The 195,122-nt window shown below is 71.0% G+C and carries 177 protein-coding genes, 1 tRNA gene, 1 pseudogene and 1 riboswitch; of the genes and pseudogenes, 74 read left to right on the top strand and 105 right to left on the bottom strand.

Going from position 1 to position 195,122, the window contains the following annotated elements:
• A partial coding sequence (locus tag BCR15_RS12675) for a translation initiation factor IF-2 N-terminal domain-containing protein (protein WP_176715247.1) occupies positions 1-485 on the bottom strand: 485 nt, incomplete at its 3' end.
• A gap of 162 nt (positions 486-647) precedes the next feature.
• Positions 648-887: a YlxR family protein gene (locus tag BCR15_RS12670; RefSeq protein WP_068752577.1), complete on the bottom strand. Its 240-nt coding sequence runs from the start codon at positions 885-887 to the stop codon at positions 648-650.
• 124 nt (positions 888-1,011) lie between these two features.
• On the opposite strand from BCR15_RS12670, the gene BCR15_RS12665 reads away from it, so the two are divergent.
• Complete coding sequence (locus tag BCR15_RS12665; RefSeq protein ID WP_068752576.1) at positions 1,012-1,596, top strand: hypothetical protein; 585 nt, start codon at positions 1,012-1,014, stop codon at positions 1,594-1,596.
• 59 nt (positions 1,597-1,655) lie between these two features.
• On the opposite strand, the gene BCR15_RS12660 is transcribed toward BCR15_RS12665, so the two are convergent.
• The 4 genes from BCR15_RS12660 to rimP form a co-directional block, all read right to left on the bottom strand.
• The gene (locus tag BCR15_RS12660; RefSeq protein ID WP_068752575.1) at positions 1,656-2,804 is read right to left on the bottom strand and encodes a resuscitation-promoting factor; all 1,149 of its coding nucleotides are present in this window, start codon (positions 2,802-2,804) and stop codon (positions 1,656-1,658) included.
• A gap of 86 nt (positions 2,805-2,890) precedes the next feature.
• Positions 2,891-4,774: an LTA synthase family protein gene (locus BCR15_RS12655; protein ID WP_141680134.1), complete on the bottom strand. Its 1,884-nt coding sequence runs from the start codon at positions 4,772-4,774 to the stop codon at positions 2,891-2,893.
• A gap of 53 nt (positions 4,775-4,827) precedes the next feature.
• Entirely contained in the window at positions 4,828-5,802 is a 975-nt protein-coding gene (gene nusA / locus BCR15_RS12650; protein ID WP_068752573.1) for a transcription termination factor NusA, read from the bottom strand.
• Entirely contained in the window at positions 5,802-6,287 is a 486-nt protein-coding gene (gene rimP / locus BCR15_RS12645; protein ID WP_068752572.1) for a ribosome maturation factor RimP, read from the bottom strand. The genes nusA and rimP overlap by 1 nt, the downstream gene beginning before the upstream one ends.
• A 66-nt stretch (positions 6,288-6,353) precedes the next feature.
• Here rimP and BCR15_RS12640 point away from each other — a divergent pair, with 66 nt between their 5' ends.
• Positions 6,354-7,283 (top strand): hypothetical protein, encoded by a 930-nt coding sequence (locus BCR15_RS12640; RefSeq protein WP_068752571.1) that lies wholly within the window; start codon positions 6,354-6,356, stop codon positions 7,281-7,283.
• A 16-nt stretch (positions 7,284-7,299) separates the two neighbouring features.
• Here the strand turns inward: BCR15_RS12640 and BCR15_RS12635 are convergent, their stop codons facing one another.
• Genes BCR15_RS12635 through dxr form a run of 5 tightly spaced genes read right to left on the bottom strand, consistent with a single transcriptional unit; the run spans position 7,300 to position 13,628 of the window.
• Positions 7,300-9,066: a proline--tRNA ligase gene (locus tag BCR15_RS12635; protein WP_068752570.1), complete on the bottom strand. Its 1,767-nt coding sequence runs from the start codon at positions 9,064-9,066 to the stop codon at positions 7,300-7,302.
• 47 nt (positions 9,067-9,113) lie between these two features.
• Positions 9,114-9,947, bottom strand: a complete 834-nt coding sequence (locus tag BCR15_RS12630) for a GNAT family N-acetyltransferase (protein WP_068752569.1) — start codon at positions 9,945-9,947, stop codon at positions 9,114-9,116.
• 10 nt (positions 9,948-9,957) lie between these two features.
• Positions 9,958-11,100: a flavodoxin-dependent (E)-4-hydroxy-3-methylbut-2-enyl-diphosphate synthase gene (gene ispG, locus BCR15_RS12625; protein ID WP_068752568.1), complete on the bottom strand. Its 1,143-nt coding sequence runs from the start codon at positions 11,098-11,100 to the stop codon at positions 9,958-9,960.
• Positions 11,101-11,145: 45 nt separating this feature from the next.
• Positions 11,146-12,432 carry a M50 family metallopeptidase gene (locus BCR15_RS12620; RefSeq protein WP_068752567.1) on the bottom strand — a complete coding sequence of 429 codons (1,287 nt, stop codon included), beginning with the start codon at positions 12,430-12,432 and terminating at the stop codon, positions 11,146-11,148.
• Positions 12,429-13,628 (bottom strand): 1-deoxy-D-xylulose-5-phosphate reductoisomerase, encoded by a 1,200-nt coding sequence (gene dxr / locus BCR15_RS12615; protein ID WP_068752566.1) that lies wholly within the window; start codon positions 13,626-13,628, stop codon positions 12,429-12,431. Before dxr ends, BCR15_RS12620 begins: the two co-directional genes overlap by 4 nt.
• Before the next feature lie 52 nt (positions 13,629-13,680).
• Here dxr and BCR15_RS12610 point away from each other — a divergent pair, with 52 nt between their 5' ends.
• Positions 13,681-14,373 carry a phosphotransferase gene (locus BCR15_RS12610; RefSeq protein ID WP_068752565.1) on the top strand — a complete coding sequence of 231 codons (693 nt, stop codon included), beginning with the start codon at positions 13,681-13,683 and terminating at the stop codon, positions 14,371-14,373.
• A 1-nt stretch (position 14,374) separates the two neighbouring features.
• On the opposite strand, the gene gdhA is transcribed toward BCR15_RS12610, so the two are convergent.
• From gdhA to rpsB, 7 genes are all read right to left on the bottom strand, one after another.
• Positions 14,375-15,712, bottom strand: a complete 1,338-nt coding sequence (gene gdhA, locus BCR15_RS12605) for an NADP-specific glutamate dehydrogenase (RefSeq protein WP_068752564.1) — start codon at positions 15,710-15,712, stop codon at positions 14,375-14,377.
• 82 nt (positions 15,713-15,794) lie between these two features.
• The gene (gene rlmN, locus BCR15_RS12600; RefSeq protein ID WP_068752563.1) at positions 15,795-16,916 is read right to left on the bottom strand and encodes a dual-specificity RNA methyltransferase RlmN; all 1,122 of its coding nucleotides are present in this window, start codon (positions 16,914-16,916) and stop codon (positions 15,795-15,797) included.
• A gap of 20 nt (positions 16,917-16,936) precedes the next feature.
• Entirely contained in the window at positions 16,937-17,797 is an 861-nt protein-coding gene (locus BCR15_RS12595; RefSeq protein ID WP_068752562.1) for a phosphatidate cytidylyltransferase, read from the bottom strand.
• Positions 17,797-18,351: a ribosome recycling factor gene (gene frr / locus BCR15_RS12590; RefSeq protein ID WP_241389338.1), complete on the bottom strand. Its 555-nt coding sequence runs from the start codon at positions 18,349-18,351 to the stop codon at positions 17,797-17,799. The genes BCR15_RS12595 and frr overlap by 1 nt, the downstream gene beginning before the upstream one ends.
• A gap of 29 nt (positions 18,352-18,380) precedes the next feature.
• Positions 18,381-19,088 (bottom strand): UMP kinase, encoded by a 708-nt coding sequence (gene pyrH, locus BCR15_RS12585; protein ID WP_068752560.1) that lies wholly within the window; start codon positions 19,086-19,088, stop codon positions 18,381-18,383.
• 111 nt (positions 19,089-19,199) lie between these two features.
• The gene (tsf, locus tag BCR15_RS12580; protein WP_068752559.1) at positions 19,200-20,009 is read right to left on the bottom strand and encodes a translation elongation factor Ts; all 810 of its coding nucleotides are present in this window, start codon (positions 20,007-20,009) and stop codon (positions 19,200-19,202) included.
• 27 nt (positions 20,010-20,036) lie between these two features.
• Positions 20,037-20,972, bottom strand: a complete 936-nt coding sequence (rpsB, locus tag BCR15_RS12575) for a 30S ribosomal protein S2 (protein ID WP_068752558.1) — start codon at positions 20,970-20,972, stop codon at positions 20,037-20,039.
• Between the two features lie 401 nt (positions 20,973-21,373).
• Between rpsB and BCR15_RS12570 the strand changes: the two genes are divergently transcribed.
• Positions 21,374-22,273 carry a M23 family metallopeptidase gene (locus BCR15_RS12570; RefSeq protein WP_068752557.1) on the top strand — a complete coding sequence of 300 codons (900 nt, stop codon included), beginning with the start codon at positions 21,374-21,376 and terminating at the stop codon, positions 22,271-22,273.
• Between the two features lie 12 nt (positions 22,274-22,285).
• Here BCR15_RS12570 and BCR15_RS12565 read toward each other — a convergent pair whose 3' ends face one another.
• A complete protein-coding gene (locus tag BCR15_RS12565) occupies positions 22,286-23,191 on the bottom strand; it encodes a tyrosine recombinase XerC (protein ID WP_068752556.1) in 906 nt (301 codons plus the stop codon).
• Between the two features lie 96 nt (positions 23,192-23,287).
• Here BCR15_RS12565 and def point away from each other — a divergent pair, with 96 nt between their 5' ends.
• Together def and BCR15_RS12555 are read left to right on the top strand one after the other, a co-directional pair.
• Positions 23,288-23,893: a peptide deformylase gene (gene def, locus BCR15_RS12560; protein ID WP_068752555.1), complete on the top strand. Its 606-nt coding sequence runs from the start codon at positions 23,288-23,290 to the stop codon at positions 23,891-23,893.
• 91 nt (positions 23,894-23,984) lie between these two features.
• A complete protein-coding gene (locus BCR15_RS12555) occupies positions 23,985-26,312 on the top strand; it encodes an ExeM/NucH family extracellular endonuclease (RefSeq protein ID WP_068752554.1) in 2,328 nt (775 codons plus the stop codon).
• Positions 26,313-26,372: 60 nt separating this feature from the next.
• Here BCR15_RS12555 and BCR15_RS12550 read toward each other — a convergent pair whose 3' ends face one another.
• From BCR15_RS12550 to BCR15_RS12540, 3 genes are read right to left on the bottom strand one after another with little or no spacing between them, the layout of a single operon-like run.
• Positions 26,373-27,356 carry a cation diffusion facilitator family transporter gene (locus BCR15_RS12550; protein ID WP_068752553.1) on the bottom strand — a complete coding sequence of 328 codons (984 nt, stop codon included), beginning with the start codon at positions 27,354-27,356 and terminating at the stop codon, positions 26,373-26,375.
• Positions 27,353-27,835, bottom strand: a complete 483-nt coding sequence (locus tag BCR15_RS12545) for a substrate-binding periplasmic protein (protein WP_068752592.1) — start codon at positions 27,833-27,835, stop codon at positions 27,353-27,355. Before BCR15_RS12545 ends, BCR15_RS12550 begins: the two co-directional genes overlap by 4 nt.
• A gap of 12 nt (positions 27,836-27,847) precedes the next feature.
• Complete coding sequence (locus BCR15_RS12540; protein ID WP_141680137.1) at positions 27,848-28,633, bottom strand: TrmH family RNA methyltransferase; 786 nt, start codon at positions 28,631-28,633, stop codon at positions 27,848-27,850.
• A 77-nt stretch (positions 28,634-28,710) separates the two neighbouring features.
• Here BCR15_RS12540 and BCR15_RS12535 point away from each other — a divergent pair, with 77 nt between their 5' ends.
• The 4 genes from BCR15_RS12535 to BCR15_RS12525 are packed head-to-tail and all read left to right on the top strand — an operon-like array spanning position 28,711 to position 31,851.
• Positions 28,711-30,432, top strand: a complete 1,722-nt coding sequence (locus tag BCR15_RS12535) for a chorismate-binding protein (protein WP_068752551.1) — start codon at positions 28,711-28,713, stop codon at positions 30,430-30,432.
• A gap of 21 nt (positions 30,433-30,453) precedes the next feature.
• Complete coding sequence (locus BCR15_RS12530; protein ID WP_068752591.1) at positions 30,454-31,398, top strand: bile acid:sodium symporter family protein; 945 nt, start codon at positions 30,454-30,456, stop codon at positions 31,396-31,398.
• Positions 31,391-31,525 (top strand): hypothetical protein, encoded by a 135-nt coding sequence (locus tag BCR15_RS15380; protein WP_256094652.1) that lies wholly within the window; start codon positions 31,391-31,393, stop codon positions 31,523-31,525. The genes BCR15_RS12530 and BCR15_RS15380 overlap by 8 nt, the downstream gene beginning before the upstream one ends.
• Positions 31,526-31,536: 11 nt before the next feature.
• Entirely contained in the window at positions 31,537-31,851 is a 315-nt protein-coding gene (locus BCR15_RS12525) for a pentapeptide repeat-containing protein (RefSeq protein ID WP_068752550.1), read from the top strand.
• A 36-nt stretch (positions 31,852-31,887) separates the two neighbouring features.
• Here the strand turns inward: BCR15_RS12525 and BCR15_RS12520 are convergent, their stop codons facing one another.
• The 5 genes from BCR15_RS12520 to BCR15_RS12500 form a co-directional block, all read right to left on the bottom strand.
• Positions 31,888-33,054 (bottom strand): SPFH domain-containing protein, encoded by a 1,167-nt coding sequence (locus BCR15_RS12520; RefSeq protein ID WP_068752549.1) that lies wholly within the window; start codon positions 33,052-33,054, stop codon positions 31,888-31,890.
• A 10-nt stretch (positions 33,055-33,064) separates the two neighbouring features.
• Complete coding sequence (locus BCR15_RS12515; RefSeq protein ID WP_068752590.1) at positions 33,065-33,532, bottom strand: NfeD family protein; 468 nt, start codon at positions 33,530-33,532, stop codon at positions 33,065-33,067.
• A gap of 5 nt (positions 33,533-33,537) precedes the next feature.
• Positions 33,538-34,323 (bottom strand): ABC transporter ATP-binding protein, encoded by a 786-nt coding sequence (locus BCR15_RS12510; protein WP_068752548.1) that lies wholly within the window; start codon positions 34,321-34,323, stop codon positions 33,538-33,540.
• 64 nt (positions 34,324-34,387) lie between these two features.
• Positions 34,388-35,161, bottom strand: a complete 774-nt coding sequence (fabI, locus tag BCR15_RS12505) for an enoyl-ACP reductase FabI (protein WP_068752547.1) — start codon at positions 35,159-35,161, stop codon at positions 34,388-34,390.
• A 13-nt stretch (positions 35,162-35,174) separates the two neighbouring features.
• The gene (locus BCR15_RS12500) at positions 35,175-35,885 is read right to left on the bottom strand and encodes a beta-ketoacyl-ACP reductase (RefSeq protein ID WP_068752546.1); all 711 of its coding nucleotides are present in this window, start codon (positions 35,883-35,885) and stop codon (positions 35,175-35,177) included.
• Between the two features lie 68 nt (positions 35,886-35,953).
• Between BCR15_RS12500 and BCR15_RS12495 the strand changes: the two genes are divergently transcribed.
• The 5 genes from BCR15_RS12495 to BCR15_RS12475 are packed head-to-tail and all read left to right on the top strand — an operon-like array spanning position 35,954 to position 41,132.
• On the top strand, positions 35,954-36,265 hold the full coding sequence (locus BCR15_RS12495) for a DUF3099 domain-containing protein (protein WP_068752545.1): 312 nt from the start codon (positions 35,954-35,956) through the stop codon (positions 36,263-36,265).
• On the top strand, positions 36,262-37,017 hold the full coding sequence (locus BCR15_RS12490) for an SURF1 family cytochrome oxidase biogenesis protein (RefSeq protein WP_068752544.1): 756 nt from the start codon (positions 36,262-36,264) through the stop codon (positions 37,015-37,017). Before BCR15_RS12495 ends, BCR15_RS12490 begins: the two co-directional genes overlap by 4 nt.
• The gene (locus tag BCR15_RS12485) at positions 37,014-37,799 is read left to right on the top strand and encodes a putative RNA methyltransferase (RefSeq protein ID WP_068752543.1); all 786 of its coding nucleotides are present in this window, start codon (positions 37,014-37,016) and stop codon (positions 37,797-37,799) included. The genes BCR15_RS12490 and BCR15_RS12485 overlap by 4 nt, the downstream gene beginning before the upstream one ends.
• Positions 37,800-37,828: 29 nt before the next feature.
• Positions 37,829-39,187, top strand: coding sequence for a glycoside-pentoside-hexuronide (GPH):cation symporter (locus BCR15_RS12480; protein WP_068752542.1), 1,359 nt, complete (start codon positions 37,829-37,831; stop codon positions 39,185-39,187).
• Positions 39,171-41,132, top strand: coding sequence for a glycoside hydrolase family 13 protein (locus BCR15_RS12475; protein WP_068752541.1), 1,962 nt, complete (start codon positions 39,171-39,173; stop codon positions 41,130-41,132). The genes BCR15_RS12480 and BCR15_RS12475 overlap by 17 nt, the downstream gene beginning before the upstream one ends.
• 6 nt (positions 41,133-41,138) lie before the next feature.
• On the opposite strand, the gene BCR15_RS12470 is transcribed toward BCR15_RS12475, so the two are convergent.
• The 4 genes from BCR15_RS12470 to BCR15_RS12455 all read right to left on the bottom strand — a co-directional run bounded on the left by BCR15_RS12470 (position 41,139) and on the right by BCR15_RS12455 (position 46,094).
• Entirely contained in the window at positions 41,139-42,566 is a 1,428-nt protein-coding gene (locus tag BCR15_RS12470) for a phosphoglucomutase/phosphomannomutase family protein (protein ID WP_068752540.1), read from the bottom strand.
• Positions 42,567-42,663: 97 nt separating this feature from the next.
• Complete coding sequence (gene abc-f / locus BCR15_RS12465) at positions 42,664-44,262, bottom strand: ribosomal protection-like ABC-F family protein (protein ID WP_068752539.1); 1,599 nt, start codon at positions 44,260-44,262, stop codon at positions 42,664-42,666.
• A gap of 45 nt (positions 44,263-44,307) precedes the next feature.
• Positions 44,308-45,201, bottom strand: coding sequence for an EamA family transporter RarD (rarD, locus tag BCR15_RS12460; RefSeq protein ID WP_068752538.1), 894 nt, complete (start codon positions 45,199-45,201; stop codon positions 44,308-44,310).
• 56 nt (positions 45,202-45,257) lie between these two features.
• Positions 45,258-46,094 (bottom strand): alpha/beta fold hydrolase, encoded by an 837-nt coding sequence (locus tag BCR15_RS12455; RefSeq protein ID WP_068752537.1) that lies wholly within the window; start codon positions 46,092-46,094, stop codon positions 45,258-45,260.
• Positions 46,095-46,175: 81 nt separating this feature from the next.
• Here BCR15_RS12455 and BCR15_RS12450 point away from each other — a divergent pair, with 81 nt between their 5' ends.
• The 8 genes from BCR15_RS12450 (at position 46,176) to BCR15_RS12420 (ending at position 51,692) form a co-directional block, all read left to right on the top strand.
• Complete coding sequence (locus BCR15_RS12450) at positions 46,176-46,829, top strand: response regulator transcription factor (protein WP_068752536.1); 654 nt, start codon at positions 46,176-46,178, stop codon at positions 46,827-46,829.
• Positions 46,830-46,950: 121 nt separating this feature from the next.
• The gene (locus tag BCR15_RS14995) at positions 46,951-47,112 is read left to right on the top strand and encodes a hypothetical protein (protein WP_153302427.1); all 162 of its coding nucleotides are present in this window, start codon (positions 46,951-46,953) and stop codon (positions 47,110-47,112) included.
• A gap of 18 nt (positions 47,113-47,130) precedes the next feature.
• Positions 47,131-48,264 (top strand): sensor histidine kinase, encoded by a 1,134-nt coding sequence (locus BCR15_RS12445; RefSeq protein WP_068752535.1) that lies wholly within the window; start codon positions 47,131-47,133, stop codon positions 48,262-48,264.
• Between the two features lie 175 nt (positions 48,265-48,439).
• Positions 48,440-48,682 (top strand): hypothetical protein, encoded by a 243-nt coding sequence (locus BCR15_RS12440; protein WP_068752534.1) that lies wholly within the window; start codon positions 48,440-48,442, stop codon positions 48,680-48,682.
• Between the two features lie 71 nt (positions 48,683-48,753).
• Complete coding sequence (locus tag BCR15_RS12435; protein WP_068752533.1) at positions 48,754-49,482, top strand: ATP-binding cassette domain-containing protein; 729 nt, start codon at positions 48,754-48,756, stop codon at positions 49,480-49,482.
• Between the two features lie 17 nt (positions 49,483-49,499).
• Entirely contained in the window at positions 49,500-50,921 is a 1,422-nt protein-coding gene (locus tag BCR15_RS12430) for a hypothetical protein (protein ID WP_141680133.1), read from the top strand.
• On the top strand, positions 50,893-51,207 hold the full coding sequence (locus BCR15_RS12425) for a hypothetical protein (protein ID WP_068752531.1): 315 nt from the start codon (positions 50,893-50,895) through the stop codon (positions 51,205-51,207). Before BCR15_RS12430 ends, BCR15_RS12425 begins: the two co-directional genes overlap by 29 nt.
• Entirely contained in the window at positions 51,204-51,692 is a 489-nt protein-coding gene (locus tag BCR15_RS12420) for a hypothetical protein (RefSeq protein ID WP_068752530.1), read from the top strand. Before BCR15_RS12425 ends, BCR15_RS12420 begins: the two co-directional genes overlap by 4 nt.
• A gap of 4 nt (positions 51,693-51,696) precedes the next feature.
• On the opposite strand, the gene BCR15_RS12415 is transcribed toward BCR15_RS12420, so the two are convergent.
• From BCR15_RS12415 to BCR15_RS12380, 8 genes are all read right to left on the bottom strand, one after another.
• Positions 51,697-52,095, bottom strand: a complete 399-nt coding sequence (locus BCR15_RS12415; RefSeq protein ID WP_068752529.1) for a metal-sulfur cluster assembly factor — start codon at positions 52,093-52,095, stop codon at positions 51,697-51,699.
• 62 nt (positions 52,096-52,157) lie between these two features.
• Complete coding sequence (gene sufU, locus BCR15_RS12410) at positions 52,158-52,619, bottom strand: Fe-S cluster assembly sulfur transfer protein SufU (RefSeq protein WP_068752528.1); 462 nt, start codon at positions 52,617-52,619, stop codon at positions 52,158-52,160.
• Between the two features lie 2 nt (positions 52,620-52,621).
• Positions 52,622-53,866, bottom strand: coding sequence for a cysteine desulfurase (locus BCR15_RS12405; protein ID WP_197971828.1), 1,245 nt, complete (start codon positions 53,864-53,866; stop codon positions 52,622-52,624).
• On the bottom strand, positions 53,863-54,627 hold the full coding sequence (gene sufC, locus BCR15_RS12400) for a Fe-S cluster assembly ATPase SufC (protein ID WP_068752526.1): 765 nt from the start codon (positions 54,625-54,627) through the stop codon (positions 53,863-53,865). Before sufC ends, BCR15_RS12405 begins: the two co-directional genes overlap by 4 nt.
• 34 nt (positions 54,628-54,661) lie before the next feature.
• Positions 54,662-54,991, bottom strand: coding sequence for a Rieske (2Fe-2S) protein (locus BCR15_RS12395; protein ID WP_068752525.1), 330 nt, complete (start codon positions 54,989-54,991; stop codon positions 54,662-54,664).
• Positions 54,988-56,163, bottom strand: a complete 1,176-nt coding sequence (sufD, locus tag BCR15_RS12390) for a Fe-S cluster assembly protein SufD (protein ID WP_068752524.1) — start codon at positions 56,161-56,163, stop codon at positions 54,988-54,990. Before sufD ends, BCR15_RS12395 begins: the two co-directional genes overlap by 4 nt.
• A 45-nt stretch (positions 56,164-56,208) precedes the next feature.
• Complete coding sequence (gene sufB / locus BCR15_RS12385) at positions 56,209-57,651, bottom strand: Fe-S cluster assembly protein SufB (protein WP_068752523.1); 1,443 nt, start codon at positions 57,649-57,651, stop codon at positions 56,209-56,211.
• 10 nt (positions 57,652-57,661) lie between these two features.
• Positions 57,662-58,354: a helix-turn-helix transcriptional regulator gene (locus tag BCR15_RS12380; RefSeq protein ID WP_078920272.1), complete on the bottom strand. Its 693-nt coding sequence runs from the start codon at positions 58,352-58,354 to the stop codon at positions 57,662-57,664.
• A gap of 143 nt (positions 58,355-58,497) precedes the next feature.
• Between BCR15_RS12380 and BCR15_RS12375 the strand changes: the two genes are divergently transcribed.
• Genes BCR15_RS12375 through BCR15_RS12355 form a run of 5 tightly spaced genes read left to right on the top strand, consistent with a single transcriptional unit; the run spans position 58,498 to position 63,411 of the window.
• On the top strand, positions 58,498-59,208 hold the full coding sequence (locus BCR15_RS12375) for an ABC transporter ATP-binding protein (RefSeq protein ID WP_068752522.1): 711 nt from the start codon (positions 58,498-58,500) through the stop codon (positions 59,206-59,208).
• Entirely contained in the window at positions 59,205-59,963 is a 759-nt protein-coding gene (locus BCR15_RS12370) for an ABC transporter permease (protein ID WP_068752521.1), read from the top strand. Before BCR15_RS12375 ends, BCR15_RS12370 begins: the two co-directional genes overlap by 4 nt.
• Positions 59,951-60,877 carry a COX15/CtaA family protein gene (locus BCR15_RS12365; RefSeq protein WP_078920271.1) on the top strand — a complete coding sequence of 309 codons (927 nt, stop codon included), beginning with the start codon at positions 59,951-59,953 and terminating at the stop codon, positions 60,875-60,877. Before BCR15_RS12370 ends, BCR15_RS12365 begins: the two co-directional genes overlap by 13 nt.
• A complete protein-coding gene (locus BCR15_RS12360) occupies positions 60,828-62,804 on the top strand; it encodes a M3 family metallopeptidase (RefSeq protein WP_068752519.1) in 1,977 nt (658 codons plus the stop codon). The genes BCR15_RS12365 and BCR15_RS12360 overlap by 50 nt, the downstream gene beginning before the upstream one ends.
• A 40-nt stretch (positions 62,805-62,844) precedes the next feature.
• Positions 62,845-63,411, top strand: coding sequence for a DinB family protein (locus tag BCR15_RS12355; RefSeq protein WP_068752518.1), 567 nt, complete (start codon positions 62,845-62,847; stop codon positions 63,409-63,411).
• A 558-nt stretch (positions 63,412-63,969) separates the two neighbouring features.
• Here the strand turns inward: BCR15_RS12355 and BCR15_RS12350 are convergent.
• The 4 genes from BCR15_RS12350 to BCR15_RS12335 all read right to left on the bottom strand — a co-directional run bounded on the left by BCR15_RS12350 (position 63,970) and on the right by BCR15_RS12335 (position 69,759).
• The gene (locus tag BCR15_RS12350; protein ID WP_068752517.1) at positions 63,970-65,403 is read right to left on the bottom strand and encodes an HNH endonuclease signature motif containing protein; all 1,434 of its coding nucleotides are present in this window, start codon (positions 65,401-65,403) and stop codon (positions 63,970-63,972) included.
• Between the two features lie 605 nt (positions 65,404-66,008).
• A complete protein-coding gene (locus BCR15_RS12345) occupies positions 66,009-67,430 on the bottom strand; it encodes an MDR family MFS transporter (RefSeq protein WP_068752516.1) in 1,422 nt (473 codons plus the stop codon).
• A 51-nt stretch (positions 67,431-67,481) separates the two neighbouring features.
• Positions 67,482-68,801 (bottom strand): DUF4921 family protein, encoded by a 1,320-nt coding sequence (locus BCR15_RS12340; RefSeq protein WP_068752515.1) that lies wholly within the window; start codon positions 68,799-68,801, stop codon positions 67,482-67,484.
• A gap of 37 nt (positions 68,802-68,838) precedes the next feature.
• A complete protein-coding gene (locus BCR15_RS12335) occupies positions 68,839-69,759 on the bottom strand; it encodes a heme o synthase (RefSeq protein ID WP_332061137.1) in 921 nt (306 codons plus the stop codon).
• A 199-nt stretch (positions 69,760-69,958) separates the two neighbouring features.
• Here BCR15_RS12335 and zwf point away from each other — a divergent pair, with 199 nt between their 5' ends.
• Genes zwf through pgl form a run of 3 tightly spaced genes read left to right on the top strand, consistent with a single transcriptional unit; the run spans position 69,959 to position 73,060 of the window.
• A complete protein-coding gene (zwf, locus tag BCR15_RS12330; protein ID WP_218058962.1) occupies positions 69,959-71,410 on the top strand; it encodes a glucose-6-phosphate dehydrogenase in 1,452 nt (483 codons plus the stop codon).
• 13 nt (positions 71,411-71,423) lie between these two features.
• Positions 71,424-72,326, top strand: a complete 903-nt coding sequence (locus BCR15_RS12325; RefSeq protein WP_068752512.1) for a glucose-6-phosphate dehydrogenase assembly protein OpcA — start codon at positions 71,424-71,426, stop codon at positions 72,324-72,326.
• 2 nt (positions 72,327-72,328) lie between these two features.
• Positions 72,329-73,060, top strand: a complete 732-nt coding sequence (gene pgl / locus BCR15_RS12320; protein ID WP_068752511.1) for a 6-phosphogluconolactonase — start codon at positions 72,329-72,331, stop codon at positions 73,058-73,060.
• Between the two features lie 10 nt (positions 73,061-73,070).
• Here the strand turns inward: pgl and BCR15_RS12315 are convergent, their stop codons facing one another.
• The 12 genes and pseudogenes from BCR15_RS12315 to uvrC form a co-directional block, all read right to left on the bottom strand.
• On the bottom strand, positions 73,071-73,427 hold the full coding sequence (locus BCR15_RS12315; RefSeq protein WP_068752510.1) for an RNA polymerase-binding protein RbpA: 357 nt from the start codon (positions 73,425-73,427) through the stop codon (positions 73,071-73,073).
• 48 nt (positions 73,428-73,475) lie between these two features.
• A complete protein-coding gene (gene secG / locus BCR15_RS12310) occupies positions 73,476-73,736 on the bottom strand; it encodes a preprotein translocase subunit SecG (RefSeq protein ID WP_228383387.1) in 261 nt (86 codons plus the stop codon).
• A gap of 114 nt (positions 73,737-73,850) precedes the next feature.
• Positions 73,851-74,630, bottom strand: coding sequence for a triose-phosphate isomerase (gene tpiA, locus BCR15_RS12305; RefSeq protein WP_068752508.1), 780 nt, complete (start codon positions 74,628-74,630; stop codon positions 73,851-73,853).
• Positions 74,630-75,844, bottom strand: coding sequence for a phosphoglycerate kinase (locus BCR15_RS12300; protein WP_068752507.1), 1,215 nt, complete (start codon positions 75,842-75,844; stop codon positions 74,630-74,632). The genes tpiA and BCR15_RS12300 overlap by 1 nt, the downstream gene beginning before the upstream one ends.
• Before the next feature lie 101 nt (positions 75,845-75,945).
• The gene (gene gap, locus BCR15_RS12295; RefSeq protein WP_068752506.1) at positions 75,946-76,941 is read right to left on the bottom strand and encodes a type I glyceraldehyde-3-phosphate dehydrogenase; all 996 of its coding nucleotides are present in this window, start codon (positions 76,939-76,941) and stop codon (positions 75,946-75,948) included.
• A gap of 121 nt (positions 76,942-77,062) precedes the next feature.
• Positions 77,063-78,046: a DNA-binding protein WhiA gene (gene whiA / locus BCR15_RS12290; RefSeq protein ID WP_068752505.1), complete on the bottom strand. Its 984-nt coding sequence runs from the start codon at positions 78,044-78,046 to the stop codon at positions 77,063-77,065.
• Positions 78,047-78,080: 34 nt separating this feature from the next.
• Complete coding sequence (locus BCR15_RS12285) at positions 78,081-79,028, bottom strand: gluconeogenesis factor YvcK family protein (protein ID WP_068752504.1); 948 nt, start codon at positions 79,026-79,028, stop codon at positions 78,081-78,083.
• Positions 79,025-79,880, bottom strand: a pseudogene (gene rapZ, locus BCR15_RS12280) (RNase adapter RapZ); the annotation flags it as partial. The gene BCR15_RS12285 and the pseudogene rapZ, both read right to left, overlap by 4 nt.
• Positions 79,881-79,944: 64 nt before the next feature.
• The gene (locus BCR15_RS12275) at positions 79,945-80,565 is read right to left on the bottom strand and encodes a CbiQ family ECF transporter T component (protein ID WP_068752503.1); all 621 of its coding nucleotides are present in this window, start codon (positions 80,563-80,565) and stop codon (positions 79,945-79,947) included.
• Positions 80,562-81,257 carry an energy-coupling factor ABC transporter ATP-binding protein gene (locus BCR15_RS12270; protein ID WP_068752502.1) on the bottom strand — a complete coding sequence of 232 codons (696 nt, stop codon included), beginning with the start codon at positions 81,255-81,257 and terminating at the stop codon, positions 80,562-80,564. Before BCR15_RS12270 ends, BCR15_RS12275 begins: the two co-directional genes overlap by 4 nt.
• The gene (locus BCR15_RS12265) at positions 81,254-81,847 is read right to left on the bottom strand and encodes a biotin transporter BioY (RefSeq protein WP_068752501.1); all 594 of its coding nucleotides are present in this window, start codon (positions 81,845-81,847) and stop codon (positions 81,254-81,256) included. Before BCR15_RS12265 ends, BCR15_RS12270 begins: the two co-directional genes overlap by 4 nt.
• Before the next feature lie 68 nt (positions 81,848-81,915).
• Positions 81,916-83,835, bottom strand: a complete 1,920-nt coding sequence (uvrC, locus tag BCR15_RS12260) for an excinuclease ABC subunit UvrC (protein ID WP_068752500.1) — start codon at positions 83,833-83,835, stop codon at positions 81,916-81,918.
• A gap of 183 nt (positions 83,836-84,018) precedes the next feature.
• Here uvrC and BCR15_RS12255 point away from each other — a divergent pair, with 183 nt between their 5' ends.
• From BCR15_RS12255 to BCR15_RS14750, 7 genes are all read left to right on the top strand, one after another.
• A complete protein-coding gene (locus tag BCR15_RS12255; protein WP_068752587.1) occupies positions 84,019-85,833 on the top strand; it encodes a polysaccharide biosynthesis protein in 1,815 nt (604 codons plus the stop codon).
• Positions 85,833-86,990, top strand: a complete 1,158-nt coding sequence (locus BCR15_RS12250) for a DegT/DnrJ/EryC1/StrS family aminotransferase (protein ID WP_068752499.1) — start codon at positions 85,833-85,835, stop codon at positions 86,988-86,990. The genes BCR15_RS12255 and BCR15_RS12250 overlap by 1 nt, the downstream gene beginning before the upstream one ends.
• Positions 86,977-87,612, top strand: a complete 636-nt coding sequence (locus BCR15_RS12245) for a sugar transferase (protein WP_068752498.1) — start codon at positions 86,977-86,979, stop codon at positions 87,610-87,612. The genes BCR15_RS12250 and BCR15_RS12245 overlap by 14 nt, the downstream gene beginning before the upstream one ends.
• Positions 87,605-88,246 carry an acetyltransferase gene (locus BCR15_RS12240; RefSeq protein ID WP_068752586.1) on the top strand — a complete coding sequence of 214 codons (642 nt, stop codon included), beginning with the start codon at positions 87,605-87,607 and terminating at the stop codon, positions 88,244-88,246. Before BCR15_RS12245 ends, BCR15_RS12240 begins: the two co-directional genes overlap by 8 nt.
• 406 nt (positions 88,247-88,652) lie before the next feature.
• On the top strand, positions 88,653-89,834 hold the full coding sequence (locus tag BCR15_RS15510; protein ID WP_083196613.1) for a glycosyltransferase family 4 protein: 1,182 nt from the start codon (positions 88,653-88,655) through the stop codon (positions 89,832-89,834).
• 145 nt (positions 89,835-89,979) lie between these two features.
• Positions 89,980-91,101: an O-antigen ligase family protein gene (locus BCR15_RS14450; protein ID WP_176715246.1), complete on the top strand. Its 1,122-nt coding sequence runs from the start codon at positions 89,980-89,982 to the stop codon at positions 91,099-91,101.
• Between the two features lie 44 nt (positions 91,102-91,145).
• Positions 91,146-92,336, top strand: coding sequence for a polysaccharide biosynthesis protein (locus BCR15_RS14750; RefSeq protein WP_141680130.1), 1,191 nt, complete (start codon positions 91,146-91,148; stop codon positions 92,334-92,336).
• Positions 92,337-92,680: 344 nt separating this feature from the next.
• Here BCR15_RS14750 and BCR15_RS12230 read toward each other — a convergent pair whose 3' ends face one another.
• Both BCR15_RS12230 and uvrA read right to left on the bottom strand, forming a co-directional pair.
• Positions 92,681-94,048 carry a tyrosine-protein kinase domain-containing protein gene (locus BCR15_RS12230; protein ID WP_083196611.1) on the bottom strand — a complete coding sequence of 456 codons (1,368 nt, stop codon included), beginning with the start codon at positions 94,046-94,048 and terminating at the stop codon, positions 92,681-92,683.
• A gap of 175 nt (positions 94,049-94,223) precedes the next feature.
• Entirely contained in the window at positions 94,224-97,067 is a 2,844-nt protein-coding gene (gene uvrA, locus BCR15_RS12225; RefSeq protein WP_068752496.1) for an excinuclease ABC subunit UvrA, read from the bottom strand.
• A gap of 25 nt (positions 97,068-97,092) precedes the next feature.
• On the opposite strand from uvrA, the gene BCR15_RS12220 reads away from it, so the two are divergent.
• The 6 genes from BCR15_RS12220 (at position 97,093) to gcvP (ending at position 105,524) form a co-directional block, all read left to right on the top strand.
• Positions 97,093-97,782, top strand: coding sequence for a maleylpyruvate isomerase family mycothiol-dependent enzyme (locus BCR15_RS12220; protein WP_068752495.1), 690 nt, complete (start codon positions 97,093-97,095; stop codon positions 97,780-97,782).
• Positions 97,783-97,836: 54 nt separating this feature from the next.
• Positions 97,837-99,891 (top strand): excinuclease ABC subunit UvrB, encoded by a 2,055-nt coding sequence (gene uvrB / locus BCR15_RS12215; protein WP_068752494.1) that lies wholly within the window; start codon positions 97,837-97,839, stop codon positions 99,889-99,891.
• A 52-nt stretch (positions 99,892-99,943) separates the two neighbouring features.
• Positions 99,944-100,942, top strand: coding sequence for a Gfo/Idh/MocA family protein (locus BCR15_RS12210; protein WP_068752493.1), 999 nt, complete (start codon positions 99,944-99,946; stop codon positions 100,940-100,942).
• Positions 100,943-100,985: 43 nt separating this feature from the next.
• A riboswitch (glycine riboswitch) is annotated at positions 100,986-101,072 on the top strand.
• A 130-nt stretch (positions 101,073-101,202) separates the two neighbouring features.
• Positions 101,203-102,315, top strand: coding sequence for a glycine cleavage system aminomethyltransferase GcvT (gene gcvT, locus BCR15_RS12205; protein ID WP_068752492.1), 1,113 nt, complete (start codon positions 101,203-101,205; stop codon positions 102,313-102,315).
• Positions 102,316-102,324: 9 nt separating this feature from the next.
• Positions 102,325-102,687: a glycine cleavage system protein GcvH gene (gcvH, locus tag BCR15_RS12200; protein ID WP_068752491.1), complete on the top strand. Its 363-nt coding sequence runs from the start codon at positions 102,325-102,327 to the stop codon at positions 102,685-102,687.
• Positions 102,684-105,524, top strand: a complete 2,841-nt coding sequence (gcvP, locus tag BCR15_RS12195; RefSeq protein ID WP_068752490.1) for an aminomethyl-transferring glycine dehydrogenase — start codon at positions 102,684-102,686, stop codon at positions 105,522-105,524. The genes gcvH and gcvP overlap by 4 nt, the downstream gene beginning before the upstream one ends.
• On the opposite strand, the gene coaE is transcribed toward gcvP, so the two are convergent.
• Together coaE and rpsA are read right to left on the bottom strand one after the other, a co-directional pair.
• Positions 105,458-106,096, bottom strand: a complete 639-nt coding sequence (coaE, locus tag BCR15_RS12190) for a dephospho-CoA kinase (protein ID WP_068752489.1) — start codon at positions 106,094-106,096, stop codon at positions 105,458-105,460. The two genes, gcvP and coaE, sit on opposite strands and share 67 nt — an antisense overlap.
• Before the next feature lie 76 nt (positions 106,097-106,172).
• Complete coding sequence (rpsA, locus tag BCR15_RS12185; protein ID WP_068752488.1) at positions 106,173-107,612, bottom strand: 30S ribosomal protein S1; 1,440 nt, start codon at positions 107,610-107,612, stop codon at positions 106,173-106,175.
• A gap of 205 nt (positions 107,613-107,817) precedes the next feature.
• Between rpsA and BCR15_RS12180 the strand changes: the two genes are divergently transcribed.
• A complete protein-coding gene (locus BCR15_RS12180; RefSeq protein WP_068752487.1) occupies positions 107,818-108,576 on the top strand; it encodes a class F sortase in 759 nt (252 codons plus the stop codon).
• Positions 108,577-108,579: 3 nt separating this feature from the next.
• Here the strand turns inward: BCR15_RS12180 and polA are convergent, their stop codons facing one another.
• Complete coding sequence (gene polA / locus BCR15_RS12175) at positions 108,580-111,255, bottom strand: DNA polymerase I (RefSeq protein WP_068752486.1); 2,676 nt, start codon at positions 111,253-111,255, stop codon at positions 108,580-108,582.
• 37 nt (positions 111,256-111,292) lie between these two features.
• Here polA and BCR15_RS12170 point away from each other — a divergent pair, with 37 nt between their 5' ends.
• Together BCR15_RS12170 and BCR15_RS12165 are read left to right on the top strand one after the other, a co-directional pair.
• The gene (locus tag BCR15_RS12170) at positions 111,293-111,703 is read left to right on the top strand and encodes a PaaI family thioesterase (RefSeq protein ID WP_068752485.1); all 411 of its coding nucleotides are present in this window, start codon (positions 111,293-111,295) and stop codon (positions 111,701-111,703) included.
• A 590-nt stretch (positions 111,704-112,293) separates the two neighbouring features.
• Positions 112,294-113,124, top strand: a complete 831-nt coding sequence (locus BCR15_RS12165; RefSeq protein WP_068752484.1) for a type IV toxin-antitoxin system AbiEi family antitoxin domain-containing protein — start codon at positions 112,294-112,296, stop codon at positions 113,122-113,124.
• A gap of 192 nt (positions 113,125-113,316) precedes the next feature.
• Here BCR15_RS12165 and BCR15_RS12160 read toward each other — a convergent pair whose 3' ends face one another.
• Complete coding sequence (locus BCR15_RS12160; RefSeq protein ID WP_078920236.1) at positions 113,317-113,895, bottom strand: ANTAR domain-containing response regulator; 579 nt, start codon at positions 113,893-113,895, stop codon at positions 113,317-113,319.
• Between the two features lie 134 nt (positions 113,896-114,029).
• Between BCR15_RS12160 and BCR15_RS12155 the strand changes: the two genes are divergently transcribed.
• A tRNA-Leu gene (locus tag BCR15_RS12155) sits at positions 114,030-114,112 on the top strand.
• 54 nt (positions 114,113-114,166) lie between these two features.
• On the opposite strand, the gene pyk is transcribed toward BCR15_RS12155, so the two are convergent.
• The 20 genes from pyk to mraZ all read right to left on the bottom strand — a co-directional run bounded on the left by pyk (position 114,167) and on the right by mraZ (position 134,830).
• Positions 114,167-115,594 carry a pyruvate kinase gene (gene pyk / locus BCR15_RS12150; protein ID WP_068752482.1) on the bottom strand — a complete coding sequence of 476 codons (1,428 nt, stop codon included), beginning with the start codon at positions 115,592-115,594 and terminating at the stop codon, positions 114,167-114,169.
• A gap of 64 nt (positions 115,595-115,658) precedes the next feature.
• Complete coding sequence (locus BCR15_RS12145) at positions 115,659-116,579, bottom strand: RluA family pseudouridine synthase (RefSeq protein WP_068752481.1); 921 nt, start codon at positions 116,577-116,579, stop codon at positions 115,659-115,661.
• On the bottom strand, positions 116,576-117,052 hold the full coding sequence (gene lspA / locus BCR15_RS12140; protein ID WP_256094655.1) for a signal peptidase II: 477 nt from the start codon (positions 117,050-117,052) through the stop codon (positions 116,576-116,578). Before lspA ends, BCR15_RS12145 begins: the two co-directional genes overlap by 4 nt.
• Before the next feature lie 44 nt (positions 117,053-117,096).
• Positions 117,097-117,522, bottom strand: a complete 426-nt coding sequence (locus tag BCR15_RS12135) for a TraR/DksA family transcriptional regulator (RefSeq protein WP_068752479.1) — start codon at positions 117,520-117,522, stop codon at positions 117,097-117,099.
• Between the two features lie 106 nt (positions 117,523-117,628).
• Positions 117,629-118,573: a DivIVA domain-containing protein gene (locus BCR15_RS12130; RefSeq protein ID WP_068752478.1), complete on the bottom strand. Its 945-nt coding sequence runs from the start codon at positions 118,571-118,573 to the stop codon at positions 117,629-117,631.
• Positions 118,574-118,693: 120 nt separating this feature from the next.
• On the bottom strand, positions 118,694-118,978 hold the full coding sequence (locus BCR15_RS12125) for a YggT family protein (protein WP_068752477.1): 285 nt from the start codon (positions 118,976-118,978) through the stop codon (positions 118,694-118,696).
• Positions 118,979-118,982: 4 nt separating this feature from the next.
• A complete protein-coding gene (locus tag BCR15_RS12120) occupies positions 118,983-119,459 on the bottom strand; it encodes a cell division protein SepF (RefSeq protein ID WP_385897598.1) in 477 nt (158 codons plus the stop codon).
• Between the two features lie 79 nt (positions 119,460-119,538).
• Positions 119,539-120,699, bottom strand: a complete 1,161-nt coding sequence (gene ftsZ / locus BCR15_RS12115; protein WP_068752475.1) for a cell division protein FtsZ — start codon at positions 120,697-120,699, stop codon at positions 119,539-119,541.
• Positions 120,700-120,798: 99 nt separating this feature from the next.
• Complete coding sequence (locus tag BCR15_RS12110; protein WP_068752474.1) at positions 120,799-121,524, bottom strand: cell division protein FtsQ/DivIB; 726 nt, start codon at positions 121,522-121,524, stop codon at positions 120,799-120,801.
• Entirely contained in the window at positions 121,521-122,969 is a 1,449-nt protein-coding gene (gene murC / locus BCR15_RS12105) for a UDP-N-acetylmuramate--L-alanine ligase (RefSeq protein WP_068752584.1), read from the bottom strand. The genes BCR15_RS12110 and murC overlap by 4 nt, the downstream gene beginning before the upstream one ends.
• Positions 122,966-124,063, bottom strand: a complete 1,098-nt coding sequence (murG, locus tag BCR15_RS12100) for an undecaprenyldiphospho-muramoylpentapeptide beta-N-acetylglucosaminyltransferase (protein WP_068752473.1) — start codon at positions 124,061-124,063, stop codon at positions 122,966-122,968. The genes murC and murG overlap by 4 nt, the downstream gene beginning before the upstream one ends.
• Positions 124,064-125,299: a putative lipid II flippase FtsW gene (ftsW, locus tag BCR15_RS12095; RefSeq protein ID WP_068752472.1), complete on the bottom strand. Its 1,236-nt coding sequence runs from the start codon at positions 125,297-125,299 to the stop codon at positions 124,064-124,066.
• Positions 125,300-125,308: 9 nt separating this feature from the next.
• Positions 125,309-126,775 (bottom strand): UDP-N-acetylmuramoyl-L-alanine--D-glutamate ligase, encoded by a 1,467-nt coding sequence (gene murD, locus BCR15_RS12090; protein ID WP_068752471.1) that lies wholly within the window; start codon positions 126,773-126,775, stop codon positions 125,309-125,311.
• Positions 126,757-127,827 carry a phospho-N-acetylmuramoyl-pentapeptide-transferase gene (mraY, locus tag BCR15_RS12085; RefSeq protein WP_068752470.1) on the bottom strand — a complete coding sequence of 357 codons (1,071 nt, stop codon included), beginning with the start codon at positions 127,825-127,827 and terminating at the stop codon, positions 126,757-126,759. Before mraY ends, murD begins: the two co-directional genes overlap by 19 nt.
• Positions 127,824-129,260 carry a UDP-N-acetylmuramoyl-tripeptide--D-alanyl-D-alanine ligase gene (locus BCR15_RS12080; RefSeq protein ID WP_068752469.1) on the bottom strand — a complete coding sequence of 479 codons (1,437 nt, stop codon included), beginning with the start codon at positions 129,258-129,260 and terminating at the stop codon, positions 127,824-127,826. Before BCR15_RS12080 ends, mraY begins: the two co-directional genes overlap by 4 nt.
• Entirely contained in the window at positions 129,238-130,794 is a 1,557-nt protein-coding gene (locus tag BCR15_RS12075; RefSeq protein ID WP_068752468.1) for a UDP-N-acetylmuramoyl-L-alanyl-D-glutamate--2,6-diaminopimelate ligase, read from the bottom strand. Before BCR15_RS12075 ends, BCR15_RS12080 begins: the two co-directional genes overlap by 23 nt.
• Complete coding sequence (locus BCR15_RS12070) at positions 130,794-132,551, bottom strand: peptidoglycan D,D-transpeptidase FtsI family protein (protein ID WP_068752583.1); 1,758 nt, start codon at positions 132,549-132,551, stop codon at positions 130,794-130,796. The genes BCR15_RS12075 and BCR15_RS12070 overlap by 1 nt, the downstream gene beginning before the upstream one ends.
• Before the next feature lie 255 nt (positions 132,552-132,806).
• A complete protein-coding gene (gene ftsL / locus BCR15_RS12065; RefSeq protein ID WP_141680129.1) occupies positions 132,807-133,313 on the bottom strand; it encodes a cell division protein FtsL in 507 nt (168 codons plus the stop codon).
• Positions 133,310-134,272 (bottom strand): 16S rRNA (cytosine(1402)-N(4))-methyltransferase RsmH, encoded by a 963-nt coding sequence (gene rsmH / locus BCR15_RS12060; RefSeq protein WP_068752466.1) that lies wholly within the window; start codon positions 134,270-134,272, stop codon positions 133,310-133,312. Before rsmH ends, ftsL begins: the two co-directional genes overlap by 4 nt.
• A gap of 126 nt (positions 134,273-134,398) precedes the next feature.
• The gene (gene mraZ, locus BCR15_RS12055; protein ID WP_068752465.1) at positions 134,399-134,830 is read right to left on the bottom strand and encodes a division/cell wall cluster transcriptional repressor MraZ; all 432 of its coding nucleotides are present in this window, start codon (positions 134,828-134,830) and stop codon (positions 134,399-134,401) included.
• A gap of 169 nt (positions 134,831-134,999) precedes the next feature.
• Here mraZ and BCR15_RS12050 point away from each other — a divergent pair, with 169 nt between their 5' ends.
• Genes BCR15_RS12050 through BCR15_RS12035 form a run of 4 tightly spaced genes read left to right on the top strand, consistent with a single transcriptional unit; the run spans position 135,000 to position 139,793 of the window.
• Complete coding sequence (locus BCR15_RS12050) at positions 135,000-135,965, top strand: AAA family ATPase (RefSeq protein ID WP_068752464.1); 966 nt, start codon at positions 135,000-135,002, stop codon at positions 135,963-135,965.
• Positions 135,966-135,969: 4 nt separating this feature from the next.
• Positions 135,970-137,196 carry a DUF58 domain-containing protein gene (locus BCR15_RS12045; protein WP_068752463.1) on the top strand — a complete coding sequence of 409 codons (1,227 nt, stop codon included), beginning with the start codon at positions 135,970-135,972 and terminating at the stop codon, positions 137,194-137,196.
• Positions 137,193-139,367, top strand: a complete 2,175-nt coding sequence (locus tag BCR15_RS12040; RefSeq protein WP_068752462.1) for a transglutaminase TgpA family protein — start codon at positions 137,193-137,195, stop codon at positions 139,365-139,367. The genes BCR15_RS12045 and BCR15_RS12040 overlap by 4 nt, the downstream gene beginning before the upstream one ends.
• A gap of 30 nt (positions 139,368-139,397) precedes the next feature.
• Positions 139,398-139,793 (top strand): SCO2097 family morphological protein, encoded by a 396-nt coding sequence (locus BCR15_RS12035; RefSeq protein WP_068752461.1) that lies wholly within the window; start codon positions 139,398-139,400, stop codon positions 139,791-139,793.
• A gap of 22 nt (positions 139,794-139,815) precedes the next feature.
• Here the strand turns inward: BCR15_RS12035 and BCR15_RS12030 are convergent, their stop codons facing one another.
• From BCR15_RS12030 to BCR15_RS12015, 4 genes are read right to left on the bottom strand one after another with little or no spacing between them, the layout of a single operon-like run.
• Positions 139,816-140,553, bottom strand: coding sequence for a gamma-glutamyl-gamma-aminobutyrate hydrolase family protein (locus BCR15_RS12030; protein WP_068752460.1), 738 nt, complete (start codon positions 140,551-140,553; stop codon positions 139,816-139,818).
• 37 nt (positions 140,554-140,590) lie between these two features.
• A complete protein-coding gene (gene dinB / locus BCR15_RS12025) occupies positions 140,591-141,778 on the bottom strand; it encodes a DNA polymerase IV (protein WP_068752459.1) in 1,188 nt (395 codons plus the stop codon).
• Positions 141,779-141,781: 3 nt separating this feature from the next.
• Positions 141,782-145,615: a DNA polymerase III subunit alpha gene (locus BCR15_RS12020; protein WP_068752458.1), complete on the bottom strand. Its 3,834-nt coding sequence runs from the start codon at positions 145,613-145,615 to the stop codon at positions 141,782-141,784.
• Positions 145,615-145,914: a DUF6504 family protein gene (locus BCR15_RS12015; protein ID WP_068752457.1), complete on the bottom strand. Its 300-nt coding sequence runs from the start codon at positions 145,912-145,914 to the stop codon at positions 145,615-145,617. The genes BCR15_RS12020 and BCR15_RS12015 overlap by 1 nt, the downstream gene beginning before the upstream one ends.
• A 211-nt stretch (positions 145,915-146,125) precedes the next feature.
• On the opposite strand from BCR15_RS12015, the gene BCR15_RS12010 reads away from it, so the two are divergent.
• Positions 146,126-147,262, top strand: a complete 1,137-nt coding sequence (locus BCR15_RS12010) for a phytoene desaturase family protein (RefSeq protein WP_068752456.1) — start codon at positions 146,126-146,128, stop codon at positions 147,260-147,262.
• 2 nt (positions 147,263-147,264) lie between these two features.
• On the opposite strand, the gene BCR15_RS12005 is transcribed toward BCR15_RS12010, so the two are convergent.
• The 4 genes from BCR15_RS12005 to BCR15_RS11990 all read right to left on the bottom strand — a co-directional run bounded on the left by BCR15_RS12005 (position 147,265) and on the right by BCR15_RS11990 (position 150,404).
• The gene (locus tag BCR15_RS12005) at positions 147,265-148,065 is read right to left on the bottom strand and encodes a cytochrome c biogenesis CcdA family protein (RefSeq protein WP_068752455.1); all 801 of its coding nucleotides are present in this window, start codon (positions 148,063-148,065) and stop codon (positions 147,265-147,267) included.
• Positions 148,065-148,826, bottom strand: a complete 762-nt coding sequence (locus BCR15_RS12000) for a DsbA family protein (protein ID WP_068752454.1) — start codon at positions 148,824-148,826, stop codon at positions 148,065-148,067. The genes BCR15_RS12005 and BCR15_RS12000 overlap by 1 nt, the downstream gene beginning before the upstream one ends.
• A gap of 37 nt (positions 148,827-148,863) precedes the next feature.
• Positions 148,864-149,757, bottom strand: a complete 894-nt coding sequence (locus tag BCR15_RS11995) for a formate/nitrite transporter family protein (protein ID WP_068752453.1) — start codon at positions 149,755-149,757, stop codon at positions 148,864-148,866.
• A gap of 407 nt (positions 149,758-150,164) precedes the next feature.
• The gene (locus tag BCR15_RS11990) at positions 150,165-150,404 is read right to left on the bottom strand and encodes a hypothetical protein (protein ID WP_068752452.1); all 240 of its coding nucleotides are present in this window, start codon (positions 150,402-150,404) and stop codon (positions 150,165-150,167) included.
• Positions 150,405-150,455: 51 nt separating this feature from the next.
• On the opposite strand from BCR15_RS11990, the gene BCR15_RS11985 reads away from it, so the two are divergent.
• The gene (locus BCR15_RS11985; RefSeq protein WP_068752451.1) at positions 150,456-152,654 is read left to right on the top strand and encodes a HelD family protein; all 2,199 of its coding nucleotides are present in this window, start codon (positions 150,456-150,458) and stop codon (positions 152,652-152,654) included.
• A gap of 28 nt (positions 152,655-152,682) precedes the next feature.
• On the opposite strand, the gene BCR15_RS11980 is transcribed toward BCR15_RS11985, so the two are convergent.
• On the bottom strand, positions 152,683-153,576 hold the full coding sequence (locus BCR15_RS11980) for a methylenetetrahydrofolate reductase (protein WP_068752450.1): 894 nt from the start codon (positions 153,574-153,576) through the stop codon (positions 152,683-152,685).
• A 38-nt stretch (positions 153,577-153,614) separates the two neighbouring features.
• Here BCR15_RS11980 and BCR15_RS11975 point away from each other — a divergent pair, with 38 nt between their 5' ends.
• Positions 153,615-154,706: a polyprenyl synthetase family protein gene (locus tag BCR15_RS11975; RefSeq protein ID WP_228383386.1), complete on the top strand. Its 1,092-nt coding sequence runs from the start codon at positions 153,615-153,617 to the stop codon at positions 154,704-154,706.
• Complete coding sequence (locus BCR15_RS11970; RefSeq protein WP_068752581.1) at positions 154,696-157,098, top strand: HAD-IC family P-type ATPase; 2,403 nt, start codon at positions 154,696-154,698, stop codon at positions 157,096-157,098. Before BCR15_RS11975 ends, BCR15_RS11970 begins: the two co-directional genes overlap by 11 nt.
• On the opposite strand, the gene BCR15_RS11965 is transcribed toward BCR15_RS11970, so the two are convergent.
• Complete coding sequence (locus BCR15_RS11965; protein ID WP_068752449.1) at positions 157,071-157,751, bottom strand: thiamine phosphate synthase; 681 nt, start codon at positions 157,749-157,751, stop codon at positions 157,071-157,073. The genes BCR15_RS11970 and BCR15_RS11965 overlap by 28 nt on opposite strands.
• A gap of 149 nt (positions 157,752-157,900) precedes the next feature.
• Between BCR15_RS11965 and pknB the strand changes: the two genes are divergently transcribed.
• From pknB to BCR15_RS11950, 3 genes are all read left to right on the top strand, one after another.
• Positions 157,901-159,970: a Stk1 family PASTA domain-containing Ser/Thr kinase gene (gene pknB / locus BCR15_RS11960; RefSeq protein WP_068752448.1), complete on the top strand. Its 2,070-nt coding sequence runs from the start codon at positions 157,901-157,903 to the stop codon at positions 159,968-159,970.
• A gap of 38 nt (positions 159,971-160,008) precedes the next feature.
• Entirely contained in the window at positions 160,009-160,884 is an 876-nt protein-coding gene (locus BCR15_RS14745; protein WP_068752447.1) for a DMT family transporter, read from the top strand.
• Between the two features lie 112 nt (positions 160,885-160,996).
• Positions 160,997-162,196, top strand: coding sequence for a hypothetical protein (locus tag BCR15_RS11950; RefSeq protein ID WP_068752446.1), 1,200 nt, complete (start codon positions 160,997-160,999; stop codon positions 162,194-162,196).
• On the opposite strand, the gene BCR15_RS11945 is transcribed toward BCR15_RS11950, so the two are convergent.
• From BCR15_RS11945 to BCR15_RS11925, 5 genes are all read right to left on the bottom strand, one after another.
• Positions 162,197-163,240, bottom strand: coding sequence for a threonine aldolase family protein (locus tag BCR15_RS11945; RefSeq protein WP_332061136.1), 1,044 nt, complete (start codon positions 163,238-163,240; stop codon positions 162,197-162,199).
• Positions 163,237-164,622, bottom strand: a complete 1,386-nt coding sequence (locus BCR15_RS11940) for a class II 3-deoxy-7-phosphoheptulonate synthase (protein WP_068752445.1) — start codon at positions 164,620-164,622, stop codon at positions 163,237-163,239. Before BCR15_RS11940 ends, BCR15_RS11945 begins: the two co-directional genes overlap by 4 nt.
• 531 nt (positions 164,623-165,153) lie before the next feature.
• Positions 165,154-165,831: a response regulator gene (locus BCR15_RS11935; protein WP_141680127.1), complete on the bottom strand. Its 678-nt coding sequence runs from the start codon at positions 165,829-165,831 to the stop codon at positions 165,154-165,156.
• The gene (locus BCR15_RS11930; RefSeq protein ID WP_068752444.1) at positions 165,828-167,051 is read right to left on the bottom strand and encodes a sensor histidine kinase; all 1,224 of its coding nucleotides are present in this window, start codon (positions 167,049-167,051) and stop codon (positions 165,828-165,830) included. The genes BCR15_RS11935 and BCR15_RS11930 overlap by 4 nt, the downstream gene beginning before the upstream one ends.
• Complete coding sequence (locus tag BCR15_RS11925) at positions 167,044-167,805, bottom strand: lysophospholipid acyltransferase family protein (RefSeq protein ID WP_068752443.1); 762 nt, start codon at positions 167,803-167,805, stop codon at positions 167,044-167,046. Before BCR15_RS11925 ends, BCR15_RS11930 begins: the two co-directional genes overlap by 8 nt.
• Before the next feature lie 270 nt (positions 167,806-168,075).
• Here BCR15_RS11925 and BCR15_RS11920 point away from each other — a divergent pair, with 270 nt between their 5' ends.
• Positions 168,076-168,924, top strand: coding sequence for an alpha/beta hydrolase (locus BCR15_RS11920; RefSeq protein WP_197971758.1), 849 nt, complete (start codon positions 168,076-168,078; stop codon positions 168,922-168,924).
• Between the two features lie 110 nt (positions 168,925-169,034).
• On the opposite strand, the gene BCR15_RS11915 is transcribed toward BCR15_RS11920, so the two are convergent.
• Both BCR15_RS11915 and BCR15_RS14435 read right to left on the bottom strand, forming a co-directional pair.
• Complete coding sequence (locus BCR15_RS11915; RefSeq protein WP_068752441.1) at positions 169,035-170,147, bottom strand: C40 family peptidase; 1,113 nt, start codon at positions 170,145-170,147, stop codon at positions 169,035-169,037.
• 58 nt (positions 170,148-170,205) lie between these two features.
• Entirely contained in the window at positions 170,206-170,481 is a 276-nt protein-coding gene (locus BCR15_RS14435; protein ID WP_078920226.1) for a hypothetical protein, read from the bottom strand.
• A gap of 61 nt (positions 170,482-170,542) precedes the next feature.
• Between BCR15_RS14435 and BCR15_RS11910 the strand changes: the two genes are divergently transcribed.
• The 4 genes from BCR15_RS11910 (at position 170,543) to BCR15_RS11895 (ending at position 174,420) form a co-directional block, all read left to right on the top strand.
• Entirely contained in the window at positions 170,543-172,291 is a 1,749-nt protein-coding gene (locus tag BCR15_RS11910) for a DEDD exonuclease domain-containing protein (protein ID WP_068752440.1), read from the top strand.
• A 103-nt stretch (positions 172,292-172,394) separates the two neighbouring features.
• Positions 172,395-172,736 carry a PLD nuclease N-terminal domain-containing protein gene (locus BCR15_RS11905; protein WP_068752439.1) on the top strand — a complete coding sequence of 114 codons (342 nt, stop codon included), beginning with the start codon at positions 172,395-172,397 and terminating at the stop codon, positions 172,734-172,736.
• Complete coding sequence (locus BCR15_RS11900; RefSeq protein WP_068752438.1) at positions 172,733-173,665, top strand: ABC transporter ATP-binding protein; 933 nt, start codon at positions 172,733-172,735, stop codon at positions 173,663-173,665. The genes BCR15_RS11905 and BCR15_RS11900 overlap by 4 nt, the downstream gene beginning before the upstream one ends.
• Positions 173,662-174,420 (top strand): ABC transporter permease, encoded by a 759-nt coding sequence (locus tag BCR15_RS11895; protein ID WP_068752437.1) that lies wholly within the window; start codon positions 173,662-173,664, stop codon positions 174,418-174,420. Before BCR15_RS11900 ends, BCR15_RS11895 begins: the two co-directional genes overlap by 4 nt.
• Before the next feature lie 445 nt (positions 174,421-174,865).
• On the opposite strand, the gene BCR15_RS11890 is transcribed toward BCR15_RS11895, so the two are convergent.
• Both BCR15_RS11890 and BCR15_RS11885 read right to left on the bottom strand, forming a co-directional pair.
• Complete coding sequence (locus BCR15_RS11890) at positions 174,866-175,375, bottom strand: peptidylprolyl isomerase (RefSeq protein WP_068752436.1); 510 nt, start codon at positions 175,373-175,375, stop codon at positions 174,866-174,868.
• Between the two features lie 67 nt (positions 175,376-175,442).
• Entirely contained in the window at positions 175,443-176,858 is a 1,416-nt protein-coding gene (locus tag BCR15_RS11885; RefSeq protein WP_068752435.1) for a MauE/DoxX family redox-associated membrane protein, read from the bottom strand.
• 106 nt (positions 176,859-176,964) lie between these two features.
• Between BCR15_RS11885 and BCR15_RS15505 the strand changes: the two genes are divergently transcribed.
• From BCR15_RS15505 to BCR15_RS11865, 4 genes are all read left to right on the top strand, one after another.
• Complete coding sequence (locus tag BCR15_RS15505; RefSeq protein WP_068752434.1) at positions 176,965-177,921, top strand: sunset domain-containing protein; 957 nt, start codon at positions 176,965-176,967, stop codon at positions 177,919-177,921.
• A 313-nt stretch (positions 177,922-178,234) separates the two neighbouring features.
• Positions 178,235-180,040 (top strand): polysaccharide biosynthesis protein, encoded by a 1,806-nt coding sequence (locus tag BCR15_RS11875; RefSeq protein WP_068752433.1) that lies wholly within the window; start codon positions 178,235-178,237, stop codon positions 180,038-180,040.
• 154 nt (positions 180,041-180,194) lie between these two features.
• The gene (locus tag BCR15_RS11870; protein WP_068752432.1) at positions 180,195-180,959 is read left to right on the top strand and encodes an SGNH/GDSL hydrolase family protein; all 765 of its coding nucleotides are present in this window, start codon (positions 180,195-180,197) and stop codon (positions 180,957-180,959) included.
• A gap of 24 nt (positions 180,960-180,983) precedes the next feature.
• Positions 180,984-182,930 carry a dTDP-4-dehydrorhamnose 3,5-epimerase family protein gene (locus BCR15_RS11865; RefSeq protein WP_068752431.1) on the top strand — a complete coding sequence of 649 codons (1,947 nt, stop codon included), beginning with the start codon at positions 180,984-180,986 and terminating at the stop codon, positions 182,928-182,930.
• Between the two features lie 310 nt (positions 182,931-183,240).
• Here BCR15_RS11865 and BCR15_RS11860 read toward each other — a convergent pair whose 3' ends face one another.
• Positions 183,241-184,500, bottom strand: coding sequence for a winged helix-turn-helix domain-containing protein (locus BCR15_RS11860; protein WP_068752430.1), 1,260 nt, complete (start codon positions 184,498-184,500; stop codon positions 183,241-183,243).
• Positions 184,501-184,617: 117 nt separating this feature from the next.
• On the opposite strand from BCR15_RS11860, the gene BCR15_RS11855 reads away from it, so the two are divergent.
• Both BCR15_RS11855 and BCR15_RS11850 read left to right on the top strand, forming a co-directional pair.
• Entirely contained in the window at positions 184,618-186,027 is a 1,410-nt protein-coding gene (locus tag BCR15_RS11855) for an HNH endonuclease signature motif containing protein (RefSeq protein ID WP_068752429.1), read from the top strand.
• Between the two features lie 29 nt (positions 186,028-186,056).
• Positions 186,057-186,704 carry a prepilin peptidase gene (locus tag BCR15_RS11850; protein ID WP_068752428.1) on the top strand — a complete coding sequence of 216 codons (648 nt, stop codon included), beginning with the start codon at positions 186,057-186,059 and terminating at the stop codon, positions 186,702-186,704.
• A 169-nt stretch (positions 186,705-186,873) separates the two neighbouring features.
• Here the strand turns inward: BCR15_RS11850 and trpD are convergent, their stop codons facing one another.
• Genes trpD through BCR15_RS11835 form a run of 3 tightly spaced genes read right to left on the bottom strand, consistent with a single transcriptional unit; the run spans position 186,874 to position 189,289 of the window.
• Positions 186,874-187,911, bottom strand: coding sequence for an anthranilate phosphoribosyltransferase (gene trpD / locus BCR15_RS11845; RefSeq protein ID WP_068752427.1), 1,038 nt, complete (start codon positions 187,909-187,911; stop codon positions 186,874-186,876).
• Positions 187,911-188,318: a response regulator gene (locus BCR15_RS11840; RefSeq protein ID WP_068752426.1), complete on the bottom strand. Its 408-nt coding sequence runs from the start codon at positions 188,316-188,318 to the stop codon at positions 187,911-187,913. Before BCR15_RS11840 ends, trpD begins: the two co-directional genes overlap by 1 nt.
• Positions 188,315-189,289 carry a cytochrome c oxidase assembly protein gene (locus tag BCR15_RS11835; RefSeq protein WP_068752425.1) on the bottom strand — a complete coding sequence of 325 codons (975 nt, stop codon included), beginning with the start codon at positions 189,287-189,289 and terminating at the stop codon, positions 188,315-188,317. Before BCR15_RS11835 ends, BCR15_RS11840 begins: the two co-directional genes overlap by 4 nt.
• A gap of 100 nt (positions 189,290-189,389) precedes the next feature.
• Here BCR15_RS11835 and ctaE point away from each other — a divergent pair, with 100 nt between their 5' ends.
• Genes ctaE through qcrB form a run of 4 tightly spaced genes read left to right on the top strand, consistent with a single transcriptional unit; the run spans position 189,390 to position 193,759 of the window.
• Positions 189,390-190,094 carry an aa3-type cytochrome oxidase subunit III gene (gene ctaE / locus BCR15_RS11830; protein ID WP_434556979.1) on the top strand — a complete coding sequence of 235 codons (705 nt, stop codon included), beginning with the start codon at positions 189,390-189,392 and terminating at the stop codon, positions 190,092-190,094.
• 22 nt (positions 190,095-190,116) lie between these two features.
• Positions 190,117-190,917, top strand: a complete 801-nt coding sequence (gene qcrC / locus BCR15_RS11825; RefSeq protein WP_068752424.1) for a cytochrome bc1 complex diheme cytochrome c subunit — start codon at positions 190,117-190,119, stop codon at positions 190,915-190,917.
• Positions 190,914-191,978, top strand: coding sequence for a cytochrome bc1 complex Rieske iron-sulfur subunit (gene qcrA / locus BCR15_RS11820; protein WP_068752423.1), 1,065 nt, complete (start codon positions 190,914-190,916; stop codon positions 191,976-191,978). Before qcrC ends, qcrA begins: the two co-directional genes overlap by 4 nt.
• Positions 191,978-193,759, top strand: a complete 1,782-nt coding sequence (gene qcrB / locus BCR15_RS11815; RefSeq protein WP_083196608.1) for a cytochrome bc1 complex cytochrome b subunit — start codon at positions 191,978-191,980, stop codon at positions 193,757-193,759. Before qcrA ends, qcrB begins: the two co-directional genes overlap by 1 nt.
• Before the next feature lie 64 nt (positions 193,760-193,823).
• Here the strand turns inward: qcrB and BCR15_RS11810 are convergent, their stop codons facing one another.
• Positions 193,824-194,804: a pirin family protein gene (locus tag BCR15_RS11810; RefSeq protein ID WP_068752422.1), complete on the bottom strand. Its 981-nt coding sequence runs from the start codon at positions 194,802-194,804 to the stop codon at positions 193,824-193,826.
• Positions 194,805-195,122 lie beyond the last annotated feature (318 nt).

Genomic DNA, 195,122 nt, shown 5'->3' with positions numbered 1-195,122 from the left:
ATGTCGACGACGACGTCGCACTGCTCGTCCGGTGAGCGCTGCGCCCGGGCGACCGCCTGGGCCAAGGCGGCGGCGTCGATGGCGGACGGGTCGAACGGGGTCAGCGTGGGCGTCTCGGTGCGGCGGGTCTCGAACAGCGGCGCGGCCCCCGCCCCGGCGCGGGTGAGGGCGGGGGCCGCGGCCGGGCGCGGCGCGGGGGCCGCCGGGCGGGGAGCCTCGGTGGCGGGGGTCGACGGCGCGGACGGCGCGGGGGCCGCGGGCGCGCTGGGTGCGGGGGTCGGCTTGGGTGCCGCCGACGGGGCGGGCTGCGCGGCGGGAGCCGCGGGAGCGCTGGTGAACGCCTCCCGGATGCGACGCACCACGGGGGCTTCCAGGGTCGACGACGGACCGCGAACGTATTCGCCGTTCTCGCCGAGCCAGGCCAGCAGGTCTTTACTTGTCTTTCCGATTTCCTTGGCGATCTCGTGGACGCGAGGCTTAGCCACTACTCTCCTTCACGGCCCGACCTCCAAGGGGATGCGGACCTTTAGTTGTGTTGAATCATCGTTGGGTACTCATCGAGTGGTCATGAGCGTTAGCCCACCTTCTGGTTGACGCCGAGATGGCGTGGAACGATGCACCCACTCACGTGTGGGCCGCTGGCTATCCTATCGCGCCGGGGCCGACGCTTCCAGCCGGGGATCCAGCGTCACCGGTGCACGGAACGCCCGGCGCACCGCCTGACGCGAGACCGCCAGGCCCAGGCACCCCCGGTGCACGTACGCGCCACGCCCGGGCAGGCGCGGCGTCGTCCCGTCGACGACGAGGTCTTCGCGGCGCACGAGCCGCACCAGCGCCGACTGGTCGTCGCGGCGGCGGCAGCCGATGCAGGTGCGTTCGGGGGTCATCTCCCCAGCCTAGGACACCTGCCAGCAACTCCCCAGCGGCCGCACAGCGTCCGCACAGTCGGCGGCGGGACCGTGAGACATATCGGGCACCCCGCCCGGTACACGACGGAGAAGGACCACGGACATGACCAGCAGGACAATCGCCGGGCTGTCAGCCGCCGCCATGGCGGCCGGACTCGGCTTCGGCCTCGCACAGCTCGCCAACGCGGACGAGACCAGCACCCCCGTTCCCAGCGCCAGCGCCTCCGCGTCGGCCGGCAGCGACGACGCGACGGAGACCCCACGCCGCGGAGGGGGGCGCCACGGCGGACCCGGGATGATGGGCGCCGACACCAGCGCGCTCGCCGAGAAGCTCGGGGTCAGCGAGGACGCACTCGCCGACGCCGTCGACGCTGCCCGGGACGCGGTGTCCCCCACCGAGCGGCCCGACGCGGACGCCACCGATGAGGAGCGGGAGGCCGCCCGGGCCGAGCACCAGACGGCCTACGTGGAGGCGCTGGCCGAGGAACTCGGCCTGGAGGTCTCTGCGGTGCAGACCGCTGTCGACGAGCTCCGCGCGGAGCACCAGGCGGAACGCGCCGCGGCGGACCAGGAAGCCCTGGACGAGGCCGTCGCGGCCGGCACGCTGACCCAGGACGAGGCCGACGCGGTCCAGAAGGCCATTGACGCAGGCATCGTGGGCATGCGGTACGGCGGTCACCACCGCTGACCCGCTGAAGACGACGACACCCCGCCGGGAATCCGGCGGGGTGTCGTCTGCCTTGTGGCTCAGGCGCAGCTCCACGGCTGCGTGCCGCGGATCTCGTAGAGCCGGTTCGCGACGGTGATCTGCTCGGCGCGCGTGGCCTGGTGCGGGTAGTAGGCGAAGTCGTCGCCGTCCACCGAGAGCCAGGTCTGCAGGTTGAACTGCAGCCCGCCGTAGTAGCCGTTGCCGGTGTTGATGCTCCAGCGGCCCGTCGACTCGCACTGGGCGATCCGGTCCCACATCGCCTCACGCGCCAGGTTGATGCCCGCGCCGGAGGACGACGAGGAGGACGTCGACGACGAGGACGAGGAGGACGAAGACTGGGTGGTGGCGACCGGGCGCTTCTTGGTGCCCACCAGGGTGACCTGCTGCACGGGCTGCGTCGACACGACGGTCTCCTTCAGCGTCGAGCTGATGAGCGTGCCGTCCTCGTACACGTCGGTGTAGATCTCGCGCGCGACGCCGTCGACGCCCTTGGTCTTGACCTTCGTGGTGCCCTCGAAGAGGTCGTCGGTCTTGACGGACTTCTTCGTGAAGTCGATCGCGACGTTCTTCGAGCTCTCCTTGACCTCCACGGCGACGAAGGAGACGGCCATGCCGTCCTCGAGCTCCGTGGCGGGCGCGGGCGTGACCTTGTCGTCGGCGTCGGGGGTGACGCCGGCCTCGGCGAGTACGTCGGCGACGGTCCCGGCGATGCGGATGTTCTGCGGGGTCCCCGCGACGGTGATCGTGACGTCCTTGGCCGTGGCGATCTCCATCGTCAGGCCCTCACGTGTGATGCCGGTCGAACGGGAGGTGGACAGCTTCGAGTCCGTGGCGCCGAGATCGAGCATCTGCAGCGCCTGGCCGACGGTGCGCGCCGTGGTCCAGACGACCCGGCGTTCGCCGTCGACGGTGACCTCGAGCGGACGGCCGTAGGCGACGCTGATCTCCATGTCGTCGCTCACTTCGGTGTCCGGGCCGGGCAGGACGACGTCGTGCTGGCCGAGCTCGAGGTTCTCGAGCTCGAGCACCTCGGCGACGGTGTCCTCACGGACCGCGATGGTCTTGCTGACCCCGTCGACGACGAGTGTGACGTCGTTCTTGTGCAGCGCGGTGGCGATGCCCGCCGCGGAGACGAGTGCGAGCGCACAGCCGCCGGCCGCTGCCGGGATCCAGAACCTCTTGGTCATCAAGCAGAATTCCTCTGAGTCGAGTGATGGTGACGACTCAGGCTAACCCGCGGTTGAGAGAAAACCAAAAAAACCCTGAGATTCTCTCAGTCTGTGGTCTCCTCGCCGCGATGGGCGGCGTACCAGGCCTCAGCGTCCACGTACCACTGGAGCGCCTCGTCGCGCATCTCGGCCATCCACCGCGGATCGCTGTCAGCCGCGAGGTCGGTCAGTTCCCCGGAGTCCGCGGCCAGGTCGAAGACCTCGTCACGGCGGTCCCCGAAGTGGTGGATCAGCTTGCGGTCGCCGTCGATGACGGCGGTGCAGCGGCCGCGGGCCCAGCAGGTCGCCACCAGGGGTCCCTGCGGTGCGTCGCTCAACAGCGAGGGCTGGTACTCGTGCTCGCTGACCAGGTCGAAGCCGATGGCGTCCACGGCGGTGGGCAGCACGGCGAGCTGGTTGGCGGGCTGGTCGAGGCGCACACCCGCGGCCCGGGGGTCGTGCACGAGGTAGGGGATCCGGATGCCCTCCTCGTAGATGGTGTTGTCGTGCTGGAACACCCGGTGCTCGCCGAAGCCCTCGCCGTGGTCGCCCGTGACGACGAACACGGTGTCCTCGTAGAGCCCCAGCTCCTTGAACATCTCGATCACCCGGCCGACGAAGGCGTCCTGGTAGTGGATGGCGTTGAGGTAGGAGTTGAGCAGCGGGTCGTCGACGAAGTCGATGAGGTCCTGACCGTGCAGGATGTAGTCGTGGTGCCCGGTCACCGTGAGCAGGCTCATCTGGAACGGGGAGCCGTCGACGGCGTCGAGCCAGTCGCGCGCCGGGCCGAGCATGATGTCGTCCTCGTAACCGAAGTAGTTGGCGCGGAAGAAGCCGTCCTTGTCCATCGAGTCCATCGAGCGGAAGGACTCGAAGCCCAGGTTGCGGGCCGTACCGCGGCGCCGTTCGAAGTTTTCCGTGGCGGACTGGAAGAACGCCGTCGAGTACCCCTGCTCCGCGAGGAGCTCCGGCAGGCACGGCAGCGGGAGGCTGCCGGCATCCGCCTCGGTGTTGTCGTGATCGGTGGGCGGCGCGAACCCGCAGTGAATGGCCGTCAGGGCCTTGGAGGTATGCGGCAGGATCGAGTAGCCGCGGCTAGGCGTCAGGCTGTCGGCCGCCAGGGCATCCAGGACCGGCGTCACGGGCTGGCGGGTCTCCGGCAGGGTCGAGGTGGCTCGGTGGGACTCCAGGGTGATGATGACGAGGTTGCGCTGATCCTCCCCGGCCGTGGGTTCGAGCCGGCTGTCCGGCGCGGCGACGTCGGCCGCCACGTCGGCGGACGGCTCGTCGGGGTAGGCGCTCGCCTCACGCAGCGGCGTGACGACGAGCTGCACGGGAGGGGCGAGCGCGAACGCCGCCGACACCGTGGGCGCGCTCCACGCGGACGCCGCGAGCAGCAGCGCCGCACCCGCCGCGACGGCGCGGCGGACCAGCCGCGACGGGGAGCGCAGGACCCGCGACACCGGCCCGGCGAGCAGGGGCGGCAGGACCGTCGTCGAGACCGCGACCCAGACCAGTAGGCCGACGGTGGCCGGGCTCGTCTGCGACTCGAGCAGCGCGTCGAGCTCACCGCGGCCCCGCCAGGCGTAGAGGATCTGCTCGGCGGTCAGGGGGTTGCCCGTCTTCATGACGTACTCGTGGCTGACGACGAGGAACACGCCGAGCACGAGGGTCGCGACATGGGCCGCCAGCAGCGCGGCGGCGCGGTACCACCGAGGGCCGAAGGCCACCAGCCCCGCCCACAGCAGGATCCACGCCGCCCCGAAGGCGGCCTCGGACCAGGCCTTCGCCGCGATGTCCGCCGCCTGGCTGCCCGGGTAGAAGCGGTCGATGCGCGCGAGCTTCAGCCAGACCCCGAGCAGCGCGACGGGCAGCACGAGCACCAGCAGCCGCCCCCGCACGTGACGGGGCGCAAGCAGACGGGAGATGAACGCGCGGTGAACAGACATGATCCGCACATGCTACGTCAGCCGGCGCGCCGTCTCCCAAGCGGCGGCCGCCGTCAGGCGTTGGCCGCGGTGTCCGGCTGGATGTCGATGCGCCATCCGGTGAGGCGGGCGGCCAGGCGGGCGTTCTGGCCCTCGCGTCCGATCGCCAGCGACAGCTGGTAGTCCGGCACCACCGCGCGGCAGGCCCGGGCCTGCGCGTCGAGCACCGTCACCGAGAGCACCTTCGCCGGGGACAGCGCCGCGGCGACGAACTTAGCCGGGTCCTCGGAGTAGTCGACGATGTCGATCTTCTCCTCACCGAGTTCGTGCGTCACGGCCCGCACCCGCTGACCCATCGGCCCGATGAAGGCACCCTTGGCGGAGACCTCCGGGTGGTGGGACATGACGGCGATCTTGGTCCGGTGCCCGGCCTCGCGCGCGATCTCCTTGATCTCGACGACGCCCTGCCCGATCTCGGGCACCTCGAGCGCGAAGAGCTTCCGGACCAGGTTGGGGTGCGTCCGCGACACGATGACCTGCGGGCCGCGCAGCTCGCGGCGGACCGCCACGACGTACACCCGCAGGCGTCGGCCGTGCGAGTAGTCCTCGCCGGGCACCTGCTCGGCCAGCGGCATCATGGCCTCGAGGCTGCCGAGATCCACCCTGACCGCCTTGGTGTCGCGGTCCTGCTGAATGGTGCCGACGACGATGTCGCCCTCCGAGCCGGAGAAGTGGCCGAACTTCTGCTCGTCCTCCGCCTCCCGGATGCGCTGGAAGATCACCTGGCGCGCCGTGGCGGCGGCGATCCGACCGAAGTCCTCGGGGGTGTCGTCGAAGTAGCCGATGACCTGGTCGTCGTCGTCGAACTCGGGCGCGAGCACGCTGACCTTGCCGGTCTTGCGGTTGATCTCGACCTTGACGCCGCGCAGGGCGTGGGGGGTCTTGTTGTAGGCGTTGAGCAGGGCGTCCTCGAGGGTCTTGATCAGATACTCCTCGGAGATCTCCTTGTCCCGCTCGATCGCCCGCAGTGCAGCGAGATCGACGTCCATCATGCGTCCTCTCCGAACTCGTCGTCGGGCAGGCGGTTCAGTTCGACCTGCACGACGGCCTTGGTCACGTCGGCCAGGGAGAGCGTCCGCTCCGCACCGTCGACGTCCAGGGTCACGTCCGCGTCGGTGACGGCCACGACGCGTCCCGTGACGACGTCGCCTCCCAGCCACGCCTTGACGAGCCGCCCCGTGTTGCGGCGGTAGTGCTTGGCCGCGGTCAGCGGGGCGCTGACGCCGCGGCTGCTCACTTCGAGCGTGTAGGGGTGGTCACCGACGGCGGCGCTCTCGTCGAGCGCGGCGGAGACCGCCGAGGAGGCAGCGGCGATGTCGTCCAGCAGCGGGCCCCGCCCTGTCGGGCCGTCCCCGTCGACGGTGACGCGCAGCACCGAGCGGCGACCGATGGGCGTGACCTGCAGCCCGTCCAACTCCAGTCCGTGCTCGGCGAGGATCGGTTCGATGACCGCGGCGAGCTCCTTCTCCTGCATAGCGTGGCTCCCTATCCGGTTGTTGGCCTAATTGTGAGAATCAAGCATACCGATAGGCTGACCGGCATGATTCTCGGCAGACGGGGGCTCCTCGCGGCCGCCCTGGCGCTCGCCGGATGCACGCCCGATCCCACGATCCTCGGCGCGCCCGCTCCCGTTCCGGTGCCGCCCTCCCCCACCCAGTCGCCCGCCGCCCGCGCGGCCGTGGCCGCGCTCGCCGGCCTGGCTTGGGCGATCGACGCCGGACGCGCCCCCGCGGACGCACCGGAGGGCTACGCCGGCTGGGCCGATGCCGCCGCGGCAGCGGTGGAGGCGGTCACGGTGCGCCTGCTGGCGGCGGACCCGGTCGCCGGCGGAGAGCCCGTCTTCCCCGCCCCCACCCCGGCCGCCCCGGCGGCGGCGACGGCCGCGGAGGCGCTGGCCGCGCTCGCGGCGGCCTCCGACGCCGCCGTGACCGCGCTCCGCACCGGGGCCCTCGGCGCGCTGGACCAGCCGCTTCGTCTCCTCTACGGGTCGGCCGCCTGCCTCGCCCGCGGCCTGCGTGCGCCCGGGCCGGCGCCCGTGCCGGGCGACGCCGAGCCCACGCACTTCCAGGCCACGACCGAACAGGCTGCCCTGGCCGTCGCCGTCAGTCACGTGTGGGCGCTGCTTTACGGCCTGGGCGTCGGCCTGGGCCGGTTGCCCGCGTCATCGGAGTTCGAGGAGTACGGGGTGAGCCGGCTGGCGTCGGCGCGGGAGCTGCGCAACGAGCTGCGGTCGCGCCTCAGTGAGCCGCCGCTGCAGCCGGCGTCGTTCGAGCTCCCGACCCCGATGGAGTCCCCCGAGGAGATCCGCGAGGGATGGGCGCTGCTGGAGGCGGGGCTGCTGTCCGGCCTGGGCCGGCTGGCGGCCGCCGGCGGCACGGACGCGGCGCACCACCTGGACCTGCTCGTCGCTCAGGGCGACGCCGTGACCGCGCTGGGACGGCCCCTGCCGTTCTGGCCTGGGTGGGCCTGAACGGCAGGCCGCCGCGTCAGCGCGCCTGCCGCAGCACCTCGTCGACGATGTCGCCCACCGGGACCTCGCGCTTGTCGCCGGTGCGGCGGTCGCGGAGTTCCACCACACCGTCGGCCAGACCGCGGCCCACGACCACGATCAGCGGCATGCCCATGATCTCGGCGTCGGCGAACTTGACCCCGGGGCTGGCCTTCCGGTCGTCGAGCAGCACGTCGAGGCCCCGCCCGGAGAGCTCGCCGCCGATGCGCGCGGCCTCGTCGAAGAGCGCCGCGTCCTTGCCGGTGGCGACCACCTGGACCTGGAACGGCGCCAGCGCCAGCGGCCACCGCAGGCCGCGGTCGTCGCAGGTCGCTTCGGCGACCGCCGCGACGGCGCGCGACACGCCGACGCCGTAGGAGCCCATGGTCACCGTGACCAGCTTGCCGTTGCTGTCGAGCACCTTGAGGCCGAGCGATTCGGCGTACTTGCGGCCCAGCTGGAAGATGTGGCCCATCTCGATGCCGCGGGCGAGCGACAGCGGCCCCGAGCCGTCGGGAGCCGGGTCCCCCTCCCGCACCTCGGCGACGTCGAGGATCCCGTCGGGCTCGAAGTCACGACCCGCCGTGACGCCCACCAGGTGGCGGTCCTTCTCGTTGGCGCCGGTGGCCCAGTGCGTGCCGGTCACGACCCGGGGATCGACCAGGTACTCGATGCCGGTGACGGAGTCCTTGCCCAGCACGCGCGTGCCGTCCAGCGAGACCGGGGAGATGTAGCCCACCACGAGCTGCGGGTAGCGGGCGAAGTCCTCGGGGCCGAACACGTCGGCGACCCCGGGCTCCAATGCCGCGGCGAGGCGCTTGACGTCCACCTCGCGGTCGCCGGGCAGGCCCACCGCCAGCGGGCGCTTCGTGCCGTCCGGCGCGGTGACCATGAACAGGATGTTCTTCAGCGTGTCCGCGCCGGTCCAGTCGCGGCCGGGTAGGTCCCGGTTGAGGATCTCGACGACGGCGGCGATGGTGCCGGCGTCCGGGGTCTCCACCACCGACATCGCGGGCGCATCGGCGAGCTGGGGCGACGCCGGGGCGGCGACGCGCACGGCCTCGACGTTGGCGGCGTAGCCCCCGGGCGACCGCACGAAGGTGTCCTCCCCGTTGTCCGCGACGGCAAGGAACTCCTCGGAACGCGAGCCGCCCATGGCCCCGGCCATGGCCGACACGATGACGTATTCGAGGCCGAGGCGCTCGAAGATCCGCTGGTACGCGACCCGGTGCGCCTGGTAGCTAGCCTCCAGGCCGGCGTCGTCGACGTCGAACGAGTAGGAGTCCTTCATGACGAACTCGCGGCCGCGCAGCAGCCCGGCGCGGGGACGGGCCTCGTCGCGGTACTTGGTCTGGATCTGGTAGAGCGACAGCGGCAGGTCCTTGTAGGAGCTGTAGAGGTCCTTGACCATGAGGGTGAACATCTCCTCATGCGTGGGGCCCAGCAGCATGTCCGCGCCCTTGCGGTCCTGCAGGCGGAACAGGGTCTCGCCGTACTCCGTCCAACGCCCGGTCGCCTCGTAGGGCTCGCGGGGCAGCAGCGCGGGGAACCGCACCTCCTGCGCGCCGATGGCGTCCATCTCCTCCCGGACCACCATCTCGACCTTCTGCAGCACCTTCAGCCCCAGCGGCAGCCACGAGTAGATGCCCGGCGCCGCGCGGCGGATGTAACCCGCGCGCACGAGCCAGCGGTGGCTGGGGATCTCTGCGTCGGCGGGGTCGTCGCGGAGGGTGCGCACGAACAGGCTCGACAGACGGGTGAGCATAGAGGCAGGCCTTTCTACGGGTGACGAGGCACAGCCTAGGGCACCGCTCAGAAGTGGACCGTGGCGAGGGCGCCGACCTCGACGAACCCGAGCCGCTCGTAGGCCCGGATGGCCGGGGTGTTGAAGTCGTTGACGTACAGGCTGATGCGCGGGAAGCGCCGCATGGCCAGCGTCAGCATGCCGCTGAGCGCCGGGGTGCTGAGCCCGCGACCCCGCAGCTCCGGCGCGACCCACACGCCCTGGAGCTGGGCCTGGTCCCCCAGCCTGGGGCCGAGGTCGGCCTTGAAGATGACGCGGCCGTCGTCGTCGACGATGCCGTAGGCGTCGCCGTCGATGAGCCGCTGCATGACGAAGCGCTCGTAGCCGCTGCCGTACTTGAACGGCGAGCTGCCGATCTCGTCGGTGTACATGTGCACGGAGGCGTCGAGGTAGGTCGGGTAGTCGTCGGGGGTGAGGCATCGCACCCGGGGGTCGGCCGGCACGGCGGGCTCACGGTCGAGGAGCATCAGGGGCTGGCGCGCCCGGACGTTGCTGACGCGGCCCCAGGCGTCCCAGCGCTGGCTGAGCCCGAGGTGGAGGCCGAGCACGGAGATGGCCGGACCGAGGATCGACGAGCAGCGACGAATGGGGCCCAGCTGGCCGACGAACGCCGGCAGCGCGTCGGCGTCGAAACCGGCGACGAAGACCGTGCCGCCGTCGAGCAGGAGTGACGAGATCCGGCCGGCGCGGTCGTAGGCGTACACGCTGCCGAGGCGGCGCCGGTCGATGCCCAGCGTGGCGATCTTGGAGGCGAGGAACAGGTTCTCCTCGGGGCTGCCCGCGAGGAAGGCCAGCGCCTCCTCCCGGTCCGCGCCGCCCAACGCGCGTACCCGGGAAGCCATGCGCGACAGCTTAAGAGACCGAGACCGCAGGCGTGCCGATCTCGCCCATCTCGGCGGCGAGGCGCTGCGCCTCGATGATCAGGGTCTCGACGATCTCGTCCTCCGGCACCGTCTTGATGACCTCGCCCTTGACGAAGATCTGGCCCTTGCCGTTGCCCGACGCGACACCGAGATCGGCCTCGCGGGCCTCCCCCGGGCCGTTGACGACGCAGCCCATGACGGCCACGCGCAGCGGCGCCTGCATCCCCTCAAGACCCTTGGTCACCTGCTCGGCGAGGGTGTAGACGTCCACCTGGGCGCGACCACAGGAGGGGCAGGACACGATGTCCAGCTTGCGGGGCCGCAGGTTGAGCGACTCGAGGATCTTCAGGCCCACCTTGACCTCCTCGGCCGGCGGAGCCGAGAGGGAGACGCGGATGGTGTCGCCGATGCCCTTGCTCAGCAGCGCCCCGAACGCGACGGAGGACTTAATGGTGCCCTGGAACGCGGGCCCGGCCTCGGTGACGCCGAGGTGCAACGGGTAGTCGCACTTCTCGCTCAGCATCTCGTACGCGCGCACCATGACGACGGGGTCGTTGTGCTTGACGGAGATCTTGAAGTCGTGGAAGCCGACGTCCTCGAACAGCGACGCCTCCCACAGCGCCGACTCCACGAGCGCCTCGGGCGTCGGGGCGCCGTACTTGGCCAGCAGCCGCTTGTCGAGCGAGCCGGCGTTGACGCCGATGCGCAGCGACACCCCGGCGTCGGAGGCGGCCTTGGCGATCTCGGCGACCTTGTCGTCGAACTGCTTGATGTTGCCGGGGTTCACGCGCACCGCGGCGCAGCCGGCGTCGATGGCGGCGAAAACGTAGCGCGGCTGGAAGTGAATGTCCGCGATGACGGGGATCTGCGACTTCATCGCGATGATGGGCAGCGCGTCGGCGTCGTCCTGGCTGGGCACCGCGACGCGCACGATGTCGCATCCGGTCGCGGTGAGCTCGGCGATCTGCTGCAGCGTGGCGTTGATGTCCGTGGTCTTCGTCGTGGTCATCGACTGGACGCTGATGGGGGCGTCGCCGCCCACCAGGACCTTGCCCACCTTGATCTGGCGGGTTTGGCGGCGGGGGGCGAGAACGGGGGCGGGCGCGGCCGGCATACCGAGGTTCACGGACATGGCGCCAACACTACTAGGTCCGCCCTCGCCGCCCGCGGCCCGGCATCACAGCAGCTGGATGGGCGAGATGAGGTCGGCGAGGATGAGGATCCCGCCGCCGAGCAGCAGGAAGCCGCCGACCACGTAGGTGACCGGGAGCCCCTTCGCGGTGTCGACGGGGCCCGGGTCCGCGCGGCCGGCCACCCGCGCCCCGACGCGCTTGAGCCACTCCCACACCGCGGCGGCGACGTGCCCGCCGTCGAGCGGTAGCAACGGCACCAGGTTGAACAGCGCCAGGAACAGGTTGACCGAGCCGAGCAGCGACAGCCAGCTGGCGACCTTGTCGTCGGCCGCGAGCCGGTCGCTCGCGCCGATCTCCCCCGCGACCCGCGAGGCGCCGACGATCGAGATGGGCGAGTTGATGTCGCGGGGCTGACCGGTGACGAGGTCCGCCGCCACGTTGTAGACGCGCACCGGGAAGCTCGCCAGCGCGACCACCGACTGCCGGGTGAGCTGCCACATCTGCTCCACCGTCTCGGTCACGCCACCGCGCCGCTGCTCGGTGACCGGTGTCACGCCGAGGAAGCCCGCCTCCACCATGCGGGACGGGTCGAGCCGGTCCGGCACGTGGTTGAGGACGGTGGAGACGGTGGGCAGCTCGACCCGCTGCCCGTCGCGCTCGACGACGATGCGGGCCTCCCCCGCCCCGTTGGCGCGGATCAGCTCGCCCACCTCGTCCCAGTCGGCGGGCTCGATGGCGTTGAAGGACACGATGCGGTCACCCTCGCGGATGCCCGCCTCGACCGCAGGGGTGGGCGGGTCGTCGCCGGTGCAGGTGCGCTCCGCGCGGTCCGCCGCGATGACGCACTCCGAGACGGCCGCGACCGTGAGCGTGGGCGTGTAGATCCCGAACGCGGACGTGATGCCGAGGAAGATGAGGAAGGCCAGCAGCAGGTTCATGGCGGGGCCGCCCAGCATGACGACGATCTTCTGCCAGGTCTTCTTCTCGTAGAGCAGCCGGCCGCGGTCCGCGGGGGTGATCTCCTCGTACTCGACGGCGCGCGCCTGGTCCGCCATGCGGGTCAGCCAACCCTCGCGGCCCGTGCGCGGGCCCTGCGGCGGGTACATGCCCATCAGCCGCACGTACCCGCCCAGCGGGAGGAGCTTGATGCCGTACTCGGTCTCGCCGCGGCGGGTGGACCACAGCGTGCGCCCGAAGCCGACGAAGTAGCGCGAGACGCGGACGCCGAAGAGCTTGGCCGGGACCAGGTGCCCGATCTCGTGCAGCGCGATCGACGCCATGATGGCGGCGAAGAAGAGGACGGCGAACAGCACCGTCGTGAGGAAGGTCATCGGCCGGCCGCCAACTCCGCGGCGCGGGCACGGCCCCAGCCGTCGGCCGCGAGGACCGCGTCCAGGGTGAGGTCGGCGTCGGGCACGTGTCCGTCGGCCAGGTGCTCGTCGACGCAGGCCGCGACGATGTCGGCGATGTCGAGGAAGCCGATCTCACCCGCCCAGAACGCCTCGACGCACGCCTCGTTGGCGGCGTTGAACACCGCGGGCGCGGTGCCGGCGGCCCGACCCGCCGCCCTGGCGATCTCGACGGCGGGGAACGTGGCCGAGTCGAGCGGCTCGAAGGTCCAGGCCGACGCCGTGGACCAGTCGCAGGGGGTGGCGGCGTCGGCGAGCCGGTCCGGCCACGTCAGCGCGATGCCGATGGGCAGGCGCATGTCCGGCGGCGACGCCTGCGCGATGGTCGACCCGTCATGGAACTCCACCATCGAGTGGACGATCGACTGCGGGTGGACGGTGACGACGATGTCGTCGTAGTCGACGCCGTAGAGCAGCGCCGCCTCGATGAGCTCAAGTCCCTTGTTCACCAGCGTCGCGGAGTTGATGGTGATGACCCGTCCCATGTCCCACGTGGGGTGCGCCATCGCCTGCTGCGGCGTGACGTCAGTGAGCTGGTCGCGCGTACTGCCGCGGAACGGACCCCCGGAGGCGGTGAGGATGAGCCGGCGCACCTCGTCGGAGCGCCCGGAGCGCAGGGCCTGGGCGAAGGCCGAGTGCTCGGAGTCCACCGCGACGATCTGTCCGGGCCGCGCCGCCTGCGTCACGAGGCGACCGCCGATGACCAGCGACTCCTTGTTGGCCAGCGCGAGCGTCGAGCCGGCCGCGAGCGCGGCCAGCGTGGGCCGCAGGCCCGCGGCACCCGTGATGGCGTTGACGACGACATCGGCTCCCGCCGCCGCGAGCTCGGTCGAGGCGTCCGGTCCCAGCAGCAGCCTCGGCAGCTGGTAGTCGCCCTCGTTCCAGCCGCGCCGGTCCGCCTCGGCGTACAGGGCGCGCTGGAGGTCCTGGGCCGCGCTCGCCCGCGACAGGGCCACCGTCTCGGGCTGGTACTGCACGATCTGGCGGGCGAGGAGCTCGATGTTCCCACCGGAGGCGGACAGCCCGACGACCCGGAACCGGTCCCGCCTGCTGGAGATGACGTCGAGGGTCTGGGTTCCGATCGAGCCGGTGGATCCGAGCAGGACGATGGTGCGCACCGGCCCAGTCTAGGCGGGCCGGCGCGGGCACCCGGTGTGCCAGGATCGAGGCATGCCTCTCGCCTCCACGCCGCCGCCCGGCACCCCCGTCCCGTTCGCCATCACCCGGTGGGCCGCCGCCCACGGCCGACGCGTCGATTCCTTGGTGTGGCGCAACGAGCTCGGCGGCCTCACGGCCCGCCTGGTCGGGCCCGACGAGCAGCCGCTGTACGCCAAGTGGAGCCCGGAGGACCTGCTGCCGGAGGCTGAGCGCCTATCCTGGCTCGCGAGCCGCTTCCCCTCGCCGCGCATGGCCGACTACGAGGAGGTCGACGACGGCTGGCTGATCGTCACGCTCGGGATGCCCGGCGAGTCGGCGGTGGGCAGCGTGGGGATGGCGGACCCGGACCGCGCCGCCGCGGCCATCGGGGAGGGACTCGCGATACTCCACAGCCTCGACCCGACGGACTGCCCGTTCGGCCCCGCCGACTGGATCGGCTACCAGGACGACGTCGACCTCCTCGTCGTCGCCCACGGCGACGCGTGCGCGCCCAACACGCTCATCGACGCCGACGGCGCGTTCGTCGGCATCGTCGACGTCGGCGACCTCGGCGTCGCCGACCGCTGGGCGGACCTCGCGATCGCGTCCTGGTCGCTGGAGTGGAACTTCGGGCCCGGCCACGAGGACGCGCTCTGGGCCGGATACGGCGAAGCGCCGGACCCAGAGCGGATCCGGCGCTATCGCACCCTGTGGGGAAACCCCTGACTCAGACCAGACCGAAGGCCTGCATCGCGGCGGCGACCTTCTCGAAGCCGGCGATGTTGGCGCCGACCACGTAGTCGCCCGGGGCCCCGTACGACTCGGCCGTCTCCGCGCACATGTCGTGGATGTTGCGCATGATCGAGGTCAGGCGCTCCTCCGTGTACTCGAAGCTCCAGGAGTCGCGCGACGCGTTCTGCTGCATCTCCAGCGCCGAGGTGGCGACGCCACCCGCGTTGGCGGCCTTGCCCGGGCCGTAGAGGATCTTGGCCTCCTGGAACGCGCGGATGCCCTCGGGGGTGGTGGGCATGTTGGCGCCCTCCGCCACGGCCTTGACGCCGTTGCGGATGAGGGTCGCGGCCTGCTCGCCGTTCAGCTCGTTCTGCGTGGCGCAGGGCAGCGCGACGTCGACGGGGACGTCCCAGATGGAGCCGTTGCTCTGGTAGGTGGCCGACTGGCGCCGATCGGCGTAGTCGCTCACGCGGCCGCGCTCGACCTCCTTGATCTGCTTGAGCAGGTCGAGGTCCACGCCGGCCTCGTCGACGATGTAGCCGGTGGAGTCCGAGAACCCGATGACCGTGCCGCCGAGCTGGTGGACCTTCTCGATGGCGTAGATCGCGACGTTGCCGGACCCGGAGACCGTCACCCGCTTGCCGTCGAACGACTCGCCGCGGGTCTTGAGCATCTCGTCGGCGAACACAACGGTGCCGTAGCCGGTGGCCTCGGTGCGGACGAGCGAGCCGCCCCACGCGATGCCCTTGCCCGTCAGGACGCCAGACTCGTAGCGGTTGGTGATGCGCTTGTACTGACCGAACATGTAGCCGATCTCGCGGCCACCGACGCCGATGTCGCCGGCCGGCACGTCGGTGTACTCACCGAGGTGCCGGTACAGCTCGGTCATGAAGGACTGGCAGAAGCGCATGACCTCGCCGTCGGACTTGCCGCGGGGGTCGAAGTCCGATCCGCCCTTGCCGCCGCCGATCGGCAGGCCGGTGAGCGAGTTCTTGAAGATCTGCTCGAATCCGAGGAACTTGATGACGCCGAGGTAGACGCTGGGGTGGAACCGCAGGCCGCCCTTGTACGGGCCGAGCGCGGAGTTGAACTCGACGCGGAAGCCGCGGTTGACCTGGACCTCGCCCTTGTCGTCGACCCACGGCACACGGAAGATGATCTGGCGCTCCGGCTCGCAGATGCGCTCGAGGATCTTCGAGTCGATGTATTCGGGGTGCCGGGCGACGACCGGCTCGAGGCTCTCGAAGACCTCACGGACGGCCTGGTGGAACTCGGCCTCCCCAGGGTTACGGGCCACGACGCTCTGGAAGATGCTTTCCAGTTTCTGTTCCATCAGTACTCCTTCGACGGTGGACGCATAGCGGCTCGATTGTAACGACGCCGCGTCGGACTTGTTTCGACGGGTCCACCGATGCTCACTCGCGGACGGTGGCCGCCAACTGCCCGCAGGCGCCGTCGATCTCGGATCCGCGGGTGTCGCGCAGGGTGACCGGCACCCCGCGACGCTCGAGCGTCTGCATGAAGGCGCGCTCGTCCGCCTTCCGCGACGCGGTCCACTTCGACCCGGGGGTCGGGTTCAGCGGGATGAGGTTGACGTGGACCCAGCCCCAGTCCCCGCGCTTCTTCAGCACCTGGGCGAGGAGTTCGGCGCGCTGCACCTGGTCGTTGATGTCGCGCATCATGGCGTACTCGATGGAGACGCGCCGCTTCGTGACCCGCGCGTACTCCCAGGCCGCGTCGACGACCTCGCCCACCTTCCAGCGCGTGTTGATCGGCACGATCTCGTCGCGGAGCTCGTCGTCGGGCGCGTGCAGGGAGACGGCGAGCGTGAGCGGGAGGCCCTCGGTGGTGAGCTGCTGGATCTTCGGCACCAGGCCCACCGTCGACACGGTGATGCCGCGGGCGCTCATGCCGAACCCCTCGGGGGTGGGCGCCAGCAGGGTGCGGATGGCGCCCATGACCGCCTTGTAGTTGGCGAGGGGCTCCCCCATGCCCATGAACACGATGTTGTTGAGCCGCCCGGAGGCGCCCGGCACGACCCCGGAGGCGAGCATCTGGTTGGCGGCCAGCGCCTGGATGGTGATCTCCGCCTGGCTGAGGTTGCGCTGCAGGCCGCCCTGCCCGGTGGCGCAGAACGGGCAGGCCATGCCGCAGCCCGCCTGCGAGGAGATGCACAGGGTGGAGCGGCCCGGGTAGCGCATGAGGACCGACTCCAGCAGCGAGCCGTCGTGCAGCCGCCACAGGGTCTTGACGGTGGCCCCGGCGTCGGCGGTGCGCTGCGTGACCTGCTCGAGCAGGCGCGGGAAGAGCTGGGCGCCCAGGTCGTCGCGGATCGCCGCCGGGAGGTCGGTGAAGCGCTCGACGTCGTCCTCGAGCCGGTCGAAGACGTGCCGCGAGATCTGGTCGGCGCGGAACCGCGGCAGCCCCAGCCGCTGCGTCGCGTCGACGCGCTCGTCCGGCGTGAGATCGAGCCAGTGCTTCGGCGCCTTGCCCCGCAGGGGCGCGTCGAAGACGAGGGGCAGCTGGGTTCCGGTCATGGGGTCCTTCGCGTGGAGAGTCACCCGCCGAGGGCGAGATGGAGCACGAGCCACCCCATCGGGAACGCGACGAGCATCGAGTCCAGCCGGTCCATGACCCCGCCGTGGCCGGGGAGGAAGTTCGACATGTCCTTGAGTCCGGCGTCGCGCTTGATGAGCGACTCGACGAGGTCGCCGATGGTGGCGGCGAGACTCACCAGGATACCCAGCGGGATCCCGACCCACCAAGGCCCGTCGAGCAGGAACGCGACGGCGGCCACCGCGAAGCCCGTGGCGACGGTCACACCGCCGGCCAGTCCCTCCCACGTCTTGCCGGGGCTGATCTCGGGGGCGAGCTTGTGGCGGCCGAGCAGCGACCCGACGGCGTAGGCGCCGGTGTCGGCCGCGATGACGATGACGATGACGGTGAGGACGCGCAGCTGGCCCGCCGGGGCCGTCATGAGCAGCGGCACGAACATGCCGAGCATCGGCATGTAGGCGATGAGCAGCGAGCTGGCCGCGATGTCGCGGATGAAGCCCTCACGGCCCCGGAGGAGCCGTGCGCCCAGGGCGGCGATCATCGTCGCGCCGAGGCAGATGATGACGAACGCCGTCGGGGTGACGCGCAGCTCGGTGACCGCCGCCAGGTATCCACCGACCACGCTGACCGCGGTGCCGATGGCGATGGGGACGATCTCGGCGCGCATCCCCTTGCGCAGGAGCGCGCCGTGGACCTCGACGGCAGCGGCCGTCAGCGCGACGGCGACCAGCAGGATGAACAGCCACGGGAACCAGATGAGGCCCACCGCGAACGGGACGAACAGCGCGATGCCCACCCCGATGGCGACGGGGAGATCCCGTCCGGCCTTCGAGGCGGGCGTCGTCGCTGCCTGTCCCGTCATCAGACCTCGAGGAGCTCGGCTTCCTTGTGCTTGAACAGCTCGTCGATGCTCTCGACGAACTTCTTGGTGCTCGCATCGAGCGCCTTCTCGGCGCGGGAGAGGTCGTCCTCGCCGATCTCGCCGTCCTTCTGGAGCTTCTTCAGCTGGTCGATGGAGTGACGGCGCACGTTGCGCACGGCCACGCGCGCGTCCTCGGCCTTCGACTTGGCCATCTTGATGTATTCCTTGCGGCGCTCCTCGGTGAGCTGCGGCATGACGACGCGCACCGCGTTGCCGTCGTTGCTGGGGTTGACGCCGAGGTCCGCGTCGCGGATGGCCTTCTCGATGGCGCCGATGGCGCTGCGGTCGAAGGGCGTGATGATCATCGACCGGGGATCCGGCGACGTGAACGTCGCCAGCTGCTGCAGCGGGGTCGGGGCGCCGTAGTAGTCAGCGGTGATCTTGTTGAACATCTGGGGGTGGGCCCGGCCGGTGCGGATCGTGGCGAGATCCTCACGCGCGTGGTCCACCGCGTGCTGCATCTTGTTCGAGGCTTCCTTCTGGACGTCGGCGATCATGTGTGCTCCTGTGATTCTCGGTGGGACTATCGCGAGACGAGGGTTCCGATGGGCTCGCCGGCCACGACGCGCCCGATGTTGCCCGGGGTGGAAAGGTTGAAAAACACGATGTTGAGGTTGTTGTCGCGGGCCAGCGAGATGGCGGTGGCGTCGGCGACCTTCAGGTCCTCGGTGAGGAACTGGTCGAAGGTGAGGTGGTCGAACTTCGTGGCCTCGGGGTGGACCTGCGGGTCCTTGTTGTACACGCCGTCGACGCCCTGCTTGCCCATGAGGAGCACCTCGGCCCCGATCTCGAGGGCACGCTGCGCCGCGACGGTGTCCGTGGAGAAGTACGGCATGCCGGACCCGGCGCCGAAGATCACGAGCCGCCCCTTCTCGAGGTGCCGCTCGGCGCGCCGCGGGATGTAGGGCTCGGCGACCTGGGCCATGTTGATGGCCGACTGGACGCGGGTCTCGATGCCGGCCTTCTCGCAGAAGTCCTGCAGCGCGATGCTGTTCATGACGGTGCCCAGCATGCCCATGTAGTCGGCCCGGTCGCGGGCCATGCCGTTCTGGGACAGCTCCGCGCCGCGGAAGTAGTTCCCGCCGCCGACGACGACGGCGACCTGGGTCCCGCCCCGCACGACCTCCGCGATCTCGGCGGCGATCGCCGACACCACCGTGGGGTCGACTCCGAGCTTCCCGCCGCCGAACACCTCGCCCGACAGCTTCAACAGCACCCGATGGTATGCCACGTGACTCCTCGACTCCGACCGATCCGAACATGGACGTGCGCCGCGACCCTACTCGGATCGCGGCGCACGCCACTCTACTTCACTTGTGTCGTCCGCTGCTGGGACGGGTGATCAGGCGCCGACGGCGAACCGGACGAAGCGCACGATCTCGGTGCCACCGGCCTTGAGTGCGTCACCGACGGACTTCTTGTCCTCCCAGACCGCGGCCTGGTCCACGAGGACGACGTCCTTGTAGAAGCCGCCGACGCGGCCCTCGACGATGCGCGGGATGGCGCCCTCGGGCTTGCCCTCCTCCTTGGCCGTGGCCTCGGCGATGCGCTTCTCGTTCTCGACGATGTCGGCCGGCACCTCGTCGCGGGTCACCCACTGCGGCGACATCGCGGCGATCTGCATGGCGACCTGGTGCGCGAGCGCCTCGTCACCCTTGTACTCGACCAGCACGCCGACCTGCGGGGGCAGGTCCGCGGCGCGGCGGTGGAGGTACAGGTGCGTGTCGCCGTCGAAGTTGGCGACCGCGACGAGCGACAGGTTCTCGCCGATCTTGGCACCGAGCTCCTGGACCGCGTCCAGGACCTTCTTGCCGGAGGCGAGCGACGCCTCGTTGGCCGACGCCACGTCCGAGGCACCGGAGGTGAGGACGGCGCCCAGGATGTCGTCGGCGAGGCTGACGAACTCGGCGTTCTTGGCGACGAAGTCGGTCTCGGCGGCGAACTGGATGAGCGCGCCGTCGCGGCCCGCGACGATGCCGTTGGTGGCCTCGCGGTCGGCCCGCTTGGCGGCCTTCGCCAGGCCGGAGATGCGCAGCAGCTCCACGGCCTTGTCGAAATCGCCCTCGGCCTCGGTGAGGGCCTTCTTGGCGTCCATCATGCCCGCGCCGGTGGCGTCGCGGAGCTTCTTCACATCAGCGGCAGTGATAGCCATGGCTGGATTTCCCGTCTGTTCGAGTGATCAGTTGGCGTCGGTGGACTCGGCGGCAGGCGCCTCAACCGCGGCCTCGGCGTCGGCCTCGGGGGCCTCCTCCGCGGCGGCCGGGGTCTCCTCCGCGGCGGCGGGGCTCTCCTCCGCGGCGGCCTCGGCGACGGGGGCCTCCTCGGCCGGCGCGGCCTCGGCGGCTTCGCCCTCAGCGCCCAGCAGCTCGCGCTCCCAGTCGGGCATGGGCTCGGCCTCGACGGCCTGCTCGCCCCCGCGACCGGCGGAGCGCTCGATGAGGCCGTCGGCGACGGCGTCGGCGATGATGCGGGTCAGCAGGGCGACGGAGCGGATGGCGTCGTCGTTGCCGGGCACCGCGTAGTCGACCTCGTCGGGGTCGCAGTTGGTGTCGAGGATGCCGACGATGGGGATGTTCAGCTTGCGCGCCTCGTCGACGGCGAGGTGCTCCTTCTTGGTGTCGACGATCCAGACGGCCTGCGGGGTGCGGGCCATGTCACGGATGCCGCCGAGGGTCTTGGCGAGCTTGTTCTTCTCGCGCTCGAGCTGCAGGAGCTCCTTCTTCGTCAGGCCGGAGCCGGGCACGTCAGCGAAGTCCATGCCCTCCAGCTCCTTGAGGCGCTGGATGCGCTTGGTGACGGTGTGGAAGTTGGTGAGCATACCGCCCAGCCAGCGCTGGTTCACGTAGGGCATCCCGACGCGGGTGGCCTGGTCGGCGATGGCCTCCTGCGCCTGCTTCTTGGTGCCGACGAACAGCACCTGGCCGCCGCGCGCGACGGTGGACTTGACGAAGTGGTACGCCTTGTCGATGTAGCGCAGCGAGAGCTGGAGGTCGATGATGTAGATGCCGTTGCGCTCCGCGAAGATGAACCGCTTCATCTTGGGGTTCCAGCGCCGGGTCTGGTGCCCGAAATGCACGCCCGACTCGAGGAGCTGGCGAGTGGTGACGACGGCCATGGCCGTTCCTTTCGCGGCGGGCGGACCCGCCTGGCTGGGTGAGCGCGCGCGCTCACACGGTGGTTACGATGGCCCGTGAGGGCCTGCCTGATGCGCCCGGCGTCCGCACCCGCCTCCGGGGAGGGGGACCACGCGGCAGCCGACGGGATCTCCCGCTGAGCGCATGCGATGTCAACCCACGAGGGTTGCGGGGTCCATCGTAGCCAGTGCCGCGCCCCGCCACCAAACGGGTTCATCCCGCCGCTTCACCGCACGACACGCCGTCGAACTGCCCTCTCGAGCCCGCGCAGCCCGCCGAGGGTCGCGCTTCCCTGTCATTCGTGTCGACGGTGGTCGCCGAGTTGTCCACAGGCCGACGGATCGCGCGGCATTCCGGGCCGCCGGCCGCACACGATGGCGGCATGCGACGCCTCCTCATCACCGTCCTCCTCGCCCTCGCCCTGACCGCGCCGGGGGCGGGCGCGGCCGTCGCGGACGGGTTCGTGCTGGACCGCCCGCTGACCGGGGCGGTGACACGCGGCTTCGACACGCTCGCCTCGAGGTACGCCGCCGGCCACCGGGGCGTGGACCTCGCCGGGCGCGCCGGTGCGACGGTGGCGTCCGCCGCGGCCGGACGCGTGTACTTCGCCGGGTCGGTCGCGGGCGTGGGCACCGTATCGGTCGATCACGGCAACGGGTGGCGCACGACCTACCAGCCGGTGCGGGCCACCGTCGCGAAGGGCGACGTCGTCGGCGCCGGCGACCCGATCGGGACGCTGCTGGCGGGCCACTGCGCCACCGCATGCCTGCACTGGGGCCTGACCGACGGCGTCGATCACCTCGACCCGCTCCAGTACGCCGCCACGCCCACGATCCGCCTCCTACCCCACGGCGCGATGCCGCGGACCCCGCCCCCGCTCGCCGCGGCGCGGGTGGCGGCCGTCGGGGGCCGGCCCGTCGCCGGTCGGATCACATCGGGCTTCGGCACGCGGCGCCATCCGGTCACGGGCGTCGTCAAGCTCCACGACGGCGTGGACCTCGCGGCCGCGTGCGGCACGCCGGTGGCGGCGCCGGCCGACGGTGTCGTCGTCGATGCGTCCTTCCACGCCGCCTACGGATTCCGGGTCCGCATCGACCACGGCGCCGGACTCCAGATGGCGTACACGCATCTACCCGGGCTGGAGGTGAGGGAAGGACAGCGGGTGGCGGCGGGCGAACGCATCGGCCGGGTGGGCTCCACAGGCTTGTCGACGGGGTGCCATCTGCACTGGATGGCATGGCGCGACGGCGACCTGATCGACCCGCTGACCCTGGGCCGGTGAGCGCGACGACACTCAGGCCCGGGGATGCGCCTGCCGGAAGGCCTGCCGCAACCGCTCGGAGGTCACGTGCGTGTAGATCTGCGTGGTGGCCACCGACGAGTGGCCGAGCATCTCCTGGACGCTGCGCAGGTCCGCGCCGCCGTCGATCAGGTGCGTCGCCATCGCGTGCCGCAGGCCGTGCGGCCCCGTCTCCGCTCCCCTGCCCGCCCCCGCGGTGGCCGCGTGGACGACCCGCCGCGCGACACGCGGGTCCATCGCCCCTCCACGGGCGCCCAGGAACACGGTCTCCGGGCTGCGCGGACCGGCGACCTCCGGCCGCCGGTGCAGCCACGCGTCCAGCGCCCGGAGCGCGGGCACCCCCAGCGGCACGGTGCGTTCCTTGCCGCCCTTGCCGAGCACGGTCAGGGCCCGGCGCTCGCGGTCGACGTCGCGCAACCGCAGCGAACACGCCTCGGACACGCGCAGCCCGCTGGAGTAGAGGACCTCCACCAGGGCGAGGTCTCGGTGGACGAGCGGGTTGTCGCCCTCCGACAGCCGGGCGCTCACGGAGGCCAGACTCAGGTCCACGTCGGCACGGCTGGGCACCCTCGGCAGGTGGCGCCGCCGGCGAGGCGCTGTCAGCCGCGCCGCGGGATCCTCGGCCACCAGCCCCTCCCGGCGCGCCCAACCGAAGAAGCCGCGGACACAGGCGACGCGCCGCTGCACCGTCGAGGAGGCGGCGCCGGCGTCGGTCATCGCCGACAGCCAGGACCGCAGCGCCGGCAGCGTGACCTCGGCCGGCCCCACGCCGCAGTGGCGGGCCAGTTCGACGAGATCCCCGCGGTACGCCCGCACCGTGTGCGGCGACAGGCCGCGCTCGGCGTCCAGGTGCGCGACGTAGTCCTCCAAGAGCGCGGACCAACCGGGTGGCAGTTCCATGTGCGCCAGTGTGGCGCACGCCCCCTCGCGTGCCCCCCAGCGACACCCTGCGGCATACTGGGCAGCCGGAATGCCGTCGATGCTTGGAGGATGACGATGACCGAGGACGATCTCACGCAGGGCGGCCAGGTAAGGCCGATCACCCGCTGGGGCACTCCCGTCATGCATCAGCCCACCGAGCCCGTCACGGAGTTCGACGAGGAGTTGCACACCCTCGTCCGCGACATGTTCGCCACCATGCGGGCCTCGGAGGGCGTCGGCCTCGCCGCAACCCAGGTCGGCGTCGGCAAGGCGGTGTTCATCTACGAGTGCCCCGACGCCGACGACACGATCCACATCGGCGTGGTGTGCAACCCGACGGTCACGCTGCCCGAGGGCGCCGCGCGGCAGCTGGAGTCCGCCGACGAGGGCTGCCTGTCCTACCCGGGCGGGTACGCGGTGCTGGCCCGCCCCGACCAGGCGGTGTGTACCGGCCAGGACGCCTTCGGCAACGACGTCACGGTGGTGGGGACCGGGCTCCTGTCGCGCTGCCTGCAGCACGAGACCGATCACCTCAACGGCACGGTCTTCGGGGATCGGCTGTCCGCGCGGCTGCGGCGCCAGCTCGACGCCAAGGTCACCGAGCTGGCGTGGCGCTACCCCGACGACTGGCCCGTGTCGCCGAAGGCCACGCATGCCACTCCCCCCGGCGCGACCGCGTGACCGGTTCATCCGACGTTAACTAACAGTCCTTCTCAGGTTCAGATCGGCTCCCTAGGCTCGCGGGACAGATACCCGAGTCACGAGGAGACCCATGTCCCTGAGACAACGCGCGGCCGCCGTCGGCGCCGCGACGGCGCTGGCGGCCGGACTGCTGGGGGCCACGCCGCACGACGCGGCGGCCGCCCCCTCCACCCTCATGATCAGCGCCTACCTGGAGGGCAGCAGTAACAACAAGGCGCTCGAGTTGTACAACCCGACGGCGCGGGCCATCGACCTCACCGGCCACCGGATCGAGATGTTCCTCAACGGCGCGTCGTCCGCCGGCCTGACCGTGACCCTGTCCGGGACCGTCGCCCCGGGCGGCTACCACCACGTGGTCCACGCGTCCGCGGACGCGCAGCTGCTCGCGCTCGCCGAGGCCACCAACGGCTCCGGCTGGTACAACGGCGACGACGCCGTCGTCCTCCGGTCCGGCACCACGGTCGTCGACTCGCTGGGCCAGGTCGGCCACGATCCCGGCACCGAATGGGGCTCCGAGCTGCTCGGCACGGGGGACGGAACGCTGGTGCGCTCGGCGTGTGTCGTCGACGCCGACCCCACGGATGCCTTCGACCCAACCGCCCAGTGGACCGGCAAGGGCCTGGACGCGTTCAGCGCCCTGGGCACCTTCACGTGCGACGGCTCAACCCAGCCCACCGACCCGCCCGAGCCGCAGGAACCCGCGATCGTGCCGATCGGGACCGTCCAGGGCACGGGCGACCGGGCCGCCTACGCGGGCCGGGACGTCACCGTCGAGGGCGTCGTCACGGGCGACTTCCAGAGCGGCGGCTTTGACGGCTTCTTCGTGCAGGACGCCGGCGACCGTGACTCTGCCACCAGCGACGCCGTCTTCGTCTACCGCGGCGGTGTCGCGGTGTCCCCGGGGGACCGGGTACGGGTCGCCGGCCGGGTGTCGGAGTACCGGAACCAGACGCAGCTCTCGCCCACGTCGGTGGAGGTGCTGGGCTCCGGCGGGCCGGTGACGCCCCTCGACCTGACCCTGCCGCTGGTGTCGCCCGAGCGCCACGAGGGGATGCTTGTGAGGTTCCCCGACGAACTCACGATCATCGAGTACTACAACTTCGACCGCTACGGCGAGATCGTCTACGGCACCTCGCGACAGCACACGCCGACGGCCGTGGTCGAGCCGGGACCGGCCGCACAGAGCCTGCTGAGCGTCAACCTCGCCAACCGACTGGTGGTCGACGACGGCCGCACCGACCAGAATCCCTCCCCGGCGATCCATCCCAACGGGAAGGCGTTCACCCGCGACAACTACTTCCGCGGCGGCGACGGCGTGTCCGGGATCACCGGCGTGCTCAGCTACGTGTTCAACGCGTGGAAGGTCCAGCCGACGCAGGGCGCCACCCACGTCCCGGCCAACCCGCGGCCCGACGTCCCCGAGGTGGGCGGCGACCTCACGGTCGCGTCGATGAACGTGCTCAACTACTTCACGACCCTGCGCTCGGACGACCCGGAGGCCCGCGGCGCCGACACGGTGGAGGAGTTCGAGCGGCAGCAGGCCAAGATCGTCGCCGCGCTCGCGGCCATGGATGCCGACGTCGTCGGTCTCATGGAGATCGAGAACAACGGCACGGCCGTGGAGAACCTGGTCACGGCCCTGAACGCGCACCTGGGCGCCGACACCTACCGGGCGGTCAACACCGGCGTGGTCGGCTCGGACGCCATCATCCAGGCGCTCATCTACAAGCGTTCGACGGTGCAGCCCGTCGGCGACTGGGCAGCCCTCGACTACGGCGACGACCTCAACCGGCCGACCCTGCTGCAGACGTTCAAGCAGGTCCGCGGCCCCGAGAAGGTCAACGTGGCGGTCAACCACCTCAAATCGAAGGGCTCGTCATGCGCCGGCGTCGGCGACCCCGACACCGTCGACGGCTCCGGCAACTGCAACGGCACGCGCCTGGCCGCCGCCGAGCGGATGATCGAGTGGCTGGCCTCCGACCCTACGGGCGTCGGCGAGGCCCGCACGCTCGTCATCGGCGACCTCAACAGCTACGACCATGAGGCGCCCATCGACGCGTTCGTCGAGGCCGGGTACACGGATCTGGAGAAGCAGTTCGGCGGCGAGGGGGCGTACTCCTATGTCTTCGACGGCATGATCGGCTACCTCGACTACGCCCTGGCCAACGAGTCGCTGGCCGGCTTCGTCTCGGGGAGCGCGGCGTGGCACATCAACGCCGACGAGTCGGATCTGTTCGACTACGACACCACCTACAAGGGGGCGGCCGAGGCGGACCTGTGGGCGGCCGACCCCTACCGGTCCTCGGACCACGACCCGGTGCTCGTCGGCCTCACCCTGACCGAACCGAACTCCGGCCGGTTCGGCGGACGGCCCGACTGGGGCGGTCCGCAGCGCTGACCCCACACTGCAGAGGGCCGGTCCCCAGGCGGGGCCGGCCCTCATGTGTGCGCCCGGGGATCAGCCCCGGCTCCGCGGATCCAACGCGCTCAGCCCCTCGGGGATGCCGTCGACGGGCACGATGACGGTGTCGACGGCCTTCCAGTCCGCGTCCCGGCAGCGGTCGTGCAACTCCTCCAGGTCCTCGATGCGGAGCCTGGCGCCCTCCACGGGGACCACGAACACCTCGCTGTGGAAGACGTGGCCCATATCGCGGCTCCTCACGGCGGCCTCCGCGACCCACGGGGTACGCAGCGCCTCGTCGCGGAGCTTCTCAATCAGCGGATCCGGCTCGTCCGACTCGAGCGGGGCGGCCCGGCGGTCCAGCAGGGCGCCGACGGCGCCGCGCACGTTGGTGAAACCGTCCTTGACGATCGACATGGAGACCAGCGCGGCGGCGGCGGAGTCCGCCCACCACAGGCCGAACCCGATGCCGGTGACCCCGACCACGGTCGCCAGCCCGGTCTGCCAGTCCGCCTTGAGCATGTCCGCGTCCGCGGCCAGCACCTTGTCGTGCAGCTGTTCGGCGAGCTTGAGCTTCATCCGGCCGAGGATGACCGGCGGGATGGCGCTGAGCGTCATGACCCCGATCATCAGCCACCCGGACCAGAAGGTCTGGCCGAACAGCGAGATCGCCCCGATCGGCGGCCGCTCCCCCTTGGCGAGTCCCGACAGGCCGTTGTAGAGCAGCATGAGGCCGAACACCAGGAGGGCGACCGCGGAGACGAGATGGCCGGCCGCGATGGCGCGGTGGTGGCCGTAGGGGTGCTCCGGGCTGCGTCCCTTGCGCGCCCGCGCCACCCCGATGAGGAACGCGATCGGCGGTAGAAGCGCCAGTGAGTCCTCCACGAAGGCGGTGCGCATGGCCTGGGACTGACCGGCCGCCATCCCGACGGCGGCGATGATCACGGTCATCACCACCAGCGTGATCCACTCGAGCCGCACCGCCTTGGCGAGGATGGCGGACTGCTCAGGCGGCAGCACCGACGACACCGCGCGCCTCATGCCCGCAGCCCCTTCTCGATGAGGTAGCGGTCGAGGCTGGTCAGCAGGGCGTTCTCCCCCAGGCGGGCCGCGATGACCATCTTCTGCGCCTTGCCGTCCGTCCCGACGACGCGCGTGTAGGGCCGGGTGAAGGCGGCGTGCTTGGACCATGGGGAGTCCGACGCGATCCCGCCGATGACGACGTCGAGCTGACCCAGGTCGAGCAACTCCACCAGTTCACTCTCGGCGCCGTCGCGCCACTCCACGGTGGCGCCGATGGACTCGGCGTAGCCCTCGATGATCTCCACCTCGTCGCCCGACACGGACCCGTCGTCGGCGACCTCGGTGAACGGCGGGTGGTCGGACACCCCCACCCGCAGGGTCCCCCCGCTCGCCCGCTGCAGCGTGTCGTCCGGGTCGCGGGGGAAGGCGGGCTCCGCACAACCGACCAGCACCAGGCTGAGCAGCGCCGCGGTCACCCTCACGATGATGCGCACCATCATCGCAGTGTGTCACGGGCGCAGGGCGTAGGCCAGGATGGCGGCGGCCGTGGCGACGTTCAGCGAATCGACGCCGGCCGCCATGGGGATGGTGACGTGGCGGTCCGCGGCCGCGGACCAGGCGTCGCTCAGGCCCTGTCCCTCGGTGCCGAGCAGCAGCGCCGCCTTCGCCGGGGGCTCGAGGCCGGCGAGGTCGACGGCGCCCGGCGCCAGCGTCGACGCCACGAGCGTGAAGCCCGCGTCCCGTAGGCGCTGCAGGTCGCTGTCGGAGGCCATCCGCCGCCACGGCAGGGCGAGCGACGAGCCCATCGACGCCTTGACGGCGCGCCGGTAGAGCGGGTCCGCGCTGCCGGGTGAGACGAGGACGCCGTCCCAGCCGAGGCCGGCCGCGACGCGGATGATGGCCCCGAGGTTGGCGTGGTCGACGGTGTCCTCGCACACGATGAGGCGTCGTCCGCCCAGCAGCTCGTCCCAGCCGGTCTCCTGTGGCCGGTCGAAGGAGCCGAGCGCCCCGCGGTGCACGTGGAAGCCGCTGACGTGTTCGATCAGGGCCTCGGACGCCAGGTACACCGGGACGTCGGGCCAGGCGTCGATCAGCTCCCGGAGGCCGGGCAGCCACCGCGGCTGCAGCAGGAGCGAGCGCGGCGTACACCCGGCCGCGAAGGCCCGCTCGATGATCTTGACGCCCTCAGCGATGAACCGCGACACCTCGGGCCGGCGCAGCTGCGCGTCCCGCAGCCCGACGTAGTCGACGAGTCGCGGGTCCCCGGCGTCGGTCACGTCGATGAGCATGGGCAGCACTGTACGAGACCGCAGCCCTACGCGCCCCACCCGACCGCCCGCTGCGCCGGGCGCGCCCGATACCCTTGTCGGCCATGGACCCCTTCGCGCTGCTCGACGACGCCCGCACGGGCCGCGCGACCCTCCACACGCGGCTGACCAGGGTCGATCGCGTCGATCTCTCCGGGCTCGACGCAGCACTGGCCGCCGGCTGGGACCGGGGTGAGCACTGCCTAGCCTGGCTCCCCTACGACCTCGCCGAGGCGGAGACGGGCCTGCGTCGCCCTTCTCCGGGCGCGCTCTACTGGTTCGCCGAGCGCCGGGACGTGGACCTGGGCGAGGTGCTCCCGGCAGACGGCCACGGCTGGCTGGCCGACACCGCGCCGGATGTGACCGAGGCCGAGTTCGCGACCCAGGTCGAGGCGATCCGCGCCGCGATCGCCGCCGGGACCAGCTACCAGGTCAACTACACCCATCGCGTCACCGGCCGTGCCGTCGGCAGCCCCGCCGCGCTCTACGCGCGGCTCCGCGAGCGCCAACCCGTCGAGTTCGGCGTCCTCGCGCACCTCCCCGGACCGGCGGCCGCGTGGACGCTCAGCCTGTCTCCCGAGCTGTTCCTCCACGTCGCGGACGGCGTCGCGACCAGCAGCCCGATGAAGGGCACCGCCGACGCGGACTCGGACCCCGCGCTGCTCGGCACGGACCCCAAGAACCGCGCCGAGAACCTCATGATCGTCGACCTCATCCGCAACGACCTCAGCCGGGTGAGCGTGCCCGGGACGGTCGCGGTCGACCGGTTGTTCCAGGTGGAGCGCGTCGGGAGCCTTTGGCAGATGACCAGCACCGTCCACGGCGACCTCGCTCCGGGCACCACCCCGGCGCTGCTGCTGTCCTCCCTGTTCCCGTGCGGCTCGATCACCGGGGCGCCGAAGCTGGCCAGCATGCGGCTCATCCGCGCCGCCGAGCCCACCACGCGCGGGCTGTACACGGGCGCGCTCGGCACCATCGAGCCTGCCGATGATCCGCTGGGCTGGCGCATGGACCTCTCCGTGGTCATCCGGACGCTCGAGATCGACGCCGCCGGCACCGCGACGCTGGGCGTGGGCTCGGGCATCGTCACCGACAGCACCGCGGCGGCCGAGTGGGCCGAGTGCCGCGCCAAGGCCCGGTTCGCCACCGACGCCGGACCGACGGTCCACCTCCGCGAGGCGATGCGGGTCGTCGACGGCGCGGCGCCCCTCGCGGCACGGCACCGGTCCCGGCTCGCGGCCTCCGCGCGCGCGCTCGGCTTCGGGGACCCAGGAGACGCCGTCGCCAGGGCGGTCGCGGAGACCCCGCGGGCCGGCAGCTGGCGGGTGGGCATCGACGTCGCCCCCGACGGCACGGCCAGGGTCACCCGCAGCCCACTGGCGCCGCTGGCCGGCGAGGTCACGGCCCGGTTGGCCCCGGCCCCGTGGCGCCCGGGCGCGCTGGCGCGCCACAAGACGTCGGCGCGTCAGCTGTACGACGACGCCGTCCGCGCGGCGGAGGACGCCGGAGCTTTCGACACGATCGGGTACGACGCCGACGGGTACGTCCTGGAGGGCGGGCGGACGTCGGTCGTCGCACTCGTGGACGGGCGCTGGGTCACCCCGCCGCTGGACCTCGGCATCCTCGACGGCGTACAGCGCGCCGAGATCCTCGCCCGCCCGGAGCTGATCGGCGCGGGCCGCATCGAGGAGCGTCGCCTCACCGTCGACGAACTCCGCCGCGCGGACACCCTCGTCGTCACCAACGCCGTCCGCGGCGTCCTGCCCGCCCGACTGGAGGAGAGTTAAGTGAAGCTGCGGATCGACCCGATGCTGGTCATCATCCTGAGCACGCTGGCGCTGGGGCTGCTGCTGCCCGTCAGCGGATCCGCCGCCGAGGTCCTGGACCTGGTGACCCGGGTGGGCGTGTTCGTGCTGTTCTTCGGCTACGGGGCGCGGCTGTCGGCGGCCGAGACGCTCGCGGGCCTGAGGAACTGGAAGCTGCATGTAGCGATCCTGGCGACGACGTTCGTCGTGTTCCCCCTGCTCGCCACCCCGCTCCTGTTCCTGCCCGACGGCGTGCTGAGCGCCCCGATCCGGGCCGGCCTGATCTTCCTGTGCCTCGTGCCCTCGACCGTCCAGTCGTCGATCACCTTCACGTCGCTCGCCGGCGGCAACGTGCCCGCAGCCATGGTGTCGGCGACGGCGTCGAACATCCTCGGCGTGGGACTCACGCCGCTGTTGGCGATGCTGTTCATCCCCACCGCCAGCGGCGGATCCATCGGGTTCGAGCAGGTGTGGGGCGTGGTGGTGCAGCTGTTGCTCCCGTTCGTCCTCGGCCAGCTGTCGAGGTTCGCCACCGCCGGGTTCATGGCCCGCCACCGCGCGAGGCTCAAGTTCCTCGACCAGGCGGTCATCATGCTCATCGTCTACGGCGCGTTCTCCGAGCTCCGCGTCTCCGGCGTGTGGCGCGAGCTCCAGCCACTCGACCTGGCTCTGCTCGTGCCCCTGGCCCTCGGCCTGCTGGCGTTCATGTTCGTCTTCACGTGGACGCTGGGAGGCCGGCTCGGCCTGCCGCGCGAGGACCGGATCGCGCTGATGTTCTGCGGCACGAAGAAGTCGTTGGCCACGGGAGTGCCCATGGCGAGCGTCCTCTTCGGCGGCGCCACGGTCGGCGTCCTGGTGATCCCGCTCATGTTGTTCCACCAGGCCCAACTACTCGCCAGTTCTGTCCTCGCGAACCGCCTGGGCAGGGAGGGGCGCGAGCGTGCGTAATCTCGCGGATCTGGGGGGCGACGAGGTCTTCGTCGGCGAGACCCTCACGGGTGTGCTGGGCTCGACCGCACTCAAGGCGATGGAGTTCGACGACTGCACCTGGTGGGTGTGGCCTGGCGCAGGCTGAGGACCTCCGGGTTGGGGCAGCCGTACTTCTCGGAGTGCAAGCTCGACCTGGGCAGCTTTCAGCAGGCCACCGCTGACCGCTGGGTGTTCGAACGCTGCTCCCTGGTCGACGTGGACTTCAGCGACGTCACGCTGACGCGCAGCCGCTTCACCGACTGCGACCTCACGCGGGCGCGCTTCGCCGACGCCGACCTGCGCGACGCGAACCTCAAGGGCAGCTACGGCTACCGCATCGACCTGGCGACCTGCCGCACGAAGGGGCTGCGCCTGACGCCCGACGACGCCGCACTGGCGCTGCTGCACCAGTTCGGCATCGATCTCGGCTGAGTGGCGCCCGCTGGGCGCGGGAGGCGCCCAGCGCCTCTACTGCGAGTCGCCCGGCGGCGTCTCCTGCGGGACGGGCTCAGCCTCGGGCGCCTGCTGCAGCGCCGGCCGGCCCACGGTCTGGCGCCTGGCGAGCTTGGTCTGCTCGAGTGCCTGGGCGTGGGCGATGGCCTTCTCCACCGTCGCGTCGGAGCGCTTCTTGTCCTTCTGCGCCTGCTCCTCGATCTCCGCGTGCACGTCGACCTTCTCGGGGCGCTGGAACTGGGTGGTGGCCTTCGACACGTACTCCCGCACGTCCTCCGCCTCGCCACCGGCGATCTGGCCCAGGCCCTTCAGCGCGTCGTTGAGCTCGCTGGGCACGATCCACATCTTGTTGGCGTCACCGTTGGCGAGTTTCGGCAGCATCTGCATGTACTGGTAGGCGAGCAACGCCTGATCCGGCTGCCCCGCGTGGATGGCCTCGAACACGCTGGTGATGGCCTGCGCCTCGCCCTCCGCCCGGAGCATGGCCGCCTGCCGCTCGGCCTGGGCGCGCAGCACCTGGGCCTCGCGGTCGCCTTGGGCCCGCAGGATCGCGGCCTCGCGGTCGCCGCCGGCGGACAGGATCTGCGACTGCCGCTGGCCCTCGGCCAGCAGGATCTGTGCCCGCTTCTCGCGCTCGGCGCGCGCGCCCTTCTCCATGGCGTCGCGAATGGTGGGCGGCGGCTCGATGGCCCGCAGCTCGACCCGGTTGACCTTGATGCCCCACTTGCCGGTGGCCTCGTCGAGGACCGCGCGGAGCCGCTGGTTGATCTCCTCGCGCGACGTGAGCGCGGCCTCGAGGTCCATGCCGCCGATGATGTTGCGCAGGGTGGTCATGGTCAGCTGCTCGATGGCCGCCCGGTAGTTCTGCGCTTCGTAGGCGGCGCGCACCGGGTCCACGATCTGGAAGTAGATGACCGAGTCGATGCTCACCATGAGGTTGTCCTCGGTGATGACCCCCTGGGGTGGGAACGGCACCACCTGCTCGCGCATGTCGAGCGTGTAGCGCACCTGGTCGAAGAAGGGGACGACGAGGTGGGGGCCGGGCTCGAGCGCCTTGCGGAACTTGCCGAGGCGCTCGACGAGCGCCACCTGCTGCTGGCGGATGATCTTCAGCGTCGCGGCGAGGATCATCACGATGAGGATGACCAGCGCGATGAGGACCCAGAATGTGATGTCGGGCATGGCGGGCTCCTTAGCTGCCGAGCTGTCGACGGGTGGGATAGACGATGAGGGTGATGCCGTCGAGGCCGAAGACCTCGACCTCCTCACCGGCGTCGATGGTGACGCTGGGATCGAACGAGCGGGCCTCCCACACCTGCCCGGAGACCTTGACCTCCCCGGCCGTGCGCGTGATCGCCGCCGTCGCGTGGCCCGAGGCCCCCACGAGGGTGTCGAGCGACGAGCGGTAGCCCGGGGCACGCCGGACGCGGTCGAGGAGCGTGGGGCGCAGGAGGAACAGCGTGAGGACCGCGGTGACGAGCGCGACGACGATCTGCAGCCACACCAGTCCCGGGAAGATCAGGGCGGTGGCGCCCCCGGCGGCCGCGCCGGCCGCCAGCATCAGCAGCGTCAGGTCCATCGTGAGCAGCTCGGCCGCGGCCAGCAGCGCCGCGAGGATCCCCCAGCCCGCCCACAGGTTGGCCTGGATCCAGTCGAGCAGCTCGTTCACCGTCGGCTCCTGGCGTTCCACCGCCCGCCGTCGGTGGTGACGGTCAGGGGCAGGTCGAAGGTGGCGCTGAGGTTCTCATCCGTGAGGGTCTCGGCGATCGGCCCGGCGGCCACGATCCGGCCGCCGCTGAGCAGCAGGCAGTGCGTGATGCCGAGCGGGATCTCCTCGACGTGATGGGTCACCAGGATCGTCGCGGGCGAGTCCTCGTCCAGGCACAGCTCGGAGAGCGTGTCGACGAGGGCCTCCCGACCGGCCAGGTCCAGGCCGCCCGCGGGCTCGTCGAGGAGCAGCAGCTCGGGGTCGGTCATCAGCGCCCGGGCGATCTGGACGCGCTTGCGCTCCCCCTCGCTGAGGGTGCCGAACGTGCGTTCGGCGAAGCCGCCCATGCGCATCGAGCCGAGGAGCTGGTCCGCGCGGTCGAGGTCGTAGCCGTCGTACTCCTCGCGCCAGCGTCCGACGACGGCGTAGGCGGCGGACAGCACGACGTCGCGGACCTTCTCCGCGTCCGGGATGCGCTCGGCCAGCGCCGAGGAGGTGAGCCCGATCCGGGGCCGCAGCTCGAAGACGTCGACGGTGCCGACCACCTCGCCGAGGAGTCCCACGATGCCGTCGGTGGGATACAGCTGTGCGGCGAGCAGCTGCAGCAGCGTGGTCTTCCCCGCGCCGTTCGGCCCGATGACGACCCAGCGGTCCTGCTCACCGACCACCAGGCTGAGGTTGTCCAACAGCGTGGACCCACCACGCTGGACCGTCACGCCCGCCAGTTCCGCCACCGCTGCCATGCCCACCAACCTACCCGACCCGCCGGGTGCCCGAGGATCGGCGTGCCGGAAGCCCGGCCGGTTGTCAGGCGCCGGTCGAGTGCAGCCCGCCGTCGACGTGGACCATCTCGCCCGTGGTGGAGGGGAACCAGTCGCTCAGCAGCGCCACGACGGCCTTGGCCGACGGGACGGCGTCGCTCGTGTCCCACGACAGCGGGGCGCGCTGGCCCCAGATGTCGTTGAACGACGACGCGCCGGGGATGGCCTTCTTGGCCACCGTGTCGAGGGGCCCGGCCGCGACGAGGTTGACGCGGATGCCGTCCGGACCGAGGTAGCGGGCGAGGTACCGCGACGTCGACTCCAGCGCCGCCTTCGCCACGCCCATCCAGTCGTAGGTCGGCCAGCTGACCCGGGCGTCGAACGTCAGCCCGACGACCCCGGCCCCGCGGTTGAGGATCGGCTTGGCGGCCATGGTGAGCGACTGCAGCGAGTAGGCCGAGATATGCAGGGCGTTCGCGACGGTTTCCCACTCGGTGGTGAGGAACGCGCCGCCGAGCGCCTTCTCCGGGTCGGCGTAGGCGATCGAGTGGACGATGCCGTCGAGGCCGTCGTCGAAGTGCTCGCTGAGCGTCTCCGGGAGCGCCGCCAGGTGATCCGGGTTGGTGACGTCGAGCTCGATGAGCGCCGGCACCGGGTCGAGGTTGGCGATCGCCCGCTGCGCGGGGGCGATGGCTCGGCCGGCGGCGGACACCACGACGGTGGCGCCCTCCCGCTGCGCGATGTCGCACACCGCGTACGCGATCGAGGTGCGCATGGTCACGCCGGTGACCAGGATGTTCTTGCCTTCGAGGAGACCCATCGCGGCGTCCTTTCTAGTGACCCATGCCGAGGCCGCCGTCGACGGGGACGACGGCGCCGGTGATGTAGCCGGCGTGTTCGCCGGCGAGGAAGAGTGCCGCGTGGGCGACGTCGTCGACGGTGCCGAGGCGGCCCGTGGGGATGCGCGACTTGTAGCCGGCGATGGTCTCCTCGGGCAGGACGGCGGTCATGTCCGTCTCGATGAAGCCCGGGGCGACCACGTTGGCGGTCACGTTGCGGCTGCCGAGTTCGCGCGCCAGGCTGCGGGCCATGCCCACCAGCGCGGACTTCGAAGCGGCGTAGTTGATCTGCCCGGGAGAGCCGAGGAGCCCGACGACCGACGAGATGAGGATGACGCGGCCGAAGCGGTTGCGCATCATCGGGCGGGTCGCCCGGCGCACCACACGGAACGTGCCGGTGAGGTTGGTGTCGATGACGGTGTCCCAGTCCTCGTCCGACATCCGCATGAGCAGCGTGTCGCGGGTGACGCCCGCGTTCGCGACCAGGATCTCCACCGGGCCGAGCTCGGCCTCGATGGTCGAGAAGGCCTGGTCGACCTGGCCCTGGTCGGTGATGTCGCAGGTGACGCCGAGGACGCCGTCGGGGACGCCGCCGGAGCGGTACGTCGCCGCCACGCGGTAGCCCGCGTCGCGGAACGTCTCGGCCATCGCGCGCCCGATGCCCTTGGAGCCCCCGGTGACGAGGACGACTCTTGATTCAGCCACGGGAGCAACCTACCGCATGGGCCCGCGGTGACGGCCCGCCCGCTGGGCGCCGGACTATGCTGGAACGCATGGCCAAGGCGACGGACGCGACGCTCATCACCAGCGCCGGCCGCAGCCGGACACTGGACCTGGAGGAGCGCCAGCGCCGGTACCTGATCACCATGGGCGTCCGCACGGCGTGCTTCCTGGCCTTCCTGGTCGTGCCCGGCTGGTGGAAGATCGCGGCCCTGGCCGCCGCGGCGCTGCTGCCGGCGTTCGCCGTCCTGTTCGCCAACAACGCCGACCACCGGCCGCCACCTCCGGTGCGCCCCGACGAGCCCGCCCGGCCGGCCATCAGCGGCGGCCAGATCGTCCCCGGCAGCGTCGAGGAGGGCGAGTGAGCCGTCAGGTGAAGCGGTGGATCGCGATGGGTGTCTTCGCCGCGGTCCTCGCCACGACCTTCATCCTGCTCGGCCAGTGGCAGCTCCGCCGCCTCGACGAGCGGCGTGACTCGAACGCGATCGTGGAAGCGCACCGCGCCCTCCCCGTCGCGCCCTACCACGAGGTGATGACGGGCACGATCGACGACGACGACCAGTGGTACCGCGTCACCGCCACAGGCACCTACACCGGGGACTGGTTCCAGGTCCGCTACCGGTCCCTCGACGGCGCCTACGGCAGCGAGGCCGTCGCGGTCCTGCGGACCGACCGGGACGACCTGCTGCTAGTCAACCGAGGCTTCCTCCCCCGGCAACCCGGTCACCCCGACGGCGTCCTGCCTGAGCCGCCGGAGGGAGAGGTCACCGTCACCGGCTTCGTGCGGCGCAACGACCGCGGCGACGAGGGCGCCATGACGCCGCATGAGAACCAGATCCGTCTGCTCAACTCCGACGCCCTGGGCCGCGCGCTCGGCGAGGACCTCGTCAACGGGTACGTCGCCCTGCTGGAGTCGACGCCTGCCGAGTCCCCCGACCTCCGGCCGCTCGGCGCGCCCGCCCTGGACGAGGGCCCGCACCTCAGCTACGCCCTCCAGTGGTTCGCGTTCACGGCCATCGGCGTCATCGGCATGGTGGTGCTGGTGCGCGCCGACCTCCGCGACCGTCGTCGGGAGCGGCAGGCGGGCCCCGCCAGCCCCGCACCGCCCCCGCGGTGAGCGGCCTGGACTGGCTGCGCTGCCCGCACTGCGCGGCGCCGCTGACCCGCACGCCGGGCGCGCTGCGCTGCGCCGCCGGCCACTCGTTCGACATCGCGCGGCAGGGCTACGTCAACCTGCTGGGCCGGGCGGCGCCGGCCAACGCCGACACCCCCGCGATGTTGGAGGCCCGCGCCCGGTTCCTCGCCGCTGGCCACTACGCGCCGCTCGCCGACGCGGTCGCCGCGGCGACGGCGGGCGCGGGCCGGATCCTGGAGGTGGGCGCCGGCACCGGGTACTACCTGGCACGGGCCCTCGATGCGCACCCGGACGCGGAGGGCCTGGCCTCCGACGTCTCCCCCGCCGCCGCCCGGCGGGCGGCACGGGCGCACCCGCGGGCCGCGGCCATCGTCGCCGACACCTGGGCCGGTCTGCCCGTCGCCGACGGCGCCGTCGACGCGGTGCTGTGCGTGTTCGCGCCGCGCAACCCCGCGGAGTTCGCCCGCGTCCTCGCCCCGGGCGGGCGCGTCGTCGTGGCCGTGCCCACCGCGGAGCACCTCGCCGCCCTGCGCACCCGTCACGGCCTGCTTGACGTGGCGGGCGACAAGACGGACGCGCTGCTGGCGGGCTTTCCGGGTTGGGAGGCACACGTGCGGCCGGTGCGCTGGCGGGCCGACCTGGCCGCCGACGCCGTGGCGGACCTCATCGCGATGGGCCCCAACGCGTTCCACGGCCTCCCCGAAGGGGTCCCTGCGGAGTCCGTGGCAGCCGCCGTCGACGTGGTGACGCTGGTACGCCCCTGACGGCCGCCCCGACCCCTTAGGGTGTGGCCATGGCGGCGTCGAGGTGGGGGTTCGGCCTGGGGACACTCGGCCGCGACATGTTGGCGGCGCTGGTGTCGCTGTATCTGATGTTCTATCTCACCGACGTGCTGCAGATCTCCGGCGCGCAGCTTGGTGTCATCACCGTGATCCTCGTGGCGATGCGGGTCTTCGACGCCGTCAACGACCCGGTCATGGGTGTCGTGGTCGACAACACGCGCACCCGGTGGGGCAAGTTCCGGCCGTGGATCCTCATCGGCGCCGTGCTGTGGGGCGGCGCGTCGCTGCTGATGTTCGCGGACCTGGGCGCCGACGGCTGGGGCTACGTCGCGCTGTTCACCGTCGTCTACCTCGTCTACGAGGTGGCGTACACCGTCAACGACATCTCCTACTGGTCCATGCTGCCCTCGCTGACGCAGGACCAGAAGGAGCGGGAGAAGATCGGCGTCCTCGCGCGGATCTGCGCCAACGTCGGGCTGTTCGCCATGGTCGTGGCGCTGGTGCCGGCCACCCGGGCGTTGGAGGGGCTGCTCGGCTCGGCCGAGGTCGCCTGGTTCACGCTCGCCGCCGTCCTCGTGGTGCTCATGCTCGCCTTCCAGTCCCTCACGCTGCTGTTCACTCGCGAGCAGGTGCCGGCCGGCCCCGAGATGACCCCGCTGCGGGAGCTGTTCGGTGTCATCGCGCGCAACGACCAGCTGCTGTGGGTGACGCTGGCGATGGTGGCGTTCATGTCCGGCTACCTCACCACCGCGTCGTTCGGGCTCTACTACTTCAAGTACGCCTACGGCGACGAGGGCGCCTACCCCGTGTTCGCGGCCATCCTCGGGGTGTCGCAGATCGCCGCGCTCGCCGCGTTCCCGCTCCTGTCGAAGGTCATGACGCGCGGGCGGATCCACCTGGTGGCCACCATCGTCTGCCTGCTGGGCTACCTGGTGTTCATGGTGTCGGGCACCTCGCTGCTGCTGGTGGGCATCGCGGGGGTGCTGGTGTTCGCCGGACAGGGCGCGGTCCAATTGCTCATGGTGATGTTCATCGCGGACTCCGTGGAGTACGGGCACTGGAAGCTGGGCCGCCGCAACGAATCGGTGACCTTCTCGCTGCAGCCCTTCATCTACAAGCTCAGCAACGCGGTCGCGAGCGGTATCGTCGGCATCACGCTGATCTGGTCCGGCATCGACGTCGCCCGGACCGCCGACGACGTCACCGACGCCGGGCTCGGCATCCTCCGCGGTGCCATGCTCGGGCTGCCGATGGCACTGATGGCGGCGAGCTACCTGATCCTCCGCGCCCGGTACCGGCTCGACGAGGAGTTCTACGGCCGCATCGTGGCCGAGCTGAGAGGAGGCGGCCCCCATGCCGCAGATCACTAAGCGTCACACCGTCGCTCACCTGTACCGGCACCCGGTGGGACGCGACGTCATCGACAAGCTCATGCTCCAGACGGGCCTGCCCCGCCGGCTCATCCACCTGATCTCCTGGCTCAAGCTGAGCTGGGTGGAACGGCTCACGCAGCCGCTGACCGGGCCCGGCATGGTCGACGTCGTGCTCGACCTCGTCAACCAGGAGACGGACCGGCCGCTGCGGGGCCGGGCGCCGGAACCGACGCCGTGGTGGCGCGAGGCCGTGTTCTACCAGGTCTATCCGCGGTCGTTCCGCGACGCGGACGGCGACGGCGTCGGCGACATCCGCGGCATCATCAGCAAGCTGGACCACCTCCACGACCTCGGCGTCGACTGCGTGTGGCTCTCGCCGGTGTTCAAGTCGCCGAACCAGGACATGGGCTACGACGTCAGCGACTACCGCGACGTCAACGAGGAGATGGGCACGCTGGAGGACCTCGACGCCCTCATCGCGGGGTGTCACGAGCGCGGCATGCGGCTGATCCTCGACCTCGTGGTCAACCACACATCGGACCAGCACGAGTGGTTCCGCAAGGCCGTCGCGGACCCGGCCGGCCGGTACGGCGGCTACTACTTCATGGTCGAGGGCGACCCTGACACGCCGCCGAACAACTGGACCTCGTTCTTCTCCGGATCGGGGTGGAGTTGGATCCCCGAGGCGAAGCGGTGGGTGCTGCACCTGTTCGCCGACGGCCAGGTGGACCTCAACTGGGACAACAGCGACGTGCGCGACGAGGTCGCCGACATCGTCTCGTTCTGGATGCAGCGCGGCATCGACGGCTTCCGCCTCGACGTCATCAACTACATCTCGAAGCGGGAGGGCCTGCCGGACGGGCACCCGTTCATCGGCGACATCCTCGAGTTCACGGGTGTAGAGCACTACTTCTACGGCCCCCGGCTGCACGAGTTCCTCCGCGGGCTGCGCCGCGACGGCTTCACGCGCCGCGAGCGCCCCGCCTCGACGCCACGCCGCCGTCTCCCCGACGGGACGCTCGGAGACCCGCTGCCTCCGGACATGATCGGCGTGATGGTCGGCGAGACGCCGGGCATCGGCATGGAGCTGGGCCGGCTGCTCAGCGGCTACGGCCGCGGCGAGATGGACCTGATCTTCAACTTCGACGTGTTGGACAACCCCGGCCACACCCGGTGGGACTCGTACCGCTACAAGCTGTACTACCTCAAGCGCTTCTACCGCGCCTACGACTCCCACCTGGCGCCCAACGACTGGATCGCGGTGTTCCTCGACAACCACGACAACCCGCGCATGCTCAGCAAGTTCGGGATGGGCCGGGAGCGCGACCCGCAGGTGCGCACCGCCATCGGCAAGATGCTGGCCACCATCCAGCTCACGATGCGCGGGACGCCGTTCCTGTTCCAGGGCCAGGAACTCGCGGCGATCAACCAGGAGTTCTCCGGCGTCGACGAACTCCGCGACGTCGAGTCCATCAACCGCCACGACGCGCTCATGGGGCGCGGCATGACCCCCGAGGCCGCGTGGGGTCAGATCCTGGCCGGCTCCCGCGACCACTCGCGCGTTCCGATGCGCTGGACCCGCGACGGCGGCTTCACCGACGGCACGCCGTGGCTGGTGGGCACCGACGACGAGCCGGGCTTCTCCGCCGAGGAGCAGGTCGCCGACCCGGACTCGGTGTACTCGTGGCACAAGGCGCTGATCGCGCTGCGCCGGCAGCACCGCTCCCTCACGATCGGCGCCCTCCGGTGGGTGCATCCGCACCACAAGTTCTACTTCGCCTACATCCGCTCGCTGGGCGACGAGAAGTTCCTCATCGAGTGCAACACGTCGTCCAAGCGCCGCAAGCGTCCCCACGTGGGCGGCAGGATCGTGCCGGTGATGGGCGGGCCCCGCCGCGACGTCATGGAGCCGTGGGAGGCGACCGTCAGCCGCATCCGCTGACCGGCGTCACAGGCCCAGGAACGCCCGGAACTCCTCGCACGCCCGCTCGGCGCGCGCCCGGTCCGGCAGCTCGCAGAAGATCCGCAGCAAGGGCTCCGTCCCCGAGAACCGCGCGATGATCCACCCCTCCTCGAACAGCACCTTGCAGCCGTCGAGGTAGGAGGTGCCGGTCACCGGCTCGCTGAACGTGGGGATCCGGTGCTCCTCCAGGAGCGTCGCCAGGATCTCCGGTTTCCGGTCGGGGTCGAAGGCGAAGTCCTCCTCGGCCATGTACCGGGGGGCGAACTGGCTGGTGATGTCGTCGTAGATCTCGCTCATGGGCTTGCCCACCACGGCCATCATCTCCACCAGCAGCGCCGCGGCGTAGATGCCGTCCTTGCCGGCGATGTGCCCGCGCACGGTGAGGCCGCCCGACGACTCGCCGCCGATGACCGCCCCCGTCTCGGCCATCTTCCCTGACACCCACTTGAACCCCACCGGCACCTCGTAGCAGCGCTCCCCGAACCGCTCCGCGACGTCGTCGAGCAGCGACGTCGTCGCGACGTTGCGGACCACCGGGCCGCGCCACCCCTTGTAGCGCAGCAGGTAGTAGTAGAGGATCACCAGCAGCTGGTTGGGGTGCAGGAAGTGGCCGCGGTCGTCGATGATGCCGATGCGGTCCGCGTCGCCGTCGGTGGCGATGCCCAGGTCGCAGCGGTGGTCCACGACGTAGCGCGACAGCGCCTGCAGCGTGTGCGACGTCGGCGACGGCAGCCGCCCGCCGAAGAGCGTGTCGTGGCGGTCGTTGATGACGTCGACCTCGACCCGGGCCGTCAGGAGGATCGTCTGCAGCGAGGTGCGCGACACCCCGAACATGGGGTCCAGGGCGATCTTGAGCTTCGCCTCCCGGATGGCGTCCATGTCGACCTGGGCGATGATGGAGTCGATGTAGCCGTTGAACGTGTCGATCTCCTCGACGGCGCCCGACGCGACGGCCTTCGGGTAGGGCATCGACGCGATCCCGGCCTCGCCCGCGCCCTCGAGCGGCTCCATCCGGCGTTCCAGGTCGTCGGTGACCGTCTCGTCGGCGTCGCGCCCGCCGTGGGTGAACACCTTGATGCCGTTGTAGAGGGCCGGGTTGTGCGAGGCGGTGATGGCCATGCCGTAGGGGCGGTCCTGGTCCTTGACCGTCCACATGATCAGCGGCGTCGGCGCCTGCGCGACCTTGATCACGGCCGTCCGGACCCCGTACCCGGCGAACACCTCGGCGGCCCACTCCGCGGCGATGTCGGAGAGGAACCTGCGGTCGTGGCCGATGACCACCCCGCGGTCCGCCACGCCCTCGTCGATGATCCGCTGCGCCAACGCCGCCGACAGCAGCCGCACGTTGGCGCGGGTGAACTCGTCACCGATGATCGCCCGCCAGCCGCCCGTCCCGAACTTGATCCTCGCCACGTCTCAACCCTAGGCCCGCGGCCTCCCGCGTCGGCGGGAACGCGCACCGCAGTGCGCGAACGCTCAGCGGGGGTGCGCGGACGCGCAGCAGCCCGCCTCAGGCGAGATCGATCAGCTCGGCGTAGTCGTCGCTCCAGAGGTCCTCGACGCCGTCGGGCATCACGAGGACCCGGTCCGGCTCCAGCGCCTCCACGGCTCCCGGGTCGTGGGTGACGAGGACGACGGCGCCCGCGTACGTGCGGATGGCGTTGAGCACCTCGCCGCGCGACGCCGGGTCGAGGTTGTTGGTGGGCTCGTCGAGCAGCAGGACGTTGGCGGCGGACACCACGAGCATCGCCAGCGCCAGGCGGGTCTTCTCGCCGCCGGACAGCACCCCGGCGGGCTTCTCGACGTCGTCACCGGTGAACAGGAACGAGCCGAGCACCTTGCGGACCTCGGTGTCGTTGAGGTTCGGGGAGGCGGACTTCATGTTGTCCAGCACGCTGCGCTTCACGTCGAGCGTCTCGTGCTCCTGCGCGTAGTAGCCGAGCCGGGCGCCGTGACCCAGTTCCACGCGGCCCGACGACGGCGTCTCCATGCCGGCGAGCAGCCGCAGCATGGTCGTCTTCCCGGCGCCGTTGAGCCCCAGGATGACCACCTTCGAGCCCTTGTCGATCGCCAGGTCGACGGCGGTGAAGACCTCCAGCGAGCCGTACGACTTGCTGAGGTCGTGACCCCGCAGCGGCGTCTTGCCGCACGGCGCCGGCTCCGGGAAGCGGATCTTGGCCACCGCATCGGTGCGCCGTTCGCCCTCGACGCCCGCGAGCAGCTTCTCGGCCCGCTTGGCCATGTTCTGCGCCGCGACGGCCTTGGTGGCCTTGGCGCGCATCTTGTCCGCCTGCGCCATCAGCTGCGACGCCTTGCGCTCGGCGTTGGCCAGCTCCCGGCGGCGCCGCTTCTCGTCGGTCTCGCGCTGCTGGAGGTACCGCTTCCAGTCCATGGAGTAGATGTCGAGCTCGGCGCGGTTGGCGTCGAGATGGAACACCTTGTTGACGACCGCCTGCAGCAGCTCGGTGTCGTGCGAGATCACGATGAGGCCGCCGGGGAAGGACTGCAGATACCCGCGCAGCCACACGACGGAGTCGGCGTCGAGGTGGTTGGTGGGCTCGTCCAGGAGCAGGGTGTCGGCGTCGGAGAACAGGATCCGAGCGAGCTCGATACGACGGCGCTGGCCGCCCGAGAGCGTCTTGAGCGGCTGGGTGAGGATGCGGTCCGCCAGGCCGAGGTTGGCGGCGATCCTGGCGGCCTCCGCCTCCGCGGCGTAACCGCCGGCGGCGGTGAACGCGGCCTCGGCGCGCGTGTAGGCCGCCATCGCTTCGTCGCGCTCCGCGCCGTCGCCCGTGGCCATCGCCTCCTCGGCGCGCCGCATGCGGCGGACGACCTGGTCCAGGCCCCGCGCGCCCAGGATGCGGTCGCGGGCGATCTGCTCCGGGTCCCCGGAGCGCGGGTCCTGCGGCAGGTAGCCGAACTGTCCGGAGCGGTTCACGGTCCCGCCGGCGGGGATGCCCTCACCGGCCAGGATGCGCGTGAGCGTGGTCTTCCCCGCCCCGTTGCGGCCCACGAGCCCGATTCGATCGCCCGCGATGACCTGGAAGGACACCGGGGACAGCAGCAGCCTGGCGCCCGCGCGCACCTCGATGTCCTTGACCTGTAGCACCTGGTCAGTCTGCTAGGCGCGCGGGCGCAGGGCAAACCGGGACGGTCAGGCTGGGAGACGCGCGCGACGGCGACCGGTGAGCAGGGCGTCGGCGATGAAGACCGCGACCGCCGCCCAGACGAGCGCAAAACCGGCCCACCGGGCAGGCGGCATCGGCTCGTGGAACACCAGCCAGCCCAGGAGGAACTGCCCGATGGGGGCCAGGTACTGGAGGATGGCGATCGTGACCATCGACACGCGCCGCGCCGCCGCGGCGAAGAGCAGGAGCGGCACGGCGGTGACGATGCCGGTGGCGGCCAGGAGCAGGGCGTAGCCGCCGTCGGCGGTGCTCTGGCCGGTCATGGCCAGGTACCCGAGGTAGCCGAGGGCGACGGGGGCGACCGCGCCGGTTTCGATCGCGAGCCCGGGTAGGGCCCCGACGGAGCGGCCTGCCACCTTCTTCACCAGCGAGTAGAGGCCGAACGATCCCGCCAGCGTCAGCGCGATCCACGGTAGCTCGCCGTAGCCGACCACCATGACGACCACCGAGGCCACCCCGAAGGCCATGGCCGTCCACTGCAGCGGCCGGAGCCGCTCCCCCAGCACGAGGATCCCGAGCGCCGCGACCGCCAGGGGGTTGATGAAGTAGCCCAGGGCCGTCTCGAGGGTCCGCTCGCTGAGGACCGCGAAGACGTACGTCCCCCAGTTGACGACGATGAGCCCTCCGGCGACGGCGAGCGCCGCGACGAGCCTGCGGTCCGCGAGGGCTGCCCGCAGCTGCGGCCACTGCCCGAGCAGGCCGATGAGGACGAGGCAGAACACGAGCGACCACGTAGCCCGGTGAGCGACCACCTCGACGGCACCGGACCGGCCGAAGAGCTGGAAGAAGAGCGGGAAGAGCCCCCAGAGGCCGTAGGCCGCCAGGCCGTAGCCGAGTCCGGCCCTCGAATCAGTGTTCATCGCCCGCCGAGCATATCCCTGTCAGTCGGATGCCCGGCGACCCCGGCCCGCGGGGCCTACCTGTCCACCGCGCTGCCGATGAACCCGATGATCTCGCGCTCCCAGTGCTCGGCGTGCGAGTCGTTGACGCCGTGGGGGCCACCGTGGATCACGACCAGTTCCGAGTCCGGCACGAAGTCGGCCATCCGCCGGCTGGACTTGTCGATCGGCACGTTGATGTCTCCGTCCCCGTGGATGACGAGGGTGGGGACGTCGATGGCGTGGCAGTCGGCCCGCAGGTCTGTGGCCCAGAGCAGGATGGTGTCGACGGCCATCCGGGGGTCGGACTGCCGAGCGATCTCCACCGCGCGGGCCCGCACGTCGTCGTCGACCTGGAGGCCGCCGTCGGAGGTGCTGTAGAACCAGGTGACGAACTGCTCGAGGAACCCGTCGCGGTCCTCGGCGCACTGGTCGGCCATGCCCTGGAAGCCGTCGAACGGCATCGCGCCGTCGGGGTTGTCGTCGGTGATGCACAGCGCGGGAGTGATCGAGCCGGAGAACACCGCCCCCGCGATGCGGGAAGACCCGTGCCGCGTGAAGTAGCGCGCGACCTCTCCCCCGCCCATCGAGAAGCCGAGCAGCACGGCGCCGTGGAGGTCGAGATGTCCGATGAGCCCGGCGAGGTCGTCGGCGAGCAGGTCGTAGTCCACCTCGGTGTCGGGCTTGTCCGAGCGGCCGAAGCCACGCCGGTCGTACGCGATGACCCGCAGGCCGGCCTCGACGAAGGCGGGGATGTTGCGGGCGAACGCCTGGCCCGACAGCGGCCAGCCGTGGACCAGGACGAGCGGCCGGCCGGGGCCGCCGGTGTCGGTGTAGTGCAGCCGGACGTCGTCGGCAGTCGTGAACGTGGGCATCGTCGCCTCCCGGAGTTGTTGAGTCCTGTCCGTGGTCAGAAGGCTAATCCCTGAACGGGGTCCTGGCCTAGGTTGTGGGACATGACGCAGCCGACTGTCGCGCCCCCGATCCGGGTCGTGCTCGCCGAGGACGACCCTCTGGCGCAGCAGGCCATCGCCACCTACCTCATGCGCACGGCCGACATCGAGCTCGTCGGGAGCGCCTCCGACGGCGCCGAGGCGCTGGACCTGGCCCGCCGGCTGGAGCCCGACGTCGTGATCGTGGACATCCACCTGCCGACGCTCGACGGCATCGAGCTGACCGCCCGCCTCACCGCGCCACCCTCGACGATGCGCGTGGTCTGCTTCACCGCGCTCGGCGACGACCGGGTCATGCACCGCGCGCTCACCGCGGGGGCGTCCGGCTTCCTGCTGAAGTCCGACAGCCCCGGGCTCATCCTGCACGGCGTGCGCAGCGCCTTCAGCGGGGACGCCCTCGTGTCCCCGAAGCTGGTGGCGAAGATCCTCGCGTCGGGCCGGGCGCGCTCTGCCCCGCCCCCGTCGCTCAGCCGCATCGACCGCGACATCATGCGCCTCGTGGGCCGCGGCCGCAGCAACGCCGAGATCGCCGACGAGCTCTACCTGGCCCCGAGCACGGTCAAGACCTACGTCAGCCGCCTGCTCGGCCGGCTCGGCAAGCCCAATCGCGCGGCGCTGGCCGCCCAGGCCCACGAGTGGGGGCTGGTGGACGACTGATCGGGCGTAGACGAAAGTTGATGATGTGTCCACCATCGGCCATTCGCTCGTCGGCCGGCCCGGCGTGATGACCGTCCCGGGCGTCTAGCGTCGCCGGCGGAGCCCGACGAAAGGACACAGCATGCTCGACCATCTCGCCGACCCGACCGTGACCGACGCCATCGCCCTGGTGACGACGACCACCGCCTTCCACCGCCCCCTCATCAAGCGCCTGGCGCGGCAACTGGCGCCCACGCACCAGTGGTACTGCCTGCTCATCCCGTACCTCTGCCCGCACCGGTAGACGTCCTAGACTCGCCGCATGACAAGCGCGGCGCCCTCTGTCGACACCCGGTGGGCCGAGCCCGCCATGGCGGTGTTGGCGCTGGCGTTCGCGCTCGTCGTGCAGCCGGACCAGGGGCTGCCCGCCCGCCTGCTGACCCTCACGCTCTGTCTGGGCGCCGGGCTCTCGGCCATGGTGCCCCGCGTGGCGTCGGTGCTCACGGTCGCCTCGCTCCTGTCCTTCCTCGCCCTGCCGGCGGCCGACGTCAGCGTGGCAGGCCTGGCCAGCTTCATCAACGTCTTCGCAGCCATCCGGCTTGACCTGCGCTGGAAGGTCCCGCTCGTCGCGCTGCTGAGCTGCTCGGCGTACGCCACGATGGTGTGGCACTCGTCGACGTCGCTGCGCGACCACCTCATCTCCGCGGCCTTCGTGCTGGTGCTCGCGGCGCTCGCCATCGGGGCGGGCAGCGTCTGGCGGGTGGCCGCCGGCCGCGTGCTGCGCGAGCGCGAGGTGGCCGACGAGCGCGTCGCGGAACTGCGGGCGGCCCTGGCGCGGGACCTGCACGACACCGTCGCCCAGACCCTCTCCCACGCCGCCATGCGCGCCCACATGCTCGCGCTGTCGGCGGAGGTGACGGACGAGATCCGCGCGGGGCTGGGCCAGATCGCGGAGGAGTGCTCCTCGTCGGCGCACGACCTGCGTCAACTGCTCTCCACGCTGCGGGAGCACGACGGACCCCCACCCGGGTTCGTCGGTCCCCTCGCCGACGCCGACACGCTCGCCGCCGCCGTCGAGGAGCAGGCGCAGCGCCTGCGCGACCACGGGTTCATGGCGACCACCGAGGTGCGGATCGGCCCGGTGAGTTCGGCCCGGGCGACGACGCTGGCCAAGGTGACCGTCGAGGCCGCCTCCAACATGATCAAGCACGCCGCCGCCGGTACGCAGTGCCACCTGTCCATCACCGAGGACGACGACGACCTCATCGCCGTCTTCAGCAACCGAACGACGGCCTCGCGCGTCAATCCGCGCGGCCTCGGCCTCATCGGCATCGAGGAGCGGGCCGGGCTGCTGCGCGGGACCTGTCGGGTCGTGCGCGACGCCGGCTGGTGGCACGTCCGGGTGCGTCTCCCGCACGGGTACGAGGTCGCGCAGTCGGATCCTGCGGGGCGCTGACCTGCCGGGACTACCTTCCGGCCAGGCCTGATCTACCTTCGGCGACATCTCGCCGCCGCACCCGTGACGTGGTGCGATCCCTGCGATGGAGTGGTGTCCGAGGGCGACACCGGAGGCGCGCCACCCATGGCCGGCGGAATCCTCGCAGTGCACACCACCGAACGAAGGAACAACTATGAACGCAACGCTCGCCGCCGTCTCCAGCGCCCCGCTGGGATCCCTGATCAAGACGAAGTTCGACACCGCCGTCGTCCGCTACGACGCCTGGTTCCTCGTCTTCGTCGCCGTCATCCTGGCCCTCGCCGCCGCCCTGCTCGCCGGCATGGCCATCTGGTGCGTCGTCAACCAGAAGGGTCGGTTCACCGGCAACTGGTACTGGAAGAGCGGCTGGCAGGTCGCCCTCGAGTGCCGCCGTTGATCCCGTCCCTCCGCTGACCCCCCGGGGCGGGCCGGACCTCCGGCCCGCCCCTCCCCCACGTAAGGAGCATCATGAACCTCTCGCACGTGCTGCAGGTGTCGGGCGTCAGCTACGCCTACGGAGGCGGCCCCCGGGTCCTGCACGATGTCAGCCTCCACGTGGGCCGCGGCGAGATCGTCGGTCTGGTCGGCCCGAACGGGTCGGGGAAGTCGACCCTCATCACGCTCATCTTCGACCTCCTGAAGCTGCGCACCGGCTCCATCACCATCGACGGCGCACCGCACCGCCTCCGCTCCGGGCGGCAGCAGGCGCAGTACCTCTCGAGCAACGACCATCTGCCGGAGTTCCTCCGGGCCGCCGAATACCTGGACCTGCTCGCCGGCCTGTATGGCTCGCGCGTCGACCGGGCGGCGGCGGCCGCGTTGTTCGACCGCTACGGGATGAAGGGCCGGCTGCCGCATCTCATGGAGGACTTCTCGCACGGCATGCGCAAGAAGACCCAGCTGATCTCGGCCTTCCTCAACCGGCGGCCCCTAACCGTCATCGACGAGACCCTCAACGGCATCGACATCGAGGCGCTGTACCTCGTCGAGAGAGAGCTGCTGCGGATGCGCTCCGAGGGGCTGGGTGTCCTGCTGTGTTCCCACGACTTCTCCATGCTGGAGCGCGTCGCGGACCGCATCGTCTTCCTCGACTTCGGGCACGTGATCAGCGACGTCACCCTCGACGACCTGCGCGCGTCCGGCCGCGACGTCGCGGCGTTGGTGATGTCCCACCTGGACGAGCGGACCCTCCAGTGATCGGGAGCCTCCGCCGGGTGGCGGCGTGCACGGGCATGCTCGCCCGGTACTTCTCGCGCCGCGCCCTCGCGATGGGGCCGCTGCGCTCCTGGGCGGCGCGGGGCCTCATCCTCCTCACCATGGTCGCGTTTGTGGTGGGCGCGGCGGTGGTGGCCTACCAGTTCATGCGGCCGGTGGGCTCGGAGCTGGGCGTCTGGCGCTACGTCTTCGACCTGACCTCGGTGTCGGTGGCGATGATCGTCCTCGGCATCTTCATGGCCCTGCGGCTGCTGGTGGGCGGGGCTTCCGCCGTGCTGGACTTCACGGCCCAGCTCCCGGTCAGTCACCGTGAGCGACGCGGCGCGCTGCTCGCCTTCGAGGCCACCACCCTGGTCCTCATCACGGCCGTCCTCATGGCGGCGATGGGCATCTCCTCGACCATGATCCTCGGGCCCCGCGGGGTGCTGCTCGCCACCACCCCGATCGTGACCGGCGTCGTCGTGTATCTCGTGGTCACCATCGCGCACAACGCCGGCGACCTCCTCCTCACCCTGCTCGGGCTGCGCCGGGTCCGCTCCACGGTCCTGCTGCTGGTGACGTTCGCGGCCCTGCTGTGGCTCAATGCGCGGCTGGTGTCGCTGGTGGGGGCGGTGTCGCTGCCCGACGCCCCAGGCGGCCGCGCCCTCATCGGGCTCAACCTCATGCCCTGGCTCCTCCACACGTACGGGCCGTGGGCCTATGTCCTCGGGGCGGGCGGCCTCGTGGCCGTGCTCGCCCTGGCCGCGGTGCTCACCGCCCCGAACGCGCACCCGAGCCACCACCGCTTCGTCAATCTCGCCCTGCCGGTGCGCACGTCGGGTCCGTGGGGCGTCCACCTCGCGTACGCGCTCCGCAATCAGCACCTGTGGTTGGGGGTGTCGTTGGCGGCGGCCCTGTTCGCCTATCTGGCCGGGACCGCGTCGGTCCACCCCTTGTGGTCGGCCGCGCTGCTGTCCTTCCCCGGGATGTACCACTACGGCAACACGCGCGCCCTGCGCATCCTGCATCCCGAGCGGGGCCCCTGGTCGATCTGGCTACGCATGGTGGGCTGTCAGACGGCCGTCGTCGGGGTGTTCCTGGCAGCAGGGTTCGGCGTTCTGGCGCTCGCACGGCCCGAGCTCCTCGCCGGATCCTCCGAGCCGGTCCTCGGCACGGTGGCCGCGGTCGTCTTCGCCGTCCTCGTCGGGTCCGCATTCCCGGCCGAGAACGACAACCCCTTCAGCGCCCTGCTCGGGTCGCTGGTCCTGGCACTGATCCTGGCGTTCGTCGGGATCCTCACGGGCCTGCTGCAGCTCCCGGCCGCGGCCACCGTGCCGCTGCTTGCCGCCCTCGCCGCGCTGGCCGCCGTGGTCAGCGTGTGGTCCATCCACGTTCACGAAACAAGGAGTCGCCATGACGTACCTCAAGCTCTCGCTGTATAGCCTCGTCGCCGGACTCGTCACGACCGTCGCGCTGGCCGCGTTCAGCCTGCTCGGGCTCATGGCGGCCACCCCCGACGTGGGGCGGCGCGTCGAGGGGTTCTTCGGCGCGGTGTTCTTCGAGACGGTGCCGCTGGATGCCGACGCGTTCACTATGAACGTCGGGGTGGCCTCGGGTTGGCCCCTGCTGATCTCGACGCTGGTCGTCGCCGGCTTCGTCTTCGTGACCGTGGTGATCTTCCGCTGGCTGAAGAGCTACCGCGCGGGGCTGCTCAGCGGCGCCGCGTGACGTCGGCCCTGGTCGCCGTCGCCCGCGCCGTCGTCCTGGCCGGGTGGCCGCTGGTGGCCGCAACGGCGGGCTTCTGGTTGCTGGCCGTCGCCGCCCACCTCGGCGCGGGAGCCGGTTGGCTGTACGAACTGGCCTGGCAGGTCACGCTCGTCCTGGTGATCGGAGCGCTGGGGTCATTCGTGGTGCACGAGTGCGGTCATGTCGCGGTGCTTCTCTCGCGCGGCGGGAGCAGCTCCGTGGTGGTGGAGCGCACATGGTGGCGGATCTCCGTCACCCCGGTCGGCGACCTCACCCCCAAACGCGCGGTGGTGGCCGCTGTGGCCGGGCCCGGGGCCGCGGCCCTGGTCGGGTTCGCCACCCTCGCAGCAGGCCTGCCGCCCGCCGTCGGCTGGCTCCACCTGGCGCACCTCGTGTTCCTGCTGCCGGTCTTCGGCGACGGCCGGGTCGTGCTGGCTCACGCCCTGGCCACGAGAGAAGGGGCCTGACCGCTCAGAGGTTGTAGCCGATCGCGCGCAGCTGCTCGCGACCGTCCTCGGTGATCGCCTCGAGCGTCCACGGCGGCAGCCACACCCAGTTGATCGTCACGGAGTTCACCAACCCGTCGAGCACATACTTGGTGTCGTATTCGATCTTGTCGGTCAGCGGGCAGGTCGGCGAGGTCAAGGTCATGTCGATCGTCGCGTTCGCGTGCTCGTCGACCTGGACACCGTAGACGAGGCCGAGGTCGACGACGTTGACCATGAGCTCAGGGTCGACGACGTCCTTCATCGCCTCGAGGATCTCGTCCTCGGTCGGGGCGGCACTCACCTGGGCCGTCGGCTGGGCGAGATCGACCTCCGGCAGCTCGTCCTTGACGAGATCGCTGGGCCGCTGTTCTGGGGTGTACATGGTGCTCCTAGTGGGTGACGAGGGTCTCGACACGGATGAGCGGCTGACGCCGCGCGCCCGGCTCAACCAGCGGGAGAGGGGTCTGACTGGTGGGCGGTTGCCTGGAGGGTCGCGTCGCGCAGCGCGGACCAGCCGAGCAGCGCGCACTTGACCCGGGCGGGGAACTTGGAGACGCCGGCGAACGCGATGGCGTCCTCGAACACGTCTTCGTCGGGCTCGATGCGGCCCTGGCTCTGCATCATCTCCAGGAACTTGTCGTGGAGGTCCAGCGCGTGGGCCGTCGAGTCGCCGATCAGCAGGTCCGTCATCACGGAGGTGGACGCCTGCGAGATGGAGCAGCCCTCCCCCTCGTACGAGATGTCACGGATGGTGTCGCCGTCGAGGTGCACCCGCAGCGTGAGCTCGTCCCCGCAGGACGGGTTCACGTGGTGGACCTGAACGTCGTAGGGCTCGCGGAGCCCGGAGTGGTGCTTCTCGCGGTAGTGATCGAGGATGATCGTCTGGTAGAGCTCGTCGATGTTCATGATCAGCCTCCGAACCGAGGGGCGAAGTAGTCGCGGGTGAACACGAGCGCGTCGGCGAGCGCGTCGATCTCCTCCCGCGTGGTGTACAGGTACGACGACGCGCGGGTCGAGCTCTGGTGGCCGAGGCGCTTGTGGAGCGGGCGGGCGCAGTGGTGGCCGCCGCGGATGGCGATGCCGCGGGAGTCGAGCACCTGCATGACGTCGTGCGGGTGGACACCCGTGAGGTTGAACGACAGCGCGCTGCCGCGGTCCACCGCCTCGGTCGGGCCGAGGATGACGAGGCCGTCGATGCTGCCGAGCTTCTCCAGGCCGTAGGTCGTCAGGTTCTGCTCGTGCGCGGCGATGGCGTCCATGCCCACCGAGGTCAGGTAGTCCACGGCGGCGTGCAGCCCGGCGGCCTGCGCGATCGGCGGGGTACCCGCCTCGAAGCGGTGCGGCGGGGGCGCGTAGGTGGATCGGCTCATCTCCACCACCTCGATCATCTCGCCGCCGCCCATGTAGGGGGGCAGTTCGGCGAGCAGCTCGTAGCGGCCCCACAGCACGCCGATGCCGGTGGGCCCGCACATCTTGTGCCCGGTGAACGCGACGAGGTCAGCGCCGAGCGCGACGACGTCGGTCGCCTGGTGCGGCACAGCCTGCGACGCGTCGACCACCATCACGGCTCCGACGGCGTGCGCCTGAGCGGCGATCTCCGCCACCGGGTTGCGGGTGCCGAGCACGTTGGAGACCCACGTCAGCGACACGACCTTCGTCCGCTCGTTGATGAGGTCCTCGCGCACGGCGCCCTCGAGATCCAGGCGGCCGTCGTCCGTCACGTCGAACCAGCGCAGCGTGGCGCCGCTGCGCTCGCACGCCAGCTGCCACGGCACGATGTTGGAGTGGTGCTCCATCACGGAGATGACCACCTCGTCGCCCGGGCGCAGGCGGGAGCCCAGCGTGTGGGCGGCGAGGTTGAGCGCCTCGGACGCGTTCTTGGTGAACACGATCTCCTCGGGGCGCCCGGCGTTGATGAACGCGGCCACCGCCCGCCGCGCCCCCTCGAACGCCTCGGTCGCCTCGGCGCCCAGCAGGTGCATCGCCCGGGCCACGTTGGCGTTGTGCTGCAGGTAGTGCTCGGCGATGGCGTCGACCACCTGACGCGGCTTCTGGGAGGTGTTGGCCGAGTCGAGGTACACCAGCGGCCGCTCCCCCACCCTGCGCTGCAGGATGGGGAAGTCGTCGCGGATCCGGGCGATGTCGAGCATCAGGCGTTCGCCGCGGCCTTCACGTACTGCTCGTAGCCGGTGGCCTCCAGGTTCTCGGCGAGCTCCTTGCCGCCCTCGGCGACGATGCGGCCGTCGACGAACACGTGGACGAACGTCGGCTCGATGTAGCGCAGGATGCGCGTGTAGTGCGTGATGAGGACCACCGCGCGGTCGCCCTGCGCGGAGTAGCGGTTCACACCCTCCGACACGATCTTGAGCGCGTCGATGTCGAGGCCGGAGTCGGTCTCGTCGAGGATCGCCGCCTTCGGGTTGAGCAGCTCGAGCTGGGCGATCTCGTGGCGCTTCTTCTCGCCGCCCGAGAAGCCCTCGTTGACGGAGCGCGCGGAGAACGTCTTGTCGAGCTGCATGCGGCCGAGCGCGCCCTCGACGTCCTTGACCCAGGTGCGGACCTTCGGGGCCACGCCGTCGAGCGCGGTCTTGGCGGTGCGCAGGAAGTTGGCCACGGACACGCCGGGCACCTCGACGGGGTACTGCATCGCGAGGAACAGGCCGGCGCGGGCGCGCTCGTCGACGCTGAGCTCCGTGAGCTCGACGCCGTCGAGGGTGACCGACCCTCTGGTGATCTCGTACTTCGGGTGGCCGGCGATGGCGTAGGCCAGGGTCGACTTGCCGGAGCCGTTGGGGCCCATGATGGCGTGGATCTCGCCGGGACGGACGGTCAGGTTCACGCCCTTGAGGATCGGCTTGTTGCCCTCCTCGGTCAGGACGTCGACGTGGAGGTCGGAGATGACAAGGGTAGACATGATGGTCTTCGCTCCTGGGATGTGGTGAGGGTGATCAGTAGTCGGTGGTGGGGGTGGTGACGTCGATCTGCACGTCCTCGCCCTCGATGCGGCACGGGAACACTCGAACCGAGGTGGTGGCGGGCAGGTTGAGCGGGCGGCCGGTCTCGAGGTCGAACGTCGAGCCGTGGAGGTAGCACTCGATGGTGCTGTCCTCGACGTCGCCGTCGCTCAGCTTGACCTTGCCGTGGCTGCACTCGTCCTCGATCGCGTAGACGCGGCCGTGGTGCAGGACGAGCGCGACACTCAGGTCGTCGTTGACGTCCACCGCCAGCGGCTTGTCCTCGTTGAGCTCGGTGACGTGCGCCACCGTCGTGTAGCTCACTCGTGGTCCTTCGTCGCGGTGCTGCCGTGGACGAGCTCGAGCTCGCGCTCGACCTGGGCCAGCAGCTTCTGCTCGATGGCGGGCACGCCGATGCGGCGGATGATGTCGTTGAAGAACCCGTGGACGACGAGCCGGCGGGCCTCGTCCTCGGTGATGCCGCGGCTCATGAGGTAGAACAGCTGGTTGTCGTCGAAGCGCCCGGTGGTGGACGAGTGACCGGCGCCGGCGATCTCGCCGGTCTCGATCTCGAGGTTGGGCACCGAGTCAGCCTGGCAGCCGTCGGTCAGCACGAGGTTCTTGTTCGACTCGTACGTCTCGATCTGCAGCGCGACCTTGCGGATGAGCACGTCGCCGATCCACACCGAGTGCGCGCCGTGGCCCTGCAGGGCGCCGCGATAGTCCACGTTGCTCTTGGTGTGCGGGGCGTTGTGGTCGACGAACATGCGGTGCTCGACGTGCTGCCCGCCCTCGACGAAGTAGATCCCGAACTGCTCGATCTCGCCGCCGGGGCCGGCGAACATGGCCCGCTCGGCGATGCGGATGGCCTTGCCGCCCAGGGAGGCGTGGATGGTCCGCACGCGGGCGTCGCGGCCCACCTCGACGGTGATCTGGCCGCCGTGCACGGCGTCGCCGTCCCAGTCGTTGACGTAGACGAGATTGACCTCGGCGCCGTCGGCGACCCGGAAGTCGTACTTGGAGGCGTACTGCGCCGAGCCCTGGAAGTGCAGCACCAGGGTGGCGCGGGAGTGGCGGCCGAAGTCCACCACCAGCGACTCGGCCGCCTGCTGGCCCGTGCCCGTGGCCGTGAAGACGATGGGCTCGTCGATGACGGCCTCGGCGGGCACGTTCATGTACACCGCGTCGCCGGTGCGCTGGGATGCGATGGCCGCCACGCGGTCCACGGGGGGCTCGATGGCCCGCTCGCGGGCCTCGGCGGCCGGGACCTTGCGCATCTCGACGCCGGCGGGCAGCTCACCGGCCCAGTCCAGCCCGCCGAGCGGCGCGCCCTCGGCGAGCAGGGGGCGCAGGGCCTTCAGCGGCGAGAACCGCCAGATCTCCTCACGCCCGGTGGGCATGGGGTGCTTGGCGACGTCGAAGCTCGGCTCGGGGTGCAGATGGGACTCGATCGTCTCGATGGCACCGGCGACGTTCGGCACGGTTGCAGTACTCAAATCAGCATTCACTTTCTCGTGGGGGATCGACAGGGGCGGGCGGGATCAGCCGACCGCACCCTCCATCTGCAGTTCGATCAGGCGGTTGAGCTCCAGTGCGTACTCCATCGGCAGCTCGCGGGCGATGGGCTCGACGAAGCCGCGCACGATCATCGCCATGGCCTCGTCCTCCTCCATGCCGCGGCTCATCAGGTAGAACAGCTGGTCCTCGGACACCTTGGAGACGGTGGCCTCATGCGCCATCGACACGTCGTCCTCGCGGACGTCGACGTACGGGTAGGTGTCGGAGCGGGAGATGTTGTCGACCAGCAGCGCGTCACACTTCACCGACGACGCCGAGTGCGAGGCGCCCGGCTCCACCTTGACCAGGCCGCGGTAGGAGGAGCGGCCTCCGCCGCGGGCCACCGACTTGGAGATGATGGAGCTCGAGGTGTGGGGCGCGCAGTGCACCATCTTGGATCCGGCGTCCTGGTGCTGTCCCTCGCCGGCGAAGGCGATCGACAGCGTCTCACCGCGGGCGTGCTCGCCCATGAGGTAGACGGCCGGGTACTTCATGGTGACCTTGGAGCCGATGTTGCCGTCGATCCACTCCATGGTGGCGCCCTCTTCGCAGACGGCGCGCTTGGTGACCAGGTTGTACACGTTGGTCGACCAGTTCTGGATGGTGGTGTAGCGGCAGCGGGCGTTCTTCTTCACGATGATCTCGACCACGGCGGAGTGCAGCGAGTCGGACGAGTAGATCGGCGCGGTGCAGCCCTCGACGTAGTGCACGTAGGCGCCTTCGTCGACGATGATCAGGGTGCGCTCGAACTGGCCCATGTTCTCGGTGTTGATCCGGAAGTAGGCCTGCAGCGGGATGGTGACGTGGACGCCCTTCGGGACGTAGATGAACGAGCCGCCGGACCACACCGCGGTGTTGAGCGAGGCGAACTTGTTGTCACCGACGGGGATGACGGTGCCGAAGTACTCCTTGAAGAGCTCCGGGTGCTCCTTCAGCGCGGTGTCGGTGTCGAGGAAGATGACGCCCTGGCGCTCGAGCTCCTCGTTGATCTTGTGGTAGACCACCTCGGACTCGTACTGCGCGGCGACGCCCGCCACGAGCCTGGCCTTCTCCGCCTCGGGGATGCCGAGCCGGTCGTAGGTGTTCTTGATGTCGTCGGGCAGGTCGTCCCAGGTCTGGGCCTGACGCTCCGTCGACCGCACGAAGTACTTGATGTTGTCGAAGTCGATCCCGCTGAGGTCGGCGCCCCAGGTCGGCATGGGCTTCTTGTCGAACAGCTTCAGGCCCTTGAGGCGCAGGTCGCGCATCCACTCGGGCTCGCTCTTGAGGTCCGAGATGTTGGTGACGACGGCCTCGTTGAGGCCGCGCCGGGCCGTTGCTCCGGCGGAGTCCGAATCGTGCCAGCCCCACTGGTACTTCGAGAGGGCTTCGATGTGCTCGTCCTGTGTGGCGCCAAGCCCGGGGGCCTGGGGGGCGGTCTGCGTCATATCGTGTCCGTCACTTTCTTCTCGGGATCTCGGGGGTGGGCAGCGGGCGGGGCACGTTGGTGGTGCACACGCCGTCGCCGTGGGCGATGGTCGCGAGCCGCTGGACATGCCTGCCCAGCAGCTTGGAGAACAGTTGGGTCTCGATCTCGCACAGCTGCGGGAACTCCGCGGCGACGTGCGCGACCGGACAGTGGTGCTGCAGCAGCTGATCGCCTCCGTGGAGGGGGCGGACGGACGGCGCGTAGCCGTCGGCGTCGAGGGCGTCGATGAGCAGATCGATCGCGGGCCGCTCCGGGGCGGTCTCGCGTCCGGCGCGGAACCGCTGCTCGATGCAGGCCACGCGGTCTTCGGCGATCTCGCGGATCGCGCCGGGGCCGCCCGCGGTGGCGAGGCGCTTGAGCGCGGCGATGGCCAGGTCGTCGTAGGCCTGCCGGAACTCCGAGCGGCCCGTGTCGGTGAGCGCGAACACCTTCGACGGGCGGCCGCGGCCCCGGGCCCCGAACACCCGCTGCTCGCGGGAGACGAGGGTGCCGTTGCCGAGCAGCACCGTGAGGTGACGCCGCACGGCGGCGGGCGTGAGGTGGAGGCGCTCGGCGAGCTGCTTGGCGGTCTGCGGGCCCTCGTGGAGGATGAGGTCGACCACGCGGCGCCTCGTCGGGAGATCCGCGACCTCGGCCACGGCCACCGGTACCTGCTCAGTCATCCGCCACCTCCCCCACTTGAATTAGTTCACGACAGTCTTGCCAATTCTGGTGCCATATTCAAGCAAGGGTCTCCTAAGTCCCACCAGATGGACGATGCCCCAGGGGGTACGGCGTCACCGGCTCCCGGCGTCGCGGCGCTAGGCTGTCGGCCGTGCCCCTCCTCGACGCCCGCGACCTCGTGGTCTCGTTCGGCGCCACGCGGGCCCTCGACGGGCTCACAGTGGCCGCCGACGCCGGCCGGGTCACGGCCCTCCTGGGGCCCAACGGCGCCGGCAAGACCACGTTCATCCGCTGCTGCACCGGGCTCGCCCGGGTCGACGGCGGGAGCCTGACCCTCTTCGGGCAGCCGCCCGGCTCCCCCGCCGTCCTCCCCCGCATCGGGCTCATGCCCCAGGCGACCGGCGCCTGGTCCGGGATCACCGCCGCGCGGCTGCTGCGCTACCTGTCGCGCCTCTACGCGAATCCGCAGCCGGCCGACGACCTCATCGACCTGCTCGGGATCGGGAGCTTCGCCCGGACCCCCTACCGGCGCCTGTCCGGCGGGCAGCAGCAGGCCGTCAACCTCGCCGGAGCGCTGATCGGGCGCCCTGACCTCGTGTTCCTCGACGAACCGTCCGCCGGCCTGGACCCGCGCAGCCGCCGCGCGACCTGGCAGGTGCTGGAGCGCGTGCGCGACGCCGGGGTCGCCGTCGTCCTCACCACGCACGACATGCACGAGGCCGAGGCGCTGGCCAACCACGTCTACATCGTCGACCGGGGGCGCGTGACCGCCGAGGGCAGCGTCGCGGAGCTCACCGTCGACGGCTCCCTCGAGGACGCCTTCCTCCGGCACACCACGGGAGACCGCCCATGAGCATCGACTTCACGCCCGACGCGCGGCCCGCGCCGTTGGGCCAACGGGTCTGGGCGCACGCCACGACCGAGGCGGCGCTGATCCTGCGCAACGGCGAACAGGCGCTGCTCGCCGTCGTCATCCCGGTGGCCATCCTCGTCGGGGCCCGCTTCTTCGGCGACCGCCTCGGCCTCGGCCTCGACGAGTCGGCGCCGTCGGTGCTCGCGCTGGCCATGTGGAGCTCGTGCCTGACGACCTTGGCGATCGCGACCGGTTTCGAGCGGCGGTACAACGTGTTGGAGCGGATGGCGGCCACGCCGCTCGGGCGGCCGGGCATCCTGCTGGGCAAGGGGCTGGGCATCGCGCTGATCACGGTGGGGCAGGTCGTCGTCTTGACGGCGGTGGCGCTGGCCCTGGGCTGGCGCCCCACCCCCACCTTCGGATCGCTGAGCGTCGCGCTCATCGTGTCGCTGCTGGCGATGGGGGCGTTCGCCGGGCTCGGCCTCGCCGTCGCCGGGTCCCTGCGGCCGGAAGCGACGCTCGCCGTGGCCAACCTGCTGTACCTCGTGGGCATGCCGCTGGGGGTGTTGCTGCCGGTGTCGCGGTTCCCGGAGTGGGCGCAGCCGGTCGTGGCCGCGCTCCCCACCGGCGCGCTCGGTGAGGCCCTGCGGGCCGCCGCCCTCGGTGAGGCCCTAGGCTGGCCGCTAGCGGTGGCCGCCCTCTGGTGTGCGGCGACACTCGCGCTCGCATGGAAGGTGTTCACGTGGACGTCCTGAGGAAGCTGGTCGACGGAGAGCGCGCGCTGCGCACGTGGCTGTGGGTGTCGCTCATCTGCAACATGGGGATCATCGTCACGGGCGCCGTCGTCCGGCTCACCGGGTCCGGCCTCGGGTGCCCCACCTGGCCCCGCTGCACCGACGACTCGTACGTCCCCCACGAGGCGTACGGCATCCACGGCATCATCGAGTTCGGCAACCGGCTCCTGACCTTCGTGCTCGTCATCGCCGCCGTCGGCGCGTTCGCCGCGGCGTGGCGCAACCGCGGCCGCGGATCGCGCCTGTGGTGGCTGACGCTCGCCGTGGGCATCGGCATCCCGCTGCAGGCGATCGTCGGCGGCATCACCGTGCTGACGGGCCTGGATCCGGCATGGGTCGCCCCGCACCTCCTGCTGTCCATCGTGCTGATCGTCGTGTGCGTGTGGGCGCTGCGGGTCGGCTACGGCGTGCCCCCCACCGCCGTCGCCCCCGGCGCGCGCTGGCTGGTCATCGCCACCTTCGCCGCGTCGATGCTGTCGATCGTCGTCGGGACGGTCGTCACGGGGGCCGGGCCCCACGCCGGTGACGCCTCGGCGGTCCGCAACGGCGCGGACATCGAGACGGTCGCCCGGATCCACGCCTTGACCGCGTGGCTGGTGGTGGCGCTGGTCATCGCCTGCGTGTGGCTGTTCCAGCGCACCGGGCACCATCGTCCGGCCCGCGCCGCCCGCCTGACGCTCCTCACCGTCGCCTTCCAGGGCGTCGTCGGCTACGCGCAGTACTTCCTGGGGCTTCCCGTCGGCATCGTGATCCTGCATATGGTTGGGTTGACGGTGCTCACCGCGGCCGTGTCGTGGCTGCTGGTGTCGACGACGAGGAGAACCCATGCCCACCAACCCGGTGCTGACGACCGACCTTCCCTACGCGCTGCCTGACTTCGCGCGCATTACGCCCGACGACTACCGGGCGGCCTTCGACGAGGCCATGTCGGCCCACCTGGACGGTCTCGCCCGGCTGCGCACCGACGACGCCCCGCCCACTGTCGAGTCCGTGCTGGGGGCGTGGGAGGACGCAGAGGCGCCCCTGCGCCGGGTCTTGAACGCGTTCTTCGCCGTCCACTCGTCCGACGCCTCCCCCGAGCTCGACGCCATCGACGAGGAGATGTCGCCGCGGCTGGCGGAGCATCACGACGCGATCTACCTCGACGCCGAGCTCTACGGCCGGCTCACGGCGCTGCGCGAGCGCATCGACGCGGGCGAGGTGGAAGCCGACGAGGAGGACAGCTTCGCCCTGGACGAGCTGCTGCGTTCGTTCCGCCGGGCCGGCGTCGCGCTCGGCGAGCCCGAGAAGGAGCGCCTGCGGGAGATGAACCGCCGCCTGGCCCAGCTCTCGACGAAGTTCGAACAGCTCAACCGCGACGCCCGCAACGCCGGCGCTATCGAGGTCACCGAGGCGGAGCTCGAGGGCCTGACGGCCGAGGAGCGGGCCGCGCTCGCCAACGGCGACGGCTACCGCATCGAGCTCGTCAACACCACCCAGCAGCCGCTCGCGGCCAAGCTCGCCGACGCGAGCGTCCGCCGTCGGCTGTTCGAGGCGTCCACCACCCGGGCGCTCTCCGGGGAGTTCGACACCAGGCACGTCGTGGTCGAGATGGCCCGCCTGCGCGCCGAGCGGGCGACGCTGCTCGGCTACCCGCACCACGCGGCCCTCGTCGCGGAGGCCGGGTGCGCGAAGACGGTCGACGCCATCACGGAGATGCTCGTGCCGCTCGCGCAGGCCGCGCTCGCCAAGGCGCGTCAGGAGGCCGCGGACCTCCGCGCCCGGTACGCCGAGCTCGCGCCCGGCGAGACGTTCACCGCCGCGGACTGGAGCTACGTGGAGGCCATCCTCCGCCGCGAGCGCTTCGCGTTCGACGAGTCCGAGCTGGGCGAGCACCTGCAGGTGTCGCGCGTTCTCGACGCCGTGTATTCCGCGGCCGGCGACCTCTACGGCATCTCGTTCCACCCCGTCGACGGCGTCGCGGGGCACGCGCCCGACACGCAGGTCTACGAGGTGCGCGACACCGACGGCAGCACGATCGGCCTGTTCCTCATGGACTTCTGGGCCCGGCCGACCAAGCAGGGCGGCGCCTGGATGAGCAACATCGTCGACCAGTCGCTGCGCGACGGCACCCTCCCCGTGGTGACGAACAACTGCAACTACACGCGCACGACCACGTCGATCACGTGGGACGAGGTCATCACGATGTTCCACGAGTTCGGCCACGCCCTGCACGGGCTGCTGGCGAACTCGAAGTACGCGTCGCGCTCCGGGGCCAACACGCCCCGCGACTTCGTCGAGTTCCCCAGCCAGGTCAACGAGCACTGGGCCTGGACGCCCGGGCGGGTGCTGCCGGCCGAGTGGATCGACCGGCTGCGCGAGGCCAGCCGCTTCGGTCAGGGCTACGCGACCGCCGAGACGGAGCTCGCGTCCCTGCTGGACCTGGCCTGGCACACGACCCCGCTCTCGGACCTCCCCACGTCCGCCGACGAGGTGGAGGAGTTCGAGCGGGCCGCTCTCGACCGGTGGGGTCTGGTCGACGAGCTGGTCCCGCCCCGCTACCGGTCGCAGTACTTCGCCCACATCTGGGGCGGCGGCTACGCGGCCAGCTACTACGGCTACGCGTGGGCCAAGGTCATGGACGCCGACGCCGTCGCGTGGTTCGAGGAGCAGACCGGTTCGCTGCGCGAGGCGGGCGACCACTTCCGCCGGACCCTGCTCGCCCCGGGCGGATCGGTGGAGGCGATGGAGACCTACCGCCGGTTCCGCGGCCGCGACCCGCAGCTGCAGCCGCTGCTCGACCGCCTCGGCCTGACTCTCTGATCGCCCCCACGGGGTGCCGGGCCGGCGGCAGAATGGGCCGATGGACATCCGAGAGATCCTGCTGGACTACCTTCGCTCGACCCGGGAGGGGCTGCTGTGGAAGGCCGCGGGCCTGAGCGAGCGCGAGTTGCGCCTTCCCCGCACCCCGACGGGGACGAACCTGCTGGGGCTGATCAAGCACTGCGCCGGTGTCGAGCACGGCTACCTGGTGGACTGTTTCGGGCGAACCTCGACGGTGACGCTGACCATGCCCGACTTCGATGCCGACCCGAATGCCGACATGTACGCCGGGCCGGACGAGAGCGCGGCCGACCTCATCGACCTGTACCGGCGGGTCGGCGAGGCCGTGGAGGAGTCGGTGCGCTCGATGGACCTGACCACTCCGGGGCATGTGCCCTGGTGGGGTGAGCGGGGTGCGACGACGCTCGGCCGGGTTCTGGTGCATGTGCTCGCGGATGTGTCGCGGCATGCGGGGCAGGCCGACATCCTGCGCGAGGGCATCGACGGTGTCGCGGGGCTGGCCCCCGGCAACGGCAATCTGTGGGAGCCCGCCGACGGGTGGGAGGCGCACGTCGCGCGCCTGACCGCCCTGGCCGACGGCACCTGAGGAAGCGGCCGCCCGCGGAGCCGCACCTTCCCGTCCGCTGAGGTCGCGCCTGTCCGTTCGCCGAGGTCGCGTGCTCGTTCGCTGAGGTCGCGTGCTCGTTCGCTGAGGTCGCGCCCGACGGCGGAGCCGTCCGGGCGAGTCTCGAAGCCGACGCCGTAGGCGTCGATCTCCCAACCCCATCCGCTGCTGGGTGTGGGGAGCCGTGACCCGTCGCTCGGGCGGCCCTTGTGGCCGGGTGCCTTGTTCGGCTGACCGACTGGCTGGGGTTGAGTAGTCGAGGCCGCCCGAGCGTCGGCTCCCGTCTCCCCCCACTGGTTCCGACGGTGGCGTGGCCGGGTCCGGGGGCGTGCCGGTGGAGCGGCCCTGGCCCGGGTCTGCCTAAGCGGGACGCCAGCTAGGTGATCGTCGGGTTGGGCATCCCTGCGCGCAGCCGCCCCACCGTCCCACCCCCTCGCTCGCTGAGGTCGCGCCACCCCGCTCGCTGAGGTCGCGCCCGACGGCGGAGCCGTCCGGGCGAGTCTCGAAGCCGACGCCGCAGGCGTCGATCCCCGAGGGTCGTCAGGTGCCGTCGCCCCAGATGTGGGCGGAGCGGCGGATGAGATCGTCCAGGTCCGGCCGGCGAGCGTCGGACGACTCCGTCTCGGGAGGGTCGCCGTCTGGTGGGTCGCCGTCTGGGCAGGGTGGTGCCCCGGCGCGGATCTGTTCGAGTCGGAAGCGGCGGTGTTGCCGTGGGCGTCTGGCCGGGTCGATGTGTCGCGGTGGCGTGAACCACGGCAGCCCGGTCACCGGATCCAGATCCACCCGCCACTGCGAGGCCTCGGACTGCAACGGGTCGGGCTCCACCAGGCGGTGATGGTGCGGACAGAGCAAGACGCCGTTCCCGAGCCGGGTCTCACCGCCCTGCCACCACGGGACGATGTGATGCGCCTCACAGCACGCCGGGGTCGCGGTGCAGCCCGGGAACGCGCAACCCCCGTCGCGCTGCACCAGCGCTGCCCGCAGGCCGGGAGTGAACATGCGGTAGGTCCGGCCCACATCCAGCAGCCGGGATGGCCCGCCCAGCACGACGGGGATGATGCCGGCGTCACACGCCAACCGGCGCACCTCGCCGGCAGACAGGCCGTCGACGTCGTCGAGACCGATCAGGCAGGCCTTCCCGAGGCCCTGCTTGAGGGTGTCGAGGTCGAGGGTGACGTGCACCTGCGGGCGATCCCCACCATGCCTGGGCAGCGCACCACTGGAGGCGGCCTTCTGGGTCAGCAGGACCAGCGCATCCGCCCGGCGCGCGTCCCGTGACGCGGCCTCACCGGCGGAGGTGTAGGTAGAGGCGTCCGGCATCAAGGCGTCCAGTTGCGCAATCAACAACGCTGCGTCTGCGACCGGCAACTGTCCGGTGATGCGCATCGACCCGTGATAGTCCGGCGCCAGCCGCAGGAACCGACCCCGATGCGCCGCCACTTCCTCCCGCGCCAAGCGCTTCGCGTCATCCGCGTCCGATGCTTCGGGGTCGATGATCTCCACCAGACGAGCCGCCAACACCCGCAACTCCGAGGGGCCCAGGGTGTCGACGTGCTGCAGGATCTCCTCCTCGCAACGCGTCAACTCCGCCCGGGTCAATCGCCCGGGCAGCTTCCGCAAGCCCGTGACGATGGCGTCGGCCTGCGCCAGCGAGATCGAGCCGTCGTTCAAGGCTGCGCCGATCAGCGGAAACCGGTCACACAGATCCTGCGCAAGCCGGAGACTCGCAGTGGCCTGCGCGGGGGTGGTGCGCACCGACTGCCGCACCCCATCGATCACGGCCTCCGCCGCGGCCAGCTTCGCCTCATGCAGCAGGTGGAGGCGGAGACCGGCGAGCTGGGCTTCGGCTTCCGTGACTGCCGTGACCAGCCCACTCAGCCGGTCGACCGCGGCGGTGGCGTCGCCGTCGAGCGTGCCGACGGCGTCCCAGAGCGCGGCGAAGTATCGCTGCCCGAGATCCCGTAAGTCGCTCATGTGACCTATTATTGCGGGGGCCACTGACAATTTCTGATCGGGGCTGTGGTCCAGGGATCGACGCCTACGGCGTCGGCTTCGAGACTCGCCCGGACGGCTCCGCACCGGGCGCGACCTCAGCGAACGGGTGGCCGCTACCTCAGCGAACGGACCGCCCTCACCAGCACGACACGCCGTCGAACTCCCCCACCAACGCCCTAACCCGCCCCCGGGCCCGACTAAGGCTGCTATCCGTGCTGCGCTCGGGGGGATCGACGCCTGCGGCGTCGGCTTCGAGACTCGCCCGGGTGCTCCGCACCGGGCGCGACCTCAGCGAACGAGGCAGGGCGCAACCTCAGGAGCGGTGGTCAAGGGATCGACGCCTGCGGCGTCGGCTTCGAGACTCGCCCGGACGGCTTCACCGTCGGGCGCGACCTCAGCGAACGAGGCAGGCGTGACCTCAGCGGATGGGTCCAGGGATCGACGCCTACGGCGTCGGCTTCGAGACTCGCCCGGACGGCTCCGCCGTCGGGCGCGACCTCAGCGAGCGGGTGCGCGACCTCAGCGAACGGGCACGCGACCTCAGCGAGCGAGCACGCGACCTCAGCGAACGTACCGGCGGGGGTTCAGTGCGCGGCGGGGAGCGAGGCCGGGTCTCCGTCGGGGCGACGGAGGAACGGGGCCGCGACCACCGCCACGGTCCAGATCGCGCTCGCGGCGAGGAACGCCCACCGGGCGCCGGCGACCATCGCCTCAGCCTCCCCGCCGGGCGCGGCCGCGGACTGCACCGCGAAGATCGTCACGAACACGGCCGTACCCGCCGCCCCCGCGACCTGCTGCACCGTGCCCACGACGGCGGAGCCGTGCGAGTACAGCGGGCGCGGCAGCGACCCCAGCGCCACGGTGAACAGCGGCGTGAACATGGCCGCGAAGCCCATGCTCATCACCACGTGCCCGAGCGTGACCGCCCACCACGGCGTGGCCAGACTGATCGTCGCGAAGAACGCGAACACCCCCATGACCACCAGGCTGGCGGGCACGACGAGCGCCCTCGGCCCGACCCGGTCGTACAGCCGGCCGACCGCGGGCGACAGCAGGCCCATCGCGACACCACCCGGCAGCAGCATCAACCCCACCTGAAGCGGCGCCATCCCGAACGCCCGCTGCAGGATCAGCGGCAGCATGATCACGGTCCCGAACAGCGCCATCATCGCGACGGCCATGATCAGCACCGCGACCGTGAACGTCCGGTGCGTGAACGTCCGCAGATCCAGCAGCGGGGCGCCGGATCCCTGCAGACTGTGCTGGCGCCACACGAACGCCGCCAGCCCGGCGAGCCCGAGGGCGATGGCCGCACCAGGAATCCAGGCGGCCACGGCGTCGGAGCCGACGGTGCTCAGCCCGTAGACCAGCGGGCCGAACGCCAGGACCGTCAGCGGCGCGGAGGCGACGTCGAGCGGGGTCCGGCTCGCCTCCCCGACGTTGACCAGGCGGCTCCTGCCCAGCACCAGCATGAGCAGCGCGATGGGCAGCATCACCCAGAAGATCACCCGCCACGTGGCCACCTGCAGGATGAGCCCCGACAGCGTGGGGCCGACGGCCGGCGCCACCGAGATGACCATCGACACGTTGCCCATCACCCGGCCGCGGTGGTCGCCGGGCACGAGGCGCATGATCGTGGTCATCAGCAGGGGCAGCATGATCGCCGTCCCCGACGCCTGGATCACGCGGCCGGCCACGAGCAGGGTGAAGTCCGGCGCCACGGCGCAGGCCAGGGTGCCGGTGCTGAACATTCCGAGGGCGAGGGTGAAGACGGTGCGGGTGGGCAGCCGGTCCAGGAGCCACCCGGTGACGGGGATGACCACGGCCATGGTGAGCATGAACGCGGTGGTGAGCCACTGGGCGGTGCGCTCGGTCACGCCGAGGTCCGTCATGATCGAGCTGAGGGCGACGTTCATCGTCGTCTCGTTGAGGATCACGACGAACGCGGCGACGAGCAGGATGGGGATCACCCCGCGCGTGGCGGGTGGAGTCGTCTCGGTGGTCACGGCTGGTGGTCCCTTCGTCGCGGCCCGGCCCCACCGGCGGGGCGGGCGGACCTAGGTGCGGTAGCGCAGGGGGTCGGGGCGGCCACTGGCCTCGTCCCCGATCGCCAGCCCCGTCGCCAGGAGTCCGCGGTCGCGGAGTCCCAGGAGCGCGGTGACGACCCGGTCACGCAGCGTAGCCGGTGCGACGGTGTTGAGGTAGATGCTGGTGGCGCCCTCGAACCCGGCGAGCGTGGAGACGCGCCACTTCAGGTTGACCCGCCACGGCATGGCCTCCGCGACGTCGAGGGGCCGGTAGTGCCACTCCTCGTTGGTGGGCACGCCCGGTCCGGTCGCGGCATGCATGGCGTGGATCATGTCCGACATGCCGCGCATTTCAGCTGCCCCCAACGCCCACGGATGTGACGCCGCCGCCGTCGAGTAGATCTCGATGGTCGGGAAGCGGTGCCCGTAGCCTGCGAACGCGATCGCGTGGTCGCTCTCGGCGATGATGAGTCCCAGGCGGGCCGCGTGGTTGGGTCCGGCCTCGTTGAACAGGTTCGGGTTGGCGCGGAGTCGGGCCAGGGTCGCCTGGTGCTGCGCGCCGTGCTCGTCGATGGTCACGAGTTGCTTGTGGAGGTGGTCGAACGAGGCGCCCGCGGGCTTGAGCCAGTTCTGGAACACCGTGACGTACCGGGCGTGCGGGTTGAGGTCGTAGGCCATCCGCGCCGACCCGATGGTGTAGGCGATGAACCGCTCGTGTTCCTCCGGGGTCAGCGTCCCCGACGACGCCAGCTGCGAGTCGTCGACCGCACCGTCGACGAAGTGGCGTCGGGCGACGATGAGGTCGTGGCCGCCTCCGAAGAACCCCGACGCCAGCGCGAGCCGCTCCGACTCCGGCAGCCCCGCGATGGCGGCGTCGTCGAGGCCGGACGCCCGCAGCTTCGCGGCGACGACCCCCAGGACGTGGGACCGTCCCGCCGGAGTCGCGAGGTAGGCGTCGCGGCGGTCGCGGACGCGGGCGGGCAGCTCGAAGCCGTAGTTGCGGTGCCAGTAGTCGAAGCCCAGGATCTCGAAGAGGTTGGGCACCCGGCGGAATTCCGCGACGGTGGCGAACAGCTCCTCCGCCGGCGTCCGGTACAGCGTGCGCCACCCGTCGCCAGAGCGGACCACGCGCGACTTCTCCGGCGGGGTCTCGAGATAGCGCGCCGGGCAGAACGCGCACCGGTGGTCGTGGTCGGCGGGACCGAGCGGGGCGGCGGACGTCGCGGTCACGCCGAGGGGGCGGTTCGCGCGCCCCGCGACCGTCCACACCTCGGTGCCGGTGAAGGGGTTGACCTGCTTGACGGTGCCGTCGCTGAGCACCGTGACGTAGTCGGGCTCCCGCCGCTGCATGCGCCCGACGATACTGCGCGGCGCGCGGGGGCGGGGCTCAGAACAGCAGCGGGTCGACGGCGACCGCCAGGAACAGCAGCGCCAGGTAGGTGTTGCTCAGGTGGAACAGCCGCATCGCCTTGAGCTGCGGCCCGTCGGCGCCCGCGCGGGCCCGCCGCCACAGGGCCACCGCCTCCGCGATGAACACCGCGCCGAGGACGGCCGCGACGACCGGGTACAGCGGCCCCGTCGGGGTCACCGGCCACAGCAGCAGCGACACCGCGACGGTGGCCAGCGTGTACCAGAAGATCTGCGCGGCCACGCGCGGCGGCGTCGACACCACCGGCAGCATCGGCACCCCGGCCGCGGCGTAGTCGTCGCGGTACCTGAACGCCAGCGCCCACGTGTGCGGCGGCGTCCAGAGGAACACCACGGCGAACAGGATCAGGGGGGCCCAGTCGACGCGGCCGGTGACGGCCGTCCAGCCGATGAGCGGCGGGAAGCACCCGGCGATGCCGCCCCACACGATGTTCTGCCAGGTGCGGCGCTTCAGCCACATGGTGTACACGAAGACGTAGAAGGCGTTGGCCGCCAGCGCCAGGACCGCTGAGAGCCAGTTCGCGCCGAACCCCAGGATCAGCGTGGCGAGGACGGCCAGGACCCCGCCGAAGACCAGCGCGTGGCTGGTGGACACCTGGTGCCGCGGGACGGGCCGGCGCCGGGTGCGGCGCATGATCTCATCGATGTCGGCGTCGAGCACGCAGTTGAAGGTGTTGGCCGAGGCCGCGGCGAACATGCCGCCGATCATGGTGACGAGGATGAGCTGCCACGGCGGCAGGCCGCCCGCGGCGAGGAACATCGCGGGAGCTGTGGTGACCAGGAGCAACTCGATGATGCGAGGCTTGGTCAGCGCGACGTACGCCTTCACGACGTCCCAGAAGCGCGCCCCCGAGGATGCGGCGACGGAGCTGACGGCCACACGCACCCCATTTCCCGACGAATTTGCTCCCGGCAGTCTACCCCGGTGGCGCAGCGCCGCCCAACGCCGCGGCCGCGGACCCATTCCCCCCACCACGGCGGCGGAGATAGGGTGGGCGACGATGAACAGCTACGTGAACCCCCTGCGCGACCCCCAGGACCGGCGCCTGCCCCGCATCGCCGGGCCCTGCGTGCTCGTCATCTTCGGCGTGACCGGTGATCTGTCGCGCAAGAAGCTGATGCCCGCCGTCTACGACCTCGCCAACCGCGGCATGCTCCCGCCCGGCTTCGGGCTGGTGGGCTTCGCCCGCCGCGACTGGGCCGACCAGGACTTCGCGCAGGTCGTCCACGACGCCGTCAAGGAGAACGCGCGCACCCCCTTCCGCGAGGAGGTGTGGGAGCAGCTGCTCGAGGGCATCCGCTTCGTGCCCGGGACGTTCGACGACGACCAGTCCTTCGAGCGCCTCCGCGACACCATCCGCGACCTCGACACCGCCCGCGGCACCGGCGGCAACCACGCCTTCTACCTGTCGATCCCGCCGTCGAGCTTCGAGCAGGTGATGACGCAGCTGCGCCGGCACGGCATGACGGAGCGGCATGAGGGCAACTGGAACCGGGTGGTCATCGAGAAGCCGTTCGGGCACGACCTGGAGTCGGCCCGCGAACTCGACGACGTGGTGTCCGTGCTGTTCCAGCCGCACGAGGTGTTCCGCATCGACCACTACCTGGGCAAGGAGACGGTGCAGAACATGTTGGCGCTGCGCTTCGCCAACCAGATGTTCGAGCCGATCTGGAACAACCACTACGTGAGCCACGTCGAGATCACCATGGCCGAGGACATCGGCATCGGGGGGCGCGCCGGCTACTTCGACGGCATCGGCATCGCGCGCGACGTCATCCAGAACCATCTCCTTCAGCTGCTGGCCCTGACCGCCATGGAGGAGCCGACGTCCTTCGAGGCGGGCCAGCTGCGCGCCGAGAAGAAGAAGGTGCTCGCCGCCGCCCGCGTGCCCGACCGCTACGACCTGCACACCGCCCGCGGCCAGTACGCCGCCGGCTGGCAGGGCGGCCGTCCGGTCATCGGATACCTGGAGGAGGACGGCGTCTCACCGGGCTCGACCACCGAGACCTACGCCGCCATGCGGGTGGACATCGACAACCGGCGCTGGGCCGGGGTGCCGTTCTATCTGCGCTCGGCCAAGCGGATGCCGCGCCGCGTCACCGAGGTGGCGTTGAGCTTCAAGCGCGCCCCGCACCTGCCCTTCACGGCCACCGACACCGAGGAGCTGGGCACCAACGCCCTCGTGATGCGGATCCAGCCCGACGAGGGCGTGACGCTGCGGTTCGGGGCGAAGGTCCCCGGCACGCAGATGGAGATCCGCGAGGTGAGCATGGACTTCGGCTACGGCGGCTCCTTCACCGAGTCGTCGCCCGAGGCCTACGAGCGGCTGATCCTCGACGTCCTGCTGGGCGACCCGCCGCTGTTCCCGCAGCAGGAGGAGGTCGAGCTCAGCTGGAAGATTCTGGACCCGGTCATCGAGTACTGGGCCTCGCTCAAGCAACAGCCAGAACAGTACGCATCCGGCACGTGGGGCCCCGCCTCCGGGCGCGAGATGCTGGCCCGCGACGGCTTCAGCTGGCGCAGGCCGTGAGGAGGACGCACGCATGATCATCGAACTGACCGACACGTCGTCGCGGGACGTCGCCGCCGCGCTCATCAACGCCAAGCGCACCGCCGGGGCGAGCGGCATGGTGCTGACCCTGCTCATCGTCACCGAGGACGACCACTTCGAGGAGGTCCTCTCGGCCGCGAAGGCGTCCGCGACGGCGCATCCGTCGCGGGTCATCGTCGTCACCTACATCGACGAGGGGCCGTCGCAGCTCGACGCCAGCATCGAGATCGGCGAGGGCATGCCCGGTGACCTCGTCGTGCTGCGCCTGCACGGGGAGCTGCGCCACCACGCCGACTCCATCTGCCTGCCGCTCCTGCTGCCGGACTCCCCCACCATCGCCTGGTGGCCGAACGATGCCCCCGACCATCTGGCGGAGGATCCCATCGGAGGGCTCGCGGACCGGCGCATCACCGATGCCGCCGGCTGCCACAACCCGCAGGACGCGTTGCTGCGCCGGGCCCGGAACCACTCCCCCGGCGACACCGACCTGACGTGGACGAGGCTCACCCGCTGGCGCGCTCTGCTCGCCGCCGCCCTGGACCAGAGCCACGCCGAGGTCACGGGCGCGCTGGTGGTCTCCGCCCCCGACAACGCCCCCGCCACCCTGCTGGCCGCGTGGCTGAGCGACCGGCTCGCCATCCCCGTCGAGCGGTTCGACGGCGAGCACCCGGGGGTCAACGAGGTGCGGCTGACCACGACGGAAGGCGACGTCACCGTCCGCCGCGTCGCGGAGGGCACCGCGATCTACCAGGTGCCGCACCAGCCGCAGCGCACGGTCGCCCTGCGCCGCCGCCCGCTGACGGACCTGCTCACCGAGGAACTGCAGCGCATGGACGCCGATGACATCTTCGAGGCGGCCACCCGCCGGCTCGTGGCCGACGCCGAGGGACGCTGACCATGTATCGGCGCGTCGTACGGATGCCCGAGGCCGACGAGGTGAGCGACCTCGTCGCCCGCCGGCTCCTGGAGCGGCTGATCGAGCTGCAGGACGTCCAGCCGATCGTGCACGTGTGTCTGACGGGCGGCAACGCGGCCAACGCCATGTACGAGCGGTTCGCGGAGCTCGCCGAGGGGTCGGCGCTCGACGCGGCGAAGCTGCAGCTGTGGTGGGGCGACGAACGCTTCGTGCCGGCCACCGACCCGGATCGCAACTCGCTGCAGGCGGTGTCGCGGCTGGCCCGCACCGTCTCGATCAAGTCCGCCGACACGCACATGATGGCCGCCAAGGACGGGCGCAAGGACTCGCATGAGTGCGCCGCCGAGTACGAGGCCGAGCTCGGCGGGACCCACTTCGACGTCACGCTGCTGGGGGTGGGTGAGGACGGCCACGTCGCATCGATCTTCCCCGGTCATCCCAGCTTCGAGCCCACGACCCGCAACGTGATCGGCGTCACCGACGCGCCGAAGCCGCCGGCGGAACGGATCTCGTTGACCATCCCGGCGCTCAACCGGTCCACCGAGATGTGGGTGATGGCCACCGGGCCCGGAAAGTCCGAGGCCATCGCGCGAGCTCTGGCCGGAGACGAGCGGCTCCCCGCGGCACATGTTCACGGGGAGGTCGCGACCTACTGGTACCTCGACGACGAGGCGGCCGCGGGCCTGCCGGAGCAGTTCCGCTGCGGCCTGTGACCCCGCAGGGTCAGTAGATGATCTCGCCGGCGGCGCGGCGCGCACGCAGCGCGCTGACCGCCTCGGCCAGGATCTGGGCGGCCTCGGCGTCGGAGCGGCGCTCCTTCACGTAGGCGAGGTGCGTCTTGTAGGGGACGATCTTCGGCGGCGGCGGCGGGTTGTCCGCGTCGGTGTTCGCCGGGAGTCCGCAGCGCGGGCAGTCCCACGACTCCGGGATCTGCGCGTCCATGGAGAACGCGGGGCGCGTCACGTGCCCGCTGGCGCAGAAGTACGAGACGTGGAGCCGGGGCGCGGAATCGCCGCGCTCGGCCTCACCCATGGGACCGGCGCCGACCCGGCTGCCGCGAATGGCGTTGCCACCTGCCACTTTGTTTATCTCCTCAGACGTCGGTGATTGGGGAAAGGACTCGTGCCGTCAGGCGCCGATGCGGTACAGCACCAGCAGTCCGACGATCGTGAGCAGCCACGTGAGCGACAACACGACCGTGATCCGGTCGAGTCTGCGCTCCGCCGTCGACACTCCGCCCATGGAGGTCGACATGCCGCCGCCGAACAGATCGGACATGCCCCCGCCACGACTCTTGTGGAGGAGCACGGTGGCCGCGAGGAGAACACTCAACACGATCACGATGATGGAGAGCGTCGTCACCGGCCAGGACACGAGGGGGACAATCACGCGCCCAAGACTATCCGACCGGCCCCGGGATTCCACATTCGCCCCCCGCCGTCCACACCGGACATGCGAAACGGCGCGGGACCCCGCAGGATCCCGCGCCGTCAGGCGTCTGGCTCAGAGCTGGTAGAACCGCACGATGGCGGCGAATTCCTCGGGCTTGAGGCTCGCGCCGCCGACGAGAGCGCCGTCGACGTCCGGCTTGGCCATGATCTGCGCGACGTTGTCGGCCTTCACGGAGCCGCCGTACTGGATGCGGACGGCCTCGGCCGTCGGCTCGTCGTACAGCGCGGCGACCTCCTGGCGGATGGCCCCACACACCTCCTGCGCGTCCTCGGGGGTCGCCACCTCGCCGGTGCCGATCGCCCAGACGGGCTCGTAGGCGATGACGAGCCCGGCCACCTGCTCGGCCGTGAGGCCGGCGAGGGTGCCGCGGACCTGCTCGAGGGTGTACTCGACGTGACGGCCCTCCTTGCGGATGTCCAGGCCCTCACCGACGCAGATGATCGGCGTGATGCCCGCGGCCAGGGCCTTGGCGGCCTTGGCGTTGATGATCTCGTCGGTCTCGCCGAAGTACTGGCGACGCTCCGAGTGGCCGACGACCACGTAGCTCACACCGAGCTTGGCGAGCATCGCCGTGGAGATCTCGCCGGTGTAGGCGCCGTTGTCGTGCTGGGACACGTTCTGGGCCCCGAGCTGGAACGGGAGACGGTCGCCGTCGATGAGCGTGCGCACGGTGCGCAGGGCGGTGAACGGCGGGATGAGCACGGCCTCGGACTTGGCCGGGTCGTAGTCCTTGTCGAGCAGCGCGTAGTGGATCTTCTCGACCAGGCCGGTCGCCTCGATGTGGTCGACGTTCATCTTCCAGTTGCCGGCCATGATGGGCTTGCGGGTCATCAGTTGTCCTCCTCCAGAACGGAAATCCCGGGGAGCTCCTTGCCCTCCAGGAACTCGAGCGACGCACCACCGCCGGTCGAGATGTGGCCGAACGCGTCGTCGGCGTAGCCGAGGACGCGGACCGCCGCGGCCGAGTCGCCGCCACCGACGACCGACAGCCCGTCGACCTCGGTGAGGGCCTGCGCCACCGCGGCCGTGCCGTGCGAGAGCGCCTCGATCTCGAACACGCCCATGGGGCCGTTCCAGAAGACCGTCCGGGCGCCCTTGATCGCGTCGGCGAACAGCTGCTCGGTCTCGGGGCCGATGTCGAGGCCCTGCTTGCCGGCCGGGATGTTCGCGGACGACACGACCTCGACGTCGCCCTTGGTCTGGCGGGCGTCGAAGTCCATGCCGTCGGCGACGCGCACGTCGACGGGCAGCAGGATCTGCTTGCCGGCCTGGCGGGCCTGCTCGAGGTAGTCGAGGCAGGTCTGCAGGTTCGACTCGTCGAGCAGCGAGTCGCCGATCTCGTGACCCTGGGCCTTGAGGAAGGTGAAGGCCATGCCGCCGCCGATGACCAGCGTGTCCGCGACCTTGAGCAGGTTGTCGATGACCGCGAGCTTGTCGGCCACCTTCGCGCCGCCCAGGACGACGACGTAGGGGCGCTCGGGGCTCTCGGTGAGCTTCCGCAGGACGCCGACCTCCTTGGCGACCAGGAACCCGGCCGCGTTCGGCAGCAGCTTGGCGACGTCGTAGACGGACGCCTGCTTGCGGTGCACGACACCGAAGCCGTCGGAGACGAACAGGTCGCCGAAGGCCGCGTACTTGGCGGCCAGCTCCTGGCGGGCCGCCTCGTCCTTCGACTCCTCGGCGGGCTCGAAGCGCACGTTCTCGAGCAGGGCGACGTCGCCGTCACCCAGCGCCTCGACGGTGGCCTTGGCGGACTCGCCGACGACGTCGCCGGCCAACTTCACGTCCACGCCGAGCAGCTCGCTGAGCCGCGCCGCGACGGGCGCCAGGGAGTACTTGGGGTTCACCTCGCCCTTCGGGCGGCCCAGGTGGGCCATGACGACGACCCGGGCGCCGGCCTCACGCAGGGTGGTGAGCGTGGGCAGCGCCGCACGGATGCGGCCGTCGTCGGTGATGTTCTTGTCAGCGTCCAGCGGGACGTTGAAGTCGCACCGGATGAGGACCCGCGTGCCGGAGAGATCGCCGAGATCTGCGACAGACTTCATGGTTGACCTTTCTTGGAAGGTGTCAGAGGGGTAGACGACGGCCCTGCGACCCCGCGCGGGGGGTCACAGGGCCGTCATTCAGACCACGAGGGTGCGGTGGATCAGAGCTTCGAGCCGACCAGGACGGTCAGGTCGACGAGGCGGTTGGAGTAACCCCACTCGTTGTCGTACCAGCCGAGCACCTTGACCTGGTTGCCGATCACCTTGGTCAGCTTGGCGTCGAACACGCAGGAGGCGGGATCCGTCTCGATGTCCTTGCTCACGATCTCGTCCTCGGTGTAGACGAGGACCTTGCCGTCGGCCGCCTTCTTGATGATCTCGTTGATCTCCTCGACGGTGGTCTCACGGGCGGCCTCGAAGGTGAGGTCGGTCGCGGAGCCGGTCGGGGTGGGCACGCGCATGGCGTAGCCGTCCAGCTTGCCCTTGAGCTCGGGGAGCACGAGGGAGACGGCCTTGGCGGCACCGGTGGTGGTGGGCACCATGTTGAGGGCCGCGGCGCGCGAGCGACGCAGGTCCTTGTGCGGGCCGTCCTGCAGGTTCTGGTCCTGCGTGTACGCGTGGATGGTGGTCATGAGGCCCTTGACGATGCCGATGCCGTCGTTGAGCGCCTTGGCCATCGGGGCGAGGCAGTTGGTCGTGCAGGACGCGTTCGAGATGATGGTGTGCGCGGCGGCGTCGTACTTGTCGTCGTTCACGCCCATCACGATCGTGATGTCTTCGTTCTTGGCCGGGGCCGAGATGATGACCTTCTTGGCGCCGGCGGCGATGTGCGCCTGGGCCTTGGTGGCGTCGGTGAAGAAGCCGGTGGACTCGATGACGATGTCGACGCCGAGGTCGCCCCAGGGGAGCTGGGCCGGATCCTTCTCGGCGAAGGCCTTGATCTCCTTGCCGTCGACGGTCAGAGCGTTGTCGTCGTAGCTGATCTCGCCCGGGAAGCGACCCAGGATCGAGTCGTACTTGAGGAGGTGGGCGAGCGTCTTGTTGTCGGTCAGGTCGTTGACGGCGACGACATCAAGATCGGCACCCGACGCGACCAGCGCGCGGAAGAAGTTACGGCCGATGCGGCCGAAGCCGTTGATTGCAACCTTAACGGTCATGAGGAAATCGATCCCTTTCAGCTACCTTGCACCTTGAAGGCGCATACGGACAGGTTCATCCTATCCAGTCCACCCGGCAATCACTATGGGGGGGCCCAATTGCCCCCGGGCCCCCGCCCGGTCAGTCGTCGTCGCGCAGCTCGGCGGGCAGCCCGGCCTCGGTCGAGGGGATCCCGCGGTCCTCGGCCACCTTGTCCGCCGTGGCGAGCAGCCGTCGGATGCGACCCGCGATGGCGTCCTTCGTCAGCGGTGGCTCGTGCAGCCGTCCCAGCTCCTCGAGACTCGCCTGCCGGTGCGCGAGCCGCAGCTGGCCGGCGTGGTGCAGGTGGTCCGGCACGTCGTCGCCGAGGATCTCGAGCGCGCGTTCGACGCGGGCGCTCGCGGTGACGGCCGCCTGCGCGGAGCGCCGCAGGTTGGCGTCGTCGAAGTTGGCCAGCCGGTTGACGCTGGCGCGCACCTCGCGGCGCTTGCGGCGCTCGTCCCACAGGATGCGGGTGGCGCCGGCGCCCATGCGGGTGAGCAGGTCGCCGATGGCGTCGCCGTCGCGGATGACGACGCGCTCGACGCCGCGCACGTCGCGGGACTTGACGGTGATGCCGAGACGCCGGGCGCCGCCCACGAGGGCGAGGGCCGCCTCGGAGCCGGGACAGGTGATCTCCATCGCCATGGAGCGGCCGGGCTCGGTGAGGGAGCCGCGGGCCAGGAAGGCGCCGCGCCACATCGCGACGGCGTCAGCGGGCGAGCCGCCGACGACGGCGGGCGGCAGACCGCGGACGGGCCGCCGGTGCTGGTCGACCAGGCCGCTGAGGCGGGCCAGCTGCTCACCGTCGCGGACCACGCGCAGCGTGTAGCGGGGGCCCCGCCGGACGCCGGAGCCGTTGATGACCAGCAGTTCGCTGTCGACGTGGTAGAGCTCGGTGATGAAGGTGCGCAGGCGGCGGGCGGCGGCGCCCGTGTCGAGCTCGGCCTCCACGACGATGCGGCCCCCGACGAGGTGCAGCCCGCCGGCGAACCGGAGCATGGTGGCGACCTCGGCTCGACGCACCGACGGGTGCGGCGCCAGCACGCTCGCCAGCTCGGACTTCACCTTCTGCGTCAGGGCCATGCGCGCAGTCTGCCACACACGGCCAATCGCCTTCTCAGGCGCCGATGACCTCGCTGAAGACGGCGGCGAGCCGGTTGGGGTCGTGCGTGGCCGACCCGTCGCGGGCGTGGACGTCCGCCGTCACGAGCTGGCCGCCGAGGGAGCGGACGTAGCTCTCGAGGTGGTGGTCGGAGTCGGCGAACCGGCTGTCGGCGATGACGACGTCGAGGTTCAGGCCGGGCGCATGCTCGGCGAGCAGTTCGATGTGCCGCGACGCGGAGAACCCGTCGGTCTCCTCCGCCGGCGCGATGTTGAGCACCAGGATGCGCTGGGCGGAGCTGTCCAGCACGGCGCGGGCCAGATCCGGCACCAGCAGGTGCGGGATGACGCTCGTGAACCAGGAGCCGGGGCCGAGCACGATGCTGTCGGCGTGCCGAACAGCGTCGAGGACGGCCGGATGCGCCGGGGGCCGGTCCGGGATGAGCCGCACCGCCTGGACGGTCGCCCGGGTCTTGGCCACCGTCGCCTGGCCCGACAGCGTGCACACCTCGTCGGGGGCGAAGGGGTCGAGGCCCAGCACGTCGGCCTCGATCTCCAGCGGCACGGCGCTCATCGGCAGGACGCGGCCGCGGGTGCGGAGGAGATCGCCCACCATGTCGAGGCCCTCGACGGGGTCGCCCAGCTGCTGCCAGAGGCCGGCGATGAGGAGGTTGCCGATGGCGTGGCCGCCGAGGGGGCCGTCGCCGCGGAAGCGGCCCTGGAGGACGCTGGCCCAGGTCCGGCCCACGTGGTCGTCGGAGCACAGCGCCGCGAGCGCCATGCGCAGGTCCCCGGGAGGGAGGATGTCGAACTCCTGCCGCAGCCGGCCCGACGACCCGCCGTCGTCGGCGACCGTGACGACGGCGGTCAGCCGGTCCGTCACGCGCCGCAGCGCGGTGAGCGAGGCCGCGAGGCCGTGCCCGCCGCCGAGCGCGACGACCCGCGGGAGTTCGTGCAGGCTCATTCCTTGCCCAGGTCCCGGTGCAGCACGGTGGTGGGGAAACCCTGCGCGCGCAGGCGGACGGCCAGCTCCTCGGCCATGGACGTGGAGCGGTGCTTGCCGCCGGTGCAGCCGATGGCGACGGTGACCTGGCGCTTGCCCTCGGACAGGTAGCCGGGCGCGACGCCGGTGAGCAGGTTCACCATGGCGTCCTGGAACTTCTGGGCCGCGTCGTGCTTGAGGACGTACTGCGCGACGTCCTTGCTCAGGCCGGACTTCGGCCGGAGCTCGGGGATCCAGTGCGGGTTGGGCAGGAACCGGACGTCGAAGACCATGTCGGCGTCGATCGGGACCCCGTTCTTGAAGCCGAAGGAGATCAGGGCGATCTTCAGCGCGTCGCTGGCCTCGTCGCCGAAGTGGTTGGCCACGCGCTGCGTCAGCTGCCGCGCCGAGAGGTAGGTGGTGTCGACGACGATGTCGGCGTCCGCGCGCAGGTCCGCCAGGAGCCGGCGTTCCCGCTCGATGCCCTCGATGAGGCGGTCGCCGCCCTGCAGCGGGAGCGGGCGCCGGTTGGACTCCTGCCGGCGGACGATGACGTCGTCGGCGGCCTCCAGGAACACCGTGGTGACCGTCGCACCTTCCGCCTTGAGCCGCGCGATGGCGTCGGGCAGCTGTTCGAACTGTTCGCGCGAGCGCACGTCGGCGACGACGGCGATCCGCGTCACCCCGAAACCGCGCAGGGTGGCGCCGAGCTCGGGGATCATGACGGGAGGGAGGTTGTCGACGACGTACCAGCCGAGGTCCTCCATCATGTGCGCCGCCGTGCGCCGTCCCGCGCCGGACATGCCGGTGATGAGGGCGAACTCTTGGGGTGCGTCGGTCATGCTGCCCAGCCTAGTGCCCGGCCCGGCTGGGGTCGGGTGAGCGTCGCGCGCGCCGGTCAGTCGTCGCCGGGGAGGCCGCGGGCGTGCAGCGCCTCGCCGGTGCGCTCCGCGTACGCCACCGCCCCCACGATCACGGGGGTCAGCAGCAGCGCCGGGTTGCGGTCGCGGCCCCGGGCGCGGGCGGCGTCGCGGGCGTCGTCGATCGAGCCGATGAGGTACGGCACCGAACGGATCATCAGCGCGACGGCGAGCGCCACCTGCCGCGGGTCGATCCGCACCCAGCGCAGCGGGCCGAGCGCGCGGCCGAGCGCGTCCATCAGTACCGGGGTCGAGGTCGTGAGCGTGAGCATCCGCGCGGCCAGGACGGCGACGAGGATGGTCCCGGACTGCACGACGGCCGCGGCCGGGTTGAACGAGACCAGGTGGTAGACGGCCATCACCAGCAGCAGGATCCACAGCACCCACCCGATCCGCAGCGCGCGCACCGGGCCGATGCCGGAGCTCCCCAGCAGCACCAGGACCGCGGCCAGCGCCGCGACCGTCACGCCCCAGTGCCCCCACACCAGCGGCGGCACCGTCACGAGGAGCAGAAGTAGGTACTTGAGGCCGACGGGGAAGCGGAACAGCCACCCCTGCCCCGGCTCGTAGAGGCCGAGCAGGGAGGAGTGGGCGTTCACACCAGAACCTCCTCGTAGGCCGCCAATGCGGCGGCGGGCTCCGCGTCGGCGATGACGCGGCCCTCGTGCAGCACCAGGACCCGGTCGGCGTCCGCCGCGACGTCCAGGTCGTGCGTGGAGTAGATCAGCTGCTGGTCGAGCGCGGCGAACGTGCGGCGCAGGGCGCGTCGGTTGCGGAGGTCCAGCAGCGTCGTCGGCTCGTCCGCGACCAGGATCGCGGGCTCGACGGCCAGCACGCTGGTCAGCGCGACCAGCTGCCGCTCGCCGCCGCTCAGGTCGTAGATGCTCTGGTGGGCCAGGTGCCCGAGCCCGCGTTCGTCCAGTAGCTCCTGCGCCCGGCGGGTCCGCTCCCGTTGGCCGCGGATCCGCGACCGCAGGCTGAGCTCGACGTCCTCGATGGGCGTCGACATGAGCAGCTGCGCCAACGGGTCGGTGAAGACGAAGCCGACCCGCGACCGCACGGCGCGCGGCTCCTTCACCGTGTCGTGCCCGTCGACGCTGACCGTCCCCGCGGTGGGCAGGCGAAGCCCGTTGAGCAGGCGCAGGAGCGTGGACTTGCCGGACCCGTTCGCCCCGACCAGGGCGATCCTCCGCTCCGCCAGGTCCAGGGTGATGTCGCGGAGCAGCACGCGGTCGGCGTCGCCCCGGCGCACGGCCGGGATGACGACGCTGACCCCGCGCAGGCTGATCATCGGCCGAGCAGCCTCGGGAACGCCTTGTGGACGGCGTAGGCCACCAGCGCCGCGACGATCCCCTTAAGGATGTCGCCGGGCCAGAACGCGAGGTCGCTCAGCCAGAGATCGCCGATCGGCTTGCCGACGGCGCGCGCGATCCCGGCGACGCCCAGCGGCCAGATGACGGCCACCCGCACGGCGAAGACGCCGAGGAACAGCCACAGCGGCGTCAGGCGGCTGAGGCCGCGCCGCACCACGAACTGCGCGATGAGGCCGGTGAGGAAGGCCGCGAGGACGAACGACAGCAGGTAACCGCCGGTGGGGCCGACGAGCACCGCGAGCCCTGCCTTGCCGCCCGAGAAGACGGGCAGACCGGCGAGGCCCACGAGCAGGTACAGGCCGACGGCGGCCGCGCCGCGCCACGCGCCCAGGCACAGCCCGGCGAGGGCCACGCCGAGGGTCTGCAGCGTGATCGGCACGCCGAGGCTGCCGACGGGGATGGGGGGCGTCAGCGCGAGGGCGGCGATGAGGGCGGCGAAGACGGCGACGTAGGCGAGGTCCGACGGGGCGAGGGATCGCGCCCGGACGGCGGGGGTGGTGGTGGTCATGGGGGTCTCCTCGTGAGCGGGGGTGCCACCATCCTGCCCCACGCCTTGAACACTGTTCAAATCGGGGGTCACGTCTCGGTCACCTCCCCCGTCGTCAGGTTGATGGCCTCTCCGCCGGTGCCCGCGACGGCGGCCTTGACGGTCGCCGCGAGCGTGGGGCCGAAGCCCGGCACGGCCGCGATCTCGTCGACGCTGGCCAGCCGCAGTTTGCGCAGGCTGCCGAAGTACGTGAGCAGGGCCTTGCGGCGGATGTTGCCCAGCCCAGGCACGTCGTCGAGGACGGACTCGACGACCTGCTTGGCCCGCCGCGCCCGGTGGTGGGTGATCGCGAAGCGGTGGGCCTCGTCGCGGAGCCGCTGCAGTAGATACAGCCCCTCGGAGGCGCGCGGCAGGATCAGCGGGTAGTCCTCGCCGGGCAGCCAGACCTCCTCCAGGCGCTTGGCCAGGCCGCACAGCGCGATCTCGCCGTCGAGGCCCGCCTCGCGCAGGACGGCCGCGGCGGCGTTGACCTGCGGCAGGCCGCCGTCGACGACGATGAGCGCCGGCGGGTACGCGAACTTCGCGGCCTCCCCCGTCGTGGGGTCGACGCGGAGATCCGCCGTCCGGTCGTCAATGAGGCGGCGCAGGCGGCGCTGCAGGACCTCGCTGATGGCGCCGACGTCGTTGGATCCCTCGACGGTCTTGATGATGAAGCGGCGGTATTCGCTCTTGCGCGGCAGCCCGTCTTCGAAGACCACCATGGAGCCCACCACCTCGGAGCCCATGGTGTGCGAGATGTCGTAGCACTCGATGCGCAGCGGGGGCTCGGCCAGCCCGAGGGCGTCGGCCACCTCGTCGAGCGCCGCGTTGCGGGTCGTGAGGTCCGAGGCGCGGCGCAGCTTGGCCTGGTCCAGGGCCATGCCGGCGTTCTTGACGGCGGTGTCCAGCAGGGCGCGCTTCTCGCCGCGCAGCGGGACCCGGATGCTGACGCGCGATCCGCGGCGGCGGCTGAGGTCCTCGACGAGCGTGTCCTCCGCCTCCACCGAGGTGAGGATGTGCGGCGGGATCTCCAGGTCGTCGGTGTAGACCTGTTCGAGGAACACCTCGAGGAGTTCGGTGAGCGGGCGCTCGTCGGCGCGGTCGGCGATCCAGCCGCGCTCCCCCAGGATGCGCCCGTCGACGACGTGGAACACCTGGACCGCCACCTGGTGGCCGTCGTCGGCGAACCCCACGACGTCGGCGCGGAGGCCGTCGCTGAGGACCACCGAGTTCTTCTCCTGCACGCGCTTGAGGGCACCCAGCGAGTCGCGCAGGACGGCGGCCCGTTCGAAGTTGAGGTCGGCCGACGCCTGGTACATCTCGCGCTCGATCCGGCCGATGATGCCCCCGGTGTTGCCGCTCATGAAGGCGCAGAAGTCCTCGGCGATCCCGCGGTGCTCGTCCGCGGTGACGCGGCCGACGCACGGGGCCGAGCACTTGCCGATGTCGCCCAGCAGACACGGGCGCCCCGACGACCGGGCCCGGTTGAAGACGCCCTGGGTGCAGGAGCGCATGGGGAACACGCGCAGCAGCAGGTCGACGGTCTCGCGGATGGCCCACGCCTGGCCGAAGGGGCCGAAGTAGCGCGTGCCGCGCTTCTTGGCCCCGCGTCCGACGAACACGCGCGGATACTCGTCGCTCATGGTGACGGCGAGCCAGGGGTAGGACTTGTCGTCGCGGTACTTGACGTTGAATCGCGGGTCGAACTGCTGGATCCACGTGTACTCGAGCTGCAGCGCCTCCAGCTCGTTGGCCACGACGGTCCACTCGACCTTGGCGGCGGTGCGGACCATGGTCTGGGTGCGGAAGTGCAGCGCCGACGGGTCGGCGAAGTAGGAGTTGAGGCGCTGGCGCAGGTTCTTGGCCTTGCCGACGTAGATGACGTTGCCGAACGAGTCGAAGAACCGGTAGACCCCGGGATCGGTGGGGATACTGCCCTGAGGCGGGCGGTAGCTCGCGGGGTCGGCCATGGGGCAAGCTTAGGCGCGCGGCTCCGAACCCTTCGTCACCACCCACGGCTCCAGAGACCGACGACCTGTCTCGTTTCGGGGGTGGCGCTTGGCATCTGGCCTTGTCCAAAAGATAGGGTAACCCCCATGGGGGATTGGGATGGATCAACCGTGGGCGGGGGCAAGCCACGGGGCTCGAACGTGATGAGCGCCCGCTTGTACCGTCTGCCCGCTGTCGTCCGGCGCCTCATCCTGATCGCCTGGGACGCCTTGGCCTGGATCCTCGGCATGGGGGTCTTCTTGTCCATGCGCAACGAGGCAGTCGCACCCGACCAGGCCCGCTGGGTGCTCATCTACACGATCACGGCAGTGGCGCTCCAGGTCATCGCCGGCCTCGGCACACAGCAGTATTTGGGGCGGAACCGGATCGGCAGCTTCATTGACGCCGCCAGCACGGGGTTCGTCGTCGGGGGCATCGCGCTCCTTGCCGGCACGGCCTTCGTCCTCGCGGCCGACGACTTCCCACTCAGGGCCGCCGTGGCGTTGCCGTGCCTCGCCCTGATCTTCATGGCAGCCGCCCGCCTGGCCTTCCGCGCGATCGTGGAGAGCCGGCCACGCAGCGCGGCCGCGAACGCCGTGCCCGCGGTGGTGTACGGCGCGGGCAACGCCGGCCACCAGGTGGCCACGCTCATGGATCTGGCGGAGGACGCGCCCTACCGCATCGTCGGTTTCGTCGACGACAACCGCGACAAGCGCAACCTGCGCGTCCGGCAGCACAAGGTGCTGGGCCTCGGCAAGGACATCGTCAGGGTGGCCAAGGAGCGGCAGGCCCAGGCCGTGATCCTCGCCATCTCCGCTGCCAGCCCTGACCTCATCCAGCGTCTCAGCACCGCCTGCGACGAGCACGGCCTAGACCTGATGGTCATTCCGCCGCTGCGGGAGATGGTGGGCGGCCAGGTCACCATGGGCTCGCTGCGCCAGCTCAACGTGGCCGACCTGCTGGGCCGCCGCCCCATCAAGACCGACCTGAGCGCCATCGCCGACTACATCACCGGCAAGGTGGTGCTCGTCACCGGCGCAGGCGGCTCCATCGGCTCGGAGCTCGCCGCCCAGGTGCACCGCCTCGGCCCCGCCAAGCTCATCCTGCTGGACCGCGACGAGTCCGCCCTGCACGGCGTGCAGCTCGAGCTATACGGCAACGGCCTCCTCGACACCGACGACATGGTGCTGTGTGACATCCGCGACGAGGACGCGCTTCGCCGGGTGTTCCTCCAACACCGCCCCCACGTGGTGTTCCACGCTGCCGCGCTCAAGCACCTGCCGATGCTGGAGCGCTTCCCCGAAGAGGGCTGGAAGACCAACGTGCTGGGCACCCGCAACGTGCTCCGGGCCGCGTACGCCGTGGGTGTGGAGCGCTTCGTGAACATCTCCACCGACAAGGCGGCCGCCGCCACGAGCGTCCTGGGCCGCACCAAGCGGCTCGCTGAGAGGCTCACCGCGTGGTACGCGACCGAGTACCAGGTGCCCTACCTCTCTGTGCGGTTCGGCAACGTGCTGGGCTCCCGCGGTTCGGTGCTGATCGCGTTCCGCAGCCAGATCGAGAAGGGCGGCCCGGTCACGGTTACCCACCCCGACGTCACGCGCTACTTCATGACCATCCCCGAGGCCTGCGAGCTGGTCATGCAGGCCGGCGCCATCGGCCGCCCCGGCGACGTGCTGGTGCTGGACATGGGCGAGCCCGTCAAGATCCTCGACGTGGCCAAGAGGATGATCGCCGAGTCGAAGAAGGACATCGAGATCCACTTCACTGGGCTGCGTGATGGCGAGAAGATGCACGAGGTGCTGTTCAGCGAGGTGGAGGCCGGCTCGCAGAGCGAGCACCCGCTGATCAGCGAGGTCCACGTTCCGGCACTGGATCCCGATGACCTCGCCTACGACAGCGAAGAGGGCATCTCCCAGATGCTGGACGCTGAGCCCACGGGCAACCCACTTTCCTCGACTTCTGCAAAGGTGAACTAGTGGCCGACCGCATCTACTTGTCCTCTCCGGACGTCACACAGGCTGAGGAAGACGCGCTGGTCCGCGCCATCCGCTCGGGGTGGGTCGCTCCCCTCGGCCCCGAGGTCGACGCGTTCGAGGAGGAACTCGCGGCCTACACGGGGCGCAAGTACGCGGTCGCGCTGTCCTCCGGCACCGCCGCACTGCACCTGGCCCTGCTAAACCTCGGTGTCGGTCCGGGCGACCTGGTCCTCACCTCCAGCCTCACCTTCGCGGCGACGGCGAACTCCATCGTCTACACCGGTGCCGAGCCCGTGTTCATCGACGCCGACGAGACCGGCAACATGAACCCCGACCTCCTCGAAGAGGCGTTCGACACGTTGGCGAAAGAGGGCCGCACCGTCAAGGCCGTGGTCCCGGTCGACCTGCTCGGCAAGGTGGTCAACCACGAGCGCATCGACGCCATCGCTGCGGCACACGGCGTCCCGGTGCTGTCCGACGCCGCAGAGTCCCTCGGTGCCACCCGCAACGGCCGATCCGCCGGCGCGTTCGGCGTGGCGGCGGCGATCTCCTTCAACGGCAACAAGATCATGACGACCTCCGGCGGCGGCGCGCTCCTCACCGACGATGAGGAGTTCGCCAAGCACACCCGCTACCTCGCCACCCAGGCCCGTCAGCCGGTGGTGCACTACGAGCACACCGACATCGGCTACAACTACCGGATGTCCAACATCCTCGCCGCGCTGGGCCGCGCCCAGCTCTCGCGCTTGGACGAGATGATCGAGCGGCGCCGCCAGCACCGGCTCGCCTACCGCGAGCTGTTCGCGGACGTGTCCGGAGTCACCATCTTCGGCGAACCGTCCGGAGCCGATGGCGGCGATACCCGCGACAACTTCTGGCTTACCTCCATACTTGTGGACCCTGCCGAGGCAGGCTTCTCAGCCGCCGCCATGCAGGCTGCACTGGCTGAGCGCAACATCGAGTCGCGGCCCCTGTGGAAGCCGATGCATCTCCAGCCGGTCTATTCCTCCGCCAGGGCCTCTACGGACGGTTCGGCCGAGGAGCTGTTCCACCGCGGTCTGTCTCTCCCCAGTGGATCGGTCCTTGACGAGGCGCACATGGCTCGTGTCCGTGAGGCAATCGGTCAGTTCTTGGACGGTGCGGATGCCGCAGCATAGATCGCGGCCCTACGACAGCGTAAAGCGCGGCCTCGACATCACCGCCGGCGCTGTTGGCCTCATTGTCACCGCCCCGCTGCAAATGGCCGTCGGTGCGCTGGTGCTAATCAAGCATGGACGTCCGGTGCTATTCAGGCAGCAGAGACCGGGGCTGAACGGCGAGATCTTCGAGCTCGCGAAGTTCAGGTCCATGAGGCATCCGGACGCTGATCACGTCACGGACGAGCAACGTCTCACCCCGTTCGGCAGGGCACTCCGGGCCACGAGCCTCGACGAACTGCCAACGTTGTGGAACGTCCTCAAGGGCGACATGAGCCTTGTCGGCCCAAGGCCGCTCCTGGTCAAGTACCTCCCGCTCTACAGCGAAGAGCAGGCCCGCCGGCACGAGGTGCGACCAGGCATCACAGGACTCGCGCAGGCGTCAGGACGGAATGCGCTCACTTGGGAGGAGAAGTTCAAGATGGACGTCGACTACGTGGACCGCCGGAGCCTCGCTCTGGACCTGAAGATTCTCGTGAGGACCGCGCTGGCCGTGCTGAAGCGTGACGGGATAAGCGAGGAAGGCCAAGCGACCATGACCGAGTTCAAGGGAACGGCAACTACGGGTGGCGCAGATGCGTGAGAAGGTGGTGGTTGTGGGAGCGTCTGGGTTCGGCCGCGAAGCACTCGACACATTGGACGCCATGATCGCAAACGGCACAGATCTTGAGGTTCTGGGCGTAGTCGACGACAACCCATCCGAGGTGAATCAGGACCGGCTGGAAGCACGCGGCGTTCAATACCTTGGCACGATCAGCGCCTGGCTTGAGACGGCGCCAAGCGCGCGCTTCGTCCTAGGCATCGGCTCTCCCTCAGTTAGGCGACGTCTGGTGGAACTGCTCGAGTCGGCTGGCCTCCTCGCGTACACCGCTGTCCATCCGACGGCCACAGTTGGGGCGGCAGCTCAGCTGGGTGCGGGTGCTGTGGTCTGCGCGGGAGCGGTCGTCTCGACAAACGTGCGCACTGGACAGCATGTGCACATCAACCCGAACGCCACCGTGGGCCATGATGCGATCCTCGGGGACTACGTGTCCGTGAATCCCGCCGCCGTCCTGTCGGGGGAGGTCTTCATCGGGGAGGAAGTCCTAGTGGGCGCTTCTGCAACCGTACTTCAGCAGCTCTCGGTCGGGGCTCGTTCCGTCGTTGGTGCGGCAGCACTCGTGACGAGGAACGTCCCTACCGATGTTGTCGTGAAGGGCGTTCCTGCCCGATGGTGACGGATGCGCCGAAGAGACGGAAGCGCGTGGTGCATGGGGTCACGGTCGGCGCAAGCACCCACGGCCTTGGGCGGGGACGGCTCTGTCGGCAATCGGCGCGCGCACGACGGGCTGGCGGCAGCTGCCCTGCCTCTGAGCCGGAACCTCTCGCAGCCCGCCACCCTGAGTTTCCCAGTGCGCCGAACAATGCTGCACCCGCCAACGCTTCCACCCCGACGCTTGTCACAGAGGAGTTTGCCCAGTGATTCGACACGGCCTCCACGTCTGGTTCGTCAATCACCACGCCGTTATCCCGTCGAAGGACGGGCAAAGCGGCCGTCATCTCAATTTTGCACTGAACCTGCCTGAACCATGGACTGCCTCGCTTGTAATTGCCAGCACCAGGCATAGTGACGGCACACAGCAGATGAACTCAATTGCGATTCGAAAGCTACAAACAGAAGCCGGAGTACCCACCCTCTGGATCCGAACGAACGCTTACCACGGCAACTTGCTTTTGCGATTCCTAGGGATGCTACTGTTTGCAGCCTTGCTGCTACTGCCAGGAATGACACGCGGATTGCCTCGCCCCGACGTGATCGTCGGCAGCACGGTGCATCCACTGGCAGCTTGGGCAGGCGGAAGGCTGGCGAAGCGCTTCGGCGTACCGTTTGTGTATGAGATTCGCGATGTGTGGCCCGAGAGTCTCGTAGATCTTGGAGCAGTAAGGGATGGCGGGCTTGTGGCTCGGGTTCTCACTGCCTTGAGTCGGCGACTCACCGCGCAGGCGGAACTGGTAGTCTCGCCACTTCCGTTTGCTGACCGACACATAAGAGAGCTCGGCTTTGAGCGGGATTTCCTGTGGGTACCCAATGGATTCCCTGCTCCCCAGAGGCTAAGCGAGCCGGCGCAGGCAGCTTCCGGCCCCTTCACGTTCATGTACCTTGGAGCTCACGGCCAGGCCAATGGGCTGGAGGACATTCTGCACGCATTCGAACTCGCCTGCGAGATGCGGCCAGACCTCGACTTGGCCCTAAGATTTGTGGGGGACGGGCCGCGGAAAGCTGAGCTGAGGGAATTGGCTCAGGGCTCGAAGCACCGAGCGAGAGTACACTTCGAGGCTCGTATACCTCAAGAACAAGTCATCGCTCGCGCTAGCTGTGCGGACAGCCTGGTCGTTACTCTCTTAGACCTCCCCGTTTATCGATTCGGTGTCAGTCTTAACAAGTTCGCCATGTACATGGCCTCCGGCCGACCCACCGTGGTAGCCTCAAGTGCTCCGAACAATCCCTTGGAGGACGCGGGCGCGGGAATTTGTGTTGAGAGCGGATCTCCAGCCGCATTCGCGAAGGCCCTGATTCAGATGGCAACACTCCCGCCAACTGAACGGCACGCCATGGGCAGGCGGGGATACAACGAAGTTGTCACGAATTACTCTTACACGGCGCTCGCCGCCAAACTCGCGACCGCATTCGAGAGACTTTTGAATTCGCCAATAGGAGAAGACATAGGGGCTCAGCGCCATGGACAGATCCCCGTCACCCAGGATTCAGCGAAACCGCGCCTTGCCGAACCTCCCCGTTCTTGCGGTCCCACACTCCACTGCTAGTGGAGCCTCATTATCAGGAACTGCGACTTTGCACCAAGGATCAGTCAGGACTCCTCTCATACCCAAGCATAGCCCTGCCCTCGATACGCATGCTGGGATTCGGACGCCTCTCGCACTGCTGGTGATCACCCTGTACGCAGGTACAATGAGCACCTCTCGGATATTCGACATCGATTTTGATCTTGAGTTGCGTTGGCCCTTGCTAGGCGTGTCCCTGGTTGCAGCGGTGCTGCCGCTCTCGACTTCGCCGAAGCCGAACCCCCCCGATCGTCGCCTGTACACATTCTTGGTTTTGCATCTGCTGTGGCTCGCAACGCTGGCTGCTTCTGCAGCTTGGGGCATCGACGCCACGTTCGCAGCCCCCTATTTGGCCGACATCTGCTTCCTCCTCACTGCGGCAGCGCTTGCCTTACCTTTGGCAGCCCGGGCAAAACCTTCGGACCTTGACTTCTTGGCACATCTCGTTGTTGCCATGGCGGCCCTGTTTATGTCCACCGCCCTAGCAGTTGGACCTGGCGAATCCGGTCGATACGCAGCTTTCGGCGGCGGTCCCAATGTTTTCGTCCGGATCATGGGAATCGGGCTACTCTTTTCGGTTCACCTCGCCCTGAGCAGGCGTCGCTGGCTCTGGTTCTGTCTTGTTCCCACCTTCTTCTACGGAATGCTCCTATCTGGGAGCCGTGGCGGTGTCGTCTCGATTGTCGCGGTCCTGGGTCTTGCCCTTCTCTTGAAGCTCACCAGCCCGCGCGCACTCGTGCGCCTCATCGCCTCGGGCGCTCTTCTGATTGCTTGTATGGCCGTCCTGATCGAGAGCGTTCCCGGTCTATCCGAATGGTTCGACGCACGCTTCGTCGACACACTACTAGGGGATGAAATTTACACGTCTGGCCGGGATTTGCTTTATCAAGACGGGTTGAAGATTTTCCTTGATAATCCTTTCCTGGGTGGCGGATTATCCGATTTCCCCCGTCGGCATTCGGGTGGCTATCCCCATAATCTTTTCATTGAGACAGGCGCTGCCTCTGGCTTGGTTGGCCTCGCACCGCTCTTCCTATCAATCGCTGTGGTGATGTGGGTCGCCGTCACGAGCAGGCCTCTAGCGAACGATCGCCTCATTCTCCTTCTAGCCGGATTCTTGATCCTCGCAGGGTCGCAGTTCTCCGGATCGTACTTTGACTCGAGATTCGCTTGGTTCTTCTTTATCCTGTTTCTAGCCTGGCGATCTCCGGCGGATACACTCAGAACTGCAGCAGGGGTGCAAACCTGATGGGCAACCTAAGTGGCCTCTTGCGCTCTCGAGCGGCAGTGCTCGTGATTGCACAGCTCACCGCCGCGGCCGGGGGGCTCTTCGTGAATCTACTGTCCACGCAAGGGCTAGCGCCCGATGCTCGCGGCGAAATGGCTTTGTTCATCCAGGCCGCGTACGTGGTACAGTCACTGGCAATGCTGGGTCGCGACCGCTCCTATCTTGTGGGCGGCCCCCTCGCAAGTAATGCTTCGATCCCGCGCTCCTTCTTGAGCTCAAATCGCGCCGCCTTAGTTCTGCTGATGCTAGCCGGAATGGCGCTCCTGACCCTTTCTCACACAGCGGACGGGCGCTGGTATCGGCTGGCCGCACTATCGCTCTTCTTTGCATGCACTGGGATCTTTGGTTACGCGCTGCGCACGGCCTATATACTCGGATCACGCGGAGCTGGACGCATCTATGGATTGTCCACAGTATCGCTTCAAGCTGTCATTGTCACCAGCGCCGCGGTGCTATTCACACTCGGGGTCAATGACATCACTGCATGGATCGCGCTTTACCCCGCTAGCGGGTTAGTCAACGTCTTTGCCACCATCTTCATGATCAAAGCCTCCTCACCGACGCATATTTCTTCCCTACCGCTGAGGCGATCCCTTGCACGTGAGGGGTGGCGTCTGCTACCCCTGAACGTGATGACCGTGTTCCTCCAGAAGGCCGATCGACTTTTGCTGCCGTTGCTTGCCACAGCGGCGGAACTGGGGCGTTATGCGTTCGTGAGTTCGATCATGGAGCTCGTGGTGTGGCCGGTATCGCAATGGCTCGACACGCAACTTCGTCGCTGGCGAGATGTGTCAGGCTCTTTGTCGCGCAGAAGCGTGAGCCGGCTCTTGCTCAGAGTGCTTCTCGCTGCGACTGCTTTCGCGAGCGCTACCGGGGTCCTAGCCCTTCTGTACATCACTTTGGTCCTCCCGTCCGACTACGCCCCTGCCAGGCTCCTGATACTGCCCTTGGGCCTGTACGGGGTGCTCAAGGTACTTTCGCGGGTATTCGTGGCAGTTCAAGTCGCCCGCATGCGCTCCGCAGCCGCTACGGCCATCGAGCTGTCGGGGCTCCTTGCCTCTGTGGCGTTGTTCTTTGTACTCACGCCGACGCACGGGGCTATTGGGACGGCGCTGAGTATGGTTGCAGGGGGTGCGGCCTCGCTGGGAGTGGCCTCTTTGCTAAGCCTCAACTTCCGACAGAAGAAGGCCGGTTAGTCGCTTTACGTCGAGAGCTGCTGATGATGCATGGATCCGGCGTATTGACCCTGTGACCAACGTTCTCGGGGGACTGTCGGCTCGTGGTCGGTGAATCCGCTGAGAGGCCACTCTGTCGAGGAACCCAAGCTCCAAGGCGGGGGCTGATGTGGAATTCCGGCTCGGCTTTCGAGGGCAGTCACGATAGCAACCATCCTTCGGTCCTTTGATCGCCGATGGCCGCAAACGTGGACACCTTCCTCTCACGATTAGCACTGGGCTCGCGCTGCAACGGGCCGGCGAGGAACCGAGATTTGTCTCCGGGTGGGTACAGTCGGGCGTCGTATCAGCCCCTCAGGTGGACGTCAAACAGGCTGCACCTTCGTGGGCGTGTAGTACCCGTAGGAATCTGCGCGCAAAGAGGGCACGTCGTTGAGCACCACCCCGAGAAGCGTGGCGTCGGCGGACTCCAGTGCGCTCAGAGCGGTGGCTAGCTGTTGGCGGCGGACGGAGCCCGAGCGTGAGACCACGACGGCTCCGCCGGTCTGCGCGGCGAGGATGACGGCGTCGGTCACCGGCAGGAGGGGCGGTGCGTCCAGCAGCACGTAGTCGTACTGGCGCTCCACGGTGGCCAGGAGATGCTGCATCGCCTCTGACCCGAGCAGTTCGGAGGGGTTCGGAGGAACCGTCCCCGCAGGGAGGACAGAGAGATGGCCGGGTGGCATGGCGATGATGAGGTCGTGCAGTGAGCCGCGGCCGGTGAGCACGTCCGAGAGTCCGAGTTCGCTGTCAATTCTCAGCCGCTCCCCCACCGCCGGCCGGCGGAGATCCGCGTCGATGAGGAGCACCCGCTCGCCGGCCAGCGCCAACACGCGTGCCAAGTTGGTGGCGGTCTCAGTCTTGCCCTCTGAATCCACAGACGACGTGATGACCATTGAAGAACGGCGCTCGCCGCCCAGGCCCACGAAGCCGATGCTGGTTCGCAGTTTGCGGTAGGCCTCGGCGCTGGCCCACTGAACGCCGCCGCCCGCGGTGGCGGCTCGGTTGGCCACATGGGAGGGTTCGTGGTGCTCGATGGCAGCGAGGACGGGCGCGTCCGTAAGATCCGCCACGTCTTCCGTCGTCCGCACGCGAGTGTCGAGCACGGTGCGCAGCACGGCCTGGCCGAAGCCGAGGAGCAGTCCAAGGAGGCCGCCCAGCGCCAGGTTCATGCCCGGGAGCGGCGCTGAAGGAGACTCGGGCACCACGGCCTGGTCAATGATCGTGGCGCTCACTAGGCGGTTGCCGTCGGGGCCGGGGGGCGCGAGTTCCTCGGTGGACCGCTGCAGGCTCGCTGCTACGGCGTTGGCGAGATCCGCCGATCGCTGGGCCGACTCGTCGTCGGCGGACACCTTGATGATGGAAGTCGCTGAAGGGGACGAGACGCTGAGCTTCTCCGCGAGCTCCTTGACCGAGAGGTCGAGGACCAACTCATCGATGACGGGCTGCAGGACCATGGCCGAGGTGGCGACGGAGATGAACGAACCCACCTGGCGCTCGGCGTAGGTGGCGCCCTGGGACAGCTCGCCGGCAGTGCCGCCGCTCTCCACAGAGATGAACACCGACGAGGTGGCGGTGTAAGTGGGGCTCTGCAGCACAGTGAAGCCGGCTGCCAGGGCGATGCACAGGAACACCGTTGCCAGCGTGCTCCTCCAGTATCGGCGAACGATCTGCAGGTACTGCTGCAACTCCATCAAAATCCTGTCCGGCCAGGGCACTCCGGATGGCTCCAGAGGCTCATGTGTCGATTCTCACGGGATGTTAGTGCGGCGACGGGTCACCCCGAGCCCTACCCTAACCCGAAGTGCCCTGAGGAGCCGATTCGCGGCCACCGCGTGGGCTTCGGCGTTGCCTGATCGCCGGATCAGGTCAGAGCATGTGCCTGAGGAACTGGCCCGTGGCGGACTCCGCGACCGTCACGATGTCCTCGGGCGTCCCCGTCGCGACGACCTCGCCGCCGCGGGTGCCGCCGTCGGGCCCCATGTCGATGATCCAGTCCGCCGACTTGATGACGTCCAGGTTGTGCTCGATCGTCACCACCGTGTTCCCGGCGTCGACGAGGCGCTGCAGCACGGCGAGCAGCCGCCGGATGTCCTCGAAGTGGAGGCCGGTCGTCGGCTCGTCGAGCACGTAGAGCGTCCGGCCCGTCGACCGCTTCTGCAGCTCGGCCGCCAGCTTGACGCGCTGCGCCTCCCCGCCGGACAGGGTGGTCGCGGGCTGCCCGAGCCGCACGTAGCCCAGACCCACCTCCGTCAGCGTCTGCAGGTAGCGCGAGATCGACCCGATGGACTCGAAGAACTCCACCGCCTCGGAGATGGGCATGTCGAGCACCTCGGCGATCGTCTTGCCCTTGTAGTGCACCTCGAGGGTCTCCCGGTTGTAGCGCGCGCCGTGGCACACCTCGCAGGGCACGTAGACGTCGGGCAGGAAGTTCATCTCGATCTTGATGGTGCCGTCGCCCATGCAGTGCTCGCAGCGCCCACCCTTGACGTTGAACGAGAAGCGGCCGGGCTGGTAGCCGCGAACCTTCGCCTCGGGCGTCTTGGCGAACAGGGTGCGGATCTTGTCGAACACGCCGGTGTAGGTGGCGGGGTTGGACCGCGGGGTGCGGCCGATGGGCGACTGGTCGACCTGGATGACCTTGTCGATGTGTTCCAGGCCCTCCAGCGAGCGGTGCCGCCCCGGGACGGCCTTGGAGCCGTAGATGGCCTTGGCCGCGGCGGTGTAGAGGATCGAGTTGACCAGCGACGACTTGCCCGAGCCGGAGACGCCGGTCACGGCGATGAACTGGCCCAGGTTGAACGCGACGTCGACGCCGCGCAGGTTGTGCTCCCGCGCGCCCCGCACGACGATCTGCTTGCCGTTGCCCGGCCGGCGGATGGCGGGGACGGGGATGCTGAGCCGCCCCGACAGGTACTGGCCGGTGCGCGAGTCCGGGTGGTTGAGCAGCGCCTCGACGGTGCCCGACACCACGACCTCGCCGCCGCCCTCCCCCGCACCCGGGCCGATGTCGACGGCCCAGTCCGCGGCCCGGATGGTGTCCTCGTCGTGCTCGACGACGATGAGGGTGTTGCCGAGGTCGCGCAGCCGGTGCAGGGTCTCGATGAGGCGCATGTTGTCGCGTTGGTGCAGGCCGATGCTGGGCTCGTCGAGCACGTAGAGCACCCCGACCAGGCCCGAGCCGATCTGGGTCGCGAGCCGGATGCGCTGCGCCTCGCCGCCCGAGAGCGTGCCCGCGGCGCGGGACAGGGTCAGGTAGTCGAGGCCGACGTCGAGGAGGAACTTCAGCCGGGCGTTGATCTCCTTGACCAGCCGCTCCGCGATGGTCGCCTCGCGCTCCGTGAGCTCCAGGCCGCGGAGGAACTCGGCGGCCTCCCCGATGGACAGGTGCGCCAGCTGCGCGATGTTGTGTCCGGCCACCGTCACGGCGAGGCTCGACGGCTTGAGGCGGGCGCCGTCGCAGGCCGGGCAGTTGATCTCGCGCATGTAGCCGCCCCAGCGGTCGCGGGCGGCGTCGGTCTCCGCCTCGTCGTAGCGGCGGCGGATGAACGGGATGACTCCCTCGTACTTCTGGGAGAACGACCGCACGCGGCCGAACCGGTTGCGGTAGCTGACGACGACGTTGCCCTTGACGCCGTGCAGGAGGACCTTGCGGGCGGCCGCGCCGAGGTCGCGCCACGGGGTGGCCATGGAGAAGCCGTGCTCCTCCGCCAGCGAGCGCAGCACGTGGTCGTAGTGGGCCTTGATGGTGGGGGTGTTCCACGGCGCGATGGCGCCCTCGTCGAGCGACAGGTCGTCGTTGGGGATGAGCAGCTCGGGGTCCGGATCGAGCAGCGTGCCGAGGCCGGAGCACTCCGGACAGGCGCCCCAGGGGCCGTTGAAGGAGAACTGCCGGGGCTCGAGCTCGTCGATGTTGACGTCGTGCTCGTTGGGGCAGCCCATCTTCTCGGAGAACCGCCGCTCGCGCTCCGGGTCGTCGGCCGGGAGGTCGACGAAATCGATGGTCACGACGCCGCCGGCCAGCCCCAGCGCCGTCTCGACGGACTCGGTGATGCGCTGCTTGGCGGTCGGGCGCACCACGGCGCGGTCGACGACCACCTCGATGTCGTGCTTGCGGTTCTTGTCGATGGCCGGCACCTCGGTGAGCGGGTGCGTGTCGCCGTCGATCCGCACCCGGCTGTAGCCGTCGCCGACCAGCTGGCGGAACAGCTCCGCATGCTCACCCTTGCGGCCGCGCACCAGCGGGGCGAGGATCTGGAAGCGCGTGCCCTCCTCCAGCGCCATCAGCCGGTCCACGATCTGCTGGGGCGTCTGGCGGCCGATGACGGCCCCGCAGACCTCGCAGTGGGGCACGCCGATGCGCGCGAACAACAGCCGCAGGTAGTCGTAGACCTCGGTGATGGTGCCGACGGTGGAGCGCGGGTTCCGGCTGGTCGACTTCTGGTCGATCGACACCGCGGGCGAGAGCCCCTCGATGAAGTCGACGTCCGGCTTGTCCATCTGGCCGAGGAACATCCGCGCGTACGCCGACAGCGACTCGACGTAGCGGCGCTGCCCCTCCGCGAAGATGGTGTCGAACGCCAGCGACGACTTGCCGGACCCGCTCAACCCCGTGAACACGATGAGCGCGTCGCGGGGCAGATCCAGCGACACGTTCTTCAGGTTGTGGACGCGGGCACCCCGCACGACGAGCCGATCATTCACGCCCGCCATCGTACGGCGTTGCTAGGGTGGGCCCATGCCCACGAGCCGCGCCCCCTTCGTCGACGTGGTCGCGGCCGTCCGGGAACACACGTCACTCCTGCTGGGGCTCACCATCGGTTTCACCGACGACGACTGGGCCGAGCCGACGGCGCTGCCGGGCTGGACACGCAGCCACGTGGCGGCCCACCTCGTCGACGGGGCCCGCCGGCTCATCGCCGTCATCGAGAGCCTGGGCGCGGAGCGTTCCACGGCGTTGCACGTCGACGACGACGAGGAACGCCGCTCCGTCGAGGTCCTCGCGCTGGCCAGCGGGCTCGACCTGCAGATCAGCCTGGACACCTCCGCCAGCGAGCTGCAGGAGATGCTGCCCGCACTGGAGGGCGACACCACGCCCGTGGTGACCCGCTCCGGATACACCATCCCCGCCTGGCAGATCCCGCTGGCGCGCCTGGGCGAAGTGCTGCTGCACCACATGGACCTGGACGGGCGCGCCACGGTGGTCGACCTCGCGCCCGACACGGCAGTGGCGGTGCTCGCCTTCCAGGTGGAGCGCTACGCCGAGCGCCCGAACCGGCGGTCCGTGCGGCTCGTCGCCGACGAGGGGTACACGGCCGACGTCGACGGCGTCGACGACCAGGTGGAGGTGCGCGGCCCCGCCGCCGACCTCCTCCTCTGGCTCGCGCGCGGCGTGAGCTCCCCGCGCCTCATCCGCTCCTGGCTCTGACCTCCACCTCAGCGCCCGGCGAAATTGTCGGTGCCCCCTATTACCCTGGCTGGCATGCGTCCCGTCCACGAGCTGCGCCGCCAGGTGGCGCCCCTGAAGGTCATCTCCGAGTTCCAGCCCTCGGGAGATCAACCGCGCGCCATCGCGGAGCTGCAGCGCCGGATCGACAGCGGCGAGAAGGACGTGGTGCTGCTGGGCGCCACCGGCACCGGCAAGACGGCGACGGTCGCCTGGCTGGCGGAGCGGCTCCAGCGGCCGATGCTGGTCATGCAGCCCAACAAGACCCTGGCGGCCCAGTTCGCCAACGAGCTGCGCGACCTGCTGCCTGACAACGCCATCGAGTACTTCGTCTCGTACTACGACTACTACCAGCCGGAGGCCTACCTCCCGCAGACGGACACCTACATCGAGAAGGACTCCTCGCTCAACGAGGAGGTGGAGCGCATGCGGCACGCGGCCACCAGCTCGCTGCTCACGCGGCGCGACGTCATCGTCGTCGCCACGGTGTCCGCCATCTACGGCTTGGGCACGCCGCAGGAGTACCTGGAGCAGCGCGTCACGCTCCGGGTCGGCGACGAGATGGACCGGGACCAGCTGCTGCGGCACCTCGTGGACATCCAGTACGCGCGCAACGACATCGGCGGCGGCCGGGGCACCTTCCGGGTCAAGGGCGACACCCTCGAGATCTTCCCCATGTACGAGGAGAACGCGGTGCGCGTCGAATTCTTCGGCGACGAGATCGAGCGCATCGCCACGATGCACCCGCTCACCGGCACCGTCATCCACGAGGAGCAGGAGACCTACATCTTCCCGGCCACGCACTACTCCGCGGGCGCCGAGCGGATGGAGCGGGCCATCGGAAGCATCGAGGCCGAGCTCGCCACCCGGCTGGCGGACCTGGAGGCACAGGGCAAGCTGCTGGAGGCGCAGCGGCTGCGGATGCGCACGAGCTACGACATCGAGATGATGCGCCAGATCGGCACCTGCTCGGGCATCGAGAACTACTCGCGCCACATCGACGGCCGCACCCCCGGCAGCGCCCCCAGCTGTCTGCTCGACTACTTCCCCGAGGACTTCGTGCTGGTCGTCGACGAGTCCCACGTGACGATCCCGCAGATCGGCGGCATGTACGAGGGCGACGCGTCGCGCAAGCGCACGCTCGTCGAGCACGGGTTCCGGCTGCCGTCGGCCATGGACAACCGGCCGCTGAAGTTCGACGAGTTCGTCGAGCGGATCGGGCAGACGGTCTACCTCTCGGCCACGCCCGGGCCCTACGAGATGGACCGCTCGGACGGCTTCGTCGAGCAGATCATCCGCCCCACGGGCCTGGTGGACCCGGAGGTGGTGCTGAAACCCACCAAGGGGCAGATCGACGACCTCATGGCGGAGGTGAAGCTGCGCGTCGAACGCAACGAGCGCGTGCTCGTCACCACCCTGACGAAGAAGATGGCCGAGGACCTCACCGACTACCTCATGGATCACGGCATCCGCACCCGCTACCTGCACTCGGACATCGACACGATCCGCCGCATCGAGCTGCTGCGAGAACTGCGGCTCGGCGAGTACGACGTGCTGGTCGGCATCAACCTACTGCGGGAGGGCCTCGACCTGCCCGAGGTGTCGCTCGTCGCCATCCTCGACGCCGACAAGGAGGGCTTCCTGCGCTCCGAGCGGTCGCTGATCCAGACCATCGGCCGCGCCGCCCGTAACGTCGCCGGACAGGTCCACATGTACGCGGACAAGATCACGCCGTCGATGGAAGCCGCGATCGGGGAGACGAACCGACGCCGCGACATCCAGGTGGCCTACAACCTGGAGCACGGCATCGACCCCCAGCCGCTGCGCAAGCGGATCGCCGCCGTGTCGGAGATGCTCGCCCGCGAGGACGCGGACACGGGCGAGCTGCTGGACTCGGCCAAGCCCGGGCGCCGCAAGGGCCTCGACGCGTCGTCGATGGCGCAGGAGGAGCTGACGTCGCTGATCAAGGAACTCACCGACGCGATGCACCAGGCCGCCGCCGAGCTGCAGTTCGAGGTCGCGGCCAGGCACCGCGACGAGATCCACGACCTCAAGAAGGAGCTGCGCGCGATGATCGAGGCGACGAAGTAACCACGCGCAGCGCCCTAGACTGTCCAGGCATCCGGTTCTCAGAGAGGCGATCATGACTGTGCGTTTCGGCATCCTCGGCGCGGCGGGCATCACCCCGTCGGCCCTCATCGCGCCCGCCCACGCCAACCCCGACGTCGAGCTGGTCGCCGTCGCGGCCCGCAACCGCGGGCGGGCCGAGGAGTTCGCGGCCGAGCACGGCGTCGCGCAGGTCCTGGACTCCTACGACGATCTGCTCGCCTCCCCGGACGTGGACGCCGTCTACATCCCGCTGCCCAACTCGGCCCACGCCGAGTGGACGGTGCGCGCGGCGCGTGCCGGCAAGCACGTGCTGGTGGAGAAGCCGTTCGCGTCCAACGCCGAGGAGGCGCGGCGGGTCGTCGACGCCGTCGCCGGCCTCCCGATGGTGGTCATGGAGGCGTTCCACTACCGCCACCACCCGCTCATCCACCGGGCCGAGCAGCTGCTGGCCGAGGGCGCGATCGGCGACGTCGTGTCCGCCGAGGCCGTGTTCGACATCCACCTGCCGGACCGCACCAACATCCGCTACAACTGGGACCTGGCCGGCGGCTCGACCATGGACCTCGGCTGCTACTCCATCCACCTCCTGCGCACCCTGCTGCGCTCCGAGCCGCGCGTCATCTCCGCCGAGGCGCGCCGCGTCGACGGCGGCCAGATCGACGAGGCCCTCACGGCCCACCTGGAGTTCCCGGGCGGCATCCGGGCCGTCGCGTCGAGCTCGCTGCTCGAGGACTCCGAGCGGCAGAGCGGCGTGATCACGGGCACGCGCGGCAGCATCGCCATCGAGGGGTTCGTCAAGCCGCACGGCGGCAACTCGCTCACCCTCACCGTCGACGGACACAGCACCACCGAGGAGGTCGCGCCCGACGTGACCAGCTACGGCGCGCAGCTGGCCGCGTTCGTGGCCGCCGTCGAGGAGGGCGGCCCGGTGGTCGTGGACAGCGCGGACTCCATCGCGACCATGGAGGTCATCGACGCCTGCTACCGGGCCGCCGGCCTGGAGGCGCGGCGGGCGGTCCCCTGGTCGCTCTGACGGGCCTCCCCTGGCGGGGGCCGGCCGCCGTCGCTTAGGATGGGCGACGTTCGCGGGAGAACCGGCCCAGGCCGGTGCCGAAGGAGCAACCGCCCCGGAAACTCTCAGGCCCCAGGACCGCGAACGAGATCGACACTCTGGAAAGAGGCCCCCAGTGGGCCCGCCGAAGGATTCAAAATCTCAGGCACCGCGGACAGAGGGGGCGCTAGGGTGGAACACGCCACCCGCCAGCGCCGGTCTCCGGCGGGAAGGGGCCCGAGTTGTCGTCACCGAAGACCACCTCGCTGCACGGACTGCACGCCGAGACCGGCGCCAAGTTCGTCGAGTTCGCCGGCTGGGAGCTGCCGGTCCAGTTCGCGGGCGTCATGCCCGAACACCTCCACACGCGCGCCCACGCCAGCCTGTTCGACGTCTCGCACATGGGCCAGGTGCTCGTCACCGCCGACTCGGGTGACCCGTCGGACGCCGCGGCCGCCCTCGAGACGCTGATCCCGGCCGATCTCATCGGCCTGGCCGACGGGCGCCAGCGCTACGGGCTGTTCACCGACGAGCGCGGCGGCATCCTCGACGACCTCATGGTCTCCCGCCACGGCGACCGGTACCTCCTGGTCGTCAACGCCGCCCGCACCGAGCACGACCTCGGCTGGCTGCGGCAGCTCCGCGGCGTCGCCGTCGACCACCGCACCGACCGCGCCCTCCTCGCGCTCCAAGGCCCCGAGGCGGAGCGGGCCCTGGCCACGCTCATCCCCGAGGCCGCCCAGATGCGGTTCATGGACTCCCGGCCCCTGGAATGGGCCGGCCACGAGGTGTGGGTGTCGCGGTCCGGGTACACCGGCGAGGACGGCTTCGAGATCTCCGTCCCCAACGACGCCGCCGAGCAGTTCGCGCGCGCCCTGCTGGCCGTCGACGGCGTGCTGCCGGCCGGGCTCGGCGCCCGCGACTCCCTGCGCCTCGAGGCCGGCATGCCCCTCTACGGGCACGACCTGTCCACCGACGTGACCCCCGCGCAGGGCGGCCTCGGCTGGGCCGTGCCGAAGGTCCGACGCCTCGACGGCGCCCGCGAGGGCGGCTTCCCCGGCGCCGACGTCGTCCTCGCCGAGCTCCGCGACGGCCCGGCCCGCGTCCGGCGCGGACTGCGCCCGGAGGGCCGCGCCCCCATCCGCGAGGGGGTCGCGCTGTACGCCGACGACGCCGCCACCGAGCCCATCGGCACCGTGACCTCCGGCAGCTTCGGCCCGTCGGTCGGCCACCCCATCGCCATGGGGATGCTCCCCGCGGAGATCGGCGGCACCGTCCACGCCGAGCTGCGCGGCCGGCGCGTCCCCGTCGCCGTCGTCGACCTGCCCTTCATCACCCCGTCCTACAAGCGCTGAGGAGTCACCATGATCAAGTACACCGAGACCCACGAGTGGCTGGCCGCCGACGGCAGCGAGGTCACCGTCGGCATCACGCAGTTCGCCGCCGACGAGCTGGGCGAGATCGTGTTCATCGAGCTGCCCGAGGTGGGGGCCGACGTCACGGCAGGCACCGAGGTCGTCGTCATCGAGTCGGTCAAGGCCGCCTCCGAGATCATGGCGCCGGTGGCCGGCACCGTCACCGCCGTCAACGAAGAACTCGTCGACAACCCGGGCCTGGTCAACGAGGACGCGACGGCGGCCTGGTTCTTCCGCATGACGGTGGCCGACCCCGGCGTCCTCGACGGCCTCCTCGACGAGGACGCGTACCGCGCGCGGATCGGCGCATGACGGGCGCCTGGGAGCGGGTCGGCTACGACCCCGACGACTTCGCCAACCGCCGGCACATCGGCCCCAGCCCTGCCGAGATGGACCGCATGCTCGGCGCCGTGGGCGTCTCGTCGCTCGATGAGCTCATCGACGAGACCGTCCCCGGACAGCTGCGGCAGGACCAGCCCCTCGACTGGGATCCCCTGACCGAGTACCAGCTTCTCCAGCGGCTGCGCGCCGTGGGGTCGCGCAATACGGTCACCACGTCGCTCATCGGCCAGGGCTACTACGGCACCGTGGTCCCGCCGGCGATCCAGCGCAACGTGCTGGAGAACCCGGCCTGGTACACCGCGTACACGCCCTACCAGCCGGAGATCGCACAGGGCCGGCTCGAGGCGCTGCTCAACTTCCAGACGATGGTCGAGGACCTGACCGGGCTGCCGATCGCCAACGCGAGCCTGCTCGACGAGGCCACCGCGGCGGCCGAGGCCATGGGGATGGCCAAGCGGGCGGCCAAGTCCCGCAGCACGCGGTTCTTCGCCGCCGACGACCTCCACCCGCAGGTCCTGGCCGTCCTCGCGACGCGCGCGCGGCCGCTGGGCATCGAGCTCGTCGTCGGCCCCGTCGACGAGTTCGACGCCGCCGACCTCTGCGGCGCCATCTTCGCCCACCCCGGCACCTACGGCCACGTGCGCGACCTCAGCAGCCAGTGCGCGGCGGTCCGCGAGGCGGGCGGCATCGCCGTCGTGGCGACCGACCTGCTGGCGCTGTGCCTGGTCAAGGACCCCGGAGCCATGGGCGCGGACATCGCCATCGGCTCCGCGCAGCGCTTCGGCGTGCCCATGGGCTTCGGCGGCCCCCACGCCGCGTTCATGGCGTGCCGCGACGAGCTCAAGCGCGCCATGCCGGGCCGCCTCGTCGGCGTCTCGGTCGACGCCCGCGGCAACCGCGCCTACCGGCTGGCGCTCCAGACCCGCGAGCAGCACATCCGCCGGGAGAAGGCCACCTCCAACGTGTGCACCGCGCAGGCGCTGCTCGCCGTCATGGCCTCCTTCTACGCCGTGTTCCACGGACCCGTCGGCCTGCGCGCCATCGCGCAGCGCACCCACCTCATGGCCGCGACGCTCGCCGCCACGCTGCGCGCCAACGGCGCCGAGGTCGAGCCGGAGCACTTCTTCGACACCATCACGGTCCGCGTCGGGGTGGGCCAGGCCGGGATCCTGGCCGCCGCGGAGCACCGCGGCATCAACCTGCGCCGCGTGGGCCGCGACCGCGTCGGGATCTCCGTCGACGAAACCACCGACCTCGAGGTCCTGCACCGGGTCCTCGACGCCTTCGGCATCGACGAGCAGCCCCAGCTGGGCGAGACGCCCGCGCTCCCGGACCCCCTGCTGCGCACGAGCGAGTACCTCACCCACCCGGTGTTCCACATGAACCGGGCCGAGTCGGAGATGATGCGCTACATGCGTCGCCTGAGCGACCGCGACCTCGCGCTGGACCGGGCGATGATCCCGCTCGGCTCCTGCACGATGAAGCTCAACGCGGCCGCCGAGATGATGGCGCTGACGTGGCCCGAGTTCGGCGACCTTCACCCCTTCGCCCCCGCCCACCAGGCGGCCGGGTACCAGGAGCTCGTCGCCGATCTCGAGGCCAAGCTGTGCGAGATCACCGGCTACGACGCCTTCTCCATGCAGCCGAACTCCGGCGCGCAGGGCGAGTACGCCGGGCTGCTCACGATCGCCGCCTACCACCGAGCCCGCGGCGAACAGCGCGACGTCTGCCTCATCCCCACCTCCGCCCACGGCACCAACCCGGCCTCCGCGCAGATGGCGGGCATGCGGGTCGTCGCCGTCAAGGCCACGTCCGACGGCGAGATCGACGTCGACGACTTCCGGGCCAAGGCCGAGGCGGCCGGGGACTCGCTGGCGGCGGTGATGATCACCTACCCGTCGACGCACGGCGTCTTCGAGGAGACCGTGCGCCAGGTGTGCGACATCACGCACGAGTTCGGCGGCCAGGTCTACATCGACGGCGCGAACATGAACGCCATGGTGGGCCTGGTGCGGCCCGGTGACATCGGCGGCGACGTCAGCCACCTGAACCTGCACAAGACCTTCGCCATCCCCCACGGCGGCGGCGGTCCCGGCATGGGCCCCATCGGCGTCAAGAGCCACCTCGTCGAGCACCTGCCCGGCGACCCGCGCACCGGCGAGGAGGGCGCGGTCTCCGCCGCGCCGCTCGGGTCGGCCTCCATCCTGCTGATCTCGTGGGCGTACATCCTGCTCATGGGCGGCGCCGGCCTCACCCAGGCCACCCGGGTGGCGATCCTCAGCGCCAACTACCTCGCCGCCCGCCTCGGCGACGCCTTCCCGATCCTCTACCGGGGTCGCGGCGGGCGCGTGGCGCACGAGTGCATCGTCGACCCCCGCGGCTACGCCTCGCACGGCGTCACCGTCGACGACATCGCCAAGCGCCTCATCGACCACGGCTTCCACGCGCCCACCATGTCGTTCCCCGTCGCGGGGACCCTCATGATCGAGCCGACGGAGTCCGAGACGCTGGCGGAGCTGGACCGCTTCGTCGCGGCGATGCTGGACATCGCGCGGGAGGCGGACCAGGTGGTCGCGGGCGAGGTGTCGGCCGAGGAGTCACCGCTCCGGCGGGCGCCGCACACGGTCGAGGACCTCGTGGCCGACTGGGACCGCCCCTACTCCCGCGAGCAGGGCTGCTTCCCGGCGGGGTCGTTCCGCGTGGACAAGTACTGGCCGCCCGTCGGCCGGGTCGACAACGCCTACGGCGACCGCAACCTCGTGTGCGCCTGCCCGCCCTGGGAAGGCACCGACGCGGCCACCAGCTGAGGCCACAGCGCCTCCACCTGGCGGACGGTCGACGCCTGGTCGCCCGAGTTGTCGATGACCCAGTCGGCGACCGCCCGCCGGTCCTCCCGCGACGCCTGGGCCCGCACCCGGGCGCGGGCCTGCTCGGTGGTGAGGTCGTTGCGGTGGATCAGCCGCGACACCTGAATCTCCGTGGGCACGTCGACCACCACGACGCGGTCGAACCCGCGGTGCAGCCCCGTCTCGACGAGCAACGGCACCACCTGGACCACGACGGCGCCCGCGGGTGCCGCGGCCTCCAGCGCAAGCGCCCGCTCCCGGACCAGCGGGTGCACGATCGCGTTGAGGTCGGCCCGGGCGTCGTCGTCGGCGAACACGATCTCGCCCAGCGCCGGCCGGTCCAGCGCGCCGTCCGGAGTGAGGATGCCGCGTCCGAACCGCTCGACGACGCGCCGCAGCCCCTCGGTCCCCGGGGCGACCACCTCGCGCGCGAGGACGTCGGAGTCGACGATGACCGCGCCGAGGCGCGCCAGTTCCTCGGCGACGAAGGACTTGCCGGAGGCGATCCCCCCGGTCAGCGCGATGCGGACCATGAGCCCGATGCTAGTGGCTGGGGGGAACGCAGAAGCCGCCCCCCTCGAGTGAGGGGGGCGGCTTCGTGTGTCAGGGTCAGCGTCCGCCGGAGAGCTTCTCGCGGAGAGCCTGCAGCGTCTCGTCCGAGGCGAGCGAGCCGTCGCCGTCGGTCTCGGTGACGTAGCCGGTGCCGGCCTGCACGGCCGCGTCGCGCTCGGCGGTCTCGGCCGACTCGACCTGGCGCTTGTGGGCCTCCCACAGCGCGTGGGCCTGGGCGTACTGGGCCTCCCAAGCAGCGCGCTGCTCGTCGAAGCCTTCCTTCCACTCGTTGGTCTCCGGATCGAAGCCCTCGGGGTAGATGTAGTTGCCCTGGTCGTCGTAGGACGCCTGCATGCCGTAGAGCAGCGGATCGAAGTCGTCAGCCGCGACGTCGATGTTCTCGTTGGCCTGCTTGAGCGACAGCGACACGCGGCGACGCTCGAGATCGATGTCGATGACCTTGACCATGACCTCGTCGCCCACCGACACGACCTGCTCGGGGATCTCGACGTGGCGCTCGGCCAGCTCGGACACGTGCACCAGGCCCTCGATGCCCTCGCCGACGCGCACGAACGCGCCGAAGGGGACGAGCTTGGTGACCTTGCCCGGCACGATCTGGCCGATCTGGTGCAGACGGGCGAACGTCTGCCACGGATCCTCCTGCGTGGCCTTCAGCGACAGCGAGACGCGCTCGCGGTCCATGTCGACCTCGAGAACCTCGACGGTGACCGGCATGCCGACCTCGACAACCTCGTTGGGGTGGTCGATGTGCTTCCAGCTGAGCTCGGAGACGTGCACGAGGCCGTCCACACCGCCGAGATCGACGAAGGCGCCGAAGTTGACGATCGAGGACACGACACCCTTGCGGATCTGGCCCTTCTGCAGCTGGGTGAGGAACGTCTGGCGCACCTCGGACTGCGTCTGCTCAAGGTAGGCGCGGCGGGACAGGACCACGTTGTTGCGGTTCTTGTCCAGCTCGATGATCTTGGCCTCGAGCTCCATGCCGACGTAGGGCTGGAGGTCGCGGACGCGGCGCATCTCGACCAGCGACGCGGGCAGGAAGCCACGCAGGCCGATGTCGACGATGAGGCCGCCCTTGACCACCTCGATGACGGAGCCGGTGACGACGCCGTCCTCTTCCTTGATCTTCTCGATCGTGCCCCAGGCGCGCTCGTACTGCGCGCGCTTCTTGGACAGGATCAGGCGACCCTCCTTGTCCTCCTTCTGCTGAACGAGGGCCTCGATCTCATCGCCCACCTGGACCACGTCGAACGGGTCCACGTCGTGCTTGATGGAGAGTTCCTTCGAGGGGATGACGCCTTCGGTCTTGTAACCGATGTCGAGCAGGACTTCGTCCTTGTCGACCTTGACGACGGTGCCGGAGACGATGTCCCCGTCGTTGAAGTACTTGATGGTGGCGTCAACCGCGGCCATGAAGGCCTCAGGGGTGCCAAAGTCGTCGACTGCGACAGTCGAGGCCTCAGTGGAGGAGGTCATGTAGTAGGGCTCCGAAAATGATGACTGTGCACCGGGGCCCCGTCGAAGACATGCCGTCCCTACTCCGTCTGAGGGATTGCAGGCCACAATGCCCGCTCAGCCTACCTCCCGCTGCCGCCCACAAGCAACCTAGCCGAGGGCCGGCCCGACGGTCCGGTCAGCTTAGCCGTTTCGGTGTGGGCGGGCCAGTGAATAAGCTGGCTGCGTGACCTCCGCTCCGTCGTCGGCCCGCTCGCGCCGCCCGCTCGTCATCGCCGTCGCCGTCGTCGGCGTGCTCGCGCTGCTGCTCGTGGCTCTGCTGTGGAACCGGGGCGGGTCCGAGGCGGTGCCTGCGGCCTCCGTCGCGCCGTCGTCGTCGGCCCCCGTGGCCGTCGCCTCACCGAGTCCGACCGTCTCTGCGGCGTCGCCGTCACCCTCGCCGACGCCGTCGCCCACGCCGTCGGAACCCGTGTCCCCGGAGCTCGCGGACTGCACCGCGGTCGCCGAGGGGTTCGTGCCCACCCGGTTCGCGATCCCCGCCGTCGGCGCGGACGAGCGGGTCGTCTCGCTGAACCTCGACGACGAGGGCAACATTGCCGCTCCGCCGAAGGACGAGCCCCGCACCGCGTCGTGGTGGAACGGCGGGCCGCGCCCCGGGGCGGAGGAGGGTCAGGCGCTGCTGTCGATCCACACGTACCGCAACGGCGGCGCGCTGGGCAACGAGCTGTATTCCGACGGCGGGCCGGCCCTTGAGGCGGGCGACGTCATCAAGCTGTACGGCGACGACGGCCAGGTGCAGTGCTACGAGTTCACCGAGGCGCTGAAGGTGTGGGTTGAGGACTACGACCCCCAGTCCGACGTGATGATCGACTTCGACGGCGACCCCCGGCTGGCCATCATCATCTGCTGGGACTTCAACCGCTCGACGGAGAACTGGGACTCGCGCGTCTTCTTCTACGGCACCCCGATCACGCCCGGCGCCTGAGCGTCAGTGGGCGGCGGACTGCCAGGAGTCGCCCACTCCCACCGACACCGCCAGCGGCACGGCGAGGTCGAACGCGCCGGCCATCTCCCGATGGACGAGGTCGGTAAGGGCGTCGCGCTCCCCCGGCGCCACCTCGAAGACGAGTTCGTCGTGAACCTGCAGCAGCATCCGGCTGGCGAGCCCCGCCTCGTCGAGCGCGCGGGCCACGTTGATCATCGCCACCTTGATGACGTCGGCCGCCGAACCCTGGATCGGTGAGTTGAGGGCCGCCCGCTCCGCCATCTCGCGGCGCTGCCGGTTCGACGACGTGAGGTCCGGCAGGTAGCGGCGCCGGCCGAGCATGGTCTCGGTGTAGCCGCTGCGCCGGGCCTGCTCCACGACGTCGGCCAGGTAGGCGCGGACTCCCCCGACGCGGGAGAAGTAGTCCTCCATGAGCGTCTTCGCCTCGGCGACGGAGATCTTCAGCTGGTTCGACAGCCCGAACGCGCTGAGACCGTAGGCGAGGCCGTAGTTCATGGCCTTGATCTTGGCCCGCATCTCGCCCGTGACGTCCTCCGGCTCCACGCGGAATACGAGCGAGGCCATCTCGTTGTGGAAGTCGCGGCCGGACGTGAACGCCTCGATGAGGCCCTCGTCAGCGCTCGCGTGCGCCATGAGCCGCATCTCGATCTGCGAGTAGTCCGCCGACATCAGCGATTCGAAGCCCGGCCCCGGCACGAACGCGGAGCGGATCTGGCGCCCCATCGAGGTGCGGATGGGGATGTTCTGCAGGTTCGGGTCGGTCGACGACAGGCGCCCGGTGGCGGCGATGGTCTGGACGTAGGTGGTGTGGATGCGGGCGTCGTCGGCGATCGAGGACAGGAGGCCGTCGACGGTCTGCCGCAGCCGGATCTGGTCGCGGTGCGCGAGCAGGTGGCCGAGGAACGGGTGCTCGGTCTTGGCGAACAGGGACTCCAGCGCCTCCGCGTCCGTGGTGTAGCCGGACTTGGTCTTGCGGGTCTTCGGCATCCCGAGCTCGTCGAACAGCACGGTCTGGAGCTGCTTGGGCGAGCCGAGGTTCACCTCGTGACCGAGCACGTCGAAGGCGGCCTGCTGGGCCGCGGCGACGGCGCGGTCGAACTCGTCGCGCAGCGCCTGCAGCCTCTCCCGGTCCACCGCGACCCCGCCCGCCTCCATCCGCGCGAGCGTCCGCTGCAGCGGCAGCTCGACGTCCGTCATGAGCCGCGACGCGTTGCGCTCGGCCATCTGGCGGTCCAGCTCGTCGGCCAGGTCGAACACCGCCCGGGCGTGCAGGAGGGGCACCTCGATGGAGGCGCCGTCATCGTCGCCGAAGTCGAGGGCCAGCTGCGCGTCGTCAGCGGCGGCCGGCTGCGTCGACAGATCCCGCTTGAGATAGCGGGTCACCAGGTCACCAAGGTCGTACGTGCGCTGGTCCGGGCGCAGCAGGTAGGCGGCCAGCAGCGTGTCCTGCGCGACACCGGCCAGGTCCCAGCCCCGCGCCCAGCAGGCCAGCGTCGGGCCCTTGGCGCCGTGGATGAGCTTCCCGCGCCCGGGGTCGGCGAGCCACGCAGCCAGCGCCTGATCGTCCTCGGGGGTGAGGTCGGCGGTGTCGACGTAGGCGCCCGCCCCGTCGGCCGCCGCCAGCGCAAAGCCGGTGATGTCGCCGGTGCCGCCGCCCCAGCGGCCCACGGCGTGCAGAGCGGTGCGGTCGGTGGCGTGCTCGGCGAGCCAGTCGGCCAGGGCCCCGGGAGCCAGCCGGGCGCCGTCGACGGCGAAGCTCTCGGTCGCCACGGGCTCGGCGGGGGCCAGGTCCAGCAGTCGCTCGCGGAGCACGCGGAACTCGAGGGCGTCGAACAGGTGGTGGACGCGCTCGCGGTCCCAGTCGCGGCGCTTGGTCTCGGCGAGGTCGACGGCGAGGTCGAGATCGCACACCAGGGCGTTGAGGCGGCGGTTGCGCACGACGTCGTCGAGGTGGGCGCGGAACGACTCCCCCGCCTTGCCCGGCACCTGCTCGGCGCGCGCCACGAGGTTGTCGAGGCCGTCGAACTGGGCCAGCCACTTCGCGGCCGTCTTGGGGCCGACGCCCGGGACGCCGGGGAGGTTGTCGCTGGTCTCGCCCACCAGCGCGGCGAGCTCGGGGTAGCGCGCCGGCGGCACGAGGTACTTCTCCTCCACCGTCGCCGGCGTCATGCGCGCGAGGTCCGAAACGCCCTTGCGCGGGTAGAGGACGGTGACGTGGTCGTTGACCAGCTGCATGGCGTCGCGGTCTCCGGTGACGATGTAGACGTCGTAGCCGTCGGCGGCGGCCTGGGTGGAGAGGGTCGCGATGATGTCGTCGGCCTCGTAGCCCGCCAGGTCGAGGTGCGGGATCTTCAGCGCGTCCAGCACGTCCTTGACCAGCGCGACCTGGCCCTTGAACTCCTCCGGCGACGAGGTCCGGTTGGCCTTGTACTCGGGATAGCTTTCGGTGCGGAACGACTCGCGCGCCTTGTCGAACGCGACGATGATGTGCGTCGGCTGCTCGTCGCGCAGCACGTTGATGAGCATCGACGTGAACCCGAACACCGCGTTGGTGTGCTGCCCCGTGGTGGTGGCGAAGTTCTCCACGGGTAGGGCGAAGAACGCGCGGTAGGCCACCGAATGGCCGTCGATCAGCAGCAGCTTGCCCGTCTCAGTCACGGAGCGAGCCTACCGAAGGTGTGGCAGAGTGCAGCCCATGAACGCCACCCCCGACTGGCTGCGCGACGTCCATTCCCCGCTCGACGACCGGCTCGGCGTCGTGATCACGGAGCTGAGCCCCGAGCGTGTCGTGGGGTCCATGCCCGTCGACGGCAATCAGCAGCCGTTCGGTCTGCTGCACGGCGGCGCGTCCGGGGTGCTGGTCGAGACGCTCGCGTCGATGGGGGCGATGGCGCACGGGTATCCGGACCGCGTGGGTGTCGGGGTGGACCTGAACGTGACGCATGTGCGCGCGGCGCGGGCGGGACACGTGACGGGGACGGCGACGGCCATCCACCTGGGTCGGTCCATCGCCACGTACCGGGTGGACATCGTCGACGACAAGGGTCGTCTGACCGCCACCGGGCGGTTGACGTGCCACATGATCCCGGCGCGCCCCGCCCCCTGACCCGCGCCCGGCCCTGACGGTCGCCCCTGGGCCGCGCCGCCGTCGCCGCCCCTGCCCGGCCCGGCCGCCGCCCCTGACCGCGCCACGCCGTCGCTCCACCCGCCCCGCGCCTTCCGCGCCGGGCCGCCCCTGACCGTCCTCGCCCTTCCTGCCCCGCGCCTTCCGCGCCGGGCCCCCACCGGCACGACACGCCGTCGAACTGTGCCCTCGACACGCTATAGCCGGTCGATCGCCGAGTCGGCCTGCTATTCGTGCTGCCGATGGGTAGACCACTCCCGCCCCGCGCCTTCCGCGCCGGGCCCCCACCGGCACGACACGCCGTCGAACTGTGCCCTCGACACGCTATAGCCGGTCGATCGCCGAGTCGGCCTGCTATTCGTGCTGCAGATGGGTAGACCACTCCCGCCCCGCGGACAGCACCAATAGCAGTCCAACTCGCTCGCCGAGAGCGCACGCGTCGTCGAGGTGCCAGTTCGACGGCGTGTCGTGCCGGTCGTGGCGGCGCGGGCGAGGTGCGGGGGCGACCGGGACGACCTGTGGACAACGTGATTCGCGCGGCAAAGTGAGTCGCCGGGCGCACAGAACGGGGCATGCGCATCTACCATTCCCTCGGCGCCGGCGGCGTCGCCACGCGTCGCGAGCTGCTGGCCGACGGCATGTCCCGGTACGCAATCACCCGCGCCGAGCGCGACGGTGAACTGGTCCGCATCGACCGCTGCCGATACGCGCTCCCAGGCGCGATCCCGCAGGTGGTCACGGCCGCTGCGGCCGACGCCACGCTCACGTGCGTGTCCGCGCTCGACGTCCACGGCATCTGGACCGTCCCGGATGCACAGCTCCACCTCCGGCGCGGCGGCTACTCGGCCCGCCGTCGCGAACTACCTGCCGGGGCGATCTTGTGCTCCAGCCCCGCCGGCGGGACCCGGCGGCCACTCGACGACGTCGTCTCCGCGCTGCTCGCCGCCATCCGGCACCATCCTGAGGAACACGCGGTGATGGCGATGGACTGCATCCTGTACCGGCGCCTCCTCACTCGCGCGGAGCTCGCCGCGCAGTTGGCGCCCGTCGGGTTGAAGGGCCAGGCGCTGCTGTCGCGGGCCGACGCAAGGACCGAGTCCGCGCTCGAGTCGCTCGCGCGCCAGCGCCTCCGCGCCGCAGGCTTCCGTCCGCGGCCGCAGTTCAAACTGGCTGGCGTCGGGCGGTTCGACTTCCTGCTCGGCGACCGCCTCCTCATCGAAGCCGACGGACGGGAGTTCCACGGGACGGCGGAGTCATTCGAGTCCGACCGACGCCGGGACCGCGCCGCTGCGGCTCTTGGCTACGCCGTCGTGCGGCTGACGTGGCGGCAGGTCATGTCGTCCTGGCCCGCCGTCGTGGCCGACCTGCGGGCGGCCACGCGCCGCCGTCGGCCCGCTGCTTGACGCGCCCTCGAGCCGACACAGATCACCGAATACCAACACGAATGACAGGCGAACTCGTGCCTCGACCCTGCTGGGGGCCCCCGGCACTCAGTTCGACGGCGTGTCGTGCCGGTATGGCGGGCGGTGGCGAGCGCGGGCGGGCATGGGACGGGGCCGGGGCGACTACGCAACCCCGGCCCCCGCCCTCGACCGCTACTTCTTCTTGTGAGAGATCACACCGACGGCGACGTCGCGCATCGACTTGCGCAGATCCATCGCGGTCTTCTGGATCCACCGGAACGCCTCCGGCTCAGTCAGACCCAGATCCTGCTGCAGGATGCCCTTGGCCTGGTCGATGATCTTCCGCGACTCCAACCGCTCCTCGAGCGAGACCAGCTCGTCCTCGATCGCCTTGAGCTCCTGGAAACGCCCCATCGCGATCTCGATCGCGGGAATGACGTCCGACGCCCCGAACGGCTTGACGACATACGCCATGGCGCCGGCGTCGCGGGCGCGCTCGACGAGGTCGCGCTGGCTGAACGCGGTGAGCATGACGATGGGCGCAATGCGCTCCTCGGCGATGATCTCGGCGGCCGTGATGCCGTCCATCTTGGGCATCTTGACGTCCATGATGACGAGGTCGGGCTCCAGCTCGCGGGCCAGCTTGACCGCTTCCTCCCCGTCGCCAGCCTCGCCGACCACCTCATACCCCTCTTCGGTGAGGAGTTCCACAAGGTCAAGGCGGATGAGCGCCTCGTCCTCGGCGACGATCACAGTGGGCTTCTTGTTCATCTGGTTGGTCACTTCTCCCTCGCGCCTGGGTGCGAGCTCGGCCGGTCTAGCTTGGCTGATCCTACACCGGCCGGGACAAGCCTTGCCCAGTCAGCGCCCGGATCCATGGTGTGGCACAATGTGTGACGCATTCGGCCCGGGTGGCGGAATGGTATACGCGGACGGCTCAAACCCGTCTGGCCGAAAGGCCTTAGGGGTTCGACTCCCCTCCCGGGCACAACGACGAAGGGGAGCCCCGCAGGGCTCCCCTTCTCGGCTTCAGCCGGCAGACTCAGTTGGTCTCGCCGAGCTCCTTGACCTTGTGGACGCGCAGGTTGTTCGTCTTGCCCGGGATGCCCATGGGCGAGCCCGAGACGATGACGATGCGCTCGCCGACCTCGATCATGCCGCGGTCACGCAGGTGCCGGTCGACGGCCTCGACGACCTCTTCCTGGTCCGTGAACTCAGGCGTGATCTGGGTGTCGACACCCCACGACAGGGTCATGGTCTGACGCGTGGCCTTCTCGGGCGAGAACACCAGCATCGGGATCGGGGACCGCAGACGCGACAGACGCCGGCCTGTGTCGCCCGACTTCGTGAACGCGACCAGGTAGCGGGCGCCGATGCGCTCGGCGACCTCGGCCGCGGCCTTGGCCAGGATGCCGCCCGTGGTGTGCGGGTCCCAGTCGATGATGTGGATCTCGGCGTGGCCCTCGCGCTCGGTCTTCTCGACGATGCGCGCCATGGTCGACACCGTCTCGACCGGGTAGTCGCCGACCGACGTCTCGCCGGACAGCATGACCGCGTCGGCGCCGTCGAGGATGGCGTTGGCGACGTCGGAGGCCTCGGCGCGCGTCGGGCGCGGGTTCGAGATCATCGACTCGAGCATCTGCGTGGCGACGATGACCGGCTTGGCCCACTTACGGGCGGCGCGGATGATGCGCTTCTGGACCAGCGGCACCTCCTCGAGCGGGAGCTCGACGCCCAGGTCACCGCGGGCGACCATGAACGCGTCGAACGCGTCGATGATGTCCTGCAGGTTGGCGATCGCCTGCGGCTTCTCGAGCTTGGCGATGACGGGGACGTGGCGCCCCTCCTCGTCCATGATCTCGTGGACGCGCTTGATGTCGTCGCCCGAGCGGACGAACGAGAGGGCGACCATGTCGACGTCCTGGTGCAGGGCCCAGCGCAGGTCGCGCTCGTCCTTGTCGCTGAGGGCCGGGACGGACACGGCGACGCCGGGCAGGTTGATGCCCTTGTTGTTCGACACGGGACCGGCGACGGTGACCTCGCACACGACGTCGGTGTCGGTCACCTCGACGGCCTTGAGGCCGACCTTGCCGTCGTCGATGAGGATCTGGTCACCGACGTTGACGTCACCCGGGAGACCCTTATAGGTGGTCGAGCACCGCTCGGGCGTGCCGAGGATGTCATCGGTGGTGATGGTGAACCGGGCGCCGTTCTCGAGGAAGACCTTCTGGTCGTTCTCGAATCGGCCGAGGCGGATCTTGGGGCCCTGGAGGTCGGCGAACACGCCGACGGTCTTGCCGGTGGCTTCGGAGGCAGCGCGGACGTTCCGCAGGCGGTTGCCGTGCTCCTCGTAGTCGCCGTGGCTCATATTGAGGCGGGCGACGTTCATGCCCGCGTTCAGCAGCTCGATGAGGCGGTCAACGGTCTCGGCCGACGGGCCGAGGGTACAGACGATCTTAGCTCTACGCACGGAGCAAACCCTACCTGAACGGCCCCATCGGCGCAGCGGGGGGCGCCCCTAGGGCCGGCCGGGGTCAGCCGGCGCGCACCAGCTCGAGCGCGTGGGCCAGATCTTCTGGATACGGCGAGTCGAAGGTGACGTACTCCCCCGTCGTCGGATGCGTGAAGCCCAGCCGGACGGCGTGCAGCCACTGTCGCACCAGCCCGAGCCGCTGCGCCAGCACCGGGTCCGCCCCGTACAGCGGGTCCCCGACGCACGGGTGCCCGATCGCCGCCATGTGCACGCGGATCTGGTGCGTGCGACCCGTCTCGAGGTGCACCTCCAGCAGCGTGGCCGCGCGGTGCGCCTCGAGCGTCTCGTAGTGGGTCACCGAGTGACGGCCCCCCTCGACGATCGCCATCTTCCAGTCCGACCCCGGATGCCTGGCGATAGGCGCCTCGATCGTGCCGGCGAACGGATCCGGGTGTCCCTGCACCAGCGCGTGGTACACCTTGTCCACCGTCCGGTCGCGGAACGCCTGCTTGAGCACGCTGTAGGCGATCTCCGACTTCGCCACCACCATGAGGCCACTCGTGCCGACGTCGAGCCGCTGCACCACGCCCTGCCGCTCGGCGGCCCCCGACGTCGACACCGCGACACCGGCCGCCGCCAGGTGTTCGACGACCGACGGCCCCTCCCAGCCGAGGCTGGGGTGCGCCGCCACCCCCACGGGTTTGTCGACCACCACCAGGTGCGCGTCCTCGTGGACGATGCGCAGGCCGTCGGCCAGCCGCGGGCTCACCCGCACCCCGGCGGGGGCCGCGTCGTCGACGATCTCGAGTAGCTCTCCCCCGGCGACCCGCTGCGACCCCTTGGCGACGACGACGCCGCCGAGCAGGAGCCCGCCGGCCTCGATGAGGCTCTCGATGCGCGACCGGCTGTAGCCGGACACGCGCGCGGCCGTGGCGTCGACGCGGTCCCCGGCGAGGCCGTCGGGGACGAGGAACACGCTCACGCGGCGTCCTCGGCGACCGGCTCCTTCTCGGCCGTGGCCGCACGCCGGTCGGCGACGAAGCCGCCGACGATGATCATCGCGGCCGCGGCCGTGATGCAGACGTCGGCCACGTTGAAGATCGCCCCGAAGTACTGCAGCTGGAACATGTCGATGACGTGGCCGCGGAACGGCGACGGCGGCTGCGTGATGCGGTCAACCAGGTTGCCGGTGATGCCCGCGAGCAGCAGCCCGAGGGCCACCGCGTGCCACACCTGCGTGATCCGGGGCAGCGCCACCGCCAGACACGCCACGGTGGCGATCACCGCGAACGCCGAGAACACGATCGTCGCCCCCGAGCCCATGCCGAAGGCGGCGCCGGGATTGCGGATGAGGGTGAGCTGCAGCAGCTGTCCGACGAGTTCGACGGTTCGCCCGGGCTGCAGGTAGGCGACGCTGGCCAGCTTGACCACCTGGTCCACGCCGAGGCCGAGCAGCCCGATCCCGAGGGCGATCCGGCGAACCCCCCGGGTGCGGGCGGTCAGCGCCGTTCCTCGCGCTGCTTGCAGGTGACGCAGAGCGTGGCGCGAGGGAACACCTGCAGGCGGCCCTTGCCGATCGGGTTGCCGCAGATCTCGCAGAACCCGTACTCCCCGTTGTCGAACAGGTGGATGGCGAGCCTCAGCTGCTCGGCCATCTCGCGCACGTTCTGGGCCAGTGAGAGTTCCTGGTCCCGCTCGAAGTTGATGCTGCCGACGTCCGCCGGGTCACGTCCCGCGCCGTCGGTGCCGCCGCGCAGCAGGGCGTCGAGCTCCGCCTCCGTGGCCGCGATGCGACGCTCGAGCCGCTCCAGTTCGTCCTGGAGCTCGGCGCGCTGTTCCGCGACCTCCTCGTCCGTCCAGGGCTCCTCGCCGTCGAGGACCGGCAGAACCGGTTGGGGAGCGGACGACTGCTTCGACGTTGACATTTCTCGCTTCTCCTGTGCAGGGGTGTTCGGGAAGGGTACACCACCGCCCGAGCATGTCAACTGGCCGACACCACAGCGGGTGCCGGCCAGTTGATGGATGCTGTGACTACTGGTGATCCCCGCCGGCGAGGGCATCCAGCCGGGGGGTGTCGGACTCCCGACGCTGCGCCAGCTCGGGCACTTCCTGGGGCTCGGCGTGCGACGACTCGAGGGTGTCCATGAAGCGCCGCAGGACGCTGGACATGTTCTCCCGGAAGCTGGACTCGAACCCGCGGAGGTGGTCCACCTTGCCGGTCAGTTCGCCCTGCTCGCGCTCGAGGTCGGCGAACAGCTCGCGGCGGCGGTCAGCGGCCTGCTGGTCGACGGCGGCCGCGCGGGACGAGGCCTCGCTGGTCATCTGCTCGGCGTTGACGCGCGCCTCGGATTCGATGCGCTCCGCCTTGGTGCGGGCGTCGGTCTTGATCTCGTTGGCGCGCTGCTCGGCCTCGACGAGCTTGCGCTCCGCCTCGGCCTGGGCCTCGTTGACGAGAGTCGTGGCCTGATCCGTCGCCATCTGGAGCAGCCGGGTGACGGCCGGAGCGGCGTCCTCGCTGGCGCTGACGGTGAGGTGCTGGGTGCCGCCGCCGGAGGTGACGCGCTCGGTGCGGACCCGGTCGTACTCGCTGCGGACGTCCTCGAGCTGCGAGCGGAGCTGCTCGTTCTCGGCGGTGAGCTCACGCACGCGCTGCTCGGACGCGGCAAGCGCGGCGTTGGCGTCGCCGCCCTGGCTGAGTGCGGAGTTGAGCCGCTCGACCTCGGCCTTGAGGGAGGCGATCTCGTCGTCCTTGGCGCGCAGCGCCTCGCCGTTACCGGCGTCGTCGCCCCCGGAAACCCCGACCTGCTGGACCGAGTCGAGCTCGCGGCGCATGCGCTCGCGCTCCTTCTCGAACTCGTCGAACGTCAGCTCCACCTTGTCGATGAAGGTATCGACGTCACCGACCTGATAGCCGGTCTCGCCACGGCGCGACATCCGGAAGCGGACCTGGCGAACCTCATCCAGGGTCAGGCTCATAGTTGCTCCAATAATCGTCGAGTTCCGCCGGTCTTGCGGCCGGCCGGTTTCAGGCTAGCGTAGCGCCTCACACTGCGGCCAACAGCTACAGCGCGACTTGAAACTCCGGGTTCCGGGCCGTCAGAACGGGATCAGCCACACCATCGACTGCACGATCTGCAGCACGATGAACAGCACCAGGACGCTGAGGTCGAGATAGGCCCCACCGATCCGGATGGGCTTGATGACCTTCTGCAGCGCCTTCACCGGCGGGTCGGTCACGGTGTAGATGAACTCCACGACCACCAGCACGACGCCGCGCGGCGTCCACCCGGGGGCGAACATCGGGATCCAGGAGAGGATGACGCGGGCGAGCAGCACCCAGATGTAGAGCCCGATCAGCCACCAGAGGAGAGTCGCGACCACGGGCTCAGCTCTGGTTGAAGAAGCCGCCGGACGCGATGCGTTCCTTGTCCTCCGGCCCGACGACGAGGTTCTGCGGGCACAGGAGGAACACCTTGCTGGAGACGCGCTCGATGTTGCCCTTGAGGCCGAAGATGAGGCCGGCGGCGAAGTCCACGAGCCGCTTGTCCTCGCCGTCCTCCATGTCCGACAGGTTCATGATCACCGGGATGCCGTCGCGGAAGTTCTCCCCGATGACCCGGGCCTCGTTGTAGGAGCGCGGCCGCACGCTGATGATCCGGCTGAGGTCCGCCACCTCCTTCTGCGGCAGGGGCGTGACGGGCGTCGGCCGACGGGTCGGCAGGGGGGCCACCGGGTTCATCTCCTCGCGCTCCTCATACACCTCGAAGTCGTCGGTGAGGTCGTCGACGTCCTGGTGCTCGTCATCGCGGTAGCGACCGTCCTCGACGAGACCCATCCACGCAGCAAGCTTCCGAACGCCCACGTTGCCTCCTTGATAGTGCTGAGTCGAGGCTAGCGCCCCGCGCGCCGCGCGACGACGGCGACGCACCGTGTGGCGACGATCACTTCATGAAGTCGGGGACGTCCAGATCGTCGTCGTCGTCGACGGCGGGGGCGCTGTGCTGCACCGGCTGCTGCGGCGCCGGGCGCTGGCCGGGCATCGCCGCCGCCTGCGGGGCCGCGGGCTGCGACGGGGCGAACGTGGGCTGGGCGGTGGGCCGCGACGGCTGCGCGGGGCGCTGCTCGGCCGGCCGGGCCTGACGGCGCTGCGGCTGGCCGCCGTCGAACCCCGCCGCGATGACGGTGACGCGCACCTCGTCGCCCAGGGCGTCGTCGATGACGGTGCCGAAGATGATGTTGGCCTCGTCGTGCGCGGCCTCCTCGATCAGCTGCGCGGCGGCGGACACCTCGAACAGGCCGAGGTCAGAGCCGCCGGCGATCGAGAGCAGGACGCCGTGGGCGCCGTCGATGCTCGCCTCGAGCAGCGGCGACGAGATGGCCATCTCCGCGGCGGCGCGGGCACGGTCCTCGCCGCGGGCCGAGCCGATGCCCATGAGGGCGGAGCCGGCCTGGCTCATGATCGACTTGACGTCGGCGAAGTCGAGGTTGATGAGACCAGGGGTGGTGATGAGGTCCGTGATGCCGGACACGCCCTGCATGAGGACCTGGTCGGCTTGCTTGAACGCGTCGAGGATGGCGACCTGGTGGTCGGTCATCTGCAGCAGCTTGTCGTTGGGGATGACGATGAGGGTGTCGACCTCTTCGCGCAGCTGCTCGATGCCGGTCTCGGCCTGCGTGGAGCGGCGGCGCCCCTCGAACGAGAACGGGCGCGTCACGACGCCGATGGTCAGCGCGCCGAGCGAGCGGGCGATCTTCGCGACGATGGGCGCGCCGCCGGTGCCGGTGCCGCCGCCCTCGCCTGCGGTGACGAACACCATGTCGGCGCCCTTGAGCGCCTCCTCGATCTCGTCGGCGTGGTCCTCGGCGGCCTGACGGCCCTTCGACGGGTCGGCGCCGGCGCCGAGGCCGCGGGTGAGTTCGCGGCCGATATCGAGCTTGACATCCGCGTCGCTCATGAGCAGGGCCTGCGCATCAGTGTTGACGGCGATGAACTCGACGCCGCGGAGCCCCGCCTCGATCATGCGGTTGACGGCGTTGACGCCGCCGCCGCCGACACCGACGACCTTGATCACCGCGAGGTAGTTCTGAGATGCGCTTGCCATGGTCCGAAGGTTATGGGAGCGCCGCGGCCACCGTCCAACGGCGCGTCCGAATCGATCCGGAATCACCTCAAGTGCTACTTCAGGGTTACCTGAGGTGCATCACTCCGTCGTCGGGTGGCGGGGGGCGGAGACGTCGTAGACCTCGGCCTCCACCGACATCAGCGCGGACACGACCTCCGACTTCAGAGCCGACTCCTCCGCACTCCCCCACACGATCATCCGGTCGCCCTCCAGGCTGACCGTGATCCGGTCCACGGCCTCGGCCGTCATGCGCACGGTCTCCGGCCGCAACTCCTCGGGCAGGTGCCGGGCCACCGTCGCGACGTCGCGCAGCAGGCGGGCGTCGTCGCTCGACGTCGTGACCTGCAGCACGCCGGGCTCGGGGTCGGCGACGGAGCGGAACACGACGCCGTCGGCATCCACCCACTGCCACTGGCCCTCCCGCTTGCGCTGGAACGCGACCGTCCGCTCCTCCACGATGATGCGCACCGTTCCGGGAAGCTCACGCTCGACGGTGGCCTCGCGGACGGCCGGCAGATCGGCCACCCGCTGGGCCACGGCGTCGGCGTCGAGGCGCGCCATCGGCACCCCGGTCTCGACGGCGGCCGCCGCCGTCACCTGCTCGGACGTCAGCAGGGCCGTGCCCTCAACGACAACCTCGCGGGTCTCGAAGGCCGGGGAGAAGTACGCCAGCCACACGCCGAGCGCAGTGAGCAGCGCCACGCCCGCCAGCGATCCGCGCAGGATCCAGCGGCGGCGGCGCTCCGAGTCGCGCTTCGACTGCAGCGCCTTCGCGAAGGCGCCGGGCGGGAGCGGTTCGGTCACGACGCGGCGTCGGGGCGCTGCTTCAGCAGATCGGCCAGCAGCGGGCCCACGATGGTCACGTCGCCGCAGCCCAGCGTGATGACGAGGTCGCCGGGGCGGGCGATCTCGTTGAGCGCGGCCGGCAGGTCGTACTTCTCGGGCACGTAGTGCACCTCGGCCGCGCCGTGGCGGATGGCGGCGTCGACGACCAGCTGCCCCGTGACGCCGGGCACCGGGTCCTCGCGGGCGCCGTCGACATCGTTGATCACCGCGATGTCGGCCAGCGTCATCACCTCGCCGAACTCGTCGGAGAAGTCGACGGTGCGGCTGTAGAGGTGCGGCTGGAAGCAGGCGATGAGCCGGCCGTGCAGCCCGGTGGCCTCGTTGCCGGCGGCAGTGGCGCGGCGGGCCGCGGTGAGGGCGGCGCGGATCTCGGTGGGGTGGTGGGCATAGTCGTCGTAGACGCGGATGCCGGCGGTGTCGGTGATCAGCTGGAACCGGCGCAGGGTCCCCTCGAAGCGGCCGAGGGCCTCCACCGCCTCCTGGTGCGAGAGCCCCAGGACGCGGCCGACGGCGTACGCGGCCGAGGCGTTGGCCAGGTTGTGGTTGCCGGGCACCTGCAACACGATGCGGCCCGAGTCCTCGCCGTAGGTGATGGTCGCGGCGACGCCGTTGCCGTGCGCCTCCACGTCGGTGATGCGCACATCCGCGTCCTCGGCCTCGCCGTAGCGGATGATGTGCTTGGCCTCGCCGACCAGTTCGTCGGCCAGCTGCCGGGAGCCGGCGTCGTCGACGTTGATGACGACGTGGCGCACCAGCGGCCGGGTCGCGAAGGCGCGGAAGCCGTCGGCATACGCCTCGGGCGTGACCCAGTTGATCAAGTGGTCGGCCTCGACGTTGGTGATGACGGCGATCTCGGTGGGGTACTGCAGGAACGACGCGTCCGACTCGTCGGCCTCGACGATGAACGCCTCCCCCGCCCCGACGGCGGAGCTCGTGCCCGTCGTCGACAGCGGCGCGCCGATGACGTAGTTCGGGTCGCGGCCGGCCTCGCTCAGCATGACGGCGGTCATGGCGGTGGTGGTGCTCTTGCCGTGCGTGCCGGCGATCGACACGCCGCGCTTGCCCTGCATGAGGGCGGCGAGCGCGGCCGAGCGGTGCCAGATCCGCAGCCCGCGGCGCCGGGCCTCGACCAGTTCGACGTTGTCGGCGCGGATGGCCGACGAGATGACGACGGTGCGGGCGTCGCCGAGCTGCGACGCGTCGTGGCCGACGTAGGTGGTGACGCCGTCGCGCTCGAGGTTGCGCAGGGCGGTGGAGTCCGAGCGGTCCGAGCCGGACGTCTTGATCCCGAGGGCGGCGTACAGCCGCGCGACGCCGCTCATGCCGGAGCCGCCGGCGGCGATGAAGTGGACGGGGCCGACCTGCTCGGCGGGCACAACCTCGATCGGGTTGAGGAGCATCAGTTCACCTTTCGGGTCTCGGCCACGGCGAGGACGGCGTCGGCGAGAGTCTCGGCGGCGTCGGACGGGTAGATGCCCCGGCACGTGGCAGACATGGTGGCGAGCCGCTCGGGGTCCCCGAACGTGTCCAGCACCAGCGTCGACAGTCTAGCGGGGGTCAGATCGGCGTCGTCGACCAGGAACCCGGCCCCCGCGGCCACCAGCTCGGCGGCGTTGCGGGCCTGCTCGCCGTTGCCGTACGGCAGGGGCACGAAGATGACGGGCACGCCGCTGACGGCGGTCTCCATGACGGTGCCGGCGCCCGCGCGGCCCACCATGAGGTCGGCCGCGGCGTACGCCACCGCCATGTCGGTCACGAACTCGACGGGGCGGTACTCCGCTCCGGAGGGGCCGCGGTGCGCGACGTGCGCGTCGGTGAAGTTCTTCGGGCCCAGCACGTGGAGGATCTGGATGCCGGCGGCGAGGATCTCGTCACGGGCGGCCTCGACGGCGAGGTTGATGCTGCGCGCCCCCTGGGAGCCGCCGCTGACCAGCAGGGTCGGGCGGTCCGCGTCGAGCCCGAACGACGCGCGGGCCTCGGCCGCCTCGACGCTCGGGTGCGTGATGGACCGCCGCATCGGCATGCCGACCAGCCGGGCGCCGGGCATGGTCGTCTCACCGAACGTGGTGCCGACGAAGGCCGCGAACCGCGCCCCGATCCGGTTGGCGATGCCCGGCAGCTTGTTGGCCTCGTGCACGACCACCGGCACGCCGCGCAGCCGCGCCGCCAGGTAGGCGGGGATGGAGACGTACCCGCCGAAGCCGACCAGCACGTCGGCCCGCGCCTCGCGGAGAATCCGCGACGCCTGCCGCACGGAGCGCGTCAGCGTGTACGGCAACTTGATCAGGTCGAGGTTGATCGTCCGCGGCAGCGGCACCGGCTCGATGAGCTGCAGGGGCAGGCCCGCCTCCGGGATGACGCGGGTCTCGAGGCCCTTGGCGGTGCCGATGCAGACGATGCCGGCGCCGGGCCGGCGCTCCTGGATGGCCTTCGCGGTGGCGATGAGCGGCGACGTGTGGCCGGCGGTGCCCCCGCCGGCCATGACGATGCTGACCATTCAGTCCTCCTTGGTGGCTGCCATGACGCTGGTCATGCGTGGGCGGCCGGTTCGTCGTCGGGCGGCGAGGTGCGCGCGCGCCTCGGGGGTGTCGCGGGCGATGGCGAGCAGGACGCCGGCGGCCATGAGGCTCGCCAGCAGCGCCGAGCCGCCGTAGGAGACGAACGGCAGCGGGACGCCGAGGACCGGCAGCAGGTGCAGGACCACGAAGATGTTGATGACGGCCTGGACGAGGAACCACCCGGTGATGCCGGCCGCGACGACCCGGTTGAACATCGTGTCGGCGCGCATGGCCGTCTCCAGCCCCGCCCAGCCGAGCAGGGCGAACAGCGCGATGATGAGCAGCACCCCGAAGAGGCCGAGCTCCTCGCCGATGACCGCGAAGATGTAGTCGGTGTGGGCGCCGGTCTTGAGGCCGCCCCACTTCTGCTTGGAGGCCCCGAGCCCCAGGCCCCACCACCCGCCGGAGGCGAGCGCGTACAGGGCGGCCATCGGCTGGGACGACAGGTCGCTGTTCGACGACGGGTCGAGGAAGATCTGGATGCGGCTCATGCGGTTGCCGGAGCCGTACACCAGCAGGATGACCAGCCCGAGCGCCGCGGCGCCCAGGGGTGCGAGGATGCGCATCGACGTGCCGACGAAGAACAGCACCAGCACCATGATGAGGCCGATGATGAGGCCGGTGCCGAGGTCCTTGCCGGCCAGCACGAGCGCCAGGATCAGTCCGCCGAGGGGCACGAAGGGGATCGCGATCTGGATCGGCTCATGGAGCCGGGAACGCTTGATGTGGAACAGGGCGCCGCACCACACGATGAGCGCCAGCTTCGCGAACTCGGACGGCTGGAACTGGAAGCCGCCGATGACGAGCCAGTTGCGGTTGCCGTTGATGACGACGCCCAGCGGAGTCAGGACGGCGATGAGCAGAGTGACGGCCAGCGCCCACACCAACCAGCCCATGCGCCGCAGGACGTCAGGCTTGATGCGCATGAGCACGAACGCGCTGAGCAGTCCGATGCCCAGGAACTGCAGCTGCCGGATCGTGTAGTAGTACGGGTCCCCCTCCTCGGCCTGCGCGATGACCGACGACGCGGACAGCACCATGAGGCTGCCCACGCCGACCAGGGCCGCGACACTGGCGACGATGAAGTAGAACGGCGCCATCGGGGAGGCCGCGAGGGCGCGGACCTGGGACCACAAGCTGATCGGGCGCGCCGGGGACGCTGCGTCGGACGCCATCAACCACTCCTATCCCGCGAGGTAGCGCTGCACCGCCTCGGCGAACCGGTCGCCTCTGGCCGAGTAGCTGTCGAACATGTCGAGGCTGGCGCAGCCCGGGGAGAGCAGCACCACGTCGCCCGGCCGGGCCATGCCGGCCGCCACGGCGACCACCTCGTCCATGACCTCAGTCTCGGTGCTGTCGAACACGCGCACCGGGACATCGGGCGCGTGTCGGGCCAGCGCCTCGGCGATGACCTGCCGGTCCACGCCCATGACGACGGCGCCGCGCATCTTCCCGCGGTGCCGCTCGATGAGGTCGTCGAACGTGGTGCCCTTGGCCTGGCCGCCCGCGATCCACACGAACGAGGAGTACGCCTGCATGGCGGAGTTCGCGGCGTGCGGGTTGGTGGCCTTGGAGTCGTCGACGAAGCGCACTCCCCCGTCCTCGGCGACCTGCTGGATCCGGTGCCCGGCCAGCTGCAGCCGCTTGAGACCCTCGGACACCGAGGTGGCCCGCACCCCGTAGCTGCGCGCGAGGGCGGCAGCGGCCAGCGCGTTGGCGACGTTGTGCGGCGCGTAGGGCTGCACGTCGGCCACCTTGGCCAGCTCCAGGGCGGAGTCGCGGCGCTGTTCGACGAACGCGCGGTCGACGATGAGGTCGTCGACGATGCCGAGCATCGAGACGGCGGGCGTGCCCAGCGTGAAGCCGATGGCGCGGGCGCCCTCCACGACGTCGGCCTCCTCCACCATCCGCTCGGTGACCGGCTCGGCCACGTTGTAGACGCAGCTGTGGGTGACGCCCTGGTAGATCTTCGTCTTGTCGGCGATGTAGCCCTGCATGGGGTCCTCGCCGCCGTACCACTCGAGGTGGTCGGGGTGGACGTTGAGGACGACGGCCGAGTGGAGGTTGACGTTGTTCATCCAGTGCAGCTGGAAGCTGGACAGCTCGACGGCGAACACGTCGTACTGCGTGTCGTCGAGGATGGCCTCGATGATCGGGCGGCCGATGTTGCCGACGGCGGCGGCGCGGCGGCCGTCGGCGATGAGGATCGACTCCAGCATCTGCGTGGTGGTGGTCTTGCCGTTGGTGCCGGTGACGCCCAGCCACGGGATGACCCGGTCGGGCTGCATCATGCGCCACGCCAGCTCGGTCTCCCCCCACACGGGGATCCCGGCGGCGGCGGCCTGGCGCAGCAGCGGCGCGGTGGGCCGCCAGCCCGGGGACGTGACGACGAGGTCGGTGCCGGGCGGCAGCTGGGCGGTGGCGCCCGTGCCGAGGACGACGGTGACGTCGAGGTGGCGCAGCAGCGTCGCCTTGTCGGCGTGCGCCTCCGACTCGTCGAGCACCGTGACGTTGGCGCCCAGCGACATGAGTCCGTCCGCGGCCGCGAACCCGGACACGCCGAGCCCCGCGACGACGACGTTGGCCGACGGCCAGTCCGACAGCCGGTTCGCGTCGCGCATCCAGTCCTTGGTCACTGTCCCACCACCCATTCGGCGTAGAAGATCCCGATGCCCAGCGCCACGCAGAGGCCGCCGATGATCCAGAAGCGGATCACGACGGTGACCTCGTCCCACCCGAGCAGTTCGAAGTGGTGGTGGATGGGCGACATCTTGAAGATGCGCTTGCCCTTGGTGGCCTTGAAGTAGGACACCTGCAGGGCGACGGAGCCGACCTCGATGACGAACAGCAGGCCGAGGATGACCAGCAGCAGCTCGGTGCGGGTCATCATCGACAGGCCGGCGAGGGCCGCGCCGATGGCCATCGAGCCGGTGTCGCCCATGAAGATCTTGGCCGGCTTGGCGTTCCACCACAGGAAGCCGAAGCAGGCGCCGGCGAACGCGATGGCGATCACCGCCAGGTCGTGGGGGTCGCGGACCTCGTAACAGCGCGGCCCGGCCGTCGAGGCGCGGGCGCACCACTGGTTGAACTGCCAGATGTTGACCACCGTGTAGGCGGCGAACACCAGCGTGGCGCTGCCGGCGGCCAGGCCGTCGAGCCCGTCGGTGAGGTTGACGGCGTTCGACCACGCCGAGATGAGGAAGATGATGAACGGCACCGCGAGGAGCAGCGGCAGCGTCAGCCACGGGATGTCACGCAGGAACGAGATCGCCGGGGACGCGGGGGTCAGGCCGCGCTCGTCGGGGAAGTTGAGCGCGAGGAACGCGAACAGCCCGCCCACGAGGAACTGGCCGATGAGTTTGCCCCGGGGCGTGAGCCCCAGCGAGCGCTCCTTGGAGATCTTGGCCCAGTCGTCGAGGAAGCCGAGGAAGCCCATGCCGACGGCCAGACCGATCAGCAGCACGCCCGACAGGCTGGGGGCCTGCCATCGGATGAGGTGCGACACGGTGTAGGCCAGCACTGCGGAGCCGATGATGACGAGGCCGCCCATGGTGGGGGTGCCGCGCTTGACGTGGTGCGCCGCGGGGCCGTCGTCGCGGATGAACTGGCCGTACTGGCGGCGGGTGAGGAACTTGATCAGCCAGGGCGTGCCCACCATGGCGAAGAGGAGGGACAACGACCCCGCGGTGAGGATGTTGATCACTTCGCGCCTCCGTCTCCGCCGGCCAGGTCGGCCGCCACCGTTTCGAGTCCGACGCCGCGCGACCCCTTGATGAGGACGACGTCGCCGGGGCCAAGGCTAAGGGACGCGGCGACGTCCGCACGAGCCGCGACGCGCGCGGGCACCCCCTCGGCGGCCGCACCGGCGACGATGTGGCCGGCCAGATCGCCCACGGCGACGACCTCGGCCACGCCGGCGTCGGCGGCTCGCCGGCCGAGCTCCTCGTGCAGGCCCGCCGCCAGCGGGCCGAGCTCGAGCATGTCCCCGAGGACGGCGACGACGCGGGCGCCTGGGTGCTCGGCGCGGGTGCCCTGCACCAGCTCCACCGCCGTGGTCAGCGCGACCGCCATGGAGTCCGGGTTGGCGTTGTAGGCGTCGTTCAGGATGAGGACGCCGTCGGGGCGCCGGTGCAGTTCCATGCGCCAGTCGGAGCGGGGCGACGCCGACGACAGGGCGTCCGCGATGAGGTCGAGCTCGAGCCCGGCCGCCAGCGCGGCGGTCGCCGCCGCCAGCGAGTTGGACACCTGATGCCGGCCGATCACGGCGAGGCTGACCGGGGCGCTGCGCTCGCCGTCGGGGTCGAGGACCACGAGGTCGAACGAGGCCTGGCTGAGCGCGTTGAGCCGCACGTCGCGGGCGGTGACCCGCAGGTCGCCGTCGGGCAGGTCGCCCTCGCCGAACCAGGCGATGCGGGCGCGGGTGGCCGACCGCATGCCCGCGACCGCCGGGTCGTCGGCGTTGAGGACGGCCCAGCCGTCCTCGGCCAGGTCGCGCACGATCTCCGACTTCGCGCGGGCCGTGGCCTCCACGCCGCCGAACTCCCCGACGTGGGCGTGGCCGACGTTGAGGCACACGCCGACGTCCAGGCCGACGAGCGAGGTGAGCCAGGCGATGTGTCCGATGCCGCGCGCGCCCATCTCGGAGACCAGGTAGGCCGTGTCGTCGTCGATCCGGCAGGCGGTGAGCGGGACCCCGACCTCGTTGTTCTGCGAGCCGACGGGGGCCACGGTCGGGCCGGCCGCCTCGAACACCTGGGCCATGAGGTCCTTGGTGCTCGTCTTGCCGGAGCTGCCGGTGACGCCGATGCTCACCATGCCGCGGGCGCGGGCCTCGCGGACGAGGCCGCGGGCCAGCCAGCTGAGCGCCGTGACGGAGTCCTCGGCCAGCAGGTGCGGGACGTCGGCGTCGGTGAGCGCCATGCCGAGCACGCCGGCGGCGCCGGCCGCGACGGCCGCAGGGGCGAAGGCGTGGCCGTCGACCCGCTCGCCGGGGATGGCGACGAAGAGGCTGCCGGGCGTGGCGCGCCGGTTGTCGATGACGACGTCGGGGCCCACCACGGGGTCCGGGTCGCCGACGAGTTCGACGGCGCCGGGCGCCATGAGGTCGACCAGGTCAGAGATGCTGCGCGGCCGCATGGGACGCTCCTTCCTCACTGAGGCGCCGCCAGGCCAGCGTCGCCTCCTCCACGTCGTCGAAGTCCACAATGCGGTCGGCCAGGATCTGGCCGCGTTCGTGCCCCTTGCCGAGGATGGCCACCACGCTATCCGGCCCCGCGCCACGCAGCGCCGTCTCGATCGCGGCGCGCCGTCCCGCGACTTCGACGACCTCAGCGCCGGGCCTGAGCGCCGCCTCGGCGCCGGCCAGCGTCTGCGCCCGGATGCGGGCGGGGTCCTCGGTTCGCGGGTTGTCGTCGGTGATGACGGTGAGGTCGCTGCCGCGCGCGGCGGCGGCACCCATCTCGGGGCGCTTGTCCGGATCACGGTCGCCGCCGCAGCCAAGTACGGTCACGACGCGGCCGAGCCCGGCCAGGGAGGCGACCGCCGCCCCCACCGCCTGCGGGGTGTGGGCGAAGTCGACCACCACCAGCGGCGCGCCCGGGCCGAGGTCGACCCGCTGCATCCGGCCCGGCACCTGCGCGGTGCGCAGCCCGGCGAGGGCCTCGCCGGCCGGGACGCCGACGGCCTCGAGCATGGCGAAGGCCACCGCGGCGTCGATCATGTTGTACTCGCCGGGCAGCGTCAGCTCCAGCTCGAGGGCCTCGCCGTCGCGCAGCAGCGTGGCGCGGCCACCGAGGGGCGCGACCGGCTCGTAGCCGGTCAGCACGTACCGGGCGTCCGCCGAGGTGCCCACGGTGATGAGCCGGCTCGCGCCATGGTCCGCGACCCGGCCGGCGATCTCCCGGCCCTTCGGGTCGTCGGTCCAGACGACGGCGGCCGTGGAACGGCCCGGCTCGAACAGCCGGGCCTTGGCCTCGAAGTAGTCGTCGAGGTCGGCGTGGAAGTCCAGGTGGTCGCGGCCGAGGTTGAGGAAACCGACGACGTCGAACTCGATCCCGTCGACGCGGGCGAGCGCGAGCGCGTGCGAGCTCACCTCGAGCGCGACCGCGTCGGCGCCCCGGTCCCGCATGACGGCCAGCAGCGCCTGGAGGTCCGGCGACTCGGGCGTGGTCACCGTGGTGCGGGCGGAGCGCAGCTCCTCGTCGCCGAGGCGGAACCCGATCGTGCCGATGGTTCCGGTCAGGCGTCCGGCAGCCTGCAGCCCGGCCTGCAGGAGCGCCACCGTCGTGGTCTTGCCGTTGGTGCCCGTCACGCCGAGCATCGTGAGGTCGCGGGCCGGTTCGCCGAAGCAGCGGGCGGCGACGACGGCGGCCGCGTGGCGGGCATCTGCCGCCGCCAGGACGGGCACGGCGGCGTCGGTGAGCGAGGGCGCCGTGGCTGCGTCGGTGAGGACGGCCGCCGCGCCCGCGGCCACGGCCTGCGGCACGAAGGCGGCGCCGTGCGTCGAGGTGCCCGGCAGCGCCACGTACAGCCAACCCGGGCGCACGGCCCGCGAGTCCAGCGTCACGCCGGTGATGGCGACCGACGCTGGGTCCCCGGCCACGTCCAGTCCCTCGAGCAGCGCCGCCAGGAGGGCGGGCGGCGGGTCGGGTGGGCGAAGCGTGCTGTCCATCAGTCGAACGTTAGCGGGGTTTCCGGCGCGGGCGTCGTCGACGGGGCCACGTTGTAGCGGGGCAGAGCCAGGGAGAGGATCTCGTTGACGGCCGGTAGCGCGAGCCGGCTGCCGAGGTTGCCGTTGGTCGGCTGGTCGAGGACGACGTAGACGAGGATCTGCGGGTCCTCGGCCGGCGCGACGCCGACGAAGGAGGCGGTGAAGCCGTTGTAGCACTTGCACGTGGGGTCGTAGCGCTGGGCGGTGCCCGACTTGCCGGCGGTGCGGTAGCCGGGGATGGCGCGCGACTCGTTGAGGCCGATGACGGCCTCCATCATCGTGAGGGTGGCGTCGGCCGCCTCTTCGGAGACCACGCGTCGCGTCGCGGGGGTCGGCAGCTCGATGGCGGTGCCGTCGGCGGTCGTCGCGGACTTGATGATGGTCGGCTGCACGTAGGTACCGCCGTTGGCGACGGTGTTGATGGCGGCGGCCATCTGGATCGCGTTGACCGAGAGGCCCTGACCGAAGGACACCTGGTCGCGGGTGTAGTCGGCCATGTCGGCGCCCGGAATGCTGCCGGTGGTCTCGCCGGGCAGGCCGACGCCGGACTTGGCACCCAGGCCGAAGTCGCCGAGGTACTCGGCGAGCAGCGCCTTGTCCATCTGGCGGGTCAGCATGATGGTGCCGATGTTCGACGACTGCGCCACGACGCCGCTGGCGGTGAGGTTGATGGTGCCGTGGTCGAAGGAGTCGCGGACGTAGCCGGCGCCGGACGCGATGCGCGGCGGGACGATCACCTTGGTCGTCGGGCTCACGAGCCCCTGGTCCGCGAGGGCCGCCATGGTGAGGACCTTCTCCACCGACCCGGGCTCGTAGGCCTCGGTGACGACGCGGTTGCCCCGGTCCTCGGCGTCGGTGGCCGACGGGTTGGCCGAGTCGAAGCCCGGCGAGTTGGCCAGGGCGAGGATCTCACCGGTCTTGACGTTCATGACGACGGCCTTGCCGGTGGCGGCGCCGGCGCGCTTCACGTGCTCGGCCAGAATCTGCTCGGCCATCCAGGTCAGGTCCGAGTCCAGCGTGAGCTGGTACGACGCGCCGTCGACCGCCGGCGTCATGATGTTGGTGCCGAGGGGGATGCGGCCGTAGGTGGACCAGTCGTAGACCATGCTGCCCGGGGTGCCGTCGAGCTCGGCGTCCAGCGCGTACTCGAGGCCCGCGGCGCCCTTGCCCTCGTGGTTGACGAAGCCGACGACGCTGGAGGCGACGGAGCGGTTCGGGTAGACGCGGATGGGGTCCGGGTCGCCGAACACGCCGTACCAGGGCCGCCTGCCGTCGCCGCCGAAGCCGAGCGCCATGTCGTCCTTGATCGCGGTGTAGACCGCCGCGGGCACCTTGCGCTCGACGACCTCGTAGCGCGAGTCCGGCGTGTCGATCAGGTCCAGGTAGGTCGACTTCCGGCCACCGAGATGCTTGACGAGGATCTCGGCGACGGCGTCGGGGGCGGCCGCCGCCTCCTCCTGCTTCTTATCGCTCATCGGGTAGCGCTTGTCGGCCCCGTTGGTGCGGATCATGTCGGGGTCGATGGAGACGATCATCGCCGGCTCGGTCGCGGCCATGACCACGCCGTTGCGGTCGGTGATCGACCCACGGGTGGCGGGCAGGTCGCGGGTCGACTGCATCTTGGCGGCGGCCTCCGCCGCGAAGGCCTGCGAGTCGATGCCCTGCAGCTGCACGGCGCGCACGACCGCCACCGACAGCAGCAGCGCCAGGCTCAGCATGAACACGCGGATGCGGACGGTGGCCCGCCCGACCGGCAGCCGCAGCGTCTTGCGGTAGCGGCGGGGCCGGGGGGTGCCCGGGGCGGCGGCGCGGGACCGTGACGCGGCGGGCCGGGCGGCGGGGCGCGGCGTCGACGCGCGCCGGGTGGATGGCGCGGGACGGCCGTTCGTGCCGGAGGCGCGCGGCCGCGGCGACCCGGAGGCGCCGGTGGTGCCGTTGGTGGCGCGGCCGGATCTGGGTCGTTTCTCCACGGCTCAGTCCCCCGTCGACCCGGCGGCCACGAGGTCGTCGGCGGACTGCCCAGCCGGGGCCGGCTGCGCGCGGGGCGGCACCGGGGCTGCCGGAGGGGGCGCCTCGGTGCGGCGGCCGCGCAGGAACGGCAGCTCGTCGCCGGTCACCGCGGTCGGCACGCCGGTCACCGTGCCGTCGGCGAGGTGGATGAACGCCGGGTAGGGGTTGGGGACCATGCCGAGCTGGGACGCGCGCAGCGCCAGGGCGTTGGCGCTGGACACCTTCTGGAGCTGCGAGGTCAGCGCGGCGGCCGTGTAGCCGAGTTCGGTGGACTCCCGCCGCAGCGACGCCAGTTCCTTCGACTGGGCGCCCACCTGCGTGGTGACGATCATGACCAGCGCCAGGCCGGCCGCCACGAGCAGGGCGACGATGCCGACGAACCCCATGACCGACACCGTCGTCGGCTGAGGGCGCACGACGCTCAGCCGGGGGGCGGTCGGGGCGTCGGCGGTCACCGGTTGTGCACTCATGCTGCGGCCTCCTTCGTGCGTTCGGCTGCCCGGAGCCGCGCGGACGCGGCCCGGGGGTTGTGGGCGATCTCGTCGGGGGTGGGGCGCTCGGCGCCGCGGGTCAGCAGGGTCAGTTCGGCCTTGAGCTCGTCGGGGACGACGGGGAGGTCGCGCGGGGCGCGGTCGGTGGCCCGCGCCGCGAACGTGCGCTTGACGAGCCGGTCCTCCAGCGAGTGGTAGCTGAGGACGGCGATGCGGCCACCCAGGGCGAGCGCGTCGACGGCCGCCGGCAGCACTCCCTCGAGGGCGGCCAGTTCGCGGTTGACCTCGATCCGCAGGGCCTGGAACGTCCGCTTGGCGGGGTGCCCCCCGGTGTGGCGCGCGGCCGCGGGGATCGCGGCGGAGATGACCTCGACCAAGCGTGCCGACCGGTCGAAGGGCTGCCGGGCGCGCTCGGCGACGACGGCCCGCGCGATGCGGTCGGCGAACCGCTCCTCGCCGTACCACTTGAGGATCCTGGCCAGCTCGCCGACGGGGTAGGTGTTGAGCACGTCGGCGGCGGTGGCGCCCTCCGTCGGATTCATGCGCATGTCGAGGGGTGCGTCGACGCGGTAGGCGAAGCCCCGCTCGGCGCGGTCGATCTGCAGCGACGACAGGCCGAGGTCGAGGAGGATGCCGTGGACGCGGCGGATGCCGAGGTCGTCGAGGACGTCGGGGAGCTCGTCGTAGACCGCCTGGACGAGGGTCGCGCGCTCGGCGAGGTCGCCCAGCCGTTCGCGGGCGACGGCGTGCGCGTCGGGGTCTCGGTCGATGCCGATCAGCCTGGCCTCGGGGCAGGCGGTGAGGATCGCGGCGGCGTGGCCGGCCAGCCCGAGGGTGCCGTCGACGTAGACCGCGCCCGGGCGCTGGAGCGCCGGGCGCAGCAGTTCCACGATGCGGTCACGCATGACCGGTTCGTGAACGTCGGCGAAGCCCTGCATCGTGTGTGTCTCGACCCTCTTAGCTGTTGCTGTGTCCGCCTCACCCGGAGGTTCCCTTCCGGAGTGGACCTGACATCGGGGAAGTGAAGTCAGGGCCGCCGGCCGGGAACCACCGGGTGAGCCGTCTCACCCCTGGAAGGCGGTGAGTTCGTCGTCCATCCCGGCGAAGCGCTCCTCGCTCTCCGCCGAGTAGGTGTGCCATGTCTCGGCGTCCCAGATCTCGGCGCGGTTCAGCGCACCGATCACCACGACGTCGCGGTCCAGGCCGGCGTAGTCGCGCAGGATCTGGGGAATGGTCACCCGCCCCTGCCGGTCCGGAATCTCGAAGCTGGCGCCCGCGGTCATCATGCGCTGGTAATCGCGGACCTGCTTCACGGTGCTCGGGGCCTTCATCGCGTCCGCCATGAGGGCCTCGAAGGTGTCCTTGGGGTAGACCGCCAGCGCCCGCTCCTGTGCGCGGGTGATGACGAGTCCGTCCTCGAGGGCGTTGCGGAACTTCGCGGGCAGGATGAGGCGCCCCTTCTCGTCCAGCTTCGGCGTGTATGTCCCCAGAAACATCGACCAGGCACCCCCTCTCGCTCCACTTTCCCTCCACTACGCTCCACCGCGCCCCACAGTACCCCACTTCCCTCCACCAGGGCACCACTTTGTGGCGTGTTGACTCCCCCGTTGCGCCCGCGTCTACGCTGGGAGAGCCGTCTCGGCGCACGCCACCCAAGGAGTCCCGGTGAATCAGACCGCCATCCCCTCGCTGACCGAGGTGTCCCAGCTCGCCGGCCGGATCGCGGCCGAGATGGCCCGCGTCATCGAGGGCAAGGACCGGCAGATCCGCACCGTGGTCACCGTGTTGCTGGCCGAGGGGCATCTCCTGATCGAGGACGTCCCCGGCGTCGGCAAGACCGTGCTCGCGAAGTCGCTGGGGCGCGCCATCTCCGGTGACGTCAAGCGCATCCAGTTCACGCCGGACCTGCTGCCCAGCGACGTGACGGGCGTGTCGGTGTTCAACCAGTCGACCCGGGAGTTCGAGTTCAAACCGGGCGGCATCTTCGCGCACATCGTGCTGGGCGACGAGATCAACCGCGCCTCCCCCAAGACGCAGTCGGCGCTGCTCGAGGCCATGGCGGAGGGCCAGGTGTCCGCCGACGGGCACACCTACCGGCTCGCGGAGCCGTTCATGGTCATCGCCACGCAGAACCCCATCGAGATGGAGGGCACCTATCCCCTCCCCGAGGCGCAGCGCGACCGCTTCATGGCGCGCATCACCATGGGGTACCCGGCGCGCCAGGCCGAGGTGGCCATGCTCGAGCACCACGCCGGCGGGGACCAGCTCTCCACCGTCCAGCCCGTGACCGACGCCGCCGCCGTCGCCGCCGCCGCGCGGGCCATCCGCGCCGTGTACGTGGCCCCCGTCATCAACGACTACATCGTCGCGATCGTCGAGGGCACGCGGCGCCACCCGGACCTCCGGCTGGGTGCCAGCCCCCGCGCCTCGCTGCACCTCATGCGCGCGGCCCGGGTGGAGGCTGCGCTCGCCGGGCGCGACTACGTCATCCCGGAGGACGTCCGCGCGCTCGCCGTCGAGGTGCTCGCCCACCGCGTGCTGCCGACGGTCGAGGCCCAGGTCTCCCGCCGGGACCCCGAGACCATCGTGCGCGCCATCGTCGAGGCCACGCAGGCCCCGAACCGGGGCTGACGCGTTGCCGAGGCGGGGCACCCGGCTGACCGGGCGCGGGCTGGCGCTGCTGCTGTGCGGCGCCGCCGCAACCGCGGGCGCGGCCTGGCTCGGCGAGCGGGACCTCGTGTGGCTGGGGCTGGCGCTGACGTCGCTGCCGCTGCTCGCCGCGGTGTACCTGCAGCTGGCGCGGCCGCGCGTGAGCCAGCACCGCACACTCACGCCGGACACGGTCGCGGTCGGCTCGGCCACGCACGCCGTGCTGCAGGTCGCCAACCAGGCCCCGGCGCAGGCGAGCGCGCTGCAGTTCGTCGACGACGCGCCCGCTGAGCTGGGCGGCGGGGTCGGGTTCGTCATCGCCCGCGGCTTCGGCCGCTGGCGGCAGGCCGTCGGCTACACACTGCAGGCCGACAAGCGCGGCCGCTTCGAGGTGGGCCCGCTGCTGGGGACCGCCAGCGACCCATTCGGCCTGGCCCGCCGTCGCTTCACGGCGGCCGGCGGCACCTCGCTGCTCCGCGTCACCCCACGGATCTGGCCGCTGGGCGACCTCGCGGGTGGTGCTGGGCTCGGCGCGGCGGGCGACGCCACGCCGCAGCGCATCGGCCAGGCGGGGCAGGACGACGTCCTGGTCCGAGAGCACCGGCACGGCGACGGCATGCGCCGCGTGCACTGGCGGATGACCGCCAAGCAGGGCGACCTCATGGTGCGCCTCGAGGAACACCCCTGGGACCCCTCCAGCACGCTCATCGTCGACACGCGGCGCTCCGCGCACCTCGGGTCCGGGCCGACCGGAAGCCTCGAGTGGGCGGTGTCGGCGGTCGCGTCGATCGCCGCGCTGCTGGTCGAGGGCCGCTACCGGCTGGCCGTGCTCGCCCCCTCGGGGACGGTCTTCGCCTCCGGGCACACGGTCGGCCACGCGGCCCGGCACGCGATGCTGGAGGCCCTGACCGAGCTCGACGAGTCCGAGGAGACGTGGCTCGGGACCGCGGTGGCGGACCCGGAGGCGCTGGCGACGTCGGCCTCCCTCGTGGCCGCCACCGGGCTGCTGCACGCCGCGGACGCCGCCGCGCTCGCCGCCGCCGGCGGGCGGGCCCGCAGCCTCATCGCCCTGGTCCCCGACGCGCGCGCCTGGGGCAGCCCGTCGGAGGACCACGACGACGCCTGCCGCCTGCTGCGCAACCACGGGTGGACGGTTGAGACCTATCGACCCGGCGAGCCGGTCCCCGACGTGTGGGGACGGGTGGCGCGATGAGGTTCAGCCACCACCCGCTCACCAGCGTCGTCATCGCGGCCGCGACCCTGCTGTCGCTCATGCCGCTCGCGCCCATGGTCCGCGGGTCGGGCCACCTCCTCGAGGCGGGGTTCGTGGTGGCCGCGTCGGCGGCGGTCGGCGTCGGGCTGCCGCTGCTGCGCTCTCCCCGGCTGCTGGTGGTGCTGGCGCAGGCGCTGGCGGTCGCGGGCGTCGTCGCGTGGCGGGGGCTGGGTCTCGCGCCCGCCGCCGCCGACCCGCTCGCCGCCCTCGCCGCGCTGACCGCGGACGGGGTGACGGCCATCCGCACGGGGGCCGCCCCCGTCGAACCGGTGCCCGGCATCGTGTGGCTCATCATCGTCCTGACGGCGCTGCTCGTCGTGGCGCTCGAGCTGCTCGTGTCCGCGCTGGAACAGCCCGCATGGGCGATCGCGCCGCTGGCGCTGGTCTACGGCGTCGCGGCGATCACCGTCGTCACCGACCTGTCCTTCTGGTACCTCCTGCCCGTGGTGGCGGGCTATGTCGCGGTGCTGCTGAGCGCGACCGGTGTCGCGGAGTCGGCGACCGGGCGGGCGTCGCGCCCCGGGGCGTACCTGGCGTCGCGGCTGCAGGTCGCCGTCGCGTTCGGGGCGGCGGCGCTGGCGCTCGCGCTCGTGGTGGCGCCGCTGCTGCCGCTCGGGGACAAGCAGCCGTGGAACTCCGGCCCCGACGGCCCCATCCAGCTGAGCGACCCGACCGTCCGGCTCGAACAGGACCTCAAGCGGCCCGCCGACAGCGAGGTGCTCACCTACCGCACGTCGGACGGGCGCCCCGCGTACCTGCGCACGGTCGCGCTGCCCGAGCTGACCCCCTCCGGGGCGAGGCTGCTGCCGATGCGGCTGTCGACGTTCGGGCTGAGCCAGGCACACACCTTCCCCGGCGACGAGGTCGAGGTGATGGTGAGCATGGCCGGCGTGCCGTCGGAGTACCTGCCGGTGCCGTTCGCCGTCGACGCCATCGACGCCGCCGGGGAGTGGAGCTTCGATCCCGACACGCTGAGCGTCGTCGCGTCGGGCCCGGACCGGCTCGAGCAGACCATCGACCTGGACTACACGGTCATCTCAACCATGCCGTCGCCGTCGCGCGAGGAGATCGAGGCGGCCGGGGCCGGATCGGGGGTCCTCGCGGCGACGTCGGAGGTCCCGGAGGGATTGGACTCGCGGGTGACCGCGATGACGGCCGAGGTCGTGGCGGGGGCGGACAGCGCGGGCGCGAAGGCCCTGGCGATCCAGGAGTACCTGCGGTCCGGCGCTTTCGAGTACAGCCTGGAGGCTCCGGCCTCCACCGGCACCGACGCGATCAGCTCCTTCCTGCTCGACGACCGCTCCGGCTACTGCATCCACTTCGCGGCCGCGATGATCACCATGGCGCGCATCGAGGGCATCCCGGCCCGGATGGCGGTCGGCTTCACGCCGGGCGAACTCCTCGAGGACGGCTCGTACCGCGTCACCGCGCACGACGCCCACGCCTGGCCCGAGCTGTTCCTCGACGACCTGGGCTGGGTGCCGTTCGAGCCGACGCCGGCGTTCGACGGGCCGCCGGAGTACACCGACCCCGCCGAACAACCCACGGGCAGCGCGTCGCCGTCGCCGACCCCGACGACGTCGGCGTCGCTCGAGCCGCCCACTGTGGAGCCGACGGCCGCCCCCACCCCGACACTGCGCCCGACCGCCCCGGGACAGGACACCGACGTCAGCGTCGTCGGTTGGGTGGTGGCGGGGCTGTCGCTGCTCGTGCTGCTGGCGCTGCCCGCCCTGATCCGCATCGCGCTGCGCGCGTGGCGCCTGCGGCCGGGGCAGGAGCGGCGCGCCGCCGCGGCCGCAGCGTGGGCGGAAGTGGAGGCGCTCTTCGTCGACGTCGGACGAGACCTCCCCGACGGCTCCCCCGGCCCCGTCGCGGCGGCCATGGCGGCGGACCTGCCTCAGCGCGCGGCCGCCACGCTGCGGGAGATCGCGCACACCGTCGAGGTGAGCCAGTTCTCGCGGACCGGCACGGACATCGGGCGGCTCCCGGCGCAGGTGCGCGCGCTCCGGGCGGCGCTGTTGCGTGACGCGACGCCGGCGGTGCGGGCACGGGCGCTGCTCGTGCCACCCTCGCTGCTCCTTGCGGCACGCCGGGTTGACCTGGGTGCGTAGAATTGACGAAAGGCTGACGAGGGAGATCCGATGGCGCTGTCTGAGCAAGAACGCAAGCTGCTGGAGCAGCTTGAGGCGTCTCTCATGGCCGAGGACCCCAAGCTCGCGGACACGCTGAGCGGGTCGTCGTCCATCCGGATCCACCGGCGCCGCGCGGCGCTCGCCGGGCTGGGGTTCATCGTCGGCGTGGTCGTGCTGCTGGTCGGGGTGCAGGTGCATCCGGCCGTGAGCGTGCTGGGCTTCCTCGTGATGCTGGCGGCGGCGCTGGTCGGGATCAACTCGTGGCGCCGCGTCGGAGACGACGGTGGGGGTCAACCCAGCCGTCGGCCCACCCAGGGCGCGCCGCGTCAGCCCACGGCGTCGTCGCAGGACTTCATGGACAAGCTCGAGGAGCGGTGGCGTCGTCGCCAGCAGGGCGACCTCTGACCTTTCGCTCCCCCCGGAAGGGTCAGGACGCCGGGCGCTCCCGCTCCGTCGCATCGCGGAGCTCCGCCGCTAGCCACCCCAGCAGCGCGGGGAGCTGGTCGGGCTCCGCCCCCTGATCCTCCGGGTGCCACTGCACGGCCAAGACCGGCCGCTCCGGATCCTCGACCGCCTCGATGACGCCGTCATGCGTGGCCCACGCGACGGGCTTCAGACCCCGCCCGAGGACGCCGATCGCCTGGTGGTGGGAGCTGCGCACGGTGACCTGCCGCTCGGGGAGCACCGCGGCGAGGCTGGACTCGGGGGCGACGTCGACGAGGTGGTCGCGCATCGGGTCGCCCTCAGGCCGGCGGTGGTTGAGGTGCGTGACCAGGTGCGGGATCAGATCGCCGCCGTACGCCACATTGATCAGGTGCATGCCGCGGCAGATGCCGAGCAGGGGCCGCCGATCGGCGCGGCAGGCCTGGATGACGATGAGGGCACGCCTGTCGGCGGTGACGAGGTGGTCGCCGGAGCCGGGATAGTCGAGCGGCCCGCCGTAGAGGCGCGGGTCGACGTCGTGCCCCCCGAGGATCACGACGGCATCCGCGGCGGCCAGCGCCGGTTGCCAGCGGTGGTCGCCGCAGTCCTCGAGCCCGATGAGGGTGGGGGTCCACCCCTCGCGTCGGGCGGTCTCGACGGTGTCCTCGGCGAGGCGGGTGAGCAGATCCCCGAACGGGCCGGGCTCGTAACTGGTGGCCGGTGCGATGACAAGGAGCTTCATCTCCCCCATCGTGCTCAGCGTCCGTTTCGGGGGTGTATCAGGCGTGGATCAATTGCGCGTCCGATCGACGGGTGAGCCGGGCACGCTGGACGGCCCGCGGTCCGAACCGCAGTACCGCCTTGTCGATGGCCCGCTCCGCATCGGTCCAGCCATGCACCGGCTCGTCGAGCGCGGGCTGCTGGTAGGTGTCCGTCACGGGCACCAGCTTCTCCACCCGCACCCCGACGCGCCGGATCCGGGCGCGCTGCAGATGCAGCCGCGTGAACAGCCGCATCGCCTCGGCGTAGATGTCGTTGGTGCGGTCCGTGTGGGCCGCCAGGGTCCCGGTGCGGGTGATGGTGGTGAAGTCGGCGAACCGCACCGACAGCGTCACGGTCCGCCCCACCATCGCCTGGGCGCGCATCCGCGACGCCGTCCGGTCCGCCATGCGCAGGATCTCGGTGGCGACCACCGCGACATCGTCCGTGTCCTGCGGGAACGTCTCCTGCGACCCGACGCTGTGCTCGGCCGGCTCGCGGGCCAGCACCGAGCGGTCGTCGCGGCCCCAGGCGAGGTCGAACAGCAGCGCGCCCTGGTTGTCGCCCAGCGCCCGCTGCAGCGTGGCGCGCGGGGTGGTGGCCAGGTCCCGCACCGTGCTGAGGCCGAGCCGGTGCAGCCGCTCCGCCGTCGCCTCCCCCACCCCCCAGATGGCCTCCACGGGGAGGGGGTGGAGGAACGCGATGACGTCCTCGTCGCGCACCCGGACCAGGCCGTCCGGTTTGGCCTGCTTCGAGGCGAGCTTCGCGATGAACTTGCTGGGCCCGATGCCGACGGAGCACGCGACCCGCTGCTCGTCCATCACCTGCGCGCGCAGCTGTTCCCCCACCGCCTCCGGGTCTCCGCCGAGGCGGCGCAGCGCGGTGGTGAGGTCGATGAACGCCTCGTCGATGGAGGCCATCTCCACCCGGTCCGTGAGGGTGTCGAAGATCTCGCGGACGCCGTCGGACACGGCCGTGTAGTGGTCGAAGTCCGGATGGACGACGGCGACCTGCGGGCACAGCCGACGCGCCCGGCTCGCCGGCATCCCGGCCGTGATCCCGAACCTGCGCGCCGGGTAGTTGGCCGACAGGACCACCCCGCGGGTGGAGCCGCCGACGAACATCGGCACCTCCCGCAGTTCCGGGTGGCGGGCCATCTCCACCGACGCGTAGAACGCATCCATGTCCACGTGTGCGATGACGCGCATCGTTTACCTCCCTGAGCTTCCGGGGCTCGAGTGCCACAGTTTGCGCGGGGCCTCCGCGGCGCCGGTGCCGGCGGGTTTGATGTCCGCGTACGGCGACTGCCGGAACCCGCTGGCGTGCACCAGCACCCGCCGGCGGCCCATCCCGCCGGCGCGGGTGTGGTCCTGCGGGTCCGGTGGCGGTTCCTCGGCGGGGGCCTCGTCGCTCTCCCCCGCCGGTTCCCCGGCCGGCCGCCGGCCCGGATCCGCGGAGTCCTCGCCCGCCGGCCGCCACTCGCCCACCAGGCTGTAGCCCTCCGGCACCTCGTCGAGCACCGCGACGACGGCCGCGACCGCCTCCGCCTCCGTCGCCCCCTGGTCCAGCGCCGAGCGCCACACCTCGTCGAGGTGGCCGAGATCCCAGCACCCGGTGGCCCGGATCGACACGCCGCGCGGGCCGGTGCGGCGGAGCTTCCCCCGCACCAGCACCATCCACGACGAGAACACGGTGGCGGCGTAGGGCCCCTGCACGTCTTCGAAGAAGGTGGCGTCGACGGGGCCCGTCGAGTCGTCCAGGGTGAGGAAGATCACCCGCCGGCCGGAGCGCACCGGCGGCGTCTGCGTGGCCACCTTCACCCCCGCGACCAGGACCTCCGACTGGTTGCGGCGCTGCAGCAGCGTCCGCGAGCTGGTGGCGTCGAGGGCGCGCAGCAGCGGCAGGTAGCGCTCCATGATGTGCCGGCTGGCGTCCAGCCCCAGGATCTCCAGTTCCGCCTTGAGGCGCTGCTCGTCGTCCATCTCCGGCAGCCCGGTGGCGACGACGTCCGCCGTCGGCTCCGCGCCGCCGTCACCGTCGCCGAAGTCCAGCACGCCCTGAACCGCCTGCGGCGCGCGGGACGCCCGCTGGGTCTGGGCGCGGGCGAGCTCGCCGGGGTCGTCGCCCAGCGCCTGGGGGCGGCGGCCCTTCGCGCGGGCCACGGCCCGCTCGTCCGCCCGGCGCTGCCGGTGCAGGTCCGCCAGGGCGAGCAGCAGGTCGCGGCGGGTGACCTGACCGCGACGATGCACCGCGGCGCGGCGGCCGATGCGGTACAGACCGTCGAACGCGCCGGCGAGGATCAGCCGCTCCACCACCGGCTCCGCGACCCGCGCCCGCTCCCAGAAGTCCGTCAGCGACAGGTACGGCTGGCCGGCCACGATGCGGTCGATCTCCGCCTCCCCGATGCCCTTGACGTCGGCCAGGGACAGCCGGATGCCCCAGCCGTCGATCTGCGGCAGCCCGTCGGTGGTGGGCGGCGCCCCCATGGCGAGGTGCTCCGGCAGCGCCATGCCCTCCTCGGCGCCGTCGAGGCGTTCGGCGCGGTACTGGCCGGTGCTGCGGTTGACGTCGAGGCCGAGGATCTCGATGGTCATGCGCCGCGCCTCCTCCAGCAGCAGCCGCTTGGGGTACATGCCCGGGTCGTGTGTGAGGATGCCGGCGATGAAGTGCGCCGGGTAGTAGCGCTTCAGCCACGCCGACTGGTAGGTGGGCAGCGCGAACGCCGCGGCGTGCGCCTTGCAGAACCCGAACGAGGCGAACGACTCGAGGATGAACCAGATCTGCTCGACCATGTGCTCGTCGTAGCCGCGGGCCAGGGCCTTGGGCCAGAACCACTCCTTGACCTGCGCCTGTCCCTCCCGGTCCCCGAGCGCGCGGCGCACCTCGTCGCCCTGCGCCAGGCTGCAGCCGGTGGCGATGGCGATGATCTGGATCACCTGCTCGTGGAACACGACGACGCCGTGGGTCTGCTCGAGCGCCGGGATGAGGCTGGGGTGCAGGTACTCGGGCTCCGTCCAGCCCTGGCGGGCCTCGAGGAAGGGGGTGACCATGTCCGACTTCACCGGCCCGGGCCGGAACAGGGAGATGTCGACGATGATGTCGTGGAACGTCTCGGGGCCGAACTTGCCGACCAGTTCCCGCTGGCCGGGCGACTCGATCTGGAAGCAGCCCAGCGTGGCGCGGTGGGCGATCATGTCGTAGACCGCCGGATCGTCGAAGGGGTCCAGGGCGTCGATGTCCGGCGGCGGGCCGACGGGCCGGGTGCGCCCGATCTCCGCGACGGCGTGCGCCATCGCCGACTGCATCCGGATGCCCAGCACGTCCAGCTTGAGCAGGCCGAGGTCCTCGACGTCGTCCTTGTCGAACTGGCTCATCGGGTAGCCGCCGAAGCTGGCCTCCAGCGGGGTGCGCTGCCTGAGCGACGAGTCGCTGAGGATCACGCCGCACGGGTGCAGCGCGATGTGCCGGGGCAGCCCGTCGAGGGATTCGACCAGCGAGAACAGGACGTCGAGGCGTTCCTCTCCCAACCCGGCGGCGCGGAGCTCGGGCAGGTCCCGCAGCGCGGCGCGGGCGTCGCGGGCGCGGATGTGCGGGAAGGCCTTGGCCATGGCGTCGATCTCCACGGGCGGCAGACTGAGCGCCGCCCCGACGTCGCGCACCGCGTGCCGCACCCGGTAGGTCTCGATCATGGCCACGCACGCGACGCGCTGCCCGCCGAAGGTCTCCAGGATGGTGTCGTAGACCTCGGTGCGGCGGGCGGACTCGACGTCGAGGTCGATGTCCGGCAGCGCCTGCCGCAGCGGCGACAGGAAGCGCTCCATGATCAGCCCGTGCCGGATCGGGTCCACCCCGGAGATGCCCAGCGCGTAGTTGACGAGGCTGCCGGCGCCGGAGCCGCGGGCCGCGCAGCGGATGCCGAGGCCGCGGATGAGGCCCACCACGTCCGCGACCGTGAGGAAGTAGGACTCGAACCCGAGCCGTCCGATGACGGACAGCTCGTCGTCCAGCCGGTCGGCGGTCTCCCGGCCGATGGTCCCGTGCCGCTCGGCCAGCCCGGCCTCGCACCGGGCGCGCAGCACCGACGGCGCCTGCTCGACGGTGGTGCCGAGCGTCTCGAACTCCGGCAGCCGGATCTCGCCCAGCCCGACGTCGCCGATGGGGTCCAGCATGCAGCGCTCGGCGAGGCCGCGGGTGGCGGCCAGCAGCGCGCCGCCGTCGGGGTGGCCCGCGAGCCGGGCCGCCTCGTCGGCCGCCTCCCGCATGGCCTCGTCCGGCTTGAGGTAGCCCTCGGCGTTGCGCCGGTCCACGTTACGCACGTCGAGCGGGACCAGGCGGCGGGCCGCGTCGAGGACGTCGACGGTGGCCGCCTGGCCGCGGCGCGCCATGCGCACCATGTTGGTGAGGACGGTGGGCACGCCGAGGCGGTCCCCGAGCCGGATGATCCCGGCCGCCTGGTGCGCCGAGGCCGGCCCACGGCCGCCTACGCGGTGGTTGGTGGCGGCGAGCCACAGCACTGAGCCGAGTTCGGTGCGCCAGCGACGCACCGCCTCCTCCGCGCGGTCCGGGCGGCCGGCCACCAGGGCCGCGCCCACCTCCGAATCCGCGCCGAGCAGCACCGCGACGTCCCTGCCCGCGCAGTACCGGCCGAGCATCTCCAGCGTCACCACGGGGTCCCCGCGCTCGCCGGTCAGCTGGGCGGCCGAGATGAGCTCGCACAGCACGCCCCATCCCGACCGCGACCCCGCCAGCACCACCGCGCGCGGCAGCCGCTCGTCACGCAGCGGGCCGCCGCGGGCCGCCGTCGGGCGCCGCTCGGGGCGCCATCCGTCCGGGCGGACGGCCAGGTCCACGCCGACGATGGGCGCGATCCCGGCCTTCAGGCAGGCCTTGGCGAACCGCACCGCGCCGTAGAGGCCGCCGCGGTCCGTGATGGCGAGCGCGTCCATGCCGTGGGCGGCGGCCTCCGCCACGAGGTCGCTCGGGTGGGAGGCGCCGTACTGGAAGGAGTAGCCCGAGGCCACCCTGAGGTGGACGAATCCGCCCATCAGTCGAACACCGCCCGGAGCACCCAGTCCTCGGCGTCGACGGTGCGGGCCAGCTCGTACACGCCGCGTTGGCGCCCGTTGCCCGCCTCGACGCGCCACACCTCACGCTCCCCGAGGAGGTCCCCCCGCGGCGCGACCTCCTCGCCGCGGGCCGCCCGCACGCGCGGGCCGGTCCACCAGGGCGTGGCGCGGCTCCACCGGCCCTGGATCTCCTTGACCAGCAGCAGCCGCCCCCGCCAGATGAACTGGCGCGGCTCGTCGCGGAACAGGACGTGGATGGGCTCGTCGTAGGTGCGCATGGCTGTCTCCCGGGGATGGCGTCGAAATGGACACGTGTGGCTCGACCCGGGAGCCCCGGACCGGCGCAGGGGTCGAAGCTGCGCCGGGCCGGGGCGGCCCCTCACCGACGCCTGTTCAACCAGAGCTTCCCCGAACTAATCGAACAGGCGTTCGGTGATTATCACTATACGACCCCCCACCGACGAAACGTCAAGCCCTATCCTGAGCGGCATGCTCACGATCCGCGGCGGCACGCTGGCCGGCATGGCCACGGCCGCTCGGCTCGCGAAACTGGGCCATCGCGTGCGCCTGGATCTGGCCGGGGAACCCCTGGGCGGGCGCTGGGCACCGGAGGCCGGGGCGCTGCCCCCCGTCGTCACCCTGCCCGCCACCTGGCGCGACCTGTTCAAGAAGACCGGCCGCCCCCTCGACGCGGAACTCGCCCGCGTCGGCCTGGCCCTGGTCGAGGCGCCGCCGGCCGTCCACCGGTTCGCGGACGGCTCCGAGTTGGAGCTGCCGACGGAGCGCGGCAGGCAGTTCGCCGTGCTCACCCGGCACTACGGGGAGGCCGCGGCCGGGCGGTGGCGCGACACTCTGGACGCCCTCGACGACGCCTGGCTGGCGGCGCGCCGATTCGGCGTCGAACGCCCCGACGCGCCGCGGACCGCCGCGGACCGGCGCGCACTGCTGCTGGACCGCACCCTCGATGACATCGCCGACCGCGCCGGGCATCCCCACCTGGCGCGCCTCATCCAGGACCTGGCCCCCGTGGCCGGCACCCGCTCCCGCCGGGCGCCGGGGCTGCTGGCCACGCGGCTCGTCGTCGAGCGCACGTTCGGCCGCTGGCGGCTCGTCGACGACACGGGCCTGCCGCAGCCCGGCGGCCGGCTGGTCGACCTGCTGGCGGACCGGCTCGCCACCCGGCGCGTCGCCGTGGTGGACGGCACCGACGACGCACCCGCCGTCGACTGCCTGCCCCGCCGCCCCCGCTGGGCGACGGCGGCCCTGGCGCCCGCCGTCGTGGCGGGGCCGCCCGCGTCGGGGCCCGCGGAGGCGGAGATCGTCGACCACACGGGCGCCTGGCCCGTGCTCCACTGGCCGGGTGTCCTGACCTGGGATTTCACCCGTGCGCGGCCGGACCTCGCATGGGGGCTGGCGCCGCGGTCCGCGCGTGCGGTGCTGCGCCGCCCCGCCGTCGTGGCGGAGGTCCCCACGGCGTCGGCGTGCTCACCGGCGGGCCCGGAGCCGTGGGCAGAGTTGGCCAGCGCGGCCCTGGCGGTCTACGAGACGCACGAGCGGCTGACGGGCGAGGACTCCCGCCCGACGAACCGCGAGTTCCGGCCGGGCGGGCGCCGGACCCCCCGCTAGCGTCAGCGACGCCGCAGCCGAACCCACACCACGACGGCGCCCACCGCGAGCAGCGCACCGACGACGGCGAGGTCCGGCACCCGGCCGCCGACGCCGGACAGCCACGACTCCAGCCGGTACTGCCCCGACGCGTCCAGCAGCCCGCCGAGCGCGGCGGTGGCGTCGGTGGTGAGGAACAGCACCCCGATGACGACGAACAGCACGCCGGAGACAATGCCCGGCCACGACGTCGTCAGCGGCCCCCAGCGCAGCTGGCGCGGCCGCCACCCGCGACCGGCGCCGAGGCGGTCCCACACCGCGGCGAGCAGCACGAGCGGCACGACCATCCCGAGGCCGAACATCGCGAGCAGCATCGCGCCGTACACCGGGCTGCCGCCGACGGCCGCCATGGTCAGCACCGCCCCGAGCAGCGGGCCGGTGCAGGCGCCCGCCAGCCCGTAGGTCATGCCGAGCAGCACCACGCCGACGGCGCCGCGGGGGTCGCGGCCGGCCGAGCGGAGCCCGGGGATCGGCAGCGGCACCCCGAGTGCCTGCAGCGCGCCGAACACGATGAGGACCACGCCCCCGACGGTCGCGACGGTCGAGCGATGCGTCGTCAGGAGCCCGCCGAGCGCCCCGGCCGCGAGCCCGAGCGGCACGAGGGTGACGAGCAGCCCCAGATAGAACAGTGCGGTGCGCCCCAGCAGGGTCGCCGTCGAGCGGCCGAAGGCGTAGGCGAAGAAGGCGGGCAGCAGCATCGCGGCGCACGGGCTGAGCAGCGCCGCCGTGCCGCCGAGGAAGGCGCCGGCGTATCCGATTCCCATCAGCCGAGCAGCGCGGCCTGGTCGTCGATCACCTGTTCGAACACCTCGAGCGGCTGCGCGCCGGCGATGAACTGGCCGCCGACCACGAACGCCGGCGTCGAGGTGATGCCCATCTGCTGCGCCTCGAGGGTGTCGCTGAGGACGGCGTTGGCGAGGGCCGGGTCGGCCCAGTCGCGGGCGAACTGCTCCTCGTCGAGCCCGAGGTCCGCGACAATGCCGAGCACGGTCTCGTCGGTGACGTCGGGGTGCCCCTCGTTCGGCAGCGCCGAGTAGAGGGCGTGCGCGAACTCGAAGTAGCGGCCCTGCTGGCCGGCGGCGCGGGCCGCGGTCGCGGCGCGGACGGACTCGTCGCCGAAGATGGCGAGGTCACGGAACTCGACCCGCAGCGTGCCGTCGTCGATGTAGCGCTGCAGTTCGGGCAGCGTCTCCTCCGCCCAGACGGAGCAGAAGGGGCAGCGGTAGTCGGCCCATTCGGTCAGCACGACGGGGGCGTCGGGGCTGCCCATCGCGAGCGGGTCGCCGTCGACGCGGCGCGGGAGCGTCTCGATGAGGAAGGCCTCGGCCTGCACCTGTTCGGCGGACTTCTCGGTCGGGGTCTCGACGGTGGCGGGCGGTTCGGTGTCGCTGGCTGAGCTCGCCGGTGCGGCCGCGGTCGACGGCCCGGCCGGGCGCGCGAACACGCCGAGCAGCACCACTCCGACCCCCAGCAGCACGATCACCGCCCACGTGAATCCGCTGATCCGGGGCTTGTCGGTGTCCATCGGGTCCTCCATCCAGGGCGACTGTTCGGACGACCCACTATGCCCCAGGGGGTACCTGTCCGGCCAATTCCTGCGGCGTCTGGGCCGCGCCGCGACGCCCGTCGAGCCAGCGGCCGTCGTTGACGTGGGCGTAGTACATGCCGATGAGCACGCCCCCGCCGATGAAGTTGCCGACGAGCGCGATGGCCACGTTCCCCACGGCCGGCCACACGTCGATGCCGGGGCCGAAGCCGACGATGGTGAACAGGATGGTGTTCGCAACCGAGTGCTCCAGCCCGAGGAAGGCGAAGATGAACACCGACATCACCATCGCGAGCGCCATGGTGATGGAGTCCTTGAGGAAGCCGTTGTAGACCAGCAGCATCGCGACGTTGATCATGAGGTTGCAGAGGATGGCGCGCACGAACAGGTCCCCCATGCCCGACGCCGTCGCCATGTAGCCGAGTTTGACCTCGACGGCGGCCAGCATCTTCTCCTCGACGTGGCCGGCGGTGAGCGTCGAGTAGCGGGCCATGATCCCGAGGAGCAGCCCGCCGATGGCGTTGCCGAGGTAGCACAGCGCGAGCAGCAGCAGGCCGTGCATCGGCCGCAGCCGTCGGTGATAGAAGGCGATGGAGGTGACCATCATGTTCGAAGTCAGCAGCTCCGACTTGGTGAAGTAGATGAACACCAGCGCCCAGCCGAACACGAACGCGCCGACCGCACGGCCGAGGCCCGGGCCGCCGTCGCCGAGGGCGGGGATGCCGGCGAAGACGGCGCTGACCGCGAAGTAGGCGAGGTAGAACGTGCCGATGAGGATGCCCGCCATGGCGGCCCGCTGCAGGTACTGCACCGTGATGCGGCGCGACATCTCCGCCTTCGTGTCCGCGGCCTCGAGCACCGCGTCGATGAAGAAGAGGCCTGGGAAGAGACGCCGGCGCGTGGGATCCATGGGGCAAGTTTGACATGACTAACCGTCGAGAGGAACGGTGGATGGTTGATTTCAGGTTGCTACTTATGTCGCGACAAAGTCCGTGCGGGGCGCGGGGCTCGCGTTGAGCCTGACGCGCGGTCCGGCGGCGTCGGTTGAGCCTGACTCGCGGCTTGCGGGGGTGGGTTGAGCCTGATTCTGTGGTCGACGGCCGATATGGGCTGTTTGATCGTTCATATTTCCGTCGAGCCATGTCGCAGGCTCGTCCCAGCCGGGCGCCGGGAAGATGCGATGAGCCTGATTCGGTGGTCGACGGGCGATTCTGGCCTTCGATCGTTCATATTCTGGTCGAGCCCCGCCTCAGGCTCATTTGGCCCTCACAGACCGCGAGTCAGGCTCAACCAACCCCCGCAGACCGCGAGTCAGGCTCAACCCCGTCCGGCCGACGGCAGGGCGAGGGCGGCCGACGGCGGGGCGAGGGCGGCCGACGGCGGGGCGAGGGCGGCCGACGGCAGGGCGAGGGCGGCCGACGGCAGGGCGAGGGCGGCCGACGGCGGGGCGAGGGCGGCCGACGGCGGGGCGAGGGCGGCCGACGGCGGGGCGAGGGCGGCCGACGGCGGGCGGAGGGCGGCCGACGGTCCACCCGCGAACGCGATGCGACCCCGCACCCACCGACCGAGTAGGCTTGACCGTCTGTCTCACCCAGAGGATGCATTGAGTTGAGTACTTCGCGCGCCGACCTCGAACGCGAAATCGCCCTGGAACAGCGCCACGTCGACAAGGTCTACGCCAACCTGTCCACCGCCACCGCCAGCGCCAAGTCGATGGCCCAGGCGGGCCGCGAGATCTACCTCTCCGACCGCACCAACTTCTTCCGCGAGGAGGACGGCACCGCGCTGTTCGAGCGCGACGCCTTCGCCTACCAGGCCGCCCGCCGCCTCGCCATCCTCGACGCCGAGCACGAGGGTCTGGTCTTCGGCCGCATCGACCTCACCTCCGACGAGGCCCGCTACATCGGCCGCATCGGCGTCCGCGACGCCGAGTACGAGCCCCTCGTCATCGACTGGCGCGCCCCCGCCGCCGAGCCGTTCTACCGCGCGACGCAGGCCGAACCGATGGGCGTGGTCCGCCGTCGGGTGCTGCGCTGCCGCGACGACCGCGTCGTCGGCCTGGAGGACGACCTCCTGGACGGCTCCTCCGAGTCCGAGTTGCCCATCTTCGGCGAGGGCGCGCTCATGGCGTCGCTCAGCCGGGCGCGCGGCCGCACGATGCGCGACATCGTCGCCACCATCCAGGCCGAGCAGGACGAGGCCATCCGCGCCCCGTACCAGGGCGTCACGATCATCGCGGGCGGCCCCGGCACCGGCAAGACGGTCGTCGCGCTGCACCGCGCGGCCTATCTCCTCTACACCAACCGCGCGCGCCTCGAGAAGGGCGGCGTGCTGGTGGTGGGCCCGTCGTCGGTGTTCATGAACTACATCGAGCGGGTGCTGCCCAGCCTCGGCGAAGACTCGGTCACTCTCAAGGCCATCGGCGCCGTCGCCGGGGATGTCCTGGGGATCACGAGCGAGCACGTCGACGACGCCGCCGCGGCCACCGTCAAGGGCAGCCTCACGATGCTCAAGGTGCTGCGCCGGCTGGTGCGCACCCCGCTGATCGACCACCCCGACCTGCTGCGGCTGCGGGTCACCGTCAAGGGCGAGGTTCTCGGCCTGGAGGAGCACGAGCTCGGCCGCATCCGCGACACCGTCCTCAGCTCCACCAAGCTCAACCGCGGCCGCAAGCAGGCCACCGACATGGTCGTGCAGGCGCTGATCCGCAAGTTCCCCGACGACGTCGCCATCGAGCCGGCCGAGCTCGAGGAGCGCGTCCGCGACCACCCGCGCCTGGCGATGTTCATGAACGCCTGGTGGCCGAGCCTCACCGCGACCCGGGCCCTCGCCCGGCTGGCGGACCCCGCCGTCGTGGAGAAGGTCGCCCGCGACCTGGACGACGCCGAGCGGGCGGCGCTGGTGCGGTCGTACGCGTGGGTCGAGGGCCTCGACGACGGCGCGGAGATCGAGCGCGGCTGGTCGGTGGCGGACATTGCGCTGCTCGACGAGCTCATCGACATCCTCGGCCCGGCGCCGGAGGACGCCGAGCCCGAGGTCGACGTGTTCCTCGAGGGCGGCAACGTCCCCGAGGTGCTCACGACGGCGGACCTGCTGCGGACCGAGCGCACCGTCGACCCCGACGAGGACCCGCAGACCACGTACGCGCACATCCTCGTCGACGAGGGCCAGGACGTGACGCCCATGCAGTGGCGGATGCTGCGCCGCCGCGGGCCGCAGTCGTCGTGGACCATCGTGGGCGACCCGGCGCAGAGCTCCTACCCCCGCCCGGAGGAGAACCGGCGCGCGATGGAGGACCTCATCGGCCGCGCGCCGAGCCGCACGTTCACGCTGAGCACGAACTACCGCTCCCCCAGCGAGGTGTTCGCGCTGGCGTCGCAGGTGATCACGAAGGTGTTCCCCGAGGCGGACCTGCCGAAGGCGGTGCGCTCGACGGGCGTCGAGCCGACGCTGGCCCGCACCACGCGTGCGGATCTGCACGACGCCCTGCGCGACGAGCTGCTGGAGCTGGCCGGCCAGGTCACGGGCACGATCGGCGTGGTGTGCCCGCCGTCGCTGCTGCAGGAGGTGCAGCTGTTCGTGATGGAGGACCGGCGGCTGCGCGAGTTCGAGAACCGGCTCATCGTCGTCACCGCGCTGCAGGCGAAGGGCCTGGAGTACGACGGCGTCGTGGTGGTGTCGCCGGACGGGATCGTCGCGGAGGCGCCGGGCGCGGAGCGGGTGCTATACGTCGCGCTGACGCGCGCGACGCAGCGGATGGTGACGCTCGACGTTGGCACCTCCCAGTGGCGGGCCCTCCTGGACTGACCGGACGCCCGGCCTCGCGGAGCCGGGGTCAGCGGGCGGTGGTGAGCACCTCGGCGAGGACCTCGCGGGTCGCCTTCGAGCGGTTCTGCGTGAAGAACTGCAGCCCGGGCGCGCCGGCGGCGAGCAGGTCGCGGCTCATCTGCACCGCCGCCGCCAGGCCCGCTTCGCGCACCTCCTCCTTCGACGCGCACGCCCGCAGCCGCGACACCAGCGCGTCGGGCAGCGCCCGCCCCGACAGGGCCGCGAACCGCTCGATCTGCGTGATGACCGTCAGCGGCATGATCCCCGGCACGATCGGGATCTCGCAGCCCAGCCCGCGCATGCGCTCGACGAGTTCCGCGTAGCGCTCCGCCTCGAAGAACAGCTGCGTGATGGCGAACTCCGCCCCCGCCTCCACCTTGTCCAGGAGGATCCGCGCGTCGAGGTCCGGGTCGTTGCTGGTCTCGTGGGGGTTGGCGAACGCCGCGACACCGACGCAGAAGTCGCCCTCGGACTTGATGAACCGCACCAGCTCGGTCGCGTTGGCCAGGCCCTCGGGGTGCCGCTCCCACGGCCCGCCGCCGGGCATGTCGCCGCGGATCGCGAGGATGTTGGTCACGCCGGCCTCGAGGTATTCGGCGAGCGCCTCGGCCAGTTCGGCCTTGGACTGCGCCACGCACGTGAGGTGGCCGACCGTCAGCGGCCCACCGGACTCGGCGATGCGGCGCGTGGCCCGGATGGTCCGGTCACGCCGCGACCCGTTCGCGCCGTACGTCACCGACACGAACGCCGGCTGCAGCGGGGCCAACGCCTCGACGGCGGCCCACAGCACGGGCTCCTCCTCCTCGGACCTCGGGGGGAAGAACTCGAACGAGAACAGGGGGCCATGGGCCGAACGGAACAGCTCCGCCACGGTCCCGGGCTTCGGATCGGTCGACGGCATGGGGAAACAATAGGGTCCGCCCCTACTAAGCTCGATCCGTGAGCCGCTCCCTGGACCCCACCTCCCCGCTCAGCGGACCTCTGTTGTCCGCGATCAGCGGAACCATCGACGGCTTCCTGGCCGCTCAGGCCCCGCTCCTGTCGGAGATCGGCGCCACACCGCTGCTCGACGTGGCCCGCGAGGCCACCGCCGGCGGCAAGCGGCTGCGGCCGGCGTACTGCTACTGGGGCTACGTCGCGGCGGCGGGCCAGCCGGACGACGACGGGCCGCTGCTCGCCGTCGCCTCCTCGCTCGACCTGCTGCACGTCAGCGCCCTGGTCCACGACGACCTCATCGACGCCGCCGACACCCGCCGCGGCCTCCCCGCGGCCCACAAGCGCTTCGAGGAACTGCACGCCGCGCAGCGGGGCCGGTCGTCGGCCGGCGAGTTCGGGACGTCGTCGGCGATCCTGCTGGGCGACCTGCTGCTGATGTGGAGCATCGAGCTGGCCGACGCATCCGGTGCCGGGCTGCTGGACCGGGCCCGCCCGCTGCTCAGCGCCATGCGCGCGGAGGTCACGGCCGGGCAGTACCTCGACGTCGCCGCGCAGTACGGCGTCACGGGCGCGACGACGCCCGCCGAGGAACTCGACGTCGCCCGCTGTGTGCTGGAGTTCAAGTCGGCCCGCTATTCGATCCGCCGCCCCGCGGAGATCGGCGCGGCCCTCGGCGGCGCCGACGACGCCCTCCTGGCCGCGCTCGGCGGGTTCGGCTCGCTGGTCGGCCGGGCCTTCCAGCTCCGCGACGACGTCCTGGGCGTCTACGGCGACCCGGCCGTCACCGGCAAGCCCTACGGCGGCGACATCCGGGAGGGCAAGCGCACCGTCCTCGTGCTGACCGCGCTTGCCGAGGCCTCCCCCGCCGACGCCGCCGAACTCGAGGCACTCCTGCGCGCCGACGAGCTGTCCGACGGCGACGTCGAACGCGCGGCCGGGCTCATCGACGCCTCCGGGGCCCGGGCGCACGTCGAGGGACTCATCGAGGAGCACTACACCCAGGCACTCGCCGTGCTCGCGGCCACCGACATGACGGCGGATGGCCGCACCGCGCTGGGCGAGCTCGCCGCGCGGAGCGTCCGGCGTGCCCACTGACCATCAGCTGGGCGGCCTGACCGCCGCCGAGGTCGAGGAGCGCACCGCCGCCGGCCAGATCAACAGGCTGCCGGCGCGCTCGGGGCGCAGCACCTGGGACATCGTGCGTGCCAACGTGTTCACCCGGGTCAACGGCATCCTGCTGGTCCTGTTCGGCATCGTGGCGGCCACCGGCAACCTCACCCAGGGCGCGTTCGCGCTGCTCATCGTCGCCAACTCGATCATCGGCATCGTGCAGGAGCTGCGCGCCAAGCGGACGCTGGACAACCTGGCGGTCATCGGCGAGGCGCACCCCACCGTCGTCCGCGACGGCGAGCGCAGGCTCGTGGCCCGCGACGACGTCGTCCTCGACGACCTCATCGTCGTGGTGCCGGGCGATCAGGTCGTCGTCGACGGCGCCGTCGTGGCCGCGGACTACCTCGAGGTCGACGAGTCGATGCTGACCGGTGAGGCGGACCCCGTGCCGAAGGAGCCCGGAGACCCGGTGCTGTCCGGCGCGTTCGTCGTGTCCGGGTCGGGTGCCTACCGCGCCGAAAAGGTCGGCGCCGACGCGTACGCCGCGCAGCTCACTGCGCAGGCCGCGAAGTTCACCCTGGTGCACTCCGAGCTCCGACAGGGCATCAACCAGATCCTCAAGTACGTGTCGTTCCTGCTCGTGCCCGTGGGGCTGCTGACGATCGTCGTCCAGTTCAGCCAGCCGGACACCACGTGGCAGGAGTCGGCGCTGCGCATGGTCGGCGCCCTGGTGCCGATGGTGCCCGAGGGCCTCGTCCTGCTCACGTCCATGGCCTTCGCGCTCGGCGTCATCCGGCTGGGCCGCCGGCGGTGCCTGGTGCAGGAGCTGCCCGCGATCGAGGGCCTCGCCCGCGTCAGCGTCGTGTGCGCCGACAAGACGGGCACCCTCACCCAGAACGCCATGACGCTGGCCGAGATCATCCCCCTCGACGGCGACGCCGACGCCGCCCGCGAGGCCCTCGCCCAGCTGGTGACGGCGGACCCCGCGCCGAACGCGTCGATGCAGGCGGTGGCGGCCGCCGTCGGGACCACGGACCGGCCCTGGCTGGTCACGGCCCGCGCCCCGTTCACGTCCGCGAAGAAGTGGTCGGGCGCCACCTTCGGCGACGGCACGTCGTGGGTGCTGGGCGCACCCGACGTGCTGGCCGAGCCCGCCGTCGCGGGACACGCCGACGTCATCGCGGCGTCCGGCCGCCGGGTCCTGCTGCTCGCCCGGTGCGCCGCCAGCGTCGACGACGCCGCCGCCCCGGGACCTGTCTCCCCGGTCGCGCTCGTGGTGCTCGATCAGCTGACCAGGCCCGACGCCGCCGACACCCTGGCCTACTTCCAGGACCAGGGCGTGCGCGTGAAGGTGATCTCCGGCGACAACGCGGCCTCCGTCGGGGCGGTCACCCGCTCGCTGGGCGTCGATATCGGCGACCCCATCGACGCCCGCACCCTGCCCGCCGCCGGCACCGAGGAGCTGGCCGACGTCGTCGACCGCCACGACGTGTTCGGACGCGTCACGCCCGAACAGAAGCGGACGATGGTCGGGGCGCTGCAGGCGCGCGGCAACGCCGTCGCGATGACCGGCGACGGCGTCAACGACGTTCTGGCGCTGAAAGACGCCGACCTGGGCGTCGCGATGGGGTCCGGGGCCCCGGCGACGCGCGCCGTCGCGCAGATCGTGCTGCTCGACGACCGGTTCGCCACGCTGCCGTACGTGGTCGCGGAGGGGCGGCGGGTCATCGGCAACATCGAGCGGGTCGCCAAGCTGTTCCTCACCAAGACCATCTACGCGGTCGGGCTGGCGCTGGTCATCGGCCTCATGGGGCTGCCGAACCCCTTCCTGCCGCTGCAGATGACGGTGGTGGGCTGGTTCACGATCGGCATCCCGGCGTTCCTGCTCAGCCTCGCCCCCAACCGGGAGCGCGCCCGGCCGGGCTTCGTGCGGCGTACGCTCACGGTCGCGGTGCCGGGCGGGCTGACGGTGACCGCCGTCGCGACCGTCACCTACGTCATGACGCGAGGCTTCGGCGACGTCACCGACGCCGCGCAGCACCAGGCGTCCACGGCCACCCTCATCGCGCTGATCATGACCGCGACGTGGGTGCTGGCCACCGTCGCGCGGCCCTACTACTGGTGGCGGATCGGCCTGGTGGCGTTCGCGTACGCCTTCTACTTCCTCATGTTCTGGATCCCCGTGTGGCACGACGCCCTGGCCCTCGACACCACCGACCCGGCGAAGCTCATGGTGGGCATCGTCGCGGGAGCCGTCGGCATGGCGGTGGTCGAGGCGACGTGGTGGATCACCGCCGCGATCCGCGGCGAGCGGCCGCGGGTGTGGGCACCCGGAGCGGGGCACCTCACTCAGGCGCGGAACGCGTCCTCGCCGTAGGCCTCTGCCCCGGGCTCGGTGATCCAGGCGCCCTTGAGGGCATCGGCCAGCAGCCTGGTCGTCGCGAACGGGTCCGCGCTGTCGAACACGGCCGACAACACCGCTGCGCGCCGTGCGCCCGCCGCGATGACGGCCTCGACCGTGTCCGGCGAGATGCCACCGGCGGCGAACCAGACGGGGTGCGCGGGCAGCGCCATCGGCGGATACTGCCGCGCCATCTCCGCGACCCCCGCCCCGACCAGCCCGTCCTCGATGGCCGGGCCGACGAAACCGAAGGTGAACGGGTCGCCGTCGAGTTTGTCCGCGTCCGCGGGCCCGTCGATGGAGCGGCCGAGCAGCGCGAACTCGTGCGTCTTGCGGAACCCGAACGGCCGCCACCCGGGCCGGCGGTAGAAGACGGCGTCCGCCTTGGCGGCCTGGCCGACGTCGGCCGAGTCCGTCGCGACGATCGTCTGCAGCCCGAACAGCCGTTTGCGGGCGACGTCGATGACCTCGACGGCCTCCTCGACGCTGCGGTCCCCGCGCGTGAAGATGAGCAGGTCGGCGCCGTGGGCCGCGAAGTCGGCGGCCTCGGGGCCGGCCGCGTGCGGCGGGATGACGAGGGCGAGCCGTGCCAGGCGCAGGCGGGTCTTGAGTCCGACGAGGGCTGTCATGCGCCCCAATCTAGCCCGCCGTCCCTGGCCGGAGGGCGCCTCCGGACCGACTCGCCGCACCTGCGACGCGGCGTCCGGGCGGGCCGCCGTCTACAATCGGGGTCCAGACGGGCTCACACGGCCTCTTCCCCGACCGTGCTTGGAGTGGCATGAACAGCACTTTCGACCCGTTGGTCGGTCACGTGCTCGACGACCGCTACGAGATCGTGGCGAAGGTGGCGCGCGGCGGCATGGCCACGGTCTATCGCGCGCGCGATCTGCGCCTGTCGCGCGCGGTTGCGGTGAAGGTGATGCGAAGCGACCTCGGCGAGGACGACGAGTTCGCGGCCAAGTTCGACCGGGAGGCCCGCTCCGCCGCAGTCCTCAGCCACCCCGCCGTCGTCAGCGTCTTCGACCAGGGCAGCTCGCAGGGCCAGCCGTACATCGTCATGGAGTTCATCGACGGCGAGACGCTGCGCCGCGTGATCAGCCGCGAGGCCCCGCTGCCCCCCGCCCGGGCGCTGGAGATCTTCGAGCAGGTGGCCGCGGCGCTGGCGGCCGCGCACGAGTCCGGCGTCGTGCACCGCGACATCAAACCCGAGAATGTCATGATCACCGCGCGGGGCCAGATCAAGGTCGCGGACTTCGGCCTGGCCCGCCAGGTCGGGTCGCCGCAGATGACCGCGACCGGCGTCCTGGTGGGCACCGCCAGCTACCTGCCGCCCGAACTCGTCACGCACGCGCGCCCCGACGGCCGCAGTGACGTGTACTCCGCCGGCGTCGTGCTGTTCGAGATGCTGACCGGCCGCAAGCCCCACACGGGCGAGAACAACTACCAGATCGCCTACCGGCACGTGAACGTCGACATCGAGCGCCCGTCGGAGCGGCTCGAAGAGATCGGGCACACGGCCGAGCACCAGATCCCCGACTACGTCGACACCCTGGTCCTCGCGTGCGTGGCGCGCGATCCCCGGGCGCGGATCGCCGACGGCCGCGAGCTGCTGACCGCGGTGCGCCGGGTGCGGCACGAACTGCTGCGCACGGGCGGGTCCGACAACCCGGCGCTGGCCGCCGCGATCCTGCCCGACAGCCCCACCGATGACGACACGCAGCCGGTGCACCACCGCACGGCCGACCGGCCGCGGCCCGCGTCCCCGCACGAGCCGGAGACGGTGATCGTGCGCCGCGGATCCCGGCCCCCGGCGGCGACGCGCCCGGCCCGGTCCCCGGTCTCCCCCATCCCGGCGACGCCCGTGCCATCGCCGGTGCCTCCGCGGTCGCAACCCAGCGCCGGCCCGCGCAGCCAGCGCACGCCCGTCTTCCCGAACCTGCACATCTCGCACGACCCGGTGCACCGACGGCGCCGCTGGGTCATCGGCGTGACGCTGGTGCTGCTGCTGACGGTCCTGTCCGGCGTCGGGACGTGGTGGTGGATGGAGGGCCGGTTCACTTCTGTGCCGGCGATGGCGAGCCTCAACGAGGCGAAGGCCCGCGAGGCGGCGGTGGCCAATGACCTCACCGTCACGACGGTCGATGAGTACTCCGAGACCGTGGCGAGGGGGCTGGTCATCGAGACGGATCCATCGTCGGGCGAGCGCATTCTGCGCGGCTCCGAGGTCACGCTCGTGATGTCGCTGGGACCCGAGCGCTACCCCATGCCCGAAGTGGTGGGCGCGTCGCGGGAGGCGGCGGAGCGGGCGATCGTCGAGGGCCGCATGGCCGTGGGAGAGGTGACGGAGGTGTGGTCGGAGTCGCGGCCGGTGGGCGAGGTTCTCACCGCGTCGCAGGAGCCCGGGACGCAGCTGAAGCCCGGGACGTCGATCGATCTCACCGTGTCCAAGGGACCCGAGCCCATCCGCATCCCCGACCTCACCGGCGACACGGCGGACCAGGCGGTCGCGGATCTCAAGAAGCTCGGCTTCGTCGTCGAGGTGCGCGAGGAGAACTCGGCCACGGTCGAGGCCGGCCGCATCATCAAACAGGACCCGAAGTCCGGCACCGGCAAGCGCGGGGACACCATCACGATCACCAAGTCCCTCGGCCCGGTCATGGTGACCATCCCGTCGGTCCGGCTGAAGAGCACCGACGAGGCCGTGAAGCTGCTGGAGGACCTGGACCTCAAGGTCGAGGTGCGGCGGTCGTCGGACTTCCCCATCCCGCTCAACATCGCCTCGGGGACCGACCCCGGCGAGGGGACGTCGGTCCCCGTCGGGTCGACGGTGGTCCTGCACGTCGCCTGACGCGGCTCCCCCCGGCGCCGTGCGCTACGGTTGCCGCCGTGACCCCCACCCGCGGCGCCTGGCTGCCCGTCGCCGCGCTGCTGGCGGCCGCCGTCGCGTGGGGATCGACGGTGGTGGTGACCAAGAGCGCGTTCGACGCGCTGTCCCCGCTCGGCGTCGTGACGCTGCGGCTCATCCTCACCGGCGCGGCCATCGCGCTCATGTTCCCGCGGCGGTTGCGCATGCCGTGGCGCGACGCCGTCGCGGGCGGCGGGCTGGGGCTGCTGCTGGCGGCGGGGCTCGCGACGCAGACGCTCGGGCTGCGGCTCATCGCGCCGTCGACGACCGGCTTCCTCACCGCCACCTACGTGGTGTTCACCGCGCTGATCACGGCAGTGTTCCTCCGGCACCGGCAGCCGGTCGCGACGTGGGTGGCGGTCGCGGTGACGGTCGCGGGGATCTCGGTGCTCGCCGCCGGGCACGAGGGCGAGTCGTCGAACTTCGCCGGGGGGGCGGCGTTGACGCTGCTGAGCGCGGGCATCTACGCGGTGCACATCGTGCTGCTGGGGCGGCAGGTGACGCGCCGCAACGTCACGCAGCTGACGGTGGCGCAGGCGGCGGCGGGCGCCGTCGTGAGTCTGGTGGCGTGGCCGCTGCTCGGGGAGCCGTTGCCCGCGGACGCGGGCACGTGGGCGCAGCTGCTGTACCTGGGGATCGTGTGCGGCGCGGTGGCGCTGCTGCTGCAGAGCTGGGGACAGAGCCACGTTGCCGCGACGCCGGCCGCGGTGATCATGTGCACGGAGCCGGTGTGGGCGGCGGTGTTCTCGGTCGCGGCGGGGCTGGAGGCGGTCACCGCGACCATGGTGGTCGGCGGAGGGCTCGTGATCGCGGCCCTATTGCTCGCCGTCCTGCCGGGTCGCCGGGCGAACGCGTGACAGAACTCACATCAGTCGTGGCAATCGGCCGGATTGCGGCTGCATGTGCTCCCTGGTGTGAGTTACGTCACGCCCGACGGCCGTGACCGCGGGCCCTGTCACAATCGTCGGCATGGATCTCGGCCTACTGCTCATGCTCATCATCGGAGCGGTCGTCATCGGCGCCGCCGCGTGGGGCATCCACCGGCACCTGTACGTCAAGCAGCTGCGCGAGCGAGGCTGGACGTTCGTCACGTCACCGTCGATCGCGGTGGCGTTCGGGCTGAACGTGCCGCCGTTCGGGCTCGGCTTCAGCCGCTCCGTGGACGACCAGGTGACCGGGCAGGCATCCGACGGCACCCCGTTCTCCGCGTTCCGCTACAAGAGCTCGCAGTGGCGTTCGGGCGGGTACGTCGTCACGATGCCACTGCCCCACAGCCTCATGGAGGGCGAGGTGTCCCACGGCGACGCGCCCCAGCTGCGGCTCGGCGATTTAGTCACGCTCGGGCCGGTGACGGCGTCGGCACCCGACGCCGAGTACGCGGCGATCCTGGCCGAGGCCGCCGCCCCCGCGCTGGCGGGCCCGTACCGGGTGAGCGTCGACGGCGACCGGCTCGTCCTCATCGACGCGCCGAAGCAGGCCGACCAGCTGGCCGCGGCGATCGAGACCCTCGCGGCGGTCCGCGCCCGGCTGCGGGCGTCGCGGGCGATGGAGTTCGCGGCTCCCCCGCCCCCGTCGTCGCTCAGCTTCCACCGGCGCCCCTCCTGGACCTACGTCCCCCGCGACGACTCGTACCTGGAACTCCTCGAGCACACCGGCGGCGGCCGCAACCACAAGGCCGTCGACATCATCCACTCCGAGAACGCCGGCATTCCCTTCGTGCGGCTGCGCCACGAGTGGGAGACCACCCACACCCGCACCGACGCGCAGGGCCGCACGCACACCGAGACCCGCCGGCACAGCGAGGAGCTGTGCGAGTTCCGCACGACGTTCCCGTTCGGCGACATCAGCGTCAACTGGGGCCTGTTCGGGGCGGCGCAGTCGTTCGAGTGGGAGGAGTTCAACCGGCGGTTCAAGGTCCGCTGCCCGAACCCGAGGTTCGCGTCCGACGTCGTGCACCAGCGGCAGATGGAGTGGATGCTGGCGGTGCGAGCGCCGTCGTTCCAGGTCGAGGGGTCGCGGATCCGGGTGGGCGACGGCGGCCAGTGGCTCCCCGACGACATCGATCGCGCGTCCCAGTTCCTGCACGGCTTCTTCGGGCGCGTGCCGGACTTCGTGTGGCAGGAGCTGGGCGCGTGGCCGCGCCCGCTCCCGGAGCTGGCCGGGCGCTGATCAGGCCAGGGAGGCGAGCTCGGCGCCGATGACGGCCCCGGCCTCGCGGCACTGCTCCTCGGTGACGTCGAGGTGGGTGACGGCACGCAGCGACGTCGGGCCGAGCACGCTGATCCGCACGCCGCGCTCGGCGAGCCGCGCCGCGATCGCCGGCGCTCCCGGCGTCGGGATGAGCACGATGTTGGTCTCGACCCCGGCCTCGTCGACGGCGCCCGGGCAGGCCTCGTTGATGGCGGCGGCCAGGGTGCGGGCGGCGCGATGGTCGTCGACGATGCGGCCCATGTTCTCCCGCACCGCGACCAGGCCGGCCGCGGCGAGCACGCCCGCCTGCCGCCACCCGGCACCCAGGCGCTTGCGCTGCTCCCGCGCCCGCGACATCTGCTCGGCGGTGCCCACCAGCACGCTGCCGATAGGGGCGCCAAGACCCTTCGAGAGGCAGTAGCTGACGGTGTCGAACAGGCGGCCGTAGTCGCTGAGCGGGCGGCCGGTCACGGCCACCGCGTTGGCGAGGCGGGCGCCGTCGAGATGCGTCGCGACGCCGAGCTCCCGCGCGCCCTCGCTGAGCGCGGAGAGCTGCGAGTAGTCCTGCACGGTGCCGCCGCCGAAGTTGTGCGTGTCCTCCACCTCGAGGCAGGCGGTCTCGACGAGGTAGGGCCGGCAGTTAACCGCCACGAGGTTGAGGGCGTCGTCGGCGACGAGGCGGCCGCGCTCGGACACCCAGGTGCGCATCGTCACGCCGTGCAGCGCACCGTGGGCGCCCATCTCGGCGCGGGCGATGTGGGCGTAGGCGTCGCAGAGGACCTCGCGGCCGGGTGCGGTGTGCAGCCAGACGCCGAGCAGGTTACTGAGCGAGCCGGTGGCGCAGAACAGCGCCGCCTCCTTGCCGAACAGCCCCGCGACCTCGGCCTCAAGCTCCGCGACCGTGGGATCCTCCCCGTACACGTCGTCGCCGACGGGGGCCTCGGCCATGGCCGCGAGCATCGCGGCGCTGGGGCGGGTGACGGTGTCGGAGCGGAGGTCGATCATGTCGCGGGGTCCGGTCACAGTTCCTTGGCCCTGAACTCCTGGACGGGGTTCACACGGCCCAGCCGCCCCGAGCGCAGGCGCTTGGCGACGGTGAACGCCAGCTCCAGCGACTGGTTGCGGTTGAGGCGCGGGTCGCACACCGTCTCGTAGCGGTTGGCCAGGTCGTCCTCGCCGAGGTTGAAGATGCCGCCGACGCACTCGGTGACGTCGTCGCCGGTCAGCTCGACGTGCAAGCCGCCGGGCCAGGTGCCGAGCTGCTCGTGGACGTCGAAGAAGCCGTTGACCTCGTCGACGACGTCGGTGAAGGAGCGCGTCTTGTAGCCGTTGGCGGCCTCGAACGTGTTGCCGTGCATCGGGTCGCACACCCAGGCAACCTTCCGGCCGGTGGCCTCGATGCCGGAGATGACGCCCGGCAGGACGTCGCGGACCTTCTTGGCGCCCATGCGGGTGATGAAGGTGATGCGGCCCGGAACGCGGTCGGGGTCGAGGCGGTCGGCGAGCTCGATGGCCTGCTCCGGGGTGGTGGTGGGGCCGAGCTTGATGCCGAGCGGGTTCTGCACGCGACGCAGCAGTTCGACGTGCGCGCCGTCGAGCTGGCGGGTGCGCTCCCCGATCCACAGCATGTGCCCGGAGCAGGTGTAGAGCTCCTGCGAGCGGGAGTCGACGCGGGTGAGCGCGCGCTCGTACTCGAGCAGCAGCGCCTCGTGGGAGGCGTAGAAGTCGACGGTGGACAGCGAGTCGTCGTGGACGCCGCACGCGACCATGAAGGCGAGCGCGCGGTCGATCTCGGAGGCCAGCTCCTCGTATTCGGCCTCGACGGAGGAGTCGCGGACGAACTGGGCGTTCCAGGTGTGGACGCCGCGCAGGTCGGCGAAGCCGCCCTTGACGAAGGCGCGCACGAGGTTGAGCGTGGCGGCCGACGCGTTGTAGACGCGCAGCAGGCGCTGGGGGTCGTGGGCGCGGTCCTCGGGGGTGAAGCCGAAGCCGTTGATGGCGTCGCCGCGGTAGGCGGGGAGGGTGACGTCGCCGCGGGTCTCGGTGTCCTTGGAGCGCGGCTTGGCGTACTGGCCGGCGATGCGGCCGACCTTCACCACGGGCACCTGCGCCGCGTAGGTCATGACGACGGCCATGGAGAGCTGGACGAGCAGCTTGGACTTGATGTTGGTGGCGGTGACGGCGTCGAACGTCTCCGCGCAGTCGCCGCCCTGCAGCAGGAAGGCGCGGCCTTCGGCGACCTCGGCGAGCTTCAGGCGCAGGTCGTCGCATTCGCCGGCGAAGACGAGCGGGGGCAGCGCTTCGAGCGCGTCGATCGTCCGATCCAGGGCGGCCTGATCCGGGTAGGTCGGCTGCTGGATCATCGGCAGCGCGCGCAGTTCTTCCCGGGAGATGATGCTCGACATGGTGCGTAGGTTACTGCACCGTCGGAACGGGCCCCGCCCCCCGGACCCCCCGTGGACCCCTCGCTCCCCCGCGCGCCGAGGTCGCGCCGTCCCGCCCGCTGAGGTCGCGCTTGTCCGTTCGCTGAGGTCGCCCCATTCTCGCTCGCTGAGGTCGCGCCTTTGTCGCTCGCTGAGGTCGCGCCAGTCCGTTCGCTGAGGTCGCGCCCGACGGCGAAGCCGTCCGGGCGAGTCTCGAAGCCGACGCCGCAGGCGTCGATCCCCCAACCCCAGCACGAATAACAGCCCCACTCGGACCCCAGCCCGACATAGGACGTTGAGCGCGCACTTCGACGGCGTGTCGTGCAGGCGGCGCGGCGCGCGATTGGGCCGAAGTTGCGCCATCCGTTCGCTGAGGTCGCGCCCGGTGCGCAGCACCCGGGCGAGTCTCGAAGCCGACGCCATCCCCGCTCGCTGAGGTCGCGCCCGGTGCGCAGCACCCGGGCGAGTCTCGAAGCCGACGCCGCAGGCGTCGATCCCCCAACCCCTCAAACCCTACTCCGACGGGTCGTGCAGCCCCTGGTCGATCGCGTACAGCGTCAACTCAACGCGGTTATGCAGCTGAAGCTTCCTCAGCACGTTGTGCACATGGTTCTGCACCGTGCGGTGCGACACGAACAGCTCGTCCGCGATCTCCCGGTACGCCATGCCCTTCGCGACGCGCCGCAGCACCTCGATCTCCCGCGACGTCAAGACCGGCCCCTCCTGGTTCAGCGACCGCGCCGTGCTCACCATCCGCCGGAACTCTCCGAGCACCAGCCCCGCGAGCCCGGGCGTGAACACGGCGTCGCCGGCGGCGGTGCGGCGGACGCCGTCGATCAGTTCGGCCTTCGACGCCGACTTCACCAGGTAGCCCTTGGCGCCGGCCTTCATGGCGCGCAGGACGTCGTCGCGCTCCCCCGACGCCGACATCACCAGCACCTGCAGGTCCGGCAGCTCGCCGAGGAGGTGTTCGATGCAGGTGGCGCCGTCGGGTTCGGGGATCTGCAGGTCCATGACCACGACCTCCGGCCGGGTCGCCCGCGCCCGCGCGAGGCACTCGGTGCCGTTCTTGGCCACCGCGACGATGTCGAAGCCCTCCTCGGACAGGTCCTCGCTCAGGGCCTCGATCCACATGGGATGGTCGTCGACGAGCATCACGCGGCGCCGCATGGGTGCCTGGGTGTTCATCATCTGGCGCGGTCTCCTGCCTCGACGTCGATCGGGATCCTCAGTTCCCATTCGGCACCGGCACCGGGCGACGACTTCAGCAGCGCGCTCCCGCCGAGGGCGGTGATGCGGCCGACGATGGAGCCCTTGATGCCCATGCGACCGGCCTCGGCCGCCTGGGTCACCTGCTCGGCACTCATGCCGACCCCATTGTCGCGGACCCAGAGGATCACCTCGCGGTCCGTTTCCTGGTCCAGCAGGATCCAGGCCTGCGCGTCGGGGCCGGCGTGGCTGCGGACGTTGGTGAGGATCTCGCTCAGCGCCGATTCCACCTCGTCGACGACAGCGCGCGGCGCCATGACGAGGCTGGCCATGGTGGAGACGGTGACGCGGGCGGACTGGTACTTGTCGAGGGCGGCGGCGAGGTCGACGAGGTTGTCGTGGTCGGCGTCCACGACTTCGCGGTCCTGCAGCAGCGCCCGCAGCTGTGCCTCGGACTCGCGGGCGAGCGCCGCGAGCCGCGCGCCCCGCTCCCCCATCTCGGGACCCTCGCGCTCGACCAGGGCGAGGACCTGGAGGGCGCCGTCGTGCACGATCCGCGACAGTCTTTCGCGCTCGGCCAGGGCCGCGGTCCGGACGCGTTCGCGTTCATGTTCCATGATCGTGGCGCGGAACTGCTGGATGAGGACGCCGAGGCAGGCGATGAGGACGACGGTGACGAACGAGGCGCCGAGGCGTTGCAGCTCGAAGTGCTCGGGCACGCCGAGGAGCGCTGCCGAGGTGGCGAGTGCGAACACGACCCCCCACGGCGTCGAGAGGAAGATCGCGGCGTAGGCGGCGCAGCCCGCGGCCCAGTACCCGGCCATCGACAGCGGCGACCCGCCCGGTGGCACGACCAGCACCGAGTACAAGATGATGGTGACGGTCATGCCGAGGTCGGCGAGGTGCGCGCGGACGGTCCGGTTGGCCGGGTCCATCATCCACCAGGAGATGAACACGTGCCAGACGGTGAGCGCGACCGACGCCGCCGTGACGCCGATCGGGCCGTACGAGTAGGGGATGACGTAGAAGAGGTTGACGAAGACGGCGTGGAAGCCGAGCAGCGAGCGCGCGACGACGGCGACGGCGTACACGCGCCCCAGGAGGTCGTAGCGGTCGCGGAAGCCGACGACGGCCTGGCCGCCCGGCCACGCCGCGGACCGGGCGCGGCGGGGGCGCGTGGTGGTGAGGGCCTGCTCAGGCACCCGCGTCCCTGGGTTCGAGCTGCGGCTTGTCGCCGCCCCCTGGGCGCGGCAGGACGAACGCGTCGGAGCCGCCGTCCTTGAGGTCGCCGGACTTGACGCGGGTGGCGTAGACGTCGACGTATTCCTGCCCGGTGAGCGCCTGGATGGAGGCGAGTACCTCGTCGGTCACCCAGCGCAGCACCTTGGTGTTGCCGGGGACGTGGGCGAACTCGGGGAACCGCAGGGGCTTGCCGATGCGCACGACGGGGCGCTTGGCCCACGGGATCCCGAACGGGCCCTTGTACGACTTCGTCCCCACGACGCCGACGGGGATGATGGGGACGTCGTTCTGCAGCGCGATCCGGGCCATGCCGGTCTTGCCCTTGTAGAGGCGTCCGTCCGGGGATCGCGTGCCCTCGGGGTAGATGGCGACGACGTGGCCGGCGGCGAGCTGGTCGGAGATCGCGCCGAGGGCGTCGGCGCTGGCGCGGCCGCCGCTGCGGTCCATGGGCACCATGCCGACGACCTTGAGGAACCAGGCGATGATCTTGGCACCCACGCCGCCCTGGCCGGTGAAGAGCTCGGCCTTGGCGGGGAACGTGAGGGGTCGCGGCATCATGGCGGGCACGACGAGCGAGTCGAGCGCGCCGATGTGGTTGCTGACCAGGATGGCGCCGCCGGTACGGGGGAAGTTCTCAGCCCCGATGACCTTGGCGCGGTAGCCGAACCGCACCAGGGGATGGAAGATGAGGGCCTTGAAGAAGCGGTACCACATGCCCGGCAGTCTAGGGGACCCTCCGGTCCCCGCCCGTCCGGCGCGACACCTCCTCGACCCGCCCCGCGCCTGACGGATCCCCGCCCCTTCCGGCACGACACGCCGTCGAACTTCCCCACCGACCCCCTATATCGCCTCGGCACCCGAGTAACCCTGTCATTCGTGCTGCGTCCCCGACGGCGCCCTCCCCACCCCTTCCGGCACGACACGCCGTCGAACTTCCCCACCGACCCCCTATATCGCCTCGGCACCCGAGTAACCCTGTCATTCGTGCTGCGTCCCCGACGGCGCGACGAGTCCCTCGACGACGACGCCCCCGCGACACCGACCGCGCCGTATCCTCAAGCCATGTTCTCCTCCCACCGTCCCGCGCCCCACGTCTGGCCCGAAGCCCGCCCGCTGCACCTCGGCGACGGCGACGTCGGCGTCGTGCTCGCCCACGGCTTCACCGGGTCCGTCGCCGCGATCCGGCCCTGGGCGGAGGCGCTCGCGACACCCGACGACGGCTGGGCCGGCGCCCGCGTCGTCGCCCCTCGCCTGCCGGGGCACGGGACGTCGTGGCAGGACATGGCGCGCACGCGGTGGTGGGACTGGTACGCCGCCGTCGAGGACGCCTACCTCCACCTGGCAGCGGAGCGGCGGCAGGTGTTCGTCGGCGGGCTGTCGATGGGTGGGGCGCTGGCCCTGCGCCTGGCCGCGCGGCACAAGGTCGCGGGTGTCATGCTGGTGAACCCGGCGATCGCGTCGCGGGATCTCCGAATCGCCGTCGCGTCCCGGGTGCGGTGGCTGGTGCCGCCGCAGAAGGGCATCGCGTCGGACATCGCAAAACCCCACGTCGTCGAGCCCGCCTATCCGAAGTTCTCCGTGCGCAGCCTGGGCTCGATGACGGACCTGTGGCGTGAGGCGCGGGCCGGGCTACGTGGCGTCGAGGCGCCGGTGCTGCTGATGCGCTCGCCGCAGGACCACGTCGTCGACGACCTGAGCGCCGAGCTGATCCGCCGCGACGTGCGCGACGTGCGGGTGGCGCCGCTGGAACGGAGCTACCACGTCGCGACGCTGGACCACGACGCGGACCTGATCGTGGCGGAGTCGCGGCGGTTCATCGCGTCGCTGAGCTAGCCCTCGCGCCACCGACGGCACCAATCGCAGACACACTCGACCCCCGAGCCCGTAGAGGGCATCGGGGGTCGCGTTGTACTGCTATTCGTGCTGCGGCGCGGACCCGCGACTCAGCCGACGACCCGGCGCACGCCCGTGATCGGCATCGAGTGCAGGCCGGCGGTGTTGACGCCGGTGCGAGGGTTGGCGGCGTGCACGATGCGCCCGTTGCCGATGTACATCGCGACGTGGCTCACCGGGCTGTAGTAGAAGACGAGGTCGCCCGGCTTGATGTCCGACAGCGGAACTCGGTAACCGGCGCCGGAGTACTGCGCCCGCGACGACCGCGACAGCGTGATCCCCACCTGGCGATAGGCGTAGCTGGTGAGGCCCGAGCAGTCGAAGGTGCTGGGACCGGAGGTGCCCCACACGTAGCGGCTGCCGACCTTGGCCAGCGCCGCGTTGACCGCGCCCTGCGCCCGCGACGACGCCGGCCCGCTGCTCACCGCAGTCTCGGCAGCCGGAGCGCTCGACGACGCGGCGGCCGACGACGATGCCGCCGCCGTGTCCCGCGACCGGCTCGTGCCCGCCGCGGCGGCGGCGCGGGCCTCGGCCTGGCGCTGCGCCTCCTCGGCGGCGCGCTGACGCTCCTCCTCGATGCGCGCGAGGCGCTCGCGCTCCTCGGCGGATAGGCGGTCGTACACGCGCTGGGCGGCGACCTCCTTCGCGTCGTAGGACTTCGCCAGTTCGGTCTTGGCCGCGACGTCCTTCTGCAGCGCAGCCTCCGTCGCGGCGGCGTCCTCGCGGAGGGTGTTGAGCTTGGCCTGGTCGAGCTGGAGCTGCTGCACGCCGGCGTTGGAGCGCTCGAGTTCGCTCTGGTAGGTGGCCAAGCCGCTGAGGAAGTTGTCCGACGACCCGCTGGCGAGCAGCTGGGCGGTGACGCTGATGGAGTCCTGCTGCATCTGCAGCGTGGCGACGTCGCCCATCTGGTCCGCGAGTGTGGCGACCTTCGCCTCCTGCACCTGCAGGTCCGCGGTCAGGGTCTTGAGCTTGGCCTCGGCCAGCTGCACGCGCTCGTGGGCCTCGATCAGCTGCTGGTCGATCGCCGAGGCCTCCTGGTGGATCCGGGCCAGTTCCTCACGCGCCTTCTCCACCGCTGCTGGATCGGCTTGGGCGACGATGCCCGAGGTGGCGAGGATGGCGGCTGCCAGGCCGGCGGCAATAGCGAGTCGAACTCGGTTCACGTCATCTCCAGATGGAAGGACAAATCTGAGAGAATCTTAAGCGCGTTTCAGGCTCTTCTCAAACTGCTCGACGACGCGTCTCACCGCCCCGGGCTGGACCCCCAGTGGGACCGGCGTGTCGCGCGGCCGACGGCGTGTCTCCCGGCGAGCCGGCAGCCCCGGCCAACCGCAGCGGCGGAACCAGTCCGGCGTCGGCGAGGACGGCCAGCGCGCTGCGCTCCTCGTCCTCGAGCCCGACGTCGTCCGGCGCCCCGAGCAGCAGCGAGATCACGCAGTCGGCGCACCCGGCGCCTCGGGCGGAGCAGGTGGTGCAATCAACATGGAGAGTTGCCATGGCGCCACCCTGCCCCCACCCTCCGACATTTCTGTCACCCCCGTCTTCTACTGTCTGCCCCATGCCGGACATCTCCCCCGCACAGCCGTCCTTCGAGGACCTCGGTGTGCATCTCTCGGACGTCACCTTCGTGGTGGTGGACCTGGAGACGACGGGGGGCGGGGCCGATTCGGAGATCACGGAGGTCGGCGCGGTGAAGGTCCGCGGCGGGCAGGTCGTCGGCGAGTTCCAGACGCTGGTGCGGCCGTCGGCGCCCATCCCGCCGATGATCCAGGTCCTCACCGGCATCACGAACCAGATGGTGGCGTCCGCTCCCCCGCCGTCGCAGGTGCTGCCCGCGTTCGCGGAGTTCGCGGCCGGGGCGGTGATCGTGGCGCACAACGCCCGCTTCGACACCGGCTTCCTGCGCCGCGGCTACGAGGAGCTGGGCCTGCCGTGGCCGCGCCCCACCGTCGTCGACACCGTCGCGCTGGCCCGCACCGCCCTGCTGCGCGACGAGGTGCCCAACTGCAAGCTCGCCACCCTCGCGCGGTACTTCCGCGCCGCCACCGAGCCCAACCACCGGGCGCTCAGCGACGCCCGCGCGACCGTCGACGTCCTGCACGGCCTCCTGGAGCGGGTCGGCAACCTCGGCGTGCACACGTTGGAGGACCTGACGGAGTTCGCGCTGCAGGTGTCGCCGGACCGCCGGGCCAAGCGGACGTGGGCGAGCAACGCCCCGGAGTGTGCGGGCGTCTACTACTTCTACGCGGACTCGACCACGCCCGAGGGCGAGGCGAAGCGGGAGGTGCTCTACGTCGGCAAGTCCACCAACCTGCGCCGCCGGGTGCGGTCCTACTTCTCGGCGGCGGAGAAGCGCGGGCGGATCCACGAGATGGTGCGGGTGGCGTCCGGGGTGGAGTTCGTGCCGTGCGCCACGGACCTCGAGGCAGAGGTGCGGGAGCTGCGGATGATCGAGTCGCTGGCGCCGCGCTACAACCGCCGGTCGAAGAACCAGCGCAAGATCAGCTGGCTGAAGCTGACCGACGAAGCGTTCCCGCGGCTGTCGATCGTCACGAAGGTCCGCGAGGACGGCACCTACTTCGGCCCCTTCCGCTCCCGCGACGCCGCCGAGGAGGCCGCCCTCACCCTCTACGACGCCTTCCTCCTGCGCCGCTGCACCACGCGGCTGTCACCGCGGAAGGAGTCGACGGCGTGCGCGCTGGCGGAGATGGGGCGCTGCGTCGCGCCGTGCCGGCTGGGCGACGGCGCCGCCGCGTATCCCGCCATCGCGCAGGCCGTGACCGACAGCTGGCTCACCGACGTTCGCCCCGTCCTGCGCAGCGTGCGGCTGCGGATGCGCAAGCTGGTCGAGCAGGAGCGGTTCGAGGAGGCCGGCACGATCTCCGACCGGCTGACCGCCTATTACCGGACCTCCATCAGGTTCCACCGGATCCGGTCGCTGGCCCTGTGCCGGCAGCTGGTCGCGGCCATCCCGTCCGCGCAGGGGTGGGACATCCACGTCATCCGCTACGGCAAGCTCGCGGCGGCCACGACGGCGCCGTCGGCCCAGGCGCGGCTCGCGGCCGAGGAGGCCGCCGCCACAGCGGAGACCGTGCTGGCTCCCAGCGGCGGGCTGCCGGCGGGCAGCGTCGAGGAGGCGGAGCGGATCGCGGCGTGGCTGGAGCTGCCCGGGGTGCGGCTGATCGAGACCGACGGCGACTGGGCCTGGCCCGTCAACGCCGGGCTGCCCGAGGGCGCGCTGGCGGCGGAGCTGCTCGGCCCAGAGCCGTGCCTGCCGCTGGAGCCGGCGATCCGCCTCGCCTCCTGACCCCTCCGCGCGCCTCAGCGCCGGCGGAACCTGCCCGGCACTACGGTGATCACACGGGGCGGGCGACGACGCCAGCCCGCGGCACCGCACGGAAGGCACCGCCATGAATCCTGACCTGGCCGATCTGGCCGACCTCCCCGTCGGGCTGCTCGTCGCCCTCGGCGTCCTGGTCGTGGTTGAGATGGCGCTCCTCGTGATCGCGCTACTCGCGTGGGCCCGCACCCCCGAGACGCACATGCCGCCGCCCAACAGGTGGGTGTGGCTCGCGCTCATCCTGTTCCTGCAGATCCTCGGCCCCGTCGCGTTCCTCATCGCGCGCCGCGGCCGCGCCCGCGCCGTCGGTGAGAGCTACGACGAGCCCACCCCGCCGGCCCGTCGCGCGGCCCGGCAGCGCGCCGACGACACCGTCGACCTCCTGTACGGCGACCGCGAGGACGGCAAGTGAACGTCGTCGAGACCCGCGACCTCACCAAGCAGTACGGCACCGTCCGCGCCCTCGACGGCGTGTCCCTCACCGTTCCCGAGGGGTCGGTGTTCGGGTTCCTCGGCCCCAACGGCGCGGGCAAGACGACGATGCTGCGGATCCTCCTCGGCCTGGCCCCGCCGACGGCGGGCAGCGCCAGCATCTTCAACCGCGACACCTCCACCGAGCGCGACGCCATCCACGCCCGCGTCGGCTTCCTGCCGGACGTGCCCGGGTTCTATCCGTGGATGACGGGCGCGGAGTTCATGCGGTTCGCGGGGTCGCTGTTCGCGATCCCCGAGCCCCAGCTCAGCCAGCGGACGGACGCGCTGCTCGACATGGCCGGCCTGGCGGGCAACCGCAACCCGGTCGGCGGCTACTCCCGCGGCATGAAGCAGCGGCTGGGGATCGCGCAGGCGCTCATCAACGCCCCTGACCTGCTGATCCTGGACGAGCCGACGTCTGCCCTCGACCCGCTCGGGCGCGCGGATGTGCTGCAGATGATCGCCTCGCTGCGCGGCCGCACCACGGTGCTGTTCTCCAGCCACCTGCTGGGCGACGTGGAACGCGTCTGCGACCAGGTCGCCGTCCTCGACCGCGGCCGCCTCGTGGTCCAAGGCACCGTCGACGAACTGCGGCGCTCACACGGCGGGTCGACGACGGTGCGGATCGCGGTGACCGACGGCATCGGCGCGCTGGTCGCCGCAGTGGAGGCCGAGCCGTGGTGCGTGCGGCACACGCCTGTGCCCCACGACGGGCAGGCCACCGACGTCGTCGTCAACGACCTCGACGCCGCCCGCCAGGCCCTGCCCGGGCTGCTGGCCCGCCTCGGGCTGGGGTTGCGGCGCTTCGACGAGCTCGAGGTGTCGCTGGAGGACGTGTTCGTCGGACTGGTGGGGGTGGGCCGGTGAGGAGCTTCCGGGCGCTACTGGCGAAGGATCTGCTGGAGATCGTGCGGACGTGGCGGATCTGGGTGGTGCCGGGGATCCTGATCTTCTCCGCTGTGTCGGGGCCGCCGACGGCGGCGTACACGGCCGAGCTGCTGGCGTCGCTGGGTGGCGACGTCTTCGCCGGGATGCTGCCCGATCCCACCTGGGTGGACTCCTACGCCCAGTGGACGAAGAACCTGAGCCAGCTGGTGGTCTTCGCGCTCATCATCGCGCTCGGCGGGGCGATCTCCGGCGAGAAGCGGGTGGGGACGTCGATCATGGTGCTGACCAAGCCGGTGTCGCGGGCGGGGTTCGTGCTCGCGAAGTTCGTGTCGACGGCGATCCTGCTGGTCGCGGCGACCCTGGTGGGGATGCTCATCACCTGGGGGCTCACGCTCATCTGGTTCCCCGACGCCCCGTTCGGGCCACTGGTGGCGGCGACGGCGGCCTGGCTCCTGTTCGCTCTGCTGCTGGTGGCGGTGGTGCTGCTGGGTTCGGCCGCGGTCGACTCGGGGGCGGGAGCGGCCGGGATCGGGTTGGGGTTCTTCTTCCTGCTGATGCTCTCCGGCATCTGGGGTCCGATGCTGCGCTGGACGCCCGCGGGGATGGCGGGCGCCCCGGCGGCGCTGGGCGCGGACCTGGAGGTCGAGGTGCTGTGGCCGGCGGTGACGACGGCGATCCTTACGGCCGTGCTGGTGTGGGCTGCGGTGAAGGTCTTCGAGCGCCGCGAGCTGTGACTGTCGATCCCTGAGGAGCCCCGCGTCGCCTCCCCGATCCCTGAGGGCCCCGCGTGGCCTCCCCGATCCCTGAGGAGCCCGCGTCGCGAAGCGACCGCGGGCGTCTACTCGCTCCCTGAGGAGCCCGGGTCGCGGAGCGACCGCGGGCGTCTACTCGCTCCCTGAGGAGCCCGCGTCGCGGAGCGACCGCGGGCGTCTCGAAGGGTCGTAACTCTCACCCACAGGCAGTCCCGCGGACAACTCGGGCCACGACCCTTCGAGACGGGCCCCGCCGCTTCGCGGGGGCCCTCCTCAGGGAGCGGGGGGGACAGGACACGCCGCTTCAAGGACGGCCCTCCTCAGGGAGCGGGGGGCAGGCCACGCCGCTACGCGGACGGCCCTCCTCAGGGAGCGGGGGGACGGAAAACGCCCGCCGGCATCAGCCGACGGGCGTCCGCGAGTTGGGTCAGGCGACCGTCACCTTCTCGATCACCACCGGCTCGACCGGCTTGTCACCGAAGGAGGTCTTCGTCGTCGCGATCGCGTCCACGACCTTCTGGCTCGCCTCGTCCTTCACCTCACCGAAGATGGTGTGGCGACGGTTCAGGTGCGGCGTCGGCGCGACCGTGATGAAGAACTGCGACCCGTTCGTGCCCGGCCCGGCGTTGGCCATCGCGAGCAGGTAGGGCTTGTTGAAGCTCAGCTCGGGGTGGAACTCGTCACCGAAGGTGTAGCCCGGCCCGCCGCGACCGTCACCGCGCGGGCAGCCGCCCTGGATCATGAATCCGTCGATGACGCGGTGGAAGGTGAGGCCGTCGTAGAAGTTGCCGGTGGTCTTCTCCCCGGTGGACGGGTCGGCGTATTCCTTGGCGCCGGTGGCCAGCCCGACGAAGTTCTCGACGGTCTTGGGGGCGTGGTCGTCGAACAGCTCGATGACGATGTCGCCGTGGTTGGTGTGGAGCGTAGCGGTGCTCACGCTGGGTCCTTTCGGTTGCCTCCAGATGGACTGCTCCAGTCTGGCAGAGCGGGCAAGCCCCGCGCCGTCACCCCGACGGCGGGACGTCGCTCTCGGCGGCCGCGGCGCGGATCTGGTCCTCGATGTCTGCGACGAAGTCCTCCACCGCCTCGAGTCCCGTGACCGGGCCGCCGGCGATCAGCCCGTCGGCGCCGAGCAGCACTGCCGCGACCTTCCCCGTGGCCCCGAGCGCCCGGGCGGCGAATCCGCCGTGGTCGTACAGCGCGGTGGACTGCACCTCTGCGGGGACGGCGGCGGGGTCCCGGGGCCGGATCGACGGAACGAGCCGCACCTCCAGCACGGGCAGTCGCTGCTGCCAATCGGTGATGCTGGCGATCGCGTGGCGTGCCGGGGAGCAGAGGCAGTCGATGGTGACCAGCAGCTGCGCCTGCTGGGACGCGACCTGGCGCAGGGTCAGAGGTTCGCCGTCGGCGTCGATGAGGACGGAGTCAGGGATGGGACGGCGGACGTAGTCGTCCGGCTCCTCCTCCACGGGCGCCGCAGGAGCCTCGACGGCGGGCTCGGGCTCGACCCGCCCCCGGATCAGCTCCTCCACGGCTGCCGGCCCCACGGCCGGCTCCCCCACCGGCACGCCCGCGGCGTCGAGTTCGATGGCCGACGGCGTCCGCGACCCCACCAGCGTGTGTGTCACGTTCGACCCCCAGTCCTCGTGCAGCAGCGCGAGGCTCTCCCACTTGGGGTCGTCGACGGCGTGCCCCGCGGGCCTCATCGGCACGACGGTGCGGCCAGGGCTCTCGGCCAGCCAGCCGGGCAGCGCCGCCAGCACCCGCTCGCAGCCGCTGCAGCCGGACACCACCGACAGCAGCACGATCCCGCCGTGCCGGCCGGCCAGCTTGCGCAGCGTGACCCTCTCCCCCGACGACACCTCCCATATCGTCAGCGTCGGCGCCACCGACGCCACCCCGCCCGACGGCGACTCCCCGCCACCAGCGAGCGACAGCACCGCCACCACGGCGGCCAGCGCCGCCATCGCGATCCATCCCCACCCGGCGGCCGGCTGCGAGTAGATCGACACCCCGGCGACCGCGCCCACCAGCCCCAGCACCGACGTCACCAGCAGCAGCACGTTGCGAAGCAGGGTCCGGCGGGTGACGCCGTCACCACCGTGCGCTCCGAAGCAGTGGCAGCGGACGGGCTCGTCGAAGGTCAGGGCCCGCGCTATGACGACGGCGTACGCCGCCATCAGCAGCGTGGCCGCCGCCGCGGCGATCACCAGCACCCACCCCGCGCCCACGATCAGCAGGACAGCCAGCGCCAGCTCCCCCCACGGCAGCAGCACGGGCGCCGGGGACCGCCGCAGCCATCCGGGCAGGCGGAGGGCCTGGAACGCGTCGCGGGTCTCCTCCGGGGAGCGGAGCTTGGCCGCCCCCGAGATGGCCAGTAGGACGGCGACGGCCAGGTTCCCCAGCACCAGATAGCTCACGAGTGGATTATTGCCGATTCCCTGACCCACGAACCCCCTTGCGTGAACCCCACAAAGCGGTAGCGTGGAACTGCTCGACTACGAGCCACAACCATGGGAGGTACTTGTGAAGAAGTCACAAGAGCTGAAGAAGGCCGCCGCGGAATCCGCTGCCGCCGCCGCCGAGTACAGCCAGCACGCACTCAAGGAAGGCATCGAGCGCGCCCAGATCCTGCTCGACGAGGCCCGCCTGCAGGCCGGCCCGTTGCTGCACGACGCGAAGGTCCGCAGCGCGGACTTCGCCGCGCGCCGCCTGGACGACCTCGAGCCGCACATCAAGGACGCCCTCGACAAGGTCGCCCCCGCAGTGGACGCAGCCCGGGAGAGGCTCGAAGACGATCTTCTGCCGAAGCTGCAGGAAGCTCTGCACCACGCGGCGGCCTCGCCGGCTGTCGCCGAGGCCACGAAGCGCGGCACGGCCGCTGTGGCCGCCCTCAAGGGTGAGCTGGAGGTCAAGCCCAAGAAGAGCAAGATGAAGGCGTTCGGCAAGTTCCTCGCCATCTCCGCCATCGTCGCCGGCGCCGTCGCTGCGGTCCGGCACTTCCTGGCCCCGAAGGACGACGGCTGGACGGCGCACGAGCCGTCGAAGGCGTACGTCAACAACAACGACACCTTCTCCAACGCGGCGAAGTTCGCCTCCGACACCGCCCCCGAGGGCGAGCCCGACGAGGTGGCCACGCCGGCCGAGGACATCGCCAACGACACCCAGTCGGCGGACGTCGAGGAAGCGGTGGCCGCGGAGGATGCGGTGCTGTCGGAGACCACCGCCGAGGATCAGCCGTACCACGACGGCGGCACCCCGGAGCCCGTCGAGGAGCCGGGTGTCGCGGCGACGGCATCGGCCTACGGTGACGACGCCTACGTCGGCTCGGAGCCCCCGGAGGGTTTCACCATCAAGGGCAATGAGCGGTCGAAGAAGTACCACCTCGAGGGGAGCGCCGGCTATGAGCGGACGATCGCCGAGGTGTGGTTCAAGTCGGAGGAGGCGGCGCAGAATGCGGGCTTCACGAAGGCCCAGCGCTAGTCGCAACTGACCCGACGACGAGGGCGGCGCTCCCAGATTGGGGGGCGCCGCCCTCAGTGGTGGACACCTGTGTACGCGAGTCCCCCCCGGCGGCCCCTGGAGCGGCGAAAATGACCCCGCCCCCACCTACTCTCACTTTCAGTGGATTTGCGCTGAGCAACTGCCAACCCATGCCCCCGTTTTGACCTGCGGGTGCGTAGGAGGCGCTCACGGGATTCAGGTGGAATGGAGATTCGTGGAGAAACAAACTACTTTGTCTGGTATGAGCAGGGGTACCTTGGGGGGGCCATCTGCGAGGCCGACGGTCACGCAGGTGTTGACGAAACGCATCATCGGATGGCCGTCGTTCTGGCGCCGTTCGCTGCTGATGGCATGGGACCTCATCTCATGGATGATCGCGCTGCTGGTGTTCGTCATCATCCGTTACGACCTCCGGCTGACAGCTGCGCAGTGGTCATGGGCTCTTCTCTATACAGCAGCCGCCATGACCCTTCAGGCAGCCCTGGGTCTGGTCACGCACGTCTACCTCGGGCGCAGTCGCGTCGGATCGTTCAGCGAGGCGAGCTGGGTCGGCGGCCTGGTTCTTCTCACGGGTATTCCCCTCGGCTTGATTCTGAGTGTGATCTCGCCCGACTTCCCGCGAGGGATTGCCCTCATGGCCCCGCCGCTGGCGCTGACGTTCATGGCTGCGGGCCGCTGGCTGTTCCGCATGATGCTGACATCCAGCTTGCCCCGCACGCTCAGCGACGACGCCGTCCCGGCCATCGTCTACGGCGCCGGAGAGGCGGGCCACCAGGTGGCGATGCTGGTCGATAAGGCCGAAGTCTCGCCGTACCGCATCGTCGGCTTCGTCGACGACGACCCGACCAAGCGTTGGCTCCGCGTCCGCGGTTACCGGGTGCAAGGGCTCGGCAAGGACCTGGTAGCCGTGGCACGTGCTCGTGGGGCTGAACTGGTGATCCTCGCCATCTCGAACGCCTCACCCCAACTCATCCAGAGCGTCTCGGACCTATGCAAGGCGCACAGTCTTGAGCTGGTCGTCATCCCGCCGGTCCGCGAGATGATCGGCGGCCAGATCTCCCTGTCGTCGCTGCGCCAGTTCAGCGTCGAGGACCTCCTCGGCCGACGACCGGTCACGACGGATCTCGGTGCGATCGCCGATTACCTCACGGGCAAGGCGGTTCTGGTGACCGGAGCCGGCGGCTCCATCGGCGCCGAGCTCGCCCGCCAGTTGCACAAGCTGGGGCCGTCGAAGTTGATCCTCCTCGACCGCGACGAGTCTGCGCTCCACAGCGTCCAGCTGGACATCTATGGCAACGGGCTGCTCGACACTGACGACATGGTGTTGTGCGACATCCGCGACCATGAGGCGCTGTGCGCGGTCTTCAAGCACCACAGGCCTGACGTCGTGTTCCACGCGGCCGCGCTCAAGCATCTCCCGATGCTGGAGCGGTTCCCCGATGAGGGGTGGAAGACCAACGTCATGGGGAGCCTGAACGTCCTGAGGTGCGCTCACGACGCCGGGGTCAGGCACTTTGTCAACATCTCAACCGACAAGGCCGCGGACGCATCCTCCACGCTCGGGCGGACAAAGCGCCTCGCGGAACAGCTCACGGCCTGGTTCGCCGATGAGTACCACCTCCCGTACGTCTCGGTGCGGTTCGGCAACGTCCTGGGATCCCGTGGATCGGTACTCCACGCCTTCAAGGCTCAGATCGAGCGCGGTGGTCCTGTCACTGTGACCCATCCCGACGTCACCCGCTACTTCATGACCATCCCCGAGGCCTGCGAACTGGTGCTTCAGGCCGGCGCCATCGGACGTCCCGGCGAGGTGCTGGTGTTGGACATGGGGCAACCCGTCAAGATCGTCGACGTCGCCGAGCGGCTCATCGCCGAGTCCGGGCAGGCCATCGAGATCCACTTCACGGGGCTCCGCCAGGGCGAGAAGCTGCACGAAGTACTGCTCAGCGACGCCGAGGACCGCGCACCCAGCGCCCACCCGCTCATCAGCCAAGTCCCGGTACCGGCACTCGACCCAAGTGAGCTTCCGTCCCACAGACGGACCGCACGGGTTGAGGAGCCGACGGCATCGCTGGGTCGCCTGACCAATTCCGCCTGACGCGTCACGGCAGTAATGGAACTCAGCCGTCGTGGGGTCCGCCCCGCATGAGCACGACGCGTTGTCAGGGCTAGATTGTGCCACCGCTAGCGGCCCATCGTCCGCCTACAATAATGTGACTCTGGGTTCAGGCTCATCGGCCGGGAAGAGGGACATGAAGGCACTGCGCAACGCCGGCACGCTCAGCGTGGTCGGCCTCATCGTCCTCGGTCTCGTGGCCCTCATCCTCAGCGCGCTGGCGCTCACGCGGTTCGGCGGCGTCGACGCCGCGCCCGCGCCGTCGTCGTCCCCCGTCAGCAGCAGCGTCGAATCGTCGCCCGCCGGTTCCTCCGATCCTGAGCCCTCAGCCAGCCCCTCCCCCAGCCCCGAGCCGAGCGAGAACCCTGGCGCATCGGCGGGGACCGGCCCCACCGTCGTGATCATCGGCGACTCCACCTCCGTGGGCGACGAGGCCGCCACCTGGGTCGGCACCGCCGCCGACGAACTCGGCTGGGGCGACATCGTCAACCTCTCCGCTCCCGGCCGCGGCTACCTCTCCGTGCCCCGCTCGTGCGAGGCCGGCCCCTGCGCCACCTTCATCGACAGCATCGCCGCGATCGTCGAGGCCGGGCCGGACGTCGTCGTCACCTTCGGCGGCACCGCCGACGGCGACTACAGCCTCGCCGAACCCGCCGCCGCCTACTTCGAGGCCCTGCGCGAGGAACTCCCCGACGCCGATCTCATCGCGATCAACCCCGTCACCACCGACGACACCGCCGAGTACTGGCTCACCCTCCACGGCCGCACCATCCGCGCCGGCGTCGAGGCGGTCGACGGCACGTTCGTCGACGTCGGCCAACCCGGCGTCGGCGACGGCGAGACGCTGTCCAGCGAAGCGCAGGCCGATATCGCGCAGCAGGTCGTGGACCAGCTCAGCTAGCCCAGCACCCTCCGAAAGGGACCCGTGCACGAACTCCGCATCAACCAGACCGAGATCCCGGGCCTGCTCGTCCTGCACCTGGGGGTCCAGTACAACGACGACGGCTGGTTCAAGGAGAGCTGGCACCGCGCCACGATGACCGCGCTCGGGCTGCCCGACTTCCACCCGGTGCAGTTCAACGTCCGCCACGTCGAACAGCGCGGTGTCACGCGCGGCTTCTACGCCGAGCCGTGGGACCGGCTCATCACCGTGGTGCGGGGCCGGGCGATGGGCGCCTGGGTGGACCTGCGCCCCGGGGAGGGCTTCGGCCGGACCGTCACCGCGGACCTCGACCCCGCCGTCGCCGTCTTCGTCCCCCGCGGCGTGGCCAACGCGCACCAGATCCTCGAGGACCACACCACGATGGCCGTGCTGCTCGACCATCACTGGACGCCGGAGGCGCGGAAGCGGTACTCCACGGTCGACCTCTTCGACCCGCGGCTCGCCATCCCGTGGCCGATCAGCCGGGACCGTGCGATCGTCTCCCACAGCGACTCGCTCAACCCGCTGCTGGCCGACGCCACGCCCTATCCGCCGCGACGCACGCTCATCGCCGGAACCGACACTCCCCTGGGCCGGGCGCTACTCGGGGCGTGGCCGGGTGCGACCGGAGTGCCGTCGTCGGCGCTCGACGGCGAGCTCGACGTGACCGAGTACGCGACGGTGGTGCACGCTGTCGGCGGGGCTGGTGGGGTCGCGTGGGAGGGGCCGGGATGGTCCGTCGTCGCGGGACGGGCGCAGCGGCTCGCGGGCGTGGCACGGCGGCACGGGTTGGGCTACGTGCAGGTGTCGGCCGACTGTCCGTTCGAGCGGGACACGCCGGAGCACCCGGAAACGGATCGGCTGAGCCTCGCGACCGGGCATGGTCAGGCGGTTGCCGTTGCCGAGGTGGTCGCCGGCGGGGTGCCGCGACACCTCATCGTGCGCACCGGGTGGGTGCTCGGGCCGGACGAGGGGTTCCTGCACGACACCGTCGCCGCCGCCCGCCACGGCCGACCTCTCACGGTCGACGGTGACGCGCGCGGCAGGCTGACGTACGCGTCGCAGGTGGTGGCGGGGATCCGGCACCTGCTCGACGTCGGCGCCGAGGCCGAGGTGTACAACCTGACCGGCGACGGCAGGGCCGTGAGCTGGGTGGACGCCGCGCGCCGGATCTACCTCGTCATGGGCGCTGATCCGGGGTTGGTGGACGCAGGAGCCGGGGGCGACGCCGGGGCTGGGGCGCTGCTCGACCTCGCGCGGATCAAAGCCACCGGGTTCCGTCCCGGGAACAGCTGGTTGGAACTGACGGACCATGTGCGGCGGGGCGGGTCGGTCGGGGGTGCCTCCGCCTCGGACGCTGTGGTCCCGGGCGGGTCAGGGCCCGGGGCGGCTGGGTCCGCGGACGTCGCCCCCGCACGGGCCGTCCCCCGGGGGGCGTTCCGGGTGCTGTTCGTGTGCACGGCCAACATCTGCCGGTCGGCGTACGCGGACGTCGCGGCCAACGCCGCGGCACCGGCGGGGCTCGAGTTCGGCTCCGCCGGCATCCGGGCGCTGGTCGGTGAGGGCATCGACCCGCCGATGGCCGCGGAACTGCACGGTCGCGGGGAGCCGGACGCGCACGTGGCGCGCCAGCTGACCCGCGACATGGTCGCGGACGCGGACCTCATCCTCACCATGGCCGCCGAGCACCGCCGCTACATCCTCGACGAGTGGCCCGCCCTCGGGCGGAAGGCGTTCGTCATCGGGCATGTGTCGCGGGTGCTGGCGGATGCGCCGGAGGGCATGACGCTGGACCGCGTCGTCGACTACTTGTGGCGCCACCGGACGTCTGAGGAGAGCGACGAGGTCGCGGACCCATATCGACGGGGCGCCGAGGCCGCGGGGGTCGCGGCGCGGGCGATCGACGGGCATCTCGAGGTCATCGTCGGGGCGTTGTCGCGGATGGCGTGAGGGTGGGGGTTACGACCCTTCGAGACGATCGCCGCTCCGCGTCGATCTCCTCAGGGATCGAGGAGACGATCGCCGGTTCGCCGGCGGGCCTCCTCAGGGATCGAGGGGGCGATCGCCGCTCCGCGTCGATCTCCTCAGGGATCGCGGGGGGCGATCGGCGCTCCGCCGGGGGGCCTCCTCAGGGGTCGAGGGAGGCGATCGGCGCTCCGCCAGCCGGCCCCCTCAGGGTCGAGGGGGGCGACCGGCGCTTTGCCGGCGGGCCTCCCCAGGGATCGAGGGGGGACGATCGCCGGTTCGCCGGCGGGCCTCCTCAGGGATCGAGGGTCGTTAGGGTGCGCCTCAGGGTGGGGGTCCAGGTGCCGGGGCCGGTCAGCGCGACCTCGCCCAACCCCTGCCACTCCCCCGCCGACCGCAGGAGCGGCCACAGACGCTCGGCCAGCTCGCCGGCCCGGTCGGCGTGGGCGGGTTCGATGTGCGCGTGCTGCACGCGCAGGACGCCGGCCTTGCGGTCGCTCTTGAGGTCCACGCGGCCCACGACCTCGTCGTCAATGAGCACCGGCAGCACGTAGTAGCCGTGCTCGCGCTGCTCCGCGGGGGTGTAGATCGAGATGCGGTAGTGGAAGTCGAACAGCCGCTCGGCCCGCGGCCGGTACCAGATCAGCGGGTCGAACGGGCTGAGCAGCGCCCCCGACTCCACCTTCCGGGGGACGCGGGCGCCCGCCTGCATCCACGCGGGCTTCGCCCAGCCGTCGACGGTCACCGGCTCGAGCACCCCGTCGGCCTCCAGCGACTCGACGGCGGGGCGGGCGTCGGTGATCTTGAGTCGCGGGTAGTCGGCGAGGTCGTCGAGCGTGGCCACCCCGAGCGCGACGGCCGCGCGCCGGATGAGCTCGCGCTGGGCGTCGCGCCTGGGGATCGGGGTGTGCGCCTCCGGCGGGAGGACGTCGACGGCGGGTGCCAACACACGCTCGAAGCGCTGCCGGCCGACCACGACCAGGTCGCCGCGACGGAACAGGTACTGCGCCGCCCAGTGGACCTCGTTCTTGTTCCACCAGCCGCCGCCGAGCGAGACGTTCTGGGGGTGGTCGAGGTCGCGGATGCGCAGCGGGCCGCGGTCGGTGAACTCGGCGAGGACGTCGTCGATGAGCGCGCGGTGCTCTGCGGCCCACGTCTCGAAGCCGGGGCGCTTCGGCGCCGTCCGGTGCCACTGCCACAGCGGCCAATCCGCCACCGGGATGACCGTGGCCTCGTGGGCCAGGTACTCGGTGTACCGGCCGAGGCGAGGGCGGGCCGGGGTCTTGCTGCTGGAGGCGGCGGTGGTGTCGTGGTGGAGGAGCGCGTCGAGGGCCTGCTTGGGATACGGGCCGACGCGGGCCAGCACCGGGAGGTAGTGGGACCGCTCGAAGACGTTGACCGAGTCCAGCTGGAGCACGCCCATGCGGCCGATGGCGCGGTTGAGCTGGGCGGCGGTGGGCGTGGGGGTGGTGGTTGTGGGTGCGTGGGGGCGGTGGAGGCCCTGCGCGGCGATCGCGATGCGGCGGGCGTCGGCGTTGCGCAGGTGTCGCGGCATTCGCCCAGGATAGGGCTCGGTCATGGGGTCCGGGAGGCCTCAGGCCCCTGCATAACGGTTTGATAACGATGGCCCGGCGGGCCTTGTTTCGCTCATACGATCTATTAAACTGGTCCCATGCTTCAGAAGCGGCTCTCGACAGACCAGGCGCTCGCCGCGCTGGAGTCTGCGTTGTCGCAGGTGGATCACGCGGAGCGCACCACACTGGGCGCAGGTGAACGCGTCCGGCTGATGCAACGCGCGCGGCGGGCCGCGGAGCGGGTGTCGGCGCTGGCGGACGTCCTCACCGACGAGGTGAACAGGGACCAGGCGTCGATGAAGGCGGCGGGCACGCCACTGACGTCGTTCCTGGCGGTGGACGAGCAGCTGGAGTCGCGGCGGGCGGCGGCGGAGGTGTTCCGGGCTCGTGATGTCGCGGCGAGGCCGGCCGTGCGGGACGCGGCTCTGAACGGGCAGGTGTCCGGGGAACAGGCGGCGGCGATCACGAAGGCGATGGCGCAGCTGCCGGCGGACCTGGGCGCGGAGGCGGTGTCGCGGGCGGAGGAGTTGCTGCTGGAGCGTGCGGCCTCCACGACGGCGCGGAGGCTGGCCTCGATGGCACCGGAGGTGCTTGCGGCGGTGGCGCCCGAGCAGGTGCCCGGGCCGGATCAGCACGCGGCCGCGGTGGAGGCCCAGGCGCGGCGCGCGCGGGCACGGCGGAACTTCACGTGGGGCGACGACGGCGACGGCTCGGTCTGGTTCCGCGGGTCCCTGCCCGCCGTCGATGCGGCCCCGCTGGTGGCGGCGCTGGAGGCTTATGTCGCGGCGGACCGGCGGGAGTCGCGGGACCGGCTCACGGGCATGCGGGCAACGCGACCCGGGCCGCGGCTGTTGCGCGACCATGCCACGGCAGACCTGGGGCGGACGCCGGAGCAGCGCCGCGCGGACGCCGTGGTCCAGCTGATGACCGAGCATCGGGGCGCGCCGACGGCGGCCGGGGACCGGCCGCGCATCGTCGTGGTGATGCAGGAGGCCGACCTGCGGTCGCGGGCCGAGGCGGTGGGCGTGCTCGGCTCCGGGCAAGAGATCGCGCCCGGCGACCTCCGGCGGCTGTGCTGCGACGCAGACCTCACCCCCGTCGTCCTCGGTAGCGCGTCGGAGATCCTCGACGTCGGGCGGACGGAGCGCCTCGTCACCCCCGGCATCCGCAAGGCGATGTCGCTGCGGGACAAGGGCTGCGTCTTCCCCCACTGCAACGTCGCGGACGCCCAGTGCGGAGCCCATCACGCGGTTCCCTGGCACGAGGGCGGGGACACGTCGCTGGGGAACCTGGCGTCTCTGTGCGATCACCACCACGCGGTGGTCGAGCCCCAGCGGTTCAATCCGGACGCCGACCAGTGGACCATCACGTTCCATCCCGTGACCCGCAAACCGGTGGTCAGTCCGCCGCGGCGGATGCGGGTGTTCCTGAGACCGCCCGGCTCAACGGGGGCCGAGCCGCCCCCGGACGCGACTCCAGATGGGCCGGCGGAGGACTCCGGCGGATGAGGTGAGCGCACGGGCGCTAGGGTCCAGGCATGGTGTGGATCGCGGCCATCGGCGTGGGGATCCTGGCCGCCGTCGTCATGGCCGTCGTCGTGCCCAGGGTGCGGATCGACGACGACGAGGAGGCGCCGGATTTCGCGGCGCTGGTGTCTCGGCGGTCGGTGCTGGGGGTCGGAGTGCTGGGCGTCGCCGTCGCGCAGGTGCTGTGGGTCCAGCCCACCTGGACATGGTGGCTGTGGGTGCCCTACCTCGGCGTCGGTGCGGCCATGGCGTACGTCGACTGGCGCACCACCTTCCTGCCGCGCCTCATGAACAACCTCGCGTTGGGGCTGATGGCGGTTGGCGGTGTCGCGGTGGGGATCGCGGACTGGCGGGCACTCGTCGGCGCTGTGGTCGGGGCGCTGGCCGCCTACGGGCTGCTGTACGCGGCCTGGCGCCTCTCCCCCGGCCTCGGATTCGGCGACGTGCGGCTCGCGCTTCTCATCGGCGCGGTCGCGGGACAGTCGGGAGCGTCGATGTGGGCGTTGTCGCTGTTCCTCGGTACCGCGCTGGGCGCCGTGCATGCGGTGGTGCATGCCGTGTGGGCACGTCGCGGGGAGGGTCGGCCCACGTACTTCCCGTACGGACCGGCGCTGTGGTTGGGGCCCGTCGCCGCTGCTGTGTGGATGGCGGCGCTGTAGTCAGCGTGAAGGTTGCGTGACGACCCTTCGAGACGGCCCGGCCGCTTCGCGGCGGGGGCCTCCTCAGGGATCGAGGAAAGACACCCGCGCTTCGCGGCGGGGACCTCCTCAGGGAGCGAGGGGAGACGGCCCGGCCGCTTCGCGGCGGGGACCTCCTCAGGGAGCGGGCCTAGCGGTTCGTCGCCTCGACCCACTTCTCCAAGGTGCGCGCGGCGGCGCCAGAGTCGATGGCCTCCTGCGCGGCCCGCAGGGGCTCGCGCATCTGGTCCACCAGCGGCAGCACCGTCGAGATCCCCCGATAGGCGAGGATGGCGGCAGCGGCGTTGAGGACGACGATGTCGCGCACCGGCCCCGGCGTGCCGGCCAGCACGTCGCGGGCCACCTGGGCGTTGTGCGTCGGGTCCCCGCCCTGCAGCGAATGCGGCGCCGCGGGCTCGAGCCCCAGATCCTCCGGGTTCAGCACCGTGCGATGCACCCGCCCCTCGGCGATCATCCACACGTCAGACTCCGACGTCGTCGTCAGCTCATCCAGGCCGTCGAAGCCGCGGAACACCATGCCCCGCGTCCCGCGCTCGGCGAGCACGCGCGCCACGACCGGCGCCACGTCGTCGTTGGCCACCCCCAACGCCATCGCCCGAGGCCGGGCGGGGTTGGCGAGCGGGCCGAGGAAGTTGAACGTCGTCTGGATGCCCAGCGCCTTGCGCACACCCGCCACGTTCTTCATGGCCGGGTGGTACATCTGCGCAAACAGGAACACCAGGCCGACCTCGTCGAGGATGACGGCCTGCTTGGCCGGCTCGACGTCGATCTTCACGCCCAGCGCCTCGAGGGTGTCGGCGGTCCCGGACATCGACGACGCCGCCCGCGACCCGTGCTTGACCACCTTCGCGCCAGCGCCGGCCGCCACGATCGCGGCCATCGTCGAAATGTTGACGGTGTTCGCGCGGTCACCGCCGGTGCCGACGATGTCGACGGCGTCGGGATCCAGCGCGATCGGCAGCGCGTTCGCGAGCATCGAGTCCGCCATCCCGGCGATCTCGTCCTCCGACTCCCCCTTCGCCCGCAGCGCCGTCAACAGCGCCGCGATCTGCACGTCGGACGCGCGGCCCGCGAGGATCTCGTTGAGCGCCCACGTCGCGGCGGTGGCCTCGAGGCCCTCGCTGCGCACCAGGCCAGTCAGGATGTCCGGCCAGGTGTACCCCGACATCAGCCCACCTGCGCCAGGCGCGCCCGGATGAGGTTGGCGGCCTGCACGGGCATCGTCAACGGATCGATCGGGAACGGCGCCACCGCCTCGGCGCGCGACCACGACGCCAGCCACGCGTCCGCCTCACGCGACACCAGCAGCATGATGGGCGCCGAATCGGCGTACTCCTCCTTGACCTGGTGCGCCAGGCCGAAGCCGCCCGACGGCTGGGCGTTGCCGTCGAAGATCATGAGCGCGTAGTCGGTGCCCGCGTCGAGCGTCTTGAGCAGCGCGCCCTGCGTGGCCACCTCGAAGACCTCGATCTCGGGCAGGTCGCTCGCCACGCGGCGGCCGAGCGCCAGCCTGACCTGCTCGCGGACCGTGCGGTCGTCGGAGAACACCAGCACCTTGGCGGTGGAGTCGGTCATCGTGGGCCATCCTTCGCGTTGTACTTGCCGTCATCGTAGCCAAGACCCGCCTGCCTGGCTCGCTGGGCCTCCTCGCGGTCCAGCGCCCGGTCCACCCGTTTCGCCTCGCGGTTCGAGTCCTTGATCCACTGCACGAAGATCGTGATCATCGCCGCCAGCATCGTGATGTCACCCGTCGCCCACATCAGGCCGCCCGCCCACGACTGGTCCTCCATCGGCGACAGGCCCCACGCCCGGTCGAAGCTCAGATACCACTCCTCCGCGATCAGCCGCGTCGACCCCATGATCGTCACACCCAGGAAGGCGTGGAACGGCATGGTGAGGAAGAACAGCAGGATGCGGATCGGGTACGGCATCTTGATCGGCACCGGATCCACCCCGAGCAGCGGGAAGAAGAACAGGCTGCCCACGGTGACCAGGTAGAAGTGCAGCGAGTCGTGCCAGAAGTCGTTGCGCAGCGTCAGGTCGTACCAACCGGTCATGTACAGCGCGAACGGGCTCGCCACCATCAGCCCCGTGGTGAGCGGCGGGAACAGCAGGATCTTCGCCACCGTCGAGTGCAGCACCGCCAGCAGCACGGCCCGGGGGCGCTTCGGGAGGGCGCGGAGCGCGAGCGTCGCGGGGGCGCCGAACACCAGGAACACCGGCGCGATCATGTTGAGCAGCATGTGCTGGATCATGTGGGTCCAGAACAGGACCGTGTCGTACACGCCGAGGAAGCTGAACGTCGCCACCGCGATGCTGCCCAGCCCGAGGCCCACGAACGACACCGTCCGCATGACCGGCCAGCGGTCCCCACGGCGGTGCAGCGTCCACACACCCCACAGGTACAGCGCCGCGACAACGACGAGGGTGACAACGGCATACGGTGGGAACTCCCACGCCGTGAAGTACCGTGACCCCACGAGCGGGATGATGTCGTCGTCGGGCTTGGCGTGCAGCGGAAAGACGGCCAGAGCCCGGGCAAACATGCGCGGATTATCGCATGCCCCTTGCGCGACCTGCGAGGGGGGTGGTCTTATTCCGGCGGCCGGCGTGACCTATAGGCCCTTTTACGGCAATAATGACCCCGTGGCGACGAATCATGACACCCTGACCGCACCGGCGGAGCTGCCGACGGGCGCGATCCACCAGATCCCCTCAGCCCGGCTCAACAAGCCGCTCGGCCGCCCGGACACCGTCTCGGTGGGCGTGATCGTGTGGCTGGCCAGCGAGCTGATGTTCTTCGCGGCACTGTTCGCCGCCTACTTCTGGATCCGCAACATCACCAACGACGCCGCGGCAGCCGCCGGGGTGCCGTCGCTGTGGGAGACCAACTCCGCCCACCTGGACCTCACCTTCGCCAGCATCAATACGGCCATCCTGGTGCTGTCGTCGGTCACCTGCCAGCTCGCCGCCAACGCCGCCGAGGCCGGCCGGGTCACCGGCTCCTGGCTCAACCCGCTCAAGTGGGGCATGCGGCAGGGCTTCATCATCACCGCCATCATGGGGTCGGTCTTCGTCGCCGGCCAGGTGTGGGAGTACTTCACCCTGTTCAACGAGGGCTACTTCATCTCCACCAACCAGTACTGGTCCGTGTTCTTCCTCGCCACTGGGTTCCACGGCCTCCACGTGCTGGGCGGCATCATCGCCTTCTGGTTCGTCCTCGCCCGGTCCTACATGACCCGCACCCACACCCACGAACAGACCGTCGGCGCCCACGTCGTGTCCTACTACTGGCACTTCGTCGACGTCATCTGGATCCTGCTGTTCGGCGTCCTCTACTTCCTCCGCTGAGCTGCGAGACCTGGAGAAGAACATGAAATTCCTGACCAACCTCAGGCGCCACGCGGCCGCACGGCCGGCGCTGCTGATCTTGGCCCTCCTGGTCGTCGGGCTCGGCTACAGCGTCGTCAGCCCGCAGCAGTCGTCGGCCGAGACCGAGATGACGCAGCAGATCGAGGAGGGCAAGGCCCTGTTCGACTTCACCTGCTCGTCGTGCCACGGCCTCGGCGGTGAGGGCACCTCGCAGGGCCCGTCGCTGATCGGCGTCGGCGCGGCCGCCGTCGACTTCCAGATGGGCACGGGCCGCATGCCCGCCGCGCGTGAGCAGGCGCAGCTGCCCTCCCGCAAGGTGAACTACTCGCAGGAGCAGATCGAGGCCGTGGCCGCCTACGTCGCCACGCTGGGCGCCGGCCCCGAGATCCCCGCCGAGAGCGCCTACACCCCTGAGGGCCTCACCGAGGAGGAGATCGCCCGCGGCGGCGCCCTCTTCCGCGCCAACTGCTCCGCATGCCACGGCATCGTCGGCGGCGGCGGCGCCATGCCCAACGGCAAGTACGCCCCGTCGCTGGTCGAGACCGACGCCGTCCACATCTACGAGGCGGTCCGCACCGGCCCGCAGCAGATGCCCACGTTCTCCAAGGACGTCATGCCCGACGAGAGCGTCCGCGAGATCATCGGCTACCTCGACGAGGCCCACGAACAGCCCAACTACGGCGGCCTCACCATGGGTGACGCCGGCCCCGTGTCCGAGGGCTTCTGGGCCTTCATTCTCGGCATCGGCGGCCTCGCCATCGTCGCCACCTGGATCGCCAAGAAGGGGGCACGCGCCCGATGAGCCACGACAACCTGCCGGTGAAGGACCCCGACCTCGGCCACAGCGTCCCAGACCCGGGTCTGGAGCCGCACGTCGAGCGGTACACCGACGTCGACAAGGGCGCCGGTAACCGCGCCTACGCCGCGATCCTCATGATGCTGGCCGCGGTGCCGGTGCTGGCGATCGCGTTCGTCGTCATCTACTTCGCCGTCCCCCGCGACGCCTACATCGACTTCGGCCTGCTGAAGGCCAACGCGCAGAACGTCGGCTTCGGCCTCACGGGCGGGCTCGCGGCCGTGCTGATCGGTGTGGCGGTGATCCAGTGGGCGCGCGTGCTCATGAGCGACGAGGAGTCCGTCGAGCTGCGGCACGCCGCCTCCTCCACCGACGACGACCGCGCCGCCGTCATGGGCCTCTGGGACGACGGCGTGGAGCAGTCGTCGGTCCGCCGTCGCAAGCTGCTGCTCGGCGCGCTGGGCGGAGCGGTCGGCATCTCGCTGGTGCCCGCCGTCGTGCTGCTCGCCGACATGGGCCCGCACCCGACGGCCCGGCTGCGCGAGGAGACCCTCGAGAGGACCATCTGGGCCGAGGGCATCCTGCTCCTCAACGACGAGAACTGGCTGCCGATCCGCCCCGAGATGCTCGAGGTCGGGCAGCTGGTCAACGCCCAGCCCGCGAACCTGCGCGACCTGCACGGCGTCGAGGCCCACCAGGCCAAGGCCAAGGCCGCGATCATCGTCGTGCGCATGGACCCCAACTCGATCAAGGTGCCGGAGTCGCGCAAGGACTGGCACGTCAGCGGCATCCTCGCCTACTCGAAGATCTGCACGCACGTCGGCTGCCCGATCTCGCTGTGGGAACGGCAGACGCACCACCTGCTGTGCCCCTGCCACCAGTCGACGTTCGACCTCGGCAACAGCGGCGTCGTCGTCTTCGGGCCCGCCGCCCGGGCGCTGCCGCAGCTGCCGATCACCGTCAACGCGGATGGCTACCTGGTCGCGCAGAGTGACTTCACGGTGCCCGTCGGACCGAGCTACTTCGAGCGTGACTCGAGCCAGGACTTCAAGGATGGTGACCAGTGATGGCCAACCCCACCCGCATCGCGTCGACGTCTCCCGTCCTCGAGGGGCAGCCGGCGCCGTCCGCCAACCGGGAGATGCCGGGGGCCGTCAAGTGGGCCGACGACCGCATCGGCCTGGCCAAGATCGGCCGCGCCGGGCTGCGCAAGGTGTTCCCCGATCACTGGTCGTTCCTGCTCGGTGAGATCGCCCTGTACTCGTTCATCGTGCTGCTGCTGACCGGCGTGTTCCTGACGATCTGGTTCAAGCCGTCGATGGCCGAGATCGAATACGACGGCTCCTACCAGCTGCTCAAGGGCATGCCGGTGTCGGAGGCGTTCGCGTCGACGCTGAACATCTCCTTCGACGTCCGCGGCGGCCTGCTGGTGCGGCAGATCCACCACTGGGCGGCGCTGCTGTTCGTCGCGGCGGCCACCGTCCACATGCTGCGCGTGTTCTTCACCGGCGCGTTCCGCAAGCCGCGCGAGGTGAACTGGCTGATCGGCGTCGGGCTGCTGTCGCTGTCGCTCATCGCGGGCTTCGCCGGCTACTCCCTGCCCGACGACCTGCTGTCCGGCACCGGCCTGCGCTTCGTCGACGGCCTCATCCGCTCCATCCCGATCATCGGGACGTGGGCCGAGTTCTTCGTCTTCGGCGGCGAGTACCCCGGCGACATCCTCATCCCGCGCCTCTACATGGTGCACATCCTGCTCGTGCCCGGCATCCTGCTCGGCCTGATCTCCGCGCACCTGGCGCTCGTGGTCTACCACAAGCACACCCAGTACCCCGGCCCCGGCCGCACCGAGAACAACGTGGTCGGCTACCCGCTGTTCCCCGTCTACGCGGCGAAGGCCGGCGGCTTCTTCTTCATCGTGTTCGGGTTCCTCGTCCTCATGGGCGGCCTGTTCCAGATCAACCCGGTGTGGATCTACGGCCCCTACGACCCGGCGAAGGTGACGGCCGGCTCGCAGCCCGACTGGTACATGGGCTGGGTCGAAGGCGCCATCCGCATCATCCCGGCGCTCGAAACGCACATCCTCGGCACCACTTGGACGTGGAGCGTGTTCCTGCCGGGCGTCGGCCTGATGGGCGTGCTGTTCACCGGCCTCGGGCTGTGGCCGTTCATCGAGCAGTGGATCACCGGCGACAAGCGCGAACACCACCTGCTGGACCGGCCGCGGAACGCTCCGACGCGCACCGCGCTCGGTGTCGCGGGCATGACGTCGTACGCCATGTTCTGGCTCGCCGGTGGCAACGACATCATCGCCACCCGCTTCGCGCTCGACCTCAACGCCATCACGGTGTTCATGAGGGTCGCGGTATTCGTGGCGCCCGTGATCGCGTTCATCATCACCAAGCGACTGATGCTGAGCCTGCAGCGCGCCGACCGTGAGCGCGCCCTGCACGGATCCGAGGACGGCGTCATCGTCCGCTCCCCCGACGGCGGCTACTCCGAGGGGCACCTGCCGCTGTCGCACGAGGAGCAGTTCCTGCTCACGCAGCACCTGCAGCACCGCGTGCTGGAGCCCGGCGCCGAGACCGACGCGTCCGGCGTCCGCCGGAAGAAGGGCGGGGTGTCGAAGCTGCGCGCCCGACTGTCGCGGTGGTACCTGGGCCACGACATCGCGAAGCCTTCCGCCGCGGAGCTCGCCGCGGCGGCGCACCAGGGCTCACACTCGGCGCACGCCGTCGAGGATGGGCACGGGGCGGCCGGCGTGGATGGCGCTGGGATCAACGGCATCGAGGGTCCCCGGCACGGCGCCGACGCCGGCCACGGACCGGAGCGGGCCGGCTTGCACCACTGAGTGCGGAGGTAAGGCAGGAGGGCGTCGTCTGGGGGGACGGCGCCCTCCCCCTGTGTCCGGCCGGTCAGCGGCGACGGCGGAAGCGGGGCTTGAGCCTCGTCGTCGGCAGGGGTGGTGCCTCGAGCCGACGGAAGGCCCCGCGGTAGCCGTCGACGTCGCCGAACCGGTCGTCGCCCGCCTGCCAGGCGTCCCTGAGCTCCACGATCTCCTCGTGGCTGCGGCCGATGAAGTTCCACCACATGACGATGCCCTCCTCGAACGGCTCGCCGCCGAGCAGCATCAGCCGCACGTCGCCGTCGGTGGGATTGGACAGCCGCAGGTGGCCCAGGCCGGCGTCGCGCACCCCCATGGCGTCCTTCTCGATGAGGACGCCGTCCATCTCGACGGCGCCGATGTCGACCAGCACGCCGTGCTCGAAGCCTGGGGCGACGTCGAACTCCCACGTGGCGCCGGGACGGAGCACGACCTCGGCTCCGAGGAGGCCCGTCTCCGTGACGATGGGCGACGTCGCGCCGGCGAGGCCGCCCACCATGACGCGCGCGGTGCCGCCGGGGACGTCGACGACGTCCGGGCGGTGATGCTGGAAGCCGCGCTCGATGTCCTTGGCGTGGTCGGGCAGCACCACCCACAGCTGGACGCCGTGCAGGTAGCCCGTCTGCTTGGTGGTGACCTCGGAGTGCGAGATGCCGTGACCCGAGGTCATGAGGTTGACTTCGCCTGGGCGGACGAGGTCGTGGACGCCGCCGGAGTCGCGGTGTTCGATCTCGCCGTCGAACAGCCAGCTGACGGTCTGCAGTGACGTGTGCGGGTGCGGCGCCACGTCCATGCCGCCGGTCGCCTCCACGAGGTTGGGCCCGTAGTGGTCGGCGAAGCACCAGGCGCCGACGAAGGAGCGCTCCAGCTGTGGGAGCGTGCGGCGGACGGTCATCGCGTCCGGCCCCTCGCCCAGCGCGACCAGCTTGGGCGCAAGGTGCTGGACGTCCGTCGGCGGGTGGGTGTGGTGCTCGCAGTCGACGAACTGGGGTGCGGCTTCGACGTTGCTCATGGGCGCTCCTTCGTGCGTGCCCTTCACGCTACCCGCGGCGGCGGCGCCGTCGGGCGGAATGGGGGCGCGATCGGAGGTGGTGCCGGCGCCGTCGGCAGCACGAATGACAGGCTTCCGCGGGCGTCGAGGCGCCATACGCCGTCGGCGTGGCAGTTCGACGGCGTGTCGTGCCAGAGGTGGTGGGTGTCGGTTGGGGTGGGGGCGGTGTCGGTTGGGTGGGGGGGCGGTGTGAGGGAGGGGGGGGGCGGTGTGAGGGGGGGTGGGGCGACGAGGGGGGCCGGAGGGCGCGGCCCCGGTACAATCAGACCCCGTGCGCTT

This window comes from Tessaracoccus lapidicaptus (assembly GCF_001693815.1).
GTDB lineage: Bacteria > Actinomycetota > Actinomycetes > Propionibacteriales > Propionibacteriaceae > Arachnia > Arachnia lapidicapta.
The sequence above is the reverse complement of the archived record's forward strand: the minus strand, read 5'-3'. Positions and strand labels throughout refer to the sequence as shown.

What these genes read in the sequence shown, in the direction of transcription:
- BCR15_RS12670 (WP_068752577.1), bottom strand. Translation starts at nt 887, where the DNA reads ATGACCCCCGAACGCACCTGCATCGGCTGCCGCCGCCGCGACGACCAG.
- BCR15_RS12665 (WP_068752576.1), top strand. Translation starts at nt 1,012, where the DNA reads ATGACCAGCAGGACAATCGCCGGGCTGTCAGCCGCCGCCATGGCGGCC.
- BCR15_RS12660 (WP_068752575.1), bottom strand. Translation starts at nt 2,804, where the DNA reads ATGACCAAGAGGTTCTGGATCCCGGCAGCGGCCGGCGGCTGTGCGCTC.
- BCR15_RS12655 (WP_141680134.1), bottom strand. Translation starts at nt 4,774, where the DNA reads ATGTCTGTTCACCGCGCGTTCATCTCCCGTCTGCTTGCGCCCCGTCAC.
- nusA (WP_068752573.1), bottom strand. Translation starts at nt 5,802, where the DNA reads ATGGACGTCGATCTCGCTGCACTGCGGGCGATCGAGCGGGACAAGGAG.
- rimP (WP_068752572.1), bottom strand. Translation starts at nt 6,287, where the DNA reads ATGCAGGAGAAGGAGCTCGCCGCGGTCATCGAACCGATCCTCGCCGAG.
- BCR15_RS12640 (WP_068752571.1), top strand. Translation starts at nt 6,354, where the DNA reads ATGATTCTCGGCAGACGGGGGCTCCTCGCGGCCGCCCTGGCGCTCGCC.
- BCR15_RS12635 (WP_068752570.1), bottom strand. Translation starts at nt 9,066, where the DNA reads ATGCTCACCCGTCTGTCGAGCCTGTTCGTGCGCACCCTCCGCGACGAC.
- BCR15_RS12630 (WP_068752569.1), bottom strand. Translation starts at nt 9,947, where the DNA reads ATGGCTTCCCGGGTACGCGCGTTGGGCGGCGCGGACCGGGAGGAGGCG.
- ispG (WP_068752568.1), bottom strand. Translation starts at nt 11,100, where the DNA reads ATGTCCGTGAACCTCGGTATGCCGGCCGCGCCCGCCCCCGTTCTCGCC.
- BCR15_RS12620 (WP_068752567.1), bottom strand. Translation starts at nt 12,432, where the DNA reads ATGACCTTCCTCACGACGGTGCTGTTCGCCGTCCTCTTCTTCGCCGCC.
- BCR15_RS12610 (WP_068752565.1), top strand. Translation starts at nt 13,681, where the DNA reads ATGCCTCTCGCCTCCACGCCGCCGCCCGGCACCCCCGTCCCGTTCGCC.
- gdhA (WP_068752564.1), bottom strand. Translation starts at nt 15,712, where the DNA reads ATGGAACAGAAACTGGAAAGCATCTTCCAGAGCGTCGTGGCCCGTAAC.
- rlmN (WP_068752563.1), bottom strand. Translation starts at nt 16,916, where the DNA reads ATGACCGGAACCCAGCTGCCCCTCGTCTTCGACGCGCCCCTGCGGGGC.
- BCR15_RS12595 (WP_068752562.1), bottom strand. Translation starts at nt 17,797, where the DNA reads ATGACGGGACAGGCAGCGACGACGCCCGCCTCGAAGGCCGGACGGGAT.
- tsf (WP_068752559.1), bottom strand. Translation starts at nt 20,009, where the DNA reads ATGGCTATCACTGCCGCTGATGTGAAGAAGCTCCGCGACGCCACCGGC.
- rpsB (WP_068752558.1), bottom strand. Translation starts at nt 20,972, where the DNA reads ATGGCCGTCGTCACCACTCGCCAGCTCCTCGAGTCGGGCGTGCATTTC.
- BCR15_RS12570 (WP_068752557.1), top strand. Translation starts at nt 21,374, where the DNA reads ATGCGACGCCTCCTCATCACCGTCCTCCTCGCCCTCGCCCTGACCGCG.
- BCR15_RS12565 (WP_068752556.1), bottom strand. Translation starts at nt 23,191, where the DNA reads ATGGAACTGCCACCCGGTTGGTCCGCGCTCTTGGAGGACTACGTCGCG.
- def (WP_068752555.1), top strand. Translation starts at nt 23,288, where the DNA reads ATGACCGAGGACGATCTCACGCAGGGCGGCCAGGTAAGGCCGATCACC.
- BCR15_RS12555 (WP_068752554.1), top strand. Translation starts at nt 23,985, where the DNA reads ATGTCCCTGAGACAACGCGCGGCCGCCGTCGGCGCCGCGACGGCGCTG.
- BCR15_RS12550 (WP_068752553.1), bottom strand. Translation starts at nt 27,356, where the DNA reads ATGAGGCGCGCGGTGTCGTCGGTGCTGCCGCCTGAGCAGTCCGCCATC.
- BCR15_RS12545 (WP_068752592.1), bottom strand. Translation starts at nt 27,835, where the DNA reads ATGGTGCGCATCATCGTGAGGGTGACCGCGGCGCTGCTCAGCCTGGTG.
- BCR15_RS12535 (WP_068752551.1), top strand. Translation starts at nt 28,711, where the DNA reads ATGGACCCCTTCGCGCTGCTCGACGACGCCCGCACGGGCCGCGCGACC.
- BCR15_RS12530 (WP_068752591.1), top strand. Translation starts at nt 30,454, where the DNA reads ATGCTGGTCATCATCCTGAGCACGCTGGCGCTGGGGCTGCTGCTGCCC.
- BCR15_RS12520 (WP_068752549.1), bottom strand. Translation starts at nt 33,054, where the DNA reads ATGCCCGACATCACATTCTGGGTCCTCATCGCGCTGGTCATCCTCATC.
- BCR15_RS12510 (WP_068752548.1), bottom strand. Translation starts at nt 34,323, where the DNA reads ATGGCAGCGGTGGCGGAACTGGCGGGCGTGACGGTCCAGCGTGGTGGG.
- fabI (WP_068752547.1), bottom strand. Translation starts at nt 35,161, where the DNA reads ATGGGTCTCCTCGAAGGCAAGAACATCCTGGTCACCGGCGTGACCATG.
- BCR15_RS12495 (WP_068752545.1), top strand. Translation starts at nt 35,954, where the DNA reads ATGGCCAAGGCGACGGACGCGACGCTCATCACCAGCGCCGGCCGCAGC.
- BCR15_RS12480 (WP_068752542.1), top strand. Translation starts at nt 37,829, where the DNA reads ATGGCGGCGTCGAGGTGGGGGTTCGGCCTGGGGACACTCGGCCGCGAC.
- BCR15_RS12475 (WP_068752541.1), top strand. Translation starts at nt 39,171, where the DNA reads ATGCCGCAGATCACTAAGCGTCACACCGTCGCTCACCTGTACCGGCAC.
- rarD (WP_068752538.1), bottom strand. Translation starts at nt 45,201, where the DNA reads ATGAACACTGATTCGAGGGCCGGACTCGGCTACGGCCTGGCGGCCTAC.
- BCR15_RS12455 (WP_068752537.1), bottom strand. Translation starts at nt 46,094, where the DNA reads ATGCCCACGTTCACGACTGCCGACGACGTCCGGCTGCACTACACCGAC.
- BCR15_RS12450 (WP_068752536.1), top strand. Translation starts at nt 46,176, where the DNA reads ATGACGCAGCCGACTGTCGCGCCCCCGATCCGGGTCGTGCTCGCCGAG.
- BCR15_RS14995 (WP_153302427.1), top strand. Translation starts at nt 46,951, where the DNA reads ATGCTCGACCATCTCGCCGACCCGACCGTGACCGACGCCATCGCCCTG.
- BCR15_RS12445 (WP_068752535.1), top strand. Translation starts at nt 47,131, where the DNA reads ATGACAAGCGCGGCGCCCTCTGTCGACACCCGGTGGGCCGAGCCCGCC.
- BCR15_RS12440 (WP_068752534.1), top strand. Translation starts at nt 48,440, where the DNA reads ATGAACGCAACGCTCGCCGCCGTCTCCAGCGCCCCGCTGGGATCCCTG.
- BCR15_RS12435 (WP_068752533.1), top strand. Translation starts at nt 48,754, where the DNA reads ATGAACCTCTCGCACGTGCTGCAGGTGTCGGGCGTCAGCTACGCCTAC.
- BCR15_RS12425 (WP_068752531.1), top strand. Translation starts at nt 50,893, where the DNA reads ATGACGTACCTCAAGCTCTCGCTGTATAGCCTCGTCGCCGGACTCGTC.
- BCR15_RS12415 (WP_068752529.1), bottom strand. Translation starts at nt 52,095, where the DNA reads ATGTACACCCCAGAACAGCGGCCCAGCGATCTCGTCAAGGACGAGCTG.
- sufU (WP_068752528.1), bottom strand. Translation starts at nt 52,619, where the DNA reads ATGAACATCGACGAGCTCTACCAGACGATCATCCTCGATCACTACCGC.
- sufC (WP_068752526.1), bottom strand. Translation starts at nt 54,627, where the DNA reads ATGTCTACCCTTGTCATCTCCGACCTCCACGTCGACGTCCTGACCGAG.
- sufB (WP_068752523.1), bottom strand. Translation starts at nt 57,651, where the DNA reads ATGACGCAGACCGCCCCCCAGGCCCCCGGGCTTGGCGCCACACAGGAC.
- BCR15_RS12380 (WP_078920272.1), bottom strand. Translation starts at nt 58,354, where the DNA reads ATGACTGAGCAGGTACCGGTGGCCGTGGCCGAGGTCGCGGATCTCCCG.
- BCR15_RS12370 (WP_068752521.1), top strand. Translation starts at nt 59,205, where the DNA reads ATGAGCATCGACTTCACGCCCGACGCGCGGCCCGCGCCGTTGGGCCAA.
- BCR15_RS12360 (WP_068752519.1), top strand. Translation starts at nt 60,828, where the DNA reads ATGCCCACCAACCCGGTGCTGACGACCGACCTTCCCTACGCGCTGCCT.
- BCR15_RS12355 (WP_068752518.1), top strand. Translation starts at nt 62,845, where the DNA reads ATGGACATCCGAGAGATCCTGCTGGACTACCTTCGCTCGACCCGGGAG.
- BCR15_RS12350 (WP_068752517.1), bottom strand. Translation starts at nt 65,403, where the DNA reads ATGAGCGACTTACGGGATCTCGGGCAGCGATACTTCGCCGCGCTCTGG.
- BCR15_RS12340 (WP_068752515.1), bottom strand. Translation starts at nt 68,801, where the DNA reads ATGCAGCGGCGGGAGCCCGACTACGTCACGGTGCTCAGCGACGGCACC.
- BCR15_RS12325 (WP_068752512.1), top strand. Translation starts at nt 71,424, where the DNA reads ATGATCATCGAACTGACCGACACGTCGTCGCGGGACGTCGCCGCCGCG.
- pgl (WP_068752511.1), top strand. Translation starts at nt 72,329, where the DNA reads ATGTATCGGCGCGTCGTACGGATGCCCGAGGCCGACGAGGTGAGCGAC.
- tpiA (WP_068752508.1), bottom strand. Translation starts at nt 74,630, where the DNA reads ATGACCCGCAAGCCCATCATGGCCGGCAACTGGAAGATGAACGTCGAC.
- BCR15_RS12300 (WP_068752507.1), bottom strand. Translation starts at nt 75,844, where the DNA reads ATGAAGTCTGTCGCAGATCTCGGCGATCTCTCCGGCACGCGGGTCCTC.
- gap (WP_068752506.1), bottom strand. Translation starts at nt 76,941, where the DNA reads ATGACCGTTAAGGTTGCAATCAACGGCTTCGGCCGCATCGGCCGTAAC.
- whiA (WP_068752505.1), bottom strand. Translation starts at nt 78,046, where the DNA reads ATGGCCCTGACGCAGAAGGTGAAGTCCGAGCTGGCGAGCGTGCTGGCG.
- BCR15_RS12285 (WP_068752504.1), bottom strand. Translation starts at nt 79,028, where the DNA reads ATGAGCCTGCACGAACTCCCGCGGGTCGTCGCGCTCGGCGGCGGGCAC.
- BCR15_RS12270 (WP_068752502.1), bottom strand. Translation starts at nt 81,257, where the DNA reads ATGATCAGCCTGCGCGGGGTCAGCGTCGTCATCCCGGCCGTGCGCCGG.
- BCR15_RS12265 (WP_068752501.1), bottom strand. Translation starts at nt 81,847, where the DNA reads ATGACCACCACCACCCCCGCCGTCCGGGCGCGATCCCTCGCCCCGTCG.
- uvrC (WP_068752500.1), bottom strand. Translation starts at nt 83,835, where the DNA reads ATGGCCGACCCCGCGAGCTACCGCCCGCCTCAGGGCAGTATCCCCACC.
- BCR15_RS12255 (WP_068752587.1), top strand. Translation starts at nt 84,019, where the DNA reads ATGAGCGCCCGCTTGTACCGTCTGCCCGCTGTCGTCCGGCGCCTCATC.
- BCR15_RS12245 (WP_068752498.1), top strand. Translation starts at nt 86,977, where the DNA reads ATGCCGCAGCATAGATCGCGGCCCTACGACAGCGTAAAGCGCGGCCTC.
- BCR15_RS12240 (WP_068752586.1), top strand. Translation starts at nt 87,605, where the DNA reads ATGCGTGAGAAGGTGGTGGTTGTGGGAGCGTCTGGGTTCGGCCGCGAA.
- BCR15_RS15510 (WP_083196613.1), top strand. Translation starts at nt 88,653, where the DNA reads ATGAACTCAATTGCGATTCGAAAGCTACAAACAGAAGCCGGAGTACCC.
- BCR15_RS14450 (WP_176715246.1), top strand. Translation starts at nt 89,980, where the DNA reads ATGAGCACCTCTCGGATATTCGACATCGATTTTGATCTTGAGTTGCGT.
- BCR15_RS12230 (WP_083196611.1), bottom strand. Translation starts at nt 94,048, where the DNA reads ATGGAGTTGCAGCAGTACCTGCAGATCGTTCGCCGATACTGGAGGAGC.
- uvrA (WP_068752496.1), bottom strand. Translation starts at nt 97,067, where the DNA reads ATGGCGGGCGTGAATGATCGGCTCGTCGTGCGGGGTGCCCGCGTCCAC.
- BCR15_RS12220 (WP_068752495.1), top strand. Translation starts at nt 97,093, where the DNA reads ATGCCCACGAGCCGCGCCCCCTTCGTCGACGTGGTCGCGGCCGTCCGG.
- uvrB (WP_068752494.1), top strand. Translation starts at nt 97,837, where the DNA reads ATGCGTCCCGTCCACGAGCTGCGCCGCCAGGTGGCGCCCCTGAAGGTC.
- BCR15_RS12210 (WP_068752493.1), top strand. Translation starts at nt 99,944, where the DNA reads ATGACTGTGCGTTTCGGCATCCTCGGCGCGGCGGGCATCACCCCGTCG.
- gcvH (WP_068752491.1), top strand. Translation starts at nt 102,325, where the DNA reads ATGATCAAGTACACCGAGACCCACGAGTGGCTGGCCGCCGACGGCAGC.
- gcvP (WP_068752490.1), top strand. Translation starts at nt 102,684, where the DNA reads ATGACGGGCGCCTGGGAGCGGGTCGGCTACGACCCCGACGACTTCGCC.
- coaE (WP_068752489.1), bottom strand. Translation starts at nt 106,096, where the DNA reads ATGGTCCGCATCGCGCTGACCGGGGGGATCGCCTCCGGCAAGTCCTTC.
- rpsA (WP_068752488.1), bottom strand. Translation starts at nt 107,612, where the DNA reads ATGACCTCCTCCACTGAGGCCTCGACTGTCGCAGTCGACGACTTTGGC.
- BCR15_RS12170 (WP_068752485.1), top strand. Translation starts at nt 111,293, where the DNA reads ATGAACGCCACCCCCGACTGGCTGCGCGACGTCCATTCCCCGCTCGAC.
- BCR15_RS12165 (WP_068752484.1), top strand. Translation starts at nt 112,294, where the DNA reads ATGCGCATCTACCATTCCCTCGGCGCCGGCGGCGTCGCCACGCGTCGC.
- BCR15_RS12160 (WP_078920236.1), bottom strand. Translation starts at nt 113,895, where the DNA reads ATGAACAAGAAGCCCACTGTGATCGTCGCCGAGGACGAGGCGCTCATC.
- BCR15_RS12135 (WP_068752479.1), bottom strand. Translation starts at nt 117,522, where the DNA reads ATGTCAACGTCGAAGCAGTCGTCCGCTCCCCAACCGGTTCTGCCGGTC.
- BCR15_RS12130 (WP_068752478.1), bottom strand. Translation starts at nt 118,573, where the DNA reads ATGAGCCTGACCCTGGATGAGGTTCGCCAGGTCCGCTTCCGGATGTCG.
- ftsZ (WP_068752475.1), bottom strand. Translation starts at nt 120,699, where the DNA reads ATGGCAAGCGCATCTCAGAACTACCTCGCGGTGATCAAGGTCGTCGGT.
- murG (WP_068752473.1), bottom strand. Translation starts at nt 124,063, where the DNA reads ATGGTCAGCATCGTCATGGCCGGCGGGGGCACCGCCGGCCACACGTCG.
- ftsW (WP_068752472.1), bottom strand. Translation starts at nt 125,299, where the DNA reads ATGGCGTCCGACGCAGCGTCCCCGGCGCGCCCGATCAGCTTGTGGTCC.
- murD (WP_068752471.1), bottom strand. Translation starts at nt 126,775, where the DNA reads ATGGGTGGTGGGACAGTGACCAAGGACTGGATGCGCGACGCGAACCGG.
- BCR15_RS12080 (WP_068752469.1), bottom strand. Translation starts at nt 129,260, where the DNA reads ATGCGGCCGCGCAGCATCTCTGACCTGGTCGACCTCATGGCGCCCGGC.
- BCR15_RS12075 (WP_068752468.1), bottom strand. Translation starts at nt 130,794, where the DNA reads ATGGACAGCACGCTTCGCCCACCCGACCCGCCGCCCGCCCTCCTGGCG.
- BCR15_RS12070 (WP_068752583.1), bottom strand. Translation starts at nt 132,551, where the DNA reads ATGCTGAGCCTGGCGCTGCTGCTGTCGGTGGCGGTCGTGCGCGCCGTG.
- ftsL (WP_141680129.1), bottom strand. Translation starts at nt 133,313, where the DNA reads ATGAGTGCACAACCGGTGACCGCCGACGCCCCGACCGCCCCCCGGCTG.
- rsmH (WP_068752466.1), bottom strand. Translation starts at nt 134,272, where the DNA reads ATGCAGGGCTTCGCCGACGTTCACGAACCGGTCATGCGTGACCGCATC.
- mraZ (WP_068752465.1), bottom strand. Translation starts at nt 134,830, where the DNA reads ATGTTTCTGGGGACATACACGCCGAAGCTGGACGAGAAGGGGCGCCTC.
- BCR15_RS12040 (WP_068752462.1), top strand. Translation starts at nt 137,193, where the DNA reads ATGAGGTTCAGCCACCACCCGCTCACCAGCGTCGTCATCGCGGCCGCG.
- BCR15_RS12035 (WP_068752461.1), top strand. Translation starts at nt 139,398, where the DNA reads ATGGCGCTGTCTGAGCAAGAACGCAAGCTGCTGGAGCAGCTTGAGGCG.
- BCR15_RS12030 (WP_068752460.1), bottom strand. Translation starts at nt 140,553, where the DNA reads ATGAAGCTCCTTGTCATCGCACCGGCCACCAGTTACGAGCCCGGCCCG.
- dinB (WP_068752459.1), bottom strand. Translation starts at nt 141,778, where the DNA reads ATGCGCGTCATCGCACACGTGGACATGGATGCGTTCTACGCGTCGGTG.
- BCR15_RS12020 (WP_068752458.1), bottom strand. Translation starts at nt 145,615, where the DNA reads ATGGGCGGATTCGTCCACCTCAGGGTGGCCTCGGGCTACTCCTTCCAG.
- BCR15_RS12015 (WP_068752457.1), bottom strand. Translation starts at nt 145,914, where the DNA reads ATGCGCACCTACGACGAGCCCATCCACGTCCTGTTCCGCGACGAGCCG.
- BCR15_RS12010 (WP_068752456.1), top strand. Translation starts at nt 146,126, where the DNA reads ATGCTCACGATCCGCGGCGGCACGCTGGCCGGCATGGCCACGGCCGCT.
- BCR15_RS12005 (WP_068752455.1), bottom strand. Translation starts at nt 148,065, where the DNA reads ATGGGAATCGGATACGCCGGCGCCTTCCTCGGCGGCACGGCGGCGCTG.
- BCR15_RS12000 (WP_068752454.1), bottom strand. Translation starts at nt 148,826, where the DNA reads ATGGACACCGACAAGCCCCGGATCAGCGGATTCACGTGGGCGGTGATC.
- BCR15_RS11995 (WP_068752453.1), bottom strand. Translation starts at nt 149,757, where the DNA reads ATGGATCCCACGCGCCGGCGTCTCTTCCCAGGCCTCTTCTTCATCGAC.
- BCR15_RS11980 (WP_068752450.1), bottom strand. Translation starts at nt 153,576, where the DNA reads ATGCCGTCGACCGATCCGAAGCCCGGGACCGTGGCGGAGCTGTTCCGT.
- BCR15_RS11965 (WP_068752449.1), bottom strand. Translation starts at nt 157,751, where the DNA reads ATGACAGCCCTCGTCGGACTCAAGACCCGCCTGCGCCTGGCACGGCTC.
- pknB (WP_068752448.1), top strand. Translation starts at nt 157,901, where the DNA reads ATGAACAGCACTTTCGACCCGTTGGTCGGTCACGTGCTCGACGACCGC.
- BCR15_RS11950 (WP_068752446.1), top strand. Translation starts at nt 160,997, where the DNA reads ATGGATCTCGGCCTACTGCTCATGCTCATCATCGGAGCGGTCGTCATC.
- BCR15_RS11940 (WP_068752445.1), bottom strand. Translation starts at nt 164,622, where the DNA reads ATGTCGAGCATCATCTCCCGGGAAGAACTGCGCGCGCTGCCGATGATC.
- BCR15_RS11935 (WP_141680127.1), bottom strand. Translation starts at nt 165,831, where the DNA reads ATGATGAACACCCAGGCACCCATGCGGCGCCGCGTGATGCTCGTCGAC.
- BCR15_RS11925 (WP_068752443.1), bottom strand. Translation starts at nt 167,805, where the DNA reads ATGTGGTACCGCTTCTTCAAGGCCCTCATCTTCCATCCCCTGGTGCGG.
- BCR15_RS14435 (WP_078920226.1), bottom strand. Translation starts at nt 170,481, where the DNA reads ATGGCAACTCTCCATGTTGATTGCACCACCTGCTCCGCCCGAGGCGCC.
- BCR15_RS11910 (WP_068752440.1), top strand. Translation starts at nt 170,543, where the DNA reads ATGCCGGACATCTCCCCCGCACAGCCGTCCTTCGAGGACCTCGGTGTG.
- BCR15_RS11905 (WP_068752439.1), top strand. Translation starts at nt 172,395, where the DNA reads ATGAATCCTGACCTGGCCGATCTGGCCGACCTCCCCGTCGGGCTGCTC.
- BCR15_RS11870 (WP_068752432.1), top strand. Translation starts at nt 180,195, where the DNA reads ATGAAGGCACTGCGCAACGCCGGCACGCTCAGCGTGGTCGGCCTCATC.
- BCR15_RS11860 (WP_068752430.1), bottom strand. Translation starts at nt 184,500, where the DNA reads ATGCCGCGACACCTGCGCAACGCCGACGCCCGCCGCATCGCGATCGCC.
- BCR15_RS11855 (WP_068752429.1), top strand. Translation starts at nt 184,618, where the DNA reads ATGCTTCAGAAGCGGCTCTCGACAGACCAGGCGCTCGCCGCGCTGGAG.
- BCR15_RS11850 (WP_068752428.1), top strand. Translation starts at nt 186,057, where the DNA reads ATGGTGTGGATCGCGGCCATCGGCGTGGGGATCCTGGCCGCCGTCGTC.
- trpD (WP_068752427.1), bottom strand. Translation starts at nt 187,911, where the DNA reads ATGTCGGGGTACACCTGGCCGGACATCCTGACTGGCCTGGTGCGCAGC.
- BCR15_RS11840 (WP_068752426.1), bottom strand. Translation starts at nt 188,318, where the DNA reads ATGACCGACTCCACCGCCAAGGTGCTGGTGTTCTCCGACGACCGCACG.
- BCR15_RS11835 (WP_068752425.1), bottom strand. Translation starts at nt 189,289, where the DNA reads ATGTTTGCCCGGGCTCTGGCCGTCTTTCCGCTGCACGCCAAGCCCGAC.
- qcrC (WP_068752424.1), top strand. Translation starts at nt 190,117, where the DNA reads ATGAAATTCCTGACCAACCTCAGGCGCCACGCGGCCGCACGGCCGGCG.
- qcrA (WP_068752423.1), top strand. Translation starts at nt 190,914, where the DNA reads ATGAGCCACGACAACCTGCCGGTGAAGGACCCCGACCTCGGCCACAGC.
- qcrB (WP_083196608.1), top strand. Translation starts at nt 191,978, where the DNA reads ATGGCCAACCCCACCCGCATCGCGTCGACGTCTCCCGTCCTCGAGGGG.
- BCR15_RS11810 (WP_068752422.1), bottom strand. Translation starts at nt 194,804, where the DNA reads ATGAGCAACGTCGAAGCCGCACCCCAGTTCGTCGACTGCGAGCACCAC.